The sequence below is a fragment of the Thermodesulfovibrio sp. TK110 genome (assembly GCF_054658355.1).
On sequence record NZ_BAAHNB010000001.1, the window covers coordinates 555,001 to 785,686 of the forward strand.

Consider the following 230,686-nt stretch of genomic DNA (forward strand, 5'->3'; position numbering starts at 1 on the left):
AAGAGATTGAGGATCTTATAGATGTTTTAAGTGATATGGGAGTGAGAGTTGTTGATGAAGATGAAGAGGAAGTATTTTTAGAAGAAGAGGAAGAGTTTGAAGAAGAAGAGCATGTAGAAGATCTGGTCCAGGCTTATTTTAACTCAATGGGTGATATTCCAATACTTACCAAGGAAGAGGAAGTTGAACTTGCTAAAAAACTTCAGGAAGGAAAGAATATAATTAAAGAAACAATAATGGAATTATCTCTTTATAAAAAAATTTTAGATGAAATAAACAAAGAAGAAGATGCTGAGACATTAACTGAAGAAGATAAAGCAGAAGAGGCTCTAAGTAGAACTATTATTCGGCTGGAAAGTTTAATTAATGACATTGAAAAAGCTGAAGAAAAAATTAAAGAGTATGGTTCTCTCAAAGAATTAAGAAAAATTATAAATGAAAAAAAGAAATTAAGTGAAAATACAAAACAATTGGAGAATCTTTATAAAGAAGTTTATACAGAAATTAAAAAGATTGAAAACGAAGCAGGAGTTAAAATAGATGAATTAAAAAATATCTGGCAAAAAATATATAAAGCAAAATGTCTTGTTGAAGAAACAAAAAATGAATTAATTACCAGGAATTTAAGACTTGTGGTTAACATTGCTAAAAACTATGTAGGTAGAGGGCTTCCACTGCTTGATTTAATAGAAGAAGGCAATATTGGTTTAATGAAAGCTGTTGATAAATTTAAATATGAAAAGGGTTTTAAATTTTCAACCTATGCAACATGGTGGATAAGGCAGGCAATTACAAGAGCTTTAATTGACCAGACCAAAACAATAAGAGTACCAGTTCATATGATGGAGTTTTATAATAGAGTTACAAAGGCATCTCGTGAACTTACACAGCAGCTTGGAAGAGAACCAAGTAATGAAGAAATTGCTGAAAAACTCGGTGTTCCTGTAAGAAAAGTTGAGGAAGTTTTCAGAGCCATACAGGATCCTATAGGACTTCAAACACCAATTGGTGACGAAGATACAGAACTTGAAGATTTTATTGGAGATAAAACATCGCCCTCTCCTGTGGCAGAAGCTGAAAGAACAGAACTCAGTGAACACATTCAAAGAATTTTAAAAACTCTTACACCAAAGGAAGAAAAAGTTATAAAAATGAGATTTGGAATAGGTGAGGATAGGGATCATACACTGGAAGAAGTTGGAAGATATCTTTCAATTACAAGGGAAAGAGTGCGTCAGATTGAGACTAAAGCATTAAGAAAGCTTAAGCATCCAAGCAGAATGAGACTTCTTAAAATGCTTATAAGTGAAACACCAGAAAACAAAAAGTGAAAGATTTCAATGAAATATCAAAGCTTGTAAGATACTATATTCTTTTATCAACAACCCAAGCAGGTTCAGGACATCCCACAACCTGCCTTTCATCAGTAGAATTAATGGTAAGCCTCCTTTTCGGAGGCTTTTTTCATTTTGATGCAGACAATCCCAATAATCCAAACAATGACAGACTTATATTTTCAAAGGGACATGCAGCACCGCTTTTATATTCTCTTTGGACAGTAGCAGGCAAAATTACTGAAGAAGAACTCATGAGTTTAAGAAAGTTTGACTCTCCTCTGCAAGGGCATCCTGTAAGGGCATTTCCATATGCAGAGGCTGCAACAGGCTCTCTTGGTCAGGGTCTCTCAATAGGTGCTGGAATGGCAATTAACGGCAAATATATTGACAGACTTCCATATCGCGTTTTTGTTCTTCTTGGTGATAGTGAGATGGCTGAAGGCTCTGTATGGGAGGCAATTCAGCTTGCTTCATATTACAAACTTGACAACCTCATTGGAATAATTGATGTAAATAGACTTGGGCAGCGTGGCGAGACAATGTATGGATGGGATTTATCTGCTTATGAAAAAAGAGTTTCTTCTTTTGGATGGAAAACAATATGTATTGATGGACATAATTTCAATGAGATTTTTAAAGCCTATGAAGAAGCCCTGAAAAGTAATTTACCTACAATGATAATTGCAAAAACAGTTAAAGGAAAAGGAGTTTCTTTTCTTGAAGACAGAGATAATAGACATGGCGTGGCACTCAGAGAGGCTGAATTTGAGGAAGCTTTGAAAGAGCTTGGAATGATAAAAAAGCTTACAATTTCAGTGAAAAAGCCTGATAGTCTTAAACCTGACCCCATTCCTCTGCATATAAAGGAGTTTACAAAAAGATATAGGATTGGTGAGATGGTTGCTACAAGGCGTGCCTATGGTGAGGCTTTGGTAAAAATATTTCCGGAGTTTTCTAATATTGTTGTTCTGGACGCAGAAGTGAGTAATTCTACATACGCAGAGATATTTAAAAAATATTATCCAGAAAGATTTTTTGAATGCTTTGTCGCAGAGCAGAATATGGTTGGAATGGCAGTAGGTCTTGCTCTTAGAGGTAAGATTCCATTTGTTTCAACATTTGCAGCCTTTCTTACCCGTGCTTTTGATCATATAAGAATGGCACAATATAGCGAGGCAAATATAAAATTTGTTGGTTCCCATGCAGGAGTTTCAATTGGACAGGATGGTCCCAGCCAGATGGGTCTTGAGGATATCGCAATGATGAGAAGTATCTTAAATAGCGTAATACTATATCCCAGTGACGCAGTTTCTACAGAAAAACTTGTAAGAGAGGCAGCAAAACATGATGGAATTGTTTATATAAGAACAACTCGCTCTGCAACGACTGTTATTTACAGCTATGATGAAGAGTTTCCCATTGGTGGTTCAAAAGTAATCCGAAAGTCTGATAAAGATTTATTCACAGTTATTGGAGCAGGAATAACACTTCATGAAGCACTGAAAGCATATGAAGAACTGAAAAATAAAGGAATTTTTATCAGGATTATTGATCTTTACAGTGTAAAGCCTTTGGATGTAAAAACTCTAAAGGATGCTCTTTCAGAGACAAAAGCAATTATTACAGTTGAAGATCATTATCCAGCTGGAGGTATTGGAGAAGCTGTTAAATCTGAAGTTGGCTCTGAGAGAGTTTATAGTCTTGCCTGCAAAAAAACTCCCAAAAGTGGCACACCTGAAGAGCTTTTAGATTATGAAGAGATTTCCGTAAAAGCAATAGTTGAGTTTGTTATCAGACTCAATAAGTTATTTTAGTTGTCATAGCCAAAGTTTGGTATTTATGCAAAACTATATTGATTATCGGAAGGCTCAGAAGCCTCTTGCTTTTGAAAATATTATAGTTGAAATTGGTTTTGGTTCAGGAGATTTTTTAATTAAACTTGCAGAGGAAAACAGAAATGAGATATTTTTTGGCATTGAAAAATCATGGATTCCAGTAAATAAGCTTTTGAAAAAGTGCAGTCTCAAGAAAATCAATAATATTTATTGCACCCGTCTTGATGCATACTGGGCATTCCAGCTTTTATTCAGGGACAGTAGCGTGAAAAAAATAATAATGAACTATCCTGATCCATGGTTTAAAAAATCCCATGCTGAACGAAGACTTACAAGAAGGGAAAATCTTTATATTTATACAAAAAAATTAGTTCCTGATGGTGAAATTAAAATAAGAACTGATGATTATTCCTTTGTTGAGTTCACACTGCAAGAATCCGCTTTTTTAAATTGTTTTTCCATCAATGTTTTAAATCCCACAATAAATGAGCCTTTAACAAAATATGAAAAAAGATGGCTATCAATGGGCAAAAATATATGGGATATTGTTCTTAAAAAAGAAAAAGAGCCCGTCTTATTGAAAATCAATGAAATAAAGGAGGTGTCTGAGTTGTATCCTGTGAAAGTTTTAGCAAATATAGATGTAGAACTAATAGCCCACAAAGCATTTAAAATAGAAGATGCTCTTTATTTAAAATGTTTTTCTGTATGGAAAAGGCAACAGGATTATGCTGTGGAAGTCTTACTCAGTGAGAACGGTTTTCTACAGAGTTTTATGGTAACTGTAAAGAAAAGGAATGATTATTTTATAATAGATGTGTCTAAGTTTAGTGAAGTCTTGAAAACTGAAGGCATTCAAAAGGCTTTAATTTTGTTAGGTAAAATAATTGGAAAGGAGATTTTATGAAAAAGAAAGTTCTGGTATGTGTTCAAAAGGATATTAAAAATACTGTTAACTGGGCTTTGAAGGAGCTTTCAGAGGTATCATTACAATATTTTGACCATGTGTATCAAATTGAGAAACTTTTTGAAGCAGATATAAATTTTTGTGGAATGATAATTGACTCTCAGATTGATGGTGAAAGCACAATTCCTTTTTTAGAGAAAATAAGGAGTAAATCAAAAATTAAAATTCTTTTGATAATTGCAGCTGATACTGCCAAACAGGAAATAATAAAGCTTATTCAGGATAAAATGGTTGACAATGTTATTGTAAGACCTTTTAATGCAAATCAAATAGTTGATGCAGTTGCCAAACTGTGTGGCATTCATAGAACTACGGAAAAACCATGGTATATGTATACAAAACCTGAATAGATCTGATATAATTGTTTCTATGCAAAAGCAAGATTTTGAATCAAGATTTGAAGAAGCAAATTTAATGCTCAGATATAAAGAGTTTGAAGAAGCCTGCAAAATGTATAATGAACTTATCAAGGAAGACTCTAATTTACCTGAGCTTCATAACAACTACGGACTTGCTCTTTTTTATCTCAATAAATTTGAAGAAGCAATAGATGAATTTAAAAAAGCCATTGAGATTAATAAAGATTTTGCCTTGCCATATGCAAATATAGGTCTTGTCTATTTAAATAAAGAAGAGTATGAAAAAGCTGTGGAATTTTTTATAAAAGCTCTTGAACTTGATCCTGAAAATCCTGAAACACATTACAATCTTGCAGTAACTTATTACAGAATGAATAAAAAAGCTGATGCTCTAAAACATTATGAAGCTTTTATAAAGTATTCAGGGGAAAATTATCCGAAATTAAAAGAAAGTGTGCAGAAAATTATTGGAGCGATTAAAGAGACTCTTCAAATAGTATGAGATTTTCAATAATAAATTTTTGAACTATCAAAGATGTCTCTGTCACTTCCTTTAAACTTAAAAGTTTTGCTCTGTCAGTCACTGTATTACTGATGCTTCTTATTTCAATACAGGGAATATTATAAATTTTAGATACTTTTCCTACTGCTGCACCTTCCATATTTTCACATAGGGCATTGAATTTTTTTTCAAGAAATCTGGCTCTTTCAAGATTTCCTGTGCAGGATGAAACAGTGAGAAATGTTCCTTTTGGAAGATTTTTCAAGAAATCTGGTACATAAAGAGAGATTTCTTCAAGACTGAAAAAAATAAAAGAATCTGGAGCATCATGACAGTTTCTTAACAGTCCTTCGTCAGCAAAGACTTCCTTCTCCGCTACTGCAATACTTCCTATCTCAAGCCCAGAGGAAGGATAAGCACCTCCTATGCCTGAGACAATGGCCTTTTTTATGGAGAAATTTTCAAAACAGATTAAAGATGCTATGGTTGCTAAAGTTTTTCCAATTCCTGAAATACATAAAATTAAATCAACATCTTTTATTTTGCCTTTAATAAATGATACGGTTTTTATAGAAAAAAACTGCTTATTGTGTAAGCTTTTAATAATTAATTCACATTCTTTTTCAGTGGCAAAAAATAAAGCTATCAATTATATCCTCTAAATCACTGTGAACTTCTAACATGGAAAACCTGAGTGCTTCTCTTAGTTTTTCAAGTGAAGCAGTGAATCTTTGCTCAATGCTCATTAATTCTGCTAATTTTTTCATCCATTTTATTTCTCCAGGATAAAAACTTTGCTGTCTATAATATCAGATTAAAATAATTGACATCAAGTTTTAATTTCTCTAATTCCTCTCTTGAATATCCAGCAAAAATCTCTGAAAAAATTGAATTATTTGTTAAAAGAGGATCTAAATCTTCGGAAATAATGCCAGTTTTTACAAGCCTTTGCCAGTAATAAGTTCCTTTAATTGGTGAAAACTCTGTTAAATGAATCCGAACTTTTAATTTTTTCAGAAATTCTACACCAGCTCTTACTTCATCAAGACTTTGTTCAGGAAGTCCGTACATTATGTAAACTCCTATTTCCTGAGAAGAAAATCCAGCTTCTTTAAGATACAGGACTGCTTTTTCAATTTCTTCGCATGTCACCTTGCCGCCAGTTTCTATCTGTCTTTTTATGTCCACTGTTTCCAGGCTTAGTCTTAGAGTTTTAAATCCTGTAAGTTTCATTAACTGAGCAACTTCTCTATCAATGTAGCGAGCATGAAGTCCATTTGGAGTGTGAAATCGTGCCTGTAAATTTTTTTTAAGTAATTGTTTTAGCAGAGGTTTTATATGAGTATCAGCTTTATATAGCAGAGCATCATCATAAAAGGCAAAGTCTCTTACTCCAAGCCTATATAATCCTTCAATTTCATCTGCTACTTCATCTATATTCCTTTGTTCAAAGGAGTTGTATAATAAAGAAGAAGCACAATAGGAGCATCTGAAAGGACATCCTGTTGAAGTTAAAATTGGAGCATAAGGCATTTCTTTGTAAAAGTTCATCTGCCACCAGTATTTTGGCTTATTGTTTATTTTTTCAAGTTTTAATCCGAAGTTCTCAATTACTTTAATTAATCTGTCATCTATCTGTCCTTCATAAATAAAATCAGCATTGGTATTTTTTTCTGCATGTTCTTTATAAAGAGTGGCATAAATTCCTCCAAGAATAATTGGAATGTTTTTGAATTTTTTTCTGAGAATTTCTATAACTTCCTTTACCCCATACCACCAGTAAGCCATAATAGAAGTAACAAAAATAAGATTAACAGGATCAACAAAACTTAGTTTTTCAATGAATTCTTCCTTAGTGCATCCGTATCTTTTATATTTTCTATGTATCTCTTTTAAAATTTCAGGCTTTTCAACAACTTCTGCCTTATACTTTCCTGCTCCATATTTTTTCACTCTAAAGGAATCACAGCAGTCTATTAAGAAAAGTTCAACATCAAATTGACTTAAAAATTCAGCTACTTTTAACAACCCGAGAGGTCTTGCCCAGAAATTATAGGCAGCAAAGTCATAAATCCATGGATTTACAAGAAGACACCTGATAGTCATGAAAGTTTTCTAAAAACAACAATAAATCCTGTATGAGCCACCATTCTTAAAGCTGGTCTGAGACTTAAGCCCTCCTTTTCCCATTTTCTTTCAAGAAGTTCAAATATGCCGATTTTGTAAAGTTTTTGAGAAAAGTTTTTTTCAAATTCTTCCATTAAACTATATATTTGCAAAACTGTTGTCAGGTAACATCCCAAAATTCCGCCAGGTTTTAAAGAATCTACCACTTTATTAAGAAAAAGCCAAGGCTCTGTAAGATCAAGAATTACTCTATCAAAATCTGATTCTTCTATGCCTTCAGCAATGTCTTTATTTAAAAGAATTAATTGTCCTGTTGCTTCATTTCCAATAAATTTTTCAATATTCATCTTCGCATTTTCATAAAAATCCTGCCTTTTTTCATATGATACAACTTTGCCTTTTTCTCCAACTGTTCGTAAAAGATACAGCGTTAAAGCTCCAGAGCCTGTTCCAGCCTCAAATACTTTTGCTCCCGGAAAAATATCAACAAGGGTGATAATTCTTGAAATATCTTTTGGATATATTATCTGAGCTCCTCTTTTCATTTTAAGAATGTATTCTTCAAGGGTAGGGCGAAAAACAGTCAAAGTTTCCCCTTGAGAGGATTTAATTTTAATTCCATCAGGCTTGCCGATTATCTCATTGAATGTAACATTACCTTTATGGAATGAAAAAGAGGCATCTTTTTTTAATGTAACAAGATATTTTCTTTCCTTTGAATCTACCAAAAGAGCTAAATCACCTTCTTTGAATACAGGCAAGTTGACCTCCAATAAAAAAGCGGGCGACGGGATTTGAACCCGCGACCTTCAGCTTGGGAAGCTGACACTCTCCCGCTGAGTTACGCCCGCAAGGTATATAGTTTTTTATATCATCATAGATTAAAATATGTCAACTTTTGGAAAATTTTTGGTAAAATATAAAAAATGGAAACTGAATCGCTTAAAAAATCAGTTTTTATCAGTCCTACATTTGGATGTTTGTCATTTCAGCAGGTTTTTGAAAAAATAATAGATTTTGTAAGAGAACAACCGGACAGGCAATACAATTTAATAGTAGGAAGTGATTCTTTCCCAGGAGAAGAGACTGTCTTTGTAACTGCAATAATAATTCATAGAAAGGGTGCTGGTGGAAGATATTTTTACAGAAAAATAAAACATGAAAAAGTGGATAGTTTAAAATTGAGAATTTTTACTGAAGCCTCACTTAGCCTTGAAGTAGCAGAGGCTTTAAAAAGTAAGTTGTCTGAAAATGGAGTATCCCGATTGCCTGTTGAAATTCATCTTGATATAGGTAAAAATGGAGCAACAAGAAACCTTATTAAAGAAGTTATTAAGATGATTGTTGGATCAGGATACATTGCTGTAACAAAACCTGATTCTTTCGGTGCTACAAAAGTAGCAGACAGGCACACAAATTAAAGCCGGGAATGGGATTTGAACCCACGACCAGTCGATTACGAATCGACTGCTCTACCACTGAGCTATCCCGGCAGTGTTTATATTTTATCAAACTCTTTTTTAAAGTAGCGAAAGCTTTCTTCATCAAAAAGACAGAACTCAATGATTTCAAGAGTTGTATCATAGTTTTTTAAATATTCAATCACTGTATTAATTAAAACTTTTGCCACCATATCCTTTGGACATCCATATATTCCAGAACTTATTGCAGGGAATGAGATAGTTTTAAGTTTATAATCATTGGCAAGCTTCAGACTGCTTAATACTGCATTTTTAAGCTTTTCTTCTTCTTCACCCTCACCCCATTTAGGTCCAACAGCATGAATAACATATTTTGCCTTTAAAGAACCAGCAGTTGTGATGGCTGCAGAACCTGTTGGCACAAAGCCAATTCTGTCGCTTTCTTCTTGTATGATCTGTCCACCCTTTCTTACAATTGCACCAGCCACTCCTCCACCGTGTTTTAGATAATTATTTGCAGCATTAACAATGGCATCTGTATTCCTTTCTGTAATATCTCCAATCATTATTCGTAATGTTTTTCCATTAACTTTTTTCTCTTGCATTTTAACCCTCTTAGCACACTAAAACCTTTTCAACATTCAATGCGAGAGGAGGGATTTGAACCCTCACGGGTCTCCCCACTGGATTCTAAGTCCAGCGCGTCTGCCATTCCGCCACTCTCGCTTATTTTTTTATTTTAAAAATTTTTTAAATATTTAATCCAATATCTTTTCTATACTGCATGCCTTCAAAATGAATCAACTCAATCGCGCTGTAAACTTTTTGCCTTGCCTCTCCTATATCCTTTCCTAAGCCAGTAACTCCCAGAACTCTTCCTCCATTTGTTACAATTCTGCCATCTTCATCAAATTTAGTACCTGCGTGAAAAACAATTAAATCTTTTAATCCTTTAACCATTTCAAGACCTGTAATAGGCAGTCCTTTTTTATATTTTCCCGGATATCCTTCTGATGCAAGAATAACACATAAAGATGCTTCATCTTTCCATTTTACATCTATTTTATTTAATCTCTGCTCTGCTATTGCCATAAAAATATCAACTAAATCATTTTCAAGTCTTGGTAAAATAACCTGTGTTTCAGGGTCTCCAAATCTGCAATTAAACTCAAGCACATAGGGTTTACCGTTGACAATCATAAGCCCTGCATAAAGAATACCTTTATAAACTATTCCTTCAGATTTTAATCCCATTATTGTTGGCTTAATTATTGTTTCAAGAATTTCTTTTTCAAGCTCTGCAGTAATTACCGGATTTGGGCTAAATGTTCCCATGCCTCCAGTATTAGGTCCTTCATCATTGTCAAGAAGTCTTTTATGATCCTTTGATGTTACCATAGGAATAATGGTTTTTCCATCTGTAAAAACAAGATAGGAAGCTTCCTTCCCGGTGAGACATTCTTCAATTACTACTTTATCTCCAGCAGAGCCAAAGATTTTTTCTTTCATAATAAGTTTTAAAGCCTCAATTGCTTTATCATAACTGTGGCATACGAAAACTCCTTTGCCTGCTGCAAGTCCATCTGCTTTCACAACAATTGGAGTACCTTTTAATCTGATATATTCTTCAGCGTGGGTGTAAGATGTAAAAACTTTGTATTCTGCTGTTGGAATTTTATGTCTTTTCATAAATTCCTTTGCAAAAACTTTACTACTTTCCAGTTGAGCTGCTGCTTTTGATGGACCTACTATTTTTCTTCTCTCTTTCTGAAATACATCAACTATTCCCTTTGCAAGAGGGTCTTCAGGTCCAACAACTGTAAGGTCAATCCATTCATATTTAACAAAGTCAACCAGAGCAGAAAAATCCTTACTTTCTAATTCTACGCATTCAGCAATTTGTGCAATTCCTGCATTTCCAGGCACACAGTAAATTTTATCAACCACCCTTGATTGAGCAAGCTTCCATACTATAGCATGTTCTCTACCTCCTGAACCCAAAACAAGAACTTTCATCTTCTTTCCTCCTCTGTCTTTTTAACTAACCAGTAAACTATACCTATTATAAGAATGGCTGCTACCAGGGAGGCTATAAATTCAATTGTTTCATGTTTTAGTGTGGCAATCATGGTTTCTCTTATTACAGTAACAAGTGCTACTCCAACAAAAACACTTATTCTGAACTTTCCTCCTTTAAGATGTGCCATTTCAGTATTTAAAAGTTCAAGCATAACCCATAAAATAAGCACTGAACCAAGTGCAGTTACAATTCTCTGTTCAAGTTTGCCTGATAATATTTCATATATATCTTTACCGCAAAGATAAATAACAGCAAATGTAAGAATGCTCAATCCAACTATAAGCACAATACTTACAATTTGAGAAAATATCTCTCCATATCGAACAAGTTGAGTTTTTATCCTGTATACTGGTGAATAACCTTTTATTTCTTCCTCAAGGTATGCAGAGGTGATAATATCAAGATTTATGTCAAGTATTTTATTGATTGATATTAAATATTTTTCTCTCTCATGTTCCACTTCCTCGCAAAGTATATCAACGCAAGCATTTCTTATGATGTTTATTGCTCTTGTCATAAAATGAGGATCTACGCCAACTTTTTCATGTTTTTGACCAATTCTTATCAGTGAATCGTAAAAGTAATTATCATATCTGCCAGAAAAAAGACTGATAAACCATGTTTTTACAAGTCTCATTACATGTTTTATTAATGATTCATTTTTAAAAATTCTTTTTGCTGAATCTGTCTGGATTATCCATTGATAAAGAGCTCCTACAACTTTTTCAGCTCTTTTTTCCATGAGAGGCTTAAGCTCTGATAGCCTTGCTTCATCCTCTTTTGTAAAATAATAATTCGCTTTAATTTCTTTAAAAGATCTCATCTTAATGTCTGAAATGTCTTATTCCTGTAAATACCATAGCCATATCATACTGATTGGCTGCATCAATTACTTCCTGATCTCTCACAGAACCACCTGGCTGAATTATAGCAGTTACTCCATTCTGAGCAAGCACATCAATATTATCTCTAAATGGGAAGAATCCATCAGATGCAACTACAGTTCCTTTAAGGGGACTCAAAGCATGCATGGCACCTATCTTTGCTGAAAATACTCTGCTTGTTTGACCAATTCCAAGTCCTACTGTTCTGTCCTCTCTTGCATAAACAATGGCGTTTGATTTTACATGTTTGCAAACTTTCCATGCAAATTTTAAAGCTCGCCATTCATCCTCTGTTGGTTCACGTCTGGTAACTATCTTTGCCTGAGAAAATTCATCATGAATGGCATCCCACTGCTGGACTATAAATCCACCGATAATTCTTTTTAAATCAAAACCTGATAGTTTAATTTTATCAGAAAGAGCTGAAAATTTCAGTAATCTCAGATTTTTCTTTTTTGAAAAAATTTTCAATGATTCTTCGTCAAATGCAGGCGCAATAATAACCTCATAAAAAGTTTGAACAATTTCTTCTGCTGTGGTTTTATCTACAACTCTGTTAAAGGCAATTATACCACCAAAGGCACTTACAGGATCACATTCAAAGGCTTTTTTATAAGCATTTAGAGAATTTTCAGCAACTGCCACTCCACAGGGATTGTTGTGTTTTACAATTACACACACTGGTTCTTCAAATTCTGAAGCTAAAAGAACTGCTGAATGAGTATCAAGATAGTTATTAAATGACATCTCTTTGCCCTGCAATATTTCTGCATCTATGAGAGATGGAGTTTCATTTAAAGCATATAGTGCTGCTTTCTGATGAGGATTTTCTCCGTATCTCAATGTTTGCACCATTTTTAATGGCAATGTCCAGTCTTCTCTAAAGGTTGGAGAGGCTACAGAACTGATTTTATTAAAATACTCTGCAATTAAGGCATCATATCTTGCGGTGTAAGAAAAGACCTTCCTGGCAAGTTCAAATCTTTTTTCAACAGAAACCTCTCCTTTTTTAAGTTCATCAACTATGTGAGAATAGTCATCAGGATCAACAAGAACTATCACATCTTTGTAGTTTTTAGCAGCAGCCCTTAAGAGAGTGGGACCACCAATGTCAATATTTTCTATTGCTTCTTCAATGGTAACACTTTCTTTTTTTATTGTTGCTTCAAATGGATAGAGATTAACAACCACCATATCAATGGGTTTAATTCCCAACTTTTCCATTGAATCTAAATCCGCTTCATTGTCCCTTCTTGCAAGTATTCCACCATGGATAAGAGGATGAAGGGTTTTTACCCTTCCATCCATAATCTCAGGAAAGCCTGTATATTCTGAAACATCTATTACATTTATATTGGCTTCCTTTAAAATTTTTGCAGTTCCACCTGTAGAAAGAATTTCAATTCCCATATTATCAAGCTCCTTTGCAAACTCTATCAGCCCTCTTTTGTCATATACACTTATTAATGCTTTTTTTATCACCCAAACACCTCCTCTAAGCCCTGCGGGCTATTCAACAGCCTCGGGCTATTCAAAGTTTAAAGTTCAAGGTTCAAATACTCTTGTGATACTCCTGTATAGATTTTACTTTAATTTTACTTTCTTTAAGCTTTTTTATTGCTTTAACAATCGCACTCGCACCTGATATGGTAGTTGTGTATGGAATTTTGTAGTTTAATGCTCCTCTTCTTATATACATTGAATCCTTTTGCGCCTGCTTTCCAAAAACCGTGTTTATTATAAAATGAATCTGTCTGTTTTTTATTAAATCAAGTACATGAGGACGACCTTCTTGAAGTTTATTTATTGTTTCCACATTTAATCCTCTTTCTTTTAAAAATCTGGCAGTTCCACGAGTGGCAATTACTGTAAAACCAAGTTCTATAAATTCCTTTGCAATAGGAACCACAAGAGCTTTATCTTTATCCTTAACACTTATAAATACTTTTCCACTTAAAGGAATTTTACCCATCGCACTCATCTGAGCTTTAGCATAGGCAAGTGCAAAGTCTTCATCTATTCCCATTACTTCACCTGTTGATTTCATCTCAGGACCAAGAATAACATCTACTTCAGGAAATTTATCAAACGGTAAAATAGCTTCTTTCACTGTCACATATGGCATTTTTATGTGATTTATAAGTCCCAGTTCCTTTAATGTTTTTCCTACCATAACCTTTGCTGCTATTGCTGCAAGAGGCACACCTATACTTTTACTTACATAAGGAATTGTTCTTGATGCACGGGGATTTACCTCTAAAACATAGACTGCTCCATCTTTTACAGCGTACTGAACATTCATGAGTCCTTTAACCTCAAGCTCTTTTGCAATTGCAATTGTTTCTTCTTTAATTTTCTGAATAATTTCTTCTGAAAGACTGTAAGGAGGAAGTGAGCAAGCAGAATCTCCTGAATGAATTCCTGCTTCCTCAATGTGTTGCATAATACCTGCAACGATTACTGTTTCACCGTCACTTATTGCATCTACATCTACTTCAATGGCATCTTCAAGATATCTATCAATAAGCACTGGATGGTCTTCAGAAGCTTTAACAGCCTCTTTCATATACTTGAGTAAAGAGTCTTTATCATAAACAATTTCCATTGCTCTTCCACCAAGAACATAGGAAGGTCTAACAAGAATAGGATAGCCAAGAGTATCTGCTACTTTGAGAGCCTCTTCAATGGATGTAGCTATTCCACTTGGAGGCTGTTTTAAGTTTAATTTATCCACCAGTTCCTTAAATCTTTTTCTATCTTCAGCTCTGTCAATGGCATCAGCTTTTGTTCCGAGAATATTTACTCCTTTAGCTTCAAGTGATTTTGCAAGTTTCAATGGGGTCTGACCCCCGAACTGCAGTATCACGCCAAGAGGTTTTTCTCTTTCAATGATATTTAAAACATCTTCAAGGGTCAATGGTTCAAAATAAAGTCTGTCTGAAGTATCATAGTCAGTGCTCACTGTCTCTGGATTACAGTTTATCATTATTGTCTCATATCCAAGCTCTCTTAACCCAAAAACTGCATGAACACAACAGTAGTCAAACTCAATACCCTGTCCAATTCTATTAGGTCCTGAACCAAGAATTATTACTTTATCAGGATTTTTTGTAGGAGGAGCATCAGCATCACATCTGGTTTGAAGCTTAGTATTATGTTGAAGAGAGTAAAACTTTCTCTCATAACAGGAATACATGTAAGGTGTATAGGCAACAAATTCAGCAGCACATGTGTCAACAAGTTTGTATACTGGCTTAATTTTAAAATCTTCTCTTAATTGTCTTATTTCTTCCTCTTTTTTACCAGTAAGCATTGCTATTCTTCTGTCAGAAAGACCGTTTTGTTTGGCTTCAAAGATAAGATCATGGTTTAACTCTTTCGTTTTCAGTTTATTCTCAATTTCCAGGATTTCTTTTATGTTGTTCAAAAACCATGGGTCAATTCTGCTCAGTTCATATATCTCCTCTATACTGAAGCCTCTTCTTATTGCCTCTGCAATATACCAGAGTCTTTCTGCTGTAGGATTTTTAAGTCTCCATCTTATTTCATCGGTAGAAGCATTAATCTCTTCAAATCCATAGGAACCAATTTCAAGGGAGCGAATTGCTTTGCCAAGAGCTTCCTTAAAAGTTCTTCCTATTGCCATTACTTCTCCAACTGATTTCATCTGAGTTGTAAGAACTGGATTTGCCTCTGGAAATTTTTCAAAGGTAAATCTTGGAATTTTAACAACCACATAGTCAAGAACTGGCTCAAAACTTGCAGGTGTTACCCTTGTTATGTCATTGGGGATTTCATCTAATGTGTATCCAACAGCAAGGCGTGCAGCTATTTTTGCTATTGGAAATCCTGTTGCCTTACTAGCTAAAGCAGAACTGCGGGATACTCTTGGATTCATTTCTATTATGCACATTCTTCCATTTTCAGGATTTACTGCAAACTGAATGTTACTTCCACCTGTGTCAACACCTATCTCTCTTATTGCTTTAATTGCACTGTCACGCATTAATTGATATTCTCTATCAGTGAGAGTCTGTGCTGGAGCAACAGTGATGGAGTCTCCTGTATGAACACCCATTGGATCAAAGTTTTCAATGGAACATATAATTACAACATTGTCTGCTTTATCTCGCATGACCTCAAGCTCATATTCTTTCCATCCAAGAAGGCTCTCTTCAATAAGGACCTGAGTTATGGGACTCAGTTTAAGCGCTTTTTCAAGAAGTTCTTTGAACTCCTCAATATTGTATGCTATTCCTCCTCCTGTTCCACCAAGCGTAAAAGCAGGTCTTAAAATTGCAGGAAATCCAATCCATTCAATTACTTCAACTCCTTCTTTTAAACTATGAACTGTTGCTGAATGGGGTACATCAAGCCCTATTTTTGTCATTGCCTGCTTAAAGAGTTCTCTGTCTTCTGCTTTTTTTATGGCATTTAAATTTGCACCGATTAGTTCCACAGAGTATCTCTCAAGAACTCCTGCTTCACCAAGCTCTACAGCAAGATTTAATGCAGTCTGCCCACCCAATGTGGGAAGCAAAGCATCAGGTCTTTCTTTTTTTATGATGAGTTCAAGAATTTCAGCAGTCAAAGGTTCAATGTAAGTAGCGTCAGCCATTGAAGGATCAGTCATAATTGTTGCAGGATTTGAGTTTACAAGCACTACCTGATATCCTTCCTGTTTGAGAGCTTTACAGGCTTGAGCACCTGAGTAATCAAATTCACAAGCCTGGCCAATTATTATTGGACCAGAGCCGATAATCAGTATTTTTTTAATATCTGTTCTTTTTGGCATATTATTTCAGAAGCTCCTCCAATTCTTTTAGTCTTTCTTTTTCCCTTTGAAGGGCAAGTGTTTTTTCATAAAGTTTTCTTATTTTTTTGTCTTTTAACATCTCCTGTGTAATATCAGAAGAATTGATACCGAGTTTTTTCTCAAGTTTTTTAATCTCCTTTTCATAGGTATTTATGTAATCTTTGCAGATATTTATCTCACGCATGGTAGAAATGAATATTTCATCATATTTTACAGGCATAATCTTACGCTTTTTTTACAATTTCCATAAATCTTTCAAATACATCCAGTGCATCATTGGGTCCAGGTCCTGCTTCAGGATGATGCTGCACTGAAAAAATTGGATACTCTACATGTTCCATTCCTTCCTCTGTTCCGTCATAAAGATTTTTATGAGTCAGTTTCACCTGACCTTTAAGGCTTAAAATATCAACACAGTAGTTGTGATTCTGAGCTGTGATGGAAATCCTTCCTGTTTTCAAGTCCTTAACTGGATGATTGCCTCCGTGATGACCGAATTTAAGCTTGTATGTACTTCCTCCCAGGGCAAGTCCTAAAAGCTGATGACCAAGACATATCCCAAAGATAGGCTTTTTTCCTATAATCTTTTTAATATTTTCCACTGCGTAAGAGAGAATTTGAGGATCCCCTGGACCATTACTTAACATCACACATGAAGGATTCATATCAAGAACATGCTCTGCAGGTGTTTTACCGGGGACAACATAAACTGAAAACCCAACTCTTTTTAAATTTTTGAGTATGTTCAGTTTAACTCCATAGTCATAAACAACACAGAGAGGTGCACTTTCTTCTTTAAAATACATGTAAGGCTCTTTACACATCATGGCACTGACATGGTCAATCTCTGATATATCTGGATGGGAAAGGACTTTTTTATGTAGGCTTACAGGGTCAAGGTCTTCTGTTGATATAATTCCCATCTGAGCACCATTGTCCCTTAAGTGTTTTGTCAATGCTCTGGTATCAATTCCCTGAATTCCCACGATACCATATTTTTTAAGATACTCTCCAAGAGTTGTCTCTGCTCTCCAGTTACTTGGATAGTCTTTATATTCTCTCACAACAAATCCTTCAACTTTTGGTCCACCAAAGGATTCTACATCTTCATCATTTACTCCGTAGTTTCCAATCTGAGTGTAAGTCATAACCACAATCTGTCCTTTATATGAAGGATCTGTAAGTATCTCCTGATAACCTGTGATTGAGGTGTTGAAAACAACTTCTCCTATGGATTCTCCATCTGCTCCAAAGGAGTATCCTTCAAACACTGTTCCATCTTTTAGAACAAGCATTGCTCTTTTCATTTTTCCTCCTGCCACATATTAAAAACTTTTTTACCCTTTAATGTCATAAGAACCTTTCCTTTAAGTTTCCATCCTTCAAAGGGAGTATTTTTACCCATTGAGGCAAATTTCTCTTTTTCAACAGTCCATTCTTTGTTTATATCAACAATTATTAAATCTGCCTCTGCTTTTTCCTTAATGCCAGATTTATTTATCTTTAATATCTTTGCAGGATTTAAACTAAATTTTTCAATTAATTTTCTTAAAGTTAAAACTTTATCATGGACCAGTTTAAGACTCAAAGATAGGGCTGTTTCAAGACCTGAGATTCCATTTGCTGCTTCTTGAAATGGAGTGTTTTTATCATCAAGGCTGTGCGGTGCATGATCTGTGGCTATTACATCAATTATTCCTTCATAGAGTGCCTCTTTTATTGCTTCCATATCCTCTTGTGTGCGCAATGGAGGATTTACCTTAGCAGTGGTATTATAATCTCTCACAGCCTCTTCAGTAAGAGTAAAGTAATGAGGACAGGTTTCAGCTGTCAGAGGCACGCCTTCTTCTTTGGCTTTTCTTATTAAATCAACAGAACCTTTAGTTGATACATGAGCTATATGTAAAGGTGAATGAAAGTGTTTACATAAAATTATATCCCTTGCAACCATTACTTCTTCTGAAGCCTTTGGGATTCCTTTCAGTCCCATATAAAAGGAGAGTTTTCCTTCGTTCATTGCTCCATTTTCGCTTAAAGAGAGATCTTCACAATGAGATATAATTGGTGCTCCTACTGCCTTTGAATATTCAAGAGCTCTTCTCATGATCATTGCATTCATTACAGGCATACCATCATCTGAAAAGGCAACACAGCCTGCCTGCCTCAGCATTGCCATTTCAGAAATTTCTTCACCTTTAAGTCCCTTTGTAATAGCTCCTACAGGATATACATCGCAACTACCTTCCTCTTTTGCCTTTGATAAAATATAATAAGTAACTTCCGGATTATCATTTACAGGATTAGTATTTGCCATACAACATACAGAGGTAAAACCACCTTTTACAGCAGCAAGAGTTCCTGTGCGAATGGTTTCTTTGTATTCAAAACCTGGTTCTCTTAAATGGGTATGCATATCAATCAGACCAGGGAAAACATAGAGACCTCGGGCATTTATTTCTATAAGCTCAGGCTGAAGGCGTATAGCTGAAGGTTGAAGTCCTGGAGCATCGGGCTTAAAATTTAATCTGGAAATAATTCCATTTTCAATCAATATATCGGCAATTCCTTCTGTGTCAGTAAAAGGATCAACTATGTAAGCGTTATAAATTTTAATAATCAACTATGCCTCCCTTGGAGTTAAAAGATAAATAACAGCCATTCTTGTGGCAATTCCATTTGTTACCTGTCTGAGAATTATTGAACGGGAACTATCAGCAACCTCTGTGGAGATTTCAACTCCTCTGTTCATTGGACCTGGATGCATAATAATTGCATCATCTTTAATGTATGAGAAAGCATCCTTTTTTACTCCCCAAACATGAAAATACTCTTTTAGGGATGGTATAAATGCAGCATTCTGTCTTTCAAGCTGAATTCTGAGAAGCATAACCACATCAGCATCTTTTATACCCTCTTTAAGATCATAAAAAATTTTTACATTGTCAGGTGCCTGTTGTGGAAGAAGAGTAGGAGGACCAACAAATCTTATCTCTGTGTCAAAATTGCTTAAAAGATAAAGGTTTGAACGGGCAACTCTGCTGTGAATTATATCTCCCACAATAGCTATTTTAAGTCCATCAAGTCTGCCTTTAATCTCACGAATACTGAAAGCATCAAGCAATGCTTGAGTGGGATGCTCATTTGTTCCATCTCCTGCATTTATAACAGAGGCTGAAGTATGATTTGCTACAAACTTTGCCGCTCCTGAACAGGAATGTCTTATAACAATATAATCCACATTGTATGCCTCAATGGTTTTCAATGTATCATAAAGGGTCTCACCCTTTACAACGCTGCTTGTACTTACTGAAAAATTAAGCACATCAAGGCTAAGACGCTTTTCAGCAAGCTCAAAGGATGTTCTGGTTCTTGTTGATGGTTCAAAGAAAAGATTGATTGCTGTTTTACCTCTTAGGGTGGGAACTTTTTTAATATCTCTTTGAAGAACCTCTTTAAAAGCTTTAGTTGTATTGAGAATTTCCTCAATATCCTGCCTTGAAAGCTCTTTTATTCCTACAAGGTCTTTCATTGTTTAATTAACAGCACTGAGTCTTTACCCGCAGTTTCCTTAAATTTTACCTTTATTTTTTCATCCCTTGAAGTGGGAATGTATTTACCTGTATAGTTAGCCATAATTGGAAGCTCCCTGTGTCCTCTATCAATTAATACAGCAAGTTGAATCTGAGCAGGTCTACCAAAATCCATTAATGCATCCATTGCAGCTCTGGTCGATCTTCCTGTGAAAAGTACATCATCAACAAGGACCACATTTTTGCCCTCTATGCTGAAGGGAATATTGGTAGGTTTTATTGCTTTTTGTTTTTTTGAAATATTTATATCATCTCTATAAAAGGATATATCCAGAATACCTAAGGGTACATCAATCCCTTCAGTTTCTTTTATCTTATTTTTTATCCTTTCAGCCAGATAAACACCTCCTGTAACAATACCAATGAGACAGATATTTTCTGCACCCTTATTCTTTTCCAGTATTTCGTGGGTTATCCTTGTGAGTATTCTTTCTATTTCCTGCTCATTGAGAAGTTCTTTTTCCATTTTTTCTTTTTTGTCATTTTGAGACAATCCCGATGCTCTCCTTACTCAAAATATAAATCAATAAATTATACACGATTTTAAAAAATTTTTCTATCAAACGGATTATCCCAGAATAAGATTTTCAAACAACTGCTTTTTTGTTGTAAAATTTAATTTATGTTTTCTTACATCCTAAGACGATTTTTCTTAATGATTCCAATTCTTTTTGGTATCACTCTCATATGTTTTATTGTGATAAATCTTGCACCTGGCTCACCTGCGAGCTTTACTGAAGAACTCTCACCAAAGGCATCTCCTGAAGCAATTGAGGCTTTGAAAAAGCTTTATGGACTTGATAAACCCATTCATGAAAGATACTTAAACTGGCTCAGGATGATAATTACACTGGATTTAGGGAAGAGTTTTGTTGATGGAAGAGCTGTTAAAGAAAAAATAAAAGAGAGACTTCCAATTACTGTAACTCTTAATCTGCTTTCTCTTCTAATTATTCTTATTGTTTCTATTCCTATTGGAGTGTATTCAGCTTTGAAGCCAGGGAGCTTTTTTGACAGAGCTCTTACAGTCTTTGTTTTTACAGGTTTTTCTGTTCCCACTTTCTGGATTGCTTTACTTGCCATGATTGTTTTTGGTGTAAATCTTGGATGGCTTCCTATTTCTGGAATTCAGAGCATTGGAGCAGAAACAATGCCTTTTCATGAAAGAGTAATTGATTGGATAAAACATCTTATTTTACCAGTTACAATTATGTCCTTTGCAGGGCTTGCTGGAATGTCCAGATATACCCGTTCAAGCATGCTTGAGGTTCTAAGACAGGATTTTATAAGGACAGCAAGAGCAAAGGGATTGCCTGAAAGAGTTGTTATTGTTAGACATGCCTTAAGAAATGCCTTACTGCCAGTTGTAACGCTCTTAGGACTTGCAATTCCAGGACTTATTGGTGGAAGTGTTATCTTTGAAAGTATTTTTTCAATTCCAGGGATGGGGCAGCTTTTTTATGCTTCTGCCATGGCAAGGGATTATCCAACAATAATGGGAATATTGCTGATTGGTGCATTATTGACATTGATTGGCAATCTTCTTGCAGATATTGCATATTTTGTTGTTGACCCAAGAATCAGGGTAAAACAAGATGTTTAAGCTGATACTGAAACAAATCTTAAGAAATCGCCTGGCAGTTGCTGGTTTGGTATTTATTCTGTTTGTTTTTTTTATTGCAATTTTTGCTTCTCATGTTGCTCCATATGATCCTTATAAAATTAATGTTTATCATGTTCTTGAACCACCATCAAAAGAGCATCTCTTTGGCACCGATGAACTTGGAAGGGATGTTTTTTCAAGGATAATTTATGGTGCGAGAGTATCTCTTAAAGTAGGATTTCTTGCAATGGGAATTGCTATTTTTACTGGAACAATACTGGGTGCAATTGCAGGATACTACGGAGGATGGATTGATACATTGATAATGAGAGTTGTTGATGTAATGCTTGCTTTTCCAACATTGTTTTTAATTTTAGCTGTTGTTGCTGTGCTTGAGCCAAGTATTTACATAATTATGATAGTGATAGGACTTACAGGATGGATGGATGTGGCAAGACTTGTGAGAGCAGAGGTTTTATCATTGAAGGAAAGAGAGTTTGTTCTTGCTGCAAGAGCAATTGGTGCAAGCTCTGGTAGAATCATTTTTAAACATATTCTTCCTAATGCTATTTATCCTGTTATAGTTGCTGCAACTTTCTCTGTTGGTGGAGCTATATTGATTGAAAGTGGATTAAGCTTTCTTGGGCTTGGAATCCAGCCGCCTGAGCCAAGCTGGGGAGGAATTTTAAGCATTGGTAAAGACTATATTACTGTGGCATGGTGGATGAGTTTATTCCCTGGTTTAGCTATATTTTTAACAGTGCTGTCCTTTAATCTTCTTGGTGAAGCATTAAGAGATGCTCTTGATCCAAAACACTGGACAGAGGATTAAACACTCTGTGCTGATAGTTGAAAATTAAAATAGGGTTCTTCTTCTAATTCATAAGAGTCAGATTCAATAAGATGTTTTAAGAAGTTTATATGAGCAGTATGCCCACCCTTTTCAATTATAAAGTGTCCATGAACAGGATAACCTAATAGAGATAAATCTCCAATGGCATCAAGAATTTTATGTCTTACAAATTCATCTTTGTATCTGAGTTTTCCTCCCACAACTCCTTTTTCATCAAGAACAAGAGCATTTTCCAATGAACCTCCACGAGCAAAGCCGTTCTGGACAAGATACTGTATGTCCTTTAAAAATCCAAAAGTCCTTGCAGGCGCTATTTCTCTTATAAAATTTTGTTCGTTAATCTCAATGGATAGAGATTGTTCTAAGATTAATGGATGTTCATAAAAAATTTTATAGGTTATCCTGAAGCCTTTGTATGGTCTGGCAACAATCCTGGAACGTGACTCTTCATAAATACAGGGCTTTGTTATTTTAAGTATAGGAATAGTTTTACCCTGTTTTGCAGTTCCTGTTTTCATAATAGTTTTTACAAAATCAATAGCACTTCCATCCATTACAGGGATTTCAGAACCATCTATTTCAATGAGGAGATTTGTTATTCCAAAAACATGCAAAGTTGCAAGAAGATGCTCAACAGTTCTAACCTTTATTCCATCAATTCCTATTGTTGTTGCAAAAGATGTATCAATAACAAAAGGAAGTTTTGCTTTAATTGGTAGTTTTTTATCTATTCTATAAAAGATAATACCCGTATCCCTTTTAGCAGGAATAAGCCTTATGTTAATTCTTTTCCCTGTATGTATTCCTACACCAGACAGAGCAATTTCTGATTTTATAGTTTTCTGAAATGGCATTAAAAAATAATATACAAAAAGTATGCCAGAATAAAATCGTTGAAATTTCTATTTCAGCCAGGATATTAATGTGGTAAAAATGATACATTCATGGAAAAAAATAAAACATTTAGTTTGCTTCTCCACCCACAACTATCTCTGGAATTCTTACTGTTGGCATTCCATCTGTAACAGGAACTCCCTGAGAGTTTTTTCCGCATGTACCAATGGAAAATCCCAGATCATTGCCAACCATATCAATGTTTTTTAAAATTTCCTGTCCAGTACCAATAAGCAGTGCTCCCCTTACAGGTTCTCCAATTATACCTTTTTCTATAAGATAACCTTCCTGAACTTCAAAAACAAACTCTCCAGTAACAGTGTTAACCTGTCCACCACCCATTTTTTTAACAAAAAGTCCTTTATCAACTGAGCGAATTATTTCTTCTGGAGAGTGATTTTCAGGTGCAATAAAAGTATTACTCATTCTTGGAATTGGATAATGTTCATAAGACTGCCTTCTTCCGTTTCCTGTTGATTTTTTTCCTTCTTTCATTGCCGTGTATTTATCATAAAGATAGTTAACGAGAACTCCTCTTTCAACTAACAATGTCCTCTGTGAAAGTGTTCCTTCATCATCAAAAATATATGAACCTCTCATATTGGGAAGCGTTGGATCGTCAATTACTGTAATTAATTCTGAAGCTATTTTTTGACCAATTTTTCCACTGTAAACTGAAAGTCCTTCCTGAACAAGGTCTGCTTCAAGACCATGTCCAACTGCTTCATGTATCATTGTTCCACCTGCTTCAGAGGAGATTACAACAGACATCCTTCCTCCCTGGATACGTCTTGCTTTGAGCATCATTAAAGCTCTCTTTGTTGTTTTAAGTGAAATTTCTTCTGGCAGAAATTCCTCAAAAAGTTCAATTCCCTTTAATCCTCCTACTGCCTCATATCCTGTTTGAATAACTCCATTTTCATGGGCTACAACATGAACTAAAAAAAGTGTATGAATTCTCTTTTCTTCTGTAAAATTTCCTTCTGAATTGGCTATTTTAATCTTTTGAATAGAATCAGCATATAGAACTTTTACCTGTTTGATCTTTGGACTTTCTTTCCATGCCACTTCATTGGCTCTTTTTATAAAATTAATTTTTTGTGATATTTCAACATCTTCTGGATTGTTTTTTATAAAAAATTGCATTGAAGACTCAATCTTTTTAAGATTGATATGGTTAGCGTTATTACTACTTTTTAAAGAAGAGATTAATTCTTCAATTCCTTTTTTTGTTAGATCATTTGTATAGGCATAAAAGGTTTTTCCTTTTTTGATTACACGAACACCAAGTCCTTTATCAAAAACTGAAGAGCATTTTTGAACTTTATTTTCTTCCATCTGAAGCTGATTTATTATTTTTTCTTCCAGGAAAACATCAACATACTCCCCTTTTAACTTACTCAGTATGTCACTGAAGAGATCCATCAATGCCTCCTTTTTATTTATAATAATACCATATAAAGAGCGCATGTCATAACTTGACTTATAAATTATAAATATTGTTTAATATAAGTCATGGTTCCCAAGACAGAAAAGATATGGATGGATGGTAAATTTGTAGATTGGGATGATGCAAAAGTTCATGTTCTCACTCATTCCCTTCATTATGGTTTAGCAGTATTTGAAGGAATAAGATGTTACAATACTGAAAAAGGACCAGCAGTATTTAGATTAAAAGACCATGTGGAAAGACTTTTTAAGTCTGCGCATATATTTACTTTAAAAATTCCCTTTACAGAAGAACAAATTTTTGAAGCAATAAAAGAAACCATAAGAGTTAATAAAATTAGCTCTTGCTACATTAGACCAATAGTTTTTGTAGGCTACGGTAATATGGGTGTTTATCCTAAAAACAATCCTATTCAGGTTGCAATTGCAGTATGGAACTGGGGTGCCTATCTTGGAGAAGAAGGGCTTCAGAAGGGAATAAGAGTTAAAACATCATCTTTTATTAGAAATCATGTTAATTCAAATATGTCAAGAGGTAAGGTTGCTGGATATTATGTTAACAGTCAGCTGGCAAAAATTGAAGCAATTTCCTGTGGATATGATGAGGCTGTTTTACTTGATACAGAAGGATATGTTTCTGAAGGAAGTGGAGAGAATATTTTTATAGTTCGCAGAGAAATTCTTAAAACAACACCTTTGACTTCTATCCTTGAAGGAATTACAAGAGATACTGTCATAACTATTGCAAAGGATTTAGGAATTGAAGTTAAAGAAGAAAGATTTACTCGTGATGAGCTTTATATTTCTGATGAGGCCTTCTTCACAGGCACAGCAGCAGAAATCACTCCTATAAGAGAAGTTGATGGAAGAATAATTGGTAAAGGTAGTCGTGGTCCAGTTACTGACAAGATACAGAAACTGTTTTTTGATATAGTTAATGGAAAAGTCTCAAAATATCAACATTGGCTTGACTTTGTTTGATTTTATTTTAATTTCATCTGCTCTGCTGCTTCATTAATATCATTGTCAGTCAGATGTTGATGCAATTTTGTTTTCTGTCCTTTTCTCAATTTATCAAAGAGGTCCTGTTTGGTTTTTACTCCTCGTTCTTGAAATATTTTATCAAGAGATTTATCATCTTTATGACATTTATCACACTTTAATGCAAAGGCATTACTTGATAGAAGGAAAAAAGATATTAAAATTATAGTTATGATACGCATATTAGTCCTCTTTCAAGAGTTTTAAAATAAGCTCATTTACTAATTTTGGATTAGCTTTACCTTTGGTAAGCTTCATAACCTGACCCACGAAGAATCCAATAAGTTTTTCTTCTCCAGCACGAAATCTTTCCACTTCTTTTGGATTTTTTGCCATAACTTCTTTAATTGCTTCAATTATAACAGAACTGTCAGAAATTTGTGTAAGTCCCTTTTCTTTAACAATTGTTTCTGCTGATTTTCCAGTTTTGTACATTTCTTCAAATACCTCTTTGGCGGTGTTTCTATTTATTGCTCCTTTCTCAATTAATCTTAGGAGCTCTACCAGCTGAGAAGGAGTTAGGTTGCATTCTGTAATATCTTTCCCATCTTCGTTTAATAATCTCAAGAGTTCTACCATGATCCAGTTTGATACTTCCTTTGGTTTTCCTCCTGAGTTTACAGCCTCTTCAAACCATTCTGCCAGAGATCTTTCCTCTGTTAAGATTTCTGCATCATAGTGTGGTAAACCATATTCTTTGATAAATCTTTCAAATTTGTGATCCGGTAATTCAGGCATATCTTTTTTAATTTTTTCAATCCATTCTTTTGATACGATTACAGGAACAAGATCTGGCTCAGGAAAATATCTGTAGTCATGGGCTTCTTCCTTAGAACGCATTGATTGAGTTGTACCAGTTTGGGCATCCCACAGTCTTGTCTCCTGAATAATTTTCTCACCCATTGAAAGAAGCTTTATCTGTCTTTTTATTTCATACTCAAGGGCTTTTTCAACAAATCTAAATGAATTTATATTTTTAATCTCTGTCTTTACTCCAAACTCAGTGGAGCCTGTAACTCTTACAGAAACATTGGCATCACAGCGAAGAGATCCCTGCTCAAGATTGCCATCGCATACTCCAAGATATCTTAAAATAGCTCTTAATTTTTTCATATAAAGAGCAGCTTCTTTTGGTGATCTAATGTCAGGTTCTGAAACAATCTCCATCAAAGGAACTCCTGTTCTGTTAAAATCAACAAAGCTAAATCCAGAAGGATCATGAATGTTTTTTCCAGCATCCTCTTCAAGATGGATTCTTTTGATACGAATTTTTTTTCTCTTTCCATCAACTACTATCTCAAGATATCCATCCTCGCAAAGTGGAAGCTCATACTGGCTTATCTGGTATCCCTTTGGAAGATCAGGATAGAAATAATTTTTCCTTGCAAATCTACTGTATGGAGCAATTTTACAGTTCATAGCTAAACCTGTTTTAATTGTATATTCAACAGCTTTTTTATTAAGTACAGGAAGAACCCCAGGCATCCCGAGACAAACAGGACAAACCTGTGTATTAGGTTCTGCTCCAAACTTGGTGGAGCAACTACAGAATATTTTACTTTCTGTTAAAAGTTGAGCATGAACTTCTAATCCAATTACTGCTTCGTATTGCATTTTCGCTCCTTTATAATATTGGTTTCATTTTATGCCATGGAGTTGATTGTTCATAGGCATAGGCAAGCTGAAGTATTCCTGCTTCATCAAATGGCTTACCGATAATCTGAACTCCTATAGGAAGTCCATTTATACTGAATCCGCAGGGTATTGATATGGCAGGAAGTCCAGCAAGATTAACAGAAATTGTAAAAATATCAGACAAATACATCTGAAGAGGATCATCTATTTTTTCTCCGATTTTAAAAGCAGGTGTTGGTGCAGTTGGTGTGATAATAAAATCAACTTTTTCAAAGGCTTTTTCAAAATCCTGTTTTATTAAAGTTCTTACTTGCAGGGCTTTTTTATAATATGCTTCATAATATCCAGCTGAAAGAGAGTATGTTCCGAGCATTATTCTTCTTTTTACCTCAGCACCAAAGCCCCTTGATCTTGTTTTCATATACATGTCAAGTAAATCTTTACCTTCTACCCTGAGACCGTATTTTACACCATCATATCTTGCAAGATTTGAAGAAGCTTCTGAAGTAGCAATCAAATAGTAAGTGGCAACAGCATATTCAGTATGAGGAAGAGAGATTTCTACTGGAACGCAACCAAGTGATTCAAGATGTTTTATTGTATCATTCACTCTTTCTTCAACTTCTTTATCCATTCCTTCAATAAAATATTCTTTAGGAATACCTATTTTAAATCCTTTAATCTCTCTGCCAAGATATTCTGTAAAATCAGGTGTTCCAATAGGAGCAGAAGTGGAATCCATAGAATCGTATCCTGCTATAACATTCATAAGAATCGCAGCATCAGCAACGCACTTTGTGATTGGACCTATCTGATCTAAGGAAGAAGCAAATGCAACAAGTCCAAAACGGGAAACTCTTCCATAAGTTGGTTTTAATCCTACAACTCCACAGAATGAGGCTGGCTGTCTGATTGAACCTCCTGTGTCAGAACCAAGTGCTGCAATGCATTCATCAGCTGCCACTGCAGCAGCACTTCCTCCTGAGCTTCCTCCAGGAACTCTTTCCAGATCCCAGGGATTTCTGGTAATATGAAAGCCCGAGTTTTCAGTGGATGAACCCATTGCAAACTCATCCATATTAGTTTTTCCAACAAGAATGTATTTATTGCTAAGCAGCCTTGAGGTAACTGTGCTTTCATAGGGTGGAGTAAAATTATACAATATTTTTGAAGCACATGTTGTAAGAATTCCTTTAGTGCAGATATTGTCCTTAACAGCTATGGGAATACCTGCCAAAATATTTTTTTTCCCAGCAAATATGGCATTTTCAGCATCTCTTGCCATATTATAAGCTTTTTCAACAGTTAAAGTTATAAATGCTTTGACTTTCCCTTCCACTTCCTGAATTCGTTTAAAAACATCTATTAAAATCTCATGGGGCATTACCTCTCTCCGATGAATCATTCTTGCAAGCTCAACCACTGTTAATTTATGAAGCTCCAAAACAAACCTCCTTTAAAAATTTTATCAATTAAATTAAAGCAATTCATCTCTTTTTTTCAAGCTGACTACATTTAACATAGTCTAATTTCATGAATCTCATGCATTCATTACAGGATATGCAATCGGAGGTTTCTTTACCTTCCATCCATTTTTTAGGTAGATCAGGCTCTCTTATTAAAGGTCTTGAAAGTGAGATAAGGTCTGCTTCTTTTTTTTGTAAGATTTCTTCTGCTACTGAGCGAGAGCGTATTCCGCCTACAAGCATTACAGGAATTTTAAGCTCTTTTTTAAATTCTCTTGAGAATTCTCTGAAATACGCTTCTTTCTGAGGTGAGTCAATTTTCATTCTTACAGGTCTTTCCTCTGGTTTTGACTCCACAATTCCACCACTGACTTCTACTGCGTCAATCCCTAAATTTTCAAGTTTTTTAGCAATTCTGAGGCTTTCCTCCAAGGTGAGCCCTCCTTCTACAAAATCACAGGCATTTAGTTTTATCATAACAGGCCAGTCATATCCCACATTTTCTCTTATACTCATGTAAACTTCTTCAAGAAAATGAAATCTTCTCTCTTCATCACCACCCCAGTAATCATTTCTTCTGTTTGTATAAGGAGAGAGAAACTGATTTATAAGATATCCATGAGCACCATGAAGCTGTACACCATCAAATCCTGCCTCTTTAGCTCTTCTTGCAGCTTTACCAAAGGATTCAATAATTTCCCATATTTCTTCCTGAGTAAGCTGTCTTGGCATTACTTTGTAAACAGGCTCATAAACTTCTGATGGTGCTACTGGTTGAGCTCCTCCGAGAAATATTGAAGCACACTGTCTTCCTCCATGACTCAGCTGGATTGCAATTCTGCCACCAGCTTCATGAACAGCAGAGGTTAATTTTTTTAAACCATCAATGTAGAAATCATTGTGAATACAGAGCATCTTTGGAGCACTTCTTCCAGAAACATGAACCAGAGCATTTCCAGTAATTATCAGACCAGTACCACCTTTAGCAAGTGTTACATAAAGATTTATCAATTGTTCTGTAACAAAGCCATCCTCATCTGCCATTTTTTCATAAGTTGCAGAACGGACAATTCTGTTGGGCATTTTAATGGTTTTAATTTCAAAGGGTGTAAAAATTTTCACTTTATCACCATCCTTGTAGCAAGTTTGATAGCCTCAATGAGGCTTGTTGGAGTAGCCTTACCCTGCCATGCTATGTTATAGGCTGTTCCATGATCAGGAGATGTTCTTATAAAAGGAAGTCCAACTGTAAAGTTTACTCCTTTATCAAAGGCAACAAGCTTAAAAGGTGCAAGTGCCTGATCATGATACATTGCAACTACCATGTCAAATTCACCATTTAAGGCACGCCAGAAAACAGAGTCCGATGGATACGGTCCTGAAACATTTATTCCCAGTGCCTTTGCTTCTTTAACTGCTGGAATAATTTCATCAATCTCTTCTCTTCCCATAATACCTTCTTCTCCTGCATGGGGATTTAGCCCGCATACTGCAATACGAGGGTTTTTAATCTCAAGCATATCACAGGCTTTTTGGGCGAAACATATTGTTTTTATTACTCTTTCTTTCTTAACTAAATGGGGAACATCCTTCAATGGAACATGTATTGTTGTTAATATTACCTTCAAAGGCTCACTGTAGAAAGCCATTGCATAATCTTCTGTATCAGTCAGTTCTGCAAGCATGTCTGTATGCCCAAGCCAGCGCAGTCCAGCCATTCGCAAAGCCGACTTTGTAATTGGACATGTAACAATTGCTTCTACTATACCAAGCTTGTGCAGTTCCACTGCTTTTCGTATATAAGAAAATGATGCTCTGCCTGACTCCTCTGATGGAGCACCTTTTAAAAGTTTTGCTGGATTTTGGATTTCATTGAGATTCAATATTTCTATGTTGTCTGGATCAAAATCTATTCCGATGGTTTTAATTACTTCTTTTACAACACTTCTGTCTCCTATTACAAGAGGGTTGCAAATTTTGTAGATATCTTCCTGAGCAAAAGCTTTTACAATAATTTCTGGACCAATTCCAGCTGGATCTCCCATTGTTATTGCTATTTTCTTTTTTGCCATTTAATGCCTCCTGAATGAGTAAGACTTTTAATATTTTAAAACTGTATCATCTTTCTTTGGTGAAAATTTAAATAGAGAGTCTTTGAGAGATGTATTTATTTTTACATCGCTGAAATCAATTTTAACTGTATTAGACAACATATCTATTATTTTCATTGATTTTACTGGAAAATCATTTTCTGTAAGGGTTATTTCAATGCTTTTTATATTTCCCATTTTGCTTTTTGGGAAAAGTATAATAGTTTTTTCTGATTTTACATTAGCTTCAAAATCTTTTTTTAAATCTGCCATTCTGCTAAGAAGTGCCAGTGGAAGCTGACCATATTTTTCTTCGCTAAATTCACTTACTATTGCTTGTTTTCTTTTTTTATCATAGATAATGAGAGTTTTGTTATTTAGATAAATAATTTGAGAAAACTCTCCAGTATATTGCCATCTTATTTTGTCTCCCTTTATAAAAAATCTGCCTCTGAATTGTTGAATTTTGTTTAATTCTTTTATATGACTTGTCTGAATAAAACTTCCATTAGCATCATTTATATTTCTATAGGCATTTTCAAGTTTTAGTAATGCATTTTGGGCATAACAAAAACTATAAAAAAAGAATATTACTACCAGATTAATTACTAAAAATTTTAACACTTTAAAAGCCTTCATAGTTTTAATTATACCACTCCAGACGATTTTTGGGCACATACCAGAAAATGTAATTATACCATATTCCTGCTAAAGCTGGCTCAATTCCCTTTATTCTTTTGTTTATAGCCACGATTGTATCAGGGACATAAAGAAATGTATAAGGCTGGTCTTCTGTAATAAGCTCGTGAATTCTCCAGTAAAGTTTTTTCCTTTTTTCCCTGTCAAGAATTTCTCTTGCCTTTTCAAGAAGACTATCAACTTCTTTATTGCTATAACTCACAAAATTAAACTCTCCTGGTCTGGTTTTTGATGAATGAAAAATATCATATAAATCAGGATCACGGGAAAGAGACCAACCCAAGAGCACTGCCTGAAACTGTCTTTTTGTAACAAGTTCAAGAAAACTCTGCCATTCAAGAACCCTTATGCTTACCTCAATCCCTACTTTTTTAAGTTGCTCTTTAATAATTTGAGCAGTCTTAAGCCGTGCTTCATTTCCCTGATTTACGAGTAAGACAAAGGAGAATCTTTTTCCTTCCTTTATTAAAATTCCATCGCTTCCTATGCTCCAGCCAAGTTCATGAAGAATATTTCTGGCTTTTTCAGGATCGTATTCAAAATCCTTTACATTTGGATTGAATGCCCATGAGGAAGGTGGGAAAGGTCCTGTGCAGGGAGTTCCAAATCCAAGCAAAACACCTTCAATTATTTCTTTTTTATTTATTGCATAGGCAATTGCCTGTCGCACTCTTTTGTCTGAAAATAAAGAATCTTTAAGATTATAGCCTATATAGGTATATCCAAAAGAGTGGTATTTATAAACATTGAAATATTTTTTAAAATAGGATTTTTCTCCATAGTATTTGTACTGAGCAGGATTAAGTGCCATAAAATCAATTCCACCAAATCTTAGTTCAAGAAACATTGTGGAAGGGTCTGGAATAATTCTTGTTATAAATTTTTCAAAGAAAGGCATTCCTTCAAAATAATCATCATTTCTCTCAAGGATTACTCTCTGTCCTGTAATCCATTCTTTCATTTTATATGGTCCTGTACCAACTGGCATTCTATTAAGTGGCGAATTAAATAACTCTTTGCCTTCAAGAAGATGTTTTGGCAGAATTCCCATTCCCCAGGACTCCAATGCTGGTGCAAAGGGTTTTTCATAAACCACTTTTACAATGTATCTGTTGACAGCTTTAACTTCCTTTACAGGACCATAGTTACTGCTGTAAGGTGTCGGATTTTTAGGGTCAGTGATAGCCTTGTATGTAAAGACTACATCATCTGCTGTAAATTCAACACCATCGTGCCATTTAATTCCTTTTCTTAAATAAAAAATTATTTCTTTACCATTCTTTGATATTGTCCATCTTTCAGCAAGATCACCAACAATGTTTAAATTTTTATCATACTTAGTAAGACCATTAAAAATTCTTCCACTTATATCTGCACTGGCAGAGTCTGAAGCAAAAAGAGGAAGAAGTCTCTTTGCATCAGCAGAGGATGCAGCTGTTAGATTAAAGGGTTCTTTTATATCAGGAGCTTTTTGACAGGAGATGGTAAAGGATGAAATTAAGAACAGAACTAAAATAACATATTTTTTTATCATTTATTTTGTTGAGGCTGTGCTCCTAATGGAGGCTGTGCAGGTTGACTCTGAACTGGAACTTTTACATCAGAGACAACAGATCTGGTTTTTGTAGTAATATAAGTCAAAAAAAATGATGAAAGCATAAATAACACAGCTACAATTGTAGCTAATTTGTTAAGGAATGTGGTTGCACCTCTTGGTCCAAAAAGCGTTTGAGAAGAACCTCCTCCAAAGGCAGGTCCTAGTTCTGCCCCTTTGCCTCTATGAAGCAGTACAACAGCTATCATCACGATACACAGGATTATGTGAAAACTTAAAAGCAATGTTTTCATAACTCCTCCTTTAATGGTTTTTGTTCTTCATATTTTACAATTTTTGAAAATTTTACAGGATCAAGGCTTGCTCCTCCAACCAGAACTCCATCAACATTTTCTGTATTCATTATAGAGTAAATATTTTCTGGAGTAACACTTCCTCCATAAAGTATTCTAATTTTGTCAGCTTTATCAGAATAAAATTCTTTCAATCTTTTTCTAATAAATGCATGGGCTTCTTCAATCTGTGCTTCAGAAGCTACTATCCCTGTTCCAATTGCCCAAACTGGCTCGTAGGCTAAAACAATAGCTTCAGGATTTGTTATACCTTCAAGTCCTTTTTCTATTTGCCTTTTTAAAATATCAAAAGTTTTATTGGCTTGTCTTTCTTCAATTGTTTCACCAATGCAGAAAATTACATTTAAATTTTCATCAATACATGCTTTAATTTTCCGATTTATTATTTCATCAGTCTCATAAAAATACTTCCTTCTTTCAGAATGACCAATTATTACATATTCCACATTCAAATCTTTAAGCATAACTGGAGAAATCTCACCTGTGTAAGCTCCTTTTTTTTCATAAAAGACATTCTGAGCGCAAAGCTTTATGTTTGTATTTTTTAATACCTTTCCAGCAGTTTCAAGACAGATAAATGTTGGAGCAATACCAATTTCTCTGTCCTTTATTCCTTCAATTAATGGAATAAAATCCTGAAGAAATGCCAATGCTTCTTTGACGGTTTTATGCATTTTCCAGTTGGCAACAAAAAACTTTGTCCGCATAATTTAAAAGCTTAATTAAAATAGGCTATTTTAGTCAAGTTTAATGATGAAACATTTTAAATATGCTGTTTCTGGCATACTGAGAAGAATTGGGTGGTCTTTGCTCTGAATTCCTTTGTATATTATTTTTCCAATTTTTTTACTTTTTAAAAAGGATTCTTTCACAATCTCATAGAATTCATTTTCAGAAATATGGTGGGAACAGGAGGATGTGGCAAGAATTCCGCCTTTTTTTAAAAGTTTTATTGCTAAACTATTAAGATTTAAATATCCCTCAATAGCATCCCTTTTTTCCTCCTTTGATTTTACAAAGGCTGGAGGATCAACCACTATAAAATCATACTGTTTATTTTTCTTTATCTCCCATTTTAAATAATCAAACACATCAGCTTTAATAAATCTACATCTTTCATTAAGACTATTTATTTTTGCATTTTCTCTGGATAATTCTATGGCATTTTGAGAACTGTCAATCCCTGTTACAATAGCACCATTTTTTGCCATATGAATGCTCCATGTGCCAATATAACAAAATAGGTCAAGAGCCTGTCCAGAAGTAATTAATTTCTTTAGAAAAATTCTATTTTCTCTTTGGTCAAGGAAAAAACCTGTTTTCTGCCCATGAAGAGGATCAAATAAAAATTTAACATCTTCTTCAATGATTAAAGGAAGATGCTTTAGCTCGCCTTTAATTATCTGTTTTTCAATTGGCAGTCCTTCCTTTAGTCTTGATGGAGAGTCATTTTTAAGAATTATCATTTCTGGACAGAATATTTCATCCAGTATTTTGATTATCAACTCTTTAAACTGTTCCATTCCTGCTGTTAATATTTGAATTACAAGGCAGGAGTTGTATTTATCAACTATTAAACCGGGCAGGAAATCTGATTCACTGAAAATCACTCTGTAGGTTTCTTTAAGTCCTAAAAATTCTTCTCTGTATTGTCTACTTTTAATAATTCTAAATCTTAAAAAACTCTCGTCAATTGTTTCATCTTGAAAACTCAGAAGCCTTACAGCAATTGTGGATTTCGGATTTATATATCCTGTTCCGATAATTTTATCTGTTTTTGATTCATATACTTTCACAACGGTTCCAGGAGAAAATATAGAGATATCAGATACTATCTCATTTTTATAAATCCATAAATGTCCATATTTTTTTAGACGCTTAACAAAGATTTTCTCCATGAAGCTTAGTTTGAAAACAATGAAAATGAAAAGTCAAGAAGTTTTACAAATTTTCTTGAAAAAAATTTTTGCATCATAGTAATATGAATAGCTATTTAATAAAATTTTGCAGGAGGAACTTGCAGATGGCTTTAAAGCCCAGAACCAAAATTCAAAAAAAATCGGTCAAAGATGTTTCAAAAACCAAAAAATCAAAGCCTGAGAAAAAGTATATTTACTACTTTGGTAATGGAAAAGCAGAAGGTACAGGACAAATGAAAGACCTTCTTGGAGGAAAAGGCGCAGGACTTGCTGAAATGACCAATCTTGGAATTCCTGTTCCATCAGGATTTACTATCACCACTGAGGCATGCAGAGAATACTTTAAGCTTGGTAAAAAATTTCCTCAGGGGATGTGGGAAGAGGTTCTAAAAAATCTTAAAAAGGTTGAAAAATCAATGGGCTGTAAATTTGGAGATGCAAAAAATCCCCTACTTGTTTCAGTAAGGTCTGGAGCAAAGTTTTCTATGCCAGGAATGATGGATACTGTTTTAAATCTTGGACTAAATGATGAAACCCTTAAGGGATTAATAAATAAAACAAAAAATGAAAGATTTGCTTATGATACCTATAGAAGATTTATCACAATGTTTGGAAGCATTGTTACTGATATAGATAGAAAAAAGTTTGAAGACTTACTTGATGAAGCAAAAAAGAAAAAAGGAGTAAAATTGGATACAGAACTTGATGCAAAAGACTTTAAAGTTCTCGTTGAAAAATATAAAAAACTTTATAAAAAGGAAACAGGAAATGATTTTCCTTCTGATCCCTATGAACAGCTAAAGATGGCAATCAAAGCTGTGTTTGACTCTTGGTATGGAGACAGAGCTGTAACATACAGAAGGCTTCATGGAATACCAGATGATCTTGGCACAGCCTGTAATATTGTTGCAATGGTATTTGGAAACATGGGTGAGAATTCTGGAACAGGTGTAGGATTTACAAGAGATCCTTCAACTGGAGAAAAAAGATTTTTTGCAGAATTTTTACCAAATGCCCAGGGCGAAGATGTTGTAGCAGGAATCAGAACTCCTTTAAAGATTGAGGAATTAAAGAAAAGAATGCCCAGAATATATTCCCAACTTGAAAAAATATGTAATAAACTTGAAAAACATTACAAAGATATGCTTGATATAGAATTTACAATTCAAGAAGGCAAACTCTACATGCTTCAGACAAGGGTTGGCAAAAGAACAGCCAGAGCTGCAATAAAAATTGCTGTTGACATGGTAAAGGAAAAATTGATTGATAAAAAAACAGCTCTTTTAAGAATTGAGCCTGAACAGCTTAATCAACTTCTTCATCCTACCATTGATCCTAAAGCAGAAGTCACAGTAATTGCAAAAGGACTTCCTGCAAGCCCTGGTGCAGCGGTGGGTAAAGTTGTATTTTCTGCTCAGGATGCAGAAGAATGGGTAGAAAAAGGAGAAAAAGTTATTCTTGTAAGAAATGAGACTTCTCCTGAAGACATTGGAGGGATGGCAGTTGCTCAGGGGATTCTCACTGCAAGAGGGGGAATGACTTCTCATGCTGCAGTAGTTGGAAGAGGAATGGGTAAATGCTGTGTTGTGGGATGCGGAGCTATAAACATTCATGAAGAGGATAAATATTTTACAGTTGGTGATATTACAGTTAGAGAAGGCGACATTATTACATTAAACGGAACAATAGGAGAAGTTATTCTTGGGCAGGCACCTCTTGTTATGCCTTCTCTTACTGAGGAGTTTTATACAATAATGAAATGGGCTGAAGAATTTAGCAAACTTCAGGTGAGAGCAAATGCTGATACTCCAAAAGATGCTCGTGTTGCCAGGGATTTTGGTGCAGTAGGAATTGGTCTTTGCAGAACCGAGCATATGTTTTTTGATCCAGAGAGAATAAAGGTATTCAGAGAGATGATTCTTTCAGATTCAGTGGAACAAAGAAGAAAAGCTCTTGAAAAAATTAAACCATATCAGAAAGAAGATTTTATTGGCATATTTAAAGAAATGGAAGGATTACCAGTTACCATAAGATTACTTGATCCTCCACTTCATGAATTTTTACCAAAAACAGATGAAGAAATAGAAATTCTTTCAAAGGAAATGGGAGTTTCTGTAGGAAGAATTAAGACTAAAATTAAAGCTCTTGAAGAGTTTAATCCCATGCTTGGTCATAGAGGCTGTCGTCTTGGAATAACCTATCCAGAAATCTATGAGATGCAGGTAAGAGCTATAATGGAAGCAGCCTGTGAACTTGCAAAGAAAAAAATTAAAGTTATTCCAGAGATAATGATTCCTCTTGTTGCCCATGTAAATGAATTAGAAATAATGAAAAATTTAACTGTTAAAACATCTGAAGAGGTTATGAAACAGTATAAAGTGAAAATTGATTATAAAGTCGGTACAATGATAGAGCTTGCCCGTGCTGCAATAACAGCAGATCAGATTGCTAAAGAGGCTGAGTTTTTCTCTTTTGGAACCAATGATTTAACCCAGTCAGTTTATGGACTCTCAAGAGATGATGCAGGTAAATTTTTGCCATTTTATATTGATCATAAAATAATTGAAGAGGATCCTTTCATATCAATTGATACGGAGGGAGTAGGGCAGATAATGGAAATAGCAGTGAAAAAAGGAAGAAAAACAAACAAAAATCTTAAACTTGGAATATGCGGTGAACACGGAGGAGATCCAAAATCCATAGAATTTTGCCATAAGATTGGTCTTAATTATGTGAGTTGCTCACCCTATAGAGTTCCAATAGCAAAACTTGCTGCCGCTCATGCGAATTTGAAAGAAAAAGGAGCAGAGTTGATAAGAGCTACACTATAACCATTATAATAAACTATGGCTACTGTATCTAACATAAAAGACAAAATAAAAAAAGTTTTTCCAGTAAAGCAGGCTTCTGTTCTTCTTGAAGTGGTTGATATTGTAAACGAAACGGTCAAAGTAAAGGATTTTAATGAACTAAAAGAGATAGTAAGAGAACTTGCCAATGCTCAAAAAGAGCTTGTTGAAGCACAGAAGCAGTCAGAAAGCAGACTCAGCAGACTTGAAACAGTTGTTTCTGAGCTTGCAGAGGCACAGAAAAGAACAGAACAGAAACTGGAGGAGCTTGCAGAGGCACAGAAAAGAACAGAACAGGAAGTTGCAACGCTGGCAAGTGGCTTAAAGCAATTAAGGAAAGAACTTGGTGGACTCAGTCTCACCATGAGTTATGCCTTTGAAAATGAGTCCTACAGAATGTTACCGAAAGTCTTAAAGGAGAATTATGGAATTGAAATTAAAGAGAAACTCATAAGGGTAGAAATTGGAGGCAAAGAGATAAACATATTTGGCAAGGCAAAGAAAAATGGTAAAGAAGTTTTCATAGTTGGAGAATCCAAATTAAGGCTTGATGAAAGAAAAGAACAAAGTATTGAAGAAGTTTTTAACGAGCTTGAAGAAAAAGTGAAAGCAGTACAAAATGAGTATGGAAAAGTTGATATTCTCAAAGTATTAATAACTCATTATGCTACTAAAGGATTTCAGAAAAAGGCAAAGGCAAAAGGGATTATAATAGTTCAGAGCTTTGAATGGTAACTGAGCTCCCACACTATGTTATTCTAAAAGCTTCTGCTGGTTCTGGAAAAACAACAGCTCTTACTGAAAGATTTGTATATTTTTTACTTTCCGATAAAATCCCGAATAATTCATTACGAAATATTCTTGCTATAACCTTTTCTAATAATGCTGCTTTTGAGATGAAATCAAGAATAATAGAATGGCTTAAAAGTTTATATTTTAAAGAAGAAAGTTCTTTAAGTAAATTTTCAAAAATTATTGGACTGTCCCCTGATGAGCTCTCAGTGAAAGCCGGGCAGATACTTGATGAGATACTGAATCATTATTCAGATTTTCAGGTAAAGACAATTGATAGTTTTATGGCTTCAATTTTTAAAGCCTCTGCTATTGATTTTGATTTCAATCCTGATTTTGAGATTCTTATGAACAATGAATCTCTTCTTAGATTCAGCTATGATCTGTTTTTAAAAGATGTGCAGGAGAATTCCATAAAAACTGAGTTTTTTAAAGAGATTATAGAGATTATAAGTTCAAATAGCAATTCGTATCTCTGGAATCCATCAGAAAGAATTTTTGATGAAATTAAGGGACTACATCTTAAAATTCATAATACTCATAAAGAATTTATAATTGATGAATATAGAAAATTAAAAGAAAAAGTTGAGGCAAAGCTTGAAAGTAGAATTATGGTTCTTTTAAGGGAAATCACTTCATCAGGACTTGAAATAAATCGTTCAACGAGAATTCTGGAAGATTTCAACAGGATCATTGAAAACAAAAATTTTAGAGAACTTTTAACAAGGGGGATGAAAAAACTACCTGTAAACAAGCCTAAAAACCAGAGTTCCATGAAAAAATATGAAAATGTTTTGAGTTTGTGGAATGAATTTATTGAAGAACTAAAAGAATATGCTTTTTATTATGCATCAACTTTTTATTTGCCATATATTGAAGTATATCAGAGTTTCAAATCCTTATTAAATCAGATAAAACAAAAGGAGTGTAAAATTTTCATTGAAGATATTAATAAAATTCTTTCAGAGTATTTGAATAACTCAATCGTTCCAGACATATACTTTAGGTTAGGCGAAAAAATACATCATTTTTTTATTGATGAATATCAGGATACATCTCCACTTCAGTGGAATAATCTAAAGTTTTTAATTGAAAACGCCCTTGCTGAAAATGGAAGCCTTTTTGTTGTGGGAGATACAAAACAGGCAATTTATAGTTTTCGTGGAGCTGATTACAAGATTATGAAGGAACTGGAAGAAAAAGAAATATTTCCTTCAGCAGAAAAAGTAGTTAAAACTCTTGATAAAAATTATAGAAGCAAGAGAAAAATTGTTGATTTTGTAGTCAAGATTTTCAGAGAAAAAGTTTTAACCCATCCAGTTTATGCTGAACCAGCTGAGTTTGCAGGATTTCGTGAGTGCGAACAGATTGCAGAAGAAAGCTCGCAAGAAGGTTATGTGGAAGTGAAAGCTTTTAGTGAGAATGAAGAGGAAGAGTCAGAAATAAAAAAATATCTTTTAGAATGCATAGATGATATTACTCAAAGAGGTTATTTTTTAAAAGATATAGCAATACTTGCCTTCAAAAATGAACAGGTTGTAACTATCACTCAATGGTTAAATGATTTACAATTGCCCTTTATATCTTACAGCAGCCTTGATGTACGAAAAAGAAAAGTTACCTCAGAGATTTTAAGCCTTTTACGGTTTCTTGACTCTCCCTTAGATGATTTTTCTTTTTGCAGTTTCTTACTTGGCGATATATTTAGAAATACAGTAAAAAAAGAAGCAATAAATTTCAAGCCCGATGAATTTCTTCTTAAATACAGGGATGAAACAGCAGTTTATAAATATTTTGAAAAAGAATTTCCTCAACTCTGGGAAAAATATTTTAAGCAACTTTTTAAACTTTCAGGATATTTACCTGTTTATGATTTACTCTCATTGGCATTAAATAGTTTCAGGGTATTTGAAACTCTGCCTGATGAAGAAGCAACATTTCTTAAGTTACTTGATCTTGTTAAGAATTTTGAAGAAAAAGGACATAACAATATTAAAGAACTAATAGAATTTTTTGAAAGTCCAGCGGATGATAACATATGGAACATAGCCACTCCAGCTGATATAAACGCTATACAGGTTATGACTATCCATAAAGCAAAGGGATTAGGGTTTCCCATTGTTTTTGTTTATTTAGAAAACAATGAAAAACCAAAAGATAAATATATTCTTAATGAAGTTGAGCATGGAGTTCGTATTTTAAAAGTTACAAACCAGATAGCTGAAAAAAATGAATCATTGCTACAGATAAAAAAAGAAGAAAAAAAATCAGAAATTGTAGATTCACTAAATACTCTTTATGTTGCCTTTACCAGAGCAGAAGATGAATTATATATTTTATGCAGAACTGATAAAGAAGATAAACTACCTTTTAATATTCTCTCAGAATACCATAATAGAAGACTTGGGCATAAATCAGTTAAAAATAAGTCATTATTACTCACAGAATCCTCAGAAATTAATGCTCATCATTATAGTGTATCATTTAATTTCTCAGTTTCCGATGAAATAGTTCATTTTACTGAAAAAAAGAGAGGAGATTTTATACACCTTATTTTAGAACAAATTGAATATTTTGACGAAGGAGTTATGGAAGAGATAGACTCTCAGATAGAAAGATTAAACAGATATTGTCATACTAATTTTTCAGCCTCCAAAATAAAACCATTGATAATTGATATGATAAATCATCCAGATATAGGAAAATTTTTTAAACGAGGACATGAAAAAATTCTTAATGAAGTTGAAATTATAGATAAAGAAGGCGTTGTCCACAGAATTGATAGAGTTGTTGTTAATAAAGAATCTGTTACTGTAATTGATTACAAAACAGGCTATCCACAGAATGAGCATTTTTCACAGCTAAAGCTTTATATGAAATTATTGTCCGATGTTTTTAAAAATAAAACAGTTAATGGATATCTTTACTATTTTGATTTACGAGAGGTGAAAAAGGTTGATAAATGAGTTGAGTTTTCTAAAAGAAGAAAAGATTATTGCAATTAATAGCTCTGAGAGCCTTATTCAAAAAATTGTAGATATTCTTTCCAATGAAGGATTGGATTATTCTGCAAATTTTATTGTTTTTCCAGGGAAAAGACCTGCCTATTATTTAAAGAAATTTCTTGCTCAAAAAATAAAACAGTCCTTTATTCCACCTAAGACTTTTTCAGCAGATGAATTTGTAGAGTTTTTGTTTAGAAAAATAAGCAATGCTTCTCCAATTGAAACTATTGAAGCTGTCGGCATTATTTATGAAATATGTTTAAAAAACAATTTATTGAGTCCATTCTTTAAAAAGTTTGATAACTTTATCTCCTTTGGTTTCAAACTTTTTAATCTTTTTGAAGAACTTTACATTGAAGAAATCTCTGTAAACAGGCTTAAAGAAGTAGAGACTTTAATTGATGTTCCTGTAAAATCACAGGAAAAATTAAGGTTTCTTTCAGTGGTTTATCAGAGTTTTTATGAAGAATTGATACAGAAAAATCTATGCACCAGAGCACTAAGATATAGAAAAGTGGCAGATTGCGTAACGCTTGAGGATCTGGAATTTAAAACTTTGATTTATGCTGGTTTTTTTGCTTTTACAGCCTCTGAAAAAAAAATTCTTGAAAAACTATCTCACATTAAAAACTTTTATTTTGTCTTTCAAAAAGAACCTGAATTTAATGAAAAATTTATCTGTAAAATAAACCTCTACAGTTGTCCTGATACACATGCAGAGGTAAAGGTAGTAGGTAGAATTATGGAAAATTCAGTGGTTGATGAAAAAACTGTTATAGTTCTGCCAAAATCTGATACTTTGTTTCCTCTTTTAAGACAGGGCATCCCATTTTTGAAGGAAGAAAATTATAATATTTCCATGGGCTATCCCTTGAACAGAACACCAATTTATGGATTTTTTATTAATCTCTTTGAAGTTGTAAACTCCATTGAAAATAATCAGTTATATACTGCTTTGTATTTGAAATTTATACTTCATCCCTATACAAAAAATGTTTTTATTAAAAATAGTGCTGAATTGAGTAGAATTATTTTTCATGAGATTGAGAATTTTTTCGTATCTAAAGAGATTTCATTTATTGAGCTTGAATGGATTGAGAAAGAAATACCGAAAATAATAGCTTCCAACTTAAAGGATTTCAATCTTACAGTGGATGATATAAGACAACATATTGAAATGATTCATAATAACACAATAAAAAAGTTTATATCCATTAAGAATATTGAAGAATTTATAAAAAACTGTAAAGATCTCCTTCTTTTTATTTATGAGAAAACTACAGCAAGATTTCATCCTTTATTTTATCCCTATGTGGAGGCTTTTATCACTCAATTTGATAAACTTCTAAACTCTTTGATAAAGAATTTTCAATTTGAGCATTTAGAGTCATATTTTAACTTTTTTAAAAACTTTATAATGTTTGAAAATCTTCCATTTCCTGGCACGCCTCTTAAAGGCTTACAAATACTTGGATTTCTTGAAACAAGAAACATTAAATTTAAAAAAGTGATATTTCTTGATTTAAATGAAGGAGTATTTCCTCCTCTTTCAGAGGATTATCTGATGCCTTACAAAGTAAGAAGAATTCTTGGTTTGCCTACTTATAATGAGAGAGAAAAGCTTGTTTATTACTACTTTTCACTTTTAATAGATGGTGCTGAGGAAGTGCATCTTTGCTACATAAAAAATGATAGAAATGAGAGATCCAGATTTATTGAGAAAATTATATGGGAGGCAGAAAAAAGCAGAGCTCGGAGAATTGATATACCTATAAAGTCACTTTCCTGGGCAGTAAATCTAACAACAAGAAAACCTTCTGAAATATATAAATCAGATGAAACAATGGAAGTTATTAATAATCTCTGTTTTTCACCATCTGCAATTGATGATTATCTTGACTGTGGATTGAAGTTTTATTATTCCTATGTATTGAAATTAAAAAAGAAAAAAGAGCTTTCTGCTGAACTGGAACACTCTGACATTGGCACGATTGTTCATGAATCATTAAAGGAATATTTCAGGTTAAGAAAAAATAAAAAACTCAATCCCGATGATTTTGGAAACGATATAGAATCTATTGTTAAGGATATATTTTCTAAAAAGTATGGCAGCAAAGTAACAGGTAAAGTATATTTAATAAAAATACAGATAGTTCAAAGACTTCTTCAATTAATAGAGTATTATAAAAAACTGAGTAAAATCCATCACTTAAAAATTCTTGAAGTGGAAGAACTCATAGAAGAAAGTCTCTTTAATGCAAGTTTTAGATATAGAATAGATTTAGTTGAATGCATAGATGATTTTATCACTATTGTGGATTATAAAATATCAGGAACTGAACAGCATTACAAAATAAAATTTGATAAACTTGATATATCAGACAGACAAAGCTGGAGCAAACACATAGGCAGTCTTCAAATCCCTCTTTATATGCTACTTTATGCAAAAAAATATAAACTGAATGTTTTTAATCTGAGGGGTTGCTATTTTTTGCTCGGAAAGGCTTTGCTTAATGATGATAAAGTGAGATTTGATCCTTTCAATCAAAATGACAAAGAAGAATGTATAAAAACTGTATCAACTGTATTAGAAACACTGGTTAATGAAATAAAGGATAAAAATATACCCTTTTTACCAGCCTTTGATTTTAAGAGTAAATGCAACCACTGCGATTATCAGTCAATTTGTGGAACTTTAACAGTTCCTTCAAAAACTTCCTCAGCAGGTCCTGTCATATAAACATGTCCATTCTCTGCCCATTCAATCAGTAAATCTCCACCAAGAAGATGAACTGTAACTTTTTTATCTGTAAGCCCCTTTATCATAGAAACCACAGCAGTAGCACAGGCTCCTGTTCCACAGGCAAGGGTTTCTCCAGCACCTCTCTCCCACACGCGCATTACTATTTCATGAGGATTCCTCACAAAGACGAATTCTACATTTGTTCTTTTTGGAAAGATTGGATGATTTTCAATGAGTGGACCATATTTTGTAACAGCAAAATTTTTTGGTTCTTCATCAAGAAATATAACTGCATGAGGATTCCCCATGCTTACGCAGTTTATCCTTGCATGCCATCCACTGACTTCAACAACCAGATCAAAAACCCTGTCTCCTTCTACATCAACTGGAATTTTTGAAGGACTGAATTCAGGTTTTCCCATATCAACCTGAACAAGCTCGCCAATCTTTCTGGGTTTAATAATTCCAGCAAGTGTTTCCACTTCTAAAAATTCTTTATCTGTTAACTTTCTATCCCATATGTATTTTGCAAAACATCTTATTCCATTTCCGCACATTTCAACTTCTGAGCCATCAGCATTAAAAATTCTCATTTTAAAGTCTGCAATCTTAGAAGGATACAAAAGTAAAAGCTGATCAGCGCCAATGCCAAATCGTCTGTCACAGTATTTGATTGCAAATTTTTCAGGCTCTGACAAACTTTGATTCAGGCAGTCAATCAATATAAAATCATTGCCAAGTCCATGCATTTTTACGAAATTAATTTTTACCATTAGAGCAAATCCTCCGGTATGATTTCATTCTTTATTAGATCTTTATAGTTTTCACGCTTTCTTATCAAAGCATACTGTTCTCCTTTTACAAGTACTTCCGCTGCTCTTGGTCTGCTGTTATAATTTGATGACATACTGAATCCGTAGGCTCCTGCACTCATAACAGCAAGATATTCTCCTGAAGAGACTTTTTCAATTTCTCTATCCTTTGCAAGAAAGTCGCCTGACTCACATATTGGACCAACGATGTCTGCTACAATCTTTTGTCTTTTTTCTTGGATTACTGGCAAAATTTCATGATAGGAGCCATATAAAGCTGGTCTCATAAGATCGTTCATTCCTGCATCAACGATTATGAAATTTTTTACATCTGTTTGTTTTGTATATAAAACCTTTGTAATAAGAATTCCTGCATTTCCAACGATTGATCGCCCTGGTTCAACTATTAATTTGCCTTTCTGATTTTTAATAAGAGGAATTAGAGCATTTGCAAGCTCTTTTGGATGAGGTGGTTCTTCATCTTTATAGGTAATTCCAAGTCCTCCGCCAATATCAATATATTCTATATCAACATCAGCCTGAGCAAGTTTTTCATAAAGTTCAAGAAGTTTCCTCAGTGCTTCCACATAAGCATCTGTTTCTGTGATCTGTGAACCTATGTGTTTATGAATTCCGATTACTTTTATATTTTCAAGAGATTTTGCTACCTTGTAGTATTCCACTGCCTTAGCTATAGGAATTCCAAATTTGCTTGTTTTTAAGCCTGTGGCAATGTATTTATGTGTTTTTGGATCAATATCAGGATTTATTCTTAAAGCAACTCTTGCCTGTTTTTTCAGTTTTTTGGCTATTTCGTTTATTTTGTAAAGCTCTAATTCAGATTCCACATTGAACATGAGAATATTATTTTTAAGTGCATACTCTATTTCTTCATCGGTTTTTCCAACACCTGCAAAAACTATTCTGAAAGGTTTTATTCCTGCTTTCAAAGCCCTGAAAAGCTCTCCACCTGATACAATATCTGCACCAATTCCAAGTTGAGCGAAAAGACTCAAAATAGCAAGGTTTGAGTTTGCTTTCACAGCATAGCAGATAATGTGAGGAATTTCGCAAAAGGCTTCTTCATAGGCTCTTATGTGTCTTATTAAAGTGCCGTAACTATAAATATAAAGAGGAGTTCCAAACTCTTTTACTAGCTCTTTTACAGGTATATCTTCTGCAAAGAGTTCTCCTTTTTTATAGGTGAAAAAATGCACAACATCCTCCTTTTTGAATTTTTATGAAGTATAATATTATACTAAATTTTTCAGAGGTTTGTAATACGAAAGGAGGAACAATGGGAAAAAATATCGTTGAAAAAATAATGGAATCCCATCTTGTATCTGGCAACTTGAAAGAGGGAAGTCTTATTAGTGTAAGGGTTGATCAGGTTTACACTCAGGATGCTACAGGCACAATGGCGTGGCTTGAATTTGAAGCAATCGGAATTGACAGAGTAAGAGTGCCTCTTGCAGTTTCCTATGTGGATCACAACATGCTTCAGAGTAATTTCATGAATGCTGATGATCATTTATTTTTAAGGACTGCTGCTGCCCGTTTTGGTGCCTATTTTTCCAGACCTGGAAATGGCATATGTCATCAAGTTCATCTTGAAAGATTTGCAGCTCCTGGACTAATTGCACTTGGCACAGACAGTCACACTCCAACTGGAGGAGGAATAGGAATGATTGCAATAGGTGTAGGAGGACTTGAGGCAGCTTCTGTTATGGCAGGGATGCCTTTTGAGTTCACCATGCCAAAAGTTGTTCGGATAAATCTTTCGGGAAAACTCAGAAGACCATATGTTACTGCTATGGATGTTATTCTAAGCTTGTTAAAAATGCTCTCTGTAAAGGGAGGCATAGGTAAAATATTTGAATACGGCGGTACAGGTGTTAAAGACCTTTCAGTAACTGAGCGAGCAACCATAACAAACATGGGCGCAGAACTTGGTGCAACTACATCTATTTTTCCAAGCGATGAAAATACCCTGAAATTTCTCAAAGCTCAAGGAAGGCAGCATCAATGGATACCTCTTGAGGCTGATGAAGATGCAGAGTATGCTGAAATTATAGAAATTGATTTATCAGAAATACAACCTATGATAGCACAGCCACACAGTCCTGACAATGTGGTGCCTGTGAAGGATATTAAAGGGACAAAGGTTCATCAGGTATGCATTGGCTCATGCACAAACTCTTCCTACAAGATGATGAAGACAGTTTCATCAATTCTCAGAGGAAGAACAGTTCACGAAGAAGTAACTCTTTTTATAAATCCTGGTTCTAAACAAGTTTATGAGATGCTTGCCCGTGAAGGAGATATTGAAACAATGATTTCAGCCGGTGCAAGAATTCTTGAATCTGCCTGCGGTCCCTGCATTGGCATGGGAGGAGCACCTGGAAGTGGTCAGATTTCGGTTCGTTCCTATAACAGAAACTTTAAAGGAAGATCAGGAACAAAGGATGCTTTTGTGTATCTTGCCTCACCAGTTGTTTGTGCTTTAACAGCCATCAAAGGCGAGATAGTTGATCCCTTTGAAACAGACACTTTAGAGGAAATCAATGAACCTGAGACTTTCACAATAAATGACAATATGCTAATCCCACCCAAAAAAGAGAGAGCCAAGATAATTAAGGGACCAAATATAAAGGAAGTTCCTGTAAAAGAACCTCTTGAAAATACCATACATGCTCAGGTGCTACTTAAGCTTGGAGATAATATAACAACCGATGATATACTTCCTGCTGGTACACAGGTTCTGCCATATAGATCAAACATACCTGAAATATCAAAGTTTATCTTTAAAAACCTTGATGAAAGCTTCTATGAGCGAGCTATAAATGCTAAAAGCAAAGGTGGAGGAATTATTGTAGGTGGTGAAAACTACGGGCAGGGTTCATCTCGTGAGCATGCAGCAATTGCACCTATGTATCTTGGCATCAAAGCTGTTATTGCAAAATCATTTGCGAGAATTCACAGGGCAAACTTAATTAACTTTGGTATTCTGCCACTTATTTTTGTAAATCCAGAGGATTATGAAAAAGTGGAGCAGGGAGATATGTTAAAAATTAGTGATTTAACTGCAGAAGTCAAAGGTTCACAAAAATATTTAGTTTTCAATGAATGTAAAAATATTTCCTTTGAGGTATACTCAAATTTAAATAACAGGGAAAAAGAACTGATACTTAGTGGTGGACTTCTTCCCTATGTAAGAAAAAAAGTCATCCAGTAAAAATCTCTGCTGTCCCAAATGGGACAGCAGTCCTTCCTTTTTGTCCCAAATAGCACAGCTTTGTTTGATGTTTTCTCTTATTTTTCAAAGAATTACTATCTGGCAATACATTTGCTTATCTTATTCATAAGAAATCTTTAAGGAGGTATGCCATGGAAAAAATTTTAGTAGGGTTTGATGGTTCAGAATGGGCAAAGAAAGCACTTGAGGAGGCTATAAAAATTGCTCAGAAATTTGGCTCACAAATTACAGTTTTGTCAGTAGTTCCAAAGGTTTGTTTTCTTGAAATTGGCGTTGACTGTGCCACTGTAGAAGGTATTTTTAGAGCTGAGGTGGAGGGTAATCTCAGACGAGCACAGGAAATTATTAATGAAAAGGAGGTGAAAGGAGAAACAGTTATTTTAGAAGGTAATCCAGCAGATGTAATAGTTGACTATGCAACTAACTATGATTTAATTGTAATGGGCTCAAAGGGTAAGGATGCTACAGAAAGAACACTCTTTGGAAGTGTCACTCAAAAAGTAGCTGCTAATGCTACTAAATCAGTTTTAATCGTAAGATAAAAAATCAGGGAGGAGGATTTATGAAGCGAATTTTAACATTTATTACAGTTTTATTTGTCATTTTATCTTTTTCAATGGTTCATGCACAGAAGCCTTCAGAAAACAAACAACCAGTAAACCCAGCTGAAACCAAACCTGCAGAGGCTACAAAGGCAACTAAACCAGTTGACACAATAACAGTCAATGTGGACAAAAATCAGCTTTCAGGTGGTGGCAAAATAACCATTACTGGTAAAGCACCTGCAGGGAAGGATGTCTATATTGAAGTTTGGTCCGAAAAAACTGTAAGAGCTGCAAGGCTTGATGCAGATCCTGATCCAAAAACAGGCAAAAGACCATACATTTTTTACATGACCGATGATATGCCAGGATTTTACAAACTTATAATTCCAGAAAAATACAAATCTGTGCTTGAAGAGGCAAAGAAGGAAGGTAAAAAATGGAGCGTTTCAAAGGTTATAAAGGATGCAGGTGCAGATGCTGTTTATGGATATCCAGCAAAGATAAAGATTGACAGATACCAGACCTCTTTGTGGGCAAGTATAATTGGTTCAAGAGGACAAAAGCTTGAGCCAATGGATGAAAAGGAAAATAAACGCAGATCCATGCAACTACTTAAGGCAAGATTTAGAAGCGTGGGTGCTATATTTTCAGCAAATCTTAAAATTGAAGATGATGGTCGTTTCAAAGCATCAGTTGAGCTTCCATCCAATGCAGCTCCTGGAAAATATTTTGTAGTAGCTAAGGTTGACAAAGACATTAAAAGCGAGCCTGTGGTAGTAGAAAACTCTATCAGCTTTCCTAATGTCTATCTACCAAATGCTGGTAGAACTGTTAATTTAATATGGCCCTTTCTTCTTACTGCAGCAATTACCACATTCGGAGTTTTAATGGGTGCTGGCGGTGGTTTTATACTCAATCCAATCCTTGTAATGCTCGGACTTCCCCATACAGTGGTTGCAGGAACAGTTATGCCAACAGTTCTTTTCTCGCAGGGTACTGGTATATACAACTACTCAAGAATTAAATTTATCAACTGGAAGCTTGGTGTCACGCTCGGAATTGCCATGCTTTTTGGTGGATTTATAGGACCAAAGCTTACAGAGCTCATAACCCTTGAGCAGTATAAGTTTCTGTTCGGCTGGGTTTTAATAATTCTTGCAGCTTTGATGTTTTGGCAGACAACACCTAAGTATCTTGAAAAGAATAAGAAAGAACAGGCAATTCTCAAAGAATTTAAGAAAAGAGCTGAAGAAGCAGCAAAGAAAAAACAGGAAGGAGGTAAATAAATATGAAAATAGAGTTCTGGGGACAGGAATTTAAAGTAAATCTTGCTATAGGCATTCCAGGTGCATTTTTGATTGCTGTTATGTCATCCATGTTTGGATTCGGTGGCGGACCTTTTATGGTTCCACTTATGGCAGTAGGATTGAGGCTTCCCATGTATGTTATTGTAGGTAGCTCGCTTCTTGCCATATTCTTTAACACCCTTATGGGAACTTTCAGACATTACGGATTTGGAAACTTTGATTTAATATTCTTCCTCATAATGTTTCCTGCAGCAATTCTTGGTGGATATCTGGGACCAAAGATTGCAAAGAAATTGAATCCTATAACTGTTAAAAGAGTTGCCTGTGCAGGACTATTAATTCTTGCTTTGCAACTACTTGGCGTGTTTTAAAAGGAGGAGGGAGGTATTATGAAAACCTCTGTATTCAGTATCTGCGGAATGTGTTCAGCAAGATGCCCAATCAGAGTGGAAGTAACTGATGGAAGAGTTACCTGGATAGAGGGAAATCCATATGTACCTGGCATGGAGGGTAGCCTCTGTGCCAGGGGTTCTGCTGGACTGGCACTTCTTTATGACTTTGAAAGACTTCAATATCCCATGATAAGAACAGGACCAAGAGGTTCTGGACAGTATAAACGAGCAAGCTGGGATGAGGCATTTGCCTACATTGCAGAGAAAGTGAAGGCACTGCAATCCCAATATGGTAAAAGAACCGTTGCTCTTCTTGATAGAGGTGCAGGACTTTTTGGAGAGATTCAGAGACTTATTGTTAGGGGGATGGGTTCTCCCAATTATTTTAACCATGATGACTTCTGCCGCAAAAATGTTGATCTTGCCTATCAGAGCCTTCTCGGATATACAAGACCTGAAGTGGGATATGATTGGGTAAATACAAAACATATTGTTCTTTACGGAAGAAATGCTATGGAGGCTTTAGGAGTAAGAGAGGTAAACAACATTATAAAAGGGCTTGAAAATGGTGCTAATCTAACATATATTGATGTAAGAGCCTCCAAGACCGCTACAAAGGCAACAAAGTATCTACAGATAAGACCTGGCACTGATTATGCTCTTAATCTCGCCCTGATCCATGTGATACTTAAAGAAAGTCTTTTTGATAGAGACTTTGTTGACCGCTTTATAATAGGACTTCCTGAGCTTGAAAACTTTATAAAGCCATATACACCTCAATGGGCAGAAAAGGAAACAGGTATTCCAGCTTATGAAATCATATCTCTTGCAAGACAGCTCGGTGCAGACAAACCCCGTGTAATTTTTTATCCAGGATGGTTTGCTGCAAGATATATGGATGCATTCTACTTTGCAAGGTCTGTAATAATACTGAATGCACTGCTTGGCAGCATTGAGCAAAAAGGTGGATTAATACTTGCCAAGACACCTAAAGAAGTGGGTGCTAAGGGGCTTAACAGCCTTCTTGAAAGAATTCCTGCACCTGAAGAAAAGAGAGTTGAAGCAGAGGAAGGGAAGGGATTTCTTTATGATGGTGCAGGACATATTCTTCATCTTTACAGAGCAATAAAAACAGGGCAACCATATCCTGTAAAAGCTCTTTTTGTGGTAAGATATGATCCCTTTGCAGGAATAACTCATAAGGATATTGAAGAGATACTTAATGGACTTGAGCTTCTTGTGACCATTGATGTTAATTATTCTGCCACATCCTATTATGCAGATGTAATTCTGCCAGAGTCCACCTATCTTGAAAGAAGCGATATTCTTGGTATGCAGAGAGGTGCAAAACCTGCCTTTGTAATGAGACGTCAGGCAGTAAAGCCTCTTTACGATACGAAGGCAAGATGGGAGATTGTAAAGGGAATTCTTACTGCCTATGGTGCAGGAGAATACATGCCTTATGAAACTATTGAGGATGTGTGGAACTATCAGCTTGAAGGAACAGGAATAAAGATTGAAGACTTTGATAAAACTGGACAAATTGCTCTCTGTAAAGATGCTAAAATGTATTCAAGGGATGAACTTAAATTTAAAACACCGTCAGGCAAAGTAGAGATTCTATCCAGCAAAATGGCAGAAAGAGAAGTTCCATATTTTTATGAACCTACAACACCTCCGAAACCAGATACTGAAAATGGTGAATTCAGGCTTGTTTTTGGAAGAATGGCAGTTCATACTCATGTTCAGACTCACAACAATAAATATCTCAATGAAATTGTGCCAGAAAATGAACTATGGATAAATGATAAAGTGGCAGCAAAATTAGGTATAAAAAATGGTGACTGGGTAGAAGTATCTTCCGGAGATTTCTCAGGAAAAATCAGAGTAAAGGTTACACCTTTTATACATGAAGAGGCTGTATTCATGTACAGAGGTTTTGAAAATGAAGTGCCATGGAAGAGCCGCTCCTATGGTAAGGGATTAAACGAGGGAAGATTACTTAAAGGAGCTTTTGAAAGAATGGCATATGGCAGTCATACTGGTGCACTCTTTGAAAACTTTGTAAAAGTTAAAAAGATATAGGGAGGTGAATGAATGAGCATCTATTACATATATCAGGATCATGACAGATGCATTGGCTGCTATGCCTGTGAGGTTCACTGCAAAACAAAAAATCAGCTTCCTGTTGGTCCCAGACTCTGTAGAATAATTGAGACTGACATAAAGCTCATTGGTGGACTTCCACGTCAGAGATTTGTTTTTATGCCCTGTTTTCACTGTGAGGACCCATGGTGTGTAAAAGCCTGTCCAACAGGAGCAATGCAGAGGCGCTCAAAGGACGGAATAGTTTTCGTTGAGCAGTCTTTATGTGTGGGATGCAAATCTTGTATTACTGCCTGTCCATGGGGAGTGCCTCAATGGAATCCTGAAACAGGCAAAGTTGTAAAATGCGATTACTGTAAGGATAGAGTTGACCAGGGGCTTAAGCCAGCCTGTGTTACAAAATGCACCACCAAGGCACTAAAATTTGTTTCTGCTGATGAGGCTTCAAAACTTAAGAGAGAGAGGTTTGTAAAGGATACCTATGCATCTTTATACTGACAAAGAAGAAGTTATTGAAGTAGAGGAAGGCACAAAGATAATAAGGGGTAGTAATGTTATAATTACTACCCTTGATAAAGTGGTAAACTGGGGAAGATCTAACTCACTCTGGCCCCTTACCTTTGGATTAGCCTGCTGTGCTATAGAGATGATGGCAGCAGGCGCATCCCATTTAGACCTTGATAGATTTGGAATTCTTTTCAGAGCCTCACCCCGTCAGGCAGATGTGATAATTATAGCTGGAACAGTTACATACAAAATGGCACCAATCGTAAAAAGAGTTTATGATCAGATGCCAGAACCAAAGTATGTGGTTGCCATGGGAAGTTGTGCCTGTACAGGTGGGATTTTTAATACCTATAGTACAGTTCAGGGTGCAGACCAGTTTTTACCAGTTGATGTTTATATACCGGGATGTCCACCAAGACCTGAGGCTTTAATGTATGGTTTGCTTAAACTAAAAGAGAAAATTATGAAGGAGCAAGGAAGATGGGGCAGCTGGAAATAGAAAAAATTAATGATAAAACTTTTGTTCTTCAGATGGGACCCCATCATCCTGCTACTCATGGAGTGTTAAAGTTACTCTGTGAGTTTGAAGGTGAAAGAGTGGTAAAAATCACTCCAGATGTGGGTTATCTACACAGAGGAGTGGAAAAGCTTTCTGAAAATAAAACCTATCCTGGTGCAATGACTCTTACTGACAGACTTGACTATATCTCAAGTATGACGAATAACATTGGATACTGTCTTGCTGTTGAACGGCTTATGCAGATTGAGCCACCACCAAGGGCAAAATTTATAAGAACAATGGTTGCAGAGCTAACAAGACTGAGCAGTCATCTGCTCTGGCTTGCAACCCATGCCCTTGATATTGGCGCAATGACAGTGTTTCTCTATGCTTTCAGAGAAAGGGAACAGATACTTCAATATTTTGAGAAGATATGTGGAGCAAGGCTTACTGTTTCCTATCCAAGAATTGGTGGTGTAAGGGTTGATGTAAAACAGCATGTGCTTGATGAGATTTACAGATTCATGGAAGTAATGCTTAAAAGAATTGATGAGTATGAAACACTTCTTACAGAAAACCGAATATGGCTTGCAAGAACAAAGGGAATAGGTATTATTACTGCAGAGAAAGCCATTTCATTGGGACTTACAGGTCCTGCTCTTCGCGGTTCAGGTGTTTACTATGACATAAGAAAACATGTTCCCTATGATGCTTACAATGAAGTTGATTTTGAAGTGCCAATTGGAGAAAATGGGGATACCTATGATAGGTATTTATGCAGAATTCGTGAGATGAGGCAGTCAGCAGTGATTGTAAAACAGTGCATTGAAAAGATGCCTCAGGGCGAAATAATATCCAATAAATCTCCTGATCTGGATATGCCCCATCAGGCAAAAAGAAAAATTAAGCCAGATGATTCTTTATGGAGTGGTTTTATTGCTTTCAGTGAGGAAAAGCAAGAGATTATGCCACAAGGAGAAATCTATTCAGCCATTGAAGCTCCGAAAGGAGAGCTTGGTTTTTACATAGTAAGTGATGGTTCTGGAAGACCTTACAGAATGCGTGTTAGAGCACCTTCTTTTATTCATATTTCAGCAATTCCAGAACTCTGTGAGGGACATCTGCTTGCAGATGTTATTGCAATTATAGGAACTCTTGACATTGTTATGGGAGAGGCAGACAGATGAATAGACTACTTCAAAAACTTCTTTTCATTGACCTTCTTAAGGGCATGTTCATTACTTTTAAAACTATATTTACAACTCCTGTAACCATTCGTTATCCAAAGCAGAAAAGACCTCTTGAACCGGGATTCAGAGGAAGACATGCCTTTGTTCGTGATCCTGAAACTGGAAAGGAGCGATGCGTTGCCTGCACAAAGTGTGCCCAGGTCTGTCCAAGTCAGTGCATTTACATTGATTATGCAGTTGATAATGACACAGGTGCAAGAGTGCTTATAAAGTATGAGATTGATGCATTAAGATGCATATTCTGCGGTTACTGCGAGGAAGTATGTCCTGTAAATGCCATTGTGCTAACAGAGTTTTTTGAATATGCTTCCTATGACAGAAAAAGTAACTACTTTAACAGAGAAAGCCTTCTTAAAAACTGGGATGAATTTATGAAGCAATATGAAGGTGAGGATTACATAAACAAATTCTGGTATCTTCCAGGAATTAATCGGTATAGACTTCCTGCAGGTAAAAGACAGCCCAGAACTGTTTTAAAGAGAATAAGCATTAAAAACCCAGAGGAGCAGCAGTGATGGAGCCAGGAAGTTACATTCCTTATAAATATTTGCCTGTAGTTATTGCAATGATTTTTGCCACTGTTTTTGGAGTGGTTGGACTTACAGTTAACAAACTTTTAGCACCAAGAAAATTCAATCCCATTAAATTCATTGCCTATGAATCAGGAAATCCACCAAGTGGAGATACAAGAGAAAGATTTTTCATTGGATTCTTTCTACTTGCCATACTTTTTGTTGTCTTTGATGTAGAAGTTATATTCCTTTATCCATGGGCAGTTGCCTTTGATTTAATATCTCTTGAAGGCTTCTGGGTGATGATTGTTTTTATAGGACTTATTTTAGTGGGCTATATTTATGAAATATTCATAGGAGCACTCACATGGCACAGGAAGTAATGGAAATAGATAAAGCAAAAGCAATAGAAAAATCTCTTGAAATTGCAAATACTTTGAAAGAACAGTTTGCTCATGAAGTGCTTGATATAAGTGAATTCAGAGGACAGGTTTCAGTTATAGTAAAAAGGGAAAAAATTAAAGAAATATTGAGATATCTAAAAGAAAAACAGGGGTTTAACCATTTACAGGATCTCTGTGGAGTTGACTACTATCCAGCAGAACCAAGATTTGAAGTTGTCTATAATCTATACAGTATTTCAAGAAGGCTTCATTTAAGAATTAAGGCTAAGGTTTATGAAAGAGAGTCTGAAATTGCAAGTATTACTGAACTTTGGAGCGGAGCAAACTGGCATGAAAGGGAATGTTTTGATATGTTCGGGATAAGATTTACAGGACATCCTGACTTAAGAAGAATCCTTATGCCAGAGGACTGGGATGGACATCCTTTGAGAAAGGATTATCCTCTGAAAGGTAGGGAATTATGGAAGGGATTCAGAGAGATATTAGCACCGGAGGTAGAAGTAGATGATTGATTTACTGATAATGCTTATTAAAACAACAGTTGTTTTTGGAGTGGTTCTCACCCATGTAGCCTATACAACCTATGCAGAGAGAAAAATTATTGGAAGGGCACAGGCAAGAATGGGACCAATGGAAGTGGGACCTCATGGACTGTTACAACCTATTGCAGATTTCATAAAAATATTTTTCAAGGAAGACATTGTGCCAGTAAATGCTGAAAAGTTTATATTTCAAATCGCACCAACTATAGTATTGATATTTACCATGATAAATCTCACTGTTATACCTTTTGACAGAAACTTTATTCTTGCAGAGCTTAATATAGGATTACTTTTTATCTTAGCCTCTGCATCCATATCTGTTTATGGAATTATTCTTGCTGGCTGGGCATCAAACAGTAAGTATTCTTTTCTTGGAGGACTTCGTTCTGCCAGTCAGGTTTTAAGCTATGAAATTGCACTTGGTTTGAGCCTTGCTGGAGTTGTTCTTGCTGCTGGTTCACTTAATCTAAGAGACATTGTAATTGCCCAGCATAATACAACATTAGGTATTTATGCTATTCCGCAGATAATTGGATTTATTGTATTTGTAATTGCGGCATTTGCGGAGACAAATAGAGCACCCTTTGATCTTCCAGAAGCTGAAACAGAGCTTGTGGCAGGTTATCTCACTGAATACAGTGCCTTCAGATATGCTCTCTTTTTCCTTGCTGAGTATGTGGCAATGTATATTATGGCATCACTCTGTTCCCTATGTTTTCTTGGTGGCTGGACAATTCCCAGATTTGTGACTGATATTTTACCATTTCTTGAAAAAGTTCCAGGAATAATCTGGTTTGCTATAAAAGTCTATGCTTTTATTTTCCTTTATATATGGGTAAGAGCAACCCTTCCAAGATACAGATTTGACCAGCTTTTGAATATTGGATGGAAGGTGCTTATTCCAGCGGGAATTGTGAATTTATTAATTATTGCCTTTATAAAAAAGTTTATATAGAGGGATGAAAGATGTTACCTGAACTTTTATTTGCTTACTTTGCTACTGTGATATTATTTTCTGGTATCGCAGGCATGACAAGAAAAAATCTTGTTTACAGCCTTTTATGGATACTACTTATGTTTGTTCATCTTGCAGGACTTTATTTACTTTTAAATGCAGAATTCCTTGCAATGGTCCAGATCATTGTTTATGCAGGAGCTATTCTTGTCATGTTTCTTTTTGTTGTATTTTTACTTAATCTGAAAGAGGAAACAAAACAATCAGTATTAATACATTCATGGAAGGGAAGGCTTTATGCTTCTCTTTTACTTTTGTTTTTTGCCATTTCCGGTGCATTTACTTATAAGAAGCATTACACAGGCAACTACACCATTGAGCTTATTGAAAAACAGGGACATACAAAAATACTTGGAATTGCTCTTTTTAATGACTATCTTTTTCCATTTCTGATTTTAGGCTTTATCCTGATAGTTCCATTAATTGGTGTTGGAATAGCTGCACTAAGGAGGAAGACAAATGGTACCGCTTAGTTACTACTTAGCTTTGAGTACAGTCTTATTTTTTATTGGATTTGCAGGTTTCATCACACGAAGAAATCTGATAATGATGTTTATCTCCATCGAGATTATGCTTAATTCCATAAACCTGTCTCTTATTGCACTGAGTCATTACATGCAGGATATACGAGGACAGATACTCGCTCTCTTTGTTATAGCCATTGCAGGTGGTGCTGTTGCTGTAGGATTAATAGTTCTCATTCTGGCGTATAGAAATAAGCCTACATTAAAACTTGAGGAATTCAATCTGTTGAGGGAAGACTGATGAATGTAGAGCAATCCATTTTACCATTAATTCCAGTTATTGTGTCTTTACTGGCAATTCCATTAATCATCGCTACAGGGGACAGAAATCCTAATCTTCGTGAATTCTGGTCTGTAGTTGCAGGTGTTATTAAATTTTTTGTTGTTGTCTCAATGCTTCCAGCAGTGCTGGCAGGAAAAACCTTGGAGTTTGAAGTTTTCAGACTTTTCCCAGGTATTGAAGTAAAGTTCAGGGCAGATGCTCTTGCAATGTTATTTGCTCTCGGTGCCTCTTTTTTATGGATCATTACAACATTTTATTCCATCGGATATATGAGGGGGCACAATGAGAAAAAGCAAACAAGATACTTTGCCTGCTTTGCTGCAGCACTTTCAACAACCATGGGTGTTGCTTTCTCAGCCAATCTTTTTACTATGTTCCTATTTTATGAGGGACTAACCTTTGTGACCTATCCCCTTGTTGCCCATCATGAAACAGATGAGGCAAAGACTGGGGCAAGAAAGTATGCCATATATTTGATAGGTGCTGCAAAGGTGTTTCTTGTTGCAGCAATTGTAATAACTTACATGATTGCAGGAACTCTTGATTTCCAGAGAGGAGGCATTTTTAATGAGGCAGTGAGACAGACCTATTCGGGTATTCTTGGAATAGTATTTCTAATGTATTTTTACGGATTTGCAAAAGCTGCGGTTATGCCGCTTCATGGATGGCTTCCTGCTGCAATGGTAGCACCTACACCTGTAAGTGCTTTGCTTCATGCAGTAGCAGTGGTAAAAACAGGAGTATTCACTGTTTTGAGAGTGATATTTTTCATTTACGGAACTGATTTTCTTAAAGAACTCCCTACAACAAATTTTGCTCTTTTCATGGCAGCTTTTACCATAACAGTGGGGTCAATGATAGCACTTACAAGAGATAATATAAAAGCAAGGCTTGCATTTTCGACAGTAAGCCAGCTTTCTTACATAATTTTGGGAGGACTTTTACTTACCTATGATGGGATGCTTGGAGGAATAATTCATATCTCCAATCATGCCTTTGCAAAAATAACTCTCTTTTTCTGTGCAGGTTCTCTTTATGTATGTGCCCATAAGACTGAAGTAAGTCAGCTTGATGGAATAGCAAAAAAAATGCCCTGGACCATGGCAGCATTCACAATCGGTGCACTTGGTATGATAGGAGTTCCTCTTGTAGGTGGATTTATAACAAAATGGTATTTGCTTATGGGAACCCTTGAAAAGGGAAGCATTGAAATAGTAGGAGTTTTACTTTTAAGTTCATTACTTAATGCTGGATATTTTCTGCCCATAATCTATCGTGCCTATTTTAAAAAGTTTGATGATACCCATGGACATGCTCATGAAATCAAAGAAAATCCATTTATGGCTGTAACTCTCACGATTACTGCTATACTCAGCATAATTGGTGGATTGTATCCAGACTTTATAATAAATCTCGCAAAGGAGGTTCTGAAATGAACTTAAATGAAAATGAAGAAAAAATGATCCTTAAACATGATCCTATTCCCCCTTATAGAACAGTTTTTTATATAGTTTTTGCTATTGGCGTTATTTATCTTGCAATAATAATTATCCTGGGGGCTAAATGATGGAAGGCAAAAAAATGAGTAAGGGTTTAAAGAAAATTCTTACTATTTTCTTCTTATTCCTTTTTCTACTGATAATTATTGACCCCTTTATTCACAAACATGCCTACTTTGGCTTTGATGAGTATCCATCTTTTTATGGAGCCTATGGTCTTGTGGCTTGCATCTTACTTGTTTTAGCTGCAAAATATATACTCAGACCCATTGTTATGAGAAGGGAGGATTATTATAATGATTAATATTGTTCCACCTGCATTGATACTCATAGTGGGTTCTCTTTTAGTTCCCTTCTTAAAGGAAAGGGTAAGACAGGTCTATATGATTGCTCTCCCATTGCTTACAGTTTTATATCTTTTCAATCTTTCAGAGGGCATATACTGGAAAGTAAAAATACTTAACTATGAACTCATATTTGGTAGAGTAGACAGACTCTCTCTTGCCTTTGGCTATATCTTTGCCATCATAACTTTTATTTCATCCATATATAGTCTTCATGTAAAGGACAATCTTCATTTAATTTCAGCTTTTGTTTATGCAGGTGGTGCTCAGGGTGCAGTTTTTGCTGGAGACTTCGTTACACTATTCATATTCTGGGAAATCATGGCATTTGCAGCAGCCTATATTGTCTGGTCTGCAAAGACAAAACCAGCTATAAACGCCGGTATGAGGTATTTAATGGTTCATATTTTTGGAGGTTTACTTCTTCTTGGTGGAATAATGATTCATTATCATGAGACAGGTTCTCTGCTTTTCAATTATGTAGGCTTAAAGGGACTGAGTTCATGGCTTATATTTCTTGGATTTGGAATAAATGCAGCTTTTCCAGTGTTGCATGCATGGCTACCTGATGCTTATCCAGAGTCTACTGAGACAGGAACTGTATTTCTGTCTGCTTTTACAACAAAAACAGCAGTTTATGTTCTTGCAAGAGGATTTCCCGGAACAGAGATATTAATTTACATTGGAGCAGCAATGACAGTTTTTCCAATATTTTATGGAGTGATTGAAAACAACCTCAGAAGAGTTCTTTCATATAGCCTTATAGATCAGATGGGATTTATGGTAACAGGAATTGGAATTGGTACACAGCTATCTTTAAACGGCACTGTAGCTCATGCTTTCTGTCATATTCTCTATAAAGCATTACTTTTTATGTCAATGGGTGCTGTTTTATACCGTACTGGAAAAATAAATGCTACAGATTTAGGTGGTTTATATAAATCAATGCCTCTTACGACTATCTTCTGTATCGTAGGAGCAGCTTCAATCTCAGGTGTGCCATTGACAAATGGATTTGTAAGTAAATCAATGATAATTTCAGCGTCTGCAGAGGGAGGAATGCTTGCCATATGGATTGCCCTTCTTTTTGCTTCTGCTGGAGTGCTTCTTTATTCAGGAATAAAAATTCCTTTTTTTGCCTTTTTCAGCCATGACTCCGGTATAAGGACAAAGGAAGCTCCAACTCATATGCTTGTAGCAATGGGGTTGGCTGCATTTTTATGTATCGGAATAGGAGTACTTCCAGGTCCTCTCTATTCCATTCTTCCCTATCCAGTGAATTATGAGCCATATACTGCAGCTCATGTAATAGATAAGACACAACTTCTTGCCTTTTCAGCATTAGCTTTTACTTTATTGATGTTATCAGGTATCTATCCACCTGAGATAAGGTCAGTAAATCTTGATGCTGATTGGTTTTATAGAAAGGGAACAGCAGTTTTCATGAAGTTTGCAAACAATGTGCTTGCAAAGCTTGAATACAACATAATCGGACAGGCTTATGAATTTATGGTCATAAAGCCAATGTTAAAAATTGCAGAATTTCTAAAGATAATTGATACTTCAGGAGTTGATGGTACATATAATGGAATGGCAAAGGGTTCTATGAGATTGAGTGATACAGTTAAGATAGTTCAAACTGGAAAAGCTCATGATTATGCCTTTTTAATGGTGATAGGAATTATAATGCTGATTTTAATAGTTTTAATACCAATTGTGATTTAAAGGAGTGAATTATGACTGAGGCAGTTTCGTATCCAATACTTTCAATAGTTACCTTCTTCCCTCTTTTGGGAGTTATTTTGATTATTTTACTTAGAAATGACATGGCAGTAAGATACACAGCCTTTGCCACAACTGTATTGAATTTGATAATATCAATTCCCATATTTACTAATTTTGATAAGTCCAGTCCATCTTTTCAGTTTGTTGAATTTTATAACTGGATTCCTGCAATAAATGCCTATTACAAAATGGGTGTTGATGGTATAAGCATTCTTTTTGTATTGCTTACTCTTATTATTAGCATATTGTGTGTAGTAGTCTCCTGGAGTGCTATTCAGGAGAGAGTAAAGCTTTTTTACTCAATGATTCTTATTATGGAAACTGCGATGATAGGTGTGTTCTGTGCTATGGATTTGCTTCTTTTCTATGTATTTTATGAAGCTATGTTGATTCCTATGTTTTTACTGATTGGAATCTGGGGAAGTGCTAATAGAATTTATGCCTCTGTGAAGTTTGTTCTTTTTACCTTTGCAGGCAGTGTCCTTATGCTTATTGGAATTATCAGCCTTTACTTTATGACAGGTAAAACCTTTGATGTGATTGAAATCTCCAAAGTTAAACTTCCATTAGAGTTTCAGTACTGGCTATTTTTTGCCTTTTTTGCAGCTTTTGCTGTTAAGGTCCCTATGTTTCCCTTTCATACATGGCTTCCAGATGCCCATACTGAAGCACCCACTGCAGGAAGTGTTATACTTGCAGGAATTTTACTTAAGATTGGAGGATATGGATTTGTGAGATTTTCCATACCATTCTGTCCAGATGCTGTACTGAGTTTAAAGCTTTTTATGCAAGTTTTATCGCTCATTGCCATAATTTATGGAGCTTTTGTAACAATCATGCAAACTGATTTTAAAAGACTTATTGCTTACTCTAGTGTTAGTCACATGGGTTTTGTCACACTCGGAATTTTCTCATTGAATCCTCCAGCAATGCAGGGGGGAATACTTCAGATGATTAATCACGGAATTGTAACCGGCGCACTCTTTATGTGCATAGGTGTAATATATGAAAGAACCCATACAAGAGAGATTATAAAGTATGGAGGACTTGGAAAAGCAGTTCCCATGTTTGTTCTTTTTTATACCTTTTTTTCAGCAGCAGCCATTGGTTTTCCTGGAACAAACTCCTTTATAGGAGAATTTCTTGTTATGCTCGGTGCTTTCAAAAGCAGTTTTTATATAGGCACTCCATTAATTCTGGGAATTGTTCTTGGTGCAACATATATGATATGGCTTTATTACAGAGTTGTTCTTAATGAGATAAAACCAGATATAAAGGAGCATCTTCATGATTTAAATTTAAGAGAAGTGCTCATGTTTATTCCTCTTGTTTTTCTTGTGCTCTTGATTGGGTTTCAACCATCTATACCGCTTGGTTTTATGGATGCATCTATTAGGTATTTACTGGATGCATTAACAACTTCAGTTAATCTCACCATGAAATAGGAGGTATATGAGAATGGCTCAATATTTGCCCATTTTGCCAGAGATAGTTTTCACTGTTCTTTTCATCATTTATTTTGTGATAGGTTTGTTTATCAAAAATAGACAGATAACAGGGATTATGGTATTGGTAATTTCACTCATTACTTCATTTACTTTATTCAGTGCTGATGGCACTGCCTTTAATAATATGTTTGTGGCAGACAAATTTAGCCAGAGCCTTAAGTTAGTCTTTCTTCTAAGTCTTTTTCTTTGTACACTAATTTCCCTGAGATATGAAAAAATCAAGGATTATATTTTTTATGAATACTCCCTTCTTATGGTTTTAAGCACTCTTGCCATGATGCTTATAGTTTCTTCAAGAGATTTTATTCCTCTTTTTCTTTCAGTGGAGTTTATGTCACTCTGTGTATATCTTCTTTCAGGATTTATTCTTTCTGATTTAAGATCCAATGAAGCTTCATTGAAGTATTACATTCTGGGCAGTTTTGCATCAGCCATTTTTTTATTTGGAATATCAGCTATTTATGGAGTAAGTGGAACAACAAGTTTTCATGGTATGGCAGAAGTTTTGAGGAATAATTTAGATATTACAATTTATCATTATATGGGAGCAATTGGAGTAATAATAGCTCTTGCCTTTAAAGCAGGTTGTGCTCCATTTCATCAGTGGTCACCGGATGTGTATGAAGGTGCACCAACAACTATTACGGCATTTATGTCAGTTGGACCAAAGGCTGCAGCTGTAGGAGCATTAGGAAGAGTAATTTTTGAAGCTTTCAGTTTTACTCCTCAACTATGGCTTGCTCCCCTTGTATTTATTGGACTTCTTACAATGGCAACAGGAAACATTCTTGCTTTAAGACAGAACAATATAAAACGACTTCTTGCATACTCTTCCATAGCCCATGCTGGATATGTAATGCTGGCAGTAATTGCTTGTTCACAGGACGGTATGAATTCAATAGTTTTCTATATGATGGTTTATGCATTCATGAATATTGGAGCTTTTACTGTCGTATTGGCACTTCCAGATGGTGAATCTATTGAAGGATATAGAGGAATTTCATTCCTAAATCCCTTTGTGTCTCTCTGTATGCTTGCTTTTCTTTTCTCACTCGCTGGAATTCCACCTTTTGGAGGATTTATTGCGAAATTTTTAGTTTTTAAATCAGCAATTCACTCTGGCTATATCTGGGTAGCTATTATTGGAATCCTATTCAGCATACTATCCGCTTATTATTATCTCAGGATAGCTGTAAAAATGTTTTTTTCCAATGCACAGGATCAGATTCAGTCTAAATATCTTTTCCCTTCCAATCTGAATATAGCAATAGCTTTAAATGCTACATTAATATTGATTACTGGAGTAATTCCTGGTATTATTATGTAAAAAGTGTTCTAAAGTGTTTTAGTGTGTTATGGTATAAAAAATAAAATTTATAGGAGGTAACTAAAAAATGAATGTTAAAAGACTGCTTCAGCTTATTAATATCATGATTTTGATAGTACTGATAGGGCTTTTTATACTTTCCTACTTTAATGAAAAAGGATTTCAGGAGCGAATGGAGAAATTAACAAAACGCGATATTATGCTTCTTATTGCATTGAATGATATGTATGCCCAGGGACTTCAGACAGGGCAGGCTACGAGAAATGTATTTATAAATCCAAAAGATGAAACGGCAAAGAAGAACTATCAAAGGGCACATCAGGAATTTATGAAATCCAACGAAGAGGCTATAAAGCTTTCAAAAGGTGAAATACAGGAGCAGCTTAAAAAAATAGCTCAATTATGGCAGAAAGATCATGAGATGAAGATGGAAGTTCAGCAATTGGCAGAACAGGGCAAAAAGGATGATGCAGTTAAAAAAATTATTGAGGAAACGAAAATATGGAGAGATATAAAGTCTATTCTCTTTAAAGTTATAGAGACCCATCAAAAGGAGTTTGACAGAGCTAATGAAGAAATCTCAATGGTCAGAAAGAGAAACTCAATTATATACTCAATTGTTCTTGTTGTTGCCCTTGCAGGTTTGAGTGCACTGCTTTATTATTCCTATAAATCCTATGAAAGGAACATGTCATCTGCCCTTGGATGTTTTACAAAGCTTGAGCAGGGAGACCTCAGACAGGAAGAATCCCGGGCGAGGGATCTAATTGGAGACATATATCAAAGGATTACGACAAGCCTGAGAGGAACAATTGGCAAAATCAGGGATGTTGTTAAAAATACAAATTCAATAGTATCTTCCCTTTCAAAGGAATCTGATAATTTAGAGAAAAATTCCCGTGAGCAGCTTTCCCGCATTGACCACATGGCATCAGCATCAACAGAGATATCTCAGACAATAATTGATGTAGCAAAAAATGCTGCATCTGCTTCTGATTCCGCAAAACAGGCAAATGAAACAGCTCAGAAAGGCAAAAATGCTGTAGAAAAGGCAGCAAATGCAATGATTGAGATCGCAAATTCAATTAAATCTGCTTCAGGCACAATTGAAGAACTCGGACAGAGCTCTCAGGAAATTGGTGAGATAGTGCTTACCATAAAAGACATAGCTGATCAGACAAATCTTCTTGCTTTGAATGCAGCAATAGAGGCAGCAAGAGCAGGAGAGCAGGGTAGGGGCTTTGCAGTTGTTGCCGATGAAGTGAGAAAACTTGCTGAGAGAACTGCTAAGGCAACAGAGGAGATTGCAGAGAAAATAAGAAACATACAGTTAAAATCAGATGCCTCTGTCAATGCAATGAATCAAAGCAGTAAGCAGGCAGAGGGAGGAGTTTCTCTTGCAAATGATGCAATGAAAGCCCTTGATGAAATTGTAATTGCCACAGAAAAAGCAATGGATATGATTCAGAGAATTGCTGTGGCAACTGAAGAATTATCTGCAACAAGTGAAGAGATTGCTCAGAACATGGAGACAATAAAAATAAATATTGAAAGTACAGTAAAAATGATTGAAACAGTAAGGACAATCTCAAAAAAGCTTTATGAAGAGACGAAGAATCTTGATGAAAGTGTGGAGTACTTTAAAATTTAAACTATAAGAATCATTTAAAAGTTTTATTTACAAGAGCTCAAAAATTATTTCTCTTTCCTCAATACTAACTTTTGAGACTTTTACCTGCAGCTGAGTTCCGATTGTAAATTTTCTTTTTCTTTTTAATCCTGTTAAACAGTATCTTTTATCATCAAATTGATAAAAATCATCAGTCATATAAGAGATAGGTAAAAACCCTTCAATATAATATTCCTCAAGCCTTACTCTTAAACCTTCCTGACTTTATCAGTTTGGAGCTAATTTTTATCATTTTTGTGTTGTAAACCATTGAAAAATCAACAAACTGATTTTTAACTTTCCATAAATGTAGTGGCAACTTTTTTATAAATTTATCTAATTATATATTGACAAATTCATTTAAAAGTGGTATTATATTGTCATGTTTCTCAAAATAACAGGGTCAAAAAATCGTAAATATGTCCAGATAGTTCGTTCCTACAGGGAGGGCACTTGTCAAGAATTTTGTGTTTGGGCATAGAATTTTCTATTAAAAATTTGTCTAAGTTCATAGGTATTAGCTTTCAGTATAGGTACAGGATTTTTCAATCTGCCTTGTAACAACCTTTCCCTCTGCAAAAACAGATTTGTCTCAAGTATTTCAATTGATTGAAAATATCCTCCAAGCCTCAGTCTTATTTCCTCTATTCTTCTGTTAAAGTTCTCTGCTGCATTAGTTGTGTATATATATTTTCTTATCTCTTCGGGATATTTGAGAAAATTAAAATACTTCTCTGCCTTTTTCTTTAGTTCCTTCATAAAATAAGAATAGTTTTTCTCGTATCTATCACAGAGAGATTTAAACCTCTCTAATGCATCCTCAAATCCTGAGCTTAGCTGTTTTATTTGATTAAGCATTTTAAGAAATTCCTGAGAAGCCAGTTTCCCCATGTTTTTTCTGATGTTTCTTTTTAAATGTACAAAACAGAGTTGATGCTCTGTAAGTGGATAAAGTGCCTCAAGAGCCTCACTTAGCCCTGGGAAATCATCGCTTACTACCACAACTACCTTCTGTAGTCCCCTGTCAAGTAGATCGTTCAACACCTGCAGCCAGCCTTCCTTGCTCTCTGAACCAAAAAATTCATAAAATCCATAGATGTCCTTCTTTCCCGTCAGGTCTATGCCCAGCACTGTATATACACAGGCTTGTCTTACTTTTTTGATTGCTTTATATCCGTGTGATAGCCATCTATGAAAAGGGCAAATACTTCAGAGGGTAATTGCCTTGTCTTAAAATCCTCAAGTCTTTCCCTCAGGTCTTCAATTATCTTTTTCATCTCATCCTGAGTATAAGGAAGTCCTAACTCACTGAGTGTCCTGTGAAGCTGAGCGGGACTGTATCCGTTTATTATTAAAGAATAAAGGACATCTGTATAAGATGCACCTACTCTCTGGTATGGCTGAGGTAAAATGTAAGGCCGAAACTCACCATGTCTGTCTCTTGGAACAGTAAGGTCAAGGCAGAATGAGCCTTCAGAGAACTGACGATGATAATAGCCATTGCCCTTATTGCCAGTGCTATTTTTTAGATATATCTCTCTTTCAGATTTCATTATCTGGTTTAATGTTTCTTCAAAAAGCTTCTTTAGTCCCAGATGTTTACCTGTTAAAACATCATCTCCGAGTACTTTCATGGCTGCTTCCCTGAATAGCTCCTCTTTTACTGCCTCATACATCTCCTTTTGATTTTCCATATCCTCTTTCCTCCTCTTTATTTAGTTTTCAAATTCATATATTTTATCCATAGACACAAAATTATTTTAACTTCCCTCACAGCAACTGAGATACTAAACTACTATCATGAACTATGGAAGATAGAGGAATCATTCAGGTGCATGAAAAGCACCCTTGAAGTAAGACCAATATTTCACTGGACAGAGCGAAGGATAAAGGGGCATTTTGTGATGTGTTTCATAGCCTTTTTACTTGAAAGAGCCCTTGAGATAGAATTAAAGCGAAAGGGACTGAGTATTTCATCAGACAGAATAAGGCAGGCAATAAACACAATGAACTATGTAGAGCTTGAAGTGGATGAAAGAAAAGTATACATAAAAACAAAACTTACCAATGAGGCTAAAAAGATACTTAAAGCAGTAGGAATGAAAGCTCCAGCCAACATAATCTCCGAGGACGAAGTGACATCATAAGCAAACCATTGATATACAATGGTTTTAATGCAGCCTAAGTGATAAAATTTTTCTCTGACACTGTAAAAGTCTTTTATTTTCAATAACTTTTAAAAATCAACTGATAAAGTCAGGAAAAATTAAAAAATCTAAATTACCTTAGAAAATATCCATTGCCCGCAATAATTACTCTGAAAAATGGTAGTTTCTCCATTGTTTTTGGATTGAAAAATGATAGGGTTCTTTATTTTGATTGTCAAAATAAAAGAATATATGAAATAACATCTAAAGAGTTTGATAATTTATGGAAAAATGAAGTAATTGTCCTTTATCCAAAATTAAAAGCAACAACATTTTATCTGAATTTTAAATGGCTTTTCAGTGAATTTTTCAAATACAAATCCATATTTTCACAGGTCATACTTTCCTCTGGTTTCATTCAAGTTTTTGCTCTTGTAATACCATTGTTTATTCAGATTATAGTTGATAAGGTTCTTCCACATTTTGCCATGTCAACCCTTCATGTGGTAGGAGCTGCATTTCTAATAGTAATTCTTTTTGACGGAATTTTAAATTATATGAGAAACTATCTAATTTATCATACAGCAAACAAAATAGATGCTGGGCTTGGAGCAAAAGTTTACAGACACTTGCTCTCACTTCCTTTCAGATACTTTGAGACAAGAAAAGTCGGAAACATTATTGCAAGAATAAGAGAGCTTGAAAACCTTAGACAGTTTATGACAAATATATCCCTCACTGTGCTTCTTGATACAGTTTTCTCTGTGATTTTTATCTTGATAATGCTTATTTACAGCGTTATTCTCACACTGGTAGTCCTCATATTTATTGGAATTCTTGCTTTGATATCTTTTCTAAGCACTCCTATTATAAGACAACATCTTGATGAAAAGTTTCAGAAAGGCGCACAGATGCACGCTTTTTTGGTTGAATCAATCACAGGTATTCACACTGTAAAATCAGCAGCTGTTGAGGGTAGAATGATCAAAAACTGGGAGAATCATCTTGGAGAGTATATTTTTTCAGCCTTTAAGTTATCAAATCTTGCAAATAAGGTTTTCACTCCATCCCAGACTCTTCAGAAACTCATGATTCTGGCAGTTATATATTTTGGAGTAACTCAGGTATTTGAAAATAAGATGACAATTGGACAGCTCATAGCCTTTCAGATGTTTGCATCACAGCTTACTGTTCCAGTTTTAAGACTTGTCCATATGTGGCAAGATTTTCAGCAGGCAAAACTCTCCCTTGAAAGACTTGGAGATATTATAAATACACCCTCTGAAGTAGAGTTCGAGACTTTAAAGATTTCAGAGTTAAAAGGAGAAATTGTTTTCAAAGATGTCAGTTTCAGATATTACAATGATGCTCCTGACGTTCTCAGGGGTGTTAGCTTTAAGATTTCTCCCGGACAGTTGATTGGAATAGTTGGAAGAAGCGGTTCAGGAAAAAGCACAATTGCAAAGCTTATTCAAAGGCTTTATTTACCTACAGAAGGCAGTATTTTTATAGATGGAGTTGATATAAAACAGCTCTCACCTTTATTTTTAAGAAGTAAAATCGGAGTTGTTCTTCAGGAAAGCTTTCTTTTTAGTGGAACAGTTAAAGAAAACATTGCTATAGCAAAGTCAGATGCTTCAATGGATGAAATAGTAAGAGCAGCTATACTTGCAGGTGCGCATGAATTTATACAAGAACGATAATTTTTATTTCTCATAGATTGGCTTTTATGAAAGAGTGTGATTTTATTTTAGTTATAGATAAGGGAAGATTAGTGGAAGTAGGAACCCATGATGTGCTTCTAAAAAGAAACAGGCTTTATGCATATCTTTATAGACAGCAGGAGATGTAAAGATGGATGAACATGAATTTAAACCCATTTTAGCTGAAATTCAGGACAAACCTCCTAATCCTCTTGGAACATGGGTTTTGTGGACAATTTTAATTTTATTAATTTTTGTCATAGCAGGAATTTGTTTGGTTAAAATTGATGTTGTGGTTTCTGCAAGAGGAAAGGTAATTCCTGATGGAGATGTAAAAATACTTCAGCCCCTTGAAACAGGTGTGATTCACAGGATTTTTGTAAAAGAGGGTGATTATGTAAAAGAAGGACAAGTTCTTGTTGAAATAGACCCTACTGTAGAGGTGGCAGATATACAAGGTAAGGAAAAGAACCTTGTTTTTCATAATTTAACAAAAAAAAGAATAGAGGCTCTGATTTCAGGAAAAGAATTTTCTTTGCCTGATAAAACACAGGAGGCTATTCTGCAGACAAGACTTTACAGAGCACAGAAGCAGGCTTATGAAGCAAATTTAAATCAGAAGGAAAAAGAACTCAAAGAGATTCAGGCAGTAATCAATTCTTTAAAGGAAGAGACAAGGAAACTTAACAGCCTGATTAGTATTGTTTCAGAAGAAGAAAGAAGGCTGAAAGTTCTTGCAGAGGCTGGAGCAGTTGCTGAAACAAAATACAGAGAGAAAGTTAAAGAAAAACTTAATCTGGAAAGAGAAAAAGACCTTAAGAAAAGTCAGATAGAAGAAAATATTTTAAGGGCTGAAAGAGTAAAGCATGAGATGGATGCAATAAAGAGTGTTTTTTCAGAAAAACTTCTTACTGAAGCAGGAAATTCACTTCAACAGGAAAATCTTTTGACTTCAGAGATAACTACAGCAAAATTTAAAGAAAGCAAGAGATTTATAAGATCGCCTGTGAATGGCTATGTTCATCTTATACCTGTAAAAACTCAAGGAGGAGTGGTAACACCTGCACAGCCTCTGGTAAGTATAGTTCCCGAAAATACACCTCTTGTTGTTAGAGCAATAGTTTTAAACAAAGACATCGGATTTGTAAGAGAGAAACAAAAAACTGTTATAAAAGTTGACACCTACGATTTCCAGAAGTATGGCACGGTTTTAGGTGAAGTTGAGGTTGTGAGTCCTTTCAGCATAGAGGATAGAGAAATCGGCATTGATGGGTATCCAGTTTATGTAAGACTTTATTCTACAGAATTGAAAACAAAGGAAGGAAAAATTTACAAAGTAAAAGCTGGCATGACTGTCGTGGCTGAGATAAATATTGGTAAAAGAAGATTGGTTGAGTTGATTTTGTCACCTTTTATAAAGCATATTGATGAAGGAATAAGGGTGAGGTAGTTTTTATAAAATTTAGTCTTCTTCAGAGTCGGATAAAAGTCCATGATTTTTCATTTTAGTGCGAAGCTGTTTTCTTGAAATTCCTAAGATCTGGGCAGCTTTTGTTTGATTCCATCCAGTTGAGTTTAGTGCCTTAAGAATTAATGACTTTTCAAATTCTAAGAGATTTAAGCTGTTTTCTTTTGAAAATGTCCATCCTGATTTTTCCTGAATTCTTCTTGGTAAATATTTCATTGAAATTATTCCTGATGGGGAAAGTACAACAGCTCTTTCAATGACATTTGCAAGTTCTCTAACATTTCCATGCCAGTCATAGGTTATCAGTGCATTCATAACTTCAGGGTCAATCTGTGGTATGGGCTTATTGTTTTCTTTTGAATATTTGCATAAAAAATAATTAACAAGCAGAGGTATGTCTTCCTTTCGTTCTCTTAATGGAGGAAGGTTAATTCTTACCACATTGAGCCTCCAGTAAAGGTCTTCTCTAAATGTGCCTTCTTTTACCAGTTTTTCAAGTTCCCGATTCGTAGCAGATATTACTCTTACATCAACCTTTATTCTTTTAGTACTGCCAATTCTTTGAATTTCTTTTTCCTGTAAAAATCTTAAAAGCTTTTTCTGTAAAGACATGGGTAGTTCTCCGATTTCATCAAGAAACACTGTGCCTTCATTAGCAATCTCAAGTAGCCCGATTTTTCTTTCTATAGCACCTGTGAAAGCTCCTTTTTCATGTCCAAAAAGCTCACTTTCAAGAAGAGCCTCCGGTATTGTTGTACAGTCTATGATAATAAAAGGTTTTGTATTTCTTAGTGATTTTTTATGAATTGCTCTTGCTACAAGTTCTTTACCTGTACCGGACTCACCTGTAATCAATACATTTGCATTACTTTCAGATACCATTTGCATTATATAAAAAACTTCCTGCATTGCTCTGCTTTTTCCTATAATTTCAGGGAAAGGACTAACTGATTTTTCTGTTTCTTTAAAATATGTGGATGAGTTTTTAATTGCTTCCTTAACGATGTTTATTAAAAGTTCTGTATCAACTGGTTTAATTAAATAATGATAGGCACCCAATTTCATGGCTTCTACTGCCTTTTCTATGGTCCCGTAAGCAGTAAGCATTACTGTTGGTATATTGATCTCATTTAGTTTAAGCCATTTAAGTAATTCTATTCCGTCCATCTTAGGAAGACGATAATCAAGCAAAAGGCAGTCAACTTGAATTTCTTTAAGTATAGAAATTCCTTCTTCAGCTGTAGTTGCTGTAATTACGTTAAAATCTGCTTTTTTTAAAATAGCTGATATTGCTTTTAAGGCACTTATTTCATCGTCTATATAAAGTATCTTTGCCATTCTTTAAAATTTTAAGGGTAACTCTATTATAAATTCTGTTCCAGCATCTTTTTTACTTTTAACAGTTATGCTGCCATCATGGTTTTTTATAATTCTTTCAACGCAAGCAAGCCCGAGTCCTGAACCTGTTGTTTTTGTAGTAAAAAAAGGTTCAAATATTTTATTCATCAGCTCTTCAGGGATTCCAATACCAGTGTCCGCTATTGTTATTAATACTTTGCTGTCTTTTTTTAATGTTTTCACTGTAATCCTGTCTCCATTTTTTGTTGCATCCATAGCATTAACCAGAATATTAAGTACTGCCTGTTTTAACTGGTGATTGTCAAAGTAAAATTCAGGTATAGAATTGTCAAATTCTATGTCTAATATTTTACCTTCTTCTTTAACTTCTGTTTCAATAAGTTTTATAACATCTGCCACTGCTTTGTTTAGATCAGATTTCTCATATTTTAAAGGAACAGGTCTTGCATAGGAAAGGAAATCTGTTATTAATTCATTGAGTCTTTCTGTCTCTTTATCAATGATAGATAGAAACTCTTTTAATACTTCGCCTTCAAAGTTAGATTTTATATACGCTGTAGATGCTTTTATAGCATTTAAAGGATTTTTAATTTCATGAGCAACCGTCATTGCCATTTCTGCGATTGCAGATGATTTTTCAAGTTTTAATTTCTCTTTTGTAGTTTTGTCAAGCTCTTCAAGAGAGTTTTTAAGTTTTATTATCATTTCATTAAATGTTTCAATCAGATATCCAATTTCATCACCGCATGACACTTTATAAACATAACAGTCCTGACAATCAATATTATGGCAGCGTTTACAGTATTCTTTTGCCTCTTTAATTAGCCAACATCTTTCTTTTCCATATGATGGACAATCCGTTTTTGTACATGAAAATATATCTTTGCAAAGAACAATATAAGGATTTTGACAGAGTTCAAGCTTGTCTGCCTGAATATTAGCCATTTTTTCTTTAAGCCTTTGAAGGGGTTTTATAAGAGTTTTTGATAGCATAAAAGACATAAGAATGGTTACTCCAAGGGCTAAAAAGCTGAGAATAAAAATATAGTTTTTCAAATTTTTTATAGCATTACTTACATGTTGATTTATTTTATTTTCTGAAACCCCTGCTCTTAAAACTCCAATAAATGTATCTCCAGCCATAATTGGGATATTTAAATGTCTTATTCCCTCACTATCAATATACTGCCATTTTTTAAAGGCTTCTTCATCAATTTTTATAAAATTTCCGAGTTTCCTTTTATCGCTATGACCGATAATTCTACCATTTTTCTCAGTAATCATTATGTAATCAATGCCTGGATTACTTATAATAAGTGTAATTTTTTCATCAATTGCCAGAGGATCAAAAAAGACAATATGGTCTATAGCATCCTTGGATAGATTTTCCAGCATTAGTGTAATGTTTTCATTAATTTGATTTTTTAGAGAATTCTTTTGATAATTAAGAATGAGAAGATTAACACCAAGTATGAGTATTATAAAAAGAATCAAAAATGATAGGAAGATTTTTCTCACAATGCTCAGTCTTTGAAATTTATTTAAAACTTTATTTGTTAACAAGTTTTTTAAGTGTTGTAATATCTGCATCAGTAACCTCTTTAAAACCCTTAATTCTGGCTTTTTTTAATATTGTAGGATCTAAACTCAGAAGATATTTTTTAACTTTTGCTATTAATTCGGAATTTTTGTTTTTTACCACTGCAAATGGCCAGTTTGGAAGATACTCTCCATAATCCAAAATTTTTATTTTTGAAATATCTACTTCCCCAGCCCATACACTTAATGCTGACTCTCTTATAAATCCTGCATCTGCTTCACCTTTATAAACTCCTATGATGACTTTTTCCTGTCTTTTAGCATCAATTAATTTAAAATCTTTAGTTAAATTAAATCCCTTTTTTTCAAGATACAGCTTTTGTGATAAAAATCCTCCTGCGGAAGTTGGAGAAACGATCATTATTCTTTTACCCTTGAGGCTTTCTATTTTATTTATATTGCTGTCTTTTCTTGTAATAATTATCCCCCTAAATCGTTCATCTCCACAAATACCTTCATCTTGATTGCAGTCTTCTCCAATTGTGATAGCCAGTGCTTTAACTGGATATTTTTTTGATAAAATAGAAAAAACATAAGGATTTTGATAAGAAAAATCCACTTTTCCTTCACTGACAATTTGAATAAATTCTTCAAAATTTTTAGGAATCACGAGCTTAAATTCATAACCTGTTTTTTCAGATAGGTATCTCATTAAAGGCTCATATCTTTTATAAATTGTTAGAGGACTATAAAGAGGCAGAATTGCCACTTTTATTGTTTTAGGAGCATATTCAATGTAATTTTTACCTTTTATATTTTTTATCAATACTCTTATATAATCAAAGTCTCTGTCTTCAGCATGAGAGAATTTTTCAATACCCAGGGAATTGAGCATTTCTTTATTTGATTGGATAAGAATTGAGTTTCTAATTTTTTTCAGCTCTTCCAGTGGAAAGTTGTTAACATAGGCAATTAAAAATCTTGGAGTTGATTCAGAGTATCTTATAATTTTAAGCCCAGCATGTAAATACTTGTTAGCAGTCAGTTCACTCATTGCTCCAATATCATAATCTCCAATAAGAATTGAAAGCGCAATTCTTTGTTCTTTTTGTAATATATCCACTGATTTAAAATCCTTGAGTGAAATATCAACATCTTTTAACATTGAAAGAGGTATTAAGTAGCTGAAGGAGGATTTTTCATCTCCAAGAGCAAGTTTTTTACCAAGAGAATCAAAAATTTTATCTATATTTTTCCCTTCTTTTGCTACAAAAACGCTTCTTGTTTCAGCAGTTCCTCCCTCAGGTTTTGCAAGGGGATAGATTTTATTTTTCAAGTACCATTTAAGTTCACAATAGATAGTAGGGTCAACAATGAGAAGATTAACTTTATTTTGTTTTGTTTTATTTTCAAGGTCTACATAATCTCTTGCAATATCAATTGATACAGGCTTTTTCAGTATGGTTTCTATAAATTTTTTAAGAGGATAAAATTTCTCATATATTGCCCGAGGAGACTCTTCAGAAAGAATTCCAATGGTGATTGGTTGTCCTTGAAGTTTTTCCTCATCAGTTTTTACTTTTTCTTTGTTTGCATTACTACAAGAAATGGATAGAATAAGTAATAAAATTAATATTTTAGAAATTTTCATGATAATAGGGATTTGTTTTTATCTCTAAACCAATTTTTGTTTTCGGTCCATGACCTGGCATTACAACAGTTTCTTCAGGTAAAGAAGCTAATTTTTTCAGAGAATTTAACAACTCCTCTATGCTTCCTCCACCAAGGTCTGTTCTTCCAACTGAGCCTGCAAAAAGAGTATCTCCTGTAAAAACATATCCTTCAGTGTATATGGATATACTTCCAGGAGAATGTCCAGGAGTATGAATAAACTTTAATTGGCTTTTGCCTATTTTTATAGTTTTTCTCTCCTGAATCAGTTCATCAGGTTCAGGTTGAGGCTCTATTTCTATGCCAAAAAATTGCTCAGCTATCTGAGGAGAATTCCTGTAAATTTCAATATCTTTTTCATGGAGCAATATTTTTGCGCCTGTGTCATCTTTGATTTCCTTGACTGCACCAATGTGATCAAAATGTCCATGAGTACAGAGAATGTATTTTACAGTTAATCCCTCTTCTTTAATAAAATCAAGAATTAAATCTGGCTCATCGCCCGGGTCTATAATAGTTGCCTCCTTTGTATCTTCATCGTATAAAATATAACAATTTACGAAAAGAGGACCAACCTCAAATTTTTTTATTTTCATAGTTACCTCCTTAGCTTTTTTAAAATATAACCCAGTTCTTCATGTTTCATCAAATAGCAAAAGACAAAATATAGAATTATGGCTACAACAATTGCAGATCCAAGCCAGAGAAATTTTAAAAGCATCTCTCCACTATAAAGCCAAAGCTGTGGATTAATATCACAAATTAATTTAGCAATTCCTATGCTTAGGAAAGAAGCTATTGTACTTTTTATAAAAGATGGAACAATAGCTGAAAAGGCAATCTCTGGTATTTTTCTTTTTATGAAGCTTGCAAGCATTAAAAATTGCACAATTGCAGCCATAGAGTAAGCAAGAGCTAATCCATTATGTTTCATGGATTTCATCAATATAAGAGAAATGCAAATATTTGTTAGCATACCTGTTATCGCACATACTACAGGAGTCTTTGTATCCTGAAAAGAATAAAATGTGGCTGTTATTGTTCTTGAACCAACTGTCCCAAGAATTCCAAGACTGTAAAAAAATAAGGCACTGGCAGTATTAATTGAAGCATTTAAATCAAAAGCACCCCTTTGAAATAATGTATTTACAATAGGTTCTTTAAGCATAATAAGTCCAATTGTTGATGGTATTGATAGAAAAAAGAGAAATTTTAAAGCAAAAATAAAATCCTTCGTAAGTAGATCTTTTCTGCCTTCTGCAATATGTCCTGAAAGGGTTGGTAAAACTGCCATGCCCACAGCAACTCCAAAAATTCCAATAGGTAGCTGTATAAGCCTCATGGAGTAATAAAGATATGTAACACTTCCTTCTGGAAGAAAGCTTGCTATTATGGTGCTTACGAAGATATTTATTTGATTTACTGTCATTGATAAGGTTGTAGGAATTACAAGAATGACGATTTTTTTTAAAGCAGAATGATAGGGAGCTATACCAAATCTAAAACCATTTTTATAAAATGAAGGAATCTGAATGAGCCACTGGATGATGCCTCCAAGAGTAACCCCTACTGCAACAGAGATTATGGGATTAAAGAAAAATGAACTAAAGCCTACTACAACTATGATAATTACAATATTTAAAAAACATGGAGCAAGTGCTGGAATAAAAAAAACATTATTTGTATTAAGTGTTCCCATTGTAAGAGCAGCAAGACTTATGAAAAGCAAAAATGGAAACATTATTCTTGTAAGTAAAACAGTTAAATTGAATTTTTCTGGATTAGAGGTAAATCCAGGAGCAATTAATTTTACAATCCATGGGCTGAATGCAACTCCTGCAAGGACTATTATACCTACAACAAGGACTATAAAAGTAAAAAGACTTTTTACAATTTTTTTTGTTTCTTCTTCGCCATTTTTTACTTGAGCTTCTTTTAACACAGGAATTACTGCAGAAGACATGGAACCTTCAGCAAATAGCTCTCTAAGCAAATTGGGGATTCTAAAGGCTACAAAGAAAACATCGCTCAGTCCTGTTGCTCCAAAATATTTGGCAAGAATCATATCTTTTATGTATCCAAGAATCCTGCTAAAGGAGGTTGCTAAGGAAATAGCTCCTGCTGCTTTAACTATTTTACCTTTTGCCATCTTAGTATTTTAATATTTCAAGAAGGTCAAGAATATCTTCCTTTGACATATTTGATGGTCCTGTTTTTAATTCTTCTAAAAGAGTTTTGGCAAACTTATCTACATCGCCTTTAAAAGATGGATCAAGTCTAATAGCATTTTTTAAAATTTTAATTGCCTCTGAATACTGATTAAGTTTTTGATATGTGAGCGCCATGTAAAGATGTGCTGGAATAAGGAGAACATTTCTTTTTATTGCTTTATCAAAAGCATCCCAGGCTTCTTTATACTGTCCAGTTCTGTAATAGGATAGTCCCTGTCCAAAAAAGGCTTTATCCTGAGTTATAAATAAAGGATTGTCTAATGCTTTCTGAAAAGCTTCTATTGCCTGTTTATGCATGTTTAACCTTTGATAACAAATTCCCAGATTAAACCAAGCATCAGCATAATCTGGAGCCATTGAGAGAACTTTTAAAAATAAATCCCTTGCTGTTTCATATTCCTGAAACTCCATATTAACAAGAGCTAATCCATGAAGGGCGTTTTTATTATCTGGATCAATTTGCAAAGCCTTATGAAATTCCACATAGGCAAGTTGATAATTTTTTTCAATATAGTAGGCATATCCAATTTCAGTATGAAAATCTGACTCATTTGTTTGCCTTATTCTTTCTTCTGGTGTGCAGGCAATAACAAGAAGAAAAATCAGTAAGCTTAAAATTATCTTCATAGTTTTATAGTATATCATTTTTTCTCATCAAGCTTTCCAATTAATCGTTTAAGAAAGAAAATTATTTTATCCAGTCCATTCATGTATACTTCAAAACCATCCTGAAAAAATTTTAAATTTTTTACTATACCCTTATTTTTAAATCCTGTTAACATATCTATAAGTCTTTTTACAAAATCTGTTTCAAGATTTTCTTCCATTGTAAATCTAAATTTGTCCTTAGTTTGTTTAATCTGAGAAATTTTAATTTTTGATGCAAGAATTCTTATTTGTGCTATTTTAAAGAGATTTTCTACTTCTTGAGTTAGTGTTCCAAATCTGTCATAAAGTTCATTTTTGAGTTTATGTATTTCATCTTCTTCTAAGAGCTGGCTCAGTTTTCTATAAATTCTTATTCTCATAGAAGTTTCTTTTATATATTCCTCTGGAATAAAGGCAGGTAAAGAAAATCTAATTTCAGGCAGCTTTAAGCTTGGTAAGGCTTCACCTTTTAATTCTTTCACAGCTTCATTGAGCATTTCTATATAGAGATCAAATCCCAATCTATTTATACCTGACTGCTCAACGCCAAGAAGCTCTCCAGCACCTCTTATTTCAAGGTCTTTAAGTGCAATGTGAAAGCCTGCTCCAAGATAACTCATTTCCTGAATAGCTTTTATTCTTTTTTTGGCATTTTCACTGAGACTGTCTGAAGGAACTATCAAATAAGCACTGGCTTGTATGGATGCTCTACCAACTCTTCCTCTTATTTGATAAAGATCACTTAATCCAAAGGTGTGAGCCTGGTCAATTATGATTGTGTTTACATTTGGAATATCAACACCTGAGGCTATAATGGAAGTACAGAGTAAAATATCTATTTTCCCATCAAGAAAATCAATCATGACTTTATCAAGCATTTTTTCTTTCATTCTTCCATGAGCAACTGCTATTTTCGCAAAAGGAACAAGTTTTTGAAGCTTTGATTTGACCAGTTCAATATCATGAATTCTATTATGAAGAAAATAAATCTGACCCCCTCTCTGAATTTCTTTTTCAATTGCTTCTTTAATTATTGAATCATTTTCATTGATAACAAATGTTCTAACTGCAAGTCTCTCCTTTGGAGGAGTTTGTATTACAAATATATCCCATAGTCCACTCAGTCCTATCTGAAGAGTTCGTGGTATGGGAGTTGCTGTTATTGTAAGAAGGTCAACTTTTGTATATCTTTCCTTTATTTTCTCTTTATGAATCACACCGAACTTTTGCTCTTCGTCAATTATTAAAAGCCCGAGATCAAAAAACTCCACTTCTTTCAAAATGAGCATATGAGTTCCAATTAAAATATCAACCTTTCCAGATTTTACATCCTCAATAGTTTTTTTAATTTCTTTTTTTGAGCGAAATCTGCTTAAGTTTTCTATTCTTACTGGAAAAGCTTCAAATCTTTTTTTAAAAGTTCTATAGTGCTGCTCGCATAGAAGAGTTGTTGGCACAAGTACTGCCACCTGTTTGCCATCATAAACTGCTCTGAAAGCTGCACGCATTGCTACTTCTGTTTTTCCATATCCTGCATCTCCACACAGAAGAACTTCCATTGGCAAAGGCTCTCTCATTTTTCTTAAAATTGCATCTATGGCAGCTTGCTGGTCTTCGGTTTCTTCATAAGGGAAAAATTCATCAAAATTTTTATGAATTTCTGTATCCTCAGAGTAGATAAAGCCTCGTGGAGTTTTTCTTTGAGCATAAAGTTTTAAAAGTTTATCAGCAATATCCTGTATTTTTCTTCTCTCTATTTCCTTTGCTTTTTGCCAGCGATTACTTCCAAGTTTATCAAGAGGAGGAGTAAACCCTTCTTGGGCAGAATATCTATAAATTTTTCCTATGTTCCATGTAGGCACATAAAGAATGTCTCCATCCTTGTATTCAATTACAAGCACATCTTCTTCAGTTCCTTCATATTTTTGCCTTTTTATACCACGAAATATTCCTATTCCATGATCCTTATGAACCACGTAGTCACCTTCATTTATTTCCAGTCCATCAACAGGAATTTTCTGTAAACTAAGCTTTTTCTTTTTTATTGGTTTCTCTGCAAACAGTTCAAAATCTGTGATAATCATCAAGTTTTCTCTATAAAATCCTTCTTGAAGTTCAGATATGGTAATGGCAAATTTACCAGAGTAATTTCCAACCTCAGCTTTGTTAATCAATGGTGCAATAATACCATGATTAAAGAGAATTTCTTTAACAGTTTCAGCTTTTCCGCGAGAGCTTAAAGAGAAAATTATGGGAAGTCCGAGTTTTTTTAGGTTTTCTGCAAAATCAAAAAGAGTTTTTCTTTCATTTGGTAAAATGCCCAATCCATAAAATGTTTTGTCTTCTCCGTCAATTGCTTGCGAAGAAAATTTAAAAGGCAAATGCGAGATTTTAATTATTTTCTCCTCAGCCTTTATTTTTAAATCTTCAACTTTGTTGGATACTGTAAAGATTGTATCAAATTCAAATAAATCAACTAATTCCGTTGTAACATTGTTTTCTTTTGCTGGTATTATCCATATTTCATTTTTATCTTTAAATGTGAGCTGAGTATCAGGATTAAAAATTTTTATTTCCTCTATTTCATCACCAAAAAATTCAACTCTAACTGGATATTCTTCTCCGATTCCCCATATATCAAACACCCATCCATGTTGTGAGAATTCTCCTTCCTGTGTGACTAATTCAACCTGATTATATCCTGAGACAATAAGATTTTGTCTTAATATTTCTCTTTCAATGCTGAATCCTTTTTTCAGGTTAATGGTTTCCATATAAGAAGGAATTTTTCCAGATTCAACTGTGGTGACTATTTTTTTATTTTTTTCCTGTAGAATTTTAAATATTGCCATCAATCTTTCATTTCCCTCAGATGGCAATAAAACAACTTCACTATGATTATTAAAAAATTCAGAAAAACTCTTTATAGTGTAATAAAGTTTATAAGCCTGCTCTTCATTTTCTTCAAAAACTATGTAGTTTTCATAAAAACAAAGAAAAAGCGCAAGGGAGGTTATAGAAAGATTGTAAATTTCTTTTTTTGTGTGAATTAATGAAGATAGTTTTTCTATTTCTTTTGTTAAAGCTGTATGAATGGATTCAGTATAGTTCATTAATTATTTTATCATACGATTTTTAAGGAGGGGGACACCCCTTAGGGGGCAGCTAAGGGGTGCGGGCATGTATGGGAGCCTAAAAAAGAAAAGCCATGAAGTTCAAAGGGTTCATCCCTTTACCTTCATGGCTTTAAATTTGTAAATCCAACTTCTGTTGGATGTTTAAATTTTACCTCAAAAAATTTTTTATTGTCAAGTTTACCCCTGAAGTTTGAAATTACTCACAAATACCTTAAACATTTAACTACTTTAGCAATGTCTCCAAGGTTATTAGAGAGCTAAAACATGGTCCCAACTTAAAAGAGTTATTCCTTTTTCCTGAAGAATTGATATTGTTTTGTCAAGATTTTCAGTTCTCAAAACTACAACAGCCTTTTCCCCTGATTTTTCCACAAAAGCATAGATATACTCAATATTTATGTTCGTATCGTAAAGATGTTTCAGAGCTTCTGCCAATCCCCCTGGTTTGTCCTTGACTGCTATGGCTATTACATTGGTAAGTTTTACTGTAAATTCATTTTTTTCAAGAACTTCTTTAGCTTTTTCAGGATCTGTAACAATTATTCTTAAAATACCAAACTCAGAAGTATCGGCAATTGAAAGAGCTCTGATGTTTATTTCTTGCTCTGCCAGGGCTTTCAAAGCCTCGTAAAGTCTTCCTCTTTTATTTTCCAGAAAAACCGAGATCTGCTTTATTTTCATTTTTCCCTCCTAATCTATTAATGTCCTTTTATCAATAACTCTTTTTGCTTTTCCTTCACTTCTTGGCAGAGTCTTTGGCTCTACCAATGTAACTTTTACTCTTATTCCTATTGTTTCTTCAATTCTTTTTTCAAGCTTTTTTCTGAGGTTTTCAATGTGTTTTACTTCATCAGAAAATGTTTCCTTTGAGATTTCTACCATTACCTCTATCTCGTCAAGATGTTGAGGTCTTGTAACAACAATCTGATAATGGGGTTCAATTCCCTGAACTTCCAGAATAGCTCTTTCAATCTGATAAGGGAATATCATAACTCCTCTTACCTTTATCATATCATCGGTTCTTCCACGAATTCTTTCAATTTTTGCAAATGTTCTTCCACAACCGCATTTTTCCCTGATGATTGAAGTTATATCCCTTGTTCTGAATCTTAACATGGGCATCCCTTCCCGTGTAAGGGTTGTAAGAACAAGTTCTCCTCTTTTTCCATCAGGCAAACTATCTCCGGTTTCAGGATCAATTATTTCCACATAAAAATGATCTTCAAAAACATGCAATCCTCTTTTTTCAATGCATTCATGAGCAACACCTGGTCCTATTATTTCAGTTAGTCCATAGATATTAAGCGCATTTATGTTAAATCTCTTTTCAATCTCCTTTCTCATTTGCTCAGTCCACATTTCAGCACCAAAACATCCTGCCTTAAGCTTAAGAGTTCTTGGTTCAACTCCCATCTCCTGTGCTACTTCAGCCATATAAAGAGCATAAGATGGAGTACATGTAAGAATGGTTGAACCAAAATCTCTCATTATTTCAATCTGCCTTCTTGTATTTCCAGCACTTGCTGGCACAACCATTGCTCCAATTTTTTGAGCTCCGTAGTGAACTCCAAATCCACCAGTAAAAAGGCCATATCCATAACAATTCTGAACAATATCATCCTTTGTAGCTCCAGCCATTGTAAGGCATCTTGCCATTACTTCTGCCCATACTTCAATATCATTGCGTGTATATCCTGCTACAACAGGTTTCCCGGTTGTTCCACTGGACATATGAATTTCAACAATTTCACTCAATGAAGTAGCAAACATTCCAAAAGGATAAACTTCTCTTAAGTCTGCTTTGGATGTAAATGGAATGTTTTTAATGTCATCAAGAGTTTTTATATCTTCTGGCTTAAGTCCAACTTCCTCAAATTTTTTTCTGTAGTAAGGAACTTTTTCATATGCTCTTTTAACTGTTTGTTTTAATCTTTCAAGTTGTAATTCTCTGAGTTTTTCCTCTGCCATACACTCCATCTCTTTATTCCATATCATAATCTCACCTCATTCAATAGGTTTTAAAAAATTAAGATTTTCACCTTTAAGAGCTTCCATAGTCTTTTGAGTGTCTTCTACTTCAACAATTAAGTAAGCTTTTTTTCTTGTTTCAGCCACATAAACAGCAGCACTTTCAATATTTATACCCTTTGAAGATAAAATTTTAACCACTTCATAAAGTCCACCAGGTTGATCCTTCATTTCAATTCCTATTGCTTCATTAAGAGAAACTGTAAATCCTTTTTCTTTCAATAGTTGAAAAGCTTCTTTACATCTGTCAACCATAAACTTTATTATTCCAAATCCATTGGTAGTTGTAATGGAAAAAGCAAGAATATTTATGTTTGCTTCTGCAAGAACTTTTGTAATTCTCTCAAGTCTTCCAGGTTTATTCTCAGCAAATACTGAAATTACATAAACTTTATCCATGTAAGCCTCCTAAATTGTCCTTTTATCAATAACTCTTTTTGCTTTTCCCTCACTGACAGGTAGTGTTCCTGGCTCAAGAAGTTCTACTTTCGGCTTTACCATAGTAGCAGATCTGATCTTCTCTATGATTTCCTCTTTTAATTTAATTAATTTCTCAATTTTTCCGTCAAAAAGCTCTCTGTCAATCTCAACCCTTACAACCATTTCATCATAAGACTCAAGTACGATTTGATAATTCTGGGCAACTCCCTTTATTCCCATAAGCACCTGCTCAATCTGCTGAGGAAAGATATTTACTCCTTTAACTATGAACATGTCATCGGATCTACCCAGAATTCTTGAAATCCTTCTATGAGTTCTGCCACATTTGCATGGTTCTGAAATAATTCTTGTTAAATCCCTTGTTCTGTATCTTATAAGAGGCATTGCTTCCCTGTTAAGGGTTGTTAAAACAAGTTCACCAATCTCGCCATCAGGTAAAGGCTCACCTGTCTCAGGATTGATTATCTCCATAAGAAAATTATCTTCCCATATATGAAGTCCATCTTTGTAGGGGCATTCAAATCCAACTCCAGGACCATTCATCTCTGTAAGTCCATAACAGTTATAAACATCTATACCAAGCATATTTTCAATCTTTCTTCTTGTCTCTTCAGAGTAAGGTTCTGCACCAAGATAAGCTCTTTTGAGTTTCAGGTCCTTTCTCGGATCAATTCCCTTATCATAAAGCACAGATACAACATAAAGAGCATAACTTGGAGTTATGTGGATCATGGTTGTTCCAAAGTCTTTCATTAAATTAATCTGTCTTTCTGTATTTCCAGGTCCAGCAGGGATTACAAGAATTCCCACTTTTTCAGCTCCATAATGCATTACAAAAGCTCCAGTAAAAAGTCCATAAGTCATGCTGTTTTGTAAAATATCTCCCTTTGTAGCACCTGTCATTACAAGACAGCGAGCAATAAGCTCTGCTGAGTTGTTTATATCTTTCTTTGAAAAAAATATTGCCTTAGGTTTTCCAGTTGTTCCGCTTGATGTATGGAGTCTGATAATCTTTTCAGGCGAAACAGTAAGAAGTCCATAAGGATAGTCAACGAAAAGGTCTTCTTTTGTGGTGAATGGAAAATATTTGATATCGTCAAGAGATTTAAGTTTTGAAGGATTTACTCCTGCATCCTGAAGTTTCTTTCTATAGTGAGGGACTTTTTGATAAACTCTTTTGATAACTCTTTTTAGTCGTTCAAACTGTAATTCTTCAAGTTTTTGCCTCGGCAATGTTTCTAATTCTTTGTTCCAGAATGGCATCTTCTTTTATTAACCTCCTGCCTTCATTGAATGCTTTTATGTTAAGTTCAACTGTTTTTGGTGGAACTGCCTTTGAAATCACATCATGCCATATTTCTTCTTTAAAAGATAGAACTGCTGAGAGAATCCCCAGAATTACAGAGTTTTCTACCCTGGGGTTCCCAAGTTGTTTTGCAATTTTTTCTCCTTCTACTGCAATTACAATAAATCCTTTTTGCTGAAGCAGATTTTCCACATCCTGAGGATAGTCTTTTTCTTCAGCCATTGATGGAAGAATTTTTTTCCTGTTTAAGATTACAGCCCCGCCATTTTTGAGAAACTGTATATATCTCAATGCTTCAAGTTCTTCAAGTGCTATCATTATATGAGCCTCACCTGCGGGAATCTGGGGAGAGAAAACTTTATCTCCGAATCTTATATGACTTATAACACTTCCGCCTCTTTGTGCCATTCCATGAATTTCACTTTCCTTAACATCATATCCGCTTTGAAAAGCAACATGAGCAATGATTCTACTTGCAAGAACAATTCCCTGCCCACCAGTTCCAGATAAAATTATGTTGGTTGTAGACATGGAAAAAATTCTAACATATGATAAAAATAGTTTGCAACAGTATGCCTGAATTTTTTAAAACAAATCCTTTAATTCAGCAAAGAATAACTAACTTATGGTATCATAAATTACATGAAGATTATAAAAAAACGAAAGATTTTAACCTTTTTAACTTTAATATTTATTTTCAGCTTCATTATACAGAGCTGTGGATACAAGCTTTATACAAAAGCTGACTTACCTTTTCATGAGCTTTATTTGAGAAATGTTGAAAATCAAACAGTTGAGCCAGGACTTCAGGATAAAATGAGAAAGATTGCCTATCAAACACTTATTGACAATGGCTTTAATCTTACATCATCTGCCAGTAGAGTGCTTGACATTCAGATAAAAAATTATCGTCTGGTTAGTCTTTCAGAAATAGGACTTAATACCGTGGAGTATCAGATTGTTATGGAAGTTAGAGCAATTCTTTATGATGACAAGGGAAAGAAAATAAAAGAGTTTACGCCATCCTCTCCCTTTATAAACTTTTTTAGAACTACAAGGGATTTACCAAGTGTAATTGCTGATAGAGACATTGCTATTAATTCTTTAATAAGAGACATATGCGATGATATGGTAAGAAAGCTTATTTTTGAAACAGAAGACAGGATCAAAGAATGAGAGATTCTTTTCTTGAAATAGAAAAATTTGAACAGGAAATAAAAAAAGGATTTCTCAAATACCTTTATTTTTGCTATGCTCAGGAACAGTTTTTTCTTTTTGAAGCAGGAAGACTTATTCGTAAAAACTTTGATTTAATCTCCATTGAAACATATGACTCACCAGAAGAAGTTGATACAAACTCCTTTGCTTCTGCTTCTTTATTCGCACCCAAAAGAATACTACTTGTATACAATTTTGAAAAGATTAAAAAAACTGAAAAAAGAATGGAATGGCTTCAGAAAATTAAAGCTCAGAGCAATGTATCTGTTAATCTCTTTGTTCTATGCAATGCTTCATACAGGGATATCTCTGAGGAGGTTAATTTTATAAAAAAATCTGCTGAAGGCGGCATTAACAAGGAGAGATTTAATGCTGCAGTTTATAATTTTGATATTCATGAAAGAGACCTTCCAGTATGGATAACCTACAAAGCATCGCAGTTTGGAATATATCTCAAGCCAGATGCAGTTTATTACCTGATTGATATTACAGGCGGGCAGCCTGGTTTGATTTCCTCTGAGATTGAAAAAATATCACTTCTCAGTGATAAGTCTAATATAGGACTTTTTGACATTAAAGATATTCTCACAGAGCTTGGTGAGTTTACAGCTTTTGACCTTGTTGATGCAATAAAGAAAAGGGATAGACAAAGGGCATTCAAACTTCTTGATAAACTTCAAAACATTGAACTAGACATGATTCTTGGAGCATTAAACTGGTATTATACAAATAAAACAGATGCAGATGAAAAAGTTTACTCACTTCTTTACAGAACAAATCTTTCATTAAGACAGGCTCGTAGCTTAAGCCTTGAGATGCTTGTTTATGAGTTGATGAAAGACTGATGTTTAACCCTATGGAAGAAAAGTTAAAAAAAGCCTTTGCAGAACTAAAAAATCAAGACAAACTTCAGATAGAATTTGCCTACTTATTTGGTTCTTATGCACAGGGAACTCAGACCCCCTCAAGTGATATTGATGTAGCAGTTTATTTCAGTTCAGAGCCTTCAGTGGATGATGAACTTTCTATGCATGTTTTTTTAACAAAGCAGCTGAAAACTGACAGAATAGATCTTTTAGTTTTAAATCGAGCGAAAAATTTGATTCTTCTTGAAGAGATCGTGAGAAATGGTAAAGTTGTGTATGATAAAAATTCAGAATTGCGAAAAATGTTTGAATATAAAATAATTCACTCTGCCATTGATTTTAAAACTCAGAGAAAAGTTTTTGCTGGCAGATGAAAGACTCAATCAGAATAAAAATTGAAAAAATTGAGGAGTATTTAAAAATTCTTGAAGCCATAAAAAAGGATTGTCACATAAAGTTTTCTGATCCTCTATACAGGGGAGCACTTTTGCATTATTTGTATTTAACAGCTGATTCCTGTATATCTCTTGCAGAGATGATAATAAGAGATAAGAGTTATAGAACACCTCAAACTTACTCTGAAGCAATAGATATTCTTGGAGAAAATGGAGTAATACCGTCAGATTTTGCCTATGATTTTGCAAGAATTGGAGGTTTGAGAAATTTTCTTGCCCATGACTATGAAAAAGTGGACATGAAAAGAATTTGTGATGAGGTTCTTAAAAAACTTCCAGATGTAAAAAAATATTTAAATTACATTAAAGACTTCATGAATTTCTGATTCTTTCAGCCCACCACAATGCTTTATCAATTATCTCATCTTCATCAACAAATTGATGTCGTCCATTGAGTATCACAGGAATGCCGTTAACAAAAACATCCTCAATGTCAGATGCCTTTGCAGAGTAGATTATCGTTGAATAAATATCATAAACAGGCTGTAAATGGGGCTTTCTTAAGTTCAATAAAATCATGTCAGCTTTTTTGCCAATTTCTATACTTCCTGTTTCATTTTCAATTCCCAATGATTCTGCTGCCCACACTGTAAGCATCTTCATGCATGTTTTAACATCAAGCACTGTTGGGTCTGCTGTAATTCCTTTCTGAACCTTTGCTGCAATTGAAATCTCTTCAAGAAGATCAAGGTTGTTGTTGCTTGCTGCACCATCTGTTCCCATACTTACTTTTACACCTTTTTTGATCATCCTTGCCACAGGTGCAATTCCGCTTGAAAGCTTAAGATTGCTTTCAATGCAATGGGAAACTCCAATGCCTCTTTCAGCCATAATATTAATTTCTTCATCATCAAGCCATACTGAGTGAGCAGCTGTAATTTTCCCTTCAAGAAAGCCTATTTCATCAAGATATTTAACAGGTCTTTTACCATGCTCTTTAATGCATTCCTCAACTTCATGAAATGTTTCACTGAGATGGATATGAATGGGAACACTGTTTTTCAATGCAAGTTCCTTTGATTTAAGAAGCGTTTCCCTGCTACATGTATAAATGGCATGAGGTGCTATAGCAGGAGTAATTAGTTCGTCACTTCCATATTTTTCAATGAATTCCTCAGCTTTTTTAAGATATTCATCAGCACCCTTTCCAGATGCAGTAGGAAAATCAAGAACTCCCTGCCCGATAACTGCCCTTATTCCAAGTTTTTTTGATGCCTCTGCAATTGATTCAGTAAAGAAATACATGTCATTGAAGGTTGTTGTTCCGCTTTTAAGCATCTCAAGTGAAGCAAGCAATGTTCCATCATAAACAAATTCAGGGCTTAAAAATTTTGCCTCTCTGGGCCATATATGCTCAGTAAGCCATTGTTTAAGAGGCAGGTCATCGGCAATGCCTCTGAACAGAACCATTGCAGCGTGTGTATGGGTGTTTATAAATCCTGGCATAAGGACTGAATGGGAGTTGCCATATATAGGAATTGAGGGCTCTTTATATTTTTTTAATATTTCTGTGAACTCAGCAATATCCTTAATTCTTCCCTCTTCAACAACAACTGCTCCATTTTCAATTATTTCATCTTTTTTATTCATTGTAATCAAATACTGTGTGCGCACTATAAAAATCTGTTTCATAACTCCTCCTAAATCCTTATCAATACAGCCATTGCTGTAAATAAAAATACTGTGATGCTTATATATCCATTCATGTTAAAAAAAGCAATATCAAGCTTTGAAAGATCATGGGGTTTTACAAGCCTGTGTTCATGTATGAATAAATAGGCAACCACTGCCATTCCAAGCCAGTAAAATATATTTAGCTTAAAGACTAAACCTGTTAAAACAAGAAAGCTCCATGCTATAAAATGAAAAAGCCTTGCAAGATATATTGCCTTTTTAACCCCAAATATTCGTGGAATGGAATAGATACCGTATTTTTTATCAAAATCCACATCCCAGAGAGCATAGAGGGTGTCAAAGCCTGCAAGCCAGAATACAACTGTCAAAACCATGGGAATTATATCCCAGTTAAAACTTCCCCGCACAGCAATCCATGCTCCAAGTGGTGCAAGGGCAAGTGCTAATCCAAGAACAAAATGGCATGCCCATGTGAATCTCTTTGTGTACGAATATATGAAAAGTATGAAAATAGCCAGAGGTGAAAGTTTAAAACAAAGGGGATTTAGCATCCATGCTGAATAAACAAATATTATGAGACAGAGCAGAGTGAATAAAACTGCTTCCCATAGTTTTATTTTTCCTGCGGGAATCTCACGCTCAGCAGTTCTTGGATTAAGGGCATCTATTTTTCTATCAATTATCCTGTTAAATCCAAATGCACTGGCTCTTGCAGTAACCATTGCAACAGTAATCCAGAGTATCTTTTCAAGCTCTGGAATCCCTCTTGCTGAAAGCAATGCTGCTGCAAATGCAAAGGGAAGGGCAAAAACACTGTGTTCAATTTTAATCATTTTAAGATAAAGAACAGCTTTGTTCAGTATGGACATAGTAAAAATATTATAACATTAATTTTAAATGAGAACTCATTTTTTATGGAGAGGGATGGTGGGAATTGAACCCACTGGAGGACATTGTCCTCCATCACTGGTTTTGCAGACCAGGAGAGACACCAGTCCCACATCCCTCCTGCTAAATTTAAAATAAATATTTCCGAAAAGTAAAATAGATTTTTTCTATTAAAGCCACATTAATTTATCAAAATCTGGCGAAGGAACATGAATTTTTATGAAGCCAAACACTGGAGCACGATCAATTAAATAGCAATTTTTAAAAATCTCCACAAAAAGTGAGATTTCTTCCTGTTTTATTTCTATAACATTAAAGGGCAATTCTATTTCAAATATTTCATCAAAAGCAACAGTCTCTATCTCTTCTTTTTTTACCCATCTTTCATTTTCCTGAATAAAAACTTGAGCCAATTTATTTTTCATGATATCAAAAACTATCTTTATTCTTGAAGGCTCAATAATCTGTATATGTATTTTTAAATCTTTGTAGTCTTTTACTGGCATTTGAGGATCAAGTCTGATAAAAAGACTCTGTCTGTTAAATCCATAATAAAGATAGGAAAATAGGCTTTCTGATTTATGCATGCTTCCCCCAATTCTCTGAAGATTGAATCTTCCTGCTTCAAGCCATTCAAAATATCCTGTTACTTTTCCATCAATTTTCGGATATATAAAGCCCTTTGGCTCAATTTCTGGTTTAATCTCTCTCATCTTTTTACTGATCGGAACATAAAGAAATGCAGGAGGCTCTTTCCCCATTTTTAAAAATACACTCATTAGATGATGTCTATAGATTTCATCAAAAACGTCCTTTGTTTCTGTATAATGTTCATCTCCATACCACCAATTCCAATCACTTCCTTCTGAAATAAATATTTCCTCCCAGCAGTGTGATAAATCTTTATTTGGATTTTCTTTACTGCATGAAAGCAGTTCCTGCCTGACTTTATAAAGATAATCCCAGGAGAGATTATCTTCTTCATGCCCGATCCATATTGAAAAATTTGCTCCAATCCATGATCCAGGAAACACCTTTTTTAAGGATATTGCCCGAGGATTTTCTTGAAGATACTCTGAAAAAGTTACAGTTTTTATATCTTTACTTTTTTGTAGAGTTTCATAAAGCTTTTCAAGAAATTCTATGCCATCATTTTCATAATACTCCCATGCATTTTCTCCATCAAGGATTACAGAAACTATACCAGAACTTGTTGAATCAATAATCCTTTTTAAAAAATCTTCTACTGCTCTTTGAGGCTGCCAGTTTGAGTAAACGAATCCTATCAAATCTGAAAGAATTCTGTCTCTGAAAAAAATCTTTACTCCTTCAAATTCATAAGCCTGGTATAAAATTGAGGGATTAATCAACTTCTCACCATTTCTTAATGTTTCATTTATTGATTTACTCAAAATTTCTTCATCTGTTGCTATCCATTTAATCCCTGCCTTTGCAATCAATCTTATGACTTCCTCACTTACAGAGCCTTCAGAAGGCCACATTCCTTGAGGTTTAAAACCAAAGATTTCTTCAAAATAGGCAATTGCATTCTTTATTTGATTTTCCGCATCTAATGGTGCTTTAAAATTATATTGAGGAAGTAATACTTCAGGCATAGATTCCTTTGCTTTGTAGTTGTCGTAAATAAGAGGAAGAATTGGATGGTAAAAAGGAGAAACAGTGAGTTCAATCTGTCCTGAAAGAGCCATTTCTTTATAGGCAGGAATGATTTGTTTTATAAGTTCAAGATGTTTTTCAAGAAGCAGTCTTTTTTCTTCTTCTGTGAAATTCTCTCCTTTTTTCTCCAATTCTTTTAAAAAAGGGTCTCTTTGTCTGTGAAATGGATCTATCCACACAAGATTAAAAAGAACCTGAAGATCTCTTAATTCCTGTGGAGTAAATTTTTTTGACAGCTTTAAAGGATCTCCATATATTTTACCCCTTTTTTCAAGTAATTCTTTGTATCTTGGAAAAGCACCAACCATGGTTTTCCAGTTTGCAAGGAAAAAGTTTTCAAGAATAAAAGCTTTTTGCTCTTCATTAAGCTCTTCTGAAGGAACAAGGGAGTATTCAAAAAAAATATCAGTTACACCAGCTTCATACTCTTTAAGTTGTTTTAAAAGGGATGGAACAAGATTAAAGCTTACTTTTACTTGAGGAAAATTTTTCAAAATAAGAAGCATATCAAGATAGTCTTTTGTAGCATGAAGCCTTACCCATGGTAGTACAAATTTATTTTTTAATGGATCGTAATAGTAAGGTTGATGCATATGCCAGAGAATTGCTAAATTAATGCTCATTTTTCTTCTTTTTGAAATTGAAAAACCATTTCTCCTGGCTTAATAACTCCAAATTTTTCTCTGGCATATTTTTCCATGTAAGAAGGATCTTTTTTTAACAGTTCTATCTCATTTTTTAGGGTATTATTTTCCATTGAAATTCGGTTAATTTCTTTAATAAGCCTTTGTTCATTTTTTTTCAACTCAAGGTACTTTAAATAGCCCATATCTCCAAATAAAAAACTGTAAGCAAGAAATAGGATGATCAGGAACAACAGAAAGAAAAATATTCTGTCATTTCTTTTTTTCTCTCTTAAAAGTTGTTCCTTAAGAGGCTTCATTCTAAAGATCCAGATTATAAAAGGCTGAAAGACCCTTGAACTGAGCTACATCAGCAAGTTCCTCCTCTATCTGTAAAAGTCTATTGTATTTTCCGATTCTTTCTCCCCTTGAAAGAGACCCTGTTTTTATAAAACCTGTATTGCAGGCAACTGAAAGGTCTGCTATTGTTGTATCTTCTGTTTCACCAGAACGATGAGATACAACTGCAGTATATTTATTGGTTTTTGTGAGTTCAATTGCTTCAAGGGTTTCAGAAACTGTACCAATCTGATTAAGTTTAATCAGAATTGAGTTCGCAATTCCTCTTTTCATTGCTTCTTTAATGATTTTAGGATTTGTAACAACAAGGTCATCTGCCACAATTTGAATTCTATTTTTAAGTCTCTGACTAAGTAGTTCCCATCCTTCCCAATCAGATTCACTCATTCCGTCTTCTATTGAAATTACAGGATATTTATCAATCAAAGCTTCATAATAATCCACCATATCTTTAGAACTTAGTTTTTTACCTTCCACTGTATAAAATCCTTCAGAGAAAAACTCTGATGCAGCAGGATCTAATGCAATATAAATATCTTTTCCAGGTTCATATCCTGCTTCTTTTATTGCTTCAATAATCAACTGAATTGCCTCTTCATTACTTTTAAGCATTGGAGCAAATCCACCCTCATCTCCAACTGATGTGCTCAATCCCTTCTTTTTAAGTAAAGTTTTCAAAGTATGGAAAACCTCAACTCCTGCTCTGAGAGCTTGAGAAAACTTTGTAAAACCAGCAGGAACAATCATAAACTCCTGAATATCAAGATTGTTGTCTGCATGAACTCCTCCATTTATTATATTCATCATTGGAACCGGTAAAACTTTTGCATTTGTTCCACCGAGATATCTGTAAAGGGATACTCCGAGTTCTTCTGCAGAAGCCTTACAAACAGCCATTGATACTGCTAAAATTGCATTGGCACCAAGTCTGCTTTTGTTTTCTGTTCCGTCAAGCTCTATTAGAAATTTATCAATTCCTTCCTGATCAAGAGATTCCATTCCAACAATGTTTGGCGCTATTTCATTTGTTATATTTTCAACTGCTTTTTGAACTCCTTTGCCAAAATATCTTTTTTTATCGCCATCTCTAAGCTCAAGAGCCTCTTTTGTTCCAGTAGATGCTCCTGAAGGAACTGTTGCTGTTGCTTTGACTCCACTGTCAAGGTAAACATCAACTTGAACTGTGGGATTACCTCTTGAATCAAGAACTTCCCTTCCAATTATATCAATAATTTCTCCCATGATAAATCCTCCTTTTGAATAAAGTTTAACTATAATATCTCAAAATAACAAATTCAATCAATGCAGTAAAAAATATTACAATGCAGCCAAGAATGATTCTCCTGTAAAATCCTGTTATATCTGCTTTGAAGTATTCCCTTGTAAGAATTAAACAAAGATGAAGAGGAGAAAGAAGCACTCCTACATATCCTGAGACAAAAGCAATAGAGATTTCATAGGGCAATGTTTCTTTTAAATGGATCAGCAAAGGAAAGGTGCTTCCTACAAATCCTATATTCAGTCCTGTGATAAATCCAATAAACAAAGGTAGCGTAATAAAAACAATCAGATAAGGGATTCCTGACTGCGTTATTGCAGTTGCAATTCCATCTACAGCTTTTGAGGCTTGAAGCATCTCCTTAAAAATAATTACTCCAGCCACAAGGATGAAAACATCTGCAGTAAAACCATACTTTATGATTGATAGAGTTTCTTTAATGCTTTTTTTGTTATAAATACACACTATCAAAAGGTTTGTAATGAGAGCTATGTAAAGGTCAACTTTGAAAACTATTACAGGCAAAAGAACCAGAACTATTGGAACAAAGCTTATTAAGCCTTTAAAAGATGTGGTTTTATTTATTTTTTTCTCATTCTTTACACCCCGCATGCTTAAGAATAAACCTACAATAAAAAGTACCACTGCAACTGGAAGATTTAAAAGTATTAATTTTCTCAAAGAAACACCTGAAATTGCTGAAGCAAGAACTATACCAGGATAAAGAGGTAAAATAAGTTCCCAGGGGTGTCTATACCAGTAGTTTATAAATGCTTTTTCTTCCTTTGGCATATTGATATTTTTTGTAGCTGAATCAACCATTGGTGCTGAAAGATAAGCTCCTCCGAGAGACGGTAACATTCCAATTATAAAAGGCATTGATAGTATTGAAAGTTTTTTGTTATTAAGCAAGGTTTGAGATGTTTCTGTCATTTTTTGCATTAATCCTGTTTGTCTTAAAGCATACTCAAAGGATTTTATCAAAGTGAGTGAGAGAAAAAGGTTTATGAAAGTAGAGGAACTAAAACTTTTGATAATTATGTATGGTAAACTTTTAAAATCAAAAGAATAAAAAACTAAAAATATCAAAGAACCAGACAAGAGAGCATATCCAACGCTTATTTTTTTCCTGAGCAAAAAGAGAATAAAAAGAAAAATAAGAGAAACTTTGATGATATCAATCATCTTATTTTGTGAATTGCCTCACCAAAAATGTCTTTAATTGCTTCACCAACGCATTCAGAAAGGGTAGGGTGAGAATGAATTAAATCCTTTAAATCTTTTGCTTTTGCTTTAAGTTTTACAGCTGCTGCAAGCTCATGAATAAGTTCAGAAGCAAATGCACCAGCTATATGGGCTCCAATGATAATGTCAGATTCTCTATCTGCAATTATTTTTACGAATCCATCAATTTCTCCAATAATATGAGCTTTGCCTGAAGCTCTGAATGGAAAAATTCCTTTTTTAATATCAATTCCTTTTTCAATTGCCTCAGATTCCTTTAATCCAACAGAGGCAATTTCTGTAACTGTATAAATTGTTGAAGGGATTACACTGTAGTCCATTTTTTCACTGTATCCCATTGCATTTTTTGCAGCCACTTCTGCTTCTCTGTATGCAACATGGGCAAGTAGCCACTGTCCTGTGACATCACCGGCTGCAAAGATATTTTCATTATTTGTTTGCATCTTATCATTTACAATAATTTCTCTTTTACCACCAAGTTTGATTTCAGAAGTCTGAATACACTCGGTGTTAAAAGCTCTTCCAACAGAAACAAGAACAACTTCTGATGTCACATTTTTTCCATTAGAAAGAGTTATCTGAACTGAATTATCAATTTCTTTTAGATCTTCAATTCTTACACCCACATGAAACTCTATTTTTTTCTTTTTAAGAAGTTTTTCCAATTCTCTGGATACATCCTCATCTTCCATTGGTAAAACTCTTGGCATTAGTTCCACCAGGGTAACTTTACTTCCAAGAAGATGAAATATCCATGCAAATTCACATCCTATAGCACCTGCACCAATGATTGTGATAGATTCAGGTATTTTTTTAAGTTTCCATAAGTCATCACTTGAGAGTATTTTTTCTCCATCAAAATTAAGCATAGGAAGCTCTCTGGGTCTTGAACCTGTAGCAATGATTATTTTATCTGTCTGAAGTTTTTCTCCTGTGCTTTTTAAAAACACTGTTTTTGGATTAATTAACTCTGCTTCAGATTTGATAATTTTTACTCCTGCCTGCTTTAGCAGCATCATAAGTCCTTTTTTTTGCGTATCAACTACTTTATCCTTTTTTTCCATTAAAATCTGTAAATCCATTGAGGAAAAAGCTTCTTTAAGATTGTGAATTACTGTTTTTGTGGGAATACAGCCTTTGCTGAGGCATGTTCCGCCAATTTCTTCTTTTTCAATAAGAAATACCTCTGCCCCCATTCTTCTCATAACAAGGGCAGAGACATAACCAGCAGGTCCTCCTCCAACTACAGTGGCTTTCATTATCTTTCTTCTTCAAGATAACTTTCATAATCTTCATAATCCATTAAATCTTCCAATTCCTGAGGATTGTCCATTTCAATTACAGCAATCCAGCCTTTTCCATAAGGGTCTTCATTAATAATTTCTGGATGATCAATTAGTTCTTCATTTACCTCAACTACCATGCCAGTTACTGGAGCTATTACAGGAGAAGATGTTTTTGTTGACTCAATCTCTGCCATTTCAGTACCTGCTTCTACATGAGTATCAACCTCTGGAAGCTCAATATAAATAATATCTCCAAGTGATTCCTGCGCATAATCTGTAATTCCCACCTTTACCTTTTTGCTTCTGCCTGATAGTTTCACCCAAGTATGCTCTTTGTGAAATTTGTAGTTTTCTAAAGTCATTTTCCCTCCATTTAAAAAGTTTTTATTCTGATTATTTAATTTGACAGGAAATAATTTGTCAAGTCTATTTTATTCTTTTTATCTTTGCACCGAGTTGGATGAGTTTTTTATCAAGCTCTTCATAACCTCGGTCAAGATGGTAAATTCTATCAATAATGGTTTCTCCTTCAGCAATTAATCCTGCAATTACAAGTGAGGCTGAGGCTCTTAAATCAGTTGCCATTACAGGAGCGGCTTTAAGCTTTTTAACTCCTCTCACAGTGGCAGTATTACCTTCCACTGTTATATCTGCTCCCATTCTTCTTAGTTCTGCCACATGCATGAACCTATTTTCAAAGATCGTTTCTTTTATAACACTGGTTCCATTTGCCACTGTCATCATTGCCATAAACTGTGCCTGCATATCAGTGGGAAATCCTGGATAAGGCATTGTTTTTATGTCAACGGCTTCAGGTCTTTTTGGTCCAATTACTCTCAAGCCATCTTTTGTTTGTTTAAAGCTTACTCCTGCATCCTTCATTTTAACCATTATAGCATCAATATGCTCAATTCTGCATCCTTTAAGTGTTATATCTCCTCCTGAGGCACCAGCAATTGCAATAAATGTGCCTGTTTCTATTCTATCAGGAATAATTTCGTATTCATAAGGAGGCTTAAGTTCGTTTACGCCTTCTATTTGTATAATGCTTGTTCCAGCACCTTCTATTTTAGCTCCCATGAGTATTAAATAATTAGCAAGATCAACAACTTCTGGCTCTTTTGCAGCATTTTCAAGAACTGTAGTGCCTTTTGCCAGTGTTGCAGCCATCATGAGATTTTCTGTTCCAGTTACTGTTGGAATATCAAAATATATTTTGGCTCCTTTAAGTCTTGATGCTCTGGCAATGATATAACCTTTTTCAAGAGATATCTTAGCTCCCATCTTTTCAAGTCCTGATAAATGAAGATTTACAGGTCTTGCTCCAATTGCACATCCACCTGGCAAAGAAACTTTTGCTCTGCCAAATCTTGCTACAAGAGGTCCAAGCACTAAAATTGATGCTCGCATTGTTTTAACAAGCTCATATGGAGCCTCAAATTTATTTATTTTTGAAGTATTTATTTTACAGAAATCGTTAAATTCAACAGTTCCTCCTATTCTTTTAATTAGTTCTGTCATCGTTAAAACATCTTTTAGTCTTGGAATTTTTTTAAGAGTATGCACTCCTTGAGCAAGTAAAGAAGATGCCATGATTGGAAGTGCTGCATTTTTTGCTCCACTTATTGTTACTGTGCCTTTTAATGGCATTCCACCAGAAATAAGTAGCTTATCCATGTTAAATATATTAAACTAAAATAAGGGGATAAGAAAACATGCTTACAATAGATGATGTAATTAAAAAGGTTTTACAGTATAGACCTAAAGCTAATGTTGAGCTTATAAGAAGGGCTTATATTTTTTCAAGAGAAGCCCATTGTTCCCAGACAAGAAAAGAAGGAATTCCTTACATATACCATCCTCTGGCTGTGGCAGATATACTTGCTGATATGAAACTTGACTCCACCACGATTGCAGCAGGGCTTCTTCATGACACTGTGGAAGATGCGGAGATGACAATTGATGATATAAGTGAAATTTTTAATCCTGATGTGGCTTTTTTGGTTGATGCTGTTACAAAATTAAGTAAACTTCAGTTTTCCACTGTAGAGGAGGCTCAAGCAGAGAGTTTCAGAAAGATGTTCCTTGCCATGTCAAAGGATATAAGGGTGATTCTCATAAAGTTTGCTGATAGACTTCATAATATGAGAACTATTGAATTTCTTCCTGTAGAGAAACAGAAAAGAATAGCAAAAGAAACTCTTGAGATATATGCTCCGCTTGCAAACAGACTGGGAATTGGATGGATGCGAACTGAGTTTGAAGATCTTTCATTTAAAGTTCTTTATCCTGAGGAATATGAAGATCTTGTCAGAAAAGTAGCAAAAAGAAAGGAAGATCAACAGGCATATATTGATAATGTCATTAAAATTCTCTCAGAGAAAATTAAAGCAATGAATATTCCATTTAAGATATATGGAAGAGTAAAACACTACTTTGGAATATATCAGAAGATGATTAAGCAAAAAATCTCTTTTGAGCAGGTCTATGATGTAATAGGAATAAGAATTATTACTGATACAATACCTCATTGTTATGATATTTTAGGGATTATTCATTCATTGTGGACACTGATACCAGGAAGATTTAAAGATTTTATAAGTCTTCCTAAGTCTAATTATTATCAGTCTCTTCATACAACTGTTATTGGTCCAGGTGGAGAAAGAGTGGAATTTCAGATCAGAACAGAGGAGATGGATATAATTGCTGAGGAAGGTATTGCTGCTCACTGGAGATACAAAGAAAGAAAAGATTTAACTGAAAGAGAAGCAAAGCTTGTATCCTGGCTCAGAGATTTAATTAAAGAAATATCTGATCCAAAGGAACTTCTTGATGCAGTAAAAGCTGAGGTTGTACCTGATACAATCTATGTTTTTACACCAAAAGGAGATGTGAAAGAACTTCCAGTTGGCTCAACACCAGTAGATTTTGCCTATTCAATACATTCTGAAGTAGGAGCTAAATGTGCAGGAGCAAAAGTTAACGGTAGAATAGTTCCGCTTAACTATCAACTTCAAAGTGGAGATGTCGTAGAAATAATAACAAGCCCCAATCAAAAACCAAGAAAAGATTGGTTACAATTTGTTGTTACTCAAAGAGCAAAAAACAGAATAAAGCATTTTCTTAGACAGGAAGAAAGACAACAGGGAATTGATATAGGCAAACAGTTAGTGGAAGCAGAGTTACGTAAACATGGAATTCAACCAGTTATCCTTAAAAATGAAAAAATGGAAGAAGTTTTACAGGCTTTTTCTGTTCAGAGTCTTGAAGATTTGTATCTTCTTATAGGGCACGGCAAAATATCTGTGCATCAAGTTGTAAATAAATTGTCTCCTGAGATTACCAAAGAAGAATTTGTTATTGCTAAAAAAACCATTCATAGAAAAGACCATAAGCAATTTATTTCTCTTAAAGGAGTAGATGAAGTCCTATATCACATAGCAAAGTGTTGCATGCCTGTGCCAGGAGATGAAATAATAGGCTTTATTACAAGAGGAAAGGGTATTTCAGTGCACAGAAAAGATTGCACCAATGTTAAGCATATGGAGCCTGATAGATTAATAGAGGTATTCTGGACAGCTGATGATAGTTCAAAAGTTCAAACAAAAATTAGTATAGAATGCGTTGATAAACCAGGTATTCTTGCCACACTTACAGGGCTCTTGTCAGCAAATCAGGTTAATATAACTCAGGTAAAAGCCAACTCCACATCTGATAAGAGAGCATTAATTGACTTTACCATTGAAGTAAAAGATAGAGGTCATCTCTCAGATATTATCAATAAAATAAAACAGATCAGCGAAGTTTTATCAGTCAAAAGATAGTTTTATAGCACCTTTTCTTATTACCATAGGAGGATCAACTGTTGTATCCACAATTGTTGAAGGTATCCCTAAAAGTTTTCCTCCATCAATAATAAGATCAATTTGTGCTTCTTTAAAATACTCAATTACAGTTTCAATGCAGTCTGCTGCAGGAAAATCTGATATGTTTGCGGATGTTGCTGTAATGGGAAAGGGAGATTCTTTAATTAATTTTAATGCAAAAGAGTCTCCAGGCATTCTAACTGCCACTTTTCCATCCTTTGTTATTTCTTCAGGTAGATTTTTTCTGGCAGGTAAAAGCAAAGTCAAAGGACCTGGCCAGAAGTTTTCAATAAGCTTTTGTGCTACTGAAGGTATAAACTCAGCAACAATCTCAAGATGTTTTAAGTTGACAATTAGCGGAAAACTTTTCTCTGGAGGTCTTTTCTTGATTTCAAAGATTTTTTTGAGGCTCTTTTTACTGTTATATTTTGCTCCTATTCCATAAAGAGTTTCAGTGGGATAGATGATTATCCCGTCATTTTCAAGAATTTTAAGAACTTCTTTAATGTTTATTTCTTCGGTTTTTGTGAGTTTCATTTAATTCTTCAAGTAAAACTTTAAGTTTTCTGTGCTCTTCCTTTGAAATTTCTCTATCTTTAAAATATATTTTTTCATATTCTCTGACAAACTTTTCTGCTTTAAGTTTCACTTCAGCATCATGAATTTTAGAGACAAATTCTTCCAATCCCTCATATTTTTTTCTTTCAAATCCCTGTTTTTTCATTATACTAAAAAATCTGTTTAGCAGATCTCTTTTTTTATTGAAGTCTTGATAGATTCTAAAAAATACATAAAGAATGCCTGTAGCCATTAAAATTAAAAGAATTTTTTTAGTAAATTTAATCTCTGGAATCTTTATGGATCTTGCCAATTTAAACTGAGCCTTTATATCATAATCAAGAACAATACTGTTCCAGAGATAATCAATTATATGGAAAATAACAGACTCGTGAGTTCTATACATTTTCCCTGATGGATCAAATCTATGCCATTGTCCATCAATCCATGCTTCAACCCATAAATGGGCATCAGAGGCTCTTACTATGTAATATCCACCAAATTCATTGTATGTTCCTCCTTTAAATCCTCCAACAACTCTTGATGGAATACCTTTAATTCTGAGCATTAAAGCCATAGCTGTTGCAAAGTATTCACAATTGCCTTTCTTTTTGTGGAATAAAAAATCTTCTACAGAATCCTCTCCCGTCGGAAGATCCTTAAGAGAATATTGATAGCTGCTTAAAAATTTTAAGATAGTTTCTGCTATTTCCTGTTTTCGTAATACTCCTTTGGTAATTTCCTGTGTTAGATTTATAATGTTCTTTGAAATACTTTCTGGAATTTCACGATATGCAGATAAAACAGTAGATTCTTTTAAATGATAGTTTATGAAAGATGTGGCAGAGTATTTTATTGTTTTTTCTGGTGAAAATTTCATTCTGTAAGTTCCTGGATACTCTATGAAAATCTCTGGCATATAAATCTTTAATGGATAGTCAAGCACTGGAAGATACTGTTCGGTAAACGGTTCTAAAGTCACAGTATAGTTTATTTTTTCTCCATAAACAGTGGTATTTTGTTTTTCAGAAACTCTTTTGTGCCACCTTTTACCATCAAAGGTATCAAATGTGATTACTCTCCAGTAAAGTTCCTGAGATAATCTTTCCATTTTTACTCTCATTATTATTGTTTTGTCTTCTTCTATATCCTTTACAGAGCCAAGATTTACAGTGGAGGAAAATCCTGTTTTTGTTTTGCTGAAACCTATATCCATAAGGGGAACAGGTGTTCTTGGTAGAATCACAAAAAATAATGCACTTAAAGGAATTGAGACAAAGGAGATAAATATGGCAACTTTGAAAAGATTTATAAATCTTTCAAAATCTATAAAATCTTCCTTAACTTCTTTCATGTATGTAAGAAGCAAGATTGCAAAAATTGTACAGATAAGCATCAGAAGAACTCTTATAAGAAATATCCATGAAATATTAAAAAGTGAAGAACTTCCAAGTAAAAGCAGAGAAAGAAGATAAATCTGAAAATACTCTCTTGAGCTTTTTTTGCTAAGAAATCTTATTGAAAGAATGAGTGTTAGAGCTTCTATGGATGGCAAAAGAATATCTTCTAATGAAAAACTTAAAAATGGCATGATAATCAAACCAATGGATATAAAATTAAGTAGCCATACAGGTAAAAAAATTTTTTTGATATGTAAAAATATTGAAACAACAATTATCAAGAGAAATATCAAATTTACATAAAATGAAATGTATGAAATGATAGCTGTAAAAGGTATCAAAGCAATTAAAATACTGAGAACAAAAATGATATTCTGAGCTTTAGTTTGAGTTATAAACTGCAAGAGCATAAAGCATTCTCCTTAGGTGAGATTGTCCTGTTTCTGGAGGATAAAATTCATTGCCGATTTTTAATCCTGCAGGATTTCCTATCTTTGTAAGTTCAATTAAAGCATAAGTTGCTTTACTGATTTTTTCTTCAAGGTTACCTGAAAAATCACTCAAATTCACAACAACTGGGTTTCCTGAAGGAGGTGTAAACTCTTTTGTTTTAAGGGAAGATGTTTTAGCAGTTGCTTTCCAGTGAATGTATTTTATAGGGTCTCCAAGAGTATAGTCTCTTACTCCAGTAATTTCACCTTCATATGATTTTCCTTTTGAGATGATTGAATCTATCTTTGTTTTACCGTCTGAAACTAAAAAGGATATATCACATTTTAAAGGATAAGGAAATACTGTAAATTCAAGATTTACTGGAACATTTCTTGTTCTTCTAAAAAAATAAAAGGGAAAGTATGATGAAATTGTTACTTCATTGATAGAATGTCTACCTCTTTCAGGAAATGTTAAATTTACAATGGAAATTCTTTCTCCTTTTAGATAAGAAATAACAGCCTCCTCATTGAAAACTTTGATTCTTAAAAGAAAAAGTCCGAAAAAATACCTATTTTTCGCTCTTATTCTGAAGTTTGCAGGCTTTAATGCAAAGATATCCTGTGAAGGCGTGATTGAAACATCAATATTCTTTAGATTAAAAAAGGCAACAATACCGCTCAAAGCCATAATGCTCAAAAGAAAAGAAACTATCAAAAACAATAGATTGTTTCCTGTATTTACTGCTCCAAAGCCTATCAAAAGAGTGATTGTAATGTATATCCAGCCAGTATTTGTAATTTTTACGGTGGAGTTGAAATACCTTGAAGGATTGATGATATCACCTCTTGTTTTGATGTTATTTCTTCTTTAAGAATAATGCGATGGGGCACAACAAAAGGAATCATCTCCTTTACATCTTCAGGAATTACATAATCTCTTCCATTAAAGTATGCATAGGCTTTTGCAGTAACAGTAATTGCCAGAGCAGCTCTTGTGGAAATGCCTAAGAGAATTCGGCTATCCTGTCTGGTTGCATTGACAAAATCAATGATCCAGTTAATGATTTTTTCAGAGATATAAATCTGTTTTATTTCATTTTGAATTTTTAATATTTCTTCTTTTTCAATGGCAGGAGTTAACCTGTACAGACTTTCTCTTGAACTTCCCTCTTTAAGAATCTGTCTCTCTGCTTCTCTGTCTGGATAACCAATGCTTATTTTCATCATGAATCTGTCAAGCTGGCTTTCTGGTAAAGGAAATGTTCCATAAATTTCAACCGGATTCTGAGTTGCAATTACAAAAAAAGGTTTTGGAAGCTTGTATGTTTTTCCATCAACTGTAACCTGTTCTTCTGCCATTGCTTCTAAGAGAGCAGATTGGGTTTTTGGTGTTGCTCTGTTAATTTCATCCACTAAAACAATGTTATTAAATATAGGACCCGGTTTAAACTCAAATTCAGCCGTAGTTTTACTGTAAATTGAAAGTCCTGTAATGTCTGTGGGAAGAAGATCGTTTGTGCATTGAATTCTGCCAAAACTTAAATTTAAAACCTTTGAAAGAGCAATTGCTAAAGAGGTTTTACCAAGACCTGGAAAGTCTTCAATAAGAAGATGTCCTTTTGAAAATATGGCAATTAAAGAAAGAATAATTGCCTTTTCTTTACCTTGAAGGCAATTCTGAAGGTTTTCAAGAATTTGAAGAATTTTTTGATTCTTTATTTTTTTAATCATAAAGAGGGGGATTTAACCCCCTCTTTTATTTTAACCTTCCAGATAAACCTTTTCAACAGGTGGTGCTACCTGTTTTTTACGGGACATTACACCAGGAAGCCATACAGAAGGACCTGTTACTTTAACATTAAATGCTTTTTCAATTATTGAAGCATTTCCTGAATAGAAAAGCTCTGTTCCTTCCTTTATAATATCCGTTGCCATGAAAATAACCATATCATAGCCCTTGGAGTTTTTAAGGTCATCAAGATACTTTATAAACTCATCTTTGCGCTCATAAACTTCTTCAATGTCAACAACTTCTGTCTGTCCAATTCCCACTTTTTTGCCTTTGAAGTCATAGTCTTTGAAATCAACATGAACAACATCAGCTATTGGTTTCCCTTTAATGCTTGCCTTTGCTTTCTTGAGGTCAACTCCAAACTTTGTAATGTCAGAAATTCCTGCTACCTGAGCAAGTTCCTGAGCAATCTTTTTGTCTTCCTCAGTGGTTGTTGGAGATTTAAAGATAACAGTATCAGAGAGAATTGCACTTAAAAGCAATCCAGCATATGTTTTGTTTGCTTTTACTTCATTTGGAAACATTTTTGCAATAACTGTTGCTGTGCTTCCCACAGGCTCAACATGAATAAATATTGGATCAGGATAATTAAAATTCATCTTGTGATGATCAATGATTGCAAGTATTTTCTCTGCACCATCAACTCTCTGACCAGGTTCATTGTGATCTACCAGTACCAATGTTTTGCCAGCAGCATTTTCAAGAACCTCTGGTGCTGATACTCCAAACTGTTTGAGAGCAAACTCTGTTTCTTCATTGATGGGTCCTGCTGTTGCTGCTTTGTAACCTTTCAATGCTGCATAAACAATTGCTGAACATACAGTATCTGTGTCTGGTGCCTTATGGCCAATTACATAAATATCACTCATACTTTTCCCTCCTAAAAAATTTTTTAAAATTGTAAAATTTTGACAATTTCATGCTTAAAATGTCAAGAAAACAGCCATTAAATTTTAAAATACAGTTATTAAAGCTTTTCAAGTAACTTTTTTACAGACAATTTGAGTTCCGGATGTATGAAGTAAGGCGCTATTTCACTCAATGGTTTTAATACAAAATACCTTTCATGCATGAAAGGATGAGGTATGATAAGTTTTTCGCTTTTTAAAATAAGGTCATCATAAAAAATTATATCAATGTCAATAATTCTTGGACCGTACTTTATTGAAGGTTTTCTACCCATTTTCCTTTCAATTTTTTTTATTAACTTAAGAAGTTCAAGAGGTTTGAGCTCAGTGAATGCTTCAACAGCCATATTTGCAAAATCTGGCTGATTTTTGAATCCCCATGGTTTTGTAATATAAATAGAAGATTTTTTATCAATAATCAATCCTGCCTTTTCAAGCATCTCTATGGCTTGTAGACAGTTTTTTTCTTTTTCACCAAGATTTGAGCCTATAGAAAGAAAAACTCTATGCATTAAAAATATTTTAATGTTAAAATTAAAAAAATTCATCAGGAGGGTTTTTATGCTTAAGGCAAAGGTAAAATGGGCAGGAGGATTGCAGTTTATAGGACAATCAGGTACAAATCATGCAATTGTTATGGATGGAAGCCCAGATTATGGTGGTGAAAATACAGGAATGCGTCCTATGGAGCTTTTGCTTGTTGGCTTAGGAGGATGCAGTGGTATGGATATAGCCTCAATTCTTGCTAAAAAAAAGCAGGATGTAAGAGGTATAGAAATAAATATTCATGGTAAACAGGCTGAGGAATATCCAAAAAGATTTACTGAGATAGAAATTGAATTTATTGTTAGAGGTAAAAATCTATCAGAGGAAGCTGTAAAAAGAGCTGTTCAGCTTTCAATGGAAAAATACTGTTCTGTAAAGGCAACACTTGAGCATTCTGCAAAGATAATTCATTCATACAAAATACAGGAGGTTGATTAGCCTCTTCCATATTTGTAATAGGCTGCACAGCTTCCTTCTGAGCTTACCATGCATGCTCCAACAGGATTTTCAGGGGTGCAGAGTTTTCCAAATAGAGGACACTCAGGCGGAAGTTTCACCCCTCTAAGCACAAGACCACATTGACATCCTCTTGGTTCCTTAGACTGTAGTAGAGGAATATCAAAAACCTTTTCAGCATCTCTGTATGAGTATTCCTTCTTAAGTTTAAGCCCACTTTTAGGAATTACTCCAATACCTCGCCAGTTACTATCAGATGGTTCAAAGTATCTGTTTATAAATTCCATTGCTTTTGGATTACCTTCTGGTTTTACAGCATCTTTATACTGTATTTCTATTTTTGGATCATCATCTAAAATTTGTTTCAGCAACATGGTTATTGCCTGAAGAATATCATCAGCATCAAATCCTGTGATCACGCATGCCTTTTTGTATTTTGAGGCAATGAATTCATAGGGTTTACTTCCAATTATTGTGCTTACATGCCCTGGAAGAATAAAACCGTCAAGCTTTAGTTCTTCTGTATTTACCAGAACTTCAAGTGCTGGAGGAACCAATTTATGAACAGAATAAATGTAAAAGTTTTCAATTTTTTTTCTGTCAGCTTCAAAAAGTGTAGCAGCTATTAGGGGTGAAGTTGTTTCAAATCCCACTGCAAAAAACACCACTTTTTTATTCCTGTTTTCTTCAGCAATTTTTAGTGCATCAAGGGGTGAGTAAACCATTTTTATATCAACACCTTCAGCTTTAGCTTTGTAAAGAGAACCATTGCTTCCTGGAACTCTCATCATATCTCCGAAGGTTGTAAGAATTACATTGGGCTGTTTTGCAATATAAAGCATTCTGTCAATATCTTCTATTGGAGTTACGCAAACAGGACATCCTGGTCCGCTTAACAGTTTTATATTAGTTGGTATCAGGCTTCTTATACCGTGTCTGAAGATTGATACAGTATGAGTTCCACAGACTTCCATGAGACTTATTTGTCTTTGGATTTTTTTTGATAGTTTTTCAATAGTTTCAATGAATTCTTTCAATTTACTCCTCCTTCAAATATTCTATTTGTTAAATTTTTAATTGCTTCAAAGCCTTGCAATTTAAAAATCTCCTGTATTTCTTCATGTTTGTTTTTCCATCTGTTAAACTCTAGATTTCTTATTTCTTCAATTTTCTGCCAGTCTTCTGATATAAGAGCCTTTTGTATTTGTAAAAGAATAGGTTTCAGTATCTTTTTTTGATAAGCACCCTGCGTAAGTATGTATAAACTGAGGAGCTCTTTATTTCTTTCAAGAAAGGCTTTATGGATAGGTCCTTTTTCTGAGAAATCGGCAACAAAATCTATAATTCCTCTTAAAATATGTTCTGTTTTTGAGTTATCACATTTTTTTATTATTTCATTCCAGCAAGATGAATTTAATTCCTGCTCTGCTATTTCATGATAAAGCACTATTTTTGAATATATATCAACAATTTTTTTAAATTCTTGAGGAGAATATTCATGGGAAATTCCAGATTTTGAAATAAGTTCATGACAGTTTTTCACGCTCCAGCTCTGCAAATCTTCCCATAGCCTGTATTTTATGTCTGTTAATCTTATGAAAATTGTATCACCCACACTCATCCCGGGCGAAGAAAAAATATCTCTTACAATTTCTCTGTCAACAAAATAAACATTATACCCATCAATTTTTTCAAATTTGTAAATTGAGCCGACAAAAAAGCTCGGCTTCATAAATAAGGCAAAACCAGCTCCATAAACAAAGCCATTGTTCACAATTATGCTGTTTATTTCATCAATATCAAAGGGTGAATAAGATTTGCCATTAATTTGAAATGGAATTAAAGAGGCATTTTCAAGCTCTTTCCAGACTGCTTCTTTTTTTTCAATCCACGGAAGTATTTCATCATTACTTATGCTATCCCAGGGTTCCAGTCCTCTTTCAATTTTGTAAAGCTCTCTAAGCCGAAGCAGCAGTGTGCAGATTGAAAAATAGCCCCAGTAATTAGCATCTGACACATCGCAATTATACCTTACTGTTTTAAAAAACTCTGAATTTAACATGATTTTATCATACCATATTGGAAGGTTTTTCTTGAATTAATCAGTTATGGTGTTTTAACATACAACTATGGTTAAGATTTTAGAGAAGATTTTTGGAACAAAGAATGAAAGAGAGCTTAAAAGATACTTCAAAATTGTTGAGGAAATTAATGCACTTGAATCAACCATTTCCAACCTTTCTGATGATACTCTTAAAACAAAAACCGAAGAATTTAAAGAAAGGCTTGCAAAAGGAGAGAGTCTTGATGATATTTTAGTTGAAGCCTTTGCAGTTGTCCGTGAAGTTGCAAAAAGAACTCTTGGAATGCGACATTTTGATGTTCAACTTGTTGGTGGACTGGTTTTACATGAAGGTAAGATTGCTGAAATGAAAACAGGAGAAGGTAAAACTCTTGTTGCAACTCTTGCTGCATACTTAAATGCTCTTGAAGGCAAAGGTGTCCATGTGGTAACAGTAAATGATTATCTTGCCAGAAGAGATGTTCAATGGATGGGACCCATTTACAATTTTCTGGGACTCAGTGTTGGTGTGATTCAACCTGATGCTTCTTTTGTTTATGATCCTTCTTATAGGGTTCCTGACAAACGCTTTGATAGACTTCGTCCATGCAGCAAAAAAGAAGCTTATTTTGCAGACATTACCTATGGCACCAACAATGAGTTTGGATTTGATTATTTAAGAGATAACATGTGCTATAGCATTGAAGAACAGTGTCAGAGAGAACTGAACTATGCAATTGTTGATGAAGTTGACAGTATTCTTATAGATGAAGCAAGAACTCCGCTTGTTATTTCAGGTCCTTCAGAGGAATCAACAGATATTTACTATGCTGTTAACAGAATTATTAAGTACTTAAAACCTGATGAAGATTTTAAGCTTGATGAAAAGCTTAAAACGGTGGTACTTACTGAACAGGGGTCTCGTAAAGCTGAAAGACTCTTAGGAATAGACAATCTCTATGATCCTTCCACTATCCAGACAGTACATCACATAAATCAGGCAATAAGGGCTCACTACTTCTTTAAGAAAGATGTGGATTATGTTGTAAAAGATGGAAAAGTTATTATTGTTGATGAATTTACAGGAAGACTTCTGCCAGGAAGACGCTGGTCTGATGGACTTCATCAGGCAATTGAGGCAAAGGAAGGATTAAAAATAGAGGCGGAAAATCAAACACTTGCAACAATAACCTTTCAGAATTACTTTAGAATGTATAAGAAACTTGCTGGAATGACAGGAACAGCGGATACAGAGGCTGCTGAGTTTGCAGAGATTTACAATCTTGAAGTGGTTGTAATTCCAACTCATAAGCCAATGATAAGAAAGGATTATCCAGATGCAGTATATAAGACTGAAAAGGCAAAGTATGAGGCAGTTGTCAGAGAAATAGAGGAATGCTATAAAGCTGGAAGACCTGTACTGGTTGGAACAACATCAATAGAAAAGTCTGAACTGTTAAGTAGAATGCTTAAGAAAAAGGGGATTCCCCACAATGTTTTAAATGCTAAGTATCATGATAAAGAAGCTGAAATTGTTGCTCAGGCAGGAAGAATTGGTGCTGTAACAATTGCAACAAACATGGCTGGAAGAGGAACAGATATACTTCTTGGTGGAAATCCAGAGTTTTTAGCAAGAGAAATGCTTGATGGCAAAGATTATACTGAAGAGGAATTTCAACAGGCTCTTAAAAAAGCCAGAGAGACATGCGACAAAGAGCATGAAAAAGTTGTCTCCCTCGGTGGTCTTCATATAATTGGAACAGAAAGGCATGAATCACGAAGAATTGATAACCAGTTGAGGGGTAGGGCAGGAAGACAGGGTGATCCGGGTTCATCTCGTTTTTATCTCTCCCTTGAAGATGAACTTCTGAGGCTTTTTGGTGGAGAAAGACTTCAGAGTCTCATGCATTTTTTGAAAATTGAAGATGACATGCCAATTGAAAACAAAATGGTTTCAAAGGCAATTGAAAATGCCCAGAAAAGAGTGGAAGCACATAACTTTGATATAAGAAAACATTTGCTTAAATATGATGATGTCATGAACAGTCAGCGAAAAGAAATTTACTCCTTCCGTAAGGAAGTGCTTGAAAGTAGTTCTTTAAAAGAAAAAGTTTTTGAGCTTCTTGAGATAGAAATTGATGAAATGGTTGATTTTTATCTATCAGAGGAAGATGAAGGCATTGAAAAATTAAAAGAACAGATAAATGTGAGATTTGATTTGGATGTTGATTTGAACAATAAATCAAAGGAGGAAATAAAAGAGTATCTCATTGAAAAGCTTAAGGAAGCCTATGAGCAAAAGGAAGCAAAAATTGGAAGCCAACTGATGCGTGATGTGGAAAAGATGATTTTTCTTCATGTAATTGATACGAAGTGGAAAGACCATCTTCTTGCAATAGACCATATTAAAGAAGGAATTGGACTGAGAGGATATGCTCAAAAAGATCCTCTTGTAGAATACAAAAAAGAAGCCTTTGAACTTTTTGAAGAGATGTCAAGAAATATCATATCAGACATACTTACAAGGCTGTTTAAAATTCAAGTGAGGGAAGAATCTCAAATTAAACTTCCAAAGACTCGCAAGCTTCACAGAAGTGGTGGAGATGGTGCAAATCGGCCTGCCCAAAAGCCTAAAAAAATAGGACGGAATGATCCATGTCCATGCGGTAGCGGTAAAAAGTATAAAAAATGCTGCGGTAAAAATGTTTGAGTTTAAAAAAGCTTTATTCATTGATTTCAACAGGTTTGTCTCTTTTAGAATCAACGATACAGAGGAATCCAAAAGTCTCCTGAAAAGGATTAATTAGCTGGTGAATCTCATTAGGTGCTATGTAAAGTATATCAAGATAATTTAAAATGTGAGCTTTCTTTCCAAGACGCACCTTTCCTTTCCCTTTTAAACATATAACAACGTGGGAATGCTGATGATACTCAAGAGAGGAGCAACCACCTGGTGCAATTTCAAAGTATCTTACTTCAAATTTAATTGAATCAGATTTTACAAGTGGAAATCTTTCAATGGAAAACCAGTTTCCTTTTTTATCTTTATAGGGAATACTTTTTATTCCCTGCCATACTCCATTTTTAAATCTGATTATTCTGCTTTTTTTATTTTTTTGTGTTGAAGGCAGTTCACAAAAAAAATTTTGTTGTTGCTTTTTTTCTTTTGACATGATATATAATTATAAACCAAAATTTTGAAAACAGTGAAAAAATAAAACAGGATTTTGTAAATTTATTAAATTATTATAGGGGGAAGGGCTATGGTTAGTAAATTTCGGAATTTATTGAGTTCTTTTTCATTAAGTAAAAGGGTATTTATTCTTTCTGTTGTATCAATACTTATTGTCTATTCTGGAGTTGCTTTAATTATTTATCTTCAGACAAAGTCAAAAATTGAACAGGAAAGTATTGAATCCTTAAAAAGAGAAGTAAATTTTGTTAAAGAGCAGATTGCATGTTTTGATGAAGCTGCAAAGGATTCTGCCGAAAAATTCATGAAGATTTTTCAAACCATGCTTCCACAGGGTCCAGCTGCAATAAAACCAGACAACTCAATTCCAGATAAATTCACATCACTTACAGGTGGCTCAGTGGCAACAATATTTAAAAGACAGGGGGATGATTTTTTGAGAATTGCCACATCTCTTAAAAAAGAAGATGGATCAAGAGCAGTTGGAACAACTCTTGACAGAAATCATCCAGCTTATCAATTGCTTTTAAAAGGGGAAACTTATATTGGTAAAGCAACTCTTTTTGGTAAAGATTACATGACAAAATATGTTCCTGTTAAAGATGCATCAGGTAATGTAGTGGGAGTATTATTTATCGGGTTTGATATAACAAAAACAATGAAACATCTTAAGGACTTTATTCGTTCTATTAAAGTTGGAAAAACTGGTTATATGTATATTCTTGATGGAAAAGGAACTCTTATGGTACATCCTGCTTTAGAGGGTAAAAACATCATAGATGCAAAGGATGCTCAGGGAAGAGAATTTATAAAAGAGATTGTCAATAAAAAAGAGGGATTAATTTATTATCCGTGGAAAAATCCTGGAGAGAGTTTTTCTCGGGAAAAGGTTGTTGCCTATACATATTATCCTGCATGGGATTGGATAATTGCATCAGGAAGTTATATTGAGGATATTTCATCTCAGGTTGCAGGAATAAGAAATCTTATGTGGGTGGTGAACATAATTGCTGCTATAATGGTTTCATTACTTATTCTTTTTGTAACGCAAAGGTCATTGAAGCCGATTCCTGATATGGCACAAAAACTTGAGGAAGTTGCAAAAGGTGATTTTAGCACTGTGGGTTTTGGTAAAAGTTATAGAACAAGAAAGGATGAGATTGGACTTATTGCAAGGTCTGTTATAAAAGTGGAAGAATTCACGCAGCAACTTGTAAGAAATATTAAAAACTCTGCTTCAATGGTTCAATCAGTAATCGGTGCATTGGAGGCAAATGTGGAAACTGTAAAGGCAAAAGTAAATGAGCAAACCTCACAGGCTCATCAGATTGCAACTGCTGCAGAAGAGATGAGCCAGACAATAACAGACATTGCAAAAAATGCTGCTCAAGCATCTGACCTTGCCACAGAAAGCATGAATGTAGCAAAAGAAGGACAGGTTCTGGCTGAAAATTCAATGAAGACAGTTCAGTCAGCAAATCGTTCAACAGTGGAGCTTAAAAAGACCATAGATGCTTTAAATAGTCGTGTTGAAGAAATTGGAGACATTGTCACTGTGATTAAAGATATTGCTGACCAGACAAATCTTCTTGCTTTGAATGCAGCAATTGAAGCAGCAAGAGCTGGTGAGCAGGGCAGAGGCTTTGCAGTTGTTGCAGATGAAGTTCGTAAACTTGCAGAGCGAACAATAAAAGCAACTGATGAGATTGCACAGAAAATAACAGCTGTTCAGACTGAATCCCATGAAAGCATTAAAAGTATGGATGCCACTGCCCGTGAAGTAGCTCAAGCACTTAAGTCACTGAATGAGGTAAAGAAATCCCTCAATAAAATTGCCGAACACTCTCAGAAAGTAAAGGATCAAATCACGCAGATTGCAACTGCCACTGAAGAGCAGTCTTCAGCCTCTGATGAAGTTGCACGTTCAGCAGAGCGTTCAAGTGCTCTTGTTCAAGAAGTAAAGAATACCACGGAAGCTGTTATGCAAGAAGTTGAAAACTTAAATGATGTAATAAGAAAACTTGCAGAGGCAATTAAGGGCGTAAAGGTTTAATGAAAGTAGTAAAACTCTACAAATTTGGTGAAATAAGAATAGAAGAAATGCCAGTTCCTGAAATAGGTTTAAGGGATGTTCTGGTTAAAGTTAAAGCCTGTGGAATATGCTCTGGTGATGTAATGCCATGGTACATTGAAAAAAAAGCACCTCTTGTTTTAGGACATGAGATTTCAGGAGAAATTGTAAGAATTGGAGAAAAAATTAAATCAGAAATATCTTTAAAAGAAGGAGACAGAGTAGTGGTTCATCATCATGCACCTTGCATGAGCTGTTTTTACTGTGCAAGAGGAGATTATGTTCAATGCGAAACATGGAAAAAATCAAAAATATTTCCAGGAGGTCTTGCAGAATACATAGTTGTTCCAGAGGTTAATTTTAAAAACGATACATTAAAACTTCCAGACTCTCTATCTTTTGAACAGGGAGCACTGGTTGAGCCAGTTGCATGCGTTGTTAAATCTTTAAAAAGAGCAAATATAAAAAAAGCTGATACAGTGCTTGTAATTGGGCTTGGTGTAATGGGACAGATTCATATTATGCTTGCAAGGCAATTCGGTGCTCAAAGAGTTATAGGTGCAGACATGGTTTCTTTCAGGCTTGAAAAAGCTTTGAGAGCTGGTGCAGATTATGTAATTGATGTTTCCAGGGAAGATATTTATGAAAAACTGAATAATTTGACAGATGGATTAATGGCTCAGGTAGTCATAGTTGGACCTGGAAATACTGATGTGATAATGAATTCTCTGAAGCTTGTTTCACGAGGAGGAACCCTTTTAATATTTACTCCAGCACCACCAGAGCAAAAAATATGTTTCTCAGTGAATGAAATTTATTTTAATGATATTACTATTACACCGAGTTATTCCTGTGGACCTGATGATATGAAAGAGGCTTTAAAGTTTATAGAAAATGGAGTGGTGAATTCTGACTTACTTATCACCCACAGATTCCCCTTTGAAAAAGTTAAGGATGCTTATGAAATTACAGCAATGGCAAAAAATTCATTAAAATGCATGATATTATTAGATAGTTAAACTGTATTGCTCAATATTTTTTGTATAGCTTTCTCTGAAACAGTGGATTATATTTTTATTTCCATAGTATTTTCCATCAATTGTTATAAAATGTTTTGCTCTTTTTATTACAACTCCGAGATTTTTTAATCCTTCAAGAGTTAAAGAAGATGTTTTCCTTAATTTCAAAATTCTTCTTGCAGAAGCAGGTCCTATCCCAGGAACACGAAGAAGGCTTTCAAGGGGTGCATTTTTAATCTCAACAGGAAATAAATAAATATTTCTTAATGCCCAACCAAGTTTTGGATCTATTTTCTCATCTAAAAAAGGTGTTTCTTCTGAAAGAATTTCTTCAACCTGAAATCCGTAATATCTTATGAGCCAGTCTGCCTGATAAAGTCTGTGTTCTTTAAGAATGGGCGGTTTTGAAATTTGTGGCAGTCTTGGATCATCATTTACAGGAATATATGCAGAATAATAAACCCTTTTAAGCCTCTGATTGTTTTTATAAAGATTTTCACAGAGCTTAAGAATCTGGTAATCTGTATCTGCAGTAGCTCCAACAATCAACTGGGTTGTATGGCTTTTTGCTCCTTTTTCAGTATTTTCAATTATTTTGTTTATTTTTTCAATTGAACGAAGAATGGAACTCAATTTTTTATCAGGAGCAATCAATGAAAGAGACTGCTCTGTTGGTAATTCCAGATTTATACTTACTCTGTCTGCCAGTTTGACTGCTTCGGAAATAGCAGTTTCTTCTGAATCAGGAATTATTTTTAAGTGAATATATCCATTAAAGTGATACTTAATTCTTAAAATTTTTACTGCATCAATCATCATTTGCATTGTTTTGTCAGGACTGCCAATTATGCCAGAGCTCAGAAAAATTCCTTCAATTTGTTTATTTCTATAAAAATCATAGGCAATTCTTGCTAATTCTTCAGGCATTATAACTGTTCTTGGAATATCATTTCGTTTTCTATTTATGCAATAAGCACAATCATTTATACAAAAATTTGTAAGTAATAGTTTAAGAAGACGAATGCATTTTCCCTGAGATGTCCATGTGTTATGTATTCCAAATTTTGACATAGTCTCTTTTTTTGAAAAATTTTTTCTATCAAATGAAGGAGAGCAGGAGACATCAAATTTTGCGCCATTTGCAAGAAGAGTTAATTTTTCGTAAATATCAGGTGATTTCTTGATAAGCATAAAATATTTTAACAGTTTTATTGACTAAAATAACATTTTGCTGGTAAAGTATTTATTAAAATTCTAAAAAGAGAGGAGGGGAGTAACTGAATGCCCTCTGTAAATGTCAGGGAAATGGATTCATTTGAGGCAGCATTGAAGATGTTTAAAAAACAGTGTGAAAGAGAAGGGATACTTTCTGAAATCAAGAAAAGAGAGCATTATGAAAAACCAAGTGTTAAAAGAAAGAAAAAGATTCTTGCTGCCAAGAAAAAGTTAGCAAAAAAAATGAAAATGTTATCAAAATAATCTATGTCTTGCTAATATTTTTGGAGATTCTGAAAAAACAGAATCTCCTTTATTTTATTTAAAATAGGAGGAACTATGAAATTACGTCAGTTATATAAAAAAGCTATTCAGGTTGGCATTGAAAATGATCCAAGAGGAAAAGATGAAGTTTTAAAAGAACTTGAAAGAAGAAAAAAGGAGTATGAAGCACTTTCTGATAAAAAGAAAGAATTTTTTGATATAGAGTCTCTTGAAAATCCTTATAGTGATTCAAGAATTCTTTTTGGAACAGGAGATGAAGAGATCAAAACAGTTATTGCTGGAATAGACATGGAAGTAGGAGAGATTGTTTTAGCCCATTGTCTAAGAGAAAATGGTAATTCAGTAGACCTGATTCTTGCCCATCATCCTGAAGGTGGAGCCTATGCAAGGCTTTTTGCAGTAATGCACATGCAGGCTGACATACTTGGAAGATTTGGTGTTCCTATAAATATTGCTGAAAGTCTCCTAGAAGGCAGAATAAAAGAAGTGGAAAGAAAATTAATGCCTGTCAATCATACAAGGGCAGTAGATGCTGCAAGACTTCTTAATATACCTTTTATGTGTCTTCATACACCAGCAGACAATATGGTTGCTACATATCTACAAAAACTTTTTGATGAAAAAAAACCATATACTCTGGAGGATGTTATAGACTTACTTCTGGAGATTCCTGAATACAGAGAGGCTGAAAAAAATAATGCAGGTCCTAAAATTCTAATTGGAAGCAAAGAAAGAAAAGCAGGAAAAATCTTTGTTGATATGACAGGAGGCACTGAGGGTTCAAAAGATATCTTCCAGAGCATGGCTTTAAGCGGAATAAATACAGTTGTAGCAATGCATTTAAGTGAAGAACATCGCAAAGAAGCAGAAAAAAATCATATAAATGTAATAATTGCCGGGCACATAGCAAGTGATACTCTTGGTCTAAACTTGCTTCTTGATAAAATAACAGAGGGAGAGCAAATTAAGGTTTTTGAGTGTTCAGGGTTCAGACGTTTTAGCAGGCAATAAGCCTCTCGGATGAATTATCAAAAAATTTTAGAAGAAATAAAAAACAGATTAGACATTGTTGATGTTATCTCTGAATATATTGATTTAAAAAAAACTGGACAAAATTACAAATCCCTCTGTCCCTTTCATTCAGAAAAGACTCCTTCATTTTTTGTTAATCCTTCCAAACAGATTTTTCACTGTTTTGGATGCGGAAAGGGTGGAGATATTGTTACTTTTATAATGGAATATGAAAAAATAAGCTTCATAGAAGCTCTTTCACTCCTTGCAAAAAAAGCAGGAGTTGAATTTGAACCTTTAAAAAAAAGTATTTCCTATGCTTCTAAAGAAAAACTTTATGAGATATACGAACATGCGAGCTATTACTACATAGAGCAGTTAAAAAGTTCTGAGAAAGCAAAACTTTATCTTAAAAACAGAGGCATTAATGAGGAAACCGTAAGGATATTCAAAATTGGTTATGCACCTCAAGAAAGAAATTCTTTATGTAATTTTTTAAAAGAAAAAGGCTTTGATGAAAATTTAATTAATTCCTCAGGCCTAGTTAGTAATTCTTACGATTTTTTTAGAAACAGGATTATTATTCCGATTCATGATCTGACAGGTAAAGTTATAGGATTTGGTGGAAGACTAATTGATTCTCAGGCAGAACTTCCTAAGTATATTAATTCACCTGATACTGCCATATTTAAAAAAGGAGAAAATCTTTTTGGATTCTGGCATGCAAAGCAACATATCAGAGAAAAAGGATATGTAATTGTAGTGGAAGGTTATATGGATGTAATTCTATGTCATCAACATGGATTTAAAAACGTAGTTGCACCTTTAGGAACTGCTCTTACGCAAGAACAGTTAGAAAAAACAAAAAGAATTCTCAATAATCTAAAGAAATTTACAAATAAAATATTGTTAATATTTGATGGAGATGAAGCAGGTGTGGTAGCTGCACAGAGGTCATTGTTACCTTTGTTTAACGGAGGATTTATAGTAAAAATAGTTTTATTACCTGAAAAAGAAGATCCTGCCAGTTTCCTACAAAAATATGGAGAAAAAGCATTTAAAAACTATCTATCAAAGGCTTTATCTGCTGTTGATTTAATTATCAAGACTTACCCACAAAAAAAATTAAATGAAGGAATTCGTAATTTTCTTAATAGTTTAAGCTATCACAAAGACCTTATATATCGGGATGAGCTTTTAAAAGAACTTTCAGAAAAAACAGGAATTAATGAGGTAACTCTAAGAGATGAACTTAAACAGATTATATCAAATAAAACTTCCAGAAAAGAACGAATTGATATTAAAGCATATTCTGGGTTTAAAGAAGAAGAAATTCTTCTTCGCATAGTGCTTTCCTATCCTGAAAAAATCAATTATATACTGGAAAAAATTAAAATTGAAGACTTTGAAGATTTATCAATAAAAAACATCTTTTTAAAGATACAGCAATTACAAAAAAATAGCCAGTTGTCGTTAAATAAACTTTTAAATCTGCTTGATGAAGAGGAAAAAGCTTTTATTTCTAAATTAATAATGACCTCTGAGATTGATGAAGAATCAGTTATACAGAATATGAAAGACTGCATCAGAAGTCTTGCACTTAAATCTATTGATAAAAAAATTAAAGAAGTTGCAAAATTAGGAGATGAAAGAACCCTTAATGAATTAATTAAAATAAGGAAAACTATTATACGAAACAACAATGGATGAGCAAAAAGATTTTTTTACGGAAAAAGATAAGGACAGTGATGAAACATTACAACTTTATGATTCTTTGAGGCTTTACTTTAAGTGCATTAGTGCTTTCCCTGTTCTATCCAGACAGGAAGAAAAAAATCTTGCCAGAACCATAAGCGATAAAAAGATGGAGTTAATAAAAGAATTGCTTCAGATTCCCTTTGTCCAGAGAAAAATCTATGAATTGAGTAATATTTTTTCAAAGGATCCTGAAAAAGCTAAAGAAATGCTGGATGAAGAGGAAAACTTTGACCTTGAGCAAATTAAAGAGATATTTATCAATGTCTCAGAAAACATAAAGAAAATCATGAGAAGAAAGAAAACAACAAAGGAATTTTTGAAAAAAATATTTAATATTCCACTAAGAGATGAATTAACAAATATGTTTGTAGAAGAACTTGATAATTTTACAAAAGAAATCATAAAAGGAAAGGATTTAAAATCTATTACAGGAATCTCAAACAATGAATTTATAAATCATTTTAAAGTTATAAAACAGATATTCAACGAATTCATGGAAGCCAAAAATAAAATGATAGAGTCAAATCTAAAACTTGTTGTTAGTATTGCTAAAAAATACATGGGCAGGGGACTGACTCTTGAAGATTTAATTCAGGAAGGTAATATAGGTCTTATGAAGGCTGTTGATAAATTTGAATATAAAAGAGGATTTAAATTCAGCACATATGCCACATGGTGGATAAGACAATCAATCAATAGAGCTCTGGCAGATCACTCAAAGACAATTCGAATTCCCGTTCATGTTATTGATAGTATATGTAAAATAAATAAACTTTATCGTGAGTTATATCAAAATTCAGAAAATGAACCTGATCTTGATGAAGTTTCCTCAAATTTAAATATCCCGAGTGATAAAATTGCTGATTTTCTTGCAATAACTAAAGAGCCTATATCAATAGATCTTCCACTTAGAGATGATGATTCTCTATTAAAAGATTTCATAGAAGACATAAACTCTCCAAATCCTTATGAAGAAGCATTACATGACGATTTAAAATACTTAATTGAAAAGGTTTTTGATATTCTCACAGAAAGAGAAAAAGAGATATTAATGAAACGATATGGAATCAATGAAGAAAAGCCAAAGAGCCTTGAAGAAGTTGGAAAAGAATTTTCTGTTTCAAGAGAAAGAATTAGACAGATTGAATTGAGAGCTATGAGAAAATTAAAAAGACTGTGTAGACTTAAATGGCTTAAAGACTTTATCAGAGAGAGTTGACTAATCTATTTTTTTAAGGTTATAGTAAATTTTGTAATGTATTTATTTAGGGCCCATAGCTCAGCGGCCAGAGCTACCGGCTCATAACCGGTTGGTCCCAGGTTCGAATCCTGGTGGGCCCATTTTTTATAAGGAGACCTGAAAAGTGAATGAGGAATTGGATACTCTTATAAAGCTGCAGGAAATTGACTCCTCAATTCTTTCTTTGAAACAAAAACTTGAAATAATTCCTCTGGAAATAAAAAATTTTGAAAAAAAATACAAGAAATTGACAAACAGTTTGAAAACGAAAATAAAAAAGTTATAAATCTGGAAAAAAAGAGAAAAGAAAAAGAAATTGAAATTGAGGATATTAACGAAAAAATAAAAAAACTCAAAGAGAAAACATCTCAAGTAAAAACAAACAAAGAGTATCAAGCATTGTTAAAAGAAATTGAATCAGTTCAGGAAAATTTAAAGAAAGAAGAAGAAAACCTTTTGTTGATTCTTTATGATCTTGATGAAGCAAAAAAGGTTCTTAAAGAAATAAAAGCAGAGATTGACACAAGAAAAAAAGAAGTTGAAATAAAGAAAAAGGAACTGGAAAAAGAAATTGATATTACAACTCAGCAGATTGATGAACTCAAAAAAGAAAGAAAACAATTAATAAATAAGTTGCCTTCAGAAATTTATGCAGAATATATGGAACTGATGAAAAAGCATAAAGGCTTAGCCGTTGCTCAGGTAAAAAATTCAGTATGTCAGGGTTGTTTTCTTCACATCCCGCCTCAGCTTTATGTGGAAATAAAATTAAATCAATCAATTTATCATTGCCCTCAATGTGGTAGATTTCTTTATTATAAGCCTGATAAAAAATTAGAGCAGGCACAGGTTCAGACTCAGTGAAAGCTCAGCTTTATTGTGATGGTGCATCAAGAGGAAATCCGGGAGATGCAGGAATTGGATGTTTGATTATTTTAGATAACAAAAAAATAGAGATCTCAGAATATATTGGAAGAACAACAAATAATGTAGCAGAATACACAGCATTGATCAAAGGATTAGAGGAAGCATTAAAACAAAAAGTACAGGAGATAGAAATTTTTTCAGACAGTGAACTTCTTGTTCGTCAAATTAATGGAGTTTATAAAGTAAGAAATAAAAAATTAATTCCACTATATGAAAAAGTCAAAGAGCTTTTGAATAAGTTTAAAAAATATCAAATATTTCATGTTTACAGGGAAGAGAATTCTGTAGCAGATAAACTCGCTAAAGAAGCATCATGGAAACACGAAAACTAAGATGCAAAATCTGTAATAATTTAAAAGAAGGTATTATTCTCAGACATTACAATTTAAAGGTTTGTCTTGACTGTTTTCCTCAGTTTTTTAAAAAAAGAGTTCAGGAAACAATAGAAAAATTTAAAATGTTCGGAACAAAAGAAAAACTCATAGTAGCTATCTCAGGTGGGAAAGACAGCATGAGTATTACAAAAGCACTAAAAGATTTAGGCTATAATGTAAAAGCCATCCATATAAATGCAGAGCTGGGAGAAGTTTCAAAAAAATCCATTGAAATAGTGCAGAATTTTTGCAAAATAGAAAAAATTCCTTTAAAAATTGTGCAGTTAAAGGAAGATTTTGAAGTTTCACTGGAAGAAATTTCAAAAATAATAAAAAAACCTGTGTGTGCAGTATGTGGAATGTTAAGAAGATATATTTTAAATAAGCATTCAGAAGGACAAACAATTGTCACAGGACACACTCTCAATGATGAAGCTTCTTTTATTTTGAAAAATATGATTTTCTGGAATGATGAGCTTCTGGCAAGAGCATCACCAGTTCTTGAAGAAAAAGAAGGATTAAGTAGAAAAGTTAAACCTCTCTGTCTTATTACAGAGGAAGAAACATTAATTTTCTGCAAACTTTCAAATATCACATATGTTGAAGAGCAATGTCCTTATAAATCTGAAGTTTATGAAATATTTAAAAGTCTTGTTTATGAAATAAATAAAGAGTTTCCAGGCTCAATTGCAGGATTTTACAAAGGTTATTTAAAAAGATTAAAAACTTTTTATTCTCAACCATTAAAGGAGATTTTAGTCCACAGATGCATAAGATGCGGATATCCTACAACAACTCAACTTTGTAGTGTTTGCAGACTTAAAGAAAAGTTGTTACAATATAAGCATGGATGAGGTTTTAAAAGCAGTTAAAGAAAGAAGAAGTATCAGGGCTTTTTTAAAAAAAGAAATACCTGATAATATTATTAAAAAGCTTATTGAAGCCTTAATATGGGCTCCATCTGCAGGAAATCTTCAGGCAAGAAAATTTTATTTTGTAAAAAATAAAGAAATAAAAACAAAACTTGCTCAAGCAGCTTTATATCAAACATTTATAGCAGATGCTCCACTGGTTATTATTGGATGCATTGATAAGAATAAAATTTATCCAAGATACGGAGAAAGAGGAGTTGAACTCTATGCAATACAGGATGTGGCATGTAGTATTACAAATACAATGCTTGTTGCTCATGAAAATGGACTTGGCAGTTGCTGGGTTGGAGCATTCAGAGAAGAGGAAGTCTCAAGAATTCTTAATTTACCCAGATATTTAAGACCTGTTGTTGTTTTGCCTGTTGGATATCCAGCTCATGTTCCTTCAGCACCACTCAGAGTTTCAATTCATGAAGCAGTGGAGTTTGTTGAATGAGAGACTATCTCATTATTGCAATGGAAGCTGCTCAGCAGGCAGGGAAAATTATAAAAGAAAGAATCGGCACAATTAGCAGTGAAGAAATCACACAAAAAAGTATCTCAGACTATGTAACAGAAGTAGATGTTTATTCTGAAAAAACAATAATTAATCATATAAAAAAACACTTTCCAACTCATCAGATAATGGCTGAGGAATCATCAAATAGTTATAAAAAAGCAGAATATTTATGGATAATTGATCCTCTTGATGGAACAACCAATTTTATACATGGCTTTCCTGTTGTTGCCATATCAATTGCTTTAATGTATAAAGGAGAAATAGTTTTAGGAGTTATTCATGATCCCACAAGGAATGAGACTTTTTATTCTGAGCTTGGTAGTGGAGCATTTTTAAATGGAGAAAAAATTAGAGTATCCACACTGAGTTTGCCTGAAATGAGCCTTATTGCAACTGGTTTTCCATTCAGAAACAAACAGTATATTCCAGATTACATAAAAATATTTCAATCACTGCTTTACTCTGTGAGTGATCTTAGAAGAGCTGGCGCTGCAGCAATTGATCTTGCCTATGTGGCATGCGGAAGGGTGGATGGATTTTTTGAATTTGCCCTGAGTGCATGGGATATTGCAGCAGGTGTAATTTTAATAAAAGAAGCAGGCGGTATTGTATCAGACTTTGAAGGTGGAAAGGAATATTTAAAAACAGGTCATATTATTGCAGGGAACTCTGTCATTCATTCTTTCTTAGTGAACAAAATTAAAGAAGTTTTAAAAAGCTGATTCTAAGGTGATAAATAAATTTTTATATTCCTCAGCTCGTTTTTTTATTGAAGGAGCAGTCCAGATGTCACTTACTACTGCAACCATATCAGCACCAAGAAAAACCAGTTCTTTAGCTCTTTCTACATTTAATCCTCCAATGACGCAAACAGGAATTGATAGGATCTTTTTTGCCTCTTGAATTATTGATTTATCAACTACTTTAGCCTCTGGTTTGGTGTAAGAAGGATAAAAACTTCCAAATGCTACATAAGAAGCACCGAGGCTTTCCATAATTTTAGCTCTTTCAATATCATCATAGCAGGAAACACCTATGATTTTATTTCTTAATTTTTGTTTTACCTGAGCAATATCAGCATCTTCTTTGCCAATATGAACTCCGTGAGCATTCACTTTTATGGCTAAATCAACTCTATCATTTACAATAAAATAGGCATTATATTTTTCGCAAAGCTCTTTTAATGAAAATACATAGGAGATTAGAAAATTATCTGAATTTGTTTTGTCTCTAAGTTGAACAATTTTCGCACCGCCTTTTAAGGCTTCTTCAACCATTTCAAGAATTTTATCATAGGGAGTCAGTTTTTCATCTGTTATTACATAAAGTCCTTTTAATTTCAACATTTTTACTTGAGTTCTTTTAAAATTTGCATAATCTTTCTGACTCTTTCAGGAAGAGCTATCTCTGGTTTGCTTTCTTTTAATTTTAACCATTTCCACAATCCTATTGGACAAACTGTAGCAAAGCTTATCTTGAAGTTTTTGCAAACATCTGGACGATTTTCATAAATCCCGCAACTCGCCTCTTTCCATTGATTTTCCTTTATTGAAATCTCAATTAAATGAGGACATTTTTGATTTTCAAGCTTTTTTGTTCCTTCAGGCAATGGCACTGCCCAGCGAAAACAGCACTCTGAACATCTGAGACATACAAAATTTTTATCTGCTGTATCAAGCACTTCATTAAGCAGTTTACTGTTTAAGCTCATAGATATAAAGACATTCTAACATTTATAAAAAAATTAAAACAATCTCTGTTACTTTTGCGTGTTACCTTAGGATGTTACTTTTGGTAATAAAAAATTTTTTTAGGTCTTGAATTTTCTTAGTTTTTAATTGGCATAAAAATTGCTAACTTTATAAAAATCAAAAAATCAGGGAGGAGGAGAAAATGCAAATATTTTTAGACACAGCAGAGATTGAAGCAATAAGAAAGTGGGCAGCTACAGGAGTAGTTGACGGAGTTACAACAAATCCAACTCTTATGGCAAAAGCAGGTGCTAAGGATGTAAAAGGCGTTATAAAAGAGATTTGCAGTCTGGTTCGTGAGCCTGTAAGTGTTGAGGTAATATCAACTGATGCTGAGGGAATGATAAAGGAAGCTCGTGAGTATGCTTCGTGGGGATTTAACATTGCTATTAAAATTCCCATGACAGAGGAAGGGATGAAAGCTGTAAATGTGCTTTCAAAGGAAGGAATTAAAACAAATGTAACCCTTGTGTTTTCAACAAATCAGGGAATTCTTGCAGCAAAAGCTGGTGCAACTTATGTAAGTCCTTTTATAGGACGGCTTGATGATATTTCTCATGACGGATTAAGCATTGTAAGAGATTTGGCGGAGATATTTAGAATATATGGTTTTACTACAAAAATAATTGCTGCAAGCATCCGTCATCCACTTCATGTTGTTGAAAGCGCACTTGCTGGTGCTCACATTGCAACAGTACCGCCAAAAGTCCTTGAAAGCATGTTTAAACATCCTCTTACAGATATAGGTATTGAAAGATTTTTAAAAGACTGGGAAAGTCTTCATAAAAAATAAATAAAAAATAAGGAGGAAAATAGCGATGAAAATGAAGTATATTGATTTCTTAGAAATTGGATACATTCCAAGAGAAAATGATGTTCTGGCTGCATTCTATGTTGAGCCAGCAGAAAACGTAACTGTAGAAGAAGCAGCAGGAGCTGTTGCTTCAGAAAGTTCAATTGGCACATGGACTGACCTTGCCACAATGAAACAAAGCATATGGGACGAGTTAAGGGCAAAGGTTTATGCTATAGAGGATAATGTTGTTTATATAGCCTATCCTGAAGCACTTTTTGAGACAAATAACATTCCTCAATTTTTAAGTAGCGTTGCAGGCAATGTTTTTGGTATGAAGGCTGTTAAAGCTTTAAGATTACTTGACATAAGAGTAACATCTAATTTTACACAACAGCTTCCAGGACCGGCTTTTGGAGTTCAGGGAGTAAGAGAAATTTTAAATATAAAACACAGACCTCTCATCGGAACAATTGTAAAGCCAAAACTCGGTCTTTCACCAAAAGAACAGGCAGAAGTTGTCTATAATTCTTTGGCTGGAGGACTTGACCTTGTAAAGGATGATGAAAATCTTACGCATCAGGTCTTTTCAAACTTTGAAGAAAGAGTACTCCGCTGTTTGGAAGCAGTACAGAAAGCAGAAAAAGAAACAGGAGAAAAGAAAGCTTATTTACCCAATATAACTGCTCCTACCGAAGAAATGTTGAGAAGGGCTGAGTTTGTAAAGAAAAATGGTGGAACTTATGTAATGATTGACATTGTTACAGCAGGATTTTCAGGACTGCAGACTGTTAGAAACGCAAACACTGGATTAATAATTCATGCCCACAGAGCAATGTATGCAAGTTTTGCACGTCCTAAAAATCATGGAATTCATATGCTTGTTTTAGCAAAACTTTCAAGACTTGCAGGAGTTGACCAGCTTCATATTGGCACAGTGGTTGGAAAAATGGAAGGTGACAGAGCTGATGTAATGCTCTGTCATGAAGCTTTAGGTAACTCTAAACATACTCTTAATGCTCCTTTACCTCCTCAGAGCTGGGGAAATATAAAGCCTGTTTTTTCAGTTGCTTCTGGAGGACTTCATCCAGGACACATTCCTGACCTTGTGAATATATTTGGTATTGATGCTGTGCTTCAATTTGGTGGAGGAGTTCATGGGCATCCTGATGGAACTATGCAAGGAGCAAAAGCTGTAAGAGATGCAGTAGAAGCAGCAGTTAAAGGCAAAACTCTGGAAGAAGCAGCAAAGAAAAGTAAAGCATTGGCAAAAGCCTTAGAAAAATGGAAGGGAGTAGTGATAAAATGAAGCCTGTCTTAGTAGGAATTGCAGGAGACAGCGGAAGCGGAAAAAGCACATTTGTTAAGACTCTGGCTAATTTACTGGGAGAAAAAGATGTAAGGGAAATATGCTTTGATGATTATCATTCATTAGACAGGGAAGAAAGAAAAGCTGTAAAAATAACGCCGCTTCATCCTCGTGCAAACAATCTTGGGCTGGCTATAGAACATATGTGGCATCTTAAACAGGGTAAAAAAATTTTAAAACCTGTTTACGATCACTCAACTGGTAAATTTGGTGAACCTGAATGGGTATTTCCCGTTCCTTACATTATATGTGAAGGATTGCATACTTTCTATTTTAGTGTGCTTGCTGCTATTTACGATTTAAAGATTTATTATGATACTGATCTTGAACTGAAAATAATATGGAAAATTCAAAGAGATGTTCTTGAAAGAGGATATTTTGCTGAAAAGGTAATTGAAGAGATAAGAGAAAGGCAGAAAGATATAAGAAACTTTGTGGAACCTCAATCTCAATATGCTGATATTTTAATAAAATTAAAACTTCACTCTGATAATTGTATAGCTGTTCAGTGGAATGAGTCTACTGATGCTCAATGGTTCAAAAATCTTTTAAATGAGCCTGATTTATGGAACACCTCCTCAGAGTGGTATGGTGGTAAAAAATGGAATGTTTATGAGATAACCCGTAATTTTACACTGGATGAAGCAAAAAGAACATTTAAAATTGATAATTCCTTCAAAATAAAGGAAAAGGAACTTACACCCTATTTGGTAGCAAGTCTTTTAATTGCAACCATACTTAAACAAATAAGAAATTTAAAAGATCAAAAGGAGGTGTAAAAATGTTTGAAACATTTGAATTAGTTTCAAATTACACAGAACTACAATCAATAGCCAGAAGAATAAGAAAAAACATCATTAAAATGATTTCTCAGGCAGGTAGCGGACATCCTGGAGGAAGTCTCTCCTGTGTTGAGATTTTAACAGCTCTTTACTTTAAGGTTTTAAGACTTAATCCAGATTATCCAGAAGATATGGATAGAGACAGATTTGTTCTTTCAAAAGGACATGCTGCTCCAGCACTTTATGCTACTTTAGCTGAATTTGGTTTTATTCCAAAGGAATGGCTTAATAGCTTAAGAAAATTTGGTTCTCCACTTCAGGGACATCCTGATATGAAAAAGGTTCCTGGAGTTGAAATATCAACAGGCTCTCTTGGACAGGGTCTTTCAGTAGGTGTGGGAATGGCTTTAGGTGCAAAAATTCAGAAGCTTGGCTATCGTGTTTTTGTCCTGTTAGGAGATGGAGAATGCCAGGAAGGACAGGTTTGGGAAGCTGCAATGGCTGCATCACATTATAAGCTTAATAACTTAATTGCAATTGTTGATAGAAATAGACTTCAGATTGATGGAAATACAGAGGATGTTATGTCTTTGGAACCATTTGTTGAAAAATGGAAAGCTTTTGGCTGGATGACCCTTGAGGTAAATGGACATGATTTTGGTGAAATAATTCCAGCATTTCAGATAATTCCATACATATCAAAACCTCTTGCAATTATTGCTAATACTGTTAAAGGTAAAGGAGTTTCCTTTATGGAAAACAATGTTGACTGGCATGGCAAGGCTCCAAAAGATGAAGAAACTGAGAAGGCCCTGGAAGAACTTGAAGAAAAAGTTTGTGAGTTAGTTTAAGAAGGAGGTTTAATAATGCAAAATAAAATAGCTACAAGGCAGGCTTATGGTTTGGCTCTTGTAGATTTAGGGAAAAATAATTCAAATGTTGTTGTGCTTGATGCTGATCTATCAAAATCAACATATACTGTAAAATTTGCAAAAGAGTTTCCTGAAAGGTTTTTCAATGCAGGAGTTGCTGAAGCAAACATGATTGGCATGGCAGCAGGACTTGCCACATGTGGATTTATAGTGTTTGCTTCCACCTTTGCCATATTTGCCACTCAAAGGGCTTTAAATCAGATATTTCAGAGCATTGCTTATCCTGAACTGAATGTGAAAATTGCTGCTTCTCATGCTGGCATAACAGTTGGTGAAGACGGAGCAAGTCATCAATCTATTGATGACATCTCAATTATGAGAGCAATTCCAGGCATGACTGTAATTGTTCCTGCAGACAGCACAGAAGCTTATCAGGCAACAATTGCAGCAGCAAGGCACTTTGGTCCTGTATATCTAAGACTCAGTAGAGCTCCAACTCCTCAAGTTTTGCCTGAGGATTATACATTTAAAATCGGTAAAGCTCATGTGTTAAGGGAAGGTTCAGATGTGACCATAGTAGCCTGTGGCACGATGGTATATGAAGCTATGGTGGCTGCAGAAAAACTTCTTTCTCATGGTATAGATGCTGAAGTTATTAACATGAGTACAGTAAAACCAATTGATAAAGAAACATTGCTGAATTCTGTAGTAAAAACAGGATGTGTTGTCACAGCAGAAGAACACAGTGTGATAGGGGGCCTTGGTGATGCAGTATGTGCTGTTATCTCTGAAGAGCATCCATGTCCTGTAAAAAAAATAGGGATTAAAGATCAATTTGGTCAATCGGGAAAGCCTGAAGAGCTTCTTAAAGCCTATAAACTTACATCTGATGATATTGTTCAGACTGTATTAAGTTTAAAGGGAGGCAGTCTATGAGGATTGCTATTAATGGTTTTGGAAGAATAGGAAGATTGGTAACAAAAATCCTTTTTAATGAAAACCTTGAAAATATTGATTTAGTGGCAGTTAATAGCTCAAGAAACACTGAAATGCTCGCTTATCTTCTTAAATATGATTCAGTATATGGAAAATTTGATAATGAAGTCTCTTATGATTCTGACTTTATAGTGGTGAATAACAAAAAAATTAAAATTATTGAGGAAAGACAAGACTTAACAAAGCTTCCATGGAAAGAACTTGATATTGATCTTGTCGTTGAATCTACAGGGAAATTTAAGAAAAAAGAGGATGCTTATAAACACATTGAAGCAGGTGCTAAAAGAGTTCTTATTACAGCTCCAAGTACTGAATCTGATATAATGGTTGTCTATGGAGTAAATCACGATGCAATTAAGCCAGAACATAAAATTATATCAGCTGCATCATGTACAACAAATTGTGTTGCTCCTGTCTGTAAGGTAATGGAAGAATTTGAAATTTTAGACGGATTTATCACCACTATTCATGCCTATACATCGGATCAGAGACTTTTAGACGGAAGTCATAAAAAGGATATGCGCAGAGCAAGAGCAGCAGCTTTAAATATTGTACCCACATCCACTGGAGTAGGAAAAGCTTTAAGTTTTATATTTCCTCATCTGGAAGGGAAAATATCCGCAACGTCAATAAGAGTTCCTGTCCCAACTGGTTCAATTGTTGATTTCTCTGTAAGACTCCGAAAAAATCCTTCCTTAGAGGACATAAAAGAAAGATTTATTCATTACGAAAATAATTCTTTAAAAAATGTGCTTAAGTATACTGAGGAGCCTGTGGTCTCTACAGATATAATTGGGATGAGATATTCTTCAATAGTTGATGGGCTATTGACTTCCAAAACCGGTGATATCTACAAAATATTTTCTTGGTATGACAATGAATATGGCTACTCTTTTAGGATTGTAGATTTAATAAAATTTTTTGCAAAAGGGGGTTAAAATGTGTAAAAAACCCTGTCTTTCAAATTATTCTGTTTACAAATTAAAAGGAAAAAAAGTTTTTGTGCGTGCTGATTTAAATGATCCTGTTAATGAAAAGGGAGAATTAATTGGAGATATGAGGATAAGAGCTACTTTGCCAACAATTGGTTATCTTGTCGGCGCTGGTGCAAAGGTAATTGTTGCTTCTCATATGGGAAGACCTAAAAATAAAGAGACCAGATACTCTTTATGTAATGTTAAAAAATATCTATCAAAAACTTCACCTTTCAGAGTTCACTTTGTTCCTTCATGGGGTGATGAAGTTAAAGATACTCTTAAATTATTGAGAGATGGAGAGATTTTACTTTTGCAAAACTTAAGATTTCATCCAGGAGAAACAAGCAATGATGAGGAGTTTGCAAAGTTTTTAGCTTCATTGGCAGATATTTATATTTTTGAAGCCTTTGGTACTGCTCATAGAACGCATGCCAGTATAGTTTCTGTGCCTAAATTTTTACCTTCAATGGTTGGATTTTTAACTGAAAAGGAAATAAATACCATAAATAGATTGATAGAACAGGCAAAAAGGCCATTTTTATTTATTCTCGGAGGTAAAAAAGTTTCTGATAAAATAAAACTTTTTGAGAGACTTCTTGACAAGGCTCAAACAATTTGTATTGGTGGAGCAATGGCTTGCACTTTTTTTAAAGCAATGGGATATGAGGTAGGACAATCTTTTTATGAAGAAGACGCTATCACCACAGCAAAAACAATAATGAAGAAAGCAGAACAAAGTGGATGTAAAATTTTTCTTCCCGAGGATGTTATGGTAGCAAAAACAATCAGTGAAAATACAGAAACGAGATATGTTTCCATAAAAGAGATTCCTTCGGACATGCAGGTTGTTGATATAGGACCGAAAACATTTGAGACTTACAAAAAAGAAATAAATTCTGCAAATACGATTTTATGGAATGGACCTATGGGAATCTATGAAATTCCCAAATTCTCATGGGGTTCCAAAAGTATAGCCCTGGCAATTGCTATGTCTAAAGGAATAAAAATATGCGGAGGAGGAGATACTGCTGAGGTTTTAAATTCTTCAAATTTAATCTCCCATTTTGATCATGTTTCTACTGGCGGTGGAGCTTTTTTAAAATTTTTAGAAGGTTGTCAGTTACCTGCACTTGAAGCAATTTCTGATATTGAGTAAGGAGGTTGTTGTGAAAATAGCAATGGCAACAGATCATGCAGCATTTACTTTAAAAGAGGAGATTAAAAACTATCTTCTGCAATCAGGGCATAATATAACGGATTTTGGATGCTATAGTGAGGAGCCTGTTGATTATCCTTTGTTTATTTCAAAGGCAGCCCTGGCAGTAGCTAATGGAGAGTGTGATAGAGGGATTGTAATGTGCGGTTCAGGCATTGGAGCTTCAATTGTAGCGAACAAAATAAAAGGAATAAGATGTGCTTTGGTTTATACTCCTGAACTTTGTAGGCTTGCAAGACAACACAATGACGCAAACATGATTGCTCTTGCAGGAAGATTTACAGAAAAAGATACAGCAAAAAGAATTGTTGATGTCTTTCTTTTAACTCAATTTGAAGGTGGAAGACATCATAGAAGAGTTAATCAGATATTAGAAATTGAGGAGGGTAAAATATGAAAAATAAAATTGCAGAAACCATTGAAGAGCTTGATTTCAATGATGTTGACAATTTAATTTATAGTGCTGTTTTTTCATCTAACGAGGAAGTTAGAAAAAAAGCAAAAGAATCAATATATTTAAAGGGACTTCAGCATAACATAACTCCTTCATCAATCCAGAATATTTATGAAGCAATGGGAAGAGGAGATATTGGCGGTATTACAGTTCCTGCTGTGAATATAAGAGGACTTACATATTATGCAGCAAGAGCCATATTTAGGTCAGCAAAGAAAAATAATGTGGGGCTAATTATATTTGAGATTGCCCGTTCAGAAATTGGATATACTTATCAAAGGCCCTCAGAGTATGCTGCAAACATAACTGCTGCAGCTTTAAAGGAAGGATTTCACTTTCCAGTTTTTCTCCAGGGAGATCATTTCCAGATTAACAAGAAAAATTTTGAGAAAAACCCTGCAGGGGAGATCAATGCTGTTAAGGATTTAATAAAAGAATCAATTGATGCTGGTTTTTTCAATATAGATATAGATGCTTCCACAATGGTTGACTACTCAAAGAAAAGTTTGCAGGAGCAACAGAAGGAAAATTTTACTCTTACAGCTATGCTTACAGATTACATAAGACAGTTACAGCCGGATGGAATAATAATTAGTGTAGGAGGAGAAATAGGTCACATTGGTGGCAAAAACTCTACAGTTGAAGAGTTTGAAGCCTTTATGGAAGGTTATTTAAAAAATCTAAATTCTCAAAAAGGTATTTCAAAAATCAGTGTCCAGACAGGAACAGCTCATGGTGGAATTCCTTTAAAAGATGGAACACTGGCACAGGTTAAGTTAGATTTTAATGTTTTAAATTCAATTGGAAGCATAGCTCAAAAAAAATATGGATTGAGCGGTGCTGTTCAGCACGGAGCATCCACTTTGCCACTGGAGCTATTTGATAAATTCCCTGAATCTTACACATCTGAAATCCATCTTGCCACAGGATTCCAGAATCTGATGTATGAAATGGCACCAGATTGGCTAAAAAATGAAATTTATAACTATCTTCAAGAGAAATGCAAAGAAGAATGGAAACACGATATGACATATGAGCAATTTATATATAAAACACGGAAAAAAGGATTTGGTCCTTTTAAAAAACAGTGGTGGAGTCTTCCAGAAGATATTAAAAACGCCATAATGGATGAGCTTTCAAAAACTTTTGACATAATGTTTGAAAAACTTAGAGTTAATAATTCAATACAGTTTCTCACTAAATACATAAATCCTATAAATGTAAATTTAAAATTTTAGGAGGAGTCAAAATGGAGATAAAAAAAGGAATAGATTTAAACAGATTTATTCTTGAAGAAGAAAGAAAACATCCTGAAGCCACAGGTACACTTTCCCATGCTTTGATGGCAATAGAAAATGCAACAAAAATTATCTCCTCTTACATTAGAATGGCAGGACTTGTTGATGTAATTGGAAAAACTGGAAGAATAAATGTGCAGGGAGAAGAAGTTCAAAAATTAGATACTCTTTCAAACAGAGTTCTCATAGAACACTTAAGCGGAAGCGGTGATTTTTATGCTGTAGCAAGTGAAGAAATGGAACATGCTCTGTTTCCAGAAGAAGGTAAAAATGGAAAATATGTTATAGCAATAGATCCTCTTGATGGTTCCTCTGTAATTGATGCAAATACATCAGTAGGAACAATCTTTTCAATATGGAGAAAAATTTCTTCAGATGAATCAACATTTTTACAGGAAGGTAAAAAAATAGTTGCTGCTGGATACGTTATTTATGGTACATCAACTATGCTTGTTTATTCAACTGGAAACGGTGTTTATGGCTTTACTCTTGATCCAATGGTTGGTACTTATTTACTTTCCCATCCGAATATAAAAATTCCTGTGAAAGGCAAAATCTACGGATTTAATGAATCATATTACAACAAATGGGATGAAAAAATTAGAAGATGTGTGGATTTGTTTAAAACAGAAGGATATACTCTTAGATGGGCTGGAGCAATGGTTACAGATATTCATAGAACAATCATGAAAGGTGGGATATTTGCTTATCCATTAGTTGGCTCAAAGGCAAAGATAAGACTTCTTTACGAAGCAGCTCCTATGGCTTTTTTAGTTAAACAAGCAGGTGGATTAGCTACTGATGGAACAGAGGATATTTTAAATATTAAACCTCAGACTCTTCATCAAAGAGTCCCAGTATTTATAGGTAGCTCAGAAGATGTTAAAAAATGCATGGAGATTATAAACAGCTAAGATGCGTAAAACAAAGATTGTAACCACAATAGGTCCTTCATCAGATAAAAGAGAGATAATTTCTCAAATGATTCAAGCAGGGATGGATGTTGCAAGACTTAATTTCTCTCATGGAGATCATTTTTACTATTCTGAGATTATAAGAACAATAAGAGAGGAATCATTCAAGCTCGGCAAACCTGTTGCAATACTTCAGGATCTTCAAGGTAGTAAACTAAGAATAAATAACATAAATGGAAGAGAAATTAAGCTTACTGAAGGTGAAGTGGTAGAAATTATACCTGGCGATGGAGTATCCACTTCAAAAACTTTTTTTGTACCTTATAAAAATTTAATTCATGAAGTCAAAGAAGGTGACGAGATTTTAATTGATGATGGGTTGATAAGACTTGAGATAACTCAAAAACTTACTGACAAAGTTTTAGGGATAGTAAAAGAAGGTGGAGTCCTTAAGCCTAAAAAAGGGATCAATTTCCCTAATTTAAATGCAACCTTGAGTTTCACTGATAAAGACAAGACAGATCTTTTATTCGGCATTAATCTTGATGTAGATTATATTGCTATTTCTTTTGTAAAAAATAAAGATGATTTAGTTTCAATAAAAGAATGGGCAAGTCAGAAGGGGTTAATCCTTCCTCCTGTTATAGCAAAAATAGAAAGAAAGGAAGCAATTGAAAACATTGAAGAAATTCTTGATGTTGCTGATGGAATAATGGTTGCAAGAGGAGATCTGGGCGTTTCTCTTCCAATTCATGAAGTCCCTGTTTATCAAAAAAAATTAATAGAACTTGCAAATCAAAAATGTAAAATTGTTATCACTGCAACACAGATGCTGGAATCAATGAGAGAACATTCAAGACCAACCCGTGCAGAGGCAACTGATGTTGCAAATGCTGTAATTGATGGAACAGATGCATTAATGCTTTCTGCAGAAACAGCTACAGGACGGTATCCTGTAGAAGCAGTTAAAACAATGAGTTCAATTATAAAATTTACAGAAAAAAATTTATCTCACAGAATCCCTGTTCTTTATAAAGTTGGTAGTTCTTTTTCTGAAGCAATAGCCTCTGGTGCAGTCAAAGTGGCTCAGAACATTAATGCAAAAGCTATTGTTGTTTTTACTGAATTTGCGTCTACAACAAGAGTATTCTCAAAACTAAGACCACCAATGCCAGTTATTGCTTTTAGTATTAAGGAAAAAACTTACAGAAAATTATCTCTCTTCTGGGGAATAATTCCTATATGGAATAAAAATTTTTCTTTAAAAGAAATTGAAGAGACTCTCAAAAATTTAGGTATTGCGAACAGTTCCGATAAAATAGTAATTGTATCTGGACAGTCAAATACTATCAAATTACACAAAATAGGATGAAATCTATGAAAACATTTATAAGCATAATAGGAGCTGGTCCAGCAGGAATAGCAGCAGCAGTGGAATTAAAGGCAAAAGGAATTAATGATTTAATTGTTTTTGAAAAAGGTGAAGATATATGCTCAACAATAAGAAACCTCTATCCTCCACATAAAAGAGTTGATAAAGTTTTTAAAGGATTAGAGTTGGATGCTCAGGGTTTATGTGGCTTTCAAACAGAAACTAAAGAGGCTTTTCTTGAAAGAATGCGTAAATACGTAAAGGATTATGAAATTAGAATTAAGTTTAATAAAAGAATTGACGGAGTGGAAAAAATTAATGATTTTTACGTGATAAAACATGACAGTTTGAAAGTTGCGGAAAGTTATATAGTGATATTGGCAACAGGAGTATTTGATACTCCTTGTAAACCTTCTTATCCAATTCCTGAAAAAGTAAAAAATAAAGTATTTTTCAAAATTCCAAAAGAGATTCCTAAAAACGAAAAGATACTTGTTGTAGGAGGAGGAAATTCTGCAGTTGAGATTGCCTGTGTTCTTTCTAAAGATTGCTTTGTTTCTCTTTCTTACAGAAGAGAAAAATTTTTTAGGGTAAATGAAGAAAACACTAAAGAGCTTGAAAAAAGAAAAAACAAAATACGGCTCCTTTTAGGAACTGATATAAAAAGACTGGAGCCTGCAGATGACCAAATCAAAGTAGTATTTAAAAATGGCTTTGAAGAAATATTTTCAAAAATTTTCTATTGCCTTGGTGGTAGTGCTCCTAAGGATTTCTTACAAAAAATAGGAATAGAATTTGTTGGTGGAAAACCTAACATTGATGAATATGGAGAAAGTAACATTCAGAGAGTTTTTTTAATTGGCGATATATCTACGGATCGTGGAAGTATTATGTATGCTTTTAATTCAGCTTTTAAGGCGACTAAAAGAATTATTGAAAAATACTTACATAGGGAGGGAATCCTTTGACACTAATAGCACCGTCAATTCTTTCAGCTGATTTTGGAAAACTATCTGAAGAGATTAGGCTTGCTGAGGAAGCTGGAGTGGACATGATTCACATTGATGTAATGGATGGTCATTTTGTTCCGAATATAACAATTGGACCATTAATAGTAGAAGCTGTAAGAAAATCAACTCATCTTCCACTTGATGTTCATTTAATGATAACAAATCCTGAAAAATATATCTCAGATTTTGTTAAAGCTGGTGCTGATTATCTTACAGTTCATGTTGAAGCCTGTAGACATCTGCATAGAACAATAAGTGGGATAAAACAACATGGGATTAAGGCTGGAGTTTCATTAAATCCTGCGACATCATTAACCACGGTGGAAGAAATAGTTCAAGACATTGATCTTTTGTTAATAATGTCGGTAAATCCAGGATTTGGAGGACAACATTTTATTTTTTCTTCCATAGATAAAATAAAAAGAGCTAAATCAATGATATTAAAAAAAGGCTACAATAAATTAGTAGAAGTAGATGGTGGAGTAAAGCTTGAAAACGCAAAAGAAATTGTTAAAGCAGGAGCTGATATTCTGGTTATAGGCTCAGCTTTCTTTGGACAAAAAGATTATAAAAAATTTATGGAAATACTCAGAGAAAAGTTAAAAAGTTAAGTTATTTAAGCAAAGACATTTTCATGTTGACGAACTATAAAAAATTATTTTAAAAATTTGCTATAATTTAGTATGCAAACTGTTGAAAAAGACATAGAAAAAGAAATGAGAGAGTATCCAATACTTACTTTTGCAGATATTCTGCATGCATTAAAAAGTCATCCTGAGTGGCTGGAAGAGTTGAGGAAAATTATTTTGACCACAGAACTTCTTGAACTTCCTAAAAAATTTAATGAACTTCTCAAGAAAGTAGATAAAATTGAAAAAGATGTGGAAACTCTCAAGCAGGATGTAGCTGTGCTCAAGCAGGATGTAGCTATACTTAAGCAGGATGTAGCTGTGCTTAAGCAGGATGTAGCTATACTTAAGCAGGATGTAGCTGTGCTCAAGCAGGATGTAGCTATACTTAAGCAGGATGTAGCTGTGCTTAAGAAAGACATGGCTTATCTTAAAGGAGAATTTGGAAGATTTAAAGGTAAGGATTTTGAAAGAACAATTAAAGAAAGATATTATTCTTTCTTTGGAAGAATTTTGAGAAAATCCAGACTCATTCAATTTGAAGAAGTTGTTCCAATCCTTGATGATGCTGAGGAAAAAGGTTTAATTACTGAGGAGCAAAGAGATAGTGTATTAAATCTTGATCTTCTTGTAAAAGGAGAGATTAAATCAACTCATAAATTAGTAATTTTAGCAGTAGAAGTCTCTTATAGTTTATATGAAGATGACATTCAAAGAGCAATTGAGAGAGCACAAATACTATCTCATATTCTTCATGAAGAGGTAATACCTACTGTTGTTACTGCTGAAGCGAAAGAAGATTTAGAAAAATTAGCTGATGAAAGGGGAGTTTTTATTATAAAAGCAGATTATTAACTGTTCTCCAGCAGATCAATAATTTCTGTCATATCCTTTGGTAAAGGAGATTCAAATTGAAGAGTTTCACCTGTTATTGGATGTCTGAATTTAATTTTCCATGCATGAAGCATCTGCCTTGTTATGGGTAATTTTTTCCCTCCAACTTCTATATATGTTTTTCTTCCATAGGTTCTATCACCTAAAACTGGATGTCCAATTGCTGAAAAATGAACTCTTATCTGATGAGTTCTGCCAGTAATTATTCTTACTTTTACAAGAGTGTAGTTTTTAAAATTTCTAAGCACTTCCCATTCTGTAATTGCATCTTTGGCTTTTTTTGTTCTTGTTGACATTTTTTTTCTGTCATAAATTGCTCTTCCGATTGGAAGAGTGATTTTTCCACTTCCTTTTAATTCTCCACTTACAAGGGCAATGTATTCTTTATTGACGTGCCTCTTTTTAAAAGCTTCTATCAATCCATAATAGGCTTTATCATCCACTGCAATGACAATTACTCCAGATGTGTCTTTATCAAGTCTATGAACCACTCCAGGTCTTAAAGGCGCACCAGCACTGGCAAGTTTTTTCACATGGTAGGCTAAAGCATTCAAAAGAGTTCCTTCTTTATGTCCGGGGCAAGGATAAACCACCATATTAGCAGGCTTTGAAAGCACAATTAAATAATCATCTCTGTAAATTACATCAAGGGGAATATTTTGCGGAATTAATTCTTTATTTTCTTCAGTTTCACTCAAAAATTCACTAAAAACTTCAACCAAATCATTAAATTTTAATTTATAACTTTTTGATTTTAAAAAGTTATTGACTTTAACAAATCCTTTTTCAATTGTTTCCTGAGCTTTTGTCCTGCTGAGATTTAATTTTTCCGAGATAAATACATCAAGTCTTTTTCCTTCACTGAAATTGTCAATTTTGAAAGTAAGGCTCATAGCCCTAATTTCTCTTTCAAAAATTTTCCAGTATATGATGCAGGATTCATGGCAACCTCTTCAGGAGTTCCTTCTGCTACAATATAACCTCCAAGAGCACCACCTTCAGGACCGAGATCTATTATGTAGTCAGCACATTTTATAATATCTAAGTCATGTTCTATCACTATAACAGTATTTCCATTTTCAACGAGTCTTTGAAGTATATTAAGTAGCCTTTCTATATCAACCATATGTAATCCTGTTGTGGGTTCATCAAGTATATAAAGAGTTTTTCCTGTTGGCTTTTTGCTAAGTTCTTTAGCAAGTTTAACTCTCTGAGCCTCTCCTCCTGAAAGAGTTGTAGCAGACTGACCAAGGGTTATATATCCAAGTCCTATGTCTTGCATTATCTGAAGCTTATGTCTGAGTTTTGGCACAGCATAGAAAAATTCAACGGCTTCGCTTACTGTCATTTCAAGAATGTCACTGATGCTTTTACCTTTATATTTAATCTGAAGAGTTTCCTCGTTGTATCTCCTACCTTTACAACTGTCACAAATAACATATACATCAGGGAGTAAATGCATCTTTATCTTTTTTACTCCATCTCCCTGACAGGCTTCGCATCTGCCTCCTGAAAGATTAAAGCTGAATCTTGATTTTGTATATCCACGAACCTTTGCATCAGGTAACATTGCAAAAAGTTCTCTTATTTCATTCATAACCTGAGTATATGTAGCTGGAGTAGACCGAGAAGTTCTTCCAATAGGAGACTGATCAATACAGACAACTTTGTCTATCTTTTCTATGCCTTCAATTGTTTTATGTTTTCCGGGTAAAACACTGGCATTGTAAAGTTTCTTTGCCAGAGCTTTATATAAAATCTCAAATATCAATGTGCTTTTACCTGATCCAGCAACTCCTGTAACACATACAAATACACCAAGAGGAATTTTAACATCAATATTTTTAAGATTATAGGCTTGTGCTCCGATAATTTTTATAAATTCCTTTGATTTTCTTCTGTGTGCTGGTATGGCAATTTTATTTGAACCCTTTAAATACTGAGCAGTAATTGAGTTTTTACTTTCTAAGAGTTTTTCTGGAGATGATACCTCTGTCAGATAACCACCTTCTCTTCCTCCACCAGGACCAAGCTCAATAATTAAATCAGAATTCATTATTGTTTTTTCATCATGCTCAACCACAACAAGAGTATTTCCCCTTGAAGAAAGCTCTTTCATAGATTCTATAAGTTTTAAACAATCTCTTGGATGTAGCCCGATACTTGGTTCGTCAAGTACATAGAGAACTCCGCTCAAATGTGAACCAAGCTGAGTTGCAAGTCTTATTCTTTGAGCTTCTCCTCCTGAAAGACTGAAAGCAGGTCTATTCAGGCTTAAATAACCAACTCCAATTTTCTGAAGAAATTCAAGTTTTATAAAAATTTCTTTAAGTATTCTTTCTGCAATTAAAGTTTCATAAGAAGAGATTTTTAATTCAGATAAAAAATTTTTTAATTCATCAAGTGAGACTGCTGATAACTCAGCTATATTTTTTCCATTAATTTTTATTGCTAAGGCTTCCTGTCTAAGTCTTGTTCCTCCACAAAGTTTACAAGGGATTAAACTTAAAACATCTACTTCTTCTTCATCTTCAATATTTTCATAGCCCAGTCCCCTACATCTTGGGCATGCACCGTATTTACTGTTAAAAGAAAAAAGTCTTGGGTCAATTTCTGGCAGACTTACACCACAGGTTGGACAGGCAAGGATGCTGCTGAATATAACATCTTTGTTTTCATCAACAATGTTTACTACAACAGTATGAGTATACTTCATTGCAAGTTCCAATGCCCTTTTTATCTGATTTTGGTATTTTTCTTTAACAATGAGTCTGTCTATAACAAGCTCAATTGTATGTCTCATATGTTTTTTTAAGGAAATCTCCTGTGTTAGCTCAATTAGATTTCCATCTATTCTTGCTCTTATAAATCCTTCAGCTCTTGCTTTTTCAAGAATTTCTTTGTGTTCTCCTTTTTTTTCAATGACAACTGGAGCTAAAATCTGAATCTTTGTTCCTTCAGGAAGGCTTAGGACAGATGCAGTCATTTTATTTATGTCCTGAGAAATTAATTCTCTCCCACATCTTGGACAATAGGGAGTTCCAATTTTTGCATAAAGAAGTCTCAGATAATCATAAATCTCTGTTATGGTTCCAACTGTTGAACGAGGACTTTTTGATATTGTTTTCTGCTCAACAGATACTGCTGGAGAAAGTCCTTCAATAAAGTCAACATCAGGCTTTTGTAGCTGGTCAAAAATGGTTCTTAACTCTATTGGAAGGCTTTGAAGATATCTTCTGTGAGCTTCAGCAAAAATTGTGTCCATTGCAAGTGATGATTTTCCAGAGCCAGAAGGACCTGTAATTACTATGATTTTATTTCTTGGAAGGATTAGGTCAATATTTTTAAGATTGTGCTGTCTCGCTCCTTTTATTACTATGCTTTGCTGCATTTTTAATCTTTTCGGTATTCCTTTAACTCTGCTACCACTCGTCCTACAGGAACTTTTGTTTCAATCTTCAGTGGAATTTTGCCATTATCTTTAGTTAACCAGATAATAATATCTCCTTTTCTTTTGAAAAGTCCTTCTGTGTCAAGCTGAGGTTTTATAACAATCGTATCAAACTTTTTATTTGATAACTCTAATTTTTCTTCCCTTATTGGTTGAACCACAACAGTTGTAAATTTATTGCTGTCAAAAATATCTATTGATACAGGCTCATTTATATTAATTGGCAGAGTTCTAAGATAGAAAAATCCTGAAAGAACATCCATGAATAGTTTATCTATACCTTTATGATAGACTGTACTGTTTTTAAGATGATTAATAAAAACAATCTCTCTTTTTTCATAATCAAAAATAGTTTCTTTATTACCTCTATATTTACCTTCTGTTTGAACTAGTGTAAAGTGTTTTGGTTTACCCATTTCTATTTTAGTTTCTGCATGGTCGTTCACATAATAAAAATTTGAAATAAAGCTGGCAGATTTAACCATTGAAGTTATTGTAATTATGTTTTCATCACCTCTAACAGAAACTGTTGCTGAACCAACATAAATGCCCATCCAGTAAATGTCAAACTTCATTGTTTCGTTAATAAATTTTATAAAAGGATTATTTGTTGACTGAGGAGGTTGTTGTGTTTCATTACTTTGAGCTATGTTCTCATCAGGTTTTTGATTTTTTTCTTCAAAATTCTCTGATTTTATATTCTCATTAGATTGTTGTGTTTTAAATTCTTCCTTTTTTTCCTGTTCAGTGGTTTTAATGACCTTTTGTTTAGGATTTTCTTTTTTACTCTGAAAAATAAAAGTTTCTATAAAATCAAAAGAAGGCAGAGTCAGTTGAATCTTACCAAGAGCTATCATTATGCTTAAATGAGCCACTCCAGAAATTAATACAGCTACTATAATCCATCTTTTCATAAAAATAGTATAACACTTAGTTGACCAATAGTTTAAAACAAATATAGAATGAAAGATTATGAAGGAGGTTGTAGTTTGAAAAAAAAGATTTTGATAGCGCTGATAACTTTGTTTTTTGCATTGTTTCTTCTAATAGGTAAAATTGATATCTCATCAATTATTCTTAACCCTGCTATTAATGAACTTCAAGAAATGCTCGGAATGAAGGTATCTATTGATAAAGCTTATTTACATTTTATTCCACTTTATATTGAGTTTAAAAATATTGTCATATTTAATCAAGAAAAAGATAATTTAATGTTGAGTAAAGCTAAGCTTTACATAGGACTAACCAGAGTTTTTAATAAAGAAATAGAAATAAGAAGAGTTGCTCTGTATTCTGGTAATTTCTCAATAAACTATTCAAATTTGAATAAATGCATAAAAAGTATCTCAATTTATTTGAAAAAGCCAACAAAATTTCCTTTAAAATTAAAATTTAACTCTTTTGAAATAGAAAATTTTAATGGTTCAGTTTATGATAGTGATTTAAAATTGAGCTTAAAAGAACTTTATGGAAGAGTTATCTTACAAGCAGGACCTAAAATTTCAATGCTTTCTAATGTAAAACTTTCTTCAGCTCAGTATCCAAATATTGATACACAACTGAAGGCTTCTCTTAAAGTTACAGACAAAGAAATAATTCTTGAGGAATTAAAACTCTTTGATATAAACTCCCTTTTAAAAAGTTCAGGAAGAATAACTCATGATAATTTTTTAGGAGAATTCATTGTTTCTGGAAAGCTCTTTTTTAAATCCCTCATGAAAATTTTTGGACTTAAAGATGGTCATGGCGAAATTAATATTGATGGGAAAATAAATTTTATACAGGCTCAAAAATGGCAGGATAAAATTAAACTGGATTTACAATTTAATGCCTCTTTTCTTCTTGAAGAGTTAATGAAGATTCTGAAAGTTTCTGAAACACTAACAGGAGTTACAGAAGCTAAAGGAGAAGTTGAAGGCTGTCTTTCAGATCCTCAGGTTAATGCCAGAGTACGATTGAAAAAAGGAAACATTCTCGGTGTTAAAGTAGAAACTATAGAATCTCAAGCAATATATAAAAATGGAATACTGAATTTTAAAAATGGAAAAGTAAAACTTTACGGTGGTTCTGCTCAGGCTCATGTCTGGATAACTCTTCCAAAAGTTGTAAGACATTATGTTTTCATTGAATTAAATAATGTGTCAAGTAGCGGAATTTTTGATCTTATTCACTGGAATCCTGGAATAGCAGAGGGAACGGTAAAAGGATGGTTAATTTCAGAAGGAGAAAAATTTTCTCCAGAAGCTTCATTTGTTTATTTAAGGAAAGGGCACAAACCCAATGATTTAAGAGGGAAAATTGAATGGATAAAAGGTGAGTTTAATTCTGCAAAGGATATTTATAAATTTACTTCATTGGAAATTGCTTTATCTAAGAGTCAGATTAAAGCAAGTGGTTATTTAGATACAAAAAACAATAACATTAACTTTGATTTTGCAGGCAGCAGTGAAGATATAAATGAACTTTTAATTCCATATCAAAATGGTATATATGGAAATTTAAATTTCCATGGAAAACTATCTGGAACTACCGAAACTCCTGAAATATCTATTAACTTTTTCTCAAAAAGAATAAGCATTCTTACAAAAGAAATAGAAAAATCTCTTCCGGAGCAAATATTTACATTTGACAATTTAAAAGGTAATATTGTGTATGGGAAAAATATCCTTTTAATCAATGAACTTACAGGGGAAAATATTTTGCTTAAGGGAAAAATTTTATTTCCTCAGGCAAAAAATCTTTTTGAAATAAAAAACCCTGTATATGATCTTTTCTTTTCAATAAAAAATCTGTCTTTAAAAAATCTTCATGTAGAAGGTTTAGATAACGAGATTCAGACTTTTTTGAATTTAGAAGGCTCTATAAAAGAAAGAGGAAAAATTACAGCTAATTTAATTTGCAGTCCTCTGTTTCTGGGGAAAAATAAAATTATTGACAGAATTGCAGGATTAATCTCTTTTGAAAAAAAGGGTATTTTAATAAAAAATCTGAATATTTTTAATAATGCAGATATATTAACTGCTTCAGGTTATTTAAACTTTAATGGAGAAATTAATATTTCAGCAATATCAAAGAGTTTTGACATAACTGATATTGCTCAGAATTATGCAAAAAAAATCGGAATGAAGTATATAGAAAAAGTTAATCTGAATAAATTCAATCTCCAGATTTCTGACTCAATAAAAAATCCTGTAATTGGTGCAAATACAACCATTGTAACAAAGCTGAAAAATGGTAAAAATTTAGATTGTTTAATAACTCTTAGTTATAGACAAAATCATCTTATAATGAAAGCCAATCTTATGAAAAATACTTCCTTTTTAATTGAAGGCTTACCAGATAAAAAACAATGGGATTTTACAGGAAATTTTGTTTCAGCAAGAATTGATCCTGTAGCAGCAGCTTTTGTTAATAATTTACCAGAGGATTTAGTAATTTTAGTTAATGGGAAGTTTAAAGGTTCTTTGATGGATAAAAAATTTGACGCTCAAATTGATTTAAATAGAATATTTACAAGACTTTATGGAATAGGACTCAATAATAAGAATCCTGTTAATATCAGAATAGAAAAAGGCAATGTTTATTTTACTCCTGTGACTCTCTTAGGACAATCCACAGAATTAACAATAAAGGGCAAGATAGTTGATTATTTTGATATTCTTATTGAAGGGTCCTCTGATTTAAAACCTTTCAAAGCTTTATTTAAAGTTGATGACATAAGAGGAAGAGCATCAATGCAGGTTTACATTTACGAAAGCAGGCAAAATCCTGAAATAGCTGGAGGAGTTGATATAACCAATGCATCAATTACTTTAAGAAAAGATATTCCTTCTTTATCCAATATAAATGCCACTGTATCATTTAATGAAGACAGAGTAATTATAGAAAAAGCTTATGGCACATTTTCCGAAGGTAGTATTGAAATGGAAGGAACTGTATATCTTGAAAAATTTGGGATAAAACAACTTGCAGTTTCTGGCAAATTCTCATCAGTCAGATGGATATTTGCTCCAAGATGCTGGGCATATCTTGATGGACAGATTTATCTTACAGGAGCATATTCTCAACCCCTACTTTCAGGTCAGATTAACATTCATAAAGGAGTATATACTGAAAGATTTGACTGGATTCAGCTGGCTCTAAAATCAACTCCCACAAAACTCACTGTAGCAAAAGACAGCTGGCTCAGTAACCTGAGATTTAATTTACGAGCCCAAACCAGCAATTTCTTTGTCAATAACAATCTTGCTACAGTGAATTTAAATAGCGATCTTCTTTTAAGGGGCTCTTTACAGGAACCATCATTAATAGGATGGATAAATGCCAAAGAAGGATGGATTTATTTTAGAGGCAGCAAATTTGAAATTATGCGAGCACTTATTCAATTTAATGACCCAAGCTCAATAAGACCTTATCTTAATGTTTCAGCAAGAACAAATGTATCTCAATATAATATAAATCTTAATCTAAATGGTTACATTGATCAGTTCAATCTCATACTCAGCTCAAATCCTCCTCTTTCAGAGTCAGAGTTGCTCAATTTATTAGTATTGGGGCAGAACGGAGGAGGAAAAGGAATACCTGGAGCTTCAGAAGCTGCTTCATTCATCACAGGACAGATGCATGAACTCATTGAAGAGAGAGTGAGAGGGCTTACAGGACTTGATGTAATGACTGTTGAGCCAGGAGTATCAAAAACAACAGGCTCTATAGCTCCAAGAGTCACAGTAGGTAAAAAACTTATGGATGGCAGACTCACTGTTACTTATTCCACTCAAGCTGGAGCAACTGCTGAACAAATAATAAAAGTTGAGTATCTGGTTAAAAAAGGCGTATCTTTAGTAGGCACAAAAGACGAAATTGGAGGCATTTCAGGTGCGATTAAGTTTCGCTTTGAGTTTCGTTAGCATTTTTATAATTTTATTTAATTTTGCATATGCAGGAGAATATATCAAAAAAATAGAAATAGAAGGATTAAAAACTTTTCCGAAAAAGGAATTTATTTACCTGATAGGGATAAGTGAAAATGAAACTTTTACTCCTCAGGAAATAACTGAGGGAATAAAAAGAGTATTTTTGAAGGATTCATTTGATGATATAGTTGTTGAGTATAAAGAAGGTATAATGAAAATTTCAGTTAAAGAAAAACCTTTGATAAATAAAATAGAGATAAAAGGAAATGAATATTTCACGGAAAAATTTTTTAAAAAACTGTTAAGTTTTAAAAAAGGTGACAGATTAAAAGAAATAGAGCTCAAAAAAACTCAGCATAACATTGAAAAAGAACTTAAAAAGAGAGGATTTATAAACTGTCAAGTTAAGATAGAAAAAAAACTTTCTGAAAACCTTGCTGATATAACAATTTATATAAATGAAGGAGAGCCATTGAAAATAAAAAGTATAAAATGGGAAGGAACTTTTGATGAATACATTAAAAATTTCATTTCTTTGAATGTAGGAGATCCTTTTGATAAAGTAATGCTTGAAGAATTTCTCAAAAAAGCAAAGAACTATTTTATAAAACAAGGATTAATTGGCTCTGAATTTTCATATTCATTCAAAGATGGAGAGCTTACATTAAGAATTAAAGAAGGCAAAAAACTTCAGTTAGACTTCATAGGAGTTAATTCTTTAAGTGAAAGGGATTTGAAAAACATAGCCATGGCTCATTTTCAGGATCAGATTAATGAAAACATTATAAAAGACAGCATAAATAGTTTAATAACCTTTTATAGGGCAAACGGCTTTCTTGATGTAAAGATTACTTCTTTATTAGAACAATCAAAAGATGAATGGAAAATAACATATTTTATAAATGAAGGAAGTAGAAAATTTGTTAAAAAAATTGAAATCCAGACAAAGATTCCCAGAGAGGAAATAGAAAAAATTCTTGCAAATAAAGAAGGTTTTCCTTTTAATCCTGAAGAATTAGAGAATGACAGACGAAGAATTGAAGAATACTTTAAAACAATAGGATATTTTAATTGCAGAGTTTTTCCTCCTCAATTGCAGGAGGAAGACAATAGTGTAAGTATTTTATTTAAAATTCAGGAAGACAAACAGATTAAAATAAAAAAAATTGAATTAACAATAAAAAATAATTTATTAAAAGCAGAAGCTGAGGAATTAGCAAAAACTTATATAAATTCTCCGTTTAATGAAACAATTTTTCTTGAAATGAGAAGAAAAATCAGGGAAATTTATTTAAAAAATGGTTATCCAGAAGTCAGGATTGAGGGAAATTATGAAATAAAAAACTCTGATACATATATAAACTTAAAAATTGAACCTGGTATCAAAATGTATTTTGGTAAATCAATTATTTTAGGTAACGAAAAAACAAAAACTAAATTTATTTATCAAAGACTTTTACCAAAAGAAGGTCAACCATATAATCTTTACACATTGGAAGAGGAAAGGCAAATTCTTTATAAAACAGGACTTTTTTCTCGTATAGATGTAAAACCTCAATCCATGGATAATTCTATGGACTTAATTTATAATTTTGAAGAAGCTCCAGCAGGAGCCTTTGAATTTGGCTTCGGATATGGAGAATATGAAAAAGCAAAAGGTTTTGCAGAGCTTTCTTATATAAATTTATTTGGCATGAATAAACAGATATTTTCAAGAGTTGAAATAAGTAGTTTAGAAAGGCGAAGCTATATAACCTATGTTGATCCATGGATATGGAAGGATCTTACTTTTAAATCCTCCTTAGTTTTTGAAAGAATGGATTTTAAAAACATTGATACAAAAAATATTATCTATAAACTAAAAAGATATAGTGTATCTGCTGGATTTGAAAAGAAGTTTTTTGAGTCTTTCAAAGCTGAACTTCTTTATGAAGCAACATATTCAAAAACATGGGATGTCATGCCTGAGGTGGTTATCTCTGATCAGGATATTGGGAAATTATTTATCAGTGGAATAAAAGCTTCATTAATATATGATAGCAGGGATAATCCTTTTGATCCAACAAAAGGATGGCTTGCAGGAGTTAGTTCTAAACTTAGCAGTGATTTTTTAGGTTCTGAAATAAATTTTATAAAATCATCATTTTATATCAATAAATATACAGAATTATTAAAAGGTCTTGTTCTTGCAACTTCTCTACGTGGAGGCTGGGCATGGCTTTACAGAGGTACGAATAATTTACCCATTTCAGAAAGATATTTTCTTGGAGGAAGAGATACAGTAAGGGGTTATGCTCAAAATACCCTTGGTCCTAAAAAGGATAACCAACCAACAGGTGGAAATGCTTTTTTGATGGGAAACATTGAATTTAGAACCTATCTTGGTAAAAACTTTTCCATAGTTAACTTCCTTGATTTTGGTAATATCTGGAAAAGGGTAGGGGATGTAGATATTTCAAATCTCAAATATACTACAGGTGCTGGATTAAGATATAAAACTCCTATTGGTCCTTTAAGAATAGATTATGGATATAAACTAAATAGACAGGCAGGTGAATCTCATGGGGAAATTCATTTTAGCATTGGTCATGCTTTTTAGTTCACTATTTACTTCTATAGCCTTTCCAGAGGTTATAGATAGAGTAATTGCTTATGTGGACAGTTATGCAATAACTTTGAGAGATTTTGAAAGTGTAGCTCTTAAAATGAAAGAAAAAATTCCCAAAATTAAGAACGAAGAAATTTTAAACACTATGATTAATAGAGTTCTTCTTCTAAAAAAAGCAAAAGAGCTTTTTATTGAGGGTAAAGATGAAGAATTAATTAATAATTATATTGATTTGAAAATAAAATCAACCATAATAATTCCAGAAAATGAGATAAGAAAATACTATGAGCAGAACAAAACTCAATTTAAAAACATTCCATATGCATCTGTGAGAAATGAAATTGAAAAATATTTATTTGAAAAAGAGTTAAATAAAAAACTTAAAGAACATATTGAAGAATTAAAACAACTATCAGATATTAAAATAATTTTTATTCCATGAACTCATAAATGAGAGCTACTTCGTCGCATTCAGGGAATTTTGGACATCTAATACAGTCACCCCATATTTTTTGAGGAAGTTTTGATTTGTCAAGTTCTTTAAATCCAATTTTTTTAAAAAATTCAGGAATATATGTTAAAACAAAAACTTTTTTAACCTTTAACTTTTTAGCTTCATTAAGGCATTTTTTAACAAGAAGGCTTCCAATTCCTTTTTTTTGTGAATCTTTTTTTACTGCCAGAGACCTTATTTCAGCAAGATCTTCCCATAATATGTGCAATGCACAAACTCCTTTAATTTCGTTATTTTCTTCAGCAATAAAAAAATCTCTAATATTTTCATACAGTTCATTCAAAGAACGTGGAAGCATCTCACCTTTTTTTGCAAACTCATTGATTAATCTGTGAATTGATTTAATATCGGAGACCAGTGCTTTTCTAACTTTCAATAATTGAAAAACCTCTTAATATAAGATTTTTATTAATCTCAACCATTTCTTTTCTTTTAGAAGGGATGATTTCTTCAATGGTTTCAAGAACTTTTTCTATATTAAATATTCTGGATATTTTAACAAAAGCTCCGAGAAGAACCATATTTGCAAGTTTGGGGTTAGCTATCAAAGATGCTTCCTGAGAAGCTTCCACTGGATAAATGTTAATATCAGAACGGCATTTTGAATTTTTTATTATTGAAGAATCGTAAATAAGACAGCCTCCTTGAATTATTCTATTGATAAATTTATTAAAAGATGCTTCATTTAAAACAATAAGATAATCTGTGTCCTTCACTATTGGCGAACCTATAAGTTCGTCAGATATTACAACCATACAATTAGCTGTTCCTCCTCGCATTTCAGCTCCGTAAGATGGAAACCATGTTACTTCTTTATTTTCTTTCATAGCAGCATGAGCAATAACTTTACCAAGGAAAAGAATTCCCTGACCACCAGAACCTGCGATTATTATGCGTTGTTCCATTTATCCTTAATTACTCCTAATTTAAATTCTTTCATCATGCTTTCTCTGAGCCACTTTAAAGCTTCTTCCGGAGTCATTCCCCAGTCAGTAGGGCAGGGTGAAAGAATTTCAACAAGGCTAAAACCTTTTCCTTCCATCTGATATTTAAAAGCTCTTTCAATATATTTTTTTGTTATAACAATGTTTTTATAACTATCAAGAGATCCTCTTGCAATAAAAGCTGAACCTTCAAGCACTGCAAGTACTTCTGAGACATGAAATGGATATCCTGCAACCTCAGGAGCTCTACCAAATGGAGTTGTTGTTGTTTTTTGTCCAATCAGAGTTGTTGGAGCCATCTGTCCACCTGTCATGCCATAGTTTGCATTGTTAATAAAAAATACTGTTATGTTTTCACCACGATTTGCAGCATGAATTATTTCAGCAGTTCCAATTGCTGCAAGATCTCCATCTCCCTGATAGGTAAATATTACTTTATCAGGACATACTCTCTTCATTCCGGTTGCTGCTGCAGGTGGTCTTCCATGAGGGATTTCAAGCATGTCTATATCAAAATAATCATAGGCAAATACAGCACATCCAACAGGTGCAATCCCGATAGTTATTTCTTTTATTTTAAGTTCATCAATTACTTCTGCAATAAGTCTATGAACAATGCTGTGTCCACAGCCAGGACAGTATCTAAAAGGAACATTTTTTAATGATTCAGGTCTTGAAAATCTCTTTTTCATAATGTGTTATTATAACAGAAATTTTTATAATTTTTCATTATTCCTTCCATAATTCCATTTTCACTTATATTCAGTTTTTCAGCATTTAAATAATCAGCAACTTCTTCTAAAATAAGCAATCCAGCACATATAATATCTGCTCTATCAGACGGCATTCCTTTGATTTTTTTTCTCTCTTTTAAAGAAATAGATAATAATTTTTTAAGTATTTGTTTAGTTTCTGCAACACCAATCTCAGCCATGTGAATTTTTTCTGGTATATATTCCGATAATTCAAAATTAATCATCCCAAGGGTGGATGCTGTCCCTCCAGTGGTAATAAATCTGTCAATTTTTACCTGTGGCAAAGATTTTCTTATTTCTTCTTTTATAAATTTTTTAGCATTGGATATTTCTTCTTCAGAGTAAGGCTCTTTATTTAAAAATCTTTCTTTGATTTTCAATGCACCTATAGGCATAGAGCCAATCTTAAAATTATTTCTACTTGAATGTATCCATTCTGTGCTCCCTCCTCCAATATCTATTATAAAAACAGAATTCTCTTCTTTTAATTCCTCATCCATAACTCCATGTAATGTATAGTAGGCTTCTTCTTTTCCAGAAATTATATGAATATAAATTCCTGTAGATTGCTTTACTGTTTTACAAAAATATAAACTATTTTTAGCTTCTCTTAAAGCACTAGTTCCAACTGCAATAATGCAAGAAACATTAAATTTTTCAGATATTTTTTTAAAATTTTTTAAAGTTATAATTGAACTATTTATCGCTTTTTCTGTAATAACTCCTTTCTTAATGAGATTTTTACCAAGTTGCGTTACAACTCTATCAGTATAGATTTTATTAATTTTATTTGCCTTGATATTTCCTATTAATAGCCTTAAAGTGTTACTTCCAATATCTATAACTGCTATATTTTCAGTAGGTTTCATAGTAGGTATTGACAATCTCAACAACTGCTTTATTTACAGGAACTTTTTTAGTTTCTTTAGTTCTCCTTTTCTTGATTTCAATTTTATTTTCTTTAAGTCCCTTTTCTCCAACTATAACCTGAATCGGTATTCCTATTAGATCAGCATCTTTAAATTTAACTCCTGGACGTTCATCTCTGTCATCAATTAAAACTTCCATATGTCTGTCTGCAAAGCTATTATAAATTTCAATAAGTTTTTCATATAATTCCTCTGCAATTTGAATCGTTTCAGAATTCATGTTAAGAGGAATAATTTCTATATCAAAGGGAGCTATGCTTTTAGGCCATATTATTCCATCAGCATCGTGATTTTGTTCTATTGCTGCAGCAGCAACTCTTGCAGGTCCTATACCATAACTTCCCATAATAATCGGCTTTTCTTTACCATCTTTATCCAGGAAATAAGCATTCAGAGGTTCAGTATATTTTGTGCCGAGTTTAAAAATATTTCCTACTTCAATCGCTTTTTCAATTCTTAAAGAACTTCCACAGTTTGGACAGTTATCTTTATCTTTAACTTTTCTTATATCCATCCATTGGGCATCAAAGTGTTCTCCGGGAATAACTCCCTTAAGATGGTAATCTTTTTTATTTGCACCTGACACATAGGCAATGCTTTTTTGAATTGAAAGGTCAGCAATTTTTTTAAGTTTATGCCCTGTTGGTCCGATAAATCCAAGTTCTACTCCAAGAATATCCAGTGCCTGTTCAGGTGTGGCAAATCTGAATTCTCCAATAATTCTTGCGAGTTTTTTTTCATTAAGTTCATGGTCTCCCCTCAGCATAATAATTATAGGTTCATTTTTTTCAGATATAACGAGAAGAGTTTTGATAAAATATCTTTCATCTAAACCTAAAAATTCTGCAACTTCTTTTACTGATTTTTTTTGAGGAGTATACACTTCTTCATGTTCTAAATTTAAAGGTAATAGGGTAGGCAGCTGAGATTTAGCAACTTCTATATTAGCTGCATAACCGCAGTTGTCACATAAGACAATATCATCCTCACCAGCAGGCGTTGGAGCCATAAATTCGTGAGATTCCATATCTCCCATTATTCCAGGGTCTGATTCAACTTGATAGTATTTTAAACCACATCTTGTAAAGATTCTGTGATAAGCTTCTGCATGAAGGTTATAATTTCTATTCAATCCCTCCCAGTCAATATCAAAACTGTAACTGTCTTTCATGATAAATTCTCTTGTTCTTAAAACACCACTACGAGGTCTTGCTTCATCCCTTAATTTTGTCTGAATTTGATACCATATTTGTGGTAACTGTCTGTAAGATTTTATTTCCTTTGAAGCTATCCATGCCATAATCTCTTCATGAGTCATACCAAGACACATATCTCTGCCAGTTCTATCTTTAAGCCTGAACATTTCTTCCTTTATAGTATACCATCTTCCTGTTTGTTGCCATATTTCAGCTGGATGAAGAATAGGCATTGAAATCTCTTGAGCACCAATTTTTTCCATCTCCTCTTTAAGAATCGTATTTATTTTATTTAAAACTCGCCATCCAAGTGGCAAAAAAATAAACAATCCAGCTGCAAGTTGTCTTACATATCCTGCTTTAAGCATTAAGATATGAGATATAGCATTAATTCCGGAAGGAATTTCTCTCATTGTTGGAATAAATAACTTAGAATATCTCATCAGTTTCCTCCTAAATTAGAAATAGTAAATTAAGTATAGCACATTTACAATAATGTCTTGAATAATGTCTTAAATGTTTGCAGATAATTTAAAAATTTAACATAATATACATTATCAGACATAATTATAATGATAAAAATTGTTTAAAACCTGTTAAGATTTTTGTGAGAAAATCGCAAAAATTAATAAATTATATGGAAAAATTTTAAATTGAGTATTAGTTGGGCAAGTTAATTTCTAAGTTATTATCTATTGTTAATTAAACTTACAAATGCATATTCTTCATCAACATAATTCACAATGACTTTTGAAATGTTTCCAGGGATAAGCTCTTTATTGTCAATAAAACATTTAATATAATTATCAGAAGTTCCAGAAAAAAACCCATTTTTCTTGTTTTCAAAAATTACTTCAAGCTCGGAGCCTAAAAACTTTTTAATATATTCTGATTTTTTCTTTTTGCCTATTTTTATTAAGTAGTTTGCTCTTTCCTTTTTGATATTTTCAGGAATATGCTCAGACATTTGAGATGCTTTTGTAAAAGGTCTATTTGAGTATGGGAAAACATGGAGATATGAAAATTCAATCTTTTCAATTAATTGTAAAGTTTTTTTAAAGTCTTCTTCAGTTTCTGATGGAAAGCCCAATATTACATCAGTGCCAATTGCAATATCAGGATATAATTTCAAAATTTTTTCTATTACGTGCAGAAATTGAATAGAATTATATGGTCTATTCATCAAATTGAGAATCCTATCGCTTCCATGCTGAATGGGAATGTGAAGATGTTTACAAATTCTACGATCAGAGATTATTTCAAGAAATTCATCATCAATATGATTTACTTCAATAGAACTCAATCTTATTCTAAATCCAGAAGTTTCTTTAAGTAATGCTTTAAGAAGTTTATTCAATCCTGTTTTATTCTCAAAATCTATCCCATAAAGCCCAATATTTATTCCGCTTAGAACAATTTCTTTAATTCCCATTGAAGTATAATCATTAATTTCTCTCAAAATTTCTTCAAATTTATAACTTCTCGGGGTTCCTCTTAAATATGGCACAATACAATAACTGCAAAACTGATTACAACCATCCTGAATTTTAACAATAGCTCTATGTCTTGAAATATTTAATTTATCACTTTTATTTAATGCAATAAAATCATTGATTATATTGCCTTTTTCAAAATTCGCAAATACTTTTAGATTTTCGGTACCTTCAGGATTACAGAGTCCTACATAACAACCTGTTACATAAGCTTTCTTACCTGTCTTTTTAGCTTTATCTATTATCTGTCTTGATTGAACCTCAGCTTTATGAGTTACTGCACAAGTGTTTATAATCCAGATATCTGCTTCTTCTGGATTAGTTGTAACAGTATATCCTTTAAGTTTTAATTCTTTTTCCCATTTCTGGGATTCTGCCTGATTAACCTTGCATCCATATGTAATAAAACATGCTTTCATTTTTGGATAATTTCTCCTTCTAAGGAGTGTCTATGCGCCTTTATAATTTTTACATCAATAATCCTACCTAAGTTGATATCAGAAGGAATTTTTACTACTTTATTTGTTCTTGTTCTTCCTGTTGAATACTTTCCTTCTTTATCTTCAATAAGAACTTCCTGAATTGTACCTTCCAATGCTTTGTTTTTTCTCTCTGTTATTTCATCCTGAAGCCTTAAAACCTCTGTAAGTCTTCTGGATTTAATATCTTCTGGAACAGCTCCATCAAGTTTTGATGCAGGAGTTTGAGGTCTTGGAGAAAACTTAAAAGCAAATATACCATCAAACTGAATTTTCTTTAAAGCATCTAAAGTTTTTTCAAAATCTTTATCCTGTTCTTGAGGAAATCCAACAATAATATCTGAAGTAATAGAAATATTCGGAATTGCTTCACGAAGCCAGCATACCTTTTCATAATATTCCTCATAGCTGTATTTTCTATTCATAAGTTTGAGAATTTTATTTGAGCCTGCCTGAAGAGGAAGATGAATATGTTCACATACTTTTTCACAATCCTTCATTTTTTGAACAAGCCTTTTTGATAAATCCTTGGGATGAGAAGTAATAAAACGAATTCGTTCAATTCCCTTAATTTCATTAATTTTTTCAAGTAATGCAGGAAAATCAATGCTGCCATCTCTGTAGGAATTGACATTCTGTCCAAGAAGTGTGACCTCTTTAAAACCAAGCTCTCCAAGTAATCTAACTTCTTCAAGAACACTTTCTACAGGTCTGCTTCTCTCCCTACCCCGTGTATAGGGAACAACACAGTAAGCACAGTAATTGTTGCATCCATATATTATGTTTACCCATGCTTTTACAGTGTGTATTCTTTTTGTAGGAATTTTAATATTAGCAATATCAGGATTTTCATGAGTAAATATTCTATAAGAATTTTGATTCTCAATAATATTTTCAAGCATATGGATATTATCTGTACCAATAATGTAATCAATATATGGCGCTTTATTCAAAAGCTTTTCACCCTGAAGTTGAGCTATACAGCCTGCTACAACAATTTTTAATTGAGGATTTTTCTTTTTAAGGTGTTTGACTCTTCCAAGACTGCTTAAAAATTTCTGTTCAGCTTTCTGTCTTATTGCACAGGTGTTAAAAATAATAATATCTGCCTTTCTTGGTTCTTCCACTTCAATAAAACCTTTTGACCCGAGGATTCCAAGCATTCTTTCAGAATCATGTTCATTCATCTGACATCCAAAAGTTTTAATATAAACAGCCCTACCCTTCATGTTTTTATTATAACAGGCAAGAATGTGTAATTTTCAAACGTAAAACAATTTGAAAGAGTTAAAAAAATTTGAGCATAATAAAAAAATGATATATGAATTTTTACAGTCAATACTTATTATTTTTGGTATAGCGGGTTTAATTATTTATTTTCTCGGAAAATTTAAAATCCCTGCAGTTGTAGGTTTTCTTATTGCAGGCACGATAATAGGTCCACATGGAATGGCGCTTATAAAGAATCCGCAACAGGTTGAGTTAATTGCTGAAATCGGTGTAATTCTTTTGATGTTTACCATTGGTGTGGAGTTTTCTATTCCGAGATTAATTGCATTAAAAAAAGAAGTGTTTTTATTTGGAAGTCTTCAAGTCTTGCTAACAATAATTGTTATAAGTATCATAAGTCAAATCGCTTTAAATACAGCTTTAAATTTATCGCTTTTTTATGGCTTTATTGTCTCTTTAAGCAGCACTGCTATTGTAATGAAACTTCTTTCTGACAGGGGAGAACTAAATTCACCACATGGAAAAATTTCTCTTGGAATTCTTCTTTTCCAGGATCTTTGTGTAGTCCCTCTTATGCTTTTTACACAGATGCTTTCATCTAAAGGAGGAAGTTTTTATGTTGTTTTAGTAGTTATCTTAAAAGCTTTTCTTATACTTTCTGTCGTTTTCATCTTTTCAAGAATTGCTGTTCCCTTTATTCTTCATGAAATTGTAAAAACAAGAAGCAGAGAATTATTTATAATTGCGATTATTTCAATCTGTCTTGCAACAGCTTTCTTTACATCAAAATTAGGACTTTCCCTTGCACTGGGAGCTTTTTTAGCAGGTGTAGTTATTTCAGAGTCTGAATATTCAGCTCAGGCTGTATCTGACATTTTACCTTTTAAGGAAACTTTTTCAGGTATATTTTTCATCTCCGTTGGAATGCTTTTAGATGTTAATTATATTGCAAATCATATTGCAGAGGAAGCATTTCTCGTTGGAGGGATTTTGTTTTCTAAAGCTTTAATTATTGCTCTTATCATTTACTTTTTCTTACACTCCCTTAAGATAAGCTTGACTTCAGCCTTAGCACTTTCTCAAATTGGAGAATTCTCCTTTATCCTTGCATTTACCGGGAAAACAATTGGGTTATTAAATGAAAATGATTATCAAAGTTTTATTTCTGCCTCTGTAGTAACAATGCTACTTACGCCTTTAATCATAAGATATTCCCCATCTGTGATCAATTATTTAATACGTAAATCACCATTTAAAGCACTTGAAAAGACAAGAAAAATAAAAGAAACAGAAATTGTTGTAAAAAAATCCAATCATGTGATAATCATAGGTTTTGGTTTAAATGGGAGGAATCTTGCAAGGGTTCTAAAAGAAAGTAATATACCTTATGTTATTTTAGAACTTAATCCTGATACTGTAATAAAAATGAAAAAGAAAGGAGAGCCTATTTATTATGGTGATGGAACAAGTCAAGAAATTTTACATAAACTGGGAATTCACAGAGCAAAAATTCTTGTGATTGCCATATCTGATCCATTGGCAACAAGAAAAATCGTTCAGATCGCAAAAACATTAAATCACAAAATTCACACAATTGTAAGAACAAGATTCATGACAGAAATTGAAGAATTAAAAAAGCTTGGAGCAGATGAAGTTATTCCAGAAGAGTTTGAAACATCTCTGGAAATCTTTGCAAGAGTGCTTCATCATTTTGGTGTGCCAAGAAATCAAATATTACAGATGATAGACAAAATCAGAGCAGAAGGATATGAAATTTTACGTCTTCCAGATATACCAAAAACAAGAGCTGGTATTGAATGTGTAGTCTTTGAAGGACTTGATATGGATAGTTTTTTAATAGAAAAAGATTCATGGTTAATAGGACATTCTTTAAAATCTCTTAATATAAGACACAGGGCAAATGTTACAGTAATTGCTATTCAAAGGGGAGAAGAAACGATTCTGAACCCTTCTGCAGATTTCATTTTAAAGGAAGGTGACATAATAATTTACGTTGGCAATAAAAAACAATTAGTTGATGCATTGAATTTTTTTCAAAGGTGAACCTATTTTTTTGGACTTCCATTAAAGGCTATAACTTTTTCTGAAATAGAATAAACGGAGAGGGAGGGATTTGAACCCTCGGTGGAGCTTTTAGACCCCACACGCGATTTCCAGTCGCGCCCGTTCGGCCACTCCGGCACCTCTCCGATTTTTTTATTTTAGCATTATTCTGTAATATTTTCAAAAAATTTTAAAAGCTTTTCTTCATTTTTTTCTAAGAAATCCTCAAGCTCTTTTTTTGTAAGAGGTGCACATTCATCAGGAGATTCTTTATTTACCTTAACAAGCATTATTCTTTTTATTTTTCCTTCAAGCACAGCAACACACATAACTATATCATCCACTAAAAATTCAATTTCTTCAAATTCTTCTATTTTATCAGGAATGTTTTGACAACAAAGTGAAACACTTTTTAAAAATTCCTGATTCTTAATCGTCTCTAATTTAAAAGGCTTCCCAATAAATTTTTTGAATTTTTCCATGTTTTTTCAAATAAAAAAACCGGGGAAAAAGATATCCCCGGTAAAAAATACAGAGTTATCACTTCTTATGGCACTCATTACACTTTGTTGGAGCAGTTTTGCCAGCTTCAACTTCTTTTTTATGACAATCTATGCAGTTCTTATGATAGGCATCCATAGCTTTTGGAGCTCCATTTTTCACTTCTGCAGGATCGTGACAATCTGTACACTTCTGAACTTTTACCTTTGGGTCTGCTTCCTTGTGATGGCACACTTTACAGTCTACCTTGTAATCTGTAGAATGTTTGGCATGAGAAAATTTTACTGGTGGAAATTTTCCCCCTTCAATTTTCAGATCATAGACATCCTGAGGCTGAGCATATACAAAGGAGATCGCGAATAAAAAGACAACAGCAGTTAGAACCATTAATCCTTTTTTAGACTTCAATCTTAATCACCTCCTTTCATGCTTTTTATCAATACTCTTCATGTTCTTCTTCATAACCTGTAAACATAGCCTTAATATGTGCCATCGGAGTATGTCCAAGAGTGGCAAGATAAAAATGCACAATTATAAAAGCACTGAAGAATATCCATAGTCCTGTGTGAATTAATGTTGCAATCTGTATTCCTCCAATAAATTTAGCTAATGAAGCAAAAAGTTGAGGATCCCATAATATTAATCCTGTAACAATTTGGATTGGAATTAATACTACCATAATCATTAAATATGACATCTGCTGAAGTGGATTAAATTTATTATCAGGTGTGGGATGATGAGGATTTTTATCACCTACCATAATACCGTATCCATAGTATTTTGCCTGTCTTATTGAATTTTTAATAAACTCCAATGGCTTCCAGAATGGCGGAATGTATATTTTGAATAGTTTTCCTGAAAAAAGATAATACAGCAGCCATATAAAATAGTTTGCAAGCAGGATAAAACCAAGCCAGCTATGAATCTGCACAGCTGTTTCAAAGCTCATCAATCCCATTGAATCCACAAATCTTATCTGAGCTCCAGTTAGTATTAGAATAATAAAACCTATTGCATTTATCCAGTGCCAGATTCTAACAGGTAATGGATGAAGATATATTTTTTTCATTATTTTCCCTCCTTTCTTTTTCTTCTGACAGGTGCAGTTAAAATTCTTAGCGTTATATGTCCTATAGGAACAGCTATTCCACCCAATAAAGCAATGAAGAATAAAATGTCAAGGATTTTTATTTTTGTTAATGCCAATACATAAAAATCTTTAATATTCGGGATTGCATAGGCTGAGTTCAAAGCTCTGCTGTCAAGGTCAAATTTAACAGGCTTTTCACCTTCTCTGTTAATTTCAAATTTTGCAGCAAATGAAGCTACTGGATTATGGCATGCTGCACAGTCTTTTATGGCTTTTGATTTTGGCTCTATTTTATGGGCTTCATTAGGATCTAAAACATCAATTCTACCTGAAAGATTCGCCTTTGACCTTGCCTTTACTGTAGACATAAATTGCCAGAGCTCTTCTATTTGAATTTTTCCATCATTATTGTAATCCACTTTACTTTTGACTTCTTTTATATCAACACCGAAAATCCTGGCAACTTCAGCCTCTGTTAATGGCTTATTCTTAGCTCTATCAAAAAGTGTAAGATAAACTGCTTTGTTAGCATTTGTATGACATGCAGCACAGGATGCGGAATTAAAATGAGCATCTACAAATGTGGTGAGTCTCAGAGGAGGATTCCAGAGCCATTTATTATGACCTGTTTTAACATCTTTATGGCATTTTGCGCAGGAATCTCCAAGTTTTGCAACATTCGTTGATAAAACATCATGAGAATTATGACAGGATGCACAGGTTGGAGCATTCTGTTTGCCATCATTTATAGCTTTCTGATGAACACTTGCTCTGAAAGCCTTCCCTGATTCTGAATGACATTTTATACAGAGTTCAGAACTTGCAGTTTTATCTTTTGTTATTAATTCTACTTTATGATAACCATGACATTTAAGACAATCAGGAGATTGTTGATTACCTTTTTTAAGAGCCTCTGAGTGAATGCTTATATCATATTTTTTTACTGCTTCCTGATGACAGTTGTTGCAAACATCTTTTGCCTTTGCTCTGTAATCTTTTACGGACTCAAAGCTTCTTACAGGATGCTGCTTAGTAGAAAACTCTTTGTGACAATCTGTGCATTTTAGTTTTTTATGGACAGAACTTAAAAGATCACTCTCCTTTACCTGAACTGATAGTGTCTCTCCATTTTTCATCTTCATAACAATACTGCTGCTGTGACATTTTAAGCAGTATTCATTTTCAGGGAGTGACTTAACAACCTTAACTGATTTTACTCCATGATAACCATGACATTCAATGCAGGAAGCTGTTTTAGTCAGAGCATAATGAGCAGGATTTTTCTTAAGCTCTTTATCAGTATGGCATTTCGTGCAAATAGCAGTCATTTTTGTTCTATATTCTGATTTACTTTTATAGTCGTAAATGGGATGTTTTACCTTTGAAAAATCATCATGACAAACAAGGCATTGAAATTTACCATGAACAGATTTTTTTATCTCCTGTTCATCTACTTTAAGAGAAATCTTTTCTTTACTTGGCAAACTTTTAGTTATATTAAATTGATGGCAGGTTAAACAGTATTCATTAAAAGAGACTTTGTTTTTCCAATCTTTTATAGAGTTAATATAGTGAGACCCATGACATTCTGCACATAAAACATCACCTTTTTTCACAACTTCCCCATGCATTTTGGGTTTCATTAAAGAGTCTTGAGGATGACATATAAGGCAATTTTTTGAAAATTCTTTTGTATAAACTTTTTTATCCGCTACTCTTTTTGGTCTTGGATGATTTTTTAATGTAATATCTGGATGACAGGAGGAGCAATCCATAGCTCCATGAACAGATTTTTCAAATTTAGCACCATCAATATAAAGAGAAAGGGATTCTCCATTATCTAATTTTTTCACTAAGGTTTTCATTCCATGACATCGCAAACAAGATTTTACATCATCAGAAACTGCATCTTTTACCGGAATAAAATAGGAAATCAAAAAACACAGAATAATAACACTCCCGATTAATATCCCTCTCATCCCTCACTCCTTTAAAGATTTTTCTTTAAACGTTTGGAACATTATACCACAAGATTAAGAGAATATCAATGTTTTATATTGCAGAATTTATAAAAATTTTTAAAATAATTGATAATTATTTTTTATAAAGAGGATCTTCGCAGGTATTTTTAAGACAGTACTTTATGGTTTCTTCAATCTGGGAGGCTATTTTTTCTGAGAAACCAATTAATGCTTTATTGCCAACAAATGTAACAGGAACACCTGTTGGAGTTATATTGTAGGCTTTTGACAGTGTTTTAAGAAACTCTATTGATGCAGGAATTGATACTTCATAATCTTTAATTTGCAGTGAAGGATATTTTTTCTTTAAATCAGATAGAAAAATTTTCTCCTTAGCACAATGTGGACATCCTTCTGCCCAGAAAAGATAAAGAATAACAGGCTTTTTGTTTTTACAATATCCGGAAGAGACAAATACGAAAAGCAATAGAATTAATGTAAAAATAATTAATTTTTTAAAGTAGCTCATAGAAAAATATATCACAGGTATGATAAATTAATCAATTAGCAACATATAATTGGAGGGATAATGCTTAATAGACTGAATGAAAAAGTTTGGAATTTTTTTGCTTCTGTTGACTTAGCAGTGGCTCTATTCATCATTATTTCAACTGGAGCTGCTATTGGCACAATTATTCCTCAAAGCATTGAGCCTGAGCCAGTTATTAAATTTTTCTCCAAATTCATCTCAATCTCATCTGCTCATAAAGCTTACGAAATCATTAGCCTTTTTGACCTTAATAATGTTTACCACAGCTGGTGGTTTACTTTTTTACTATTTATGTTCGCATTAAATTTAATTGTTTGCTCAATTGAGAGATTACCTACCCTTTTAAAATCTTTCAAAGCACCACTCCATCCTTATCCTTTACAGGTACTTGATAAAATGCCAATTAAAAAAACTATAAAAATAAATAATGACAGAATAGTTGAAAGAATTAAAGAAGTTTTTAAGAATAAAGGATTTTCAACACATATTTTTGAAACCCAGGAAGGATTTCAAATCCAGGCAAAAAAATGGAATAAAACAAGACTGGCAGTATACTTAACTCATTTAAGCATTCTTATAATTCTCGCTGGAGCTTTAATAGGAACTTTCTTTGGATTTCGTGGTTCTATGAATATAATTGAAGGAACAGCACTAAACTTTGCTATTTCAGATGAAGGAAAAGCTATTCCACTTGGTTTTGAGGTTAAATGTGAGAGATTTGAGACAGAATACTATGAAAACTCTGCCACGCCAAAGGCTTACAGAAGTTATCTCAAAATTATTGAAAATGGTAAACCTGTACGAGAAAACATTATCATTGAAGTAAATCAACCTTTTACATATAAAGGAATTATTTTTTATCAGGCAACATATGGATTTCAGCCTACAGAGCATGCTGAATTTAGATTTACTTATTTTGATAAAACAGAAAGAGAAAAAAACATTAATGTTCATTTTGAGGAAAAATTTAAAATACCTGGCACCTCAGTTACTGCCTCTGTTGTAGATTTTTCACCTGCCCTGGGAATAGATGAAGAGGGTAAACTTTTTAACATGAGTTCTGAAATGATTAATCCTGCTGTACTTGTAGCTTTTGAAGACAATGGCAGAAAAACTCAACAATGGATATTAAAAAAAATTCCTGAGACATGGCAAACTCCTTATGGCAAACTCAGATTTAATGAACTATGGGGAGCCCAATTTACAGGATTACAGGTGAAAAAAGACCCTGGGGTTCCTTTAATATACATAGGTTCAATTTTAATGTGCTCAGGGCTTTTTATATGCCTTTTCTTAAGACCTATCAATTACTTTGCAATGATAAATAAAGATCAGATAACTTTTTATTGTCCAACATCAAGGGGAATGGTTGAAAATCAAATTGATGAGATAATAAAAAAACTGAAAGGAGATGAAGCATGAGTTATCAGATCATATCTATTGCAGGACTTCTTTACATTCTTGCAATGCCAGTTTATATTGTTTACATACTCACAAGAAATAAAAAAATCGGGTTTGCTGCAACAGGAATGCTTTCTGCAGGAGCTCTTATTCACATTTATGGATTTATCCAGAGATTTAAGGAAATGTATGCAATAAATCATTCAATTATGAGAAGTATTCCGATTACCAATCTATATGAAAGTCTTGTTTTTTTCGTTTTATGTATAGTATCAGGTTATCTTTTTATTGAGTGGAAATATAAAAATAAAAGCTTTGGAGTTTTTGTTTCTATTATTGCAGGTATAACAGTTGGACTTACTGATGTTCTCGGAATAACTAAAGAAGTTCAACCTCTTATTCCCGCTCTGAAAAGCAACTGGTTATTGGCACATGTTACACTGAGTTTTATTGCTTATGCTGCTTTTGGAATAAGCTTTATAACAGCGCTTCTTCATGTGATAATGGAGACAGAGAATAAAAAATCTTTTAAATACATTTTTTCCACATCAATTTTGGGCTTTATGGTTTTTATGTTTATATCATTAATATTTGATAGTTTCTCAGCATCAAACCCAAAATCAATAAAAATCTTTCATTCAACCTTAGGAAACTCCTCCATGATAGTATCTATTTTCTGCTGGATAGCATTAATAACAATTATTTTTCTTTTCTGGAGATTTGGTAACCTCATAAAAAACATCCTTCAAAGTTTGAAAATTACTTCAGGATTTCTTGAAGATATAACCTATAAAGGAATAGCTTTTGGTTTTCCCATATTTACTATTGGAGGTTTGGTTTTTGGTGCAATATGGGCTGATCAGGCATGGGGAAGGTACTGGGGATGGGATCCAAAGGAGACATGGTCATTGATAACATGGTTTGTTTATGCTTTTTATCTTCATGCAAAATTTATCAGAGGATGGAAAGGCACAAAAACTTCAATTATAGCTGTGATTGGCTTTCTTGTAACGGTTTTTACATATCTTGGGGTAAATTTATTCCTGAGCGGACTACACTCATATGGAAGCATGTAACTCATGATTGTACTTGGAATTGATACATCCTGCGATGATACATCAGTAGCAGTTTTAGAGAACAGAAAAATTTTAAGCAATATTGTATCATCTCAAATTAAGTTTCACACAAGATACGGTGGTATTGTGCCTGAGATAGCTTCTCGTAAACACATTGAATGGATTTGGGAAGTTGCTGAAAAAGCTATCAATGAAGCAGGAGTAACATTAAAAGATATTGAACTAATAAGCGTTTGTAATGGACCTGGCTTAATTGGCTCTCTTTTAGTCGGGCTTTGTTTTGCAAAAGCCTTAAGCTATTCTGCAGGAAAGCCTATTATTGGAGTAAATCACCTGGAAGGACATATTCAAGCAATTTTTCTGGAAGAAAAATTTCCAGAATTTCCCTTTCTTACTCTTGTAGTTTCAGGAGGACATACAACTCTTTACAGAGTTGACGATTTTGGAAAATATAAAGAACTTGGAAGAACCAGAGATGATGCTGCTGGAGAAGCCTATGACAAGGTAGCAAAAATGCTCGGACTTGGATATCCAGGTGGACCGGCAATTGATGCACTGGCAAAGGAAGGAAATGCTGAAAAATTCAATCTTCCAAGGCCATATCTACATGGAAGTCTTGATTTTAGCTTCAGTGGATTAAAAACAGCGGTTAAGGTTCTTTTAAAAAATCTTGGATATGAAGAAGAGATTCCAGATGAAATAAAAAAGAATATCTCAGCAGCCTTTCAATCCTCAGTGGTTGATGTTTTGATTGAAAAAATAAAATGGGCAGCATCCATGGAAAAATTAAAAAGGGTTGTTATAACAGGCGGAGTTGCCGCAAATAGTGAATTAAGAAAAAGAGCTGGGATAATAGAAGAACTGGAGATTTATCTTCCCTCAAAATTCCTTTGCACAGATAATGCTGCAATGATAGCTGTTGCAGGATACCATAGATTTCTTAGAGGTGAAAAATCTAATCTTTATCTTAATGCAAGAGCCTATTTACCATTATAAACAATTTTAAAAAGGAGGAAAGATAATGAAAATTGTTCTTGCCTATTCTGGAGGGCTTGACACTTCAGTTGCTATTAAGTGGTTAAAGGAAAAATACAATGCTCAAGTAATTGCTTTTTGCGCTGACATTGGACAGGAAGAAAACTTTGATGAGATTGCTGAAAAGGCATTAAAAACAGGTGCATCAAATGTTTACATTGAAGATTTAAAAGAGGAATTCGTAAAAGATTACATATTTCCCATGTTAAGAGCAAATGCAGTATATGAAACAGGTTATCTTATGGGAACATCTATTGCAAGACCTCTTATAGCAAAAAAACAGATTGAAATTGCTATAAAAGAAAAGGCAGAAGCAGTAGCCCATGGAGCTACAGGTAAAGGAAACGATCAGGTAAGATTTGAATTAACCTATTATGCTCTCAAACCTGACATAAAAGTAATTGCACCGTGGCGTGAATGGGAGTTTGACTCCCGTAGTTGTCTTATTGAATATGCTAAAGAGCACAATATTCCTGTGCAGGCTACAAAGGAAAAACCTTACAGTATTGATAAAAATCTTTTTCACATTAGTTATGAAGGAGGAATACTTGAGGATCCATGGAGAGAGCCCCCAGAAGATATGTATTCAATGGTAATACCTCCTGAAAAAGCTCCTGATAAACCAGTTTACATTGAAATAGACTATGAAGAAGGTAATCCAGTTGCATTAAATGGTGAAAAACTTTCAGGTGCAGAGTTATTTCAGAAACTCAATAAAATTGCTGGAGAAAATGGAATTGGAAGGGTAGATATTGTTGAAAACCGCTATGTGGGAATCAAGTCAAGGGGAGTTTATGAGACTCCTGCTGGAACAGTTTTACATATTGCCCATAAAGCAATTGAATCAATAACAATGGATAGAGAATTAATGCATCTGAGAGATAGCCTTGTTCCAAGATATGCTGAACTTATTTATTACGGATATTGGTTTTCACCTGAAAGGATGGCTTTACAAAAATTGATTGATGAAACTCAGAAAAATGTCACAGGCACAGTGAGACTCAAGCTTTACAAAGGTAATTGTATTGTTGCAGGAAGGAAATCTCACTGCTCTCTTTATAGTCAGGAGCTGGCAACATTTGAAAAAGACCAGATTTACAACCAAAAAGATGCTGAAGGATTTATAAAAATCAATGCCCTGAGATTAAGAATGTTAAGAAATGTTTAGTGAAGAAACAAGATTCTGTCTTGCTTTAAATGAAATAAAAGATCTGGGTCCTGTTCTTGTAAAAAGGCTTTTTATAAGATTTAACTCTGCAAAAAAGATTTTTAATTCAAGCATTGAAGAACTTGCTGAGGTTGAAGGAATAGGCAGAGAAAGAGCTAAAAGAATAAAAGAATTTAACAAATGGAATGAGATTGACAAAGTAATAAAACTATGCGAAAAAAGAGAAATAAAAATTTACTCATTTAATGATAACCAATATCCAGGGCTTTTAAAAGAAATACATGATCCACCTGTAGTGTTATTCTGCAAAGGAGAGATAAAACCTGAGGATCAAGCTGGATTGGCAATTGTGGGTTCAAGAAAATTAAGTGAATATGGCAGAAAAGTAACAGAGAAATTAGCATCTGAAGCTGCCTTATATGGTATTACTATTATAAGCGGCCTTGCAAGAGGAATTGATTCAATTGCCCATAAATCAGCTCTTTCTCAGGGTGGTAGAACCATTGCTGTTTTGGGAAGCGGAGTTTTACATATATATCCACCAGAAAATAGAACACTGGCAGAGAAAATCATGCAAAATGGTGCTATTATTAGCGAGTTTTATCCAGAAGAAGGACCAAAAAAAGAGAACTTTCCAAAAAGAAACAGAATAATAAGTGGAATATCCATTGGCGTAGTTATTACAGAGGCTGCAATAAACTCTGGTGCTTTGATAACTGCATCTTTTGCTTTAGAGCAGGGAAGAGAAGTTTTTGCTGTTCCAGGAAATATTACATCAAAAAATTCCGAAGGCACAAATTATTTAATACAAAAAGGAGCAAAACTTGTTACAAAAATTGAAGACATACTTGAAGAAATCATGCAGTTTGTTCCATTATTAAAAAAGCAAAATAAAAATGAAATAGTTGAATTAGACAGTGAGGAAAAAGCTATATTTAATATATTAAATGAACCATTGACTGCTGATGAGATTGTTTTAAAAACAGGCATAAATGTATCAAAAGTTCTTGAAATAATTCTCAGACTTGAAATAAACGGATTAATACACAAAATAGAAGGTAAGTATATCAGGAGGATTTAGATGAAACTTATTGATTTTCTAAGAGTTCTTGCAAGACAGCTTATTGACAATGATTACAATGAGGATATTTTAAAGGATCTGTCACTTGCGAACATTGATCTACATCAAATTAAAGAAGAGCTTAATTTTATTGAAGGAAGCGAACTTCTTGAACGTGAAGAAATTGATATGATTAGAGCTTTGCTTGCTTATTTATTGATGAAAGAAACAGAGCTTCATGAGGATGATATATACAGCTTTATTTTCAGCAAAGGAAAACAGATAGTATGGAACTAAAAAGAAAAAATCTTATAATTGTTGAATCACCTGCAAAAGCAAAAACAATTAACAAAATTGTTGGAAAAGATTTTGAGGTAAAAGCATCTATTGGGCACATTAAAGATCTTCCAGAGGACAGACTTGGCGTTGATATTAAAAGAGGATTTCAACCTGAATACATTATAATTCCAGGTAAAGAAAAGATTGTAAAAGAACTTAGAGAGTCTGCAAAAAATGCTCAAAAAATTTTCATTGCTACAGATCCTGATAGAGAAGGAGAAGCCATAGCCTATCACATTGCAGAAGAAATAAAAGCGGATGAATTCAAAGTTTATAGAGCTATATTTCATGAAATTACTCCGAATGCTGTAAAAGCAGCAATTGAAAATCCGTCAAAAATAGATCTAAACAAGGTATATTCTCAACAGGCAAGAAGAATTCTTGACAGACTTGTAGGTTACAATTTGAGTCCAATGCTTTGGAAAAAAGTTAAGAAAGGATTAAGTGCAGGAAGAGTTCAATCCGTTGCTTTACGGATGGTTGTTGAAAGAGAAAAGGAAATCTTAACCCATCAACCTATTGATTACTGGACCATACATGGTAAATTTCAAAACGGGGGCGAGAAACTCCATGCAAATTTATATAAATATAAAAATAAACTTATTGTTGATAGAACCACTGAAAAATCTAAATTTTTGATAACTACAGAAGAAGATGCCCAGAAAATTCTTAAAACTCTTAAAAATTTAAGCTATACACTTACAAAAGTTGAAAAGAAAAGAAAAAAGAAAAATCCGCCAGAACCTTTCAGAACAGCAACACTTCAAGGGCAGGCTTCTTCAGTGCTTGGTTTTTCTCCCAAAAAAACAATGATGATTGCTCAACAGTTATATGAAGGAATTGATATTGAAGGTAACAGAATTGGACTTATTACATATATGAGAACTGACTCTGTAAGAATTTCTGAGGAAGCAAAACAATGGGCAAAAAAGATTATTGAAAAAACCTTTGGCAAAGAATTTATCGGTACAAATACGAACACACAAACTAAAGGCAAAATAATCTACAGCCAGGATGCCCATGAATGCATAAGGCCTACTTATCCTGATAAATCACCAGAGGTTGTTAAAAAATATCTTACAAAGGAACAGTATGCTCTGTATAAACTCATATGGGATAGATTTCTCGCTAGTCAGATGGCACCAGCAGTGATTGAGCAAACCACATATATAATTGAAGATACTACCCATCCTTCAGATGATTCAAACGCCTGCTCAAATGACGGACAATTCAAAGTTCAAAATTCAATGAATGTAGCTCAATTCAGAGCAAGTGGTTCAGTTGTTGTTTTTCCAGGATTTCTCGTTCTTTATAAAGATGAAGAAACTGAACAGAGGCTGTTGCCTTTATTGGAAGAAAAAACTCAATTAAAACTTGTTGAAATTGAATCAGAAAAACATACAACAGAGCCTCCACCAAGATATACAGAAGCAACACTTGTTAAAGCTCTTGAAGAAAAAGGTATTGGCAGGCCCTCCACTTATGCTACAATACTCAGTACAATTCAAGAAAGAGGTTATGTAAAAAAAATCAAGACAAGGCTTTATCCTACATATCTTGGTTTTGTTGTAAATGACCTGCTTGAAGAAAAGTTTCCTGAGCTTATGGATTATAATTTTACTGCAAAAATGGAAGAAGACCTTGATAAAATTTCTTTAAATGAAGTGAAATGGAATAAAGTTATTGAAGAGTTTTATAGAAAATTTGAGAAAGACCTTGAGGAAGCTTTAAAAATCGGGAAAAGAACAAAACCAAAAGAAATTAAGACACCACTAAAATGCGAAAAATGTGGTAAAGATATGGTTATAAGATGGAGCAAAGGCTTACCATTTTTGGCATGTTCTGGTTATCCTGTATGCAGGAATACCAGATCATTAAAAAATAATAACAACGCCCCAGAAACTACCGACAAAATCTGCCCAGAATGTGGAGCTCTTCTTGTTATAAGAAAAGGTAAAAGAGGAGAGTTTATTGCGTGCTCAAGATATCCTGAATGTAAATATACTCAGCCAATTACTGCTGATATAAAATGTCCTGAATGTGGTGGAGACATTGTAAAAAAACAAACTAAAAAAGGAAGAAGTTTTTGGGCTTGTTCCAATTATCCAGAATGTAAATTCACACTTCCCACTGAACCAGTTGGAGTAGAATGTCCAGAATGTAAGGCTTCATATATGTTGAAAAAGAAAGACAAAAAGGGTGAAGAATTTTTAATTTGCCATAATAAAGCCTGTAAAGGTAAAATAAAAATAAATGAAAATTCAGCTGGGACCGACCCTGCGCAACAGAAAGATGTGAACCCCGCCAGGTCCGGAAGGAAGCAACGGTAAGCATTCTTTTCTGTGTGCCGTAGGAAGTCGGTCCCTTTTTTAGGGATTGAAAATGGCATATCTTGGACTGGCAAGAAAATATAGACCTCAAAGATTTACTGACCTTACAGGACAAGAAGTAGTTGTAAAAATACTTGAGAATGCATTAAAAACAGGTAAAATTTCTCATGCCTATATTTTTTCAGGTCCTAAGGGAGTTGGAAAAACATCAACCGCAAGAATCCTTGCCAAGGCACTAAACTGCACAAGCTCTCAGAACAAACCCTGTGATGAATGTCCTTCCTGCACTGCTATAAAAGAAGGCAGAGCAATGAGTGTGATAGAAATAGATGCTGCATCCCATACTTCAGTGGAAAATATAAGAGATTTAAGAGAAAATATCAAGTATGCTTCTGCAGAAGGATTTTATAAAGTTTACATAATTGATGAGGCTCATATGCTCAGCCAATCAGCTTTTAATGCCTTTCTTAAAACACTGGAAGAACCACCTCCTCATGTGGTATTTGTTCTGGCAACTACTGAACCAAGAAAAATTCCTCTTACTGTTTTAAGCAGGTGTCAACATCTTCAATTTAGAAGAATTCCAGTTGATTTAATAAAAGAGAGACTCCAATTTATTTGCAGGCAGGAGAATATTAATATCACAGAAGAAGCACTTTATACACTAAGCGTAAATGCTGAAGGAAGTATGAGAGATGCTTTAACACTACTTGATCAGGTAACTTCATTTACAGATAAAGTAACGCTGGAGGATGTAAACTTACTAATTGGTGGAACTGATGTAAAAATACTTTATGAGCTTACTGAATCTTTAATTAATGGTGATAAAGAAAAAATTGTTCTTATAGTAGAAGAACTTAACAGCACTGGCACTGATTTCAAGCGACTTACGACTGATTTAATTCAATTTCTGAGAAAAATTCTTATCAGTAAAATTACAAAAAATTTCAAATTGTACATAACTGAATCAGAGGCTGATTTAGTTGAAAATTTAAGCAAAAAAACATCGGAAGAACACTTTATGCTTTTACTGAAGGAATTAATTAATTCTGAATTTGCAGTAAAAAATTCCTTTTTTCCGAGAATTATTTTTGAGATAACTCTTCTTAAGCTTAGCTTGCTGTCTTACTTCAAAAATATTGATGAGATCCTGAAAGAAATTAAAAATACCGAGAGGCACCCCAAAAACTCGGTAGAGTTTTTTGGGACCCCTTGTCTTGAGAATGCAAAGGAAATAGAAACTTCTCAGAAAATCATATCTCAAACAAAGGAAGAAATCTGGCAAAAATTTCTTAACACACTTGAAACTCAAAATCATTTACTTGCCATGAAAATTAAGCATGCCAAGGTTAATTTTGAAAATGATGAAATTCAATTGATTTACAACGGTGGTGCTTCTCTGTATGCTGACTCTGTGAAGGAAAATCTTACGGAAATCCAAAATTTATTGAAAGAATCAGGATTTGATGGTAAGATAACTATAAGCACTTTGAAAGATTTAAATGGGCAACAGACAAGAGAAAGTTTAAGGGAGGAGGCAATTAATCATCCTCTTGTTAAAAAAACTTTACAACTTTTTAATGGAAGAATTTTTAATATAATACCTAAAAAAGGAGGAGAAAATGTCTAAGAAAATGTTTGGTGAGATAATGAGACAGGCACAGAAAATTCAGGAAGAAATCCAGAAAAAACAGGAAGAAATAAAAAGAATGACAGTGGAAGCAACTGCTGGTGGAGGAATGGTTACTGCTCAAGCAAATGGAGCAGGAGAAATTATCTCAATAAAAATTGATAAAGAGGTTGTAAATCCTGATGATGTAGAAATGCTTGAAGATTTAGTCCTTGCTGCTGTAAATGAAGCATTAAAAAGAGCACATGAACTTGCACAAGCTGAGATGGCTAAGGTTTCCATGCCTTTTAATCTACCAGGAATGCCTGATTTAACCAGTCTTTTTGGTAAATTATGAGCAATCCTATAGAAAAACTTATTGAAAATCTTTGCAAACTTCCAGGAATAGGTAGAAAAACTGCTCAGAGACTTGCTTTTTTTATAATGAGTATGCAGGAAAGCGAAGCTATTGAGATTGCACAGGCAATTATAAATCTGAAAAAAAATGCTAAGTACTGTCCTGTCTGCTTTAACATAACAGAGAATGAAAAGTGTAATATATGTAGTAATCCTGAAAGAGATCACTCAATAATATGTGTAGTGGAAGAACCAGGCAATATAATTTTATTTGAAAAAACTGGATATAAAGGCACATATCATGTTCTTGGAGGAAATATATCGCCTGTTGATGGGTTAACTCCAGATAAACTGAAAATCAAAGAGCTTGAAGAGAGAGTTAAAACAGGACAAATTCAAGAAGTAATACTTTCAACAAGTCCAAATACAAAAGGAGAACTTACAGCTCAATGGATTGCTGATATTCTCAAAAAATACAACATAAAAATTACAAGAATTGCCTATGGACTTCCAATGGGTATTGACATTGAGTTTGCAGATGAAATAACATTATCAAAGGCTTTAGAAGGAAGGAAGCCTCTGAATGTATGAAGAATTAAAAAAAAGAAGATTAGAGCTTGGAAAAACACTGGAGGAAGTTGCTGAACAAACAAAAATAAAAAAATCTTACCTTCAGTTAATAGAAGAAGGCAAATTTGATGAATTACCAATTGAGTTATACACAAGAGGATATATTAAAATCTATGCTCAGAGTCTCGGGCTTGATGCTTCTTTTATCTTAAAGGATTATGATGAATATCTTAAATCAAAAAAACAGACTGTAACTCAAATTGAACCAGTAGCAGTTAAAGAATCTTCAGATAAAAAATTCACTTTTTTAAAAAAATTACCTAACTGGAGCATAACCGCAATAATTATTTCTACTGTGATTTTTGTAATAATTTTACTTATCCAGTTTGAAAAAAAGGAACCTACCATACCTCCTCCACCAGTAACCCGGCAAACAATTTCAGAAATACCAAAGGTTGAAGAAAAAACTGAAAAAACTCAACCACAACAGGAACTCTACACAAATAAACAAAAACTTGAAATTGAAGCTACTGATAAGGTGTGGATGAGAATCACAATAGATGATAAAGAAAAGAGAGAATTTCTTCTCAATCCAGGACAGAAGATAGAACTTCAGGCTAATAAATCTTTTAAACTTCACATAGGAAATGCTGGAGGAGTTAAAATTTTATTTAATGATAAAGAGCTCGGCAAACTTGGAGAAACAGGTCAGGTAGTATATCTTAATCTTCCACAGGAGAAAGATTGAAAGGAGAAGATCTTTTAGAATTTATTAAAAAATCTGGGAAACCTTTAAGTTTTAAAGAAATATCAGATGCCTTTGAACTTAAAGCTTCAGAGAGAAAAAAATTAAAACACACGCTTAAAAAACTTCTTATACAGGGAAAAATTTTAAGAAATAGAAAGGGACTTTATTTACCGGTAAAAGAGGCAAAATTAATAACAGGTTTTTTTGAAGCTCATAGAAATGGATTCGGTTTTGTAATTCCTGACTCTCCCAGTGAAAAAGACATATTCATACCTCCTCATGCAACAATGGGAGCAATGCATGGAGACAGAGTAGTTGTAAGGCTTGAACAGAGACGAAAAAGAGAAGGAAGAATAATAAGAATTCTTGAGAGAGCTGTAAAAAAAATTGTGGGCTCAGTTGAAAAATCTGGTCCAATTTTTTATATTCAACCAAGAAAGAGAAATATAAATCAACAGATTGTTATTTCACCTGGAGATATTAAAGTTAAACCAGGAGATATTGTTCTTGCTGAAATCACCACCTATCAAGCAATAAATAAACCATTAGTTGCAAGAATACTTAAAGTATTTGAAAAACCAAAAACTCCCAGGGAAGATATTGAAATACTCACATACGAATATGAATTACCTAAAAAGTTTCCCAAAGATGTTGCTAATGTTGCAGAGGAGCTTTCTTTAAAAACTATTTCAAAGAGACAGTTTAAAAATAGAGTTGACCTAAGAGAACTTCCTACAGTAACCATAGATGGAGAAAATGCAAAAGATTTTGATGATGCTGTATCAATAAAGAAAACAAAAAATGGCTTTATATTATGGGTTCATATTGCTGATGTAAGTCACTATGTAAAATGGAACTGTCCTGTAGACATAGAAGCAAGACAAAGGGCAACCAGTGTTTATTTACCAGACAGAGTAATACCAATGCTTCCTCCAGCATTAAGTGAAAATTTGTGCAGCTTGCTTCCAAAAACTCCAAGGCTTACATTCACAGTGGAAATGCATTTTAGTAAATCAGGTGAAAGGAAGGAAACTCTTTTTTATCCAAGTGTAATCCAGACAATGGAGAGAATGACTTATACTTCAGTTAAAAAAATTTTAATTGATAGAGATCCTGAGGAAATAAAAAAGTATAAAGCTCTTGTGCCTCATTTTGAAAAAATGGCTGAATTATGTGAAATACTTAAGAGTAAAAGAAAAAAACGAGGAAGTCTTGATTTTGATCTTCCTGAACCAGAAGTATTACTTGATATAAAAGGAGACCCTCAGGCAATAATTAAAGCTCAAAGAAATCTTGCACATTTTATTATTGAAGAATTCATGATAGCAGCAAATGAAGCAGTTGCAGAATTTCTATATTCTAAAGATATTCCATGTCTTTACCGTGTTCATGAAGAACCTGAAGCTAATAAAATTCAGTATCTTACAAGGATTATTAAAAATCTGGGGATTTTAAAGGAAGATTTAAAACCTTCTGAGTTTCATGAATTTATTGAAGTTGTTAAAGGAACACCCTATGAAGAAATAGTAAACTATTTGATCTTAAGAAGTCTGAAACAGGCTCGCTATAGTCCTGAAAATGTAGGACATTTTGGATTGGCTTCAGAATGCTATACCCATTTTACATCACCAATAAGGAGATATCCTGATCTTATTGTTCACAGAATTTTAAAAGAGTTTTTACAAAAAGAAAAAATATCCAAAGAAAGAAAAAAAGAGCTTGAAGAGATTTTACCTGATATTGCTATACATAGCTCCAGAATGGAAAGAAAAGCTGATGATGTTGAAAGAGAAGCTATTCAGATTATGAGAGTATGGTTTATGAAAGAGAAAGTTGGAGAAGAGTTTGATGGAAAAGTTACAATGGTTACACCTGAAGGTTTAAGAGTAAGGCTTGAGGAATATTATATTGAAGGGTTTTTACCTATCTCTTATATGACTGATGATTTTTATCAATTTGATGATAAAAGATACTGTTTAACAGGATTAAAAAGAAAAAGAAAATTTACAATCGGAACTCAGCTGCAGGTAAAAGTCTCAAAAGTTAGTATTGAGGAAAGAGAAATAATTTTTGAGCTCTTGTAAATAAAACTTTTAAATGATTCTTATAGTTTAAATTTTAAAGTACTCCACACTTTCATCAAGATTCTTCGTCTCTTCATAAAGCTTTTTTGAGATTGTCCTTACTATTTCCTGACTTTATCAGTTGATTTTTAAAAGTTATTGAAAATAAAAGACTTTTACAGTGTCAGAGAAAAATTTTATCACTTAGGCTGCATTAAAACCATTGTATATCAATGGTTTGCTTATGATGTCACTTCGTCCTCGGAGATTATGTTGGCTGGAGCTTTCATTCCTACTGCTTTAAGTATCTTTTTAGCCTCATTGGTAAGTTTTGTTTTTATGTATACTTTTCTTTCATCCACTTCAAGCTCTACATAGTTCATTGTGTTTATTGCCTGCCTTATTCTGTCTGATGAAATACTCAGTCCCTTTCGCTTTAATTCTATCTCAAGGGCTCTTTCAAGTAAAAAGGCTATGAAACACATCACAAAATGCCCCTTTATCCTTCGCTCTGTCCAGTGAAATATTGGTCTTACTTCAAGGGTGCTTTTCATGCACCTGAATGATTCCTCTATCTTCCATAGTTCATGATAGTAGTTTAGTATCTCAGTTGCTGTGAGTGCCTCTTCACTGCTTTGTATCCCAAAATATCCATCAAATGCTTCATCCTGCTTTATTGCTTCATGGTCTATCTGAAATCCTGTGTTTTTCAATGGCTTTATGTATTTCCTGCCACCTCTTTTTATTGAGGCTGTTATTGAAGATGGTCTCTTTATAAGCTCTTCTGCTTTCTGTATCAGCCTTTCTCTTTCTGCTCTGTCTTTTTCCTGCCTCTTTCTTGAATGAAAGAGAGGTGTCAAGAGAATTGTGTCTCTTTGTGGTTACTATATTAAAATGTCACATATATGTTAGCCTTCTTGCAGGAGATAAAGCTATAAAGAGGAGGTGGCTAAATGGAAAATATGCCTGTGTCTGAGGGGAAAGACGCGGGTCCCCAAAAAATCGTGAGCCTTTTGGGGTGCCCCATGGATCTTATATTTTCAATAAGGCATCCTGAGAAATTTTTACAGGCTTTTTAAACCTAAAACTTAAAAGGTGCAGGAACAAAGGTAAATATAAAAATTAAAAATGACACTACACCAATTATTATTCTGCTTAAAGAGAGTCTATTTTCCCAAAACAGCACTGGAGGATGATCCAGTCCAAGAAAAAGAAGAAGCATTGCCCATACAAGCCATCCATACCAGTATAAAATTCCCAACACAGCAACTATAAATAGCATAATTCGTGAGATATAAAAATGCCATCTTCCAAATAATGCATAGGCAATATGCCCTCCGTCAAGCTGCCCAACAGGTAAAAGATTCATGGAAGTTACAAAGAGTCCTATCCATCCAGCAAAGGCAACAGAATGAAGAAGAACATCATGCCCCTGAGGAACACTTCCAAGTGTAAACTTCACAAGCAGAGAAAAAAGAATTGAGTCACCAAGCATAAAAAAATCTTCTCCAGTTGTCAAAGGAATGAGTTTTGACATTTTAAGTCCAATTACGCAAGCAATAAATGATAAAACAAAACCAACCAGCGGTCCAGTTGCTCCTATGTCTATGAGTGCCTTTCTTGTAAGAATGGGGGATTTCATCTTTATAAAAGCTCCGAATGTGCCGATTATTGAAGGCGCAGGAATAAAATATGGCAGTGTTGCCTTTGTTCTGTGAGCTTTTGATGCAAAGTAATGTCCCATCTCATGTCCAAGTAAAATTATCATTATGCTTAATGAAAAAGGATACCCCTCCCATAGCCTCAATGGTTCTTTAAGTAAATTTATTCCCTGTTGAAGTGCTCCTGCAAAAAGAGTTGTAAAAACTGTGGCAATAAAAAGAATTAAAGGTATGAGATTCCTTCTCACGAAACAATAACTCCTTTAAGGTCATATTCATATGCTTCAGTTATAAGCAATTTTAGTTTTTCTCCTGCCTTTAAATCTGCTACGTTTTCCAATATTACCACACCATCTATTTCAGGAGCATGACAGTAAAGCCTTGCTATTGCCATATCAGCATCAACATAATCTATCAGGGCATCATATTTTTTACCAATGAGTGTTCTATTTTTTTCAAAGGATATTTCAGCCTGCCTTGTCATTATCTCATCAAATCTTCTATTTTTAACATTTTCAGGAATCTGACCTTTTAAACTGTAAGCTACCGTTCCTTCTTCTCTTGAGTATTTAAACACTCCAACTCGGTCAAACTGAACTTCCTCAATAAAATCAACGAGTCTCTGAAACTCATCTTCTGTTTCAGTTGGAAAGCCAACAATAAATGTGCTTCTCAATGTTACTTCTGGTATTGCTTCTCTTATTTGCCTTATTTTTTTAAGATACTCCTTCCGTGTTCCCCTTCTTCCCATGAGCCTTAGTATCCTTTCTTCACTGTGTTGCATTGGTATATCAAGATATTTAACAATTTTATCATTTTCTGCCACTGTCTGAATAATGGTTTCGTCAATCTCAGAAGGATAAAGATAAAGAAGCCTGATCCAGAAATCTCCACTTATGGAGCATAAATCTTTTAGAAGCTCTGGCAGTCTATATCCCTTTAAGTCTTTTCCATACTGTGTGATATCTTGAGCAACGAGAATTAATTCTTTTATTCCTGAGTAGACAAAATCTTCAGCTTCTTTCAGTATTTTTTCAGGCTCTATGCTTCTAAAAGAACCTCTCACCTGTGGAATTATGCAGAAACTGCATTTTCTACTACATCCCTCAGCTATTTTTATATATCTGTAAGTTGGTGGTTCTGCTGTATATTGAAAGTCTTGAAGTTTTGTGCCTGAGCTTTCTTTGAAATGTCTCATGTAATTTAGTATCTTATCTCTCTCATCAACACCAAATATGGCATCAATTTCAGGTATCTCTTTCTTCAATTCATCTCCATATCTTTTTGAAAGGCAGCCAAAAACAATAAGCAATCTGTCAGTTTTAAACTTTGCTGCTGTAAGAATCTCATCAATGGACTCTTCCTTGGCATCATTTATAAAACAGCAGGTGTTGATAAAGATAAAATCTGCTTTTTTGAACTCTTCCACATATGAAAATCCCTCTGCTATGAGTTCATTTATTAAATGCCTTGAATCAACAGTATTTTTTGGACATCCCAGTGTAATTACTGTAAATTTTTTCATCTCAGAAATGTTGCCAGCCCTCTGGTTTTACAGGAACTTTACCTTTATCAGGGTCTATAAGATATATACCTTTTTCTTCAACTACTTTTCCAACAGCAATTAAGCCAAGCTCCTCAACATCCTTTCTGTCAGAGATGACTATAAGCTCATAATCCTCTCCACCAGATAAAATGAGCTTCATTGCGTCAATATTTAAATACTCTGCAACCTCTATTACAGCTGGATGTTTTGGAACTTTTTCAAGATAAATCTCAGCACCCACATTGCTTTCTTCACAGAGTCTGTATAAATCAATGAGTAAACCATCACTTATATCCATCATTGCCTTTGCAATATGTTTGAATTTTTCAGGATTTCTTGCAACTGGCATTAAATGTCTCTGTAAGATTTCATTTATGCCATCAATTTCTATGATGTCAGGATGTTTTTTAAACTCTTTAATTGATTTTATAAATTTCTTTTTATCATCAGAGAGGTTTTTTAAGAGATTCAAACCTGCTTGTGAAAGCCCCAAAGAAGATGTTATGAAAATCAAATCCCCTGGCTGCGCACCCTTTCTTAAAACAGGCTCTGAAGCCTCTCCCACTGCAAAGCCTGAAAGAACAATCTTTTCACTCTTTGAAATATCACCTCCAATTAAAAATCCTCTGTAATGCTTTAATGCATCCTCTATGCCATTAAATAGCTCTTTAAAATCCTCTTCAGATACGGATTCTGAAATACCTGCAGAAAATAAAAAAGCTTTAAATTCTCCAGCCATTGCATAAATATCACTCACATTAACAGAAACAATCTTAAATCCAAGATGATAAAAAGAAGTATAGCTCAGGTCAAAATGAACATTCTCAATCATCAAATCAGTTGTAAGCAATGCATGTTTTTTAAAATCCAAAACAGCAGCATCATCGCCTATTCCAACTCCTTCAGGAAAAGAAAATCTTTCTCTTATTTCTTTTATGAGTGTAAGCTCATCTTTTTTCATTTAGACAGTTACAGCCTGTTTTGTCTTTGTTTTTGTTGTAGTTTTTGTGAATATATGCTTTAAAACTTGATCCATTGACTCAGTTAGAATAAATTTCATTCCCTCTTTTACATATTTTGGCAGCTCTTCAAGGTCTTTTTTATTTCTCTTTGGTATGATAACTGTTTTTATACCCATTCTTTTTGCTGCAAGAACTTTTTCCTTAAGTCCACCAATGGGAAGAACCCTGCCCCTTAAAGTAATCTCTCCTGTCATTGCAACATCTTTTCTCAAAGGTTTTCCAGTGAAAACTGATGCAATTGCTGAAGCCATTGTAATTCCTGCTGAAGGACCATCCTTTGGAATAGCACCTGCAGGAACATGGATATGCAAATCCATTGTGCTAAAAAGCTTTTCATCAATATTTAATTCCTTTGCCTTTGATTTAACATAGCTCAATGCAGCCTGTGCAGACTCTTTCATCACATCTCCAAGCTGTCCTGTAAGAATAAGATTGCCCTTCCCTTTCATAATTGTTGCCTCAACATAAATAACATCTCCACCTGCCTCTGTCCATGCAAGACCTGTAGCAACTCCGACTTCTTCTTTTTTGAGTTCCTCTTCTGGAAGATACTTGGGTGCACCAAGAAACTTTGATACTTTCTCGGCAGTTATGTAAAACTTCTTCTTTTTGCCTTCTGCAATAAATTTAGCCACTTTTCTGCAGAGATTTGCTATTTCTCTTTCAAGATTTCTTACTCCAGCTTCTCTTGTATAGTGAGTAATAATGTATCTTATTGCTTTATCGCTGATTTTAAGAATTGAAGAGTTAAGTCCATGTTCTTCAAGCTGTTTTGGAATTAAATATTTTTTTGCAATCTGGAGTTTTTCTTCCTCAGTGTATCCTGAAAGATATATTATCTCCATTCTATCTCTTAATGCAGATGGAATAGTATCAGCTATGTTGCCTGTGCATATAAACATGACATTGCTTAAATCAAATGGAACAGCAAGATAGTGGTCAACAAAGCTGTTATTTTGTTCAGGATCAAGGACTTCCAGGAGTGCTGAAGAAGGATCTCCCCTGAAGTCCATTCCCAGTTTGTCTATTTCGTCAAGCATAAAAACAGGATTATTGGTTCCTGCCTGCCTGATACCTTGAATTATTCTACCTGGAAGAGCACCTACATAGGTTCTTCTATGTCCTCTTATTTCCGCCTCATCTCTTACTCCACCAAGAGAGATTCTTACAAACTCTCTACCAAGTGCTCTTGCAATGGAACGTCCTAAAGATGTTTTTCCAACTCCAGGAGGACCTATGAAGCAGAGAATTGGTCCCTTCATTTTCTCTTTTAGTTTTCTTACGCTTAAATACTCAAGAATTCTTTCTTTAACCTTTTCAAGATCATAGTGGTCTTTATCAAGAACTTCCTTCGCTGTTTTTATATCAAGCCTGTCTTCTGTTGAACGAGACCATGGCAGTTCTGTAAGCCATTCAAGATATGTGCGAATCACTGCTGATTCAGCAGCATCAGGATGCATTCTTTCAAGCCTTTTAAGCTGTTTTTCAGCTTCTTCTTTAACTTTTTCAGGCATTTTTGCTTCTTCAATCTTTTTTCTGAATTCATTTATCTCTTCTGCCTTTTCATCAATATCTCCCAACTCCTTTTGAATTGCCTTAAGTTGCTCTCTTAAAAAATACTCTCTTTGCGTTTTATCTATTTCATCCCTTGCTTCTTTCTTAATTTTCTGCTGAATTGTAAGCAGTTGAATCTCTCTGTTAAGGATTTCTCTTATCTTATTCAATCTTTCAAAAGGATCGGTAATTTCAAGTATTTGCTGAGCTTCAGAACTTTTTAATCCTAAATTTGAAGCAATCAGGTCAGCAAGCCTTCCGGGTTCATCAATGTTTTCAATAATTACCATGGCATCAGGTGGTATATTTTTACCAAGCGAAATAGCTTTTTCAAGCTGTTCTTTGACTGTTCTTACCAGTGCTTCATGTTCCAGTGTAAACTCTTTTAGCTGAATATCCTCTATTTTTTCTATTTTTGCAAGATAAAAACCTTCAAATTGTGAAAACTCTATTGCCTTTGCCTTTGAAAGTCCCTGAACAAGTATCTTAAGTCTTCCATCTGGCAATCTCAGCATTCTCATAATCATGCAAACTGTTCCAATCTCATAGAGATCTGAAGGTTCTGGTATTTCAACGTTAAAGTCTTTCTGAGTGAGTAAAAGAATAAGTCTATTTGTATTCAATGCATGTTCTACAGCTTTGACAGAAATATCTCTTCCAACAAAAAGAGGAATTATCATATAGGGGAAAATTACTATATCTCTTACTGCAAGAATTGGAAGTTGTTCAGGAATTTCTATCTCTTTATTTTCTTGCTTTTCATTGCTCTGCTCTTTGTTTTCTTTTTTTATTTCATCCATTTTTTGCCTCCTGAGAAAAAATTTTTTAAATCTTTATTTTAATTTTAACAGTTTTTGAGAGATTTTTGATATTTTTTAAAAAATTTTTTAATAACTTAAAAACTTGAAAGTTTTTCTTTTAGAAACGCTATAAATTGAGAAGAAATTTCAGGATCTTTTAATGCAAACTCCACTATTGTTTTTAAATACCCAAGTTTTTCTCCTGCATCATACCTTCTGCTTTTTATTATAAAACCATATATCTCTGTTTCCTCTAAAAGTGTTTTTAAAGCATCAGTTAACTGGATTTCTCCGCTTTTACCAGGCTTTACACTCTTAAGATGTTTGAATATTTGAGGAGTCAGAATATATCTTCCAATTATTGCAAGAGTAGAAGGAGCATCCTTAGGCTCAGGCTTTTCAACTAAATCATCAATAACATATAATCCATTAATTTCCTTAGCTGAAACTATACCGTATCTTGAAACCTCGCTCAAAGGAACTTCTTCAAGAGCTATTACTGGAGCCTTTTTTTCATTATAAATCTGAAGCATTTCCTTTAAAACAGAATATTCAGGATCAATTAAGTCATCACTGAGAATTACAACAAATGGTTCATCTTTCACAAAGGGTTGAGCACACAAAATTGCATCTCCCAGCCCCTTTGGTTCTTTCTGTCTTATATATGCAAAATTAAGGTTTTCAAAACAATTGATTTTTTCAAGAAGTTCATATTTTCCTGTAGCCTTAAGCCTTTCTTCCAGCTCATAAGCTTTGTCAAAATGATCCTCAATGGCTCTTTTATGCTTCCCTGTGATGAATAAAAATTCTTCAATTCCTGCTTTTATTGCTTCTTCCACAGCATATTGAATAAGAGGTTTATCTATTATGGGAAGCATTTCTTTTGGAGATGCTTTTGTAGCTGGAAGAAATCTTGTGCCTAATCCTGCTACAGGAAGGACAGCTTTTTTAACCACTCATTCCTCCAGAATAAAATAATGCCGGAGACGAGACTCGAACTCGTACGGAGGTCGCCCTCCGAGGGATTTTAAGTCCCTTGCGTCTACCAGTTCCGCCACTCCGGCTATATTTAAGATACAAAAAAATTCAAAATTTATTCAAGTCCATTATACCAATATTGCACCTTTGTCAGCTGAACTTACCATACGGGCGTATCTTGTAAGATATCCTTCTTTTATTCTTGGCTTTGGAGGCTTCCACTCTTTAAGCCTCTTTTTGAGTTCTCTTTCTGAAACCTTAACTTCAAGCTTTCTCTTCGGTATATCAATCAAAATTCTGTCACCATCCTTAACTAAGGCAATAGGTCCTCCCTGAGCTGCTTCAGGTGATACATGACCAATACATGGTCCACGAGTGCCGCCTGAGAATCTTCCATCAGTAATTAATGCAACAGATTCATTAAGCCCCATTCCAGTAATTGCACTTGTTGGAGAAAGCATCTCCCTCATTCCAGGACCACCAGATGGACCTTCATATCTTATTACCACTACATCTCCTTCTTTGATTTTTCCATCAAGAATTGCTCTCATTGCCTCTTCTTCAGAATCAAAACAACGAGCAGTACCTTCAAATTTAAGCATCTTTGAAGAAACTGCAGTTTGCTTAACCACCGCACCATCAGGTGCAAGATTTCCTTTAAGAATTGCAACTCCTCCTTCTTTATGATAGGCTTTTTCAATCGGACGAATTACTTCTTCATCATAAATTTGAGCTTTCTCTGCAATCTCTTTTATATTAAAACCTGAAACTGTAAGATTAGGAAAAATTTTATCTTTGAGTCTCTGAAGCACAGCAGGAATTCCTCCAGCTCTGTAAAGGTCTTCCATATAATGCTCCCCAGAAGGAATTATATTTACAATGTGTGGAGTTTTTCTGCTTATTTCATCAAAGACCTCAAGAGGAAGTTCAACTCCTGCTTCATTAGCAATGGCTTTTATGTGTAATACAGTATTAGTGGAACCACCAAGTGCCATATCAACTGTAATGGCATTGTAAAATGCTTCTTTTGTGAGTATTTTTCTTGCGTTAACATGTTTTTTCACAAGTTCAACAATTTTTACACCAGTTTCAAAGGCAAGTCTTCGCTTTTCAGACATGACAGCTGGAGCTGCAGCAACTCCTGGAAGACTCATTCCAAGAGCCTCTGTCACACATGCCATAGTGTTTGCTGTATACATTCCCTGACAGGAACCCGCAGTAGGACATGCACAGAGTTCAAGAGCTTGAAGGTCTTCCTCTGTTAAAACTCCCTTTTTAAACTTTCCAACTGCTTCAAAGGTATCAGATGTGAGATTCCTTCTCTGACCCTTATAATATCCCGCAAGCATTGGTCCTGCTGTAAGAACAATTGCAGGAATATCAAGCCTTGCAGCTGCCATGAGCATTCCTGGTGTGATTTTATCGCAGTTTGTAAGAAGCACTATTCCATCAAATTGATGAGCTTCAACAATGCATTCAATTATGTCTGCAATTAACTCTCTTGATGGCAGAGAATACTTCATTCCTTTATGTCCCATTGCTATTCCATCACATATACCGGGAATACCAAAGAAAAATGGATAGCCCCCTCCAGTATGAATCCCTTTTTCTATAAATCTTCCTAATTCATTCATTGAGATATGTCCGGGTATTATATCGGTAAAACTTGTGGCAACACCAATAAATGGCTTATTCATCTCGGACTTTGGAATCCCTGTGGCATAAAGAAGTGCTCTGTGAGGAGTTCTTTCAACTCCCTTTTTAACACTGTCGCTTCTCACTGAGTTGCCTCCTTTGCAAATCTGGCTTTATATTGCCTTATCATTTCAGCCATTTTATCTTTCTTGTAGAGTTTCTCCTTCTGCATCCTTTTTTTCTCAATCTCTTCTTCAGCAGTTAAATAAGGTTTTTTGTTCATCTCATCAAGAAGGCTGTCAAGGTGTCTGTGTTCCTCATAAAGCTTGCGAAATTCTTCATTTTCTCTTTTGAGGACTTCAATGATCTCTTCTTCTTTCATGAAACACCTCCTAAGAAATGTTTTTTTAAATTTTACAACAAATAACAAAAAATTGGTAAAAAAATTTTTTTCATATATGGTATAATTTTTTTCATTTTCAAAAACTTGGAGGGGGATATGAAACTGTTTTTGAGGTTCTTACTTTGTTTTGTTTTTCTCCTTAATTTTTTTTCTCTCACCTTTGCCATTGAAAATGAACCAGGGGCATCTGTGAGATTAAGGCAGGAAATCTGGGACAATGTCGTTGACCTTGGAACAACACCATCAGCACAGCCTGACAGAAACTTCTTCAGATTGAGAATTCAGCTCTGGGATAAGGTTAAGTTCAATGAAAACCTGGGTGGATACATAAGAATTGCCACAGAGCCAAAGTATTACACAGGTCCTTACAAACTAACCCTTGACAATGGAACAAATAGAAAGAGATTTGACCAGGATGAGGTTGTAATTGACAATCTCTACATTGACATTAAGAAACCCTTTGATTTACCTTTAAGCTTTCGCATTGGTAGACAGGATTTCTTAGGACCTGATATGTATGGAGAAGGATTTTTAATTCTTGATGGAACTCCAGGTGATGGTTCAAGAACATTTTACTTTAATGCAATAAAGGCAAAAATAGATATTGCTCAGGGACATTCAGTGGATTTAGTTTATGTATCAGACCCAAAAACAGATCAATATCTGCCGAGTCTGCATCCTGCATACTATGATAGAGCTTCAGGTGCCGCTTATATTGATCACAAAAAAAGACTTAATGGTTCTAATGAGCAAGGATTCTGGATTTATGGTAGAAATAAAATATTTGAGTGGCTTAATATAGAACCTTACTATATTTACAAAAAAGAAGAATCCTATGATGTTATTAAAGAAAGCCATATCAATACCTTTGGAATGAGAGCGGTTTTTAAAATAAGTGATTTCTCATTAAGGGGTGAGCTTGCAAAGCAGTATGGAAAATATCAGAATGGAACAAAAAGAAGCGGGCTTGGTGGATATGCCTTTGCTGGATATGAGTTTAAAAACTGTCCTGTAAAGCCTTATTTAGAGGCTGGATATGTTTATCTGTCTGGAGATAAAACTGATACTTCAAAAGATGAAGGCTTTAATCCATTGTTTTCAAGAGCACCCCAGTGGAACGAGCTTTTAATTTATACTTTAATTCCTGAAACAGCACGCCAAGGTGGACCAATTCCAGGATACTGGACAAATATAAAAGCTGTTGTTACAAAACTTAAATTAAATCCTGTGAAAGACCTTGGAATAACACTTTCCTATCAGCATTTATGGGCAGATGAAAAAACTAATATAACCTATGGCACTTACGCTGGAATGTTTTCCAATGATGGTAAAAATAGAGGTGATCTCTGGGCAATTATTGGAAACTATAAATTTAACAAAAATCTTGATGGAATGCTTCAGATTGAGTATTTTGAACCCGGAGACTTTTATAAAAATGCAAGAAATGCCACATTCATAAGATGGCAACTCCAGTATAAGATATAGTAAGGAGGAGAAGAAATGAGGATGAGATTAATAAAATTTAACATATTTTTAACTCTTCTCATCCTCATTTTCTTTTCACACTCCTATGCATGGGATTGCAAAACCCATGCATACATTGCTAAAAAAGCAGGAATAAGAATTCCAGAAGCTGCATGTATGCCAGATATAATCCGTGATGAAAATTATGAAATCCTTGCACCTATGCATTATCACAATGCTGCTCCTCAAACAGTTGTCACACCAGAATACATTGATAAATATGCTGTTAATGAAGTGATAGTGAATGCGGATGGCAGAACTGTTAAAATTCTCCTGCCCCATCAGTCAGGAGTGCTTTACTGGAAAATTGTAAATCTTTACGAAAAAATGAAATCTCTTGATAAAACCAAGCCTGACAATCTCCTTGCCTACGAATACTATCTTGTTACAATTGCCCATTACATAGGAGACCTTTCCCAACCCCTGCATAACTTTCCCTATGGAGAATCAGTTGCAAGTGATGGGAAGATATATATTGATGAAGGAAACTTTAACAAAGAATTCCATATAAAATTTGACGAAGCCTTTGATTCATACATTGGAAAGCCTGAAACAGAAGAAAAAATTAATAAAGCATTAAAGACAATAAATATCACAAATGACGAGGATTTGAAAAATGCAATTTCCAGAGTTGCAAACTCAGCGATAAAAATTGCCAATCAATGCTATAAAGAGAAAAGAATGCCAGAAGAGGAAGAAATAGTTGAACAGATTTCGTGGTCAATCTCTCTTTTAATGGCTGTAATTAAATCAACTTATTAATATCTCCATGGCAGAGGATAAAATCATATCTTAATGGGTCTAATGGATTAATTTTTCTCAATTTTTCTGTAATCTCCAGGGCAGTTTTCATACTCTGAGAGCTTTTCTGGGTTAATCCTATTCTTTTTGAAATCCTCAATACATGAACATCAAGAGGAATAATTAGCTCTGAAGGTTTTATGGTTTTCCACAATCCAAAATCAATATCATCAGTCCTTACCATCCATCTTAAAAAAAGATTAATTCTTTTACATGGGCTACCTTTCAGTGGATCAGGTAAAAGATGGAGTAAGCCCCGAGTTTTAATATTTTTCCCATATACAAGCGTTAAATCAATTTTCCATGTCCATTGAATAAAATTTAAAATTCTCAGGATAGTATTTTCTCCCTGAAAATAGTACTCCAGAGAATTTAATGGAGAACTTTTAAGTAAGTTTTGAATAATAAATAGATAGGCAACTATGTCATCCACACTACTGAATCTATACTTAATTGAAAGTTTTTTAAGGAGATAGGAAGGTTGAAAATTCAATATAAATTCTGAAGGATGTTGCCCCATAATACTAAAAAGATTTTCAAGAAAATTGCAGAAACATTTTATAGTTCCGTACGCAAAGGATGATGAAATAATCCCTGCTATTTCTATGTCTAATGGTTCTTTATATCTTTTTGAAAATCTTATAGGGTCTTTCTGTATAGCGGTTTCAAAATCAAAAGAATGATATAATCTTTCAAGGCTTTCTTTTATTTTATCCATTCCATATTTTTGATTATTTTGAAGCCATTATGCAATAATAAATTTTAACTTAACTCTGTCAGGTAAGGAGGTTTTTATGGGAATGACGATTTCAGAAAAAATTCTTGCTGAGCATGCAGGAAAAAAAGAAGTTTCTGCTGGAGAGATAATAAATGCAAAGGTTGACCTTGTTCTTGCAAATGATATTACAGCACCAATTGCTATAAAAGAGTTTGAAAAACTTGGTGTAAAAGATGTATTTGATAAAGAAAAAATCGCTCTGGTGCCAGACCATTTTACTCCTCAAAAGGATATAAAAGCTGCAGAGCAGTGCAAAATACTTAGAGAGTTTGCATATAAATACAAAATAAAACATTACTTTGAAATCGGAAGAGTTGGTATTGAGCATGCTCTTTTACCTGAAGAGGGAATTGTGCTTCCTGGAGACCTTGTAATTGGAGCAGACAGCCACACTTGCACATATGGAGCACTGGGTGCTTTTGCCACAGGCGTTGGTTCAACTGATGCAGCTATAGCTATGGCAACAGGTGAATGCTGGTTTAAAGTTCCTGAAACAATAAAATTCATATACTATGGAAAACTTCAGCCATGGGTAGGTGGAAAAGATTTAATTCTATATACAATTGGAGACATAGGAGTTGATGGAGCATCCTATATGGCAATGGAATTCAGTGGTGAAGTGATTGATAAACTTCCAATGTCTGGAAGGTTTACAATGTGTAACATGGCAATTGAAGCAGGTGCAAAGGCTGGAATTATTGTGCCTGATAAAATTACAGAGGAATATGTAAAAGAGCGAGCAAAAAGAGCTTATAAAATTTATACTTCAGACTCAGATGCCAAATATGCAGAGACAAAGGAATATGATTGCTCAAAGATTCCACCAATGGTTGCTTGTCCTCATCTTCCATCAAATGTAAAACCAGCAAAGGAACTCACTCATATAAAAATTGATCAGGTTGTTATTGGTTCCTGCACAAATGGAAGGCTTGAAGATTTAAGGGAAGCTGCAACAGTACTCAGAGGAAGAAAAGTGCATCCTCAGGTAAGAATGATAATAATACCGGCAACTCAAAAAATTTACATGGAAGCTTTGAAAGAGGGATTAATAGAAATATTTATTGATGCTCAGGCGGTTGTGTCTCCTCCTACTTGTGGACCCTGCCTTGGAGGACATATGGGAATTCTTGCAAAAGGAGAAAGAGCAATAGCTACCACAAACAGAAACTTTGTAGGAAGAATGGGACATCCTGAAAGTGAGGTTTATTTAAGCTCTCCCGCAGTGGCTGCAGCAAGTGGAGTGCTTGGAAGAATTGGAACACCAGAGGAATTAGGATTGTAGATGGGTTAAAATTTTTTCTTCAAGCTTATGCATTTTCTTTGCTTCATAGGCTGAACTTTCATGGTCATAGCCTATTAGATGAAGGATGCCATGGATAAGAATTCTATTAAGTTCCTGCGAAAATTTAACACTATATTGCTTTGCTTGATATGAGACTTTTTCAGGCTCAACTATGATTTCTCCGAGAAACAGACTGCCTGAAGGCTCTTTCTCTAAATAAGAAAAAGATAGAACATCAGTGGTAGAACTTTTACCCCTGTATTTAAAATTAAGCTCCTTCATTTTTCTGTTTCCCACAACTATTATTGAAATTGTCAGAGAAGCTGAATTTTTTTCTATTATTTTGAACAAGTTTTTATTTTTACTGTCATATAAAAACTTGAAAATTTTTTGAGTGCTCTGCTTTAGCTTTTTTGTTGAAATCTTAAATTTTCTCTGCCTGTTGATAACTTCAACAATAACTCTCATACAGTCTTTTTTTTCATAGGTTCTGGATAGGAAATTCTTCTGTGGAATATTCCTGTAAGGATATATTCAAACTTCTTTTTTATCTCGCTTAGGTCTTTTAAAGTAATTTCACATTCATCAAGCTGTGCATCAAGAAATATGTTTTTTATTATTTTATCTACAAGCCCTGAAATTCTCGCTGGAGTTGGATCATCAAGAGTTCTTGAGGCTGCTTCAACTGCATCGGCAAGCATTACTAAGGCTGCCAGTTTTGTTTGCGGTTTTGGTCCTGGATATCTATAGTCCTGTTCTTGTGGTGGAGATTCCATCTCTTTTAAAGCCTTTTGATAAAAATATGTAACCAGAGCAGTTCCATGATGTTGCTGGATTACATCTTTTATAATTTCAGGTAAATTATACTCTTCTGCAAGCTCAACTCCGTCTTTTACATGGGAAATTATGATCATGCTACTTAAATGGGGATTAAGTTTTTCATGTTTGCTTATACATCCTGTCTGATTCTCCACAAAATACTCTGGCATTCTTATTTTGCCTATATCATGGTAATAAGAAGCGACTTTTGCCAGCAAAGGATTAACTCCCGCAACTTCACTTGCAGCCTCTGCAAGAGAGCCAACTATCATACTGTGATGATAAGTTCCAGGTGCTTCAACTGAAAGTTTTTTCATCAATGGATGGTCAATATCAAGCAACTCAATAAGACTCAAAGGAGTGGTTACATTAAAAAATCTTTCTATAGCAGGCAGGCAAAGAAAACACAGCGCTGACACTGTTAATCCATTGATAACTGAAAAAACTGAGGAAAAATAAACTGAAGAAAAACTAAAATCTCTCATTATAAGAAGAATAGCAATTGAACTAACTATATTAGCCACTGATATATAAATACCCGCATTTATTATGTCTGTTCTTTTTTTACATCTAAGAAGACTGAATGCTCCAATAAGACATCCAATAAAAACATAAAGAGGTATTAAAGAAAATTTAAACCATATTGCAGACATGAGGCTAAGAATCAGAGAAAAGGTTATAGCAGTATGAAAGTCAAATATTAATACTACCAGTGTAGGTCCTATGGCAAAGGGTATTCCGAAGGTGTGGATAACCATACCATCAACACCCAATCCTCTGGAAAATACTGAAAATATATGGTCAAATATTCTTGCAGAAATCAATGTAAAAATCATAAGAGCTGCAAGCAAAGCCTTCATCTTCTTTTTCTTAAGATAAGCAGGTTTGTATCTGAGAAGGTCTCTATAGAAAAAAACAATGAGGAGGAAAATAACAATAAAACTTCCTATAAAAGCAGTTCCTGATTGAAAATCATGAAGTAAAAAAGCATTTAAAGCTGACAGAACAATAACAAAAAGCAATACATCTTTTTCAATAAACTTCTTCTTTTTTCCATTTTTAGAAGATTTAAATTTCTCAATAAATTTTCTCAAGTAAGACCTATTTGGAGTAACAGGCTTAAGTTGAGGATTGTCTTTCATGCTTTTCATAGGCTCTTATTATTTCCTGAACAAGTCTATGTCTTACCACATCTTTTTCAGTAAAATATATGATCTTTATTCCTTCTATGTCTTTCAAAATCTTCAATGCTTCTACCAGTCCAGATACTTTCTGAGGTGGAAGATCTATCTGAGTAATATCTCCTGTTATCACAGTTTTTGAACCAAAGCCAAGCCTTGTAAGATACATCTTCATCTGCTCTGTTGTTGTATTTTGAGCTTCATCAAGAATAATAAAAGAATCATTAAGGGTTCTGCCTCTCATAAATGCAAGAGGTGCTATTTCAATTGCACCTTTTTCAATGAGTTTTGATGCTCTGTCAAGATCAAGCATATCATAAAGAGCATCATATAGGGGCCTTAGATAAGGGCTTACCTTTTCTTCAATTGCTCCAGGTAAAAATCCCAGTTTCTCTCCTGCTTCAACAGCTGGTCTTACAAGCACTATTCTTGATACTTGCCTTGTAAGCAAAAAATGAATTGCCATTGCCATAGCAAGATAAGTTTTTCCTGTTCCAGCAGGTCCTATTCCAAAGACAATATCATATTTGAGCATTGCTTCCATATATTCTTTTTGAGTTGGCGTTTTCGGAATAATAACTCTCTTTTTAGAGGGAACAGGAATTCCGCCTTTGAAAAGAGTTATTATTGACACAGGCTTACCTTCTTTAAGTCCCTGAAGAGAATGCATGATGTCTTCTGGTTTAACTATATAACCTTCTCTGTTAACAGCTCTTATATCTTCTATTATTTTTTCAGCTCTTTCAATATCCCCTTCATTTTCACCTTGAATAATAAGTTTGTTTCCTCTGATGCTTAAAGTAACATTCAATGCATCTTCTATAAGTGTGAATATTTTGTCCAGACCTCCATGAATGAAGGGATATTCTCTTTCCTCGTCAAGCTCTAATATGCGTGCTATGATTTGCCTCCTTTATAATCTATTTTAAGTATGAAATTTTCAAATCCTCTAAAATGCAATTCCTGTGAGACTTTTTTAGCCTGAGAAAATTTTCTGTATTTACCTATTCTCAACTTATACAAATCCTCTTTTATCATAAAGCTATCATATCCTGCTTCTTTAAGTCTTTTCTGTAAGTTTTGAATATTTACCATATCTGAAAAAGCACCAACCTGAATGGTATAAAAAATCTGTTTATGAGTTTTATGTTTAACTGGCTTTACAGGTTTTTCAAAATTTTGCGTTTTAACCTTTTGTTCTGAACTTTTAGTTTGACTCTTTGTCTCAGTCTGTTTAGTCTGCATGGTATTTTGTGCTATTTCAATCTCTGGTTTAACTTTATTTTTTTCATCACTTTGCTGAGCTTGTTCTTGTTTGATTTCACCTTTTTGTGTAGAAGCTTCCTGTTTATTTGCAAAAGCTGTTCCTACAGCTGTTGATAACACAGTTTTTTCAGAATCTTCTGTTCTGCTGATATACACTTCCTTTACAGGAGTTGTAATATAACCAATGGTATAACCAACCGCAATTCCAGCAAGAGCAATTCCGAATAATATGAAAAAAAAGATTTTTTTGTTTATCACTAAAAGTTCCTCACCTTTTTGTTTCATATGATTAACATAGCATCACCATAGGAAAAAAATCTATACCCTTTTTCTATGGCTTCCATGTATGCCTTTTTAACCTTCTCAGAGCTGCAAAAGGCATAAACCAATGCAAGAGGAGTTGACCTTGGTAAATGAAAGTTTGTAATTAATGCATCCACAATCTTAAAATTATACCCTGGATAAATAAAAATATCAGTCTTGCCTCTTATTTTATGCTCATCAGATCCCATATCTTCATACATTCCTGAAGCATAACCTTCCAATGCCCTTGTTGTTGTAGTGCCAACTGAAAAAATTTTTTTACCCCTTTTTTTAACTGAATATATTTCTTCTATTAAAGCTCTTTCCATTTCAAAATATTCAGACTCCATTTTATGTTCCTTTAAATTTTCCACTTTAATTGGCTTAAAAGTTCCCACACCCACATGAAGAGTTATTTCCCTTAATTTAACTTCTTTTTTTGCTATATTTTCAAGAAGTTCTTCTGTAAAATGAAGTCCTGCTGTAGGTGCAGCTATAGAGCCATTCGCCTTTGCATACACTGTTTGATAATGTTTTCTGTCAGACTCATCAGGCTGTCTTTTGATGTATGGTGGTAAAGGCATGAAACCTTTTTCATCTATAAGTTTTTTTACATCCTGAGGAGTCATCCTGAAAATAATCTGTTTTCCATCACAATTAGTTCTAATTTCAGCTTTAATTTCATCAATAAAAACTTCTCCTTCATATCTTCCCTTTGTCATTACTTCCCATACAACGTTCTGAGGTGAGGCTTCTTTTTGCCTGACCATAAGGATTTCTATTGTTCCTCCTGTTGGTTTTTTCCCGATAAGTCTTGCTGGAATAACTTTTGTATTGTTGATAATGAGCATATCACCTTCACAGAGATACTCTACAATCTCAGAAAAAATTTTATGCTCTATCTGTCCTGTCTGTTTATGAAGGACAAGAAGGCGGGCTTTGTCTCTTTCTGATAGAGGCTTCTGAGCAATTAAATCTTCTGGCAATGGATAATCAAGCTCAGTTATTTTCATTAATTGCGGTTATTTCTGTTTTAGGATAGAAATACTGAAGTATTTCTTTATAATTTTTTCCTTCCTCTGCCATCTGAAAAGCACACCACTGACACATCCCAACTCCATGACCGTATCCGCTTCCTTCAAAAACAACTCCATCCTCCTGCACTGTTATAGATTTAATCATTGTGCTCGGAATTGCTGTCCAGCGTAGAAGTCTTCTTAACTCAGTTGCTTTTATTGTTTTTTTGTTTTTTCCATCACTGAACTCAACTTCCTTTACCCTTCCAGTTGTAGTGTAACTTAATATTTTAATATCTGATATTTTCTCCATTGATAAAGCTTTTTTTAGAACATCAAAAGAAATCTTTTTTTCCCATATGGTATAGGGTGATGGTGTTGATGGAACCTCTACAGACTTTAAATAAGGATATTTTTTGCCAAAAACTTCTTCTGGCTCTTCAGTGCGTCCTACACTACAGGCATGATAAAAAGCCATTATAGGTTCACCCTGATAGGTAAGTACCTGCCCCTTTGTCTCATTAACAGCTTTTTCTACTTTCTCATTTCCTTCATCTTCTCTGTAAACCTGATGAAATACTGAAGATGTAACATCGTAAAAATTTCTCGTTCTGTTTCTGATAATATGTGCCACAGCATAAGTTCTTGCCAGAACAGCCTGAGCTTTAAGAGCTTCCTCTGGCCACTCAATCCCAACTTCTGATGCAACAACTCCTTTTACATAGTCTTCAAGCTGAACAACATTTATTAGAAAATATCCTTCAGAACCCTTCCATATCTCAATTTCGCCAGAATAAGTTGAACCATCTATAATTGTTTTTGCTGCCACTTTTTTTATTTTTTTTAAATCATTCAAAGTAGGTCTTCTATCTCCTATGAGCACTCTTATGTAAGAATTCTCATTTCTGTCCAATCCATAGAGCTGAACAGTAAAGAGCAAAGTAATCAGAATTGATAAAACTACTTCCCTCATGCTCATCTTTTACTTAAAAGGTAAAATATCAGACTAAGGATGATGCTTAAAAGTATTGATGTGCCAAGTGGAAAATAAAATACAAAGTTTCTTTTTTCAATTACAATATCGCCAGGAAGTCTACCAATAAAAGGAATTTTTCCTGCTAACATAAGAATTAAACCTATTACAACTGTTATTATTCCAACAAGAATTAAAAACTTTCCAATCTCATTCATAATCTATCCTCTTTAAATATCTTTCAGCCTCTGAATATATGCATCCACAATATTTTTGTCTGTAAAGTTCAAGTTCTAATGCAGTTTTCATTGCCTTTCTAAATCCGTCTCTGAAGTCTTCAGCAATAAAATTAATGCCGAATTCTTTGCCTGATTCATTCCCGACTTTTATTATTTTATCAAATTTTTGATATGGACTTACCAGCAAAGTGGTTGTAAAGTTTTCAATTCCTGATTCTCTGGCTTTTTGAGCCGTTCTTTCAAGTCTTATTCTGTAACATATTTCGCATCTTTCTTTTTCTTTTCCTGCCACAGCCCTTAAGAATTTGTAAAATTCCTTGTAATTGTCGTCATAATTTACTTTCAGACTCCAGAGTTGCTCAAGCTTTTTTAAGGAATCCATTCTTGCTCTGTATTCAGTGTATGGATGAATATTGGGATTATACCAGTATAGAGTTATCTCAAATCCCTTGTTTGTAAGAACTTCTATGGGATAAATAGCGCAATTGCTGCAACATGTATGAAGAAGTATTTTCATTAGAACAATCTCTCAGGAATCTTCTTTTTCAAAACCTCATACGCAAGAGGAGTAGCCACTCTACCCCTCGCTGTTCTCTCAATAAAGCCTTCCTGCATTAAATAGGGTTCGTAAACATCTTCAATTGTGTCCTTATCCTCTCTGAGAGAAGCTGCAATTGACTCTATACCAGCAGGACCACCATTGAATTTTTCAATTATTGTTAATAGAATTTTTCTGTCCATCTCATCAAGTCCATAATTATCAACATCCATTGCAGCAAGAGCCTGTCTTGCTATGCTTAAATCTATTATTTCTTTATCCTGAACCTGTGCAAAATCTCTTATTCTCTTAAGGAGTCTGTTTGCCACTCTCGGAGTTCCACGAGACCTTCTTGCAATCTCTATTGCCGCATCTTCATGTATGGAAATTCCCAGGATTTTCGCTGATCTTTTTACAATTTCTTTAAGCTCCTCATGATTGTAAAACTCAAGTCTGAATACAACCCCAAATCTGTCTCTTAAAGGAGATGTAATCAAGCCTGTCCTTGTCGTAGCTCCAATAAGTGTAAATCTCGGAAGATTTATCTTTATTGAGCGAGCAGAGGGTCCCTGACCAACAATTATATCAAGAGTGAAATCTTCCATAGCAGGATAAAGAATTTCCTCAACAACTCTGGGAAGCCTGTGAATCTCATCAATAAATAAAATGTCTCTGTCAGAGAGATTTGTAAGAATTGCCGCAACATCCCCTGCTCTTTCAAGAACAGGACCTGATGTGCTTTTAATGTTAACACCCAGCTCATTTGCTATCACTGAGGCAAGAGTTGTTTTCCCAAGTCCTGGAGGACCACAGAAAAGAACATGATCAAGAGGTTCCTGCCTTATGAGAGCAGCCTTGATAAAAACTTCAATATTGTCTTTGATTTTTTTCTGACCTATAAATTCCTTTAATGTTCTTGGTCTGAGTGTTATATCTAATATTTCATTATTTTCCATCTTTCCCTGCTAAGATACTTAAAGACTCTCTGATTATTGTTGCTTCATCTTTTTCTTTATCATAAATTTTATCAAGAACTTCCTTTGCCTGTAACCTCTTATATCCAAGATTTATCAAAGCTGATAAAACATCTTCATATTTCTGGTCTTTTTCATATTTTAAAGAAGGCAAAACTCCTTTCAGTTCAAGAAAGATTCGCTGAGCAGTTTTTTTACCAATTCCTGGAATCTTGCTCAGTGATTTTATGTCTTCCTGCTCAACTGCTTTATAAAGAGTTTCTCTATCATATGTTGAAAGAATATTTATTGCCATTTTTGGACCAATACCAGAAATTTTTATTAATTCTTCAAAGAGATCTCTTTCAGAGCTATCTAAAAATCCGTAAACCTCTATAAGCTCCTCCTTTAAAATCAAAGAAGTATAAATCTTAACTTCTTCGCCTGTGTTGATGTATCTGGCAATTCTAATTGGGATTTTTACTGAGTAACCAACACCGCCTGTTTGAATAACAACTCTGTCAGGTTTAACTGTAACAGCCTTACCTTTTATAAAGTCAAGCATTTATTTATTTTAACACTTTTAAAAGCTTTCTTGAATGAATATGGCATATTGCCACAGCCAGAGCATCAGCACAGTCATAGGAAATTTTTTTATCAATATTCAATAAATTATAAACCATGCTTTTAACCTGAATTTTATGAGCCCTTCCATATCCAGTAAGAGCTTTTTTTATTTCTGTAGAACTGTATTCGTAAACGCAAATATTTTTTTGAGCTGCCACTAAAAAGGCTATTGCTCTTGTATATCCAAGAATAAAAGAAGAAGGAATTTTTTTACCTGCAAATATTTTCTCTACCGCCATCTCATAGGGATTGTATTTTTCAATCACCTGTAATAAAGATTCATAGATAAACTTAAGCCTTTCTGGCAGGCTTACATTGTGAGAAATATTTATAGTATCAGCATTAATTAATCTCATATGATTAAACTTTGAATTTTGAACTTTGAACTTTGAATTTTGAATTACTCCGGGGTCAGCTGAAGCATCCACTATTCCATAGCCAAAATGTCTGCTCCCAGGATCAATGCCTATGACTATCATTATTTCACTTTCTTTTTAGTTGCTGGAAGCTCAAATAGTATATCTTCCACAAGTTCGCACAGAATGTGCCCAAGTGTAATATGGGTTTCCTGAATTCTTGGAGTATCCTCTGATGGAACTGCAAAGGCATAATCAACTTTTGAAATCAGTTTTTCACCTCTTATGCTTGTAAAGGCTATTGTCTTAAGCCCTCTTTTCTTAGCTACCTCCACTGCTTTAATAACATTCCTTGATGAACCAGATGTGCTTATTCCAATTGCAATATCTCCTGAGTTTCCCAGTGCTTTAATCTGCCTTGCAAAAATCTCAGAATAATCATAATCATTAGCTATTGCTGTAATAACAGCTATGTCTGTATTTAAAGCAATTGCAGGAAGTCCTGGTCTTTCTCTTTTAAATCTATTAACAAACTCTGCAGCAATATGAGAGGCATCTGTAGCACTTCCGCCATTGCCAAAGATTAAAATTTTACTGCCTTCATTGAGAGTTTTTGCAATAATTTCTGCAACCTCTTTAATCAGATTAATATTTTCTTTGAAAAATTGCTCCTTAATCTTAATTGAATCTTCATAGGCTTTTCTTATTTTTTCTTCTATCTGCATTTATTCTTCCTCCTTAAAACATGGATAGAGTTTGTCATATGTTACAAGAATATGCTCTGGAACTACCCGCACATCCTCAAGTATTGTCATAAATCCTACATCTCCTGCCCATCTGGGAACAATGTGCCAGTGAAGATGCTCATCAATACTGGCAGAGGCAACCACTCCTATATTGAGCCCTATATTAAATCCATCTGGATGCATTACCTTTCTGAGACATTTCAGGCATTTAACTGTAAGGATCATACACTCTGTGAGTTCATATGTGTTAAGTTCCTCAAGAGTGTGCACATGTCTGTAAGGAACCACCATAAGATGTCCTGAACTGTATGGATATTTATTCATAATAATAAAAGAAAGCTTGCCTCTATAAAGAATCAGGTTATCTCTGTCTCTGTCTTCTTTTGGTTTTTCACAGAATATACATCCTTTTTCTTTTTGTCCCAGGATATATTCAATTCTCCATGGTGCCCATAAAACCTTCATTTAAGCCTCCTTAAAGCTTGCTGTGCATCTTGCCACGTGAGCCATTTATCTTTTCTGTTTCTAAGTAAATAGGCTGGATGAAACGTAGGAATAACAGGAATTTGATTGTAAAAGAAAACTTTTCCTCTTATTCTGGATATATGGAAATCCTTTAGTTTTCCATGCATACCCATTAATGTATATGTTGCTACTCTGCCAAGACACATAATAACTTGAGGAGAAACTATCTCTATCTCTCTTTTTAAATAATCAAAACACGCGCATATCTCACTTTCAAAAGGGTCTCTATTCATTGGAGGATGACACTTTACAGTATTGGTTATATAAACATCCTGTCTTTTAAAGCCCATCTTTTCTATCAGACTTGTTAAAAGTTTACCTGCCTCACCAACAAAAGGGCTTCCCTGCAAATCTTCATCAACACCTGGAGCTTCACCGACAAACATTAGTTTTGCATTAATGCTACCTTCTCCACATACAGGATTTTTTCTTGAGTTGCTCAAAGGACATTTTTTACACTGTCTGATTTCTTCATTCAGTTCCTGAATTGATAACTGCCCGTGTTTTGAAGATTCATCGCAGTTTGCTACCTCGGAAAACCGGCACAATAATGACTGAACAAACTGCTCTGGTAGATCTTTAAATCCCAAAGTTTTATAAAAATTCAGGATATTAATGATATTGTCTATCTTTCGCCCCATCTCAGCTTTTCTCTTAAAACCCTGAAATAATCTCTACCAGGGGGTGCAATAAGATAGGTTTTTTCATCAGCTATTCTGCATCTAACTTTATCATTTTTCTGCAAAGGGAATCCAATCTGTCCATCCACTGTTAAAAATATGTCTTTAACGTGGGAAGAAATCACCACATCAATTACAAAATCATCTGGCAGAACAATAGGTCTAACAGTCAATGTATGAGGGCATATTGTAGTGAATACCAAACCTTTTAATGTGGGATAAAGAATAGGACCTCCTGCTGAGAGATTATAGGCTGTTGAACCTGTTGGTGTAGAAATTATAATTCCATCAGCCTTTATTGTGGAAACATATACATTGTTTATAATCAAACCAAAATCTGAAATCTTTGCCATTATACCCTTACCAATTACAATGTCATTAAGTCCCAGATATTCACTGACTATTTGTTCATCCCTCAGAATTTGAGCATTTATCATGCTTCTTTCTTCTATATCATAATTTCCTGAAAATATCTGTTCCAAAGAGTCAAATAGATCAGTTCTTGGAATCTCTGTTATGAATCCAAGCTTTCCCATATTTATTCCGATTATGGGAATTTTTTTTCCTCCAATAAGTCTGGAAGCACTGAGCATTGTTCCATCTCCACCAAGAACAACCACTGCATCAGAACTCTGAATTGCCATTATCTCAGAATGATTAAAGCTTGAAAAAACTCCAACAGAATGGAAAACTATGCATTCAATTCCTTTATTTTTCAGCCAATCCTGAACTTGAATAGCTATTTCTATGGCTGAATTATCATTTTCTTTGTAAAGAATTGAAAGTTTCTTAAACATTTAGATCTCCATCTCAAAAACTCTTGTTGTCTCATCAACTAAATCTATTTTAATCTTTAAAGTATTTTCAGGCAATTCATTGAGTCTTTCTGCCCACTCTATCACACAGGTATAACTCTCAAAGTATTCCCATAAATCAATATCTTCATTTTTTACATTGTCAAGCCTGTAAAGGTCAATATGACAGAAGCCTGCTTCTGAATAATTTGAAACTATTACAAAACTTGAACTTGCTATATCTTTTTCATCTATACCAAAGGCTGAAGCAATCCCTTTTGTTAGAATGGTTTTGCCAGCTCCCATTTCACCATAAAGAGCTATGACTTTTATGCCCTGTTTTTGTGCAAAACTTCCGAGCATTTTACCCAAGACTTTTGTTTCTCTCTCTGAATAAGTAAAAATCCTCATTTTTTCAGACTCTTGTAGATAAAAAGGGCAATTCCTATGCTTATAGCTGAATCAGCCACATTAAAAGCTGGCCAGTGAAGATTTTTCAGATGAAGATCTATGAAATCTATAACATGACCATAAATTAGCCTGTCAATAATATTTCCTGTAGCTCCTGCAATTATAAGTGAGTAAATCAACCAGTTTTTAGGATCCTTGAAATACATATAAACAAGAAAGACTGTGGCACATAAAGCTATCACAATAAAAAATTCCGCACCTAAGAATTTGAACATTCCAAAAGCTGTTCCTGTGTTTTCAACATAAACAAGATTTAAAAAAGGTAAAAGCTTAATTACTCCTTTGGGAGATAGAAACTTAATAGCAAGATATTTTGTAAGTTGATCAAGGAAAAGAACAAAAAAAATCAAAATAAATGATTTATGAATTTTTAAGGACATGATAACATCTTGGACATACATCAGGAATTTCAAGCTTTCCAACCATGGTAGAATAATTCCAGCAACGCTGACATTTAGCTCCTTCAGCCTTTTCTATTGTAACAGTAAATTCACTGCCCTGGGAGTCTAAATTCAGTTGAACCTGAGAAACAATAAATAAAGTCGGCAAAAAATCATAATAGGGTTCTAAAAAACTCTTTAGGTTTTCATTAACAGAAAGCACTACCTTTGCTTCAAGAGAGTTTCCTATAAATTTTTCCTGCCTTTTTATCTCCAGTGCTTTATTAACTTCGTCCCTTATCTCAATCAGCTTTTCCCACCTGAGTTGAAGCTCTTCATCTATAAAATTTTCCAGAACTTCTGGCATTTTTTCTAAAAATACACTTTCTGTTTTCCTGAAAGGAAGATGTTGCCATGCTTCTTCTGCTGTAAATGAAAGAATTGGAGCAATTAATTTAATTAAAGATTCAGCAATGTTGTATAACACCCATTGGGCTGCTCTTCTTTCCGGTGAATCAGATTTAAAGGTATAAAGTCTGTCTTTTAAAATATCAAGATAAAAGGCACTCATATCTGTAACACAGAAGTTATGAACTGCATGGAAAACCTGATGAAATTCAAAATTTTCATAGGCAAGCATAACTTTTTTAATTAGTTTTTGAAGCCTCATCATTGCCCATCTGTCTATCTCAAGAAGACATTCTGAATAATCTTTACCATCATAGTCATAGATATTTCCAAGAAGATATCTCAATGTGTTTCTTATTTTTCTGTAAGCCTCTGTAAGTCTTTGAAGAATTTCCTGGGAAAGTTTTATGTCATCTCTGTAATCTTCTGCTGAAACCCACAGTCTTACAATATCAGCTCCATTACTTTTTATAATCTCCTGTGGAGCTATTACATTCCCAAGAGATTTAGACATTTTTCTTCCCTGTCCATCAACTGTAAATCCGTGAGTAAGAACAATCTTATAAGGTGCTCTTCCTTTGCTTCCCAGTGAAGCTATTAATGAACTCTGAAACCATCCTCTGTGCTGATCACTTCCTTCAAGATACATATCAGCAGGCCAGCTTAGCCTCGGGTCTTTCTCAAGAACTGCTGCATGACTTACTCCAGAGTCAAACCATACATCAAGAATATCTTTTTCTTTTTGAAAATCCTTTGAACCGCATTCTGGACAGCTATACTCTGGAAGCAAATCTTCAAGGTTGAGTTTAAACCATACATCAGAGCCTTCCATTTCAACAAGATTACAAATTTTATCAAATAACTTTTCATCATTTACTATGTGTCCACATTTCTTACAGACAAATAATGTAATCGGCACACCCCATGCTCTCTGACGGGAAAGGCACCAGTCTGGTCTTCTCTCAACCATTGAAAAGATTCTATCTCTACCCCATGAAGGAATCCATCTTACTTTGTCTATTTCCTCCAAAGCCCTCTTACGAAGCTCTCTATGATTCATTGAAATAAACCACTGCGTTGTTGCCCTGAAAATAATTGGTTTTTTACATCTCCAGCAATGAGGATAAGAATGAGTGATGCTACCCTGCCAGAGTAATGAGCCATTTTCCTTCATATGCTCTATTATTGCCCTGTTTGCTTTAAAAACATTTTCACCAGCAAAATAAGGAACATCCTCTGTGAATCTTCCTCTATCATCAACAGGTGCATAAATATCAAGTCCATATTTTAAACCAACCTCATAGTCCTCTTCACCATGCCCTGGTGCAATATGAACAACTCCTGTGCCTTCTCCTATTTCAACAAAATCAGCAACTACTACCTTTGAAACCCTATCTATGAAAGGATGTTTAGCCTTTATTCCCTCAAGCTCTTTACCCTTAATCTCAAACAGAGGTGTTTCATCTATTTCAACTTTGTCTTTTAAATTCCTGATAGCTTCCTTCACAACTATGATCACACCTTTTGAAGTTTTTACTCCCACATAATCAAAATCTGGATGAACTGCCAGAGCAAGATTTGCAGGCAAAGTCCATGGAGTTGTTGTCCATATCACAATGTATAATGGCAAATCTTTAACTGGCAATTTCTCTTTATCAATAACTTCAAATGTTACAAATATTGAAGGAGACTCTTTCTCAGCATACTCAACTTCTGCATCAGCCAGTGCTGTCACACAGGAAGGACACCAGTAAACAGGCTTTTTACCACGATAAACATAGCCATTTTTAACAAAAGTAAGAAATTCTCTTACAATTATAGCTTCATAGTCATTAGACATGGTTATGTAAGGTGTGTCCCAGTAACCAAAAACTCCAAGACGAATAAACTCATCCCTTTGAATATTTATAAATTTCTCAGCATATTCTCTGCATAGTTGACGTTTTTTTAAAATATCAATGTTTTCTTTTTCTTTTCCCAGGGATTTATCTACTTGTAGCTCAATTGGTAGTCCATGACAATCCCAGCCTGGAACAAAGGGACAGTACTGCCCAAGCATTGAATGATATTTAACAATTATGTCTTTGAGAATTTTGTTCAAAGCATGCCCGATATGAATATGACCATTGGCATAGGGAGGACCATCATGAAGAATGAAACATTTTCCTCCAGATGCCCTGTTTTTGTCCTGAAGTTTTTCATATATTCTGTTTTCTTTCCAGAATTTTAAAATTGCAGGTTCCCTTTCAGCAAGATTCGCCTTCATAGGGAATCCTGTCTGAGGTAAATTAAGAGTATTTTTGTAATCCTGAGACATAAATTAAAGAATACCACAATATTTTACCAAAATTCAAACATCCCGATTGCCTCTTTTAAAATCCTTAAATTGCCGATAGAAATAAAAACATTGTTTTACCTATAATAGAGAGTGTGATATAATATTTCTTTATGTATTACATCGGAATTGACATAGGTGGCACTAACATTAAAATTGGAGTAATTTCAAAAGATTGGGAAATTATAAAAATATGTAAATTCCCGACTGGCAATAATCCAATGGAAATAATTATTGATGAAGTAGACAGAATTATTGATGAATTTACTGTGCTTGGCATAGGAGTGGGTGTAGCAGGTCTGGTAGATATTGAAGGCAATGTAATTAAAGCATCTAATATCCCATTTTTCAATAATTATCCCTTAGGTAGAGAATTAAAAAACAGGTATAATGTGGAAGTAAAGATAGACAATGATGCAAATGTGGCAACAGTTGCAGAAGCCATGTTTGGAGAAGGTAAAGGTATTGAAAATTTTATTCTTCTTACGCTTGGAACAGGAATTGGCGGTGGTTTATGGTTAAATGGTAAAATTGCTCAGTTTCCAATGGAAGTTGGACATATGAGTATTGATTATAAAGGAAAATCCTGTAGTTGTGGTGGCATAGGATGTCTTGAAATTTATGCTTCAGCCAGAGCAATAAAAGACAACTTTATAGAAAAACTTGAAAATGGTGAAGAAAGTTATATTAAAGAAATTTATGAAGGAAATTTTTATAAAGCATCTTCCTCAGACATATATAAAGCAGCAATGGAAGGTGACACTGTTTGTAGAAATGTGCTCAAAGAAGCAGGTAAAGCTCTTGGTGCTGGAATGGCAAATTTAATAAATATTTTTGCTCCAGAAAAAATCATTTTAACCGGAGGACTTTCACAGGCAGTAAACATTTATATTGAAACAGCCATTCAGGAAGCTCAAAAAAGAGCAATGAAAGGACTTGCCAAATCAGTTAAAATAACTTCATCTACACTATTAGACAATGGTGGAGTTTTGGGAGCTGTCTTAGTTCTGAGAAATCAATGAAAAAAATAAGGAACTTTTCAATAATTGCCCATATAGATCACGGTAAATCAACCCTTGCTGACAGACTTCTTGAGTTTACAGGAGCTGTCAATCTTGGCGGAAAAATGGGACAAATCCTTGATTCAATGGATCTTGAAAGGGAAAGAGGCATTACTATTAAAGCCCATGCAGTTAGACTGAATTATAAAGCTGAGGATGGTGAAACTTATATTTTGAATCTTATTGATACTCCTGGACATGTAGATTTTTCCTATGAAGTATCCCGTTCATTAGCCTGCTGTGAGGGAAGTCTTCTCGTAGTTGATGCAACACAGGGAGTGGAAGCTCAAACTGTTGCAAATGCCTATCTTGCAATAGAGCACAATCATGAAATAATTCCTGTAATAAATAAAATTGACCTTCCTCAGGCAGACCCAGAGAGAGTCAAAAAACAAATAGAAGAAATTCTTGGAATAGACAGTTCAGAGGCAATACTGGCTTCTGCAAAAGAAGGAGTTGGAACTAAAGAAATTCTTGAAGTAGTTGTAAAGAAAATTCCTCCTCCAAAAGGAGATCCACAGGCTCCTCTCAGAGCAATGATATTTGACTCATGGTTTGATAACTACTTAGGAGTTATTATTCTTGTGAGAGTTTTTGATGGAACAATAAAACCAGGAATGAAAATAAAATTGATGGCAACAAAAAAAGAATATGAAGTTCAAAGACTTGGTATTCTTACTCCTTTCCCAAAAGACATACAGCAACTTTCAGCAGGTGAAGTGGGATTCATTGTTGCTGGAATTAAAAACATTTCTGATACAAAAATAGGAGATACAGTCACTCTTGTAGAGGCTCCTACAAATGAACCCTTACCAGGTTTTAAAGAAGTAAAACCAATGGTATTTTGCGGACTTTATCCAGTAGAAACCAATCAATATGAAGAATTGAAATCAGCACTTGAGAAATTGAGACTAAATGATTCTTCATTTTTCTTTGAACCTGAAACATCAGCAGCTCTTGGATTTGGCTTCAGATGCGGATTTTTAGGCTTGCTTCACATGGAGATAATAAAAGAGCGGCTTGAAAGAGAGTTTAATCTCTCTCTTATAAGTACAGCACCAACAGTTAGATATAAAATTGTTGATAAAAAGGGTGAGCATCTTATTGATAATCCCAGTAAGATGCCAAAAATTTATGAAAGAATTGAAGAACCCTTTATGAAAGTCTCTATAATTGTTCCTGAAGAATTTGTAGGAGAAATTTTAAAGCTATGTCAAGAAAGAAGAGGAATTCAGAAAGAGTTTTCCTATATCACAAAGGACAGAATTCTTCTTGTTTATGAAATGCCATTGAATGAAATTTTATGGGATTTTTATGATAAACTTAAATCTCTTTCTAAGGGCTATGCCTCAATGGATTATGAACTAATCGGATACAGAGCCTCTGAACTTGTAAAACTTGACATACTCATAAATGGAGAACAGGTAGATGCTCTGTCAGTCATTGTTCACAAAGATAAGGCTTACTATAAAGCTCGAGCAATAGCACAAAAATTAAGAAGCGTAATTCCCAGACAGCTCTTTGAGGTGGTAATTCAGGCTGCCATTGGTGGAAAAATTATAGCAAGGGAAAGTATTGCTCCGCTCAGAAAAAATGTTTTAGCAAAATGTTATGGAGGTGATGTGACGAGAAAGAAAAAACTTCTTGAAAAACAGAAAGAAGGGAAAAAAAGAATGAAGCAAATTGGACGAGTTGAAATACCACAGGAAGCATTTCTCTCAGTTTTAAAAGTTGAATAGGAGGAAGAATGACTGCTAAAAAAATTCTTGAATACATAAAAAGTATAGGTATTGCCATATTAATTGCGCTTTTTATAAGAGCTTACATTGTTCAGGCTTTTAAAATACCATCAGGTTCAATGATTCCAACACTTTTGATAGGAGATCATCTTCTGGTAAACAAGTTTATTTACGGAGTTCATCCACCTTTTTCAGATAAAAGAGTTCTTGTTTTTGAAAAACCAAAAAGAGGAGACATTATAGTTTTTAAATATCCTGAAGATCCGAGCAGAGATTTTATAAAAAGAGTTATAGGCATTGAAGGAGATGTGGTAGAAATAAAAAATAAAAAGGTTTTTGTTAATGGAGTTGAGCTTAAAGAACCATATGCAAGATACACTGATTCATACATTCATCCAAGAGAGCTTGATCCCCGAGACAATTTTGGACCTGTAAAAGTTCCAAAGGGAAAATTCTTTGTAATGGGAGATAACCGAGACCAAAGCTATGATAGCCGTTTCTGGGGATTTGTTGACCTGAAGGATGTAAAAGGTAAGGCACTTATTATATACTGGTCATGGGATAATGAAAATCATAAACCAAGACTTGAAAGAATTGGTAAAATTATAAAGTAATGTTTACTGGAATAATTGTTGAACTTGGAAAAGTTTATGAAATTCAAAAGCTTGCTCATGGAGCAAGATTAAAAATATATTCCAAAAATTTAATAAAAAGTTCCCAGATTGGCGACAGTATATCTGTTAATGGAGTATGCCTTACAGTTTGTGAAATAGATAAATCAAAAAGTGTAATTTCTTTTGATGTCTCTCATGAAACACTTCAGAAAACAACTCTTGGTGAACTAAAAAAAGATGATCCTGTTAACTTAGAGCCTGCCATTACTCTTAATACACCTCTTGGTGGACATCTTGTAAGCGGACATGTGGAAGGAATAGGAAAAATAAAAAAAATTGAAAAAATAGGGAATGATCTAAAAATAGAAATTGATGCTCCTCAAGAAATTCTCAGATATTGCATAAAAAAAGGCTCTATTGCTGTTGATGGAGTAAGTCTTACAATTGTTGATTTATATTCAAACTCCTTTACAGTTGTGCTCATTCCTCACACTGCAAGAATGACCACATTGGGATTTAAAAAAATTGGAAGCTCTGTTAACCTTGAATCTGATATAATTGCAAAATATGTAGAAAAATTTGTAAATCAATCAAAAGATATTAAAGAAAAACAGCTTCTTGAAAAACTTAAGGATTATGATTATATTTAAGGAGTTGAGATGAAATTTTTAGTTCTTGCAGGAGGCTCTGGAACAAGGCTATGGCCATTGTCAAGAAAAAACTTTCCAAAACAGTTTTTAAAACTTCCTACTGAAGGCAATTGCTGTGAAAGCTTTTTCCAGAAAACATTAAAAAGACTTTATCTTTATAAAGATGCAGAAATTTTTATTGTAACAAATGAAAGACACAAGTTTTATGTAATCAACCAACTTGAGGAAATCTCAAAAAAATTAACAAAAAAACCTGTCTTTGAAATAATTCTTGAGCCTACTTCAAAAAATACAGCTGCTGCAATTGCTTTAACCTTAAAATACGCAATGCAAAAGGGAATAGCTCCAGAGGAAGTATTTTTTGTGTGTCCATCTGATCATTTAATTAAGCCTGATGAAAAATTCATAAGCTATATTAAAGCTTCAGAAGAGATAGCTAAAAGAGGATATATTGTAACATTTGGCATAAAACCAACTCGCGCTGAAACAGGTTATGGATATATAAAAGTAAAGATGCCAGAAAGGGAAACCTTTTACAGAGTGGAAAAATTTGTTGAAAAACCTGACATTGAAACAGCAAAGAAATACATTAAAGATGGGAACTATTTCTGGAACTCAGGTATGTTTGCCTTCAGAGTTGATACCATAGTGGAAGAATTTAAAAAATGTTCACCTGAGCTTGGTAAAATTTTTGATAGACCTTATGAAAAAGTATTAAATGATTTTCATAATCTTCCTGACATATCAATTGATTATGCAATTATGGAGAAAACAGACAAAGCAGCACTTCTTCCTATGAACATATTCTGGTCAGATATAGGTTCATGGGAAAGTCTTTATGAAATCCTTGAAAAAGACTCAGCAGGTAACGCAGTAATAGGAGATTCCTTAAACATAGAGACAAAGGGAAGCCTGATTGTTGGCAATAAAAGATTAATTACAACCTTAGGGCTTAAAGATACAGTGGTTGTTGAAACAGAAGATGCACTGTTTATTGCAAAGAAAGGTGAGTGTCAGAAAGTTAAAGAAATTGTAAAAATTCTTTCTGAAAAGGCTTCTCCACAGATTGAAGAGCATACAACTGTCTACAGACCATGGGGAAGTTTCACTCTTCTTGAAAAAGGACATAGATATAAAATAAAGAGAATAACAGTAAATCCTGGAGCCAGCCTCTCTCTTCAGATGCATCATCACAGATCAGAGCACTGGGTTGTTGTAAAAGGAACTGCTAAGGTAAAGATTGGTGAAAAAGAGCAATTTGTTCACGAAAATGAATCAATATATGTTCCAAAGAGTACACTTCACAGACTTGAAAATCCTGGTAAAATCCCGCTTGAAATAATAGAAGTTCAGGTTGGAGAATATGTTGAAGAAGATGATATAAAAAGATTTGAGGATGCCTATGGAAGACAGAATATTTAGAGAATATGACATAAGAGGCATTTATGGTAAGGATCTTACCGAAGATGTTGCCTATTTAATTGGAAAAGCCTTTGTTTGTCTGGCAGCTAAAGAGCTTGGAAAAAAACCTGAAAAGTTCTCTGTTGGAATGGATGCAAGAGTTTCATCAGAGGCTTTAAAAAATGCCTTATTAAAAGGAATTACAGAATGCGGTATAGATGTCATTGACATAGGTTTATGTCCCACGCCCCTTCAGTATTTTTCACTTTTTAAGCTTTCAATAGATGGAGGAGTAATGATAACAGGAAGTCATAATCCGCCTGAATTTAATGGTTTTAAACTGAGTATTGGCAGGGAAACGATTTATGGAGAAAAAATTAAAGAATTGAAAAAAATTATTGATAAAAAAGAGTTTATCAACTTTAACACAAAAGGAAGAATTGAAAAATACAGGATAATTGATGATTATGTTAACTACATGACAGATCAATTTTCTTCTTTTGAAGGAATAAAAGTAGTCGTTGATTCTGGAAATGGAACTGCAGGAGTAGTTGCTCCATTGATTCTGAAAAAACTCGGTGCTCAGGTTATAGAGCTTTACAGTGAGCCTGATGGCAGATTTCCCAATCATCATCCTGATCCTGTAGTGCTTGAAAATCTTCAAAATTTAATAAAAACTGTAATAGATGAAAGAGCTCATATTGGTATTGGCTTTGATGGTGACGCAGACCGAATAGGAGTTGTTGATGAAGCTGGTGATATTGTCTGGGGAGACAGATTGATGATTATATTTTCAAAAGACATCTTACAAAAGCTTCCTCAGGCGAAAATAATTGGAGAGGTTAAGTGTTCAAGGATAATGTATGAAGAGATTGCAAAATCTGGTGGAGTTCCAATTATGTGGAAAACAGGACATTCTCTTATAAAGAAAAAAATGAAAGAAGAAGGAGCAGTGCTTGCAGGTGAAATGAGCGGGCATATATTTTTCAGTGACAGATATTTCGGATATGATGATGCCATATATGCAGCATTGAGATTAATAGAGATTATAAAAAAATCAGGTGAACCCTATGGAGTAAAAAAACTTTTAAGCGGAGTAAAAACAATGCAAAGCACGCCAGAAATAAGGATTGATTGTCCTGATGAAAAAAAATTCATGATTGTAGAAAAGATTAAGGAATATTTTAAACAATATGAATGCAATTTCACTGACGGAGTAAGAGTAAATTTTCCAAAAGGCTGGGCTTTAATAAGGGCTTCAAATACCCAGCCTGCTTTAGTATTAAGGTTTGAGGCTGAAACAGAAGATGAGATTGAAGAGATAAAAATTATTGTTCATCAAAAGCTTTTTGAAGTATTTCAATTTTTCAAAATATTATGATATACTTAAAAACTTTTTAAAAGAGAGGTTTTTTATGAAACGAGTGATGGTAGGTGTAATTTTTTTTATTTTTCTCTTTACATTAAACTCTTTTGCTCAGGAACTTCCAGTAGTTACAGCAATTGAGATAAAAGGACTCAAAAGAATTGAAGAAGCTGCAGTAAAAAATAAAATCTCTCTTAAACTTGGAGAAGTTATCTCTCAGGAAAAAATATCTGAAGACATTAAATCAATTTACAAAATGGGATATTTTGAGGATGTAAAAGTTGATATTGAACCATTTGAAGGTGGAGTAAAGGTAATCTATACTGTTAAGGAAAAGCCTACAATTGTAAAAGTAAGCTTTGAAGGAAATAAAGAGTATGATGAAGACAGATTAAAAGAAGTTGTTGCCATAACTGCAGGAGCTATTGCAGATGTAACTCTTATAAATGACAATGCGTTAAAACTCAAAGCCTTTTATGAGTCTGAAGGTTATTATTTTGCTAAAATTGTTCCTGTTATTAAGAAAAAAACAGAACAGGAAGTGGAACTTACCTATGTCATAGATGAAGGCAATAAAGTAAAGATAAAAGAGATAAAATTTGAAGGTAATAAAGCAATATCATCAAGAAAAATTAAAAAAGTTATGGCAACCTCTGAGAGAAAATTTTACTCCTTTATCACAGGAAGCGGATTTTACAAAAAATATGAAATGATGCAGGATCTAGAAAAAATAAAGGACCTTTACTATGACAATGGATATCTCAAAGTCTCTGTTGGAGAGCCAAAGCTGGAGTTTTCCCAGGATAAAAAATGGATGACAATAACAATCCCGATTTCTGAAGGTCCGCAGTTTAAAATATCTTCAGTTAAACTTGCAGGATACAAAGACAGCAAAGAAGAGCAGGAACTTAAAGAGCTTATAAAACTAAAACCTGGTGAAATTTTCAGTAAAGCTAAAATGCGTAAAGATGTGGAAGCAATAACTTCATTCTATTCTGATCGTGGATATGCCCTTGCAAGTGTTTCTCCTGATGTTCTTCCAAATGATGAAAAATTAACAGTTGATGTAATTTACAATCTCAAACCAGGGGATAAATTTACCATTGGAAGGGTAAATATTTCAGGAAATGTTAAAACAGTTGACAAAGTAATAAGAAGAGAAATAAGAGTTGATGAAGGAGATGAGTATTCTGCATCAAAAATTCAGAAAAGCAAAAAAAGACTGGAAGATCTTCAATATTTTGAAACTGTTGACATAAATCAAAAACCTGATCCTGATAAAAAAACTGTTGACCTTGATGTTAATGTTAAAGAAAAACCAACAGGATTTTTAACAATTGGTGGTGGATATAGCTCTATTGACAATCTTATTGGTATGGTTGATGTTACTCAAAACAATCTATTTGGTAGAGGCTATTCTCTAACTCTGAGAGGAGAGCTTGGTGGAAGAAGTTCTTATTATACTATAGCTTTCAGAGATCCATGGTTTATGGACAAACCTCTTCTTTTTGGATTTAATGTTTATAGGCAAAAAAGAGAGTATGTGAACTATACAAGAGATGCAACAGGACTGTCTTTTACTTTCGGGAAAAGATATGGAGAAGACTGGTCTGCTTCAATAACCTATGATATTGAAAAGTCAAAGGTTACAAATGTTGCCACAGATGCTGATACAGTAATTAAGGATATGGAGGGGAGGCTTCTTACAAGTGCTGTTACTTTTCAGATAATTAATGATACTCGTGACAGTTATATTGATCCAAGCACAGGAAGAAGATACTCTTTAAGTGTTACCACAGCAGGTCTTGGTGGAGATACAGGTTTTTGGAAAAGTTTGCTTGATCTTGGCTGGTATTTACCAATATTTGAGGAATCAACTCTGCATTTAAGGGGAAGGCTGGGCATGTCTGATACTCTTTTTGGAAAGAAATATCCACTTTATGAAAGATTTTATGTTGGTGGTCTTGATACAATAAGAGGTGTGGGATATGGCGAGGCTGGTCCAAAGGACAGTAAAAATGAACCAATTGGAGCAAAAAGAGCATTGATATTCAATATTGAATATCTTTTTCCAATAGTAAGTGAAATGAAACTTAAAGGACTGATATTTGTTGACATGGGCAAAGGATATAATGAAGGTGAAAAATTTGGCTCTAATATAAAATATACATCAGGATTTGGCTTTAGATGGTTTTCACCACTTGGTCCTGTAAAAATAGACTATGGAATAAATCTTAACCGAAAGGAGGGGGAGTCAAAGTCAAAGATTGAATTTGGTTTTGGTTCGTTCTTTTAATTGAAAAGTTGTGTGAATTTTATAAATATTTTAGGAGGAAAAAAAGAAATGAAAAAATTTTTATTTGTTCTGTTTGCCTTTGTTTTTACACTATCCTTTGTCTCAGTTGCCAGTGCAGAACTTAAGATTGGAGTAGTTGATGTTTTCAGAGTATTAAATGAATCAGATGAAGGGAAAAAAGCTGTAGGACAACTTCAGAATATGGTTGAAGAGAGACAGAAAATTCTTGAAGAGAAACAGAAAAAAATTCAGAGTTTAAAAGAAGAGCTTGAGAAAAAACGCTCTGTTTTAAGTGAAGATGCAAGAAAATCTAAAGAAGATGAAATTGATCGTCTTAGTAGAGAGCTTCAAAGAACAGCAGCAGATTATCAGGTAGAGCTTCAGAAAAAACAGAATGAGATTACCCAGAGCATGTTTAAAGAAATAAAGCAACTAATTAATGAGTATGCTCAAAAGGAAGGCTATAGTCTCATCCTTGAAAAGGCTGAGCAGATAATTCTTTTTACAACACCTGAGGTTGATATTACAGATAAAATAATTTCACTTTATAATCAAAAAACATCTCAACAAAAAGGAAAAAAATGAAGCTATCTGAGATAGCAAAAATTTTTAATGCAAAAGTTGAAGGAGATGAAGACATTGAAATATCAGGAGTAAAAGGAGTTGAAGACTGTGAAGAAGGCGATATTACTTATATAGCAGGGTCAAAATACATTGAAGCTGCTAAAATCAGTAAGGCTTCTGCATTTATTGTAAAGGAAAAAGTTGAAGGCTTAAATAAGCCCCAACTTATTGTCCAGAATCCTCCGCTGGTTTTTGCCAAACTTCTTGAAGTTTTTTATGTAAAACCTCATCCTGTGAAAGGAGTAAGTAAAAAAGCATATGTAGCTGAGACAGCCAAACTGGGCAAAAATATAACAATTTATCCCCATGTCTGGATTGATGAAAATGTCAACATAGGAGACAATACTGTTGTTTATCCCTTTACATTTATAGGAAGAGAAACATCCATTGGTTCTGACTGTGTGATTTATCCTAATGTAACAATCAGAGAAAAAGTCAGGATTGGTTCAAGAGTAATAATTCATTCTGGAAGCGTTATTGGTTCTGATGGATTTGGATACATCTTTCATGAAGGAAAACATCATAAAATTCCTCAAGTAGGTGGAATAGTTATTGAAGATGATGTGGAGATTGGTGCCTGTGTTACCATAGATAGAGCTACAACTGGAAATACTTTAATTGGACAGGGGACAAAGATTGACAATCTTGTCCAGATTGCTCATAATGTAAAAATTGGGAAAAATTGTATAATTGTAGCACAGGTTGGTATTGCTGGAAGCTCTAAAATTGGTGATGGATGCATACTTGCAGGACAGGTTGGCATTTCAGACCATGTGGAAATAGAGCCTGAAACAATAATAACAGCTCAGGCAGGAGTTATGCCAGGTAGAGTTCAGAAAGGTGTATTTTCTGGTTCACCTATTATGCCTCATAGAGAATGGCTTAAAGCAAATGCAATTTTTCAAAAACTTCCAGAACTTTACAAAAAAATAAAAGAACTTGAAGAAAAAATTAAACAACTTGAACAGCATTGATATAAGGAGGCTCAGAATGATTGATATTAAAGAAATTATGAACATTCTTCCGCACAGATATCCATTTCTTCTTGTGGACAGGGTTCTGGAACTTGTTCCGAATGAAAAGGCTATTGGGATAAAAAATGTTACAATGAATGAACCATTTTTTCAGGGACATTTTCCAGGAAATCCTGTAATGCCAGGAGTGCTTATAGTTGAAGCAATGGCTCAGGTAGCAGGTGTTCTTGCCTTTAAATCAGGAATAGAAGGTACGGGAGTTCTCTTTTTGAGCATTGAAAAAGTCAAGTTCCGCAAACCAATTGTTCCTGGAGACCAGATTGTATTTGAAGTCAATGTTATTCACAGGCGCGGAGGAGTATGGAAATTTTCAGGTACTGCCAGAGTTAATGAAAAAGTTGCAACAGAAGCAGAATTTACAGCAATGGTTACAAAATGAGGTAAATATTCATGAGCCAGATACATAAAACAGCTATTATTAGCTCTAAAGCAGAAATAGATGAAGATGTAGTTATAGGTCCTTACTGCATAATTGGAGATAATGTTAGAATAGGTAAAGGCACACGCCTTATAAATCATGTTCAGATTGAAGGAATAACTGAGATAGGTGAGAATTGTACAATATTTCCTTTTACAACAATTGGTTTTCCACCGCAGGATATAAAATACAAAGGAGAAAAAACAGGCGTTAAAATTGGTAATAACAATATCATCAGAGAATATGTAACAATTCACAGAGCAAGCGTTTCTGGAGATGGCTGGACAGTAATTGGAGATAATAACTTTATTATGGCTTATGTGCACATTGCCCATGACTGCAAAATCGGAAACTCTGTAATTATGGCAAATCTTGCCACACTGGCAGGTCATGTTCAGGTTGAAGATTTTGCATTCATTGGAGGTTTAGTGGCAGTGCATCAGTTTACAAGAATAGGTGCCTATGCCATGATAGGAGGATTTAGTGGAGTTGGACAAGATGTTCCTCCCTTTACAATGGCTTCCGGACCAAGAGCAAAACTTTATGGGCTGAACTCTGTAGGTCTTAAAAGAAGAGGATTCAGTGAAGAAACCATCAATATACTTAAAAAAGCCTATAAAATTCTATTCAGAGACAAACTTCAATTAAAAGAGGCGATTGAAAAAGTCAAAAACGAACTTCCTCAGATTCCTGAAATTAAACATTTAATAGAATTCATAGAAGCAAATAAAAGAGGAATATGCAGATAGGAGTTATTGCTGGAAAAGGCTTTCTTCCTCTTGTAGCAGCAATGGAACTTCAAAAAAAAGGTTACAGAGTTATAACAGTTGCTTTACAGGGATTTGCCCATGATGAATTGAGCAAATACAGCGATTTATTTGAGTGGATAAACATAGGTAAGGCTGGAGAGATTATAAATTTTTTAAAAAAAAATAACGTTAAAGAAGTGATTTTAACCGGTAAACTGCCAAAAAAAATTATCTTTGAAAGAGAAAAAATTAAGCCTGATATCAGAGCAATGAAAATGCTTTTTTCAGCTAAGCTTAGAGGAGACAATGAACTTCTTAAAATAGTTGAAAAAGAACTTCTCAGTGAAGGAATAAAAATTGCAGCTTTATCAGAATTCTGTCCAGAATTACTTACTCCTCAAGGAGTTCTTACAAAAAGGAAACCTACAAAGGAAGAATGGAAGGACATTGAATATGGATTTAAAACTGCAAAAAAAATTGGTGAACTTGACATAGGACAGACAGTGGTAGTAAAAGAAATGTCAATAATTGCTGTAGAAGCCATAGAAGGAACGGATGAGACAATTTTAAGAGCAGGAGAATTTGTAAAAGATTCTGTTGTAGTAAAAGTTAGTAAACCTCAGCAGGATTTAAAACTTGACCCTCCTGTTACTGGAATGGATACAATAATAACTATGGAAAAAGCTAAAGCCAGAGTTTTAGCTCTTGAAGCTGGAAAAACCTTTATAGTAGAACGAGATAAAGTAGTTGAAAAAGCCAATGAATTTAATATAACAGTGGTAGGTGTTAAACAACCTTGAACTTTTTCAACTGCATAAATGATGCTTTAAAAACAGTTCATAAAAATTATCAATTACTATTGATACATTTTGCATTTTTATTTATCAGCTTTTTTGGGTTATTTTTCATTCTCAGCATCCCGCTTGGAATCCTTTTTGTAATATTTGGAATTGACCTTACAGATATATTGAAAGGCAGTTTTATTGAGATATTTCTGTCTTCTATAAACATCATGAAAAAATTTCTGATTTTTGCCATTATTTTTATACTTACTCTATTTCTCTATGTTATATTTATCATCAGCCTCTGGATTTATATCTTTTCAGGAACAATTGGCATAATGTATCAGTATTTAAAGGAAAAGATTAGTTTTAACTTAAAAGACTTTCATCAGTATGGTAAAAGATATTTCTGGAAAGTTGCTTTTTTTGCTATGTTTTCTGCTTTTATTTTTGTCTGTTTAACATTAGTTTTTGGATTTTTAAGTGAAATAAGCTCTAAAACAGTAAATCTTTTAAGTTACTGGAGTCATGCTTTGTCACTATTTTTTAATGTTTTTATTTACTTAAGCATACTTCTTATTGGAATTATTGTTTTCCTTTTATGGATAACATTTACACTTTTTGGATTTTTTGGAATTTTCATAAAAAATTTCACAATAAAGGAAACAATAAAGGAAACCAGAAAATTAATAATTCTTTATCCTCAATCAATTGGAAGGTCAGCACTTTTATTTGTAATATACATTTTAGCAGGAGGTGTTATTCTTTCTTTCAGCTCCTTACTGGCAATAATTCCCCGCATAGGAGCTGTACTTGTAGCAGCTTATCAATTTATTATTCAGTTTGCTCATATTTATATCAGCATGATTGTGTTTGCTGCATTTCTATCCTATTATACAAAACTTGTTTATCATAAAGACTCTGAGCCAGAGCAAGCTCCTCTTTCTCAAGAGGTTCAACAACAAACTCAAAACCTTCCTCCTTCAGAGCCTTCTTAATATTTTCCTGAAAAATTCTCCTGTCAAATTCCTCAACCAGTTCTTTTATCCCAAAAATACGATCAGCTTCTTGCTGGCTACACAAAAAAACTTCTTTTAACAACTCCCTATCCACTGTAACAGGAATTGTGCCCTGCTGTAAAAATCCATCAATCCATCTTTTTTGAGCAGATCCTATAATTTTTACATTTTTGAAACATATTTCTCCAAAGGAAGAACGAGCAAAACATAAAGAGCTTTTGTTTATAACTCTTTTTTCTCTTTTTACTTCAACAGAAATCCCTGTTAAACTAAAAGCTCTTACAAATACATGACTCAAAACTTCATAAGCCTGAAAGAGACTTCCTTTAAATCTACCTTCTTTTTTGCAGGAGAAACTATATGTAACATCATCATAATGAAGAATCCCTTTGCCTCCTGTTGCTCTTCTTACTATAGGTATCTGATTGGCAATACAGAAATTTAGATTGATTTCTTCAATTTTCTGAAACTCACCTATGCTGACCGCTCTTTTATTCCATCCATACAATCTGAAAGTTGGCAAAACCTTGCCTGTCCTAACAAAGAAACTGATTGCTTCATCAACTGCCATGTTAAAATAGGGATCATACTCCTTATACTCAATAAAGCGAATGAGCATTCTACAGGATTTGAGTTTATTTTTCCTCTTCAAGAATAATCTTGTGATTCAGTAAGGACATCTCCTTGATTTTGCCTTTAAAAACTTTTTGCTCTCCAAATATGTTCCGAAGATATATCTGATTGCCTTCAGGTCTTAATATATCAACGCTCTCTAAGTAGATTTCCTCTTCTCCATTTTTAATAACATATGCATTTGCTTCACACATTGAACTCCTCCTTTATATGAAGGATTAATTTTTCCACAAGATGTGGAAGAGGTTCTTTCACAACTCCTATAATTTCAATTCCTTCCTGATTAATTGGCAATAAAATTTTTTTTGCTGCACTGCTTCCAACTGCTTCTGCCATTTTTGAAGTTAACTCTCCCATCATTGCGTTTGCCACAAGAATACTTAAAGGACCTATGATAACATCAACTTTTTTAACATTCCACACAATAGCATTTTCACCGGAAGCTCCTTTATTTGCTTTACACTTCATCATATTTGCTGTAGCTGCAGCATTTGTTCCAAGTGCTAAAATTTCTATTTTATCTCCAAAGGCTTCCCTTAAAGATTTAATAATAAAACTTCCAATTCCTCCACCCTGTCCATCAATCACAGCAATTTTAATCATATTGTAAATACTACAAAGTTCTGAAGAGAAATGTCAAACCCTATTGTCATCAATAAATTTTTTTGATATACTTATAAATAAACAATAAAGGAGGTAAAAACATGTCTTTAGTGTTATGGTTTAACCAAATAGGCATAAAGGATATTCCCATTGTGGGAGGTAAAAATGCATCCCTCGGTGAGATGTTGAGAAATCTTACACCAAAAGGCATTAATATTCCTGACGGATTTGCAGTCACTGCAGAAGCCTATAAATATTTTATAAAATCAAACAATCTTGACAATCCTATGAGGAAAATTCTTTCCACCATTGATAAATCAAATGTGGAAGATCTCAAAAATAAAGGTAAAAAAATAAGAAAACTTATTCTTCAAGGTAAAATGCCTGAAGATTTAAAACAGGCAATTATTAAAGCCTATCATGAATTGGAGGAAAAATATGGAAAAGAAACAGATGTAGCTGTGCGTTCAAGCGCAACAGCAGAAGACCTCCCTGATGCCTCTTTTGCAGGACAGCAGGAGACATATTTGAACATTAGAGGTGCTCAAAATGTTGTAGAAGCAGTACAAAAATGTTTTGCTTCACTTTTTACAGACAGAGCAATTTCATATAGAATTGACAAAGGTTTTGATCATTTTTCAGTATATCTTTCAGCAGCTGTCCAGAAAATGGTTCGTTCTGATAAAGCCTCCTCTGGAGTAATGTTTACTCTTGATACAGAAACAGGATTCAGGGATGTGGTCTACATTACAGGTTCATGGGGATTGGGTGAGTATGTTGTTCAGGGCATAGTAAACCCTGATGAGTTTTATGTTTTTAAGCCTACATTAAAAGAAGGATATAGAGCAATAATCTCAAAAAAACTTGGTGCAAAGCAGCAAAAACTAATATATGGAAATTCTACAAAACCAACAAAAGGATTAAAAACAACCTTACAGGAAAGACAACAGTTTGTTTTAAATGATGATGAAATTTTAACTCTTGCTAAATGGGCTATAGAAATAGAAGAACACTATGGAAAGCCAATGGATATTGAATGGGCAAAAGATGGAGATGGAAACATAGTAGGAACAGGAAAACTTTTCATTGTTCAGGCAAGGCCGGAAACAGTGCATTCTTTAAAAAAAGAGAACTTTTACGAAGTTTATGAACTTAAAGGCAATGCAGCTGTGCTTTGCACAGGACTTGCTGTAGGAAGTAAAATAGGTCAGGGTAAAGCGTGTATAATAAAAGAAGCTTCTCAGATTCATCTCTTTAAACCAGGTCAGGTACTTGTTACAGATATGACAGATCCGGACTGGGAACCAATAATGAAGGTTGCTGGAGCTATTGTTACAAATCGTGGAGGAAGAACATGTCATGCTGCGATAGTATCCCGTGAACTTGGTATCCCATGCGTTGTTGGTACAGGAAATGCTACAGAGGTAATAAAGAATGATGAACCTGTAACCGTTGATTGTTCTAAGGGCGAGGAAGGAAGAGTGCTTCAGGGAATTATCCCATATGAAGTAAAAAGAATTGACCTTACAACCTTACCAAACACAAAAACAAAGATCATGATGAATGTAGGAATCCCTGAACAGGCTTTTATTCAGGGTCAGATTCCTTCTGATGGTGTAGGACTTGCAAGAATTGAGTTTATAATAAGCTCTCACATTGGAGTTCATCCTCTGGCATTGATTGAATATCCAAAATTGAAACAACAAATCCAGAATCCAAAAATAGCAAAAATAGTTAAAGAAATAGAAAAAAGAACCCCAATGTATGAATATAAACCTGACTTTTATGTGGACAGGCTTGCCCAGGGAGTTGCAATGATTGGTGCAGCCTTTTATCCAAAGGATGTTATTGTGAGATTTTCAGATTTTAAGACAAATGAATATGCAGGACTTATTGGTGGTGAGCTTTATGAACCAGTTGAATCAAATCCCATGATTGGATGGCGTGGAGCAAGCAGATATTATGATCCAAAGTTTGAACCAGCCTTTGCTCTTGAATGCCTTGCAATTAAAAAAGTCAGAGATGAGATGGGACTTAAAAATATTAAAGTTATGATTCCCTTCTGCAGAACTGTTGAAGAAGGAATTAAGGTAATTGAAGTAATGAAAAAATATGGACTCAAGCAGGGTGAAAATGGACTTGAAGTGTATGTTATGTGTGAGATTCCAAGCAATGTAGTTCTGGCTGAAGAATTTGCCAAAATCTTTGATGGTTTCTCAATTGGCTCAAATGATTTAACTCAGCTTACACTTGGACTTGACAGAGATAGTGCACTGGTCTCTCACATTTATGATGAAAGAAATGAAGCTGTAAAAAAACTTGTGAAACAGGTAATTGAAACTGCCAAAAAATACGGAAGAAAGATTGGAATATGCGGACAGGCACCGAGTGACTTTCCTGAGTTTGCTGAATTTTTAGTGGAATGCGGAATAGACTCCATAAGCCTTATTCCTGACACTGTTCTTAAAACAAGAATTCTTGTTGCGGAGAAAGAAAAGGAGCTAAAAATTTAAACTGAAAGCAAAATAAATATTGACAAATTTTTTCAGATTTTGTATGCTTAATTTATCAATAGTTACCCTCCTGAAGGGTTGAATATTTTATAAAAGTGAAAAAATCCTTAAAAATCCATAATTGAGGTAAAGTAATGGAAAACAATAATATTCCAATTTCTATTTCTGAGCTAAAGCAGAAAAAAATTCCTGAACTCATGGAGATGGCAAATTCTTTGAATATTGAAAATGCCACTTCTATGAAAAAACAGGACTTAATCTTCGCAATACTTCAGAGCCAGATTGAAAAAATTGGAACTGTTTACGGTTCAGGTGTTCTTGAAATTCTTCCTGAAGGATTTGGTTTTTTAAGAAGCCCTGATTACAGCTATCTGCCAAGCCCTGATGATATTTATGTCTCTCCATCGCAGATTAGAAAATTTGGCTTAAGAACAGGAGACCTCATCACAGGGCAAATAAGGCCTCCTAAGGAAAATGAAAGATATTTTGCTCTTCTTAAAGTTGAAACAATCAATGGTAAGCAGGTTGAAGAAGTTCTGACCAGAGCTCTTTTTGATAATTTAACTCCCTATTATCCTACTGAAAAAATCAAACTTGAATATGATCCCACAGATTACTCTACCAGAGTTATGGATTTACTCACTCCTGTTGGAAAAGGTCAGCGCGGTTTAATTGTTGCTGCTCCAAGAACAGGTAAAACAATGCTTCTTCAGTCAATTGCAAAGGCAATAAAAAAAAATCATCCTGAGATATATTTAATTATTCTGCTCATTGATGAAAGACCTGAAGAAGTTACTGACTGGCGAAGACAGCTCCCAGGTGCAGAAATAATTAGCTCTACTTTTGATGAGCCTGCTCAGAGACATTGTCAGGTTTCAGAAATGGTTATAGAAAGAGCAAAAAGACTTGTAGAGGAAGAGAAGGATGTTGTAATATTACTTGACAGTTTGACAAGACTTGCAAGAGCATACAATGCTATTACACCTGCTTCTGGAAAGGTTCTCTCTGGTGGACTGGAAGCAACAGCACTGCAGAAACCTAAAAGATTTTTTGGAACAGCAAGAAATATTGAAGAAGGTGGTTCTTTAACAATAATTGCAACTGCACTTGTTGAAACAGGAAGTAGAATGGATGATGTTATCTTTGAGGAGTTTAAAGGAACTGGTAACATGGAAGTTCATCTGGATAGAAAACTTGCTGATAAAAGAATTTTCCCGAGCATTGATATTGGCGCTTCTGGCACAAGAAAGGAAGAATTGCTTCTGCCTCCTGATATTTTAAATAAAGTCTGGATTTTAAGAAAGGTATTAAGCACCCTTAGTCCTATTGAGGCAATGGAATTTTTACTCAGTAAACTTAAAGGAACAAAATCCAATAAAGAATTTCTTGAGATGATGAACAAATGATGAAAACAGAGGACTACTGTTTTGTCTGTGGGAAACAAAATCCAAAGGGTTTGAAAGCCTTTTTTAATCACAGCAATGGAAACTCTCATGCTGAAATTATTCTTGCGCCTGAGTATCAGGGTTATAGTGGAATAATTCATGGTGGTATTATTGCAGCTTTACTTGATGAAGCCTGTGTCTATGCTGCAAATTCTCTTGGATTCAATACAGTCACAGCAGAGTTAAAAATAAGGTTTAAAAATCCTGTAGCACCGGAAGAAAAAATAGTGGTAGAAGCAAAAGCAAATCATCTAAAATCAAAACTAATTGAAGCAAAAGCATGGATAAAAGATAAACAAAACAAAATTGTAGCAGAAGCAGAAGGAAAGTTAATAATAAAGGAAAAAATAAAGTGATAATAAGATTTTACAGAAAGTCTGCTTTATCAGATTACAAAACCAGAGAACTTCTTAATCGTATAAAATCAGAGATTTCAGAGGAAATTAAAAATCTTGAAACAGAATTCTGTTATAACATTCTAATAACTGAAAAGCTCTCCCTGGATGAATTGAATATTCTCAGATGGCTTTTATCTGAAACCTTTGAGCCAGAGAATTTTTCAGAAAAAAGCTTTCTTAGTCCAGACAATGGAATGATATTTGAAGTAGGTCCTCGCCTTAATTTTTCCACTGCATGGTCAACCTGTGCTGTATCTGTATGTCACAGTATCGGAATAAAAAAAATTCAGAGAATAGAGCGCTCCAGGAGATATAAGCTAAGCCCTAAAATCATAAACTTTCCTGAAGATAAATTTTTAGAGATGATTCATGATAGAATGGTTGAATGCCCCTATCCAGAGCCTTTAAATGATTTTTCTCATGGTCAAACAATAAAACCAGTTAAAATTGTACCTGTTATAGAAGAAGGTAAAGCAGCACTTGAAAAAATAAATAAAGAATTAGGGTTAGGATGGGATGAATGGGACATTGATTTTTATCTGAAACTTTTCAAGTATAAATTAAAAAGGAATCCCACTGATGTGGAATGCTTTGACCTTGCCCAGTCAAACAGTGAACACAGCAGACACTGGTTTTTTAGAGGCATTTTAATCATTGATGGAAAACCTGCAAAACTCTCTCTTTTTGATATAGTAAAAGAGCCTTTAAAGAGAAATCCAAAGAATTCTGTAATAGCCTTTAAAGACAACTCCAGTGCTATTTATGGTGCAAAAATAAGTTATCTGAAGCCTGAAAAACCTATGAAACCTTCAAAATACAAAATAGAGAAAAATCTTTATCATTTGATTTTCACTGCAGAAACTCATAATTTTCCAACAGGAGTAGCTCCTTTTCCGGGTGCTGAAACAGGAACTGGAGGAAGAATCAGAGATGTTCATGCCACTGGTAAAGGTGCTTTGCCAATAGCAGGAACTGCTGGTTACTGTGTTGGAAATCTTCAAATCTTAGAATATGAGTTGCCATGGGAAGATAAAACATTTAAGTATCCGAGCAATCTTGCAAAACCACTTCAGATTGAAATAGAGGCAAGCAATGGTGCTTCTGATTATGGAAATAAATTTGGTGAGCCTGTTATTGCAGGATTTACTCGTTCTTTTGGAATAAGACTTCCTCATGGAGAAAGAATTGAATGGGTAAAACCAATAATGTTCACAGGTGGAATTGGACAGATAATGGATATTCATAAAGAAAAGCAACCTCCTCAAAAAGGAATGTTAGTTGTAAAAATTGGAGGTCCTGCATACAGAATTGGAATGGGTGGTGGTGCTGCATCAAGCGTTGTATCAGGAGAGCTAAGTGAAGCTCTTGACTTCAATGCTGTTCAGCGTGGAGATGCTGAGATGGAAAACAAACTCAACAGAGTTGTCCGTGCCTGCGTTGAACTTGGAGTCAAAAATCCTATTGTAAGCATTCATGATCAGGGTGCTGGTGGAAACTGTAATGTCATTAAGGAACTTGTATATCCTGAGGGAGCAAAGATTGACATAAGAAAAGTAATAGTTGGTGATGAAACTCTTTCAGTCCTTGAAATATGGGGAGCTGAGTATCAGGAAAATGATGCAATTTTAATAAAAAAAGAAAGTGTTAACGTTTTTAAAACTCTTTGTGAAAGGGAGCGACTTCCATGGTCAATTATTGGAGAAGTAACCGGAGATGGAAAATTGATCGTTTATGATAGCAAAGATGGACAGATTGCCGTAAATTTCCACCTTAAAGATGTCCTGGGAGAAATTCCAAAGAAGGAATTTAAACTTACAACAGTTGAAAGAAAACTTGAACCTCTGAGACTTCCTGAAAACTTAACAATTCATGAAGCATTACAGAGAGTTTTAAGGCTTCTTTCAGTGGGCTCAAAGAGATTTTTAACAAATAAAGTTGACCGCTCAGTTACAGGGCTTATTGTTAGACAGCAGTGTGCTGGACCTGTCCAACTCACTGTTTCTGATGTATGCGTTGTTGCCCAGAGCTATTTTGATAAAACAGGAATAGCCCATGCAATTGGAGAGCAACCTATAAAAGGAATTATAAATCCAGAGGCAATGGCAAGACTTTCAGTAACTGAGGCAATTACAAACATTGTATGGGCAAAAATTACAAGCCTTGAAGACATAAAATGTTCTGCTAACTGGATGTGGGCAGCAAAGCTTCCAGGTGAAGGTGTCAGACTTTACAGAGCTGCTCAGGCAATGGCAGAGCTTATGATAAAGCTTGGTATTGCAATTGATGGCGGTAAAGACTCTCTTTCAATGGCTGCAAAACTAAAGACACCAGAAGGAATAGAAATTGTTAAATCTCCTGGAACACTTGTTATTTCAGCCTATGCTCCATGTCCTGATATAAATAAAGTAATAACTCCTGATATAAAGCATCCAGGAGAAAGTATAATTCTTTTTATTGACCTGAGTAATGGAAAAAAAAGAGTTGGTGGAACTGCTCTTGCTCAATGTTACAGTCAGCTTGGAGATGAAACTCCTGATCTGGAAGACCCTGAACTTTTAAAAAGAGCTTTTAATGCAGTGCAGGAATTAATTGATAAAAATTTAATAGTTTCAGGACATGACCGCTCAGATGGAGGCTTAATTGTAACACTGCTTGAAATGGCTTTTTCAGGTAGCTCAGGTTTATTAATAAAAATAGAACCTCATGTTGAAAATCTCCTTCTTATTTCAGAACTCTTCAATGAGGAACCAGGAATTGCAATAGAAATTGACAAAAAAAAGGCTTACAAGGTAAAAGAAATACTCACCCAATACAACCTTCCCTATCGTGAGATTGCAGAGACTTTAAAAGAGGACAGAATCATTATTGAAAAAGAAAACAGAATTATATTTGATGAATCCATGACAAAACTCAGAGACCTATGGGAAGAGACAAGCTATAGAATTGATATGCTTCAGGCAAATCCTGAGTGTGTAAAAGAAGAAAAGAGAGTAATTTATTCAAGAATCTCACCAAAATATATGTTAAGCTTCAAGCCAGAAAAAACACCAGTAGTACTGCTTAAGAAAAAAGCAAAACCTCGTGTTGCGATAATTCGTGAAGAAGGAAGCAATGGAGACAGAGAAATGGCAACAGCTTTTTATATGGCAGGATTTGAACCATGGGATGTATGCATGCAGGATCTCATAAATAAAAAAGTTTCTCTTAAAGAATTTAAAGGTATTGCATTTGTTGGAGGATTTAGCTTTGCCGATGTTCTTGATTCTGCTAAAGGATGGGCAGGCTGTATAAAGTTTTCTCATCTCAGAAAAGAGTTTGAAGAGTTTTATATGCGTCCTGATAGCTTCAGCCTGGGAGTTTGTAATGGATGTCAGCTTATGGCACTTCTTGGATGGATTCCATGGTACGGAATTGAACAGACTCAACAACCCCGTTTTATCTGGAATAAATCTGGAAGATTTGAATCACGCTGGGTGAGCATTAAAATCCTGCCTTCTCCATCAATTATGCTCAAAGACATGGAAGGCTCAGTTCTTGGAGTATGGATAGCTCATGGAGAAGGGAGAGCTTATTTTCCTGATGAAACAATTCTGAATAAGGTAATTGAGAAAAACCTTGCACCTCTTCGTTATGTTGATGATGAGGGAAATATTACAGAAACCTATCCCTTTAATCCAAATGGTTCACCCTATGGGATAACTGCTTTATGCTCTGAAGATGGCAGGCATCTTGCAATGATGCCGCATCCTGAAAGAGCCTTTTTACTCTGGCAATGGCCATGGATGCCTGAAAAATGGAAAAAATTCAAAGCCTCTCCATGGTTAAAAATATTTCAGAATGCAAGAAGGTGGTGTGATGGGCATGCATAAGTTGTTGAAAAATAAAATTGCTGAAGCAATCAAAAAGCTTGGCTTATCAGAAATTGAGCCTGAAATAGAAATTCCAAAAAATGAAGCTTTTGGTGATTTAAGCAGTCCTGTTGCAATGGAACTCACAAAGAAGTTGAAAAAACCTCCAAGAGAAATTGCTGAAAAATTAGTCTCTTTAATAGATAAAACTTTATTTGAAAACATTGAAATTGCAGGAGCTGGATTTATAAATTTCAAATTTAAAAAGGATTTTATCTTTTCTGAGCTTGAAAATCTTTTGAATGAAGGTGAAAAATTTTTAATCCAGAATATTGGAAAAGGAAAAAAAATTCAGATAGAATTTGTGAGCGCAAATCCAACAGGTCCACTTCATCTTGGTCATGGAAGAGGGGCAGCTCTTGGCGCAGCTTT

The 230,686-nt window shown here is 34.1% G+C and carries 212 protein-coding genes, 7 tRNA genes, 1 other RNA gene and 3 pseudogenes (2 of these 223 running past the window's edge); 108 read left to right on the forward strand and 115 right to left on the reverse strand.

Translation table 11 applies throughout. The features are described 5' to 3' along the window. The 5 genes in view from ACYQ3X_RS02990 to ACYQ3X_RS03010 are tightly spaced (at most 25 nt apart) and all read left to right on the forward strand, a layout consistent with a single transcriptional unit that may run on beyond the window. A protein-coding gene (locus ACYQ3X_RS02990; RefSeq protein ID WP_460180349.1) for a sigma-70 family RNA polymerase sigma factor crosses the window boundary here: on the forward strand, nucleotides 1-1,331 show its 3' portion. It extends 109 nt beyond the left edge of the window; only the last 1,331 of its 1,440 coding nucleotides appear in the window; its start codon lies beyond the left edge, outside the window; it ends in the stop codon at nucleotides 1,329-1,331. Next, nucleotides 1,328-3,151, forward strand: coding sequence for a transketolase (locus tag ACYQ3X_RS02995; RefSeq protein WP_460180350.1), 1,824 nt, complete (start codon nucleotides 1,328-1,330; stop codon nucleotides 3,149-3,151). Before ACYQ3X_RS02990 ends, ACYQ3X_RS02995 begins: the two co-directional genes overlap by 4 nt. 25 nt (nucleotides 3,152-3,176) lie before the next feature. Beyond that, nucleotides 3,177-4,079 (forward strand): tRNA (guanosine(46)-N7)-methyltransferase TrmB, encoded by a 903-nt coding sequence (gene trmB, locus ACYQ3X_RS03000; RefSeq protein ID WP_460180351.1) that lies wholly within the window; start codon nucleotides 3,177-3,179, stop codon nucleotides 4,077-4,079. Further along, nucleotides 4,076-4,489 carry a response regulator gene (locus ACYQ3X_RS03005; RefSeq protein ID WP_460180352.1) on the forward strand — a complete coding sequence of 138 codons (414 nt, stop codon included), beginning with the start codon at nucleotides 4,076-4,078 and terminating at the stop codon, nucleotides 4,487-4,489. Before trmB ends, ACYQ3X_RS03005 begins: the two co-directional genes overlap by 4 nt. 19 nt (nucleotides 4,490-4,508) lie before the next feature. Continuing rightward, complete coding sequence (locus ACYQ3X_RS03010; protein ID WP_460180353.1) at nucleotides 4,509-5,000, forward strand: tetratricopeptide repeat protein; 492 nt, start codon at nucleotides 4,509-4,511, stop codon at nucleotides 4,998-5,000. On the opposite strand, the gene ACYQ3X_RS03015 is transcribed toward ACYQ3X_RS03010, so the two are convergent. The 5 genes from ACYQ3X_RS03015 to ACYQ3X_RS03035 all read right to left on the reverse strand — a co-directional run bounded on the left by ACYQ3X_RS03015 (nucleotide 4,975) and on the right by ACYQ3X_RS03035 (nucleotide 7,978). Next, nucleotides 4,975-5,649 (reverse strand): phosphorylase family protein, encoded by a 675-nt coding sequence (locus ACYQ3X_RS03015; RefSeq protein ID WP_460180354.1) that lies wholly within the window; start codon nucleotides 5,647-5,649, stop codon nucleotides 4,975-4,977. The genes ACYQ3X_RS03010 and ACYQ3X_RS03015 overlap by 26 nt on opposite strands. Continuing rightward, complete coding sequence (locus tag ACYQ3X_RS03020; RefSeq protein WP_460180355.1) at nucleotides 5,624-5,767, reverse strand: hypothetical protein; 144 nt, start codon at nucleotides 5,765-5,767, stop codon at nucleotides 5,624-5,626. The genes ACYQ3X_RS03015 and ACYQ3X_RS03020 overlap by 26 nt, the downstream gene beginning before the upstream one ends. A 34-nt stretch (nucleotides 5,768-5,801) precedes the next feature. Beyond that, complete coding sequence (locus ACYQ3X_RS03025) at nucleotides 5,802-7,106, reverse strand: B12-binding domain-containing radical SAM protein (RefSeq protein WP_460180356.1); 1,305 nt, start codon at nucleotides 7,104-7,106, stop codon at nucleotides 5,802-5,804. Next, nucleotides 7,103-7,888 (reverse strand): tRNA (adenine-N1)-methyltransferase, encoded by a 786-nt coding sequence (locus ACYQ3X_RS03030; protein WP_460180357.1) that lies wholly within the window; start codon nucleotides 7,886-7,888, stop codon nucleotides 7,103-7,105. The genes ACYQ3X_RS03025 and ACYQ3X_RS03030 overlap by 4 nt, the downstream gene beginning before the upstream one ends. A gap of 18 nt (nucleotides 7,889-7,906) precedes the next feature. Next, a tRNA-Gly gene (locus ACYQ3X_RS03035) sits at nucleotides 7,907-7,978 on the reverse strand. 75 nt (nucleotides 7,979-8,053) lie between these two features. On the opposite strand from ACYQ3X_RS03035, the gene ACYQ3X_RS03040 reads away from it, so the two are divergent. Further along, nucleotides 8,054-8,548 carry a ribonuclease H-like YkuK family protein gene (locus ACYQ3X_RS03040; RefSeq protein ID WP_460180358.1) on the forward strand — a complete coding sequence of 165 codons (495 nt, stop codon included), beginning with the start codon at nucleotides 8,054-8,056 and terminating at the stop codon, nucleotides 8,546-8,548. Here ACYQ3X_RS03040 and ACYQ3X_RS03045 read toward each other — a convergent pair. The 12 genes from ACYQ3X_RS03045 to pyrR all read right to left on the reverse strand — a co-directional run bounded on the left by ACYQ3X_RS03045 (nucleotide 8,549) and on the right by pyrR (nucleotide 20,384). Next, a tRNA-Thr gene (locus ACYQ3X_RS03045) sits at nucleotides 8,549-8,620 on the reverse strand. It lies immediately after the preceding gene. Between the two features lie 5 nt (nucleotides 8,621-8,625). Further along, nucleotides 8,626-9,153: a macro domain-containing protein gene (locus ACYQ3X_RS03050; protein WP_460180359.1), complete on the reverse strand. Its 528-nt coding sequence runs from the start codon at nucleotides 9,151-9,153 to the stop codon at nucleotides 8,626-8,628. 40 nt (nucleotides 9,154-9,193) lie between these two features. After that, a tRNA-Leu gene (locus ACYQ3X_RS03055) sits at nucleotides 9,194-9,274 on the reverse strand. Nucleotides 9,275-9,298: 24 nt separating this feature from the next. After that, complete coding sequence (purD, locus tag ACYQ3X_RS03060; RefSeq protein ID WP_460180360.1) at nucleotides 9,299-10,564, reverse strand: phosphoribosylamine--glycine ligase; 1,266 nt, start codon at nucleotides 10,562-10,564, stop codon at nucleotides 9,299-9,301. Further along, nucleotides 10,561-11,451 carry a protoglobin domain-containing protein gene (locus ACYQ3X_RS03065; RefSeq protein WP_460180361.1) on the reverse strand — a complete coding sequence of 297 codons (891 nt, stop codon included), beginning with the start codon at nucleotides 11,449-11,451 and terminating at the stop codon, nucleotides 10,561-10,563. The genes purD and ACYQ3X_RS03065 overlap by 4 nt, the downstream gene beginning before the upstream one ends. Before the next feature lies 1 nt (nucleotide 11,452). Next, nucleotides 11,453-12,994 carry a bifunctional phosphoribosylaminoimidazolecarboxamide formyltransferase/IMP cyclohydrolase gene (purH, locus tag ACYQ3X_RS03070; protein ID WP_460180362.1) on the reverse strand — a complete coding sequence of 514 codons (1,542 nt, stop codon included), beginning with the start codon at nucleotides 12,992-12,994 and terminating at the stop codon, nucleotides 11,453-11,455. Nucleotides 12,995-13,064: 70 nt separating this feature from the next. Next, on the reverse strand, nucleotides 13,065-16,307 hold the full coding sequence (gene carB, locus ACYQ3X_RS03075; protein WP_460180363.1) for a carbamoyl-phosphate synthase large subunit: 3,243 nt from the start codon (nucleotides 16,305-16,307) through the stop codon (nucleotides 13,065-13,067). A gap of 1 nt (nucleotide 16,308) precedes the next feature. Then, nucleotides 16,309-16,548 (reverse strand): hypothetical protein, encoded by a 240-nt coding sequence (locus ACYQ3X_RS03080; RefSeq protein ID WP_460180364.1) that lies wholly within the window; start codon nucleotides 16,546-16,548, stop codon nucleotides 16,309-16,311. A gap of 4 nt (nucleotides 16,549-16,552) precedes the next feature. After that, nucleotides 16,553-17,635, reverse strand: coding sequence for a glutamine-hydrolyzing carbamoyl-phosphate synthase small subunit (carA, locus tag ACYQ3X_RS03085; protein ID WP_460180365.1), 1,083 nt, complete (start codon nucleotides 17,633-17,635; stop codon nucleotides 16,553-16,555). After that, the gene (locus ACYQ3X_RS03090; protein WP_460180366.1) at nucleotides 17,632-18,948 is read right to left on the reverse strand and encodes a dihydroorotase; all 1,317 of its coding nucleotides are present in this window, start codon (nucleotides 18,946-18,948) and stop codon (nucleotides 17,632-17,634) included. The genes carA and ACYQ3X_RS03090 overlap by 4 nt, the downstream gene beginning before the upstream one ends. After that, nucleotides 18,949-19,857, reverse strand: coding sequence for an aspartate carbamoyltransferase catalytic subunit (locus ACYQ3X_RS03095; RefSeq protein WP_460180367.1), 909 nt, complete (start codon nucleotides 19,855-19,857; stop codon nucleotides 18,949-18,951). Then, nucleotides 19,854-20,384 carry a bifunctional pyr operon transcriptional regulator/uracil phosphoribosyltransferase PyrR gene (pyrR, locus tag ACYQ3X_RS03100; RefSeq protein WP_460180368.1) on the reverse strand — a complete coding sequence of 177 codons (531 nt, stop codon included), beginning with the start codon at nucleotides 20,382-20,384 and terminating at the stop codon, nucleotides 19,854-19,856. Before pyrR ends, ACYQ3X_RS03095 begins: the two co-directional genes overlap by 4 nt. 156 nt (nucleotides 20,385-20,540) lie before the next feature. Between pyrR and ACYQ3X_RS03105 the strand changes: the two genes are divergently transcribed. Beyond that, a complete protein-coding gene (locus tag ACYQ3X_RS03105; protein WP_460180369.1) occupies nucleotides 20,541-21,521 on the forward strand; it encodes an ABC transporter permease in 981 nt (326 codons plus the stop codon). After that, nucleotides 21,514-22,353 carry an oligopeptide ABC transporter permease gene (opp4C, locus tag ACYQ3X_RS03110; RefSeq protein WP_460180370.1) on the forward strand — a complete coding sequence of 280 codons (840 nt, stop codon included), beginning with the start codon at nucleotides 21,514-21,516 and terminating at the stop codon, nucleotides 22,351-22,353. Before ACYQ3X_RS03105 ends, opp4C begins: the two co-directional genes overlap by 8 nt. Here opp4C and lpxC read toward each other — a convergent pair. Then, a complete protein-coding gene (gene lpxC / locus ACYQ3X_RS03115; protein WP_460180371.1) occupies nucleotides 22,350-23,228 on the reverse strand; it encodes a UDP-3-O-acyl-N-acetylglucosamine deacetylase in 879 nt (292 codons plus the stop codon). The two genes, opp4C and lpxC, sit on opposite strands and share 4 nt — an antisense overlap. Nucleotides 23,229-23,337: 109 nt before the next feature. Further along, a complete protein-coding gene (locus tag ACYQ3X_RS03120; RefSeq protein ID WP_460180372.1) occupies nucleotides 23,338-24,693 on the reverse strand; it encodes a TldD/PmbA family protein in 1,356 nt (451 codons plus the stop codon). A 90-nt stretch (nucleotides 24,694-24,783) separates the two neighbouring features. Between ACYQ3X_RS03120 and ACYQ3X_RS03125 the strand changes: the two genes are divergently transcribed. Continuing rightward, entirely contained in the window at nucleotides 24,784-25,698 is a 915-nt protein-coding gene (locus ACYQ3X_RS03125; RefSeq protein WP_460180373.1) for a branched-chain amino acid transaminase, read from the forward strand. Nucleotides 25,699-25,700: 2 nt separating this feature from the next. On the opposite strand, the gene ACYQ3X_RS03130 is transcribed toward ACYQ3X_RS03125, so the two are convergent. Genes ACYQ3X_RS03130 through ACYQ3X_RS03175 form a run of 10 tightly spaced genes read right to left on the reverse strand, consistent with a single transcriptional unit; the run spans nucleotide 25,701 to nucleotide 35,454 of the window. Continuing rightward, complete coding sequence (locus ACYQ3X_RS03130; RefSeq protein ID WP_460180374.1) at nucleotides 25,701-25,940, reverse strand: hypothetical protein; 240 nt, start codon at nucleotides 25,938-25,940, stop codon at nucleotides 25,701-25,703. 1 nt (nucleotide 25,941) lies between these two features. Continuing rightward, on the reverse strand, nucleotides 25,942-27,372 hold the full coding sequence (gatB, locus tag ACYQ3X_RS03135) for an Asp-tRNA(Asn)/Glu-tRNA(Gln) amidotransferase subunit GatB (RefSeq protein ID WP_460180375.1): 1,431 nt from the start codon (nucleotides 27,370-27,372) through the stop codon (nucleotides 25,942-25,944). Between the two features lie 10 nt (nucleotides 27,373-27,382). Then, a complete protein-coding gene (gene gatA, locus ACYQ3X_RS03140; RefSeq protein WP_460180376.1) occupies nucleotides 27,383-28,837 on the reverse strand; it encodes an Asp-tRNA(Asn)/Glu-tRNA(Gln) amidotransferase subunit GatA in 1,455 nt (484 codons plus the stop codon). A 43-nt stretch (nucleotides 28,838-28,880) separates the two neighbouring features. Then, complete coding sequence (locus ACYQ3X_RS03145; RefSeq protein ID WP_460180377.1) at nucleotides 28,881-29,981, reverse strand: oxidoreductase; 1,101 nt, start codon at nucleotides 29,979-29,981, stop codon at nucleotides 28,881-28,883. Further along, on the reverse strand, nucleotides 29,978-30,931 hold the full coding sequence (gene pdxA / locus ACYQ3X_RS03150; RefSeq protein ID WP_460180378.1) for a 4-hydroxythreonine-4-phosphate dehydrogenase PdxA: 954 nt from the start codon (nucleotides 30,929-30,931) through the stop codon (nucleotides 29,978-29,980). Before pdxA ends, ACYQ3X_RS03145 begins: the two co-directional genes overlap by 4 nt. A 27-nt stretch (nucleotides 30,932-30,958) precedes the next feature. Beyond that, nucleotides 30,959-31,588, reverse strand: a complete 630-nt coding sequence (locus tag ACYQ3X_RS03155) for a LolA family protein (protein ID WP_460180379.1) — start codon at nucleotides 31,586-31,588, stop codon at nucleotides 30,959-30,961. 4 nt (nucleotides 31,589-31,592) lie between these two features. Next, nucleotides 31,593-33,182 (reverse strand): peptide-binding protein, encoded by a 1,590-nt coding sequence (locus tag ACYQ3X_RS03160; protein WP_460180380.1) that lies wholly within the window; start codon nucleotides 33,180-33,182, stop codon nucleotides 31,593-31,595. Then, the gene (secG, locus tag ACYQ3X_RS03165; RefSeq protein WP_460180381.1) at nucleotides 33,179-33,496 is read right to left on the reverse strand and encodes a preprotein translocase subunit SecG; all 318 of its coding nucleotides are present in this window, start codon (nucleotides 33,494-33,496) and stop codon (nucleotides 33,179-33,181) included. Before secG ends, ACYQ3X_RS03160 begins: the two co-directional genes overlap by 4 nt. Then, complete coding sequence (tpiA, locus tag ACYQ3X_RS03170; RefSeq protein ID WP_460180382.1) at nucleotides 33,493-34,263, reverse strand: triose-phosphate isomerase; 771 nt, start codon at nucleotides 34,261-34,263, stop codon at nucleotides 33,493-33,495. The genes secG and tpiA overlap by 4 nt, the downstream gene beginning before the upstream one ends. Nucleotides 34,264-34,293: 30 nt before the next feature. After that, nucleotides 34,294-35,454: a class I SAM-dependent rRNA methyltransferase gene (locus tag ACYQ3X_RS03175; RefSeq protein ID WP_460180383.1), complete on the reverse strand. Its 1,161-nt coding sequence runs from the start codon at nucleotides 35,452-35,454 to the stop codon at nucleotides 34,294-34,296. A 125-nt stretch (nucleotides 35,455-35,579) separates the two neighbouring features. Here ACYQ3X_RS03175 and ppdK point away from each other — a divergent pair, with 125 nt between their 5' ends. Genes ppdK through ACYQ3X_RS03195 form a run of 4 tightly spaced genes read left to right on the forward strand, consistent with a single transcriptional unit; the run spans nucleotide 35,580 to nucleotide 44,861 of the window. After that, nucleotides 35,580-38,306 (forward strand): pyruvate, phosphate dikinase, encoded by a 2,727-nt coding sequence (gene ppdK, locus ACYQ3X_RS03180; protein ID WP_460180384.1) that lies wholly within the window; start codon nucleotides 35,580-35,582, stop codon nucleotides 38,304-38,306. 15 nt (nucleotides 38,307-38,321) lie between these two features. Beyond that, on the forward strand, nucleotides 38,322-39,059 hold the full coding sequence (locus ACYQ3X_RS03185; protein WP_460180385.1) for a hypothetical protein: 738 nt from the start codon (nucleotides 38,322-38,324) through the stop codon (nucleotides 39,057-39,059). After that, a complete protein-coding gene (locus ACYQ3X_RS03190) occupies nucleotides 39,053-42,082 on the forward strand; it encodes a UvrD-helicase domain-containing protein (RefSeq protein WP_460180386.1) in 3,030 nt (1,009 codons plus the stop codon). Before ACYQ3X_RS03185 ends, ACYQ3X_RS03190 begins: the two co-directional genes overlap by 7 nt. Then, nucleotides 42,072-44,861 (forward strand): PD-(D/E)XK nuclease family protein, encoded by a 2,790-nt coding sequence (locus ACYQ3X_RS03195; RefSeq protein ID WP_460180387.1) that lies wholly within the window; start codon nucleotides 42,072-42,074, stop codon nucleotides 44,859-44,861. The genes ACYQ3X_RS03190 and ACYQ3X_RS03195 overlap by 11 nt, the downstream gene beginning before the upstream one ends. Here the strand turns inward: ACYQ3X_RS03195 and dapF are convergent. Together dapF and lysA are read right to left on the reverse strand one after the other, a co-directional pair. Beyond that, complete coding sequence (dapF, locus tag ACYQ3X_RS03200) at nucleotides 44,798-45,628, reverse strand: diaminopimelate epimerase (protein WP_460181685.1); 831 nt, start codon at nucleotides 45,626-45,628, stop codon at nucleotides 44,798-44,800. The genes ACYQ3X_RS03195 and dapF overlap by 64 nt on opposite strands. 8 nt (nucleotides 45,629-45,636) lie before the next feature. Beyond that, nucleotides 45,637-46,893, reverse strand: coding sequence for a diaminopimelate decarboxylase (gene lysA / locus ACYQ3X_RS03205; RefSeq protein ID WP_460180388.1), 1,257 nt, complete (start codon nucleotides 46,891-46,893; stop codon nucleotides 45,637-45,639). Between the two features lie 80 nt (nucleotides 46,894-46,973). Here lysA and ACYQ3X_RS03210 point away from each other — a divergent pair, with 80 nt between their 5' ends. The 21 genes from ACYQ3X_RS03210 to ACYQ3X_RS03310 all read left to right on the forward strand — a co-directional run bounded on the left by ACYQ3X_RS03210 (nucleotide 46,974) and on the right by ACYQ3X_RS03310 (nucleotide 66,932). Then, nucleotides 46,974-48,911 (forward strand): aconitate hydratase, encoded by a 1,938-nt coding sequence (locus tag ACYQ3X_RS03210; RefSeq protein WP_460180389.1) that lies wholly within the window; start codon nucleotides 46,974-46,976, stop codon nucleotides 48,909-48,911. Between the two features lie 152 nt (nucleotides 48,912-49,063). Continuing rightward, nucleotides 49,064-49,474 (forward strand): universal stress protein, encoded by a 411-nt coding sequence (locus ACYQ3X_RS03215; protein ID WP_460180390.1) that lies wholly within the window; start codon nucleotides 49,064-49,066, stop codon nucleotides 49,472-49,474. A 20-nt stretch (nucleotides 49,475-49,494) separates the two neighbouring features. Further along, nucleotides 49,495-50,763, forward strand: a complete 1,269-nt coding sequence (locus ACYQ3X_RS03220) for a sulfite exporter TauE/SafE family protein (protein WP_460180391.1) — start codon at nucleotides 49,495-49,497, stop codon at nucleotides 50,761-50,763. 2 nt (nucleotides 50,764-50,765) lie between these two features. Continuing rightward, nucleotides 50,766-51,155, forward strand: a complete 390-nt coding sequence (locus ACYQ3X_RS03225) for a sulfite exporter TauE/SafE family protein (RefSeq protein ID WP_460180392.1) — start codon at nucleotides 50,766-50,768, stop codon at nucleotides 51,153-51,155. Between the two features lie 18 nt (nucleotides 51,156-51,173). Continuing rightward, the gene (locus ACYQ3X_RS03230) at nucleotides 51,174-53,261 is read left to right on the forward strand and encodes a molybdopterin-containing oxidoreductase family protein (RefSeq protein ID WP_460180393.1); all 2,088 of its coding nucleotides are present in this window, start codon (nucleotides 51,174-51,176) and stop codon (nucleotides 53,259-53,261) included. Between the two features lie 12 nt (nucleotides 53,262-53,273). Then, entirely contained in the window at nucleotides 53,274-53,780 is a 507-nt protein-coding gene (locus ACYQ3X_RS03235) for a 4Fe-4S dicluster domain-containing protein (RefSeq protein ID WP_460180394.1), read from the forward strand. Continuing rightward, the gene (locus ACYQ3X_RS03240) at nucleotides 53,764-54,288 is read left to right on the forward strand and encodes an NADH-quinone oxidoreductase subunit B (RefSeq protein WP_460180395.1); all 525 of its coding nucleotides are present in this window, start codon (nucleotides 53,764-53,766) and stop codon (nucleotides 54,286-54,288) included. The genes ACYQ3X_RS03235 and ACYQ3X_RS03240 overlap by 17 nt, the downstream gene beginning before the upstream one ends. Next, nucleotides 54,270-55,475, forward strand: a complete 1,206-nt coding sequence (locus tag ACYQ3X_RS03245) for an NADH-quinone oxidoreductase subunit D (protein WP_460180396.1) — start codon at nucleotides 54,270-54,272, stop codon at nucleotides 55,473-55,475. The genes ACYQ3X_RS03240 and ACYQ3X_RS03245 overlap by 19 nt, the downstream gene beginning before the upstream one ends. Then, on the forward strand, nucleotides 55,472-56,053 hold the full coding sequence (gene nuoI, locus ACYQ3X_RS03250; protein ID WP_460180397.1) for an NADH-quinone oxidoreductase subunit NuoI: 582 nt from the start codon (nucleotides 55,472-55,474) through the stop codon (nucleotides 56,051-56,053). The genes ACYQ3X_RS03245 and nuoI overlap by 4 nt, the downstream gene beginning before the upstream one ends. After that, the gene (locus ACYQ3X_RS03255) at nucleotides 56,053-56,433 is read left to right on the forward strand and encodes an NADH-quinone oxidoreductase subunit A (protein ID WP_460180398.1); all 381 of its coding nucleotides are present in this window, start codon (nucleotides 56,053-56,055) and stop codon (nucleotides 56,431-56,433) included. Before nuoI ends, ACYQ3X_RS03255 begins: the two co-directional genes overlap by 1 nt. Continuing rightward, entirely contained in the window at nucleotides 56,418-56,966 is a 549-nt protein-coding gene (locus ACYQ3X_RS03260) for an NADH-quinone oxidoreductase subunit C (protein ID WP_460180399.1), read from the forward strand. Before ACYQ3X_RS03255 ends, ACYQ3X_RS03260 begins: the two co-directional genes overlap by 16 nt. Next, nucleotides 56,959-57,951: an NADH-quinone oxidoreductase subunit NuoH gene (nuoH, locus tag ACYQ3X_RS03265; protein WP_460180400.1), complete on the forward strand. Its 993-nt coding sequence runs from the start codon at nucleotides 56,959-56,961 to the stop codon at nucleotides 57,949-57,951. Before ACYQ3X_RS03260 ends, nuoH begins: the two co-directional genes overlap by 8 nt. Before the next feature lie 11 nt (nucleotides 57,952-57,962). Next, a complete protein-coding gene (locus tag ACYQ3X_RS03270; RefSeq protein WP_460180401.1) occupies nucleotides 57,963-58,484 on the forward strand; it encodes an NADH-quinone oxidoreductase subunit J family protein in 522 nt (173 codons plus the stop codon). Further along, entirely contained in the window at nucleotides 58,471-58,776 is a 306-nt protein-coding gene (gene nuoK / locus ACYQ3X_RS03275) for an NADH-quinone oxidoreductase subunit NuoK (RefSeq protein WP_460180402.1), read from the forward strand. Before ACYQ3X_RS03270 ends, nuoK begins: the two co-directional genes overlap by 14 nt. After that, nucleotides 58,776-60,254, forward strand: a complete 1,479-nt coding sequence (locus tag ACYQ3X_RS03280) for a monovalent cation/H+ antiporter subunit D family protein (RefSeq protein WP_460180403.1) — start codon at nucleotides 58,776-58,778, stop codon at nucleotides 60,252-60,254. The genes nuoK and ACYQ3X_RS03280 overlap by 1 nt, the downstream gene beginning before the upstream one ends. Further along, nucleotides 60,251-60,385, forward strand: a complete 135-nt coding sequence (locus tag ACYQ3X_RS03285) for a hypothetical protein (protein WP_460180404.1) — start codon at nucleotides 60,251-60,253, stop codon at nucleotides 60,383-60,385. The genes ACYQ3X_RS03280 and ACYQ3X_RS03285 overlap by 4 nt, the downstream gene beginning before the upstream one ends. A 14-nt stretch (nucleotides 60,386-60,399) precedes the next feature. Then, complete coding sequence (locus ACYQ3X_RS03290; RefSeq protein WP_460180405.1) at nucleotides 60,400-60,621, forward strand: hypothetical protein; 222 nt, start codon at nucleotides 60,400-60,402, stop codon at nucleotides 60,619-60,621. Further along, nucleotides 60,614-62,386, forward strand: a complete 1,773-nt coding sequence (locus tag ACYQ3X_RS03295) for a Na(+)/H(+) antiporter subunit D (protein WP_460180406.1) — start codon at nucleotides 60,614-60,616, stop codon at nucleotides 62,384-62,386. Before ACYQ3X_RS03290 ends, ACYQ3X_RS03295 begins: the two co-directional genes overlap by 8 nt. An 11-nt stretch (nucleotides 62,387-62,397) precedes the next feature. Then, nucleotides 62,398-63,891 carry an NADH-quinone oxidoreductase subunit M gene (locus ACYQ3X_RS03300; RefSeq protein ID WP_460180407.1) on the forward strand — a complete coding sequence of 498 codons (1,494 nt, stop codon included), beginning with the start codon at nucleotides 62,398-62,400 and terminating at the stop codon, nucleotides 63,889-63,891. A gap of 13 nt (nucleotides 63,892-63,904) precedes the next feature. Next, nucleotides 63,905-65,281 carry an NADH-quinone oxidoreductase subunit N gene (locus ACYQ3X_RS03305; RefSeq protein WP_460180408.1) on the forward strand — a complete coding sequence of 459 codons (1,377 nt, stop codon included), beginning with the start codon at nucleotides 63,905-63,907 and terminating at the stop codon, nucleotides 65,279-65,281. A 67-nt stretch (nucleotides 65,282-65,348) separates the two neighbouring features. Then, nucleotides 65,349-66,932: a methyl-accepting chemotaxis protein gene (locus tag ACYQ3X_RS03310; RefSeq protein ID WP_460180409.1), complete on the forward strand. Its 1,584-nt coding sequence runs from the start codon at nucleotides 65,349-65,351 to the stop codon at nucleotides 66,930-66,932. 27 nt (nucleotides 66,933-66,959) lie between these two features. Here the strand turns inward: ACYQ3X_RS03310 and ACYQ3X_RS03315 are convergent. From ACYQ3X_RS03315 to ACYQ3X_RS03325, 3 genes and pseudogenes are all read right to left on the reverse strand, one after another. Continuing rightward, nucleotides 66,960-67,160: pseudogene (locus ACYQ3X_RS03315) on the reverse strand (S1 RNA-binding domain-containing protein); the annotation flags it as partial. 246 nt (nucleotides 67,161-67,406) lie between these two features. Then, complete coding sequence (locus ACYQ3X_RS03320) at nucleotides 67,407-68,081, reverse strand: IS256 family transposase (protein ID WP_460180410.1); 675 nt, start codon at nucleotides 68,079-68,081, stop codon at nucleotides 67,407-67,409. Between the two features lie 20 nt (nucleotides 68,082-68,101). Then, nucleotides 68,102-68,644, reverse strand: coding sequence for a transposase (locus ACYQ3X_RS03325; RefSeq protein WP_460180411.1), 543 nt, complete (start codon nucleotides 68,642-68,644; stop codon nucleotides 68,102-68,104). On the opposite strand from ACYQ3X_RS03325, the gene ACYQ3X_RS03330 reads away from it, so the two are divergent. The 4 genes from ACYQ3X_RS03330 (at nucleotide 68,633) to ACYQ3X_RS03345 (ending at nucleotide 72,250) form a co-directional block, all read left to right on the forward strand. Then, entirely contained in the window at nucleotides 68,633-69,097 is a 465-nt protein-coding gene (locus tag ACYQ3X_RS03330) for an IS1634 family transposase (protein WP_460180412.1), read from the forward strand. The two genes, ACYQ3X_RS03325 and ACYQ3X_RS03330, sit on opposite strands and share 12 nt — an antisense overlap. A 152-nt stretch (nucleotides 69,098-69,249) precedes the next feature. Beyond that, nucleotides 69,250-70,800, forward strand: coding sequence for a peptidase domain-containing ABC transporter (locus ACYQ3X_RS03335; protein ID WP_460180413.1), 1,551 nt, complete (start codon nucleotides 69,250-69,252; stop codon nucleotides 70,798-70,800). A gap of 26 nt (nucleotides 70,801-70,826) precedes the next feature. Next, nucleotides 70,827-70,949 carry a hypothetical protein gene (locus ACYQ3X_RS03340; RefSeq protein ID WP_460180414.1) on the forward strand — a complete coding sequence of 41 codons (123 nt, stop codon included), beginning with the start codon at nucleotides 70,827-70,829 and terminating at the stop codon, nucleotides 70,947-70,949. 2 nt (nucleotides 70,950-70,951) lie between these two features. Beyond that, complete coding sequence (locus tag ACYQ3X_RS03345) at nucleotides 70,952-72,250, forward strand: HlyD family type I secretion periplasmic adaptor subunit (RefSeq protein ID WP_460180415.1); 1,299 nt, start codon at nucleotides 70,952-70,954, stop codon at nucleotides 72,248-72,250. Between the two features lie 12 nt (nucleotides 72,251-72,262). On the opposite strand, the gene ACYQ3X_RS03350 is transcribed toward ACYQ3X_RS03345, so the two are convergent. The 12 genes from ACYQ3X_RS03350 to ACYQ3X_RS03405 form a co-directional block, all read right to left on the reverse strand. Beyond that, complete coding sequence (locus tag ACYQ3X_RS03350; protein WP_460180416.1) at nucleotides 72,263-73,606, reverse strand: sigma-54-dependent transcriptional regulator; 1,344 nt, start codon at nucleotides 73,604-73,606, stop codon at nucleotides 72,263-72,265. 3 nt (nucleotides 73,607-73,609) lie between these two features. After that, nucleotides 73,610-75,217 carry an ATP-binding protein gene (locus ACYQ3X_RS03355; RefSeq protein ID WP_460180417.1) on the reverse strand — a complete coding sequence of 536 codons (1,608 nt, stop codon included), beginning with the start codon at nucleotides 75,215-75,217 and terminating at the stop codon, nucleotides 73,610-73,612. Then, nucleotides 75,177-76,817, reverse strand: a complete 1,641-nt coding sequence (phnD, locus tag ACYQ3X_RS03360; RefSeq protein WP_460180418.1) for a phosphate/phosphite/phosphonate ABC transporter substrate-binding protein — start codon at nucleotides 76,815-76,817, stop codon at nucleotides 75,177-75,179. Before phnD ends, ACYQ3X_RS03355 begins: the two co-directional genes overlap by 41 nt. After that, nucleotides 76,804-77,433 carry an MBL fold metallo-hydrolase gene (locus tag ACYQ3X_RS03365; RefSeq protein ID WP_460180419.1) on the reverse strand — a complete coding sequence of 210 codons (630 nt, stop codon included), beginning with the start codon at nucleotides 77,431-77,433 and terminating at the stop codon, nucleotides 76,804-76,806. Before ACYQ3X_RS03365 ends, phnD begins: the two co-directional genes overlap by 14 nt. 2 nt (nucleotides 77,434-77,435) lie before the next feature. Further along, nucleotides 77,436-78,986: a murein biosynthesis integral membrane protein MurJ gene (gene murJ, locus ACYQ3X_RS03370; RefSeq protein WP_460180420.1), complete on the reverse strand. Its 1,551-nt coding sequence runs from the start codon at nucleotides 78,984-78,986 to the stop codon at nucleotides 77,436-77,438. Nucleotide 78,987: 1 nt separating this feature from the next. Continuing rightward, nucleotides 78,988-79,713, reverse strand: coding sequence for a tetratricopeptide repeat protein (locus ACYQ3X_RS03375; protein ID WP_460180421.1), 726 nt, complete (start codon nucleotides 79,711-79,713; stop codon nucleotides 78,988-78,990). Continuing rightward, nucleotides 79,710-82,829 carry a transcription-repair coupling factor gene (gene mfd, locus ACYQ3X_RS03380; protein WP_460180422.1) on the reverse strand — a complete coding sequence of 1,040 codons (3,120 nt, stop codon included), beginning with the start codon at nucleotides 82,827-82,829 and terminating at the stop codon, nucleotides 79,710-79,712. Before mfd ends, ACYQ3X_RS03375 begins: the two co-directional genes overlap by 4 nt. Before the next feature lie 273 nt (nucleotides 82,830-83,102). Next, nucleotides 83,103-83,534 carry an ACT domain-containing protein gene (locus ACYQ3X_RS03385; RefSeq protein WP_460180423.1) on the reverse strand — a complete coding sequence of 144 codons (432 nt, stop codon included), beginning with the start codon at nucleotides 83,532-83,534 and terminating at the stop codon, nucleotides 83,103-83,105. A gap of 9 nt (nucleotides 83,535-83,543) precedes the next feature. Beyond that, nucleotides 83,544-84,848, reverse strand: coding sequence for a phenylacetate--CoA ligase (locus ACYQ3X_RS03390; RefSeq protein ID WP_460180424.1), 1,305 nt, complete (start codon nucleotides 84,846-84,848; stop codon nucleotides 83,544-83,546). Nucleotides 84,849-84,857: 9 nt separating this feature from the next. Beyond that, the gene (locus ACYQ3X_RS03395; protein ID WP_460180425.1) at nucleotides 84,858-85,280 is read right to left on the reverse strand and encodes an ACT domain-containing protein; all 423 of its coding nucleotides are present in this window, start codon (nucleotides 85,278-85,280) and stop codon (nucleotides 84,858-84,860) included. Nucleotides 85,281-85,289: 9 nt separating this feature from the next. Continuing rightward, entirely contained in the window at nucleotides 85,290-86,585 is a 1,296-nt protein-coding gene (locus ACYQ3X_RS03400; RefSeq protein WP_460180426.1) for a phenylacetate--CoA ligase, read from the reverse strand. After that, nucleotides 86,536-87,159 carry an indolepyruvate oxidoreductase subunit beta gene (locus tag ACYQ3X_RS03405; protein ID WP_460180427.1) on the reverse strand — a complete coding sequence of 208 codons (624 nt, stop codon included), beginning with the start codon at nucleotides 87,157-87,159 and terminating at the stop codon, nucleotides 86,536-86,538. Before ACYQ3X_RS03405 ends, ACYQ3X_RS03400 begins: the two co-directional genes overlap by 50 nt. 111 nt (nucleotides 87,160-87,270) lie before the next feature. Here ACYQ3X_RS03405 and lptE point away from each other — a divergent pair, with 111 nt between their 5' ends. Genes lptE through hepT form a run of 4 tightly spaced genes read left to right on the forward strand, consistent with a single transcriptional unit; the run spans nucleotide 87,271 to nucleotide 89,493 of the window. Further along, nucleotides 87,271-87,804, forward strand: coding sequence for an LPS assembly lipoprotein LptE (gene lptE, locus ACYQ3X_RS03410; protein WP_460180428.1), 534 nt, complete (start codon nucleotides 87,271-87,273; stop codon nucleotides 87,802-87,804). After that, nucleotides 87,801-88,691 carry a DNA polymerase III subunit delta gene (gene holA / locus ACYQ3X_RS03415; protein ID WP_460180429.1) on the forward strand — a complete coding sequence of 297 codons (891 nt, stop codon included), beginning with the start codon at nucleotides 87,801-87,803 and terminating at the stop codon, nucleotides 88,689-88,691. The genes lptE and holA overlap by 4 nt, the downstream gene beginning before the upstream one ends. Nucleotides 88,692-88,702: 11 nt before the next feature. Then, a complete protein-coding gene (gene mntA, locus ACYQ3X_RS03420; protein ID WP_460180430.1) occupies nucleotides 88,703-89,086 on the forward strand; it encodes a type VII toxin-antitoxin system MntA family adenylyltransferase antitoxin in 384 nt (127 codons plus the stop codon). Then, a complete protein-coding gene (hepT, locus tag ACYQ3X_RS03425) occupies nucleotides 89,083-89,493 on the forward strand; it encodes a type VII toxin-antitoxin system HepT family RNase toxin (protein ID WP_460180431.1) in 411 nt (136 codons plus the stop codon). Before mntA ends, hepT begins: the two co-directional genes overlap by 4 nt. Here hepT and ACYQ3X_RS03430 read toward each other — a convergent pair. From ACYQ3X_RS03430 to murA, 10 genes are all read right to left on the reverse strand, one after another. Further along, nucleotides 89,480-90,799, reverse strand: coding sequence for an amidohydrolase family protein (locus ACYQ3X_RS03430; RefSeq protein ID WP_460180432.1), 1,320 nt, complete (start codon nucleotides 90,797-90,799; stop codon nucleotides 89,480-89,482). The genes hepT and ACYQ3X_RS03430 overlap by 14 nt on opposite strands. Before the next feature lie 8 nt (nucleotides 90,800-90,807). Then, nucleotides 90,808-91,671: a UbiA-like polyprenyltransferase gene (locus ACYQ3X_RS03435; protein ID WP_460180433.1), complete on the reverse strand. Its 864-nt coding sequence runs from the start codon at nucleotides 91,669-91,671 to the stop codon at nucleotides 90,808-90,810. Between the two features lie 46 nt (nucleotides 91,672-91,717). Further along, nucleotides 91,718-91,810, reverse strand: a tRNA-OTHER gene (locus ACYQ3X_RS03440). A gap of 50 nt (nucleotides 91,811-91,860) precedes the next feature. Beyond that, the gene (locus tag ACYQ3X_RS03445) at nucleotides 91,861-93,990 is read right to left on the reverse strand and encodes a glycoside hydrolase family 57 protein (RefSeq protein WP_460180434.1); all 2,130 of its coding nucleotides are present in this window, start codon (nucleotides 93,988-93,990) and stop codon (nucleotides 91,861-91,863) included. Beyond that, nucleotides 93,987-94,310, reverse strand: a complete 324-nt coding sequence (locus tag ACYQ3X_RS03450; RefSeq protein WP_460180435.1) for an FtsB family cell division protein — start codon at nucleotides 94,308-94,310, stop codon at nucleotides 93,987-93,989. Before ACYQ3X_RS03450 ends, ACYQ3X_RS03445 begins: the two co-directional genes overlap by 4 nt. A 1-nt stretch (nucleotide 94,311) precedes the next feature. After that, complete coding sequence (gene eno, locus ACYQ3X_RS03455; RefSeq protein WP_460180436.1) at nucleotides 94,312-95,592, reverse strand: phosphopyruvate hydratase; 1,281 nt, start codon at nucleotides 95,590-95,592, stop codon at nucleotides 94,312-94,314. A 25-nt stretch (nucleotides 95,593-95,617) separates the two neighbouring features. After that, complete coding sequence (locus ACYQ3X_RS03460; RefSeq protein ID WP_460180437.1) at nucleotides 95,618-96,814, reverse strand: DUF401 family protein; 1,197 nt, start codon at nucleotides 96,812-96,814, stop codon at nucleotides 95,618-95,620. Further along, the gene (gene lpdA, locus ACYQ3X_RS03465; RefSeq protein WP_460180438.1) at nucleotides 96,811-98,133 is read right to left on the reverse strand and encodes a dihydrolipoyl dehydrogenase; all 1,323 of its coding nucleotides are present in this window, start codon (nucleotides 98,131-98,133) and stop codon (nucleotides 96,811-96,813) included. Before lpdA ends, ACYQ3X_RS03460 begins: the two co-directional genes overlap by 4 nt. Further along, nucleotides 98,133-98,522: a glycine cleavage system protein GcvH gene (gcvH, locus tag ACYQ3X_RS03470; protein WP_460180439.1), complete on the reverse strand. Its 390-nt coding sequence runs from the start codon at nucleotides 98,520-98,522 to the stop codon at nucleotides 98,133-98,135. Before gcvH ends, lpdA begins: the two co-directional genes overlap by 1 nt. Nucleotides 98,523-98,586: 64 nt before the next feature. Continuing rightward, a complete protein-coding gene (gene murA, locus ACYQ3X_RS03475; protein ID WP_460180440.1) occupies nucleotides 98,587-99,837 on the reverse strand; it encodes a UDP-N-acetylglucosamine 1-carboxyvinyltransferase in 1,251 nt (416 codons plus the stop codon). A gap of 38 nt (nucleotides 99,838-99,875) precedes the next feature. Between murA and ACYQ3X_RS03480 the strand changes: the two genes are divergently transcribed. Then, nucleotides 99,876-101,984 (forward strand): RelA/SpoT family protein, encoded by a 2,109-nt coding sequence (locus ACYQ3X_RS03480; protein WP_460180441.1) that lies wholly within the window; start codon nucleotides 99,876-99,878, stop codon nucleotides 101,982-101,984. Here ACYQ3X_RS03480 and ACYQ3X_RS03485 read toward each other — a convergent pair. The 6 genes from ACYQ3X_RS03485 to folK form a co-directional block, all read right to left on the reverse strand. After that, nucleotides 101,970-102,563, reverse strand: coding sequence for an L-threonylcarbamoyladenylate synthase (locus tag ACYQ3X_RS03485; protein ID WP_460180442.1), 594 nt, complete (start codon nucleotides 102,561-102,563; stop codon nucleotides 101,970-101,972). The two genes, ACYQ3X_RS03480 and ACYQ3X_RS03485, sit on opposite strands and share 15 nt — an antisense overlap. Next, a complete protein-coding gene (locus ACYQ3X_RS03490; RefSeq protein WP_460180443.1) occupies nucleotides 102,529-104,394 on the reverse strand; it encodes a transglutaminase family protein in 1,866 nt (621 codons plus the stop codon). The genes ACYQ3X_RS03485 and ACYQ3X_RS03490 overlap by 35 nt, the downstream gene beginning before the upstream one ends. Next, nucleotides 104,366-105,133, reverse strand: coding sequence for a DUF58 domain-containing protein (locus ACYQ3X_RS03495; RefSeq protein ID WP_460180444.1), 768 nt, complete (start codon nucleotides 105,131-105,133; stop codon nucleotides 104,366-104,368). Before ACYQ3X_RS03495 ends, ACYQ3X_RS03490 begins: the two co-directional genes overlap by 29 nt. 86 nt (nucleotides 105,134-105,219) lie before the next feature. Then, entirely contained in the window at nucleotides 105,220-106,149 is a 930-nt protein-coding gene (locus tag ACYQ3X_RS03500; RefSeq protein WP_460180445.1) for an AAA family ATPase, read from the reverse strand. Nucleotides 106,150-106,179: 30 nt separating this feature from the next. Then, nucleotides 106,180-107,079 (reverse strand): manganese-dependent inorganic pyrophosphatase, encoded by a 900-nt coding sequence (locus tag ACYQ3X_RS03505; RefSeq protein WP_460180446.1) that lies wholly within the window; start codon nucleotides 107,077-107,079, stop codon nucleotides 106,180-106,182. 98 nt (nucleotides 107,080-107,177) lie between these two features. Beyond that, entirely contained in the window at nucleotides 107,178-107,666 is a 489-nt protein-coding gene (folK, locus tag ACYQ3X_RS03510) for a 2-amino-4-hydroxy-6-hydroxymethyldihydropteridine diphosphokinase (protein ID WP_460180447.1), read from the reverse strand. A gap of 13 nt (nucleotides 107,667-107,679) precedes the next feature. Between folK and ACYQ3X_RS03515 the strand changes: the two genes are divergently transcribed. Continuing rightward, nucleotides 107,680-108,102 (forward strand): OsmC family protein, encoded by a 423-nt coding sequence (locus tag ACYQ3X_RS03515; protein WP_460180448.1) that lies wholly within the window; start codon nucleotides 107,680-107,682, stop codon nucleotides 108,100-108,102. On the opposite strand, the gene hypD is transcribed toward ACYQ3X_RS03515, so the two are convergent. After that, nucleotides 108,099-109,157 carry a hydrogenase formation protein HypD gene (gene hypD, locus ACYQ3X_RS03520; protein WP_460180449.1) on the reverse strand — a complete coding sequence of 353 codons (1,059 nt, stop codon included), beginning with the start codon at nucleotides 109,155-109,157 and terminating at the stop codon, nucleotides 108,099-108,101. The two genes, ACYQ3X_RS03515 and hypD, sit on opposite strands and share 4 nt — an antisense overlap. Beyond that, nucleotides 109,154-110,182 carry an Sfum_1244 family protein gene (locus ACYQ3X_RS03525; protein ID WP_460180450.1) on the reverse strand — a complete coding sequence of 343 codons (1,029 nt, stop codon included), beginning with the start codon at nucleotides 110,180-110,182 and terminating at the stop codon, nucleotides 109,154-109,156. Before ACYQ3X_RS03525 ends, hypD begins: the two co-directional genes overlap by 4 nt. Before the next feature lie 67 nt (nucleotides 110,183-110,249). Here ACYQ3X_RS03525 and secA point away from each other — a divergent pair, with 67 nt between their 5' ends. Next, on the forward strand, nucleotides 110,250-112,892 hold the full coding sequence (gene secA / locus ACYQ3X_RS03530; RefSeq protein ID WP_460180451.1) for a preprotein translocase subunit SecA: 2,643 nt from the start codon (nucleotides 110,250-110,252) through the stop codon (nucleotides 112,890-112,892). Nucleotides 112,893-112,905: 13 nt separating this feature from the next. On the opposite strand, the gene ACYQ3X_RS03535 is transcribed toward secA, so the two are convergent. After that, nucleotides 112,906-113,355 (reverse strand): cupin domain-containing protein, encoded by a 450-nt coding sequence (locus ACYQ3X_RS03535; protein ID WP_460180452.1) that lies wholly within the window; start codon nucleotides 113,353-113,355, stop codon nucleotides 112,906-112,908. A 90-nt stretch (nucleotides 113,356-113,445) separates the two neighbouring features. On the opposite strand from ACYQ3X_RS03535, the gene ACYQ3X_RS03540 reads away from it, so the two are divergent. Both ACYQ3X_RS03540 and ACYQ3X_RS03545 read left to right on the forward strand, forming a co-directional pair. After that, nucleotides 113,446-115,428, forward strand: coding sequence for a methyl-accepting chemotaxis protein (locus tag ACYQ3X_RS03540; RefSeq protein WP_460180453.1), 1,983 nt, complete (start codon nucleotides 113,446-113,448; stop codon nucleotides 115,426-115,428). Then, nucleotides 115,428-116,465, forward strand: coding sequence for a zinc-dependent dehydrogenase (locus tag ACYQ3X_RS03545; RefSeq protein ID WP_460180454.1), 1,038 nt, complete (start codon nucleotides 115,428-115,430; stop codon nucleotides 116,463-116,465). The genes ACYQ3X_RS03540 and ACYQ3X_RS03545 overlap by 1 nt, the downstream gene beginning before the upstream one ends. Here the strand turns inward: ACYQ3X_RS03545 and ACYQ3X_RS03550 are convergent. Beyond that, nucleotides 116,454-117,656: a putative DNA modification/repair radical SAM protein gene (locus tag ACYQ3X_RS03550; RefSeq protein ID WP_460180455.1), complete on the reverse strand. Its 1,203-nt coding sequence runs from the start codon at nucleotides 117,654-117,656 to the stop codon at nucleotides 116,454-116,456. The genes ACYQ3X_RS03545 and ACYQ3X_RS03550 overlap by 12 nt on opposite strands. A gap of 90 nt (nucleotides 117,657-117,746) precedes the next feature. Here ACYQ3X_RS03550 and rpsU point away from each other — a divergent pair, with 90 nt between their 5' ends. The 10 genes from rpsU (at nucleotide 117,747) to ACYQ3X_RS03600 (ending at nucleotide 125,428) form a co-directional block, all read left to right on the forward strand. Beyond that, nucleotides 117,747-117,944, forward strand: a complete 198-nt coding sequence (gene rpsU, locus ACYQ3X_RS03555) for a 30S ribosomal protein S21 (RefSeq protein WP_460180456.1) — start codon at nucleotides 117,747-117,749, stop codon at nucleotides 117,942-117,944. 75 nt (nucleotides 117,945-118,019) lie between these two features. Continuing rightward, entirely contained in the window at nucleotides 118,020-118,976 is a 957-nt protein-coding gene (locus ACYQ3X_RS03560; RefSeq protein ID WP_460180457.1) for an NGG1p interacting factor NIF3, read from the forward strand. A 9-nt stretch (nucleotides 118,977-118,985) separates the two neighbouring features. Next, entirely contained in the window at nucleotides 118,986-120,686 is a 1,701-nt protein-coding gene (gene dnaG, locus ACYQ3X_RS03565) for a DNA primase (RefSeq protein ID WP_460180458.1), read from the forward strand. After that, nucleotides 120,679-121,953, forward strand: a complete 1,275-nt coding sequence (locus ACYQ3X_RS03570) for a sigma-70 family RNA polymerase sigma factor (RefSeq protein WP_460180459.1) — start codon at nucleotides 120,679-120,681, stop codon at nucleotides 121,951-121,953. The genes dnaG and ACYQ3X_RS03570 overlap by 8 nt, the downstream gene beginning before the upstream one ends. 49 nt (nucleotides 121,954-122,002) lie before the next feature. Next, nucleotides 122,003-122,075: transfer RNA gene (locus tag ACYQ3X_RS03575), tRNA-Ile, on the forward strand. A 298-nt stretch (nucleotides 122,076-122,373) separates the two neighbouring features. Then, a complete protein-coding gene (locus ACYQ3X_RS03580) occupies nucleotides 122,374-122,838 on the forward strand; it encodes a zinc ribbon domain-containing protein (RefSeq protein WP_460180460.1) in 465 nt (154 codons plus the stop codon). After that, on the forward strand, nucleotides 122,835-123,233 hold the full coding sequence (locus ACYQ3X_RS03585) for a ribonuclease HI family protein (protein WP_460180461.1): 399 nt from the start codon (nucleotides 122,835-122,837) through the stop codon (nucleotides 123,231-123,233). Before ACYQ3X_RS03580 ends, ACYQ3X_RS03585 begins: the two co-directional genes overlap by 4 nt. After that, nucleotides 123,215-124,129: an ATP-binding protein gene (locus ACYQ3X_RS03590; protein ID WP_460180462.1), complete on the forward strand. Its 915-nt coding sequence runs from the start codon at nucleotides 123,215-123,217 to the stop codon at nucleotides 124,127-124,129. The genes ACYQ3X_RS03585 and ACYQ3X_RS03590 overlap by 19 nt, the downstream gene beginning before the upstream one ends. Continuing rightward, complete coding sequence (locus tag ACYQ3X_RS03595; RefSeq protein WP_460180463.1) at nucleotides 124,122-124,643, forward strand: nitroreductase family protein; 522 nt, start codon at nucleotides 124,122-124,124, stop codon at nucleotides 124,641-124,643. Before ACYQ3X_RS03590 ends, ACYQ3X_RS03595 begins: the two co-directional genes overlap by 8 nt. Then, nucleotides 124,640-125,428 (forward strand): inositol monophosphatase family protein, encoded by a 789-nt coding sequence (locus ACYQ3X_RS03600; RefSeq protein WP_460180464.1) that lies wholly within the window; start codon nucleotides 124,640-124,642, stop codon nucleotides 125,426-125,428. The genes ACYQ3X_RS03595 and ACYQ3X_RS03600 overlap by 4 nt, the downstream gene beginning before the upstream one ends. On the opposite strand, the gene thiE is transcribed toward ACYQ3X_RS03600, so the two are convergent. Both thiE and ACYQ3X_RS03610 read right to left on the reverse strand, forming a co-directional pair. Further along, nucleotides 125,417-126,052: a thiamine phosphate synthase gene (gene thiE, locus ACYQ3X_RS03605; protein ID WP_460180465.1), complete on the reverse strand. Its 636-nt coding sequence runs from the start codon at nucleotides 126,050-126,052 to the stop codon at nucleotides 125,417-125,419. The genes ACYQ3X_RS03600 and thiE overlap by 12 nt on opposite strands. Nucleotides 126,053-126,054: 2 nt before the next feature. Then, nucleotides 126,055-126,417 (reverse strand): YkgJ family cysteine cluster protein, encoded by a 363-nt coding sequence (locus tag ACYQ3X_RS03610; protein WP_460180466.1) that lies wholly within the window; start codon nucleotides 126,415-126,417, stop codon nucleotides 126,055-126,057. A 182-nt stretch (nucleotides 126,418-126,599) separates the two neighbouring features. On the opposite strand from ACYQ3X_RS03610, the gene fsa reads away from it, so the two are divergent. The 14 genes from fsa to ACYQ3X_RS03680 all read left to right on the forward strand — a co-directional run bounded on the left by fsa (nucleotide 126,600) and on the right by ACYQ3X_RS03680 (nucleotide 139,994). After that, nucleotides 126,600-127,250 carry a fructose-6-phosphate aldolase gene (gene fsa / locus ACYQ3X_RS03615; protein WP_460180467.1) on the forward strand — a complete coding sequence of 217 codons (651 nt, stop codon included), beginning with the start codon at nucleotides 126,600-126,602 and terminating at the stop codon, nucleotides 127,248-127,250. 31 nt (nucleotides 127,251-127,281) lie between these two features. Beyond that, nucleotides 127,282-128,559: a type III ribulose-bisphosphate carboxylase gene (rbcL, locus tag ACYQ3X_RS03620; RefSeq protein ID WP_460180468.1), complete on the forward strand. Its 1,278-nt coding sequence runs from the start codon at nucleotides 127,282-127,284 to the stop codon at nucleotides 128,557-128,559. Beyond that, the gene (locus ACYQ3X_RS03625; RefSeq protein ID WP_460180469.1) at nucleotides 128,556-129,398 is read left to right on the forward strand and encodes a phosphoribulokinase; all 843 of its coding nucleotides are present in this window, start codon (nucleotides 128,556-128,558) and stop codon (nucleotides 129,396-129,398) included. Before rbcL ends, ACYQ3X_RS03625 begins: the two co-directional genes overlap by 4 nt. Nucleotides 129,399-129,400: 2 nt before the next feature. Beyond that, nucleotides 129,401-130,252: a transketolase gene (locus tag ACYQ3X_RS03630; protein ID WP_460180470.1), complete on the forward strand. Its 852-nt coding sequence runs from the start codon at nucleotides 129,401-129,403 to the stop codon at nucleotides 130,250-130,252. A gap of 15 nt (nucleotides 130,253-130,267) precedes the next feature. Next, a complete protein-coding gene (locus ACYQ3X_RS03635; protein ID WP_460180471.1) occupies nucleotides 130,268-131,209 on the forward strand; it encodes a transketolase family protein in 942 nt (313 codons plus the stop codon). After that, on the forward strand, nucleotides 131,206-132,207 hold the full coding sequence (gene gap / locus ACYQ3X_RS03640; RefSeq protein ID WP_460180472.1) for a type I glyceraldehyde-3-phosphate dehydrogenase: 1,002 nt from the start codon (nucleotides 131,206-131,208) through the stop codon (nucleotides 132,205-132,207). The genes ACYQ3X_RS03635 and gap overlap by 4 nt, the downstream gene beginning before the upstream one ends. A gap of 1 nt (nucleotide 132,208) precedes the next feature. After that, on the forward strand, nucleotides 132,209-133,402 hold the full coding sequence (locus ACYQ3X_RS03645) for a phosphoglycerate kinase (RefSeq protein ID WP_460180473.1): 1,194 nt from the start codon (nucleotides 132,209-132,211) through the stop codon (nucleotides 133,400-133,402). A 10-nt stretch (nucleotides 133,403-133,412) separates the two neighbouring features. Then, the gene (gene rpiB / locus ACYQ3X_RS03650; RefSeq protein ID WP_460180474.1) at nucleotides 133,413-133,859 is read left to right on the forward strand and encodes a ribose 5-phosphate isomerase B; all 447 of its coding nucleotides are present in this window, start codon (nucleotides 133,413-133,415) and stop codon (nucleotides 133,857-133,859) included. After that, the gene (locus tag ACYQ3X_RS03655) at nucleotides 133,856-135,154 is read left to right on the forward strand and encodes a class II fructose-bisphosphate aldolase (RefSeq protein ID WP_460180475.1); all 1,299 of its coding nucleotides are present in this window, start codon (nucleotides 133,856-133,858) and stop codon (nucleotides 135,152-135,154) included. The genes rpiB and ACYQ3X_RS03655 overlap by 4 nt, the downstream gene beginning before the upstream one ends. Nucleotides 135,155-135,165: 11 nt before the next feature. After that, a complete protein-coding gene (fbp, locus tag ACYQ3X_RS03660) occupies nucleotides 135,166-136,128 on the forward strand; it encodes a class 1 fructose-bisphosphatase (RefSeq protein WP_460180476.1) in 963 nt (320 codons plus the stop codon). A 1-nt stretch (nucleotide 136,129) separates the two neighbouring features. Continuing rightward, nucleotides 136,130-137,500, forward strand: a complete 1,371-nt coding sequence (pyk, locus tag ACYQ3X_RS03665; protein WP_460180477.1) for a pyruvate kinase — start codon at nucleotides 136,130-136,132, stop codon at nucleotides 137,498-137,500. Nucleotides 137,501-137,505: 5 nt separating this feature from the next. Further along, nucleotides 137,506-138,468 carry an NAD(P)-binding domain-containing protein gene (locus ACYQ3X_RS03670; protein ID WP_460180478.1) on the forward strand — a complete coding sequence of 321 codons (963 nt, stop codon included), beginning with the start codon at nucleotides 137,506-137,508 and terminating at the stop codon, nucleotides 138,466-138,468. Beyond that, nucleotides 138,465-139,121: a ribulose-phosphate 3-epimerase gene (gene rpe, locus ACYQ3X_RS03675; RefSeq protein ID WP_460180479.1), complete on the forward strand. Its 657-nt coding sequence runs from the start codon at nucleotides 138,465-138,467 to the stop codon at nucleotides 139,119-139,121. Before ACYQ3X_RS03670 ends, rpe begins: the two co-directional genes overlap by 4 nt. 72 nt (nucleotides 139,122-139,193) lie before the next feature. Further along, nucleotides 139,194-139,994, forward strand: a complete 801-nt coding sequence (locus tag ACYQ3X_RS03680; RefSeq protein WP_460180480.1) for a hypothetical protein — start codon at nucleotides 139,194-139,196, stop codon at nucleotides 139,992-139,994. On the opposite strand, the gene ACYQ3X_RS03685 is transcribed toward ACYQ3X_RS03680, so the two are convergent. Genes ACYQ3X_RS03685 through ACYQ3X_RS03695 form a run of 3 tightly spaced genes read right to left on the reverse strand, consistent with a single transcriptional unit; the run spans nucleotide 139,991 to nucleotide 144,398 of the window. Then, nucleotides 139,991-140,926 (reverse strand): RluA family pseudouridine synthase, encoded by a 936-nt coding sequence (locus ACYQ3X_RS03685; RefSeq protein WP_460180481.1) that lies wholly within the window; start codon nucleotides 140,924-140,926, stop codon nucleotides 139,991-139,993. The two genes, ACYQ3X_RS03680 and ACYQ3X_RS03685, sit on opposite strands and share 4 nt — an antisense overlap. Continuing rightward, nucleotides 140,923-143,424: an excinuclease ABC subunit UvrA gene (gene uvrA / locus ACYQ3X_RS03690; protein ID WP_460180482.1), complete on the reverse strand. Its 2,502-nt coding sequence runs from the start codon at nucleotides 143,422-143,424 to the stop codon at nucleotides 140,923-140,925. The genes ACYQ3X_RS03685 and uvrA overlap by 4 nt, the downstream gene beginning before the upstream one ends. Nucleotides 143,425-143,426: 2 nt before the next feature. Then, nucleotides 143,427-144,398, reverse strand: coding sequence for a DUF3108 domain-containing protein (locus tag ACYQ3X_RS03695; protein ID WP_460180483.1), 972 nt, complete (start codon nucleotides 144,396-144,398; stop codon nucleotides 143,427-143,429). A gap of 75 nt (nucleotides 144,399-144,473) precedes the next feature. Here ACYQ3X_RS03695 and ACYQ3X_RS03700 point away from each other — a divergent pair, with 75 nt between their 5' ends. From ACYQ3X_RS03700 to ACYQ3X_RS03710, 3 genes are read left to right on the forward strand one after another with little or no spacing between them, the layout of a single operon-like run. Further along, nucleotides 144,474-148,391: a translocation/assembly module TamB domain-containing protein gene (locus ACYQ3X_RS03700; protein ID WP_460180484.1), complete on the forward strand. Its 3,918-nt coding sequence runs from the start codon at nucleotides 144,474-144,476 to the stop codon at nucleotides 148,389-148,391. Then, nucleotides 148,360-150,996 carry a BamA/TamA family outer membrane protein gene (locus ACYQ3X_RS03705; RefSeq protein WP_460180485.1) on the forward strand — a complete coding sequence of 879 codons (2,637 nt, stop codon included), beginning with the start codon at nucleotides 148,360-148,362 and terminating at the stop codon, nucleotides 150,994-150,996. Before ACYQ3X_RS03700 ends, ACYQ3X_RS03705 begins: the two co-directional genes overlap by 32 nt. Further along, complete coding sequence (locus tag ACYQ3X_RS03710; protein WP_460180486.1) at nucleotides 150,959-151,447, forward strand: hypothetical protein; 489 nt, start codon at nucleotides 150,959-150,961, stop codon at nucleotides 151,445-151,447. The genes ACYQ3X_RS03705 and ACYQ3X_RS03710 overlap by 38 nt, the downstream gene beginning before the upstream one ends. On the opposite strand, the gene ACYQ3X_RS03715 is transcribed toward ACYQ3X_RS03710, so the two are convergent. The 7 genes from ACYQ3X_RS03715 to miaB form a co-directional block, all read right to left on the reverse strand. Then, entirely contained in the window at nucleotides 151,437-151,895 is a 459-nt protein-coding gene (locus ACYQ3X_RS03715; RefSeq protein WP_460180487.1) for an N-acetyltransferase, read from the reverse strand. The two genes, ACYQ3X_RS03710 and ACYQ3X_RS03715, sit on opposite strands and share 11 nt — an antisense overlap. After that, entirely contained in the window at nucleotides 151,885-152,424 is a 540-nt protein-coding gene (locus ACYQ3X_RS03720; protein WP_460180488.1) for a 2-oxoacid:acceptor oxidoreductase family protein, read from the reverse strand. Before ACYQ3X_RS03720 ends, ACYQ3X_RS03715 begins: the two co-directional genes overlap by 11 nt. Further along, nucleotides 152,409-153,155 (reverse strand): thiamine pyrophosphate-dependent enzyme, encoded by a 747-nt coding sequence (locus ACYQ3X_RS03725; protein ID WP_460180489.1) that lies wholly within the window; start codon nucleotides 153,153-153,155, stop codon nucleotides 152,409-152,411. Before ACYQ3X_RS03725 ends, ACYQ3X_RS03720 begins: the two co-directional genes overlap by 16 nt. Next, nucleotides 153,152-154,087, reverse strand: coding sequence for a Ppx/GppA phosphatase family protein (locus ACYQ3X_RS03730; protein ID WP_460180490.1), 936 nt, complete (start codon nucleotides 154,085-154,087; stop codon nucleotides 153,152-153,154). Before ACYQ3X_RS03730 ends, ACYQ3X_RS03725 begins: the two co-directional genes overlap by 4 nt. Continuing rightward, nucleotides 154,074-155,786, reverse strand: coding sequence for a proline--tRNA ligase (locus ACYQ3X_RS03735; protein ID WP_460180491.1), 1,713 nt, complete (start codon nucleotides 155,784-155,786; stop codon nucleotides 154,074-154,076). Before ACYQ3X_RS03735 ends, ACYQ3X_RS03730 begins: the two co-directional genes overlap by 14 nt. A gap of 245 nt (nucleotides 155,787-156,031) precedes the next feature. Beyond that, a complete protein-coding gene (locus ACYQ3X_RS03740) occupies nucleotides 156,032-157,255 on the reverse strand; it encodes a MiaB/RimO family radical SAM methylthiotransferase (protein WP_460180492.1) in 1,224 nt (407 codons plus the stop codon). Next, entirely contained in the window at nucleotides 157,252-158,544 is a 1,293-nt protein-coding gene (miaB, locus tag ACYQ3X_RS03745; RefSeq protein ID WP_460180493.1) for a tRNA (N6-isopentenyl adenosine(37)-C2)-methylthiotransferase MiaB, read from the reverse strand. The genes ACYQ3X_RS03740 and miaB overlap by 4 nt, the downstream gene beginning before the upstream one ends. An 85-nt stretch (nucleotides 158,545-158,629) precedes the next feature. Here miaB and ACYQ3X_RS03750 point away from each other — a divergent pair, with 85 nt between their 5' ends. Beyond that, on the forward strand, nucleotides 158,630-160,609 hold the full coding sequence (locus tag ACYQ3X_RS03750; protein ID WP_460180494.1) for a cation:proton antiporter domain-containing protein: 1,980 nt from the start codon (nucleotides 158,630-158,632) through the stop codon (nucleotides 160,607-160,609). Nucleotides 160,610-160,664: 55 nt separating this feature from the next. On the opposite strand, the gene ACYQ3X_RS03755 is transcribed toward ACYQ3X_RS03750, so the two are convergent. From ACYQ3X_RS03755 to ACYQ3X_RS03780, 6 genes are all read right to left on the reverse strand, one after another. Continuing rightward, nucleotides 160,665-160,755: transfer RNA gene (locus tag ACYQ3X_RS03755), tRNA-Ser, on the reverse strand. An 18-nt stretch (nucleotides 160,756-160,773) separates the two neighbouring features. Next, on the reverse strand, nucleotides 160,774-161,091 hold the full coding sequence (locus tag ACYQ3X_RS03760; RefSeq protein WP_460180495.1) for a hypothetical protein: 318 nt from the start codon (nucleotides 161,089-161,091) through the stop codon (nucleotides 160,774-160,776). Nucleotides 161,092-161,149: 58 nt separating this feature from the next. Beyond that, a complete protein-coding gene (locus ACYQ3X_RS03765; RefSeq protein WP_460180496.1) occupies nucleotides 161,150-161,518 on the reverse strand; it encodes a cytochrome c3 family protein in 369 nt (122 codons plus the stop codon). A 28-nt stretch (nucleotides 161,519-161,546) separates the two neighbouring features. Continuing rightward, a complete protein-coding gene (locus ACYQ3X_RS03770) occupies nucleotides 161,547-162,179 on the reverse strand; it encodes a cytochrome b/b6 domain-containing protein (protein ID WP_460180497.1) in 633 nt (210 codons plus the stop codon). Beyond that, entirely contained in the window at nucleotides 162,179-164,179 is a 2,001-nt protein-coding gene (locus ACYQ3X_RS03775) for a cytochrome c family protein (RefSeq protein ID WP_460180498.1), read from the reverse strand. Before ACYQ3X_RS03775 ends, ACYQ3X_RS03770 begins: the two co-directional genes overlap by 1 nt. 115 nt (nucleotides 164,180-164,294) lie before the next feature. Continuing rightward, the gene (locus tag ACYQ3X_RS03780; RefSeq protein ID WP_460180499.1) at nucleotides 164,295-164,690 is read right to left on the reverse strand and encodes a TlpA family protein disulfide reductase; all 396 of its coding nucleotides are present in this window, start codon (nucleotides 164,688-164,690) and stop codon (nucleotides 164,295-164,297) included. A 60-nt stretch (nucleotides 164,691-164,750) separates the two neighbouring features. On the opposite strand from ACYQ3X_RS03780, the gene resB reads away from it, so the two are divergent. From resB to rnr, 13 genes and pseudogenes are all read left to right on the forward strand, one after another. Continuing rightward, nucleotides 164,751-166,133, forward strand: a complete 1,383-nt coding sequence (resB, locus tag ACYQ3X_RS03785) for a cytochrome c biogenesis protein ResB (protein ID WP_460180500.1) — start codon at nucleotides 164,751-164,753, stop codon at nucleotides 166,131-166,133. Continuing rightward, nucleotides 166,130-167,188 (forward strand): c-type cytochrome biogenesis protein CcsB, encoded by a 1,059-nt coding sequence (ccsB, locus tag ACYQ3X_RS03790; protein ID WP_460180501.1) that lies wholly within the window; start codon nucleotides 166,130-166,132, stop codon nucleotides 167,186-167,188. The genes resB and ccsB overlap by 4 nt, the downstream gene beginning before the upstream one ends. Before the next feature lie 3 nt (nucleotides 167,189-167,191). After that, a complete protein-coding gene (gene tsaD / locus ACYQ3X_RS03795) occupies nucleotides 167,192-168,184 on the forward strand; it encodes a tRNA (adenosine(37)-N6)-threonylcarbamoyltransferase complex transferase subunit TsaD (RefSeq protein ID WP_460180502.1) in 993 nt (330 codons plus the stop codon). A 25-nt stretch (nucleotides 168,185-168,209) separates the two neighbouring features. Continuing rightward, nucleotides 168,210-169,391 carry an argininosuccinate synthase gene (locus tag ACYQ3X_RS03800; protein ID WP_460180503.1) on the forward strand — a complete coding sequence of 394 codons (1,182 nt, stop codon included), beginning with the start codon at nucleotides 168,210-168,212 and terminating at the stop codon, nucleotides 169,389-169,391. Beyond that, complete coding sequence (gene dprA / locus ACYQ3X_RS03805; protein ID WP_460180504.1) at nucleotides 169,384-170,472, forward strand: DNA-processing protein DprA; 1,089 nt, start codon at nucleotides 169,384-169,386, stop codon at nucleotides 170,470-170,472. Before ACYQ3X_RS03800 ends, dprA begins: the two co-directional genes overlap by 8 nt. Next, entirely contained in the window at nucleotides 170,473-170,748 is a 276-nt protein-coding gene (locus ACYQ3X_RS03810; RefSeq protein ID WP_460180505.1) for a hypothetical protein, read from the forward strand. It begins immediately after the preceding gene. Then, nucleotides 170,739-173,033 (forward strand): annotated as a pseudogene (topA, locus tag ACYQ3X_RS03815) (type I DNA topoisomerase); the annotation flags it as partial. The gene ACYQ3X_RS03810 and the pseudogene topA, both read left to right, overlap by 10 nt. A gap of 25 nt (nucleotides 173,034-173,058) precedes the next feature. Beyond that, an RNA gene (ffs, locus tag ACYQ3X_RS03820) (signal recognition particle sRNA small type) lies at nucleotides 173,059-173,157 on the forward strand. A gap of 15 nt (nucleotides 173,158-173,172) precedes the next feature. Beyond that, nucleotides 173,173-174,750 (forward strand): DNA polymerase III subunit gamma/tau, encoded by a 1,578-nt coding sequence (dnaX, locus tag ACYQ3X_RS03825; RefSeq protein WP_460180506.1) that lies wholly within the window; start codon nucleotides 173,173-173,175, stop codon nucleotides 174,748-174,750. Beyond that, entirely contained in the window at nucleotides 174,743-175,087 is a 345-nt protein-coding gene (locus ACYQ3X_RS03830) for a YbaB/EbfC family nucleoid-associated protein (RefSeq protein WP_460180507.1), read from the forward strand. The genes dnaX and ACYQ3X_RS03830 overlap by 8 nt, the downstream gene beginning before the upstream one ends. Beyond that, nucleotides 175,084-175,677 (forward strand): recombination mediator RecR, encoded by a 594-nt coding sequence (recR, locus tag ACYQ3X_RS03835; protein ID WP_460180508.1) that lies wholly within the window; start codon nucleotides 175,084-175,086, stop codon nucleotides 175,675-175,677. The genes ACYQ3X_RS03830 and recR overlap by 4 nt, the downstream gene beginning before the upstream one ends. Next, entirely contained in the window at nucleotides 175,670-176,404 is a 735-nt protein-coding gene (locus ACYQ3X_RS03840; protein WP_460180509.1) for a helix-turn-helix domain-containing protein, read from the forward strand. The genes recR and ACYQ3X_RS03840 overlap by 8 nt, the downstream gene beginning before the upstream one ends. Further along, nucleotides 176,401-178,488 (forward strand): ribonuclease R, encoded by a 2,088-nt coding sequence (gene rnr, locus ACYQ3X_RS03845; protein WP_460180510.1) that lies wholly within the window; start codon nucleotides 176,401-176,403, stop codon nucleotides 178,486-178,488. Before ACYQ3X_RS03840 ends, rnr begins: the two co-directional genes overlap by 4 nt. Before the next feature lie 221 nt (nucleotides 178,489-178,709). Here the strand turns inward: rnr and ACYQ3X_RS03850 are convergent. The 9 genes and pseudogenes from ACYQ3X_RS03850 to ACYQ3X_RS03890 all read right to left on the reverse strand — a co-directional run. Continuing rightward, nucleotides 178,710-179,318 (reverse strand): annotated as a pseudogene (locus tag ACYQ3X_RS03850) (IS1634 family transposase); the annotation flags it as partial. Nucleotides 179,319-179,548: 230 nt separating this feature from the next. Continuing rightward, a complete protein-coding gene (locus ACYQ3X_RS03855; protein ID WP_460180511.1) occupies nucleotides 179,549-180,376 on the reverse strand; it encodes a site-2 protease family protein in 828 nt (275 codons plus the stop codon). Then, nucleotides 180,373-181,653, reverse strand: a complete 1,281-nt coding sequence (gene rimO / locus ACYQ3X_RS03860; protein WP_460180512.1) for a 30S ribosomal protein S12 methylthiotransferase RimO — start codon at nucleotides 181,651-181,653, stop codon at nucleotides 180,373-180,375. The genes ACYQ3X_RS03855 and rimO overlap by 4 nt, the downstream gene beginning before the upstream one ends. A gap of 1 nt (nucleotide 181,654) precedes the next feature. Then, on the reverse strand, nucleotides 181,655-182,635 hold the full coding sequence (gene thiL / locus ACYQ3X_RS03865; RefSeq protein WP_460180513.1) for a thiamine-phosphate kinase: 981 nt from the start codon (nucleotides 182,633-182,635) through the stop codon (nucleotides 181,655-181,657). Continuing rightward, a complete protein-coding gene (lon, locus tag ACYQ3X_RS03870; protein WP_460180514.1) occupies nucleotides 182,636-185,050 on the reverse strand; it encodes an endopeptidase La in 2,415 nt (804 codons plus the stop codon). It lies immediately after the preceding gene. Between the two features lie 95 nt (nucleotides 185,051-185,145). Beyond that, nucleotides 185,146-186,006, reverse strand: a complete 861-nt coding sequence (galU, locus tag ACYQ3X_RS03875; protein ID WP_460180515.1) for a UTP--glucose-1-phosphate uridylyltransferase GalU — start codon at nucleotides 186,004-186,006, stop codon at nucleotides 185,146-185,148. A gap of 22 nt (nucleotides 186,007-186,028) precedes the next feature. Continuing rightward, a tRNA-Leu gene (locus ACYQ3X_RS03880) sits at nucleotides 186,029-186,114 on the reverse strand. 42 nt (nucleotides 186,115-186,156) lie between these two features. Further along, nucleotides 186,157-187,809, reverse strand: a complete 1,653-nt coding sequence (gene ilvD / locus ACYQ3X_RS03885) for a dihydroxy-acid dehydratase (RefSeq protein WP_460180516.1) — start codon at nucleotides 187,807-187,809, stop codon at nucleotides 186,157-186,159. Beyond that, the gene (locus ACYQ3X_RS03890; RefSeq protein WP_460180517.1) at nucleotides 187,806-188,045 is read right to left on the reverse strand and encodes a DUF465 domain-containing protein; all 240 of its coding nucleotides are present in this window, start codon (nucleotides 188,043-188,045) and stop codon (nucleotides 187,806-187,808) included. The genes ilvD and ACYQ3X_RS03890 overlap by 4 nt, the downstream gene beginning before the upstream one ends. Before the next feature lie 117 nt (nucleotides 188,046-188,162). Here ACYQ3X_RS03890 and ACYQ3X_RS03895 point away from each other — a divergent pair, with 117 nt between their 5' ends. Together ACYQ3X_RS03895 and ACYQ3X_RS03900 are read left to right on the forward strand one after the other, a co-directional pair. Beyond that, nucleotides 188,163-189,551, forward strand: a complete 1,389-nt coding sequence (locus ACYQ3X_RS03895) for an alginate export family protein (RefSeq protein ID WP_460180518.1) — start codon at nucleotides 188,163-188,165, stop codon at nucleotides 189,549-189,551. A 21-nt stretch (nucleotides 189,552-189,572) separates the two neighbouring features. Then, a complete protein-coding gene (locus ACYQ3X_RS03900) occupies nucleotides 189,573-190,352 on the forward strand; it encodes a S1/P1 nuclease (protein ID WP_460180519.1) in 780 nt (259 codons plus the stop codon). Here ACYQ3X_RS03900 and ACYQ3X_RS03905 read toward each other — a convergent pair. Continuing rightward, entirely contained in the window at nucleotides 190,336-191,109 is a 774-nt protein-coding gene (locus ACYQ3X_RS03905) for a TIGR02757 family protein (RefSeq protein WP_460180520.1), read from the reverse strand. The two genes, ACYQ3X_RS03900 and ACYQ3X_RS03905, sit on opposite strands and share 17 nt — an antisense overlap. Nucleotides 191,110-191,185: 76 nt before the next feature. On the opposite strand from ACYQ3X_RS03905, the gene leuC reads away from it, so the two are divergent. Beyond that, on the forward strand, nucleotides 191,186-192,451 hold the full coding sequence (gene leuC, locus ACYQ3X_RS03910; protein WP_460180521.1) for a 3-isopropylmalate dehydratase large subunit: 1,266 nt from the start codon (nucleotides 191,186-191,188) through the stop codon (nucleotides 192,449-192,451). On the opposite strand, the gene ybeY is transcribed toward leuC, so the two are convergent. The 18 genes from ybeY to ileS are packed head-to-tail and all read right to left on the reverse strand — an operon-like array spanning nucleotide 192,440 to nucleotide 206,992. Next, entirely contained in the window at nucleotides 192,440-192,919 is a 480-nt protein-coding gene (gene ybeY, locus ACYQ3X_RS03915) for an rRNA maturation RNase YbeY (RefSeq protein ID WP_460180522.1), read from the reverse strand. The genes leuC and ybeY overlap by 12 nt on opposite strands. Continuing rightward, nucleotides 192,916-194,421, reverse strand: a complete 1,506-nt coding sequence (locus tag ACYQ3X_RS03920) for an HD family phosphohydrolase (RefSeq protein ID WP_460180523.1) — start codon at nucleotides 194,419-194,421, stop codon at nucleotides 192,916-192,918. Before ACYQ3X_RS03920 ends, ybeY begins: the two co-directional genes overlap by 4 nt. Continuing rightward, nucleotides 194,390-195,295: a PhoH family protein gene (locus ACYQ3X_RS03925; protein WP_460181686.1), complete on the reverse strand. Its 906-nt coding sequence runs from the start codon at nucleotides 195,293-195,295 to the stop codon at nucleotides 194,390-194,392. The genes ACYQ3X_RS03920 and ACYQ3X_RS03925 overlap by 32 nt, the downstream gene beginning before the upstream one ends. 53 nt (nucleotides 195,296-195,348) lie before the next feature. After that, nucleotides 195,349-196,002, reverse strand: coding sequence for an SPOR domain-containing protein (locus ACYQ3X_RS03930; protein ID WP_460180524.1), 654 nt, complete (start codon nucleotides 196,000-196,002; stop codon nucleotides 195,349-195,351). Continuing rightward, complete coding sequence (gene queA, locus ACYQ3X_RS03935) at nucleotides 195,999-197,033, reverse strand: tRNA preQ1(34) S-adenosylmethionine ribosyltransferase-isomerase QueA (protein WP_460180525.1); 1,035 nt, start codon at nucleotides 197,031-197,033, stop codon at nucleotides 195,999-196,001. The genes ACYQ3X_RS03930 and queA overlap by 4 nt, the downstream gene beginning before the upstream one ends. After that, the gene (locus tag ACYQ3X_RS03940) at nucleotides 197,020-198,009 is read right to left on the reverse strand and encodes a SpoIID/LytB domain-containing protein (RefSeq protein WP_460180526.1); all 990 of its coding nucleotides are present in this window, start codon (nucleotides 198,007-198,009) and stop codon (nucleotides 197,020-197,022) included. Before ACYQ3X_RS03940 ends, queA begins: the two co-directional genes overlap by 14 nt. Before the next feature lie 2 nt (nucleotides 198,010-198,011). After that, entirely contained in the window at nucleotides 198,012-198,227 is a 216-nt protein-coding gene (locus ACYQ3X_RS03945) for a DUF2905 domain-containing protein (protein WP_353686936.1), read from the reverse strand. Beyond that, entirely contained in the window at nucleotides 198,220-198,765 is a 546-nt protein-coding gene (locus ACYQ3X_RS03950) for an epoxyqueuosine reductase QueH (RefSeq protein ID WP_460180527.1), read from the reverse strand. Before ACYQ3X_RS03950 ends, ACYQ3X_RS03945 begins: the two co-directional genes overlap by 8 nt. Then, nucleotides 198,765-199,742: a Holliday junction branch migration DNA helicase RuvB gene (gene ruvB, locus ACYQ3X_RS03955; protein WP_460180528.1), complete on the reverse strand. Its 978-nt coding sequence runs from the start codon at nucleotides 199,740-199,742 to the stop codon at nucleotides 198,765-198,767. The genes ACYQ3X_RS03950 and ruvB overlap by 1 nt, the downstream gene beginning before the upstream one ends. Continuing rightward, nucleotides 199,732-200,304 carry a Holliday junction branch migration protein RuvA gene (gene ruvA, locus ACYQ3X_RS03960; RefSeq protein WP_460180529.1) on the reverse strand — a complete coding sequence of 191 codons (573 nt, stop codon included), beginning with the start codon at nucleotides 200,302-200,304 and terminating at the stop codon, nucleotides 199,732-199,734. Before ruvA ends, ruvB begins: the two co-directional genes overlap by 11 nt. A gap of 4 nt (nucleotides 200,305-200,308) precedes the next feature. After that, nucleotides 200,309-200,845 carry a crossover junction endodeoxyribonuclease RuvC gene (ruvC, locus tag ACYQ3X_RS03965; RefSeq protein WP_460180530.1) on the reverse strand — a complete coding sequence of 179 codons (537 nt, stop codon included), beginning with the start codon at nucleotides 200,843-200,845 and terminating at the stop codon, nucleotides 200,309-200,311. Then, entirely contained in the window at nucleotides 200,845-201,447 is a 603-nt protein-coding gene (locus tag ACYQ3X_RS03970) for a D-sedoheptulose-7-phosphate isomerase (RefSeq protein ID WP_460180531.1), read from the reverse strand. The genes ruvC and ACYQ3X_RS03970 overlap by 1 nt, the downstream gene beginning before the upstream one ends. After that, the gene (locus ACYQ3X_RS03975) at nucleotides 201,448-201,933 is read right to left on the reverse strand and encodes an HIT family protein (protein ID WP_460180532.1); all 486 of its coding nucleotides are present in this window, start codon (nucleotides 201,931-201,933) and stop codon (nucleotides 201,448-201,450) included. Beyond that, complete coding sequence (locus ACYQ3X_RS03980; protein WP_460180533.1) at nucleotides 201,930-202,634, reverse strand: uracil-DNA glycosylase; 705 nt, start codon at nucleotides 202,632-202,634, stop codon at nucleotides 201,930-201,932. Before ACYQ3X_RS03980 ends, ACYQ3X_RS03975 begins: the two co-directional genes overlap by 4 nt. After that, nucleotides 202,619-203,470, reverse strand: coding sequence for an NAD(+)/NADH kinase (locus ACYQ3X_RS03985; RefSeq protein WP_460180534.1), 852 nt, complete (start codon nucleotides 203,468-203,470; stop codon nucleotides 202,619-202,621). Before ACYQ3X_RS03985 ends, ACYQ3X_RS03980 begins: the two co-directional genes overlap by 16 nt. Further along, complete coding sequence (tsaE, locus tag ACYQ3X_RS03990) at nucleotides 203,471-203,878, reverse strand: tRNA (adenosine(37)-N6)-threonylcarbamoyltransferase complex ATPase subunit type 1 TsaE (protein WP_460180535.1); 408 nt, start codon at nucleotides 203,876-203,878, stop codon at nucleotides 203,471-203,473. After that, entirely contained in the window at nucleotides 203,875-204,318 is a 444-nt protein-coding gene (lspA, locus tag ACYQ3X_RS03995) for a signal peptidase II (protein WP_460180536.1), read from the reverse strand. Before lspA ends, tsaE begins: the two co-directional genes overlap by 4 nt. Then, nucleotides 204,299-206,992 carry an isoleucine--tRNA ligase gene (gene ileS, locus ACYQ3X_RS04000; protein ID WP_460180537.1) on the reverse strand — a complete coding sequence of 898 codons (2,694 nt, stop codon included), beginning with the start codon at nucleotides 206,990-206,992 and terminating at the stop codon, nucleotides 204,299-204,301. Before ileS ends, lspA begins: the two co-directional genes overlap by 20 nt. Before the next feature lie 182 nt (nucleotides 206,993-207,174). On the opposite strand from ileS, the gene ACYQ3X_RS04005 reads away from it, so the two are divergent. Genes ACYQ3X_RS04005 through ACYQ3X_RS04060 form a run of 12 tightly spaced genes read left to right on the forward strand, consistent with a single transcriptional unit; the run spans nucleotide 207,175 to nucleotide 219,813 of the window. After that, nucleotides 207,175-208,083, forward strand: coding sequence for an ROK family protein (locus ACYQ3X_RS04005; RefSeq protein WP_460180538.1), 909 nt, complete (start codon nucleotides 207,175-207,177; stop codon nucleotides 208,081-208,083). Beyond that, nucleotides 208,080-209,861, forward strand: coding sequence for a translation elongation factor 4 (gene lepA, locus ACYQ3X_RS04010; protein ID WP_460180539.1), 1,782 nt, complete (start codon nucleotides 208,080-208,082; stop codon nucleotides 209,859-209,861). The genes ACYQ3X_RS04005 and lepA overlap by 4 nt, the downstream gene beginning before the upstream one ends. An 8-nt stretch (nucleotides 209,862-209,869) precedes the next feature. Then, nucleotides 209,870-210,475 carry a signal peptidase I gene (gene lepB / locus ACYQ3X_RS04015; RefSeq protein ID WP_460180540.1) on the forward strand — a complete coding sequence of 202 codons (606 nt, stop codon included), beginning with the start codon at nucleotides 209,870-209,872 and terminating at the stop codon, nucleotides 210,473-210,475. Beyond that, the gene (locus ACYQ3X_RS04020) at nucleotides 210,475-211,125 is read left to right on the forward strand and encodes a riboflavin synthase (RefSeq protein ID WP_460180541.1); all 651 of its coding nucleotides are present in this window, start codon (nucleotides 210,475-210,477) and stop codon (nucleotides 211,123-211,125) included. Before lepB ends, ACYQ3X_RS04020 begins: the two co-directional genes overlap by 1 nt. A gap of 9 nt (nucleotides 211,126-211,134) precedes the next feature. Next, on the forward strand, nucleotides 211,135-212,547 hold the full coding sequence (locus tag ACYQ3X_RS04025; protein WP_460180542.1) for a mannose-1-phosphate guanylyltransferase/mannose-6-phosphate isomerase: 1,413 nt from the start codon (nucleotides 211,135-211,137) through the stop codon (nucleotides 212,545-212,547). Continuing rightward, nucleotides 212,528-213,907 (forward strand): phosphomannomutase/phosphoglucomutase, encoded by a 1,380-nt coding sequence (locus ACYQ3X_RS04030; protein ID WP_460180543.1) that lies wholly within the window; start codon nucleotides 212,528-212,530, stop codon nucleotides 213,905-213,907. The genes ACYQ3X_RS04025 and ACYQ3X_RS04030 overlap by 20 nt, the downstream gene beginning before the upstream one ends. 34 nt (nucleotides 213,908-213,941) lie before the next feature. Continuing rightward, nucleotides 213,942-216,188 (forward strand): outer membrane protein assembly factor BamA, encoded by a 2,247-nt coding sequence (gene bamA / locus ACYQ3X_RS04035; RefSeq protein ID WP_460180544.1) that lies wholly within the window; start codon nucleotides 213,942-213,944, stop codon nucleotides 216,186-216,188. A gap of 48 nt (nucleotides 216,189-216,236) precedes the next feature. Then, nucleotides 216,237-216,773, forward strand: coding sequence for an OmpH/Skp family outer membrane protein (locus ACYQ3X_RS04040; RefSeq protein WP_460180545.1), 537 nt, complete (start codon nucleotides 216,237-216,239; stop codon nucleotides 216,771-216,773). Next, on the forward strand, nucleotides 216,770-217,786 hold the full coding sequence (gene lpxD / locus ACYQ3X_RS04045) for a UDP-3-O-(3-hydroxymyristoyl)glucosamine N-acyltransferase (RefSeq protein WP_460180546.1): 1,017 nt from the start codon (nucleotides 216,770-216,772) through the stop codon (nucleotides 217,784-217,786). The genes ACYQ3X_RS04040 and lpxD overlap by 4 nt, the downstream gene beginning before the upstream one ends. Nucleotides 217,787-217,802: 16 nt before the next feature. Next, nucleotides 217,803-218,225, forward strand: a complete 423-nt coding sequence (gene fabZ / locus ACYQ3X_RS04050; protein ID WP_460180547.1) for a 3-hydroxyacyl-ACP dehydratase FabZ — start codon at nucleotides 217,803-217,805, stop codon at nucleotides 218,223-218,225. Between the two features lie 11 nt (nucleotides 218,226-218,236). Beyond that, nucleotides 218,237-219,013: an acyl-ACP--UDP-N-acetylglucosamine O-acyltransferase gene (gene lpxA / locus ACYQ3X_RS04055; protein ID WP_460180548.1), complete on the forward strand. Its 777-nt coding sequence runs from the start codon at nucleotides 218,237-218,239 to the stop codon at nucleotides 219,011-219,013. Beyond that, entirely contained in the window at nucleotides 219,004-219,813 is an 810-nt protein-coding gene (locus ACYQ3X_RS04060) for an LpxI family protein (RefSeq protein ID WP_460180549.1), read from the forward strand. The genes lpxA and ACYQ3X_RS04060 overlap by 10 nt, the downstream gene beginning before the upstream one ends. An 840-nt stretch (nucleotides 219,814-220,653) precedes the next feature. Here ACYQ3X_RS04060 and ACYQ3X_RS04065 read toward each other — a convergent pair. From ACYQ3X_RS04065 to ACYQ3X_RS04075, 3 genes are read right to left on the reverse strand one after another with little or no spacing between them, the layout of a single operon-like run. After that, entirely contained in the window at nucleotides 220,654-221,466 is an 813-nt protein-coding gene (locus ACYQ3X_RS04065; RefSeq protein ID WP_460180550.1) for a lipoate--protein ligase family protein, read from the reverse strand. Next, on the reverse strand, nucleotides 221,450-221,641 hold the full coding sequence (locus ACYQ3X_RS04070) for a CooT family nickel-binding protein (protein WP_460180551.1): 192 nt from the start codon (nucleotides 221,639-221,641) through the stop codon (nucleotides 221,450-221,452). The genes ACYQ3X_RS04065 and ACYQ3X_RS04070 overlap by 17 nt, the downstream gene beginning before the upstream one ends. Continuing rightward, nucleotides 221,634-222,050: a DUF3842 family protein gene (locus tag ACYQ3X_RS04075; RefSeq protein WP_460180552.1), complete on the reverse strand. Its 417-nt coding sequence runs from the start codon at nucleotides 222,048-222,050 to the stop codon at nucleotides 221,634-221,636. The genes ACYQ3X_RS04070 and ACYQ3X_RS04075 overlap by 8 nt, the downstream gene beginning before the upstream one ends. Before the next feature lie 101 nt (nucleotides 222,051-222,151). On the opposite strand from ACYQ3X_RS04075, the gene ppsA reads away from it, so the two are divergent. The 5 genes from ppsA to argS all read left to right on the forward strand — a co-directional run. Further along, nucleotides 222,152-224,563 carry a phosphoenolpyruvate synthase gene (ppsA, locus tag ACYQ3X_RS04080; RefSeq protein ID WP_460180553.1) on the forward strand — a complete coding sequence of 804 codons (2,412 nt, stop codon included), beginning with the start codon at nucleotides 222,152-222,154 and terminating at the stop codon, nucleotides 224,561-224,563. Between the two features lie 155 nt (nucleotides 224,564-224,718). Next, the gene (gene rho / locus ACYQ3X_RS04085; protein WP_460181687.1) at nucleotides 224,719-225,969 is read left to right on the forward strand and encodes a transcription termination factor Rho; all 1,251 of its coding nucleotides are present in this window, start codon (nucleotides 224,719-224,721) and stop codon (nucleotides 225,967-225,969) included. Then, nucleotides 225,966-226,364, forward strand: a complete 399-nt coding sequence (locus ACYQ3X_RS04090) for a PaaI family thioesterase (RefSeq protein WP_460180554.1) — start codon at nucleotides 225,966-225,968, stop codon at nucleotides 226,362-226,364. The genes rho and ACYQ3X_RS04090 overlap by 4 nt, the downstream gene beginning before the upstream one ends. Next, on the forward strand, nucleotides 226,361-230,275 hold the full coding sequence (gene purL / locus ACYQ3X_RS04095) for a phosphoribosylformylglycinamidine synthase (RefSeq protein ID WP_460180555.1): 3,915 nt from the start codon (nucleotides 226,361-226,363) through the stop codon (nucleotides 230,273-230,275). The genes ACYQ3X_RS04090 and purL overlap by 4 nt, the downstream gene beginning before the upstream one ends. Then, nucleotides 230,268-230,686, forward strand: partial view of an arginine--tRNA ligase gene (argS, locus tag ACYQ3X_RS04100; RefSeq protein WP_460180556.1) — the beginning only. 1,210 nt of this gene lie beyond the right edge of the window; only the first 419 of its 1,629 coding nucleotides appear in the window; it begins with the start codon at nucleotides 230,268-230,270; its stop codon lies beyond the right edge, outside the window. Before purL ends, argS begins: the two co-directional genes overlap by 8 nt.

What these genes read in the sequence shown, in the direction of transcription:
- miaB (WP_460180493.1), bottom strand. Translation starts at nt 158,544, where the DNA reads ATGAAGGGTAGGGCTGTTTATATTAAAACTTTTGGATGTCAGATGAAT.
- ACYQ3X_RS03485 (WP_460180442.1), bottom strand. Translation starts at nt 102,563, where the DNA reads ATGAAACTCACAAAAACCGAAGAAATAAACATTAAAGAAGTTCTTAAA.
- ACYQ3X_RS03975 (WP_460180532.1), bottom strand. Translation starts at nt 201,933, where the DNA reads ATGAAGGTTTTATGGGCACCATGGAGAATTGAATATATCCTGGGACAA.
- ACYQ3X_RS03405 (WP_460180427.1), bottom strand. Translation starts at nt 87,159, where the DNA reads ATGTCTACAACCAACATAATTTTATCTGGAACTGGTGGGCAGGGAATT.
- ACYQ3X_RS03920 (WP_460180523.1), bottom strand. Translation starts at nt 194,421, where the DNA reads ATGAAAAGCATGAAAGACAATCCTCAACTTAAGCCTGTTACTCCAAAT.
- ACYQ3X_RS03595 (WP_460180463.1), top strand. Translation starts at nt 124,122, where the DNA reads ATGGATGAGGTTTTAAAAGCAGTTAAAGAAAGAAGAAGTATCAGGGCT.
- ACYQ3X_RS03300 (WP_460180407.1), top strand. Translation starts at nt 62,398, where the DNA reads ATGACTGAGGCAGTTTCGTATCCAATACTTTCAATAGTTACCTTCTTC.
- ACYQ3X_RS03285 (WP_460180404.1), top strand. Translation starts at nt 60,251, where the DNA reads ATGAACTTAAATGAAAATGAAGAAAAAATGATCCTTAAACATGATCCT.
- ccsB (WP_460180501.1), top strand. Translation starts at nt 166,130, where the DNA reads ATGAGTTATCAGATCATATCTATTGCAGGACTTCTTTACATTCTTGCA.
- uvrA (WP_460180482.1), bottom strand. Translation starts at nt 143,424, where the DNA reads ATGCAGCAAAGCATAGTAATAAAAGGAGCGAGACAGCACAATCTTAAA.
- ACYQ3X_RS03340 (WP_460180414.1), top strand. Translation starts at nt 70,827, where the DNA reads ATGAAAGAGTGTGATTTTATTTTAGTTATAGATAAGGGAAGATTAGTG.
- ACYQ3X_RS03610 (WP_460180466.1), bottom strand. Translation starts at nt 126,417, where the DNA reads ATGAGCTTAAACAGTAAACTGCTTAATGAAGTGCTTGATACAGCAGAT.
- ACYQ3X_RS04040 (WP_460180545.1), top strand. Translation starts at nt 216,237, where the DNA reads ATGAAAAAATTTTTATTTGTTCTGTTTGCCTTTGTTTTTACACTATCC.
- ACYQ3X_RS03240 (WP_460180395.1), top strand. Translation starts at nt 53,764, where the DNA reads ATGCATCTTTATACTGACAAAGAAGAAGTTATTGAAGTAGAGGAAGGC.
- ACYQ3X_RS04090 (WP_460180554.1), top strand. Translation starts at nt 225,966, where the DNA reads ATGATGAAAACAGAGGACTACTGTTTTGTCTGTGGGAAACAAAATCCA.
- ACYQ3X_RS03630 (WP_460180470.1), top strand. Translation starts at nt 129,401, where the DNA reads ATGTTTGAAACATTTGAATTAGTTTCAAATTACACAGAACTACAATCA.
- ACYQ3X_RS03750 (WP_460180494.1), top strand. Translation starts at nt 158,630, where the DNA reads ATGATATATGAATTTTTACAGTCAATACTTATTATTTTTGGTATAGCG.
- ACYQ3X_RS03720 (WP_460180488.1), bottom strand. Translation starts at nt 152,424, where the DNA reads ATGGAACAACGCATAATAATCGCAGGTTCTGGTGGTCAGGGAATTCTT.
- gcvH (WP_460180439.1), bottom strand. Translation starts at nt 98,522, where the DNA reads ATGACTTTAGAAAACTACAAATTTCACAAAGAGCATACTTGGGTGAAA.
- ACYQ3X_RS03245 (WP_460180396.1), top strand. Translation starts at nt 54,270, where the DNA reads ATGGGGCAGCTGGAAATAGAAAAAATTAATGATAAAACTTTTGTTCTT.
- ruvB (WP_460180528.1), bottom strand. Translation starts at nt 199,742, where the DNA reads ATGGAAAATAATGAAATATTAGATATAACACTCAGACCAAGAACATTA.
- hepT (WP_460180431.1), top strand. Translation starts at nt 89,083, where the DNA reads ATGAAAGACTCAATCAGAATAAAAATTGAAAAAATTGAGGAGTATTTA.
- nuoK (WP_460180402.1), top strand. Translation starts at nt 58,471, where the DNA reads ATGGTACCGCTTAGTTACTACTTAGCTTTGAGTACAGTCTTATTTTTT.
- ACYQ3X_RS03010 (WP_460180353.1), top strand. Translation starts at nt 4,509, where the DNA reads ATGCAAAAGCAAGATTTTGAATCAAGATTTGAAGAAGCAAATTTAATG.
- ACYQ3X_RS03980 (WP_460180533.1), bottom strand. Translation starts at nt 202,634, where the DNA reads ATGGGGCGAAAGATAGACAATATCATTAATATCCTGAATTTTTATAAA.
- tpiA (WP_460180382.1), bottom strand. Translation starts at nt 34,263, where the DNA reads ATGCGGACAAAGTTTTTTGTTGCCAACTGGAAAATGCATAAAACCGTC.
- ACYQ3X_RS03235 (WP_460180394.1), top strand. Translation starts at nt 53,274, where the DNA reads ATGAGCATCTATTACATATATCAGGATCATGACAGATGCATTGGCTGC.
- lptE (WP_460180428.1), top strand. Translation starts at nt 87,271, where the DNA reads ATGAAGATTATAAAAAAACGAAAGATTTTAACCTTTTTAACTTTAATA.
- ACYQ3X_RS03940 (WP_460180526.1), bottom strand. Translation starts at nt 198,009, where the DNA reads ATGAGGGAAGTAGTTTTATCAATTCTGATTACTTTGCTCTTTACTGTT.
- ACYQ3X_RS03780 (WP_460180499.1), bottom strand. Translation starts at nt 164,690, where the DNA reads ATGAGCTACTTTAAAAAATTAATTATTTTTACATTAATTCTATTGCTT.
- ACYQ3X_RS03365 (WP_460180419.1), bottom strand. Translation starts at nt 77,433, where the DNA reads ATGAAAATAAAAAAATTTGAGGTTGGTCCTCTTTTCGTAAATTGTTAT.
- ACYQ3X_RS03460 (WP_460180437.1), bottom strand. Translation starts at nt 96,814, where the DNA reads ATGATTGATATCATCAAAGTTTCTCTTATTTTTCTTTTTATTCTCTTT.
- ACYQ3X_RS03735 (WP_460180491.1), bottom strand. Translation starts at nt 155,786, where the DNA reads ATGAGATATTCTAAGTTATTTATTCCAACAATGAGAGAAATTCCTTCC.
- rbcL (WP_460180468.1), top strand. Translation starts at nt 127,282, where the DNA reads ATGAAGTATATTGATTTCTTAGAAATTGGATACATTCCAAGAGAAAAT.
- lspA (WP_460180536.1), bottom strand. Translation starts at nt 204,318, where the DNA reads ATGTCCTTAAAAATTCATAAATCATTTATTTTGATTTTTTTTGTTCTT.
- mntA (WP_460180430.1), top strand. Translation starts at nt 88,703, where the DNA reads ATGGAAGAAAAGTTAAAAAAAGCCTTTGCAGAACTAAAAAATCAAGAC.
- lepB (WP_460180540.1), top strand. Translation starts at nt 209,870, where the DNA reads ATGACTGCTAAAAAAATTCTTGAATACATAAAAAGTATAGGTATTGCC.
- mfd (WP_460180422.1), bottom strand. Translation starts at nt 82,829, where the DNA reads ATGAACTATACTGAATCCATTCATACAGCTTTAACAAAAGAAATAGAA.
- eno (WP_460180436.1), bottom strand. Translation starts at nt 95,592, where the DNA reads ATGGGAGAAATTATTGATATAATTGGAAGGGAAGTTCTTGATTCAAGA.
- murJ (WP_460180420.1), bottom strand. Translation starts at nt 78,986, where the DNA reads ATGGCAAAAGGTAAAATAGTTAAAGCAGCAGGAGCTATTTCCTTAGCA.
- rpsU (WP_460180456.1), top strand. Translation starts at nt 117,747, where the DNA reads ATGCCCTCTGTAAATGTCAGGGAAATGGATTCATTTGAGGCAGCATTG.
- ACYQ3X_RS03255 (WP_460180398.1), top strand. Translation starts at nt 56,053, where the DNA reads ATGGAGCCAGGAAGTTACATTCCTTATAAATATTTGCCTGTAGTTATT.
- ACYQ3X_RS03450 (WP_460180435.1), bottom strand. Translation starts at nt 94,310, where the DNA reads ATGAAGCCTCTTAAGGAACAACTTTTAAGAGAGAAAAAAAGAAATGAC.
- ACYQ3X_RS03695 (WP_460180483.1), bottom strand. Translation starts at nt 144,398, where the DNA reads ATGAAAAGATGGATTATAGTAGCTGTATTAATTTCTGGAGTGGCTCAT.
- ACYQ3X_RS03155 (WP_460180379.1), bottom strand. Translation starts at nt 31,588, where the DNA reads ATGAAGGCTTTTAAAGTGTTAAAATTTTTAGTAATTAATCTGGTAGTA.
- lpxA (WP_460180548.1), top strand. Translation starts at nt 218,237, where the DNA reads ATGAGCCAGATACATAAAACAGCTATTATTAGCTCTAAAGCAGAAATA.
- ACYQ3X_RS03560 (WP_460180457.1), top strand. Translation starts at nt 118,020, where the DNA reads ATGAAATTACGTCAGTTATATAAAAAAGCTATTCAGGTTGGCATTGAA.
- fsa (WP_460180467.1), top strand. Translation starts at nt 126,600, where the DNA reads ATGCAAATATTTTTAGACACAGCAGAGATTGAAGCAATAAGAAAGTGG.
- opp4C (WP_460180370.1), top strand. Translation starts at nt 21,514, where the DNA reads ATGTTTAAGCTGATACTGAAACAAATCTTAAGAAATCGCCTGGCAGTT.
- trmB (WP_460180351.1), top strand. Translation starts at nt 3,177, where the DNA reads ATGCAAAACTATATTGATTATCGGAAGGCTCAGAAGCCTCTTGCTTTT.
- ybeY (WP_460180522.1), bottom strand. Translation starts at nt 192,919, where the DNA reads ATGAGAGTTATTGTTGAAGTTATCAACAGGCAGAGAAAATTTAAGATT.
- ACYQ3X_RS03050 (WP_460180359.1), bottom strand. Translation starts at nt 9,153, where the DNA reads ATGCAAGAGAAAAAAGTTAATGGAAAAACATTACGAATAATGATTGGA.
- ACYQ3X_RS03270 (WP_460180401.1), top strand. Translation starts at nt 57,963, where the DNA reads ATGTTACCTGAACTTTTATTTGCTTACTTTGCTACTGTGATATTATTT.
- ACYQ3X_RS03490 (WP_460180443.1), bottom strand. Translation starts at nt 104,394, where the DNA reads ATGCTCTTGCAGTTTATAACTCAAACTAAAGCTCAGAATATCATTTTT.
- ACYQ3X_RS03760 (WP_460180495.1), bottom strand. Translation starts at nt 161,091, where the DNA reads ATGGAAAAATTCAAAAAATTTATTGGGAAGCCTTTTAAATTAGAGACG.
- pyrR (WP_460180368.1), bottom strand. Translation starts at nt 20,384, where the DNA reads ATGGAAAAAGAACTTCTCAATGAGCAGGAAATAGAAAGAATACTCACA.
- ACYQ3X_RS03985 (WP_460180534.1), bottom strand. Translation starts at nt 203,470, where the DNA reads ATGTTTAAGAAACTTTCAATTCTTTACAAAGAAAATGATAATTCAGCC.
- phnD (WP_460180418.1), bottom strand. Translation starts at nt 76,817, where the DNA reads ATGAAAATTTCTAAAATATTAATTTTATTACTTATTCTATCCATTTCT.
- ACYQ3X_RS03950 (WP_460180527.1), bottom strand. Translation starts at nt 198,765, where the DNA reads ATGAAAATACTTCTTCATACATGTTGCAGCAATTGCGCTATTTATCCC.
- ACYQ3X_RS03125 (WP_460180373.1), top strand. Translation starts at nt 24,784, where the DNA reads ATGGTTCCCAAGACAGAAAAGATATGGATGGATGGTAAATTTGTAGAT.
- ACYQ3X_RS04005 (WP_460180538.1), top strand. Translation starts at nt 207,175, where the DNA reads ATGTATTACATCGGAATTGACATAGGTGGCACTAACATTAAAATTGGA.
- ACYQ3X_RS03525 (WP_460180450.1), bottom strand. Translation starts at nt 110,182, where the DNA reads ATGTTAAATTCAGAGTTTTTTAAAACAGTAAGGTATAATTGCGATGTG.
- ACYQ3X_RS03375 (WP_460180421.1), bottom strand. Translation starts at nt 79,713, where the DNA reads ATGATATACTATAAAACTATGAAGATAATTTTAAGCTTACTGATTTTT.
- ACYQ3X_RS03810 (WP_460180505.1), top strand. Translation starts at nt 170,473, where the DNA reads ATGAAACTTATTGATTTTCTAAGAGTTCTTGCAAGACAGCTTATTGAC.
- ileS (WP_460180537.1), bottom strand. Translation starts at nt 206,992, where the DNA reads ATGAAGGCGAATCTTGCTGAAAGGGAACCTGCAATTTTAAAATTCTGG.
- ACYQ3X_RS04030 (WP_460180543.1), top strand. Translation starts at nt 212,528, where the DNA reads ATGGAAGACAGAATATTTAGAGAATATGACATAAGAGGCATTTATGGT.
- ACYQ3X_RS03945 (WP_353686936.1), bottom strand. Translation starts at nt 198,227, where the DNA reads ATGAATGAGATTGGAAAGTTTTTAATTCTTGTTGGAATAATAACAGTT.
- ACYQ3X_RS03355 (WP_460180417.1), bottom strand. Translation starts at nt 75,217, where the DNA reads ATGCAGATATTACAACACTTAAAAAACTTGTTAACAAATAAAGTTTTA.
- ACYQ3X_RS03220 (WP_460180391.1), top strand. Translation starts at nt 49,495, where the DNA reads ATGAAGCGAATTTTAACATTTATTACAGTTTTATTTGTCATTTTATCT.
- ACYQ3X_RS03025 (WP_460180356.1), bottom strand. Translation starts at nt 7,106, where the DNA reads ATGACTATCAGGTGTCTTCTTGTAAATCCATGGATTTATGACTTTGCT.
- ACYQ3X_RS03350 (WP_460180416.1), bottom strand. Translation starts at nt 73,606, where the DNA reads ATGGCAAAGATACTTTATATAGACGATGAAATAAGTGCCTTAAAAGCA.
- ACYQ3X_RS03480 (WP_460180441.1), top strand. Translation starts at nt 99,876, where the DNA reads ATGCTTACAATAGATGATGTAATTAAAAAGGTTTTACAGTATAGACCT.
- queA (WP_460180525.1), bottom strand. Translation starts at nt 197,033, where the DNA reads ATGAAAATAACTGAGCTTGATTATCCATTGCCAGAAGATTTAATTGCT.
- pdxA (WP_460180378.1), bottom strand. Translation starts at nt 30,931, where the DNA reads ATGGCAAAAAAGAAAATAGCAATAACAATGGGAGATCCAGCTGGAATT.
- ACYQ3X_RS03430 (WP_460180432.1), bottom strand. Translation starts at nt 90,799, where the DNA reads ATGAAACAGATTTTTATAGTGCGCACACAGTATTTGATTACAATGAAT.
- lpdA (WP_460180438.1), bottom strand. Translation starts at nt 98,133, where the DNA reads ATGAAAGCCACTGTAGTTGGAGGAGGACCTGCTGGTTATGTCTCTGCC.
- ACYQ3X_RS03080 (WP_460180364.1), bottom strand. Translation starts at nt 16,548, where the DNA reads ATGCCTGTAAAATATGATGAAATATTCATTTCTACCATGCGTGAGATA.
- leuC (WP_460180521.1), top strand. Translation starts at nt 191,186, where the DNA reads ATGGGAATGACGATTTCAGAAAAAATTCTTGCTGAGCATGCAGGAAAA.
- lpxD (WP_460180546.1), top strand. Translation starts at nt 216,770, where the DNA reads ATGAAGCTATCTGAGATAGCAAAAATTTTTAATGCAAAAGTTGAAGGA.
- ACYQ3X_RS03280 (WP_460180403.1), top strand. Translation starts at nt 58,776, where the DNA reads ATGAATGTAGAGCAATCCATTTTACCATTAATTCCAGTTATTGTGTCT.
- ACYQ3X_RS03065 (WP_460180361.1), bottom strand. Translation starts at nt 11,451, where the DNA reads ATGAGATCTTTTAAAGAAATTAAAGCGAATTATTATTTTACAAAAGAG.
- carA (WP_460180365.1), bottom strand. Translation starts at nt 17,635, where the DNA reads ATGAAAAGAGCAATGCTTGTTCTAAAAGATGGAACAGTGTTTGAAGGA.
- ACYQ3X_RS03905 (WP_460180520.1), bottom strand. Translation starts at nt 191,109, where the DNA reads ATGGATAAAATAAAAGAAAGCCTTGAAAGATTATATCATTCTTTTGAT.
- ACYQ3X_RS03345 (WP_460180415.1), top strand. Translation starts at nt 70,952, where the DNA reads ATGGATGAACATGAATTTAAACCCATTTTAGCTGAAATTCAGGACAAA.
- ACYQ3X_RS03395 (WP_460180425.1), bottom strand. Translation starts at nt 85,280, where the DNA reads ATGGATAAAGTTTATGTAATTTCAGTATTTGCTGAGAATAAACCTGGA.
- ACYQ3X_RS03120 (WP_460180372.1), bottom strand. Translation starts at nt 24,693, where the DNA reads ATGGATCTCTTCAGTGACATACTGAGTAAGTTAAAAGGGGAGTATGTT.
- holA (WP_460180429.1), top strand. Translation starts at nt 87,801, where the DNA reads ATGAGAGATTCTTTTCTTGAAATAGAAAAATTTGAACAGGAAATAAAA.
- thiL (WP_460180513.1), bottom strand. Translation starts at nt 182,635, where the DNA reads ATGAAAAAAGATGAGCTTACACTCATAAAAGAAATAAGAGAAAGATTT.
- recR (WP_460180508.1), top strand. Translation starts at nt 175,084, where the DNA reads ATGAGCAATCCTATAGAAAAACTTATTGAAAATCTTTGCAAACTTCCA.
- ACYQ3X_RS03105 (WP_460180369.1), top strand. Translation starts at nt 20,541, where the DNA reads ATGTTTTCTTACATCCTAAGACGATTTTTCTTAATGATTCCAATTCTT.
- ACYQ3X_RS03540 (WP_460180453.1), top strand. Translation starts at nt 113,446, where the DNA reads ATGGTTAGTAAATTTCGGAATTTATTGAGTTCTTTTTCATTAAGTAAA.
- ACYQ3X_RS03435 (WP_460180433.1), bottom strand. Translation starts at nt 91,671, where the DNA reads ATGTCCATACTGAACAAAGCTGTTCTTTATCTTAAAATGATTAAAATT.
- ACYQ3X_RS03190 (WP_460180386.1), top strand. Translation starts at nt 39,053, where the DNA reads ATGGTAACTGAGCTCCCACACTATGTTATTCTAAAAGCTTCTGCTGGT.
- ACYQ3X_RS03635 (WP_460180471.1), top strand. Translation starts at nt 130,268, where the DNA reads ATGCAAAATAAAATAGCTACAAGGCAGGCTTATGGTTTGGCTCTTGTA.
- ACYQ3X_RS03095 (WP_460180367.1), bottom strand. Translation starts at nt 19,857, where the DNA reads ATGAAAGACCTTGTAGGAATAAAAGAGCTTTCAAGGCAGGATATTGAG.
- ACYQ3X_RS03680 (WP_460180480.1), top strand. Translation starts at nt 139,194, where the DNA reads ATGCAAACTGTTGAAAAAGACATAGAAAAAGAAATGAGAGAGTATCCA.
- ACYQ3X_RS03305 (WP_460180408.1), top strand. Translation starts at nt 63,905, where the DNA reads ATGGCTCAATATTTGCCCATTTTGCCAGAGATAGTTTTCACTGTTCTT.
- purD (WP_460180360.1), bottom strand. Translation starts at nt 10,564, where the DNA reads ATGAAAGTTCTTGTTTTGGGTTCAGGAGGTAGAGAACATGCTATAGTA.
- ACYQ3X_RS03225 (WP_460180392.1), top strand. Translation starts at nt 50,766, where the DNA reads ATGAAAATAGAGTTCTGGGGACAGGAATTTAAAGTAAATCTTGCTATA.
- ACYQ3X_RS03840 (WP_460180509.1), top strand. Translation starts at nt 175,670, where the DNA reads ATGTATGAAGAATTAAAAAAAAGAAGATTAGAGCTTGGAAAAACACTG.
- dnaX (WP_460180506.1), top strand. Translation starts at nt 173,173, where the DNA reads ATGGCATATCTTGGACTGGCAAGAAAATATAGACCTCAAAGATTTACT.
- lpxC (WP_460180371.1), bottom strand. Translation starts at nt 23,228, where the DNA reads ATGCCATTTCAGAAAACTATAAAATCAGAAATTGCTCTGTCTGGTGTA.
- ACYQ3X_RS03770 (WP_460180497.1), bottom strand. Translation starts at nt 162,179, where the DNA reads ATGAAAAAAATATATCTTCATCCATTACCTGTTAGAATCTGGCACTGG.
- ACYQ3X_RS03500 (WP_460180445.1), bottom strand. Translation starts at nt 106,149, where the DNA reads ATGATTAAAAAAATAAAGAATCAAAAAATTCTTCAAATTCTTGAAAAC.
- ruvA (WP_460180529.1), bottom strand. Translation starts at nt 200,304, where the DNA reads ATGCTTGACTTTATAAAAGGTAAGGCTGTTACAGTTAAACCTGACAGA.
- nuoH (WP_460180400.1), top strand. Translation starts at nt 56,959, where the DNA reads ATGATTGATTTACTGATAATGCTTATTAAAACAACAGTTGTTTTTGGA.
- rimO (WP_460180512.1), bottom strand. Translation starts at nt 181,653, where the DNA reads ATGAAAAAATTTACAGTAATTACACTGGGATGTCCAAAAAATACTGTT.
- ACYQ3X_RS03970 (WP_460180531.1), bottom strand. Translation starts at nt 201,447, where the DNA reads ATGCAGATAGAAGAAAAAATAAGAAAAGCCTATGAAGATTCAATTAAG.
- ACYQ3X_RS03390 (WP_460180424.1), bottom strand. Translation starts at nt 84,848, where the DNA reads ATGATATGGAATAAAGAGATGGAGTGTATGGCAGAGGAAAAACTCAGA.
- ACYQ3X_RS04075 (WP_460180552.1), bottom strand. Translation starts at nt 222,050, where the DNA reads ATGATTAAAATTGCTGTGATTGATGGACAGGGTGGAGGAATTGGAAGT.
- ppdK (WP_460180384.1), top strand. Translation starts at nt 35,580, where the DNA reads ATGGCTTTAAAGCCCAGAACCAAAATTCAAAAAAAATCGGTCAAAGAT.
- ACYQ3X_RS03020 (WP_460180355.1), bottom strand. Translation starts at nt 5,767, where the DNA reads ATGAAAAAATTAGCAGAATTAATGAGCATTGAGCAAAGATTCACTGCT.
- dnaG (WP_460180458.1), top strand. Translation starts at nt 118,986, where the DNA reads ATGAATTATCAAAAAATTTTAGAAGAAATAAAAAACAGATTAGACATT.
- lon (WP_460180514.1), bottom strand. Translation starts at nt 185,050, where the DNA reads ATGGATGAAATAAAAAAAGAAAACAAAGAGCAGAGCAATGAAAAGCAA.
- ACYQ3X_RS03895 (WP_460180518.1), top strand. Translation starts at nt 188,163, where the DNA reads ATGAAACTGTTTTTGAGGTTCTTACTTTGTTTTGTTTTTCTCCTTAAT.
- ACYQ3X_RS03890 (WP_460180517.1), bottom strand. Translation starts at nt 188,045, where the DNA reads ATGAAAGAAGAAGAGATCATTGAAGTCCTCAAAAGAGAAAATGAAGAA.
- ACYQ3X_RS03310 (WP_460180409.1), top strand. Translation starts at nt 65,349, where the DNA reads ATGAATGTTAAAAGACTGCTTCAGCTTATTAATATCATGATTTTGATA.
- ppsA (WP_460180553.1), top strand. Translation starts at nt 222,152, where the DNA reads ATGTCTTTAGTGTTATGGTTTAACCAAATAGGCATAAAGGATATTCCC.
- ruvC (WP_460180530.1), bottom strand. Translation starts at nt 200,845, where the DNA reads ATGATAGTCATAGGCATTGATCCTGGGAGCAGACATTTTGGCTATGGA.
- ACYQ3X_RS03900 (WP_460180519.1), top strand. Translation starts at nt 189,573, where the DNA reads ATGAGATTAATAAAATTTAACATATTTTTAACTCTTCTCATCCTCATT.
- ACYQ3X_RS03725 (WP_460180489.1), bottom strand. Translation starts at nt 153,155, where the DNA reads ATGAAAAAGAGATTTTCAAGACCTGAATCATTAAAAAATGTTCCTTTT.
- resB (WP_460180500.1), top strand. Translation starts at nt 164,751, where the DNA reads ATGCTTAATAGACTGAATGAAAAAGTTTGGAATTTTTTTGCTTCTGTT.
- ACYQ3X_RS03685 (WP_460180481.1), bottom strand. Translation starts at nt 140,926, where the DNA reads ATGAGCCTTACTTTCAAAATTGACAATTTCAGTGAAGGAAAAAGACTT.
- ACYQ3X_RS03830 (WP_460180507.1), top strand. Translation starts at nt 174,743, where the DNA reads ATGTCTAAGAAAATGTTTGGTGAGATAATGAGACAGGCACAGAAAATT.
- ACYQ3X_RS03295 (WP_460180406.1), top strand. Translation starts at nt 60,614, where the DNA reads ATGATTAATATTGTTCCACCTGCATTGATACTCATAGTGGGTTCTCTT.
- dprA (WP_460180504.1), top strand. Translation starts at nt 169,384, where the DNA reads ATGTTTAGTGAAGAAACAAGATTCTGTCTTGCTTTAAATGAAATAAAA.
- ACYQ3X_RS03445 (WP_460180434.1), bottom strand. Translation starts at nt 93,990, where the DNA reads ATGAGCATTAATTTAGCAATTCTCTGGCATATGCATCAACCTTACTAT.
- ACYQ3X_RS03005 (WP_460180352.1), top strand. Translation starts at nt 4,076, where the DNA reads ATGAAAAAGAAAGTTCTGGTATGTGTTCAAAAGGATATTAAAAATACT.
- ACYQ3X_RS03550 (WP_460180455.1), bottom strand. Translation starts at nt 117,656, where the DNA reads ATGCTTATCAAGAAATCACCTGATATTTACGAAAAATTAACTCTTCTT.
- ACYQ3X_RS03740 (WP_460180492.1), bottom strand. Translation starts at nt 157,255, where the DNA reads ATGAAAGCATGTTTTATTACATATGGATGCAAGGTTAATCAGGCAGAA.
- fabZ (WP_460180547.1), top strand. Translation starts at nt 217,803, where the DNA reads ATGATTGATATTAAAGAAATTATGAACATTCTTCCGCACAGATATCCA.
- ACYQ3X_RS03535 (WP_460180452.1), bottom strand. Translation starts at nt 113,355, where the DNA reads ATGTCAAAAGAAAAAAAGCAACAACAAAATTTTTTTTGTGAACTGCCT.
- folK (WP_460180447.1), bottom strand. Translation starts at nt 107,666, where the DNA reads ATGAATTTTTTTAATTTTAACATTAAAATATTTTTAATGCATAGAGTT.
- ACYQ3X_RS03215 (WP_460180390.1), top strand. Translation starts at nt 49,064, where the DNA reads ATGGAAAAAATTTTAGTAGGGTTTGATGGTTCAGAATGGGCAAAGAAA.
- nuoI (WP_460180397.1), top strand. Translation starts at nt 55,472, where the DNA reads ATGAATAGACTACTTCAAAAACTTCTTTTCATTGACCTTCTTAAGGGC.
- bamA (WP_460180544.1), top strand. Translation starts at nt 213,942, where the DNA reads ATGAAACGAGTGATGGTAGGTGTAATTTTTTTTATTTTTCTCTTTACA.
- ACYQ3X_RS03400 (WP_460180426.1), bottom strand. Translation starts at nt 86,585, where the DNA reads ATGCCATTCTGGAACAAAGAATTAGAAACATTGCCGAGGCAAAAACTT.
- ACYQ3X_RS04060 (WP_460180549.1), top strand. Translation starts at nt 219,004, where the DNA reads ATGCAGATAGGAGTTATTGCTGGAAAAGGCTTTCTTCCTCTTGTAGCA.
- ACYQ3X_RS03625 (WP_460180469.1), top strand. Translation starts at nt 128,556, where the DNA reads ATGAAGCCTGTCTTAGTAGGAATTGCAGGAGACAGCGGAAGCGGAAAA.
- ACYQ3X_RS03590 (WP_460180462.1), top strand. Translation starts at nt 123,215, where the DNA reads ATGGAAACACGAAAACTAAGATGCAAAATCTGTAATAATTTAAAAGAA.
- ACYQ3X_RS03655 (WP_460180475.1), top strand. Translation starts at nt 133,856, where the DNA reads ATGAAAAATAAAATTGCAGAAACCATTGAAGAGCTTGATTTCAATGAT.
- ACYQ3X_RS03600 (WP_460180464.1), top strand. Translation starts at nt 124,640, where the DNA reads ATGAGAGACTATCTCATTATTGCAATGGAAGCTGCTCAGCAGGCAGGG.
- ACYQ3X_RS03775 (WP_460180498.1), bottom strand. Translation starts at nt 164,179, where the DNA reads ATGAGAGGGATATTAATCGGGAGTGTTATTATTCTGTGTTTTTTGATT.
- ACYQ3X_RS03260 (WP_460180399.1), top strand. Translation starts at nt 56,418, where the DNA reads ATGGCACAGGAAGTAATGGAAATAGATAAAGCAAAAGCAATAGAAAAA.
- ACYQ3X_RS04070 (WP_460180551.1), bottom strand. Translation starts at nt 221,641, where the DNA reads ATGTGTGAAGCAAATGCATATGTTATTAAAAATGGAGAAGAGGAAATC.
- ACYQ3X_RS03160 (WP_460180380.1), bottom strand. Translation starts at nt 33,182, where the DNA reads ATGATAAAAAAATATGTTATTTTAGTTCTGTTCTTAATTTCATCCTTT.
- ACYQ3X_RS03545 (WP_460180454.1), top strand. Translation starts at nt 115,428, where the DNA reads ATGAAAGTAGTAAAACTCTACAAATTTGGTGAAATAAGAATAGAAGAA.
- tsaE (WP_460180535.1), bottom strand. Translation starts at nt 203,878, where the DNA reads ATGAGGATTTTTACTTATTCAGAGAGAGAAACAAAAGTCTTGGGTAAA.
- thiE (WP_460180465.1), bottom strand. Translation starts at nt 126,052, where the DNA reads ATGTTGAAATTAAAAGGACTTTATGTAATAACAGATGAAAAACTGACT.
- ACYQ3X_RS03325 (WP_460180411.1), bottom strand. Translation starts at nt 68,644, where the DNA reads ATGGAAAATCAAAAGGAGATGTATGAGGCAGTAAAAGAGGAGCTATTC.
- ACYQ3X_RS03645 (WP_460180473.1), top strand. Translation starts at nt 132,209, where the DNA reads ATGTGTAAAAAACCCTGTCTTTCAAATTATTCTGTTTACAAATTAAAA.
- ACYQ3X_RS03290 (WP_460180405.1), top strand. Translation starts at nt 60,400, where the DNA reads ATGAGTAAGGGTTTAAAGAAAATTCTTACTATTTTCTTCTTATTCCTT.
- pyk (WP_460180477.1), top strand. Translation starts at nt 136,130, where the DNA reads ATGCGTAAAACAAAGATTGTAACCACAATAGGTCCTTCATCAGATAAA.
- fbp (WP_460180476.1), top strand. Translation starts at nt 135,166, where the DNA reads ATGGAGATAAAAAAAGGAATAGATTTAAACAGATTTATTCTTGAAGAA.
- ACYQ3X_RS03730 (WP_460180490.1), bottom strand. Translation starts at nt 154,087, where the DNA reads ATGAAACCTACTGAAAATATAGCAGTTATAGATATTGGAAGTAACACT.
- ACYQ3X_RS03385 (WP_460180423.1), bottom strand. Translation starts at nt 83,534, where the DNA reads ATGAAAATAAAGCAGATCTCGGTTTTTCTGGAAAATAAAAGAGGAAGA.
- ACYQ3X_RS03710 (WP_460180486.1), top strand. Translation starts at nt 150,959, where the DNA reads ATGGGGAAATTCATTTTAGCATTGGTCATGCTTTTTAGTTCACTATTT.
- ACYQ3X_RS03670 (WP_460180478.1), top strand. Translation starts at nt 137,506, where the DNA reads ATGAAAACATTTATAAGCATAATAGGAGCTGGTCCAGCAGGAATAGCA.
- ACYQ3X_RS04025 (WP_460180542.1), top strand. Translation starts at nt 211,135, where the DNA reads ATGAAATTTTTAGTTCTTGCAGGAGGCTCTGGAACAAGGCTATGGCCA.
- murA (WP_460180440.1), bottom strand. Translation starts at nt 99,837, where the DNA reads ATGGATAAGCTACTTATTTCTGGTGGAATGCCATTAAAAGGCACAGTA.
- ACYQ3X_RS03175 (WP_460180383.1), bottom strand. Translation starts at nt 35,454, where the DNA reads ATGGAGAAAATCTTTGTTAAGCGTCTAAAAAAATATGGACATTTATGG.
- ACYQ3X_RS03800 (WP_460180503.1), top strand. Translation starts at nt 168,210, where the DNA reads ATGAAAATTGTTCTTGCCTATTCTGGAGGGCTTGACACTTCAGTTGCT.
- gatB (WP_460180375.1), bottom strand. Translation starts at nt 27,372, where the DNA reads ATGCAATACGAAGCAGTAATTGGATTAGAAGTTCATGCTCAACTTTTA.
- ACYQ3X_RS03130 (WP_460180374.1), bottom strand. Translation starts at nt 25,940, where the DNA reads ATGCGTATCATAACTATAATTTTAATATCTTTTTTCCTTCTATCAAGT.
- secA (WP_460180451.1), top strand. Translation starts at nt 110,250, where the DNA reads ATGGTTAAGATTTTAGAGAAGATTTTTGGAACAAAGAATGAAAGAGAG.
- lepA (WP_460180539.1), top strand. Translation starts at nt 208,080, where the DNA reads ATGAAAAAAATAAGGAACTTTTCAATAATTGCCCATATAGATCACGGT.
- ACYQ3X_RS03930 (WP_460180524.1), bottom strand. Translation starts at nt 196,002, where the DNA reads ATGAAACAAAAAGGTGAGGAACTTTTAGTGATAAACAAAAAAATCTTT.
- carB (WP_460180363.1), bottom strand. Translation starts at nt 16,307, where the DNA reads ATGCCAAAAAGAACAGATATTAAAAAAATACTGATTATCGGCTCTGGT.
- secG (WP_460180381.1), bottom strand. Translation starts at nt 33,496, where the DNA reads ATGAAAACATTGCTTTTAAGTTTTCACATAATCCTGTGTATCGTGATG.
- ACYQ3X_RS03210 (WP_460180389.1), top strand. Translation starts at nt 46,974, where the DNA reads ATGGGAAAAAATATCGTTGAAAAAATAATGGAATCCCATCTTGTATCT.
- ACYQ3X_RS03040 (WP_460180358.1), top strand. Translation starts at nt 8,054, where the DNA reads ATGGAAACTGAATCGCTTAAAAAATCAGTTTTTATCAGTCCTACATTT.
- ACYQ3X_RS03570 (WP_460180459.1), top strand. Translation starts at nt 120,679, where the DNA reads ATGGATGAGCAAAAAGATTTTTTTACGGAAAAAGATAAGGACAGTGAT.
- gap (WP_460180472.1), top strand. Translation starts at nt 131,206, where the DNA reads ATGAGGATTGCTATTAATGGTTTTGGAAGAATAGGAAGATTGGTAACA.
- ACYQ3X_RS03185 (WP_460180385.1), top strand. Translation starts at nt 38,322, where the DNA reads ATGGCTACTGTATCTAACATAAAAGACAAAATAAAAAAAGTTTTTCCA.
- ACYQ3X_RS03505 (WP_460180446.1), bottom strand. Translation starts at nt 107,079, where the DNA reads ATGAGTGATATTTATGTAATTGGCCATAAGGCACCAGACACAGATACT.
- ACYQ3X_RS04020 (WP_460180541.1), top strand. Translation starts at nt 210,475, where the DNA reads ATGTTTACTGGAATAATTGTTGAACTTGGAAAAGTTTATGAAATTCAA.
- ACYQ3X_RS03230 (WP_460180393.1), top strand. Translation starts at nt 51,174, where the DNA reads ATGAAAACCTCTGTATTCAGTATCTGCGGAATGTGTTCAGCAAGATGC.
- ACYQ3X_RS03515 (WP_460180448.1), top strand. Translation starts at nt 107,680, where the DNA reads ATGCTTAAGGCAAAGGTAAAATGGGCAGGAGGATTGCAGTTTATAGGA.
- tsaD (WP_460180502.1), top strand. Translation starts at nt 167,192, where the DNA reads ATGATTGTACTTGGAATTGATACATCCTGCGATGATACATCAGTAGCA.